Source organism: Salinithrix halophila, from assembly GCF_042650125.1.
In the GTDB taxonomy this organism is placed as follows: Bacteria; Bacillota; Bacilli; order Thermoactinomycetales; family DSM-45169; genus Salinithrix; species Salinithrix halophila.
Genome location: NZ_JBHSAP010000007.1, coordinates 57,672 through 288,357, shown reverse-complemented (window position 1 = coordinate 288,357; position 230,686 = coordinate 57,672). Strand labels below are relative to the sequence as shown.

Genomic DNA, 230,686 nt, shown 5'->3' with positions numbered 1-230,686 from the left:
ATGATGCTATAAATCCTACCAGAAAATACGTGTGATAATTTACATATAGAAAAATAAGTAATAGAGTAGCGATGTATCCTATAAAATCTCCGCCGTTTGATGTGTTAACAGGCTGATAACCATTATAGACCAATTTGTTATTTACAATGTCAATTAATTTTCTATTAATATCGATGCGGCTATTTGTAATATTTCGCGCCTTGAAATTGACATTTCCTCCCGTGCCTCCTGAACCATTGTTGTCGTCATCATTTTTATTTTTATCCTTCATTTTCTTATTAATTAATGCGGCTATAATTGTGCCTACCGCAGGTAGCGAAGCGGCCAATAATGTTATAACAACAGGGTTGTCAAGATTTTGTAATAAGCTCATTTATACTCTCCATTCTTTTTAGGTATTGGAACATAGCACCATTGTCCTATGAATCGAACTTATTGTCAATAATTATGCATTGACAAATTGCGTAACCCGCTTAATAAACTTCATGAAATACGTCCTTATCATCCCCAAAATACTTCAGCAACTTAATGATTTCCTGTCCTAAATCCTTAGCGGGAACTTTTATGTCATCAGGGTTAAAAATATTAATCTAAAGACATCCGAAGACCGTATTGCAATGGAGTAGTGGACTTCGTACGTAATAAATTCGCTTATTCGAGACACAGACAATTTGACATCGATGGGGAGTATACTAATAACCTTCTGGGTAAATTTGTTATTTTATCGTTTATTTCCTTTTAAAAAATTTTATCATAGATGATTTGATAATTAGCATTTAAGTCACATGATTATTTTTCTGCTTCTTCCTTCGCTTTCTTTTCTTCTTGCCCATGGTCTCTAGCTTATCGATCCCTTTAGATCCCCAAATGTCAACCAAGCAAAACAAACCAGCCAAGAAGGTGGATGCCCAGAAGGATCGGGGTTCAACCTCGGGTAATAGATCCAGGAAAATATGAATGGCTACAGCATTCAAGAGAACGCTGATGGGCAGAAGTACATAATCTCGCCAAGCGGGTTTAACCAACAAATATAACAAAGCCTTCAACGGGCCGTTGAAAAGGCTAACGAAGAAAAAGCAGATGGACAGATAAAACCCGGCTAGAATTAAATCAACCCAATTCCCCGAAAAACTGTTATCAAACAAAAAGTTAGTTCCGTATAGCAAGAGGAAATACACCAATCCAATGCCAAAAAGCGGAAGAAGAATGACCAAGGTAAAGAAAATAGGGGCAGATAACATTCCGAAAAACCCTAATTGTTCTTTGTCTTTTTCATCCGAGTTTTTGTATATGAATAGCGTCATCAATAGAAAAACAATGCCAACGATGATCCCAATGAACTCCCAGATAGACATAAATCCCTCCACACTAAGATCATAAGTTTAAAGCCTGGTTACCTATTGTATTATAAACTGTCATAAAAGGACATCGTCGTTTCAGCTTTATTGCGGTTGCTAAATTCTGCATATTCCAAAGCTTCTGATCCCATCCAATCATCTTGGATGGGCTCTTTTTTCTTTGGTTTAAACGATGGCCGTTACCGAAAACGAAAAATACATTGCCTATACATATATATCGTGTTACTATGTATACGGAAATGAAACCTACCTGCGGAAGATCTTTCCGATCTTTGGATCATGGAGCCAATCACCTAGGGAAAGAAGGGATACCATGAAAAAAATTGCCGTTATCCTCGCGTCCATCAGTCTACTCAGTCTTGCCATGCTGGGATGCCAAACATCGGGAAAAGCGGTGGCGGAAGCATCTGGGAAAGATCAGTCGAAAATGGATTTTTGGGACACCCAGCGAAAAGGGGCGAACATGATGAACAGCAGGTCGCTCCCTGAAGAATATCGGGCAGCGAAAGCGGCTAATATCCAATTTATCCGGTTGGCTCCTGATAAATGGGCGAAGGATGAGAAATTTTTGTTTGAAGATCAGCCGGATCCGAATCCTAAGCGGGATTTCCTGATTGGAAATGCCGACAATTATAAGGGATTGGTACGAAGCGACCTGAAGAAATTGAAAAAGGATTTGGATGCCGCCCAATCGCAAAATATCAAAGTGGTGATCACCATGCTTTCCCTGCCGGGGGACCGCTGGCGGCAATTTAATGGGAATAAAAATGATGACCGTATCTGGCAAAACAAGAAGTATCATAAGCAAGCGGCACGCTTTTGGAAGGATCTCGCTTCGGAACTGAAAGATCACCCTGCTGTGATCGGGTACAATATCGTAAATGAGCCACACCCTGAGACAGAAAAAACCAACCCTTTATCTGATTTCTGGACGCAAGATTTCAACGAATGGTATCAAAAAGTGGAGAAGACACCGGCTGATCTGAACGCGTTGAACCGGCGGGTGGTTAAATCCATTCGTACGGTGGACAAAGAAACCCCGATTATTTTAGATGCTGGCTTGTATGCGACGCCGTGGGCTTTTAAATATCTCCAGCCTGTCAAGGACAAGAAAACCCTCTACGCCTTTCATATGTATGAGCCCTATGAACTGACGAGTCAACGGGAGAACCAACAGAAAAAGTATAAATATCCGGGAACGGTTGAAGTCGGAGAAAAATCCATCGCCAAGTACTGGGACAAGAACGAACTGAGGAAGTTCTTGCGCCCGGTGCGGGAGTGGTCTCAGCGGCATGATATTCCCGCCAACCGGATCATCGCGGAGGAATTTGGGATTAACCGCACCGTTCCAGGCGCATCCACTTATCTTAAGGATTTGATTTCCATCTTCAATGAAAATGGATGGCATTGGTCCTTCTATGCTTTCCGGGAAGACACGTGGACGGGGATGGATTACGAGTTAGGTACGGATAAAATCCGCTGGGATGAAGAGGGAAATCCGATCAAAGTGCGGAAAGACAACCCGCTCTGGAATGTGATCAAAAAAGAGCTAGCTAAATAAATCCCTTGCAAATACATTGAGAACCGCAGCCAATTTGGGCTGCGGTTCTTTTATCTGTGCCACTCGATGGCGAGAGGGATACGCCATTTGGCTCCCGGTTGGATGTTAGGGATGAACCCTTGGTTTTCGTCTTCAGGATTTTTGTATCGGCGTATCAGGGTCGTATCCCCCAGGTCGATGATGTAACGGTTGCCCCATACTCGCCGGATGCCTTGAATGCGGTAAACGGCATTCCGTTCGCCGTCTGTGTTTACATACAGATAGCGACCGATCAGGCAATTCGGTTGAGGGAGGATTCCTTTCGTTTTGATCAGAAGCCGGTTTTTTCGTGTGAGATTTCGGGTGAAATCGATGACGGTTCCTTCCAGGTGGTTCCGATGGTGTTGAACCAAGGAACGGCCTTTCAGCCACAGGGTGGTTCCATCGCTAATGAAGGCGTGTAGGGGGGTTCCGCCCTTTTCGGACAGAAAGCCGAAGAAGCCGCGGAAAGCGATTCGTCCGTCCACGGTATATTGTGCATCGGGATCCAGGGAATTGATAAGGGTATCCACACGCCCGTCGGCGAGTTCCACTTTCAGAGCGGCAGCGGTTTCCGTGGAGACGGGTTTTCCGTTTCGTGTGAGAGAGACCCGTTTGACTTGGCGAACCTGGCGTTCCCCTTCATAGGCCTCGATTAGGGAGATGAATTGACTTTCCAGGTTGTTCCCGCTGCGCCGGGCGATGAGGTAGCGAAGCCAGTCAGGATTTCCCGGCAAGTTGGGCGGCTGTCCGTCGGCGAGGGCGACTTCGTTCACCGGGTTCAGCATGGTAAGGCGAAGGTGGATATCCCGTTTTGTCGGCAGCACATTCCAGGTGTCTTTCACCTTCCAGTCGACAAAGAAAGGGCTTGCCGGTTGTTCGTCACGCTCTACTCGGGTTAAGTAATGGAAACCGCTTCCGGCGTAGTTCCAGCCTTCCGGCTGATCCGGTTCCCGTTGACCGAAGGGGACATCCGGCCCGGCATAGGTCCCTGTTTCCTGAGGGATAAGGTCTAACCCGCCGGTGGTCACATCCCCTTCGGCTCCGTGAAAGCTGAAGTGGTGGTTCTGTCCTCCCTTGATGCGAAAGAAATCCACGGCGTAGGAAGTATTTTCGTCGATCTTCACCATAGCGGTGGTGCGGCGATAACGTTCGGTTTGAGGATAGACCCGGGGGGCCTCTACGTCGGCAATCTGGACCTTCCCTCCCCCTTCAAAGTGCCGGGGGATGCCGACCCAGTGATCCTTTTGTTTCCCTTTGTCCACGACGACCGTATTGTGGCTGACCGTATTGGAAACCCATTCTGTCCGGGTTTTGAAATCCGCTGGGTAGCCCAAGTCGGGGGAGAGGTCGAGACCGAAGGCGTGGAAGCCTAGGTTGAGGGTGTCTTTATGCCCGTGGCGTCCGACAATGTTGCGGCCGTAATAGAGCCAGAGCCCCCGTTTGTTGTCTTCCTGCGCGGATTGGATTCGATGTTTTTTCTCTTGCTTGGTTTGCAGGAGAAGCCGAGAAAGTCCGAGTCCGTAGCCCGAGGCATTTTTGTTTTTGCCGATATTGATAAAGGAGAGTGTATGTTTTCCGGCATCGAGAAAAGTACTGCCCAGGGAGATGGGCCGGGTTTTCCCGGTGTCACCGAAAAAGTCGACTTCACCCAATCGGTTGCCGTCTAGAATTACCTTATACTGACCATGGTCCACTGCTCGCAAGATGTCCAGGTTGAGCCAAAAGCGGTCGCTTTTTGGGGTGCGGAAGGAGAAGGTAATTTGTTTTCCTTCCCGGTCAGCTGCCATACGCAGGGTTTCACTGTCTGCAAAGTAATCCTCGGGAAGCTGGAAGGCTTCAGGGATCCGTTTCGCCTGTTCATCGGTTTCCAGGTAGAGAGACCCCTGGTGGTCTGATATTTCCCCGCCGGCTTCTTGGAGCGTGAGATCAGAAAAGGAGAGGGAGAGCCCTTCTTTTGGCTCGAGGTCTCGGCCGTCCCGTAGAGCGGCAAAGCCGAACCCGGTCCGATTGTCACTTGCGGGGTTTAGGGTTCCTCGGGAGGAAATCACTTGCCCGATCTCTCGCTTAACCTTTTCCGGATCAGGAGAAAAGATGTCCCCGTGCAGTCCGTCGAGGGATTGGCCATTCAGATAGTGTGCCGCCTGGGCATAAACGGGGTCACCGAATGTTTCAAAGGCTCTTACGTGCTCTGCGGATGTGCCGACGATTCTCGGATTTCCTGACTTGAAGGAGTCCCCGATGGTGGGGGTGTAGCGGTCTCCCATGATAAGGGGCCACCGGGTGTCAAACATTTTTTTGAACTTCGGGTTTTTATAGAGGTTAGCTTCCGGATACCGGTCATATCCCTCCAGGATGTCGGCAACGCCGCGGATCTGACCTAGCCAGTAACTGTTGTATTGTGTCGAGGGTTCGTCTCCAAAGCCGTCTCGATCCACTTGATCGACGAGAGTGGTAAGCACATTGCCTCCGGTCAATCGCCAGTCCGGGTGGGAAAAGAGCTGTCCGTATTGAAAGATCCAATCGATCCATGCTTCCGAGGTTTCCGGTTCATCCAATACGACTGCCGCCATGGCTAGTGTCCGTTGGTGCATACCAAAGTTACCTCGGATTTTGGCTTCTTTCACCGAGGGGAAAATCTGACGGAAGAGGCCGTCTTCAATGTTCTTCCGCACAGCGGCCATATTGTCTTTGGGGTTTTCCAATCGATATTGGCCCGCTTTTTCCCTTAGAAAGTCGACAGCCCCCGATGCTTCCATTCCGGGGAAGAAGGCGTCATAAGCGGCTAGATATTCGGTAACGGCGGTGGCTTCCCAGATGCTCCCTCGAATTTTTCCCTTGCCGGTGCCGCCGTGGGAGTTGAGATAGATTTTTGGATCGTAGGCTGAAAGATCCATCGCCGGATAAACATCAGCGATCCGGTCGAGGAGGATCGTTCCTATGCGGGCGTATTGGAGATCTCCCGTGTAAATATAGGCGTCCCGGAAGGCACGCAAGGCCGTGTCAACCACCCCTCCATGCCAGATGTGCCAGTGGTTGTAGTAGGCGACAAACGTCCAGCGGTTCCCCTCCCGATCTACCCATCCGGTACCGTCGTCGACGCCCCAATTTTCCCCTCTTTCCGGGTAGAGTTCATTTTTAAGAAAACGTTTATCGGCCCGTTTGGGGTCGAAAATCCCGTGTTCGTCCAGACCGCTTTCATAATAGGAAGCGAAGTCGTTCGTGGGAAATCGGTAACCGCTAGAGGGGTCGGTCAACTTCCAAGGCTCATTCTTCGGATCCGCCAACCATCCCCGGTATCCGTACTTTTTATTAAATTCTTCCCCCGTGATGGGGGAGCCCTTCTGCAAATTGACAGCAAAGCTACGAGGAAGCGATTGAGGGGTGACGGTTTTCCAGAGCCTTTCCGCTCCCCAGGCTAGGTATTTGTCCGCTTCCTGGACCGCGTTGTCCCGGGTCTCTCGGGCCCAGTCATATTTTTCGATGTTGCGCCGTGCATTGGCTACCTTATTTGCCGTATACCAAGTGGTTCGGGTCTTGGCGGGCGGCTGGATTTCCGCCCGCGCCCGGAAGGGGATTGTCGAAGCGAGGGCAAATAATAGGAAGACTAGCAGGATCCAACCTTTCATACTCTTGACTCCTTCGGGCGAAAAGCGCTGTCCACCCGCATGTATTTTCAATATTATGATATTAAGGGGATCCTTCAAGCTCAAGGACGGGAAACTGTCTAAAAAACCAATTTTCAGGGGGAATGGGCGTGACCCGATTTGATGTCACCGATTTCGGTGCCGTTGCAGATGGAAAGAGCGATGACGCTCCGGCGATTCAAAGAGCTTTGGATGCTGCCAGGGATGCCGGTGGCGGAACTGTCGCCGTTCCTGGCGGTACCTATGCCGTCTACCAGACCCTGAGGATTTACAGCCTAACCACCATGGTTTTGGAGAAAAATGCGTTGATCCGCCGGGCGGCCCCAACGAATGCCATGATCATCAATGGAACGAATGGGAAGGGCGGATATGACGGGAGTGAGAATATCGAAATTAACGGGGGAACCTGGGACGCCCGTATGAACTTGAATGAGGTCAAATGCACGGTGATCGCCATCGGTCATGCCCGCGATATCAAGATTCGGGACGTGCGGGTACTGGATGTGCGTGATTGGCATGGCATCGAGCTGAACGGGGTGGACCATGCGGAAGTGAGTGGTTGTTACTTCCACGGTTTTACACTAACCCGCCGATGGAGCGAAGCCATTCAGCTTGACCTGATGCTTTCTCCCGCCGCTTTCCCTTGGTTTGGCCCCTATGATTATACCCATTGCCGTAATATCCTCATCCAGGGATGTACCTTTACCGGGGGCTGGTACCGGGGGGTCGGAAGTCATGCGAAAGCAGATGGCGTATACCACGCTTATATTCGGATCGCGAATAACCATTTCGACAGTCTGACCGGGGAAGGAGTGGAAGCCTACCGCTACCGCCATGTCTCCATTGATGGCAATACTTTCAACCGCGTGGAGACGGGTATCCGCTTGCTGGATTGCGCTTACTGTACCATTACAGGCAATAACATGCGTTATCCCGCGAAGGATGGTATCGTCCTGATCGGATCGGCCTACAACGCGATCACCGGGAACATTATCCGGGGGGCGGGGGGGACCGGGGTGGATATTTTGGAACAATCCAGTCAAAACAACGTAAGCGGTAACATCTTTACCGGCATCGCCGGACCTGTGGTGCGGGAATGCGGAAAACAGGGGAACACAATGACGGGGAACATCGGGAAGTGACAGGGTATCTGGCCGCAAAGACATAGGTAAGGGTGGATTCCTATCACCTTCCAGGTTTTTTATGCTTGCCATTCTCCCATGTCCTGCGGTATAATGTAAGTCGCGGTGTTTGATTCGGCTAGAGTGCTTAAAAGTGATCTGTATTTTGGTTGTAGAACTTCACCGCACCAATATTTCGGGGCGTGGCTCAGCTTGGCAGAGCACCTGCTTTGGGAGCAGGGGGTCGCAGGTTCAAATCCTGTCGCCCCGACCATCATAAAAAAAGGGGCCTTTTTTGGGCCCGTTTTTTGTTTTGTTTATTGGATGATTACCTGGTTGGTGCCGTCATACGCATCGCGTACTGTTTAGCATTCTGTAAGTGTCGCTCAGCGGAATTCTGCCAACCTATAATCGTTTGAATGAAGGGTTGGTAAGTAGCGGGGGCAGCGGTTCTCATGATGGTTAAACCGGCACGAACACCGCGGTCTCGCCGTTGGGCGTTTTCTATACAGTCCATCAAGGTTTTCACAATAGACGGGGCGTATTCTCCGTTGAAAAGCCTCTGGGCGGATCCGGCTGCGGTGACTCGATGATAGGAGGCCGGAATCAGGTCTCTGTGCATCTCTTCATTCCCTCTTAAATCTTTGGTTTCGGGAATATGAAACAGTTGTGTGCTCATCGAACAAACCATTTGTTCGCTGTACAGGCTGCGATAGGTCTCTGTCGTCACAGGGCGCCAGCTTTCATTTTGACTCACAAAGTGTCTCATTCATGATCACCATCCAACTGATTTGGGTCGATCGCTTTCCATCAGGGTATGTAGGGCACTATACTTATGCTCCAAGAGGTTTTTTTGCAAACAAGAAAACGGCCCTTCCTTGCGGAGAAGGGCCGTTATTTTCATCCGGGTTGTTATCTTTTTTGGGCCGTTTCGGTAGGGATCAGCACGTGGTTATCGATAAATTGGGAAACCCCTGCTTCCTCATTGCTAGGCATGATATGGTCGGCTGCCTGAATCAGGTGGGGGTGGGCGTTGGCTACGGCGGCGGATTTGCCGGCGACCCGAACCATCGACAGGTCATTTAAGTGATCGCCGATGACGGCGGCAGAAGCCGGTGTAAGGTCAAGGGTTTCTGTCAGTGCCCGGACGGCATTTCCTTTGGAGATCCCCCGGGGGAGAATCTCGAAGTAATTGTCCGATGACTGGACGAATTCGAGGGGATAGTCGGTAGTTTCAGCCCATCGGTGCAGGTCGGGCATCCACCGGTTATCCGCGACAACCACCAGCTTAATCCAAGGCACCTGGGGAAGGCGGTCATAGGAGGAGACAATCTCCAAAGGAAACTCACCCGACTCCACGCCGGCTTCCACTGCAGCCTGGGTTGCGGGACTGATTCCCGTAGCGTAGACGAGTTCCGTTGTGTAGATAAAGATATCGATCGGTGGGGCGATCCTTCTTAAATGGGCGAGAGCATCAAAAACTATGTCCCGGTCAATCGTAGCCACAGGGGTGAGGGTATTGGATTGAGGGTCGAAAAGAATGCCGCCGTTGCACAGGATGACGGGCAACTCGACATGTAGTTCCTCGATAAACCGCTTAGCTTCTGCAAAACTGCGTCCTGTCGCCAAGGTGAACTGTCCGCCCCGTTGACGGAATTCGGCGATGCTTGCCCGGTTAGCTGCGGGAATCGCTTTAAACTCGGTGACCAGTGTCCCGTCGATGTCAGATACAAATAAGGGATATGCGAGGTTCGACAAACGGATCATCTCCTTTGTCATTCACCATCCAATAGGATACCGGTACGGTGTGAAGAAGAGGTGAAAGGTACGTAAAGAAGCAGATATTTTGTCATTATACCATGGGATGGCCTGTGAATAAACGCCCCCATGGCAGACCAGCAGGCCTTGTGAGATAATAGGGATGAAGATTTTGCCTGAACCGGAAGCAGAAAAAGGAGAGGTGGATCGTGGATCTGGAGGCCGTACATCGTCGTTATGCCGATTGCATCCGCTGCCCCCTTCATGCGGGGCGAACCCGGATCGTGATGGGGGAAGGGAACCCCCACTCTCCCCTCCTGTTCGTGGGGGAAGGTCCGGGAGCTGATGAGGACCGGCAGGGGCGTCCTTTTGTGGGACGAGCAGGGCAGTTACTGAACCGGATGCTGGAAGCTGCGGAAATCCCACGGGAGGAAGTGTTCATCACTAATATCGTCAAATGCCGTCCGCCGGGGAATCGCACGCCGAAGGAGGAAGAGATGGAAACCTGCAAGACCATCTTGCGGGAACAGTTCATTGCAATTCGCCCCCGGTTGCTCATTACCCTGGGCTCAGCTCCCACCCGGGCGCTGATCGATCCCCGAGCACGCATCACCCGTATCAGGGGGCAATGGTTTGAGCGAAAAGGGGTCCGTATGATGCCTACCTTCCATCCCGCCTACCTGTTGCGAAATCCGGCAGGAAAGCGGGACGCCTGGGAGGATTTCCAAGCGATCCGTGACGCTTACCGGGCTATCTTGGCAGAGACGGAAAAGGAAGCGGCAACCGCGCTTGAGCCCGAAGGGAAGGACGAGTAATCGGTTTGATTCCGTTTGGCCGGTTCGGTCATGAGGAAAAATAGGAATGAAAAACCGCACCGGAGGAGGAACGCATGTTGGATCGACTGAGACAGATACTGAACCGCATCGATGGTCGCGGATACAAAGCTTACAAAGATTTGCAGGGGGAATACGATTTCCCGGGATTCCGCCTATACATTGACTATGTACAGGGTGATCCTTTTGCTGCACCCTCCCGAATCCGGGTGCGAATCCCCCAGGCTCGGGTCAGGTACCCGCGGGAATGGTTTGAGGAACCCCATCGGCGTATTGCCCTGGAGGATTGGATCAACCGCATCTGGTCGCAAAAGACCAACCGGTATGCATTTAACGTGAAGGGAACGGGCAAGAGCGGCCTGATTACCGTGGATCGCCCGGGGCAGGAGATCCTGCCTCGAACAGCCGTCGTGGTCAATGAGCGGTTCGTGGAAATCCGGATTACCATTGGCTTACCCGCCAGCGGCAGGCGTGTTCTCGGGCGCAAGGCAGAGGAAATGCTATGCAGGGACTTACCCCGCCTGGTAGACGAAGCGCTTCCCAAGGAGACCCTCGATCCGACCGCAGTAGAGGATCGGATGCAGTTGGTCGATAACCAGCAAGCCATCCGGCGAATCCTTGAAGAAAAGGGATGGATCGCTTTTGTCGCTGATGAGTCTCTCCTTCCCCGGGAGAGTGGAGTGAGTGACCGGCCGCTCCAATCTGGCAAGGTGGTTAAATTTCGGGCCCCGGAATCCTTGGCTGTGACTCTGGAACTTCCCCATGGCAATTCGCTGCGGGGAATGGCGATTCCCGAGGGAATCACCCTGATTGTCGGCGGCGGCTACCATGGAAAAAGCACCTTACTCCAGGCTTTGGAACGAGGGGTGTACGACCATGTGGCCGGTGATGGTCGGGAATATGTCATCACATCCGACACGGCGGTCAAGGTACGGGCCGAAGATGGGCGCCGGGTGGAAAAGGTGAATATCTCTCCGTTTATCAACAATCTGCCTTTCAACCGGGATACGGTGCGGTTCTCCACCGAGGATGCCAGTGGAAGCACCTCTCAGGCGACAAACATTATCGAAAGCCTGGAGGCAGGGGCTAGCTGTCTGCTGATCGACGAGGACACCAGCGCTACCAACTTCATGATCCGGGACGGTCGGATGCAGAAGCTCGTGGCCAAGGGGAAGGAGCCGATCACTCCTTTCATCGATAAAGTTCGGCAGTTGTACGAAGAGCGAGGGGTTTCCAGCGTCCTGGTTCTGGGTGGTTCCGGTGATTACTTTGAGGTGGCAGACCGGGTGATCATGATGGATGAATATCTTCCCCGGGAAGTGACCCAAGAAGCGAAAGCGATCGCTCACAGCCATAGGAACGACCGTACGGTGGAAGGAGGAATCACTTTCGGGGAGATTACCCCTCGGATTCCTTTGGGACAAGGTTTCGATCCCAGTAAAGGACGGAAAGAGAAGGTGGATGCCAAGGGGCTGACCACCATCCTCTTTGGAAACTCCGCTGTTGATTTATCGGGTCTGGAGCAATTGGTTGACCTTTCTCAGACTCGGGCGCTGGCAGATCTGATGAGAAAGCTGGGAAAACAGGCTGACGGAAAGAAACGCCTCACTGACCTGATCGACAACCTCTATGAAGAGATCGATCGATCCGGCTTGGACACGATCTCTCCCTTTCGCGGGCAACACCCCGGCGATCTGGCCCTCCCCCGCAAGCTGGAACTGGCGGCTGCGGTCAATCGCCTTCGTACCCTGCGCGTGAAATGATCGAGGCACTCTCTAGAAAAGGAAGTGACGCGGTGAAAGAAGTGATCATCTACACCGACGGGGCCTGCTCAGGCAACCCTGGCCCCGGCGGTTGGGCCGCCGTTCTGATGTACGGGGAACACAAAAAGGAGATCTCAGGCGGTGAAAAAAACACCACCAACAATCGGATGGAGCTGATGGCTGCTTTAAAAGCTCTGCGCGCCTTAAAATCTCCCTGCAAGGTAAAATTGAACACGGACAGCGCCTATCTTTGCAATTGCTTCAAGCAGCGTTGGTATGTCAACTGGGAGAGGAACGGCTGGGTGAACAGCAAAAAAGATCCCGTGGAAAACAGAGACCTCTGGCAACAACTACTAAGTGAAGTGCGTCGCCACGACGTGGAATTTATTAAAGTGAAGGGGCACGCGGATAACGAGTGGAATAACCGCTGCGACGAACTGGCCAGGGGAGCGGTTCCGCGCTAAGTGATTTTCCTCTTGTCCCGTCGCTAGGAAAGCATGGGGACCCGGAGCCACCGATAAACTGATAGTAGCAATCCGGTGTCAGATCGGCGGGTCTTTTTCTTGCATGTTATGATGGTAGGGATAAATGATAAGAAAGGAGGGTGAAGGTGATGCGTCCAGAAGCGCTAAAACAAGCTTTGATCGAGGAATCGAAACGGATAGGCATCGATAAGATCGGATTTGCCTCTGCGGATCCTTTTACGGAACTAAAGGAACGGTTGATCCGTCACCGCGAGGCGGGCTATGAATCCGGCTTTGAGGAGCCGGACCTCCATAAACGGACGGACCCGCAGGCGAACCTGCCTCAGGCGCGGACGATCATCGCCATCGCCCTCGCCTACCCGACCCGGATGGAAGACCCGCCGGTATCGAAACCCGGAGCAACCAGGGGGGTGTTTTGTCGAGCATCTTGGGGAGAAGATTACCATCATGTGCTGCGACGGAAGTTGGAATCCCTGAAAGAAAAACTGCTTGAATGGGTGCCGGAAGCCGCCTGCGAAGTGATGGTGGACACTGGTTCTCTCTCCGACCGCGCCGTCGCGGAGCGGGCGGGGCTTGGTTGGAGCGGGAAGAATACATCGCTCATCACGGAGGAATTCGGTTCTTGGGTTTACCTGGGGGAAATGCTGACGGATGTTTGGCTGCCCCCAGATACTCCTGTCACCGAAGGTTGCGGGGACTGCAATGCTTGCATCGAGGCTTGCCCGACGGGGGCGCTGGTCGCTCCCGGACAGCTCAATTCTCAGGCATGTCTCGCCTACCTTAGCCAAACTAAAGGCTTTTTGGCGCCGGAGTATCGGGACAAACTGGGTACCTACCTGTACGGTTTTGAAACCTGCCAGATGGTCTGTCCGTATAATCAAAAGAAGAACTTCGTGCATCATCCCGAATTTTCTCCGGATCCCGACAAAGTCAAGCCGCTTTTGAAGCCGCTTCTTTCCATGAGCAACCGGGAATTCCGGGAGCGTTTCGGTTCGATGGCAGGGTCCTGGCGGGGAAAAAAACCTATCCAACGAAACGCGATTATCGCTTTGGGTCGTTTAAAAGATGAGACAGCTGTTGCCGATCTCATCCGGCTGCTCAAAGAGGACCCTCGGCCGGTTATCCGGGGAACGGCATCTTGGGCTTTGGGCCGGATTGGCGGAAAAGAGGCACTTGAAGCACTTCGCCGAACCCTTGAAGAGGAAACGGATGAAGAAGTTCTGTTGGAAGTAAAGAATGCGTTGGCTGATCATGAGAAAGCGGTTTAGACTTGCCGAACATAGGGAGGCATCGAGTCGAATGGTCTCAGGTTCACGCGTGATCGCATGGAGTGAGATGGAGAGCCCAATCGGGCCCATCCTGCTGGCATTGACAAACAAAGGGCTTTGCCGTCTCGACTTCATCAAAGGAGAGCAGGCGTACATCACGATGAAGCTCTGGGCCAAGGAGTGGATTGGCCCGGTCCGGTCTGAACGGAACGACACCGCGCTCGCTCCGTATGTCCGCCAATTGCAGGAATACTTCGAGGGGAAACGTCGCCGCTTCGATATCTCCGTCGATCTGTATGGAACCTCCTTTCAGAAGCTGGTTTGGCAGCAATTGCAGGCGATACCTTATGGTGAATTACGTTCCTATAAAGATGTAGCGACGGCGATGGGGGCACCGAAGGCGGTTCGGGCGGTCGGGGGAGCCAATAATAAAAATCCCGTTTCCATTATTGTCCCTTGTCATCGAGTGATCGGCTCCAATGGCTCCCTCGTCGGTTATGGCGGAGGCCTGGCCATCAAGGAATACCTCCTTGATCTGGAGGGGGCGGCTCCGTACAGAGCTCAAGCGTAAAGGGCATGCGGTCGGTACTTTTCCATTCCTTCATGAGAGTTGGCGTACGGCGAACAGCTGTACGCTTTTTTGCATGAAACGAGCGGAAAACGGGTTCCTGTCTCCTTTTTCCGTGATATAATCAGCCATGGATAGCGAAAATTGGGAATCTAACAAAGCGAAAACCGTTGATAGGGCTTCTCCTCGTTGACGGATTTCCTCTTGTGCCTGATATCGGGAGGGGAAGAGAGTCATGATGGTGTTCAGGAACTTGTGGTGGTTTTTCAAACGAGAAAAAAAGAATTATGGTTGGGGGGTTCTCCTGCTGTTGGCCGTAGCGGCGTTGGAGATCTTTCCGCCCTATGTGGTTCGCGTGATCGTGGATGCCATCCAAGGGAAAACCCTCACCCCGGGTTTCTTATTTCATTGGCTGGGGCTGCTCAGCTTAGCGGGGGTCGCCATGTATGGTTTACGTTATGTGTGGCGAATCCTGATTTTCGGTGCCTCTTTCCGTCTGGGTCGCCTCTTGCGTCGACAGCTTTTTGACCACTTTTCCCGTATGTCCCCCGGGTTTTTTCATCGACGGCGGACGGGGGACTTGATGGCTCATGCGACTAACGATGTGCAGGCGGTCCAGATTACCGCGGGGGAAGGTGTGCTTACCCTGGTAGACTCCCTGGTGCTGGGAGGCTTGGTTGTTTTCTCGATGGGTGTATTTCTCAGCTGGAAACTAACCTTGATCGCTCTTCTACCGATGCCTTTCATGGCTTGGGCTGTAGCCCAATACGGAAAATGGATGCACGAGCGGTTTCTGAAGGCCCAAGCTGCTTTTTCGGATATCAATGACAAGGTGCAGGAAAACATCGCCGGGGTTCGGGTAGTGAAAGCTTTTGGCAGGGAAGAGGCGGAAAAGGATTCTTTTGCGGATATTTCCCGGGACGTTGTCCGTAAAAACATCGCAGTCGCCCGGGTGGAGTCTCTGTTTGATCCGACGATTTCCTTGATCGTGGGTGTCTCTTTTTTCCTGGCGATCGCTTTCGGCAGTGGTTTTGTCGTCAATGGGGAGATGACAATCGGGCAGTTAACTCAGTTCACCATTTACCTTGGGCTGTTGATCTGGCCGATGCTGGCCTTCGGTTTTCTCTTCAACATCCTGCAACGGGGCCGGGCCTCCTATGACCGGATCCGTTTGTTGTTATCGGTGGCGCCGGACATCGGTGACAGGGAGGGAGCTGTGGAGACGGCGGCGGCAGGTGACCTTTCCTATGATCTCAAGCGATTTGTATACCCCGATACGGAACAGCCTGTTCTGCAAGAGATACAAGTGACCGTTCGACAAGGGGAGACCCTCGGTATTGTTGGCCGGACGGGGAGTGGAAAGACGACGCTTTTTAAGTTACTCCTTCGGGAATTTGAGGCGGAGGAGGGGGAGGTGCAGATCGGAGGTCGTTCTGTGGCGGACTATCGTCTGTCTGCCCTCCGGTCGGCGCTGGGCTATGTCCCTCAGGACCATTTTCTCTTCTCTGCCACGATCGCAGAAAACATCGCTTTCGGGAAACCAGAGGCCACACGAGAGGAAGTGGAAAAGGCTGCCCGGCTTGCCTGTGTCCATGAGGATATCCTCGCTTTGGAAAAAGGCTACGATACCTTGGTGGGGGAACGGGGCGTCACGCTTTCGGGCGGGCAGAAGCAACGGATTTCCATCGCCCGTGCCTTGTTGCTGGATCCAAGGATCTTGATTCTGGATGACTCCCTGTCCGCGGTGGATGCCAAGACCGAGGAGAAGATCCTGAAAACGCTCCGAAGGGTGCGAGCGGGAAAAACCACCCTGATCGCGGCCCACCGTCTTTCCGGGGTTGAACATGCCGATGAGATTGTTGTGCTCAAAGAAGGGCGCATCATCGAGCGGGGCACCCATCGGGAACTGTTGGCACAGGACGGCTGGTATGCGTGGACATACCGCCAGCAACAGCTGGAATCCCTCATCGAACAAGGAGGCGGGAAGTATGGTCATGAGACGGTTGTTCCGGTATCTCATCCCCCATCGTAAAACGCTGGTAGCTGCCTTTCTCTTGCTTCTAGCGGCGACGGCGGCGGATTTGGCCGGGCCGCTATTGATCAAGGTTTTTATCGACGATCACCTAACTCCCCGCGATTTCAACCGGGAGGCTTTGCTGCTGTTGGGAGGAACGTATCTGGCTCTCCTCCTGTTATCCGTGGTGCTCCATTATATTCAGCAGTTCTCCTTCCATCGAATGGCTCTTCAAGTCATTCAGGAGCTTCGGAACGATGTGTTCGGGAAGGTACAGCACCTGGGCTTGGCTTTTTTTGATCGCGTGGCGGGAGGTTCCCTTGTTTCCCGGATCACCAACGATACCGAAGCGGTTAAGGAACTTTTTGTCAGTGTGTTGTCCACCTTCGTCAAAAATATAGTCCTAATTATCGGTGCCTTTACCGCCATGTTTTTGTTGGATGTCCGGCTCGCTGCCTTTTGTCTGGTACTGCTTCCTCTGATCTTCGGTGTGATGCATACCTATCGGCGGCTCAGTTTCCGCGTATACCGAGTGATCCGGGAAAAATTAAGTGACTTGAACGCCCGTCTTTCCGAGTCGATTCAGGGCATGAACGTGATCCAGGCTCTCGGGCAGGAGAAGCGTCTCGCAGAGGAATTCGAAAGGGTCAACGGGGCTCATTACAAGGCCAATCTAAGGAACATGAAGTTAAACGGTCTTCTTCTGCGGCCTGCCGTCGATCTGATCTACATCCTCTCCATCATGGCGGTGCTCAGTTATTTCGGGATCAGTCTGGGTGAAAGTGCGGTTCAGATCGGGGTTCTCTATGCGTTCATCAATCTGTTGGAACGCCTCTTTGAACCGGTCAATCAGATGATGCATCAGCTCTCTTTTCTTCAGCAGGCTGTGGTGTCAGCAGGTCGGGTTTTTGAACTTCTTGATGAAAAAGAGACCGCCCCCGTGAAGCAAGGGGATGGTGCTCCCCGTATTCGGAAGGGAAAAATCGCTTTTGAGAAGGTCAGCTTTTCCTATGACGGGCAGACGGATGTACTGAAGAATATCTCTTTCACCGCCGAGCCGGGGCAGACGGTGGCCTTGGTCGGACATACGGGAAGCGGGAAAACTTCCATCGTCAACCTGCTGATGCGGTTTTACCCCCTGACAAGGGGACGGATCACCATCGATGGAGAACCGCTGACCGCCTTCGACGACCGGGAGTTGCGTAGCCGGATCGGCTTGGTTTTACAAGATTCTTTTCTCTTTGTGGGAACGGTGAAGGAAAATCTCCGCCTCGGAAACCGAGACATTACGGATGAAGCGGTGCGGGAGGCCGCTCGATTTGTTCAGGCAGATACCTTTATCGAGAAGTTGCCCCAGGGCTATGATGAGCCGGTCGGTGAGCGGGGAGCCACCTTCTCCAGCGGTCAGCGGCAGCTTTTATCCTTTGCCCGTACTGTCGCACAACAGCCGAAGGTACTCGTTCTCGACGAAGCGACGGCCAATGTCGACACCGAAACGGAAGGGAAAATCCGAGAAGCCCTCGACCGCATACGAAAAGGACGCACCACCATCGCGATCGCCCACCGCTTGTCCACCATCCAGGACGCCGATTTAATCTTGGTTCTGCACCGCGGGGAAATCGTAGAACGGGGCACCCATCAAGAATTGCTGGCAAAGCGAGGCTTGTATCACAAGATGTATCGGTTGCAGCAGGGAGAAAAAAACAGGGAAGCTAGCGGGCTTCAAACCGGCTGATCGAAGGGGCGATGGGAGGAGATATCATGGAAGAGAACGCGGTCATGGGTAATGGAGTGGGGGGTGTAAACATCCGTGAGCTGACGCCGGGGGATGCAGAAACTTTTCGGGAGCTCCGGTTGCGGTGCTTACGTGAACACCCGAATCTTTTTGGAGCGGACGTCGATGAATCAGAGATCCGGTATCGGGACCCTGACTCCCTGGCCCGGATGCTGAAAGCGGGATTAGACCAGTTTATCCTTGGGGCGTTTGACAGCAAACAGAACTTGATCGGCCTTGCTGGCTTTTATCGGCAAAAAGAAAAGAAGATGCAGCACAAAGGATCTTTGTGGGGGATGTATATCGCACCCGAAGCGAGGGGGAGCGCCCTGGGGCAGACCTTGTTGAAGGAAGTTCTGCTTCGTTGTCGCCGCTTACCTGGTTTGGAGCAGATTCAGCTGTGTGTCGCAACCGAAAATGCACCCGCGAAACGTTTATATGAAGCGATGGGCTTTACCGTCTACGGGCGGGAGAAAGAGGCGATGAAGCTGGGAGATCGATATATAGACGAGGAGCATATGGTGCTTCGTCTATGACGTCATTTTGTATGAATAACCCTTCGGCATGAGTGGGCCGGAGGGTTTTGGTTTAGGCGCATACCCACGCCCCTATCTCTCATATGATGATGGAGAGACGTCTGACTGGACGGGGGGAGCGGTGCCTGTGGTAAAACGTTCATGGAGACAGCCGGTCCTGACCTGGTTCCGCGGGCAGAACCAGTTGTGGGTGGAAGGGGAGCCTGACCGCCTTTTTTCATGGGTGCTTGACGGAGAGGCGGACTGGGTGGAAGAGGAACGGAAGCGTTGGAACCGGATTCGAGAACAGCAGGAAAAGAGACAGATCCGGCCTGTCAAAGGGGAGACGCGGGTTCGGGTTCTCAGAGAAGAAAGGGATGAAGACGGATCGATCCTTATGCATGTTTCCGCCCACCAGCGGTTTTTTTATCTGATGGAAGAGGGGATGTGCGAACAGGAGGAAATCAACGGTTTTCAGCTTCGGCTTGCTGAGGGGAGTGAAGGGTGGTCCATTGCCGAATGCCGGTTAGCAGAGGAGATGGATACGGATCGGAGCAAGGTCTGGTCTTTTTATCAGCCCCTTCGGGAGGGGGAAGCGGCAGGTACAGGATATAACCGGATGCAAGCTGTTCAGTACGCGGAAACTTGGTGGAACGGTGCCAACCCGCGCTACCGGAAGTTTACGGATGACTGTACCAATTTTATCTCCCAGTGCCTCCACGCGGGTGGCATCCCGATGGATTTTTCCAGACGGCGGGACTCTGGCTGGTGGTACCGGGGAAGCAGAGAAAACTGGAGCTATAGCTGGACCGTAGCCCACAGCCTGGTCAATTGGTTGACGAAGGGCAGGACGGCGAGGGCCCGTCAGGTGGAGGATCCTCGTCAATTGACTCCGGGGGATGTGATCTGCTACGACTGGGAGGGAGACGGACGCTGGCAGCATAACACGATTGTGACCGCTCTTGATCCGGCGGGTATGCCTCTGGTCAACGCGCATACAGTCAATAGCCGCCACCGTTACTGGGACTACCGGGATTCCCACGCTTGGACGCCCAAGATCCGATATCGTTTTTTCCGTATTGATGCAAACTGATGAATGTCGCCACTAGACCGGTTCCCGCGTGCAACCGGTTTTTGTGTTGTATCGGTGGGAGGAGCCGGTATACATCCATGCCCCTAAGCTCATCCTAAAATTGGATGACGGAAATGGAATGGGATGAAATAAGTGGATGAATTAACGACGGCTCGCTCCTTGTTCGGAAGCTCGCTCGGTTTCCATATCATTTTTGCTACCCTGGGTGTCGGGCTACCCTTTATGATTTTCGTGTCAGAAATCGCCTACCAAATCACGAAGGATCGGGAATATACTCTGATGGCCAAGCGATGGACCAAAGCTCAGGCCATCCTGTTGGGGGTGGCCATCCCCTCCGGCACCATCGTAGCCGTTCAGATGTCTCTTTTGTGGCCCAAGTTCATGGAATGGGTGGGGCAAGTCATCGCCCTTCCCTTCCAGGTGGAGTTGTTCGCATTTTTCTTGGAAGCCCTTTTTATGTCGATTTATGTGTATGCAGCAGACCGTCTTTCCCCTCTTCTTCGCGTTTTGAGTGTTTTCTTCGTTGCCCTGGGCGGCAGTGCTTCTGCGGTTTTGATTACTTCAGCCAACGCGTGGATGAATACACCCGCCGGTTTTGACCTGGCAGCAGATGGATCGGTCATCAATGTTCGACCTTTGGAAGCCTTCCTCAATCCGAGTTTTCCGTCAGCCGCCCTCCATGTACTGGTTTCTGCCTATATGACGGGTGCTTTTGTCGTGTCCGGCATTGCTGCTTGGCGGATGCTGAAGGGAAAACAGGACGAAGCTTTGTATCGTTACCATCGGAAAGCTTTGATGCTCTCCTTGACCGTGGGCGGGCTGATGTCCTTGGCTACAGCCTTCAATGGGCACTGGGCGGGCCAAGTTCTCCATGAAAACCAGCCGGAGAAACTAGCAGCAGCAGAAGGTCTCTTTGAAACCCAGGCTTATGCTCCGTTAGCTTTAGGAGGAATCGCCGATCTGGAGGAAGGGAAGCTGAAAGGGGCGATAGAGATTCCCTGGATGCTCAGTTTCTTAGCGGATAACCGCTTCGATGCGGTGGTGAAAGGGTTGAATGATTTTCCCCGGGATACCTGGCCACCCTTTTACGTTCACACTCTTTTTAATCTGATGGTGGCGATCGGTAGCCTGCTCATCCTGTTGGCGGGTTTCGCCTGGATGGTTCGCTGGAAAAGGGGTAAAGCCCCCATGCCCCGTTGGCTTTTATGGGTGCTCACGACCACGGGGCCACTTTCCGTGCTGGCCATCGAATTCGGTTGGGTTTTCACCTGCAGCGGTCGTCAGCCGTGGACGGTCTATCATTTGCAACGGACGGCAGAGGCGGTGACGGATGCTGGAGGGCTTCTGACTTGGTTTGTTCTGTTCATTTCGCTTTACCTTCTGCTAGCGGTGGCCACAGTCTGGGTCATGCGCGCCTATTTCCGCCGGCGCCCGCTCAATGAAGAATTAGCGGCCCTCCATTCCGGCAAAGGCAGGGAAGGGGAGAGCCTCGGGTGAGTAATGCGATCTTGGCCATTTCGATCATTTGGATGTTTGTCTTTATGTATGCGATCTTGGGTTCTGTCGATTTCGGTGCGGGTTTTTGGGGAATGGTTTATGGTCGGCTGAAGGATAATCGTGCCGGTGCCCTCGCCAATCGCTTTTTGTCCCCCACCTGGGAAGTCACCAATGTTTTTCTCGTCATGCTGGTGGTGACGCTGGTCGTCTTTTTCCCATCGGCTGTGACATCGTTGGCCTTGGCGTTGTTGCTTCCAGGCTCTCTGGTATTAATTCTGCTGACAATCCGTAGTGCCTTGATGGTGTTTGCCTATTCGGCTCCCCGTTTTCAAAATGCTCTCAGCATCGTTTCCGGGACGACAGGCCTCCTGATCCCCGCGCTGTTGGTCTTGGTGTTACCGGTTGTCGCCGGAGGTTTTATCGATCCGGCGGATGGTCGTCTCCTTACCGGCAAACTCTTTTCCAGTCGGGTCACTTATACATACTTGGCTTTTGGGCTGGCCAGCGAGCTATTTCTGTCTGCTGCCTTTCTAGCGGATTATTCCCGGGAAGCAGAGGATGAGGAAGCCTATCTCGTGTTCCGCCGTCACGCGATCTGGTTGGGCCCCCTCACGCTACTGGTCGGAATGGTGACTGTCCTGTCTATGGGACCCGAGGCAGGATGGTTGCGAGCCAATATCAGTGAAAACAGTGGTTGGTTTCTGGCTTCCGCAACCGCCTTTCTTTTCGGTTACAGTGCCTACTGGTGGAAGACAAAAAGGGGCCAAGGAGCTCCCCGGATCGCTTTCACCGCTTTTATCCTACAGTTTGTTCTCGCGTCCTATGCCTACGGGGTTTCGCACCTTCCCTATATGATCTATCCGGCATTGACTCTCCAGGAAGGAATTACCAACCCAAGTATTTTCCGCTCTCTGCTTATCTCTTATGCGATTGGCTTAGCGATCCTGGTCCCAGGTTTTTATCTGTTCTGGCGCTTGTTTCTAAAGGACAAGCGATACCTGAACCGGGGGTAGTCTGCTTCCGACCTCAAGGGCACAGGAGCCACCAATCAAGCCATGAATAAAATAAAAGGCACCCTTTTTAAGGGTGCCGTAGGTTATTGGCGTGTGGGTCATTCTTTTGTTACCGGGTCGATAACCAGACCGACGAGACCAGGGCCGGTGTGGACAACAAGGGCGGGACTGATGGAGCTGATCGTCAACTCGCAAACATTTTCAATTTCTTTAAGCTTTTCCCGTAGTGCTTCCGCCTCCTTTTCGGCTCGTCCTTGGAGGATGGCGATGTTGGCCTTGGTGGACTCTAATTGCTTTAAAACGGTTTCCAGCATCTTTTTCAGCGCCTGTTTTTTTCCTCGAGCGAGGGTGAAAGGGGTGAATTTCCCTTCTTGATCAATGGAGATGACCGGCTTGAGGTTGAGCATGGTACCCAAAGTGGCAGCCACTTTTCCGATTCGACCGCCCGCTTTGAGGTACTCCAGGGTGTCGATGACAAAAAAACCACGGATATGCTCCTTCGCCTGTTCGATCTTCTCCAGGATCTCCTCATAATCCATCTTCTGCCGAATCAACTTAGCACTTTCTAGGACGAGAAACCCAAGTACCCAGGAAAGACCTTTGGAATCGATGACATCGATCTTCATCCCTTCAAAATCCTCAGCCATCAACCGGAAGGTATTGAAGGTGCCTGACAGCCCGGAAGATAGAGCCACTACGATGCAATGGGTATAACCGTTGTCTTTCAATTTTTGAAATGTATGCTGGATGTCTTCAGGAGAAGGCATCGATGTGTTGGGAATTTCTTTTTCCAACCGGTCATACACCTCGGCGGGTTGGATGTCGATTCCGTCGCGGTATTCATGGTGGTCATAGACGATCCGGAGAGGGACCACTTCAATATCAAACCTACGAAGCAACTCGGTAGGCAAATCGCAGGAGCTGTCTGTGACAAGTGCTATCTTAGTCAATGATAAACCTCCTTTGTCCTAGTATACGGGGCATAGGTGGAAGGGAACAACTATTCTCCAAAAGAAAATCCGTATCCTTTGTTCATCTGCGTTACCGGGACCGTGGCGAGTGGTTGGGGTTTTCTTCGGTTTTCGGTACAATAGGGAAGCAGTTTACGTTGGAGAGGAAGACCTACCTATGCCATTTCATATTTGTCTGGTTGAGCCTGAAATCCCCAATAACACCGGTAATATCGCCCGTACCTGTGCGGTGACCGGTTCGATCCTCCATTTGATTCGCCCTCTCGGTTTTTCCACGGATGACAAATACCTGAAACGGGCGGGGATGGATTACTGGTATCATGTAGATGTTCGGTACTACGATTCCTTTGCGGAGTTTAGTGCCGCGTTTCCCAGGGGACGTTTTTTTTGTGCCACGACGAAGGCGGAAAAAAGATATGACGCTTTCCAGTATCGGGAGGGCGATATTTTCGTCTTTGGGAAGGAATCCAAGGGGTTACCTCAGGAAATTCGAGAAAGGTACGAAAAAACCTGCATCAGAATCCCGATGCGACCCTCCGTGCGCTCCCTCAATCTGGGGAATGCGGCGTCGATTGTCGTCTATGAAGCGATGCGTCAGATCGGTTTTGCCGACCTCACGTAAGGTCTGGTTCCAATGGAGACAGAGAACGGAGAGGGGTTAAGTATGACCAGAGTGATCTGTTTTGACCTAGACGGGACGTTGCTTCCAATGGATACGGAAGTTTTTATTGTCCAGTACCTAAAGGAGCTAACCCCCCATATGGCCCATATCATTCCTCCGGACAAATTGGTTGATCTGATATTGGATGCCACCTTGGCTATGATTGACAGTGAGGATGGAAATGTCACCAATGAGGAGATCTTTGCACGCCGCTTTCTGGCTCGGTCAGGCTTGAAACGGGAGGAGATTTGGCCGCTTTTTGACCGTTTTTACGAGGAGCATTTTTCAGGGTTACAAAAGTACGTCCATGAGGCGCCGATATCGCGCCAGGTGGTGGAGGCGGCCTTGGACAGGGGATTTCGAGTGGCGGTGGCCACCAATCCGGTTTTTCCCAAGGCGGCGATCCGGGAACGTATGCGTTGGGCCGGAGTCGATGACCTGGTGGAGTGGGTGTCCGTCTATGAGGAGACCCACTGGTGTAAACCCCGACCGGAATATTATAGAGAAGTCGCTCAGGCGATGGGTGTAGACACCGAAGCGTGTATCATGGTGGGGAACGATATGCAGGAGGACATGGTTGCTTCAACAGTTGGCATGAAGACCTATTTTGTGAAGGATTGCCGGATTGACAGAGGCGAACCCGCTTATCGACCCGACCAGGAAGGGACATTGGCAGAACTGTTGGAGGATCTGAAGGACGGAAAAGGGATATTTGCCCCGATAAAAGTAGGTTAAACAGAGCGAAACCCCCTCGTTTATTCAACGGGGGGGTTTCATAGAGTGATCAGTTTTTGGCCGTTCCCATCTTCCATCCGTAGACATCGTAGAGCATGAACCAATCGTTGATCGGTTTGTCTTTATTGTCACTGGTGTGATAAGTGGCGTAGATAATACCCCATTCTATCTTGGTAACGATGACGCTGTGATCGATATACCCGTCTTTCTCGAAGTCTACGTTGAGGATGTCCCCTACCTTCAGTTGAGAGGGGTCAGAAGCCTGCTGGGCCTTGCGGACCAACTTCATGTGTTTAAAGAAGCTGTTGGCCACACTCCAGGTCATTGCGGGGCGGGTGTCGTTGTAATACCAGTAATCGTACCAGTCGTAGCGGCCTTTCTTTTCCTTGAAATTGCCTGCTTTCATCGCTTGAGAAACAAAGTTGGTACAATCGTACCAGCAGTCGTAGCAACCGCCTCTTTCACGGCTGTAGAAACCGTATTGCTCGTTGTTTCGCTTGTTCCACCATTTATATGCGTACTCTCGGACTTTTGCCCGGTCGTAGCCATTGGCTTCTTTACCTGGCTGGGTCTGCGGTTGGGGTTGAGGCTGTTGGCTACCAGGTTGTTGTGGTTCTTCTTGGTCCTCCCCTGGTTGATCACCGGGTTGTTGTGGTCGTTCTTCTTCGTTCCCGCCTTCGTTGTCAGGTGCCTGGGGCTGTTCCTGATCGGCATTATCTCCCTGTTGTTCGTTAGGTTGTTCGTCAGGTTGTTGAGGCTCTTCTTCTGTGCCCTTGTCCCCTTGCTCGTCCTCAGGATTCCGAGGTAGCTCTTGATCTTCCTCTGGTTGCTCCTCAGATTTTCGAGGCAGTTCTTGGTTTTCCTCTTGTTGACCGTCGGGTTTCTCCGAATCCGTCGCTTGTTCCTTTTCGGAGGTTTCTTTTTTCGGTTTGTTTTTGACAGGTGTCGCTTTAATTTTGGGCCCCGGGTTTTTAATAGGCTGAAGGTTGTACAGTTCGGCTTTTTCCTCTTGGGTCAGTTGCCCTTTCTTTGCCTTTTCCTTCAACTCCCGCAGCCGCTTGTTCTTTTCTTTGTTCTCGTATTCGCCGACATCTTTCACGTAACCTTGAACCTGTTTCTTCTGGGCGTCAGTCAAGCCTTCCAGGTTGGTAGCCGCGCTCCGCACTTTGTCACGGTAGCGGGGGTCGTTTAAGTCAGGTTTGGCATTTTGATTGCTTTTTTGCTGGACGATTTTGACGGCAGCTTGGTGCTCCCGTTTGATTTGCTGTTCACTTTTGGGGCTTTCATTGTAATAGCTGATGTTGTCGGCTAACTCTTTGTCCGACACGGTGTCGTATTTCTCCGTAGATTCGTCTTCTTTAGCAGCCTGGGCTGTCTTCTTGCCGGATGAACCGTTCCACACCTTGTCTGTGTCATGGTCGCCACCGAAAGCTCCGGCAAAAGCCAAAGAGGAACAGGTGAATACGACAGCCAGCGAAGCGCCCGTAATCCAGAGAACTTTCTTATTCCCCATAATCTTCTTGAACTTGTTGTCCTTCCCGTTTTTGTTCAAGAGCCTATCCCCTTTTTACGTGCTTTTATCGAAAAATATTCTAATTCCAATTGTATCATAGTTTTTAAAAGGGGGGGCGTCAATAGGCTATTTTGCCTATTGAATTTACAGAACCCCGCTTCTGGAAAAAAAAGTTTGAACCTCTGGGGAGAATACCTTAAAATGGGGGTTGATTTTATAGTGTCAGGAGATGAACCTGGTGGAAGAAATGATCATCAGTGTCAGTTCCATCGTCTGTGAAGTCCTTATCTTGGCCCCGGTACTTTTAATCCTTTTTGCCGGAGAGACCTTGGTATTTGGGCTTTTATACTTGCGGGAGAGTATAAACTACAGGGGCGGAGGGCTCTCGGGGAAGCATTTGTGGCCTGTATTGCCGATCCCTGTATTGGCTGGGGTTGGCGCTCTAGCTGCACCGACTGAACAGGGTTGCCGTTTCATGGGAATACAGCCGATGACTCTCTTGTTCTTCATCGCTCTTTTTATGTTGACATCCTTCTGGTCGATGCTCGGCTTCATCCTTCTTCGCGCTCGCAATGGGGGTAAGGAGAAGAACTTTTGAGTCAGGTTTATTAGCTATGCGCCGAGAACACCTCCACCTTCTATAAGTGGGGGATGAATCGGCGCGTCGGACGAGGGAGGGGTGTTTTTTACTCCTCACGCAAGTCCGACATGTAGTAGCTGACGGCACATGAAAGAATAGCGTATCATGATGGTAGATACATACGGGGAGGTGAAAAATCATGCATAAAGCATTCAAATTTCGCATCTATCCGACAAAGAAACAAGCCATTCTCATAAATAAGTCCATTGGGTGTAGTCGATTTGTGTTCAACCAGTTCCTAGCCAAGTGGAATGCTACCTATGAAAACACGAGAAAAGGTCTGACTTACGCGAGTTGTTCTGCTCGACTGACTCAGCTAAAAAGAGAAATCGAGTGGCTACGTGAAGTGGATTCCACGTCGCTCCAGAATACGTTAAAACACCTCGCTGACTCCTTTTCTCGCTTCTTCAAAAAGCAAAATGAACGCCCTCGATTTAAAAGTAAACGGAATCGTGTTCAGTCTTACACCAGTCAGTGTAACTATCCGAAAAAAGGGAAGCCGACGATGGAAGTTGTCGATAACCGCATCAAACTACCGAAACTGGGATGGGTCAAGTTCGCCAAATCCCGCGAAGTAGAAGGGCGCATTCTTTCCGCTACGATTCGCCGCAATCCTTCAGGTAAGTACTTTGTATCTGTGCTGTGTGAGAGAAAGGCGAGTCCCTATATTCCAGTGGAAAAGGGGAAAACGGTTGGGGTGGATCTCGGGCTGAAAAACTTCGCGATCTTGACCGATGGGACAAAGGTCAAACCCTCTCAGTATTTCCGGAAGTACGAAAAGCAATTGGTACAGGCACAACGGATCATGAGCCGTCGCACCAAGGGCGGTGCCAACTGGCACAAAGCACGCATCAGAGTGGCACGCATCCACGAGAAGATTACCCACGCACGCCATGACTTCCTCCATAAGTTGTCTACGAAGCTCATTCGCGAAAACCAAGTGGTGAGCATCGAAGACTTATCTGTGAACAACATGGTGCAAAACCATAAGCTAGCTAAATCCATCACGGATGCGTCCTGGTCGGAATTTGTGGCCATGCTGACCTACAAGGCCGAATGGATGGGAAGAACTGTCGTGAAAGTGGGCAAGCAGTTCCCTTCCAGCCAGCTATGTTCCTCCTGTGGCTACCGAAACAAAGGGGTAAAGAATCTTAACCTTCGGGAGTGGACATGCCCTACATGCAACCAGCATCATGATCGGGATATCAACGCGGCTCGCAATATCTTGCAAGAAGGATTAAGACTCCTTGCCGTTGGGACGACGGTCTAAGCTTGGTAAAGATCCTGTCAGTAGCCGGGAGTTCCCAAGAATCCCCCACCTCTTAGCGTGAGCGTAGGTGGGGGAGGTTCAATGAATGGGCTTTTTCTTATGTTCAAGCGGTGTGAAGTGAAACATTGTCCTTGCCCTCGCATAAATATATACCACTCCAGCAGCCAGCCTTGTTACGAGTCTGTTGGAACCTGTGAGTGGGAGGGCTTCATCCCTGGTTTCCCAAGAAACAGGTACCCTTTTTGCAAGGGGCAGGTTTTTCTACGATCATGTCGTCCGGAAACGGTGAATACCATGGGGAGAAGCATCCGACGAGTATCACATACGAGAGCTGAGAGGAGGCTCTTATGGACAACATCCTGAAGCGCATTGCAGAGCAAAGGCAAAGAGAAGAGAAGTTGGCATGGGAAGGATCGTTTGAGGAGTATCTGGGGATGGTGCGGGATCGTCCGGAATTGGCACAGACCGCTCATTCCAGGGTTTACAATATGATTGCCGGAGCCGGTGTCGAAAAAGACGAGCAAGGCAACAAGGAGTACCGCTTTTTCAGCCGGGAACTGTTCGGTCTGGATCGCTCCATTGAGCGTCTAGTGGAGGAGTATTTTCACTCGGCAGCTCGCCGGTTGGATGTTCGCAAGCGGATTCTCCTCCTGATGGGCCCCGTCTCAGGAGGCAAATCGACGATTGTCACCATGCTGAAAAGAGGATTGGAGAATTATTCCCGAACGGATGCCGGTGCGGTGTACGGGATTAAAGGATGTCCCATGCAGGAAGAACCTCTTCACCTGATTCCTCACTCCATGCGCCCCGATGTGGAGAAGGAGCTGGGAGTCCGGATTGAAGGGAATCTCTGTCCCTCTTGCCGGATGATGCTCAAGGAGGAATACGGGGGGAGAATCGAGGATGTAGTGATTAAGAGGATCCTATTCTCCGAGGACGATCGCGTGGGGATCGGTACATTCAGCCCCTCCGACCCCAAGTCTCAGGATATCGCGGATCTCACCGGGAGCATCGATTTTGCCACCATTACCGAATATGGGTCAGAATCCGACCCCCGCGCCTACCGTTTCGACGGGGAACTGAACAAAGCCAACCGCGGCCTGATGGAATTCCAGGAAATGTTGAAATGTGATGAGAAGTTTTTATGGAATCTTTTGTCCCTCACGCAGGAAGGGAACTTCAAGGCGGGGCGGTTTGCCCTGATTTCAGCGGATGAACTGATCATCGCCCATACCAACGAATCGGAATATAAATCCTTTATCGCTAACAAGAAGAACGAGGCGCTCCAATCCCGGATCATCGTGATGCCCGTGCCCTACAACCTGAAGGTCTCTGAAGAAGAAAAAATATACGAAAAGCTGATTCGGCAGAGCGATCTGGGCCATATTCATATTGCTCCGCACGCTCTGAAGGCGGCGGCTACCTTCAGTATCCTGACACGGCTGAAGGATTCCAAAAAACAGGGCATGGACCTGGTTAAGAAAATGCGTCTGTACGATGGTAAGTCCGTGGAGGGTTACAAGGAGACCGACGTTGAGGACCTCCGCAACGAACATCTGGACGAGGGCATGTCCGGCATTGATCCCCGCTATGTGATCAACCGTATCTCCAGCGCTCTCATCCGTACCGAAGCAAATTATATCAACGCCCTGGATATTCTTCGTTCGATCAAAGACGGCTTGGATCAACATCCGTCCATCAACAAGGATGAAAGAGAATGTTATCTGAATTTTATTTCAATTGCTCGGAAAGAGTATGACGAGCTAGCTAAGAAAGAAGTACAGAAAGCCTTCGTTTACTCCTATGAGGAATCGGCGAAAACCCTCATGGACAATTACCTGGACAATGTAGAAGCCTACTGCAACTGGACGAAGATTCGCGATCCGCTGACGGGGGAAGAACTGGAGCCTGACGAGAAGCTGATGCGTTCCATCGAGGAACAGATCGGGATTTCGGAAAACGCGAAGAAAGCCTTCCGAGAGGAGATCCTGATCCGTATCTCTGCGTTTGCCCGCAAAGGAAAAAGGTTCAACTATAACAGCCACGACCGGTTGCGGGAGGCCATTCAAAAGAAGCTGTTCACCGACCTGAAAGACGTGGTCAAAATCACTACCTCCACCAAGACACCGGACGAGAATCAGTTGAAGAAGATCAACGAAGTGATTGTCACCTTGGTGGATAAACACGGCTATACCACCGCCAGTGCCAACGAGCTGCTCCGTTATGTGGGCAGCCTCCTCAACCGATAAACAAAAAGAGATTCCGGGACAGGGATGGGAGGTGAACCCCACATGAAAGACCCCTTGTTTACCGTCTCCCAAGAAGATTGGTCCCTGCACCGAAAGGGCTACCAAGATCAGGTACGCCACCAGCAGAAGGTGAAAGAGGCCATCAAGAAAAACATGGCCGATCTTATCTCGGAGGAGAGTATTATCCTCTCCGACGGGAAGCAGGTGGTAAAGATACCGATCCGTTCCATGGACGAATACCGCTTCCGATACAACTACAACAAGGGAAAGCATGTGGGCCAGGGGGATGGAAAAAGCCAGGTCGGTGACGTCCTCGGCCGTGAACCCGGTGAAAGAGGACCGGGCAAAGGGCAGGGGGCGGGCAATTCCCCCGGTCAAGATTACTATGAAGCTGAAATCTCCGTTGAGGAACTGGAGAGCATTCTTTTCTCCGAGATGGAATTGCCTCACCTGCAACGCAAAGAACAGGATGAGATCGTTACCAAAGATGTCCGCTTTAACGACGTCCGCAAAAAAGGCCTAATGGGCAACATCGACAAGAAGCGAACTCTTTTGGAATCCCTCAAACGGAATGCCATACGGGGAGGGAAGGGTTTCGGACGCATCTCCGATGAAGATTTGCGTTTTAAAACCTGGGAGGATATCGTCATCCCCCATTCCAACGCCGTCGTTCTTGCCATGATGGACACCTCGGGCTCGATGGGCATCTTTGAAAAGTACATTGCCCGCAGCTTCTTCTTCTGGATGACCCGCTTCCTTCGCACCAAATACGACCAGGTGGAAATCGTCTTTATCGCCCACCATACCGAAGCCAAAGAAGTGACCGAAGAACAGTTTTTCAATAAGGGAGAATCCGGTGGCACTATCTGTTCCTCCGCCTACCGGAAAGCCCTCCAGATTATCGACGAACGCTATCCCGCCTACCGTTACAACATATACCCCTTCCATTTCTCCGACGGCGACAACCTCACCTCCGACAACGAACGTTGCACGAAATTGGTCAAGGAGCTGATGAACCGCTGCAATATCTTCGGCTACGGAGAGGTGAACCAATACAACCGCCACAGCACCCTCATGAACGGCTACAAGCATATCCAGGACAAGAAATTTATGCACTATGTCATCCGGGAAAAAGGGCAGGTGTACGATGCGCTGAAGCACTTCTTCTCGAAGAGAGGAGACACAGGCTAAGGGAAGGTATTAGGAAAACCCGCTCCCATATTGGGGGCGGGTTTTCCTTTTCGAAGATCACCCTTTGGACGATAAGTTTTTTCTACTTTTTCTGTTAACGCAGTGTCAGTCGGATATTAATAAAGGTCGAATAGAAAAATATTATTTACATCATAATAAATATTTGATAATATGGGTCTGATTTAATTTGGTCGATATGTTGGAAAAGGGAAGAAGCCTGGAAGCAGAAAAATATGGAGTGATAAAATTTGTTTGATTTTGATAGTATGAATCCATCCGTATATGAACCAGATTATATCCCTTTGCTGTTAATATTTTTAGGGCTTATCTATTTGGTGTATTTTGGGTTAGTCATCTCTAAAATCAAATTAGATGCCCTAACTGCGAGCACCCTTGTAATCTCTTTTCTAACCTATTTACTTGTTGGATTTTATATGACTGGGAAAGGCTATTATGTTGATGGGAAAAAGCTCCTGACAACCTATTATTTCATGTTTTTGGGTTTTTGGAATTAATATTATTAACATTTCCGTATGTATTTTTAGCTTTAGCGGCAGGTTTGGGTGAAAAGCGGGAAAAAACCGAAATATAGTTTCATGGCAGCAGCTAGCCTCCTATATTTCCAGTTGTATTTGACCAGTATAATCGGCATTCGACCCTGATGAAGGCCAACATACACATCCAGGACAAGAATTTCATGCACTATATCATCCGCTAAAAAGGGCATGTGGACGGTGTACTGAAGCATTTTTTCTCGAAGAAGGGAAAGCAACCCCACTTTTTCATGAAAGCGGGGTTTTTTGTGTGTTTCATGATAACGACAGCGTTGCTGGATGAATGAATAAATCCTCGATAGGTACTCATCTTGGAATGGATGCCCAGGGTGTTTTGGATTGTAGGAATCGCCCTGGTGGGTGAAGTGGTCAGAGGTTTGGACTTCTGTACGGACAGACACCTCCATAGGCTACCCTATACCCGAATGGGAAGGTTCTTTTTCCCACCCATAAACAGTTGACAAACCGATGAAAGGGCCATAATGTTGAGAGAAAAACTGAAGGTTTAATGATTATTGTGCAGCTTCCGACAGTCGATGGTTCGATAAGTAGCAGAGGAAGGAAGGGTACGCCATGGAATCGAAAAAGCAGGTTGCAGGCAAAACATTCGATGGGTGGATGTCTGAATTTCCGATTTTGACTGACATCGTTTCCACCAAAGCGGTTTTTTGGACGAATCCTCATTACAAACCATTTGAGCATGCTGTCCCTTCCCTGTCTGAAGCCGATATTGCGGATGCGGAAGCAAGACTGAAGCGGTTTGCTCCCTATATCGCGGAGGCTTTTCCGGAAACCAAAGAAGTTGGAGGGATCATCGAATCGCCTTTGGTTCCCATTCCACAGATGCAGGAGGAGTTGGAACGTCAATTTGGGGGAGCCATTCCTGGGCGCATGTTGCTTAAGTGCGACAGTCACTTGCCGGTGAGCGGATCCATCAAAGCGAGGGGTGGCATTTACGAAGTATTGGCCCATGCGGAAGAACTAGCCATGCAACACGGAATGCTTTCGGTTCATAACGATTATACCGTTCTTCACTCTGATCGATTTCGTCAGTTTTTTTCTAATTATTCCATCGTGGTGGGATCGACCGGGAATCTCGGCTTAAGCATCGGTATCATCAGTGCAAAGTTGGGGTTTTCGGTGACGGTGCATATGTCGGCAGACGCCCAGCAGTGGAAAAAGGACTTGCTTCGAAGCAAAGGGGTTTCGGTCGTTGAACACGCTACCGATTACAGCAAAGCGGTGGAAGAAGGGAGGAAGCAGGCAGAAGCGGATCCAACCTGTTATTTTATCGATGATGAGAATTCCAAACGACTGTTTTTGGGATATGCAGTGGCAGCTTTTCGATTAAAGGGGCAGTTGGAGAGGTTGGAAATACCTGTTGACCAGGATCACCCTTTATTCGTCTATTTGCCGTGCGGCGTAGGTGGAGGCCCTGGCGGTATCGCTTTCAGCTTAAAGCAGATCTACAAGGAGCATGTACACTGCTTTTTTTCCGAACCAACTCATTCACCCAGTATGCTGTTGGGTTTGCTGACTGGGCTTCATGATCAGGTTTCTGTACAGGATTTTGGGATCGATAACAAGACTTCTGCGGACGGCCTCGCTGTAGGCAGGCCCTCTCGTTTTGTCGGTAAAATCATCGAACCGCTGTTAAGCGGAACCTTTACCGTGGATGACGAGACCTTGTATACCCTGTTGTATACGTTGAGCAAGAAGGAAAACATTGAGTTGGAGCCCTCCGCTTTGGCGGGAATGCCCGGGCCTTATCGACTCTTGCATTCGAATGCTGGCGTCTCGTATTTGAAAGAGCATGGCCTGATCGACAAGCTGGGAAACAGCACGCATATGGTATGGGCAACTGGAGGAAGCATGGTGCCTGAACCTATCATGTCCGAATACATGGCCAAAGGATCGGGTTCCAATGGTTAGGGATAAAAGACGAAAATAGAAAAGCCGGGCGGAGGTCAACCCTCGCCCGGCTTTTTTCTAATCGATCAGCGGTTTTTAAACCGGCCCCGGCGTCTTCCATATCGTTAACACTCCATGAGCGCCGCGTTTACGCTTTTTCCTCCAACTTCTTCAGGTCATTGTTGTGTCCGATCATGACGAGGATGTCTCCCTCATGGATGGTATCGTCCGCCAAGGGAGCGATATTGATGTGTGGACCGCTTTTAATGGCCATGACATTGCAGCCGAATTGAGCCCGGATATCGATTTCCTCTAGTGTCTTTCCTGCGAAAAATTTTCCAGCACTCATTTCAATAATACTGTAATCGTCTGCCAGTTCGATGTAGTCGAGGATGTTGGGAGAGATGAGGTTGTGAACAGCCCGTACCCCCATGTCTCGCTCCGGATAAACCACTTTATGAGCACCGATCTTGTAGAGAACTTTTCCATGGAGGTCGTTCCGTGCTTTTACCACTACTTTTTTTACGCCCAACTCTTGAAGGACCAGGGTAGTCATAATGCTGGATTGGATGTCTTCTCCGATGGAAACAACCACAACGTCAAAATTGCGGATCCCAAGCGCCCTCAACGCATGTTCATCGGTGGAATCCGCTTCGACTGCGTGGGAGACGATCTGAGAAAAAGCCTGGACCTGCTGGGGATCCTTGTCGATGGCCATCACTTCATATCCCATATCATGAAGGGTCTTTGCGACACTGCTGCCGAATCGACCGAGTCCAATAACCGCAAATTGTTTGTTCATGCCGATTCTCCTTTGCTGCATTCAAAGTGGAGTCTACGATCATTTCTTTAGAGTCAAGAAGATTAAGGAGGAACGCCTTCATAGAAAAAGCCATCGAAGTGGGTCACTTCGGTGGCTGGTTGAAAACCATACAAAAGAAACCACCACTCCCTCTCCGGAACGCTTACGGGGTTAGCTGACGGATTCGGGCTGATGGAGAGTTTGCCCTACCTGTGCGGTACAGGATTCACCCCAAGAAAGTCGGGTCCCCCGCTCCTTACGGATTCAGCGAATAGAATGGCGCTTTATCAGCGTTTGACGAAATATGAACCTAATTTACTGCCATAACAATCATGTTGTCAAGTACTTTTCGATGATCTAGACAGAGGTTTTACAACCAAAAATAAAACCCAACATTCAAATAAACCTGTAACCGATAGTGAGGTTTTGTTTAGTTGTCGAAAAAGGCAAAACCTCCGCATGGTAAATACCCAAGACAGGGTATTCGCGTGCTTTTGCATCCAACCTAGAACACTAGTGAATAAAACACATAGGATGATATAAATGGGAGAAAGGAGATAAACCATAGGTGAAGATGAAGCTTCGAAAAAAACCAATGAAGCGATTGCCGGGGCCGGTTGCGATCGGTGGGGTAGGGGGAAGCGGAACCAGAGTGGTTGCGGAATTGTTAAAGCAACTGGGCTTTTACATGGGATCGGAAAGTGTTGAAAAAGATAATATCTCATTAAATAGGAAGAAAAAGCTTTTTATCCGTCTCCCTCGATCGAGACATCGGCACATCCTAAAAGAATTTGAAAAAGGGATGGTCCATCGTTATAACGTTGATTACACTCCCTATATCGGATGGGGGTTTAAAGCCCCTTGGATCCATCTCTATTTAAAATCGATGAATAAGCATTTTCGTTCACTCAAATATATTCATGTCATACGAAATGGGTTGGACATGGCGTTTAGTGAAAACAAACGGCAGCTACATCTTTGGGCGAGTCGTTTTAACATTGAGATTCCCAAAGATGATAAATACCTGCCTGTTGCCCAACTCAACTATTGGATCAAAGTGAATCGTAGATCGATCAGACTGGGTAACAAGCTTTTGGGCAACCGGTTTTTCGTGCTCAATTACGACCAGCTTTGTCTTAACCCCAAAATGGAAATCCAAAAATTGATCCGTTTTTTGGAGTTGGATGTGAATGAAACGGATATCGATTCGCTGTCTCGCATTGTTCGGAAACCCGAGTCCTTTGAACGGTATAAAAAACATGATTTAAGTATTTTTAACGAAGAACATGTCCAAGACGTCCGAAGTTTCGGGTTTACAATAGAAAAATAAAATCGCTGATAACGAGCGAAAAATGGCCCCTACACGATAAACCAAGTGTAGGGTTTTGTTAGCAAACAAAGCACATAGGATGATAGAAAGCCAAAAGAAAGGAGCGAAACCATCTTTGGCTCATTCAGCGGAAGGATTACCAGGGCCGGTTGTAATTGGTGGGGTCGGGGGAAGCGGAACCAGAGTGGTTGCGGAATTGTTGAAACAACTGGGCTTTTATATGGGAGTGGATGACGGCAATAAACCGAATCAGTTGAAATCCAATGATAATCAATGGCTAAATGGAAAACGTTTCATACGCACACCCCTAACGAGACAACAAGCTCTTTTGCGGGAATTTAAGAGAAAGATGCTCCATTCTCATGCAGTTGATTATACACGGTATATCGGGTGGGGATTTAAAAACCCCTTTACGCATCTCTATTTAAAAACATTGAATAGACACTTTGACTCACTCAAATATATCCTAGTCATACGGAATGGGTTAGACATGGCGTTCAGTGAAAACAAACGGCAGCTTCGTCTTTGGGGGAAGCGCTTTAACATTGAGATGCCCAAAGATAAAAAATATCTCCCTATCGCCCAATTGAACTATTGGATTAAATCCAATCGAAGATCGATCAGGCTGGGGAATAAGCTTTTGGGCAACCGGTTTTTCGTGCTCAATTACGACCAGCTTTGTCTTAACCCCAAAATGGAGATCCAAAAATTGATCCGTTTTTTGGGGTTGGATGTGAATGAAATGGATATCCATCCGCTGTCCCGCATTGTTCGGAAACCGGAGTCCTTTGAACGGTATAAAAAACATGATTTAAGTATTTTTAACGAAAAGCATTTCCAAGCCGTACGTAGTTTCGGATTTGAAGTAAAGCTGTAATTCGGGCCGAACCCGACAAACCCAGCTAATCTAGCTGGGTTTGTCGGGTTCGAAAAGGGCGTCCCTTCGAAGGCGCCAACTTGTTGCATCTAGACCCCCGTTGCTCGTAAACTCGGCCCAGGCAGTGAGGCTTTTTCGTTCTCTCTTGCCTATGAATCAATTACCATGTACAAAAATATAGGGCTCGATAATCCATGAGCCTTCCATAAAGAAAACCCAGGATTACCCCTAGGAAACAAGTATTCCTCTGCTTCTTTTTGCCCATTTTGGATATCCGGATCCAAACGATTAATTATGCCAATTGACATCCCATGTATTCGAGAGATTGAAGGTACTTTCCAGGCTCTTATTTTTAGCCGCTGCCGGGTTTGCTGTCTTGTGAATGGGTTAACTCTACATAGCTTACTTGTGGAGAGGTGTTTAAGCTGACAGTGATGAACAGCGCCGCAATGAGAGCAACGAATGATCTTTTACTCCACTTTCTCAAAGGTGATGTCCTCCTCAGTTTGTAATTCAATTTGTAGTTGATACATATTTCGTGTTATTTGCTGAAATTCCTTGTCGCTAATATTTTCCAAACATTGAGCCAAATGGAGCATGTTTTTATATGCTCTTTTCTTAAGACCGTGTTTCTCTGCAATTTCGGCCCCTCGTCGATAAAAGGCGATAGCTTCTGATTTCTCGTTTTGTAGTCGATGAAAGTCTCCCATCACTTGTAGAGCATAAGTTAATTGAGGGACATCATTATGTTTTTCGCCAAGTTGAATGGCTCTGTTAATGGCCTGCTTGGCTTCGTTATTTCTTTTTTCTTTTAGATAGAGGAGGCCCAACCGGGCATATGTCGTAATAAATTTATCCTCATCTTCTTTGGGGAGCTTCCCCTGCAAATGGAGTGCCGTATCAAAACATTCTTCAGCCTGTTCCCAGTCTTTTTGTTGCATGTAAACGCTACCCAACACTGTCCAAAAATCAAATATCATTGTATATTGATGATTCATTCTCGCTTTTTCCAGGCCGATTTCTGCGTATTCAATCGCTTGATCCAATACACCTGTACGTCGGCATAATTCAGCCCGAAGCCAATAAAAGGATAGAAGGGTTTCTGTTTGCTCGATATGAGGCAACTCATCCCATATTTCATGGACGACCCCGATAGCTTCCCCGAGGCGGCCTAATCTCTCCAGGTAGATCGCTTTATTCCGTTTGAGAAGGTATTTGAATTGCGGTCGATCCCCGTTATCTTTGAATGCATCGATCCCGCTTTCTGCGTACTGCAATGCCTGTTCCATATCATTTTGATAGTAAAGGCAAAGGCTCAATTCCGTAAAAGCAGCAGCTTCTATGTTGGAATTTGTCTGACTACCCAATCGAATCGCGTTAAAGAAAGAGCGCTCTGCTCTTTTCCAATTCCGTTGACTGCTATAGCACTTCCCCTTGATGTAATGGTAGTAGGCTGCATAGGGATGGGAATCGTCAAGGGTTATTTGGTCCAGCTTTTTTAATGCTTTTTCAGCTTCCCCGATATCCCTTAGGGTTTCCGTTTGGAACAAATAAAATTGTAGTTTCTTCAATTCTTTCTGCTCACCCAGCAAGATTTCCGGTACTTGTTCCAATGGGATATTCAACTTATTCAGAAGGTAGAGTGCTTTTTCAACCCCTACATGGGGAACGCCTCTTTCAATGTTGCTTATGGTGGCAGGAGAAATGTTTTTGTCAGCCAAATCCTCCAATCGAAGGCGTCGTTCTTTACGGACTTTTCGAATAATTTCACCGACCTCGTGAATATCTAAGGACTCCAATTTATGCCCACCTTTCCGCTACCTGGGATTAATAATTATATTTTATACCAACTGCTTGTTTTTTGGAAATAGTATACATCCACCTTTTTCAGCTACAACGCTTTAAAATCTTTTAGCGACAGTAGAGAACATAACCTTTTCCATCAGCGAAGCGGCCCCTTGCCCGGTAATCCACCGGTCAAGGGGCCGCTCATGGTTTTTACACTTCTGCACGGACATATCCGCGAAATTTTTGTTCCAGCCACTCCCCCAATTGGAAAATCGTCTCCTCGTTCCCATTGCCGCCGATCACCTGGATGGCTGCCGGGAGGCCGTCTTCTCCTTCGCCGACCGGGATGACGAGTGAAGGTAGTCCCCATACATTGGCATAGGCGACAAAAGGCATATAGGTTTGATACGTTTTGCGCATGGAGAAAATCTCCCGGTATAGCTGGCCATGGGGTAAGGCTGTACGGTGGTAAACGGGAAGGATCAACAGGCGTCGGTTGAAATAAGAGTTCAGCTCCTGGTCCCCGGCGGTTAGGGTCTGTTGGATGGCGGCCAGCCGTTTTTGGCTCGGTTTAAATAAGCGGGCACCGATGAGGGCCCAGGACAGATAGCGGTGCAAGTCCGACTTCTTCCCCAGTATTTCCTTCGCAAACTCCCAAATCGGACGGATCGGCTTGTCGTCAAAAGCGATGGTTGCCGTATCATGGGCTCCATCGATGGACATGATCCATTGCCAAAGTTGGGCGGATTCCCGATAATAGGGCGGCTCCTGATCGGTCAGGGAAAAACGGCGATCCATGGTTTGCACGACCTGTTTCATTAAGGATGCGGTTTCCTCCTGAAGGGGATAGTGCTGATCGTGTAAAGGAAAAACGATTTCGAAGGAATCCAGGGAGTCCGATGGGGGAGGGGAAGCCAGAATGGAATGGATGAGGCGTGCATCCCGGACTGATTTGGCGATGGCTCCCATTCCGAGCATCCGCTCCTGCAAAGGAATCCGGATAGGTGGGAACGAACCGGCTTGCGAAACTTGTCCACGACCGCTTTTAAACCCGATGACGCCGTTAAAATGACAGGGAAAGCGAATAGAGCCGCCGACGTCGGAGCCTACCCCCACTGCCGCTCCACCGGCGGCGATCAAGGCTCCCTCACCGCCGCTTGAACCACCCGCTGTACGAGTCACATCCCAGGGATTGTTTGTCCGTCCAAAACACTTGTTTTCTGTTTCCTGACAAAAACAAAGGGAAGGAGTGTTAGTTTTTCCCAGAATAATCGCGCCTTCTCTCCGAAGTTGAGCAACGATGGTCGCATCTTGGTCAGCGATATGATCTCTTCGATGGGAGAGGCCACTGGTCGTCCGCATCCCTTTCACATCAAAGGATTCTTTGATGCTGATCGGAACTCCGAACAGCTGGCCCCGGGCGTTGCCGAGTTTCAATTGTTCATCAGCCTGTCTGGCTTCCTCCCGTGCTTGATCAAAGCGCTCCTCTACCAAGCAGTTAAGGTGGGGTTGGATCTTTTTCAGGTGGGTGATATAAGCTTCAGTAGCTTCCAGGGAAGAGAGTTCACGATTGCGGACCTTCCGGGCTACTGTCGTGGCGTCGAAGTCCAGGATCGACATGATATTCACCTCGATTAGTCAGGGTCTGTCCCGTTTCAGACCCAGAATAGTGAATCATTTCCGTTTATTAAAAAGTGTATCATGACCGCTGGTCTTCATGAAAGGAAAATAAAAAAAGCACCTTGAGATGGAAGCTAAAAGACTTTCATGGTTAGATACTGTCTCCAAACCTTACAAACTTTAAAGCTAGATGTAATATGAATCGATAGTTTCGCTTTCGCTTCCTCCTTTACACTTGTCATTATACATGGAAGCTAGGGGTGGAACGGGATGTCGATCTTTTTACAGGTGGCTGTATCATTTGGATTGAGTGTTATCTTGGGTCGATGGGCGATACCCTTTTTTAAACACATGGAATGGGGACAGGCTATTCGAGAAGAAGGGCCGAAGAGGCATTATGAAAAGACAGGAACGCCGACGATGGGTGGGATGATTTTTCTCGCCGCTTCCGTGGTGACGGTAGGGGTGACCGGTATGGCAACGGGTGTGGATCGAATAGAAGAAGACTTGCTCTTCTTGTTATTCGTTACATTGGGTTTCGGATTGGTCGGTTTTTTAGACGATTTTGTCAAGGTGGCGATGAAACGGAATCTGGGACTGACGAACAAACAAAAATTGCTAATGCAATTTTTCATGGGTTCCGTTTTTCTTTTTCTGTTTTTGAATCATCCGATTCATGGGTTTGAAATCCAATTTTCCACTACGCTAGAAAGTTTGTATTTCTGGTTGTTACTCCTTACTCTAGTCATCGTCTCCAATGCCGTGAACTACACCGACGGCTTGGATGGTTTGGTGGCAGGGACCTCCGTGATCGTTTATGGCGTATACATATGGATTGGGATACAACAGGACAACCCGGTGGTCGTTTTGTTTGCAGCATCGATGGTAGGGGCGATTTCCGCCTTTTTGCTGTTTAATTGGCATCCCGCCAAAATTTTCATGGGCGATACCGGATCTCTCGCTTTGGGTGGTGGAGTTGCCGCCGTGGCGGTGGTCACCGATACCGTAAAGTTGCTGCCCGTTTTTGCGGCGATTTTCCTATTGGAGATGTTATCTGTGATGGTCCAGGTGTTCTCGTTTAAAGTTTGGGGAAAGCGGATTTTTCGCATGAGCCCTGTTCATCATCATTTTGAATTGCTGGGTTGGTCAGAACGGAAAATCGTCACCGTGTTTTGGTTTTGCCAACTGCTTTTCTCAGGAATCGGTGTGGGCCTTTATTTATCTTAATTCGTGTGATAAGGGACCCGGTTTTTTTTTACTGTCATTCCGTTGATCCTGTATACTTACCTTAGGCTAGGGTCATGCCCTGCCAATGGTCTATGTCCCATTGCTCCTTGATCGGGGCATTCTTTTTTTATTCCCAGTGTTCCGGCGGGCGGTTGTGAAGCCTATCATAACCATGCAAGGCCTGCGAAGTGCGGGCCTTTTTGTTGGGGAAGGTTTGGGATGATGAACCCTTGAAGGTAAATGAACCAGCTGATTGGGGAAAGATAGAATCCTGTGGTCATTAAAACCCCGTGTCAAATCACACTTCTTACCTTACAAGAAGCGGGACAGCATGGTATTCTGTTAGAAGTACAACTCCGAATCCGTATGAGGTGAGAGTTTGTGAACCGGAAGGAGGAAAACATGGATAAAATAATAAACCGACATCAAGAGGCTTCGGCCATGCTGAAAGCGACCAGCCGAACCTTCTTCATTCCCATTAGCCGTCTGCCGGAAGGCTTGAAAGAAGCGGTTTCCTCTGCGTATCTCTGTATGAGGGCCATTGATGAAATCGAGGATGATCCTGCGCTTCCTTCTGATGTAAAAGCTAACCTGTTACGTTCTTCCCAAAGGATCTTACAACAACCTGAGGCTGATTTGGACCGGCAATGGACGAACTTGATGGAACCCCACCGGTCACGGCTGCCGGAAGTGACTTTGCGAATGAATGATTGGGCGAAACTGAGCCCGCCAACCGTCCGGTCCCTTGTGTACGATAAGACGGGAATTATGGCAAAAGGCATGGCGGACTGGGTATGTAAAGAGTGGGATATCCGGACAGAGGAAGACTTGGATGATTATACGTACTATGTGGCGGGGTTGGTCGGTGTACTCCTAAACGATCTTTGGCGGTGGTACGACGGCACGGAAACGGATGAAAAGCTGGCTGTCGCTTATGGGCGTGGCTTGCAAGCAGTCAATATCATTCGGAATCGGGAGGAGGATCTTGCCCGGGGGGTGGATTTCTTCCCTAATGGGTGGTCGATGGAAGAAATGTTCTCGTATGCCCGCCGAAATCTAGTGATGGCGGATATTTATACGGACAGCATTCAATCCCAGCCGATTCTTGAGTTCTGTAAAATTCCTTTGACACTCGCGCATGGAACCCTCCGTGCTTTGGAAGCAGGGGAATCCAAGCTCAGCCGGTTTGCGGTGAAGGCATTGGTCAAAAAAATTATTGGGGAGTAGTGAAAACTCTCTTCTCATATATTGGATCGCAACCAAGCAGTCGCTTCTCTTTAGGGAGCGGCTTTGTTGTGGAAAGGGGGTTAGGACCATGGTTGAACCCAATCAAGCGGCATTCTGCCCAATATGCGGTAAAGATAATGATTGCGGCAACCTAGCAGGAAAGCCCCGTGGTACATGCTGGTGCGACAAAGAGGTGTTCCCTCCTGAAATCCTTGAGCGAGTATCATCTGAGCAGCGAAAAGCATGTATTTGTCAAGGCTGTGTGAAACGTTACAAAAAGGAGTGAGCAGTAGAAAAGTTTGCTATTCGTCCCAGTGGAAGCGGATTCATGCTACAATAAAAGAAGCCGAGAGAAGCAAACAATTTGGATCGACCCTCATTTCCGGTCCATGTAGTCGGAGTGGTTCGCGGGATAAAGGGTGACACGATGTCTTTATTTTATCTTCTTATCTAAAAATGCGGCCCATTCTTTTTATGATCTTCTGTCAAAAGCGCCCGTATGGGTGCTTTTACATGCGTCCTCGGCATGAAAGCAATCAATTCCAAGCCAACAAGGGGCAAGTCGGCAGATTTCCGCTGTTGCAACTCCCCTAGAGGATATGGGTATAATGAAGGCGGTTTCCGATGAACGGCTACAGCCGTTGGGTTCCGGTTCACCTACAGAGAAGAGAACCGATAACAGTCGCAGTTGGAGGGAGTGCCGTATGGCATCTGGGAACGTAGACAGTGAAAACGCTTGGCAACGGTTTCACGGACCGAACCTAGGCTACATCCAAGAGTTATATGAACGGTATATGGAAGATCCGGCGTCCGTTGAGGAGCCGATGCGGGAGTGGTTTGATGAGTACGGGGCGCCCCCCGGAATGGAAGGAGGCGTTCAGAAACAGGAAGCGCCGCCAGCCGGGATTCCTGGGGACGTATCCTTTTTGAAAAAGGTGGTGGCGGCGGAAAAGCTGGTGAACAGCATCCGCATCCACGGACATATGGCGGCTCAGCTTGACCCGTTGGGTTATCACGAGCCGGACAATCGGCGGCTGATTCCGGAGTCCTTCGGTCTGACCGAGGCGGAGTTGGAATCGATTCCCGGTGAGGTTATCAAGCCACATGCCCCGGGTAAGATGCGGACGGCACTGGATGTGGTCCGGAGTCTCCGGGGTCTCTACACCAAAACGATCGCTTTTCAGTTCAGCCATGTTCATAGTTCCGAGGAACGGGAATGGTTGTATAAACGGGTGGAATCGGGACTTCTCCCGGCGATCCCGTCAAAGAAAAAAGCGGCCGTTCTGAGGCGGTTGGTTGAGGTGGAGGAGTTCGAGCGTTTCCTCCATCGTACCTTTGTCGGTCAAAAGCGTTTCTCCGTCGAAGGATTGGACATGCTGGTACCCTTAATGGATGAGATTATCCACTGTTCGGTTAACAGCGGTGTCCGTTCCATCAATATTGGGATGGCTCACCGGGGGCGTTTGAATGTCCTCGCCCACGTTCTGGGCAAACCCTATGAAAAGATTTTCTCCGAGTTTCACCATTCCCCGAACAAGGACCTAGTCCCTTCGGAAGGCTCGATGGGAATTAACTACGGTTGGACAGGGGATGTCAAATATCACCTGGGGATGGACCGTGAGTTTGAAAATGAAAATGAGGTTCATGCCCGTGTAGCTCTCGCTAACAACCCGAGCCATCTCGAATATGTCAATCCTGTGGTCGAGGGATATACTCGCGCTGCTCAAGAGGACCGGAGCCAAGTCGGTTATCCCGAACATGATGTAAGCCGGTCCCTCGCAATTCTCGTTCACGGAGATGCGGCCTTCCCCGGTGAGGGTGTTGTGGCGGAAACGCTCAACTTTGACCGGCTTCCCGGTTATCAGACGGGCGGCTCCATCCATATCATCGCTAATAACATGCTTGGCTTCACCACGGACAGCCGGGACTCCAGGTCTACCCGCTACGCGAGCGATCTGGCCAAGGGCTTCGAGATTCCGGTCGTTCACGTCAACGCCGACGATCCTGAAGCTTGCCTGGCCGCTGTACAGCTGGCTTGCGAATACCGGACCCGGTTTTGCAAGGACTTCCTCATTGATCTGATCGGGTACCGGCGTTATGGCCATAACGAAATGGATGATCCGGTTGCGACCCAGCCGAGCCTCTACAAAAAGATCCAGAAGCATCCTACCGTTCGTAAGTCTTATGGGGAGACCCTCGTCAAAGAGGGAACGATCACCCAAGACGAAGTGAAAGCATTGGATCAATCGGTTCAGGACCGCCTGCAAAAAGCCTATCAGACGGCTAAAGAGAATCGGAAGAACGGCAACGGGCGGGTCGATGCGGGTGAGCTGATTCCGGACCTCGTACCGGAAATCAACACGGGAGTCGACCTGGATTTGCTTCGGGAGATCAATGTGGAACTCCTGAAAAGGCCGGAAGGCTTTCACACCTACCCCAAGCTTGAGAAAGTGCTTCAGCGGCGGAGTGACGCTCTGGAAGGGGAAGGAGCGGTTGACTGGCCTCTGGCGGAGACCCTCGCTTTCGCCTCCATTCTGGCGGATGGGAGACCGATTCGCCTCACCGGGCAGGATACCGAACGGGGAACCTTTGCCCACCGCCACCTGATGGTCCATGATCCCGAGACAGGCCAGAAATTCTGCCCCTTACATCGTTTGCCTCAGGCTAAGGCATCCTTTGCCATCCACAATAGTCCGCTGACCGAGGCCGCGGTGATCGGGTTCGAATACGGATACAACGTATACTCTCCTGAGACGCTGGTGCTGTGGGAAGCCCAATTTGGTGATTTCGCCAATGCCGGGCAGGTGATCATCGACCAATTCCTGTCCGCTGGTCGGGCCAAGTGGGGGCAGAAATCCAGCCTTGTGATGCTTCTCCCTCATGGATATGAAGGTCAGGGACCGGAACACTCCAGCGCCCGCTTGGAGCGGTTCCTCCAGATGGCGGCGGAAAATAACTGGACGGTGGCCAACCTATCCAGTGCGTCCCAATACTTCCACCTTTTGCGGCGGCAGGCAGCGATCACGGACAAAGAGGACGCCCGGCCCCTTGTGCTGATGACACCGAAGAGCCTCTTACGCAACAAGCGGACCGTCTCCAAAGGGGAGGAATTCCAGAATGGCTGTTTCCGGTTTGTGCTGGAGCAGCCGGGTTGGGGCCAAGATGTTGACAAAGTGGAGCGACTGATTCTCGCCAGCGGTAAAGTGACCATCGATCTGGAAGAGATGGGCGAAAATGAAGAGCGCTCCGAGGACGTTCATGTCCTGCGCGTGGAGCAGCTGTATCCCTTCCCTAGGGAAGAAGTGCGGCAGGTTCTCAGCCGGTTCCCCAATCTAAAAGAACTGATTTGGGTTCAGGAAGAGCCTCGCAATATGGGAGCATGGACCTATATGGAACCGCGTCTGCGCGCTGTAGCCCCCGATGGCATCGCTGTGGACTACATCGGACGTCCCGAACGGTCCAGCACAGCGGAAGGACAGCCAGACGTACACGATATCGAACAGAAACGCATCCTGAGGGCAGCGCTCAAAATCCAAGGGTAACGACACGCGGGAGGGAATTGACGTGAAGGAGATCAAAGTCCCGGAACTGGCAGAATCGATCACGGAAGGGACCATCGCCAATTGGTTGAAAGAGGAGGGGGACTCCGTCGAGGAAGGAGATCTTCTCCTGGAACTCGAGACGGATAAAGTCAACCTGGAAATTAACGCCGAGGATGCGGGCGTTTTAAAGGAAATCGTGAAGAAAGAAGGGGACACCGTCGAAGTGGGCGAAACGATTGCCTTGCTCGAAGCAGGTGACAAAGCACCCAGCGACGCTGGAGAAGAACCCTCCCAGGCGGACGAAAAAGAGGAAAAAGCTGCTGATTTGAAAGAAGAGGCCGAAGAAGCCGACGAAAAGGCCCTGGATAACCGGAACGCGGAAGAAGAGTCCCGTTCTTCCCGCATTGCCTCCCCTGCTGCACGCAAGCTGGCCCGGGAACGGGGGATCAACCTGGATAACGTTCGGACATCGGATCCTTCGGGTCGGGTTTCGGTGGACGATATAAAGAACCACCGCGAAGAGAAGGCGGAAGAGAAACCTAAGCCCGCTTCGAAGAAACCCGAATCGAACAAGCCGACTCCGGGCAGCGAAGTGAAAGGGGAAGGAGATGACGGTCGTCCCGTAGACCGAGTGCGGATGTCGCGCCGCCGTCAGACCATCGCCAACCGCCTGGTAGAGGCCCAGCAGAATGCGGCCATGCTGACGACTTTCAACGAGGTGGACCTCTCAGCGGTGATGGAGATCCGCAAGCGGCGGAAAGAAGCGTTCAAGGAGCAGCATGATGTAAACCTGGGCTTTATGTCCTTCTTTACCAAGGCTTCTGTTGCCGCCCTAAAGGCCATCCCACGGCTTAATGCGGAGATCCAGGGGCAGGATATGCTCCTGAAGAAGTATTATGATATCGGGATCGCCGTCTCCGCCAAGGAAGGGCTGGTTGTTCCCGTGGTGCGTGACGCGGATAAACGTAGCTTTGCCGAAATCGAGAAAGAAATTGTCCGCCTCGCAGGTAAAGCGCGTGATAACGCTCTTACCCTGGATGAGCTGCAGGGTGGCTCCTTCACGATCACCAATGGAGGTGTTTTTGGCTCCCTCCTGTCCACCCCGATTCTCAATGCGCCCCAAGTAGGGATTCTCGGGATGCACAAGATCCAGAAGCGGCCCGTCACCTTGCCAGATGGCAGCATCGAGAGCCGCCCAATGATGTATATCGCCCTTTCCTACGATCATCGCATCGTGGATGGTGCCGAAGCGGTCACCTTCCTGGTGAAGATCAAAGAACTCCTGGAAGATCCGGAACTGTTGATGCTGGAAGGGTAACTCCATGGAAACCGTTCTCCGTCCCGGAGAGCGGTTTTTTTGTATACAATTCGTAGGGTTGAATTTGAACAAAAAGTACGGTAGATTATCGAAAATGCGATGGCATGGCCGGGAGGTGAATGGGAATGGATGTCGATGTGATCCTATCGTTCCTCGCTGTTTCTGTCCTGTTAACGATTATACCGGGGCCGGACAATCTGTTTGTAATCGCCCAGAGTATCGGACACGGACGGAAAGCAGGTGTTGTAACAGCGCTTAGCCTGTGTTCGGGTGTCCTCGTTCACACGATGGCAGCCGCGCTAGGGATTTCCGCCATCTTGGTTCGTTCGTCCTTTGCATTTCAGTTGGTTAAATACGCAGGTGCGGCCTATCTCTTGTACTTGGCCTGGCAGGCATGGAAAGAAAGGGATGCGGTTTTGTCAGCGGAGAACCAGCCGTTGGAGAGTGCTGGATCCCTTATTCGCAAAGGAATCCTGATGAATGTGCTCAATCCGAAGGTTTCCCTCTTCTTCCTGGCTTTCCTACCACAGTTCGTATCACCGGGAACAGACGGTGCGGCTTTGCAGATGGTGGGCCTGGGTGTTCTGTTTATGGTTCAGGCTGCCGTTATCTTTACTTTGTTTGCTCTCTTTGCCGGAAGCCTGGGGGAATGGCTCAAGAAACGCCCGCAAACAGGAAGGTTGATTCATCTCGGGAAAGCGGTTTTGTTCGCTTTCATCGGAATTCGCCTGGCTTTCTCGGGAAAATGATTGAGAAGAAACATCAAAAAAGCCCGGCTGGGTAACAGCCAGGCTTTTTCTCTTTTATCGCATCAGCTTTCGGAGCACCTTGAGGCCGATTTTGCTGGTCGGGTAGCGGAAGGGGAAGTCAAAGCGGGTGGTTTGCTTGAGAATGCTTTTCTGATGGGAAAAACAATCGAAACTTCCCTTTCCGTGGTATCTTCCCATCCCGCTGGGGCCCACACCTCCGAAGGGAAGGTACGGACTGGCAAAGTGCATCAGGGTGTCGTTGACACATCCTCCGCCGAAGGGGAGCGCAGATAGGATGCGGTCTTCTGTCTGCTTAGACTCCGTGAAACAATAGAGGGCCAAAGGCTTGGGTTTTCTTCGGATCTGCCGGATCACCTCATCGAGATCATCGAAGGGAAGGACAGGAAGGATTGGGCCGAAAATTTCCTCTTCCATGACCGGATCCGTCCAGGAAACGTTTTCCAACAAGGTAGGCTCCATCGCGGGAGCCGAGGCGTCTATCCCGCCCCCCGTAAGGATGATTCCCTTTTCGAGGAAACGGCTAAGTCGGGTGAAGTGACGCTCGTGGATGATTCGAGGATAGTCCGGGTTTTCCAGGGGCTCTTCTCCATAAAGCTCCTGGATGGCGGCCTTCATCCGTTCAACCAATTCCTCCCGGACATCTTGGTGGACGACCAGATAGTCGGGGGCGATGCAGGTTTGGCCGGCATTGATAAATTTCCCCCATATAATCCGTTTTGCAGCCAACGCCAGATGAGCATCCCGATCGACGATAACTGGGCTTTTTCCTCCCAGCTCCAAGGTAAGGGGGGTGATTCGTTTGGCGGCGGCTTCCATGACGATCCTTCCCACTGCTGGGCTACCCGTGAAAAAAATCGAGTCAAAGGGCTGCTCCAAAAGCGCCTCGCTCTCCTTGACCCCTCCTTCGACGACGGTCACATGGGCGGGGTCGAAGATTTCTTCGGCCATTTTCCGGATCAGGGTGGAGGTATGGGGAGCCATTTCTGATGGTTTCAAAACCACGCAATTCCCTGCCGCGATCGCCCCGATCAGTGGAGCAACGATGAGTTGGAAAGGGTAGTTCCAAGGCCCGATGATGAGAGAGATGCCGAAGGGCTCCGGTTGGATCCAGCTCTTGGAGCCCATGTGGGTGAGCGGAGTGGGTACCTTGCGGGGGCGGGACCATTTTTTCAGATGGCGGGAGGCGGTGCGGATCTCTTCCAACACGATGCCGATCTCTGTCACAAAGGCTTCGTGGGAGGATTTGTTCAGGTCCGCCCGAAGGGCCTTCATGATCCGGGATTCGTGAGTGAGAATCCAATGGCGTACAGCTGAAAGGCGTTCTTTGCGAAAGGAGAGCTCCAAGGTACGACCTGTCTGGAAAAAGTGTTGTTGTTTATCCAAAAGCGAGGAAATGTCCAGCGGCATACGGAAAACCCCTTTCAAGTCGAGTGTACAAAAAACGAAAATTCTGGATGGAAGTCTCACCCTCGATTGTACGTGGGGGGTAGAGAAAGCACAAGGTGCGATTTTGTGTAACGAGAATCGCTCTGGGAGTGAAATCGTATGACTAGTTCCTCTATTCAGGTATTGACGCCGGAAAGCTTTGGGAATAGAATACCAGTACGTACTGGTATCCATCTCCTTGGGAGTGTGATGGGTCGTTGAAAAAACCTTTGTTGTTTGCCTCGAACATGCCGACAGATGCTCGAGAAAAACTGCTGTTCTCCGCTTTGCAACTCTTTACCGCGAAGTCCTTTCAAGAGACGACGATCCTGGAGGTCGTAGAACGAGCGCGTGTGTCGAAGACGACATTTTATCATTTTTTTTCCGGCAAAGAGGATTTACTGGCCTCCCTGTTTGACCGGTTGGCACAGGAGATATTAAATGAAGTCCAGTTGGCCATCGCGAGGGAAGAGCGGGCCGCCTACAAAGGGTATGCCGGTATCCGCCGTTACGTGGAATTGTGCTTGGAACATTCGGCAGTCGCTTGGTTGCTGCTCATTTTATCTGTCGGTATCAGCCCGCGTGTGGAAGAGGAAAGGCGGAAGGCCCATTGCCGCTTTTCGGAGTTGATCCAGTACACGGTGCAGGGGGTCTTGTCTGACCAGGTCTCTCCTACCACCCTCCGCTTAGTTTCTCATGCCATGGTCGGGGCAATCAACGAAGTGGTGATCCAACGGTTCACCGATACCTTGGAAGGAGTAGAGGTAGAGGAGATGGCCCGTCTCTTGAACCGGCTCGTGGTCGGGGCTTTCACCGATTTGACCTTAAACGGTCGCTCGGATAAACGGTTATAAAATCCGTCGGGTGCCAGTACATAAAGGATAGGAGGGGAAGAGATGATCGGTCAGGAGAAATGGCAGGGTTCCCCTAGCTTCCGGCTTTCTGGGGAACAAGAAGAGTTAGTTAAATGGGCTCGTGGGTTCGCGGAAAAAGAGATCCGACCGGTGGCTTCGGAATACGACGAACGGGAAGAGTTCCCCATGGAAGTGTTCCAGAAGGCAGCAGACGTCGGTTTGACCAGTTACGCATGCCCGGAGGAGTATGGTGGAGGGGGATTGACGAGCGTCATGGCTGCCTGTCTCATTGGCGAAGAGCTGTTCTGGGGCTGTGCGGGTATCGCGACTTCCCTGTCAGCCATCGGCCTGGCCGGTCTGCCCATCTATTATATGGGGGCGGAAGACCAAAAAGAAAGATGGCTCTCTTACCTGTGTGACCCGAAAAAGCCCCGTCTGGGTGCGATGGCCCTGACGGAACCCGAAGCGGGCTCCGATGTAAACGCCATGAAGACCCGGGCGGTCCGGGACGGGGACGAGTGGGTGCTGAACGGCCGAAAATGTTTTATTACCAACGGGGGGATTGCCGATCTGTATGTCGTGTTTGCCCGAACCGATCCGGAAGGAGGATATCAGGGGGTTTCCGCTTTCATCGTTCCAGGAGATGCCCAGGGTCTGTCCGCCGGAAAGAAAGAGCGGAAAATGGGAATCCGCGCTTCTCATACGGGGGACGTGATTCTTGAGGAAGTGCGAGTTCCTGCCGACCATCTGCTGGGAGGAGAGAACTTGGCCTTTTTCGGAGCGATGAAGATGCTGGAGTATTCCCGCCCCGCCGTGGCTGCCGCAGCTGTGGGCGTGGCTCGGGCTGCCTATGAATACGCCTTGGATTATGCGAAACAAAGGGTTCAGTTTGGCCGCCCGATCTTCAAGAATCAATCGATCTCTTTCCTGCTGGCAGAAATGCGAACAAAGATCGATGCCGCCCGGTTGTTGACCTGGCGTGCTGCTGAGTTGGCGGATCGGGGGGAGAGCTGTGCCGTGGAAGGGAGCATGGCTAAAGCTTTTGCTGCTGAAACGGCCATGGAGGTGACCACCCATGCCGTACAGATTCTGGGTGGTTATGGTTACATGCGGGATTATCCGGTAGAAAAATGGATGCGTGATGCAAAAATCCTGTCGATCTACGAAGGGACGACCCAGATCCAGAAAAAAGTGATTGCCGCCGGGTTGTAAGAGAAGGAAGTAGTCGCAATTTTGTTAATAAAATAAAAGGGGGAAGCACCGATGAGCCTGAACCGAAGCACAGCTGAAATTTTTCGCGAGATCGAAGCCCGCCTTCAGGAAGATCCCCAACCGATTCAAGGAATGGAGACGGTCTACCAGTTCGACCTTTCTGGAGAAGAAGCCGGCGTCTTTCAGATGCGCCTTTCCGGTGGAAAGGTCGAAGTGAAGGAGGAACCAGCGGAAAAGCCCAACTGTACAATCCAGATGACTGCCGCTGATTTTAAAGACATGATCCTCGGCAACTTAAACGCTACGTCCGCCTTTATGACCGGTAAATTGAAAGTAAAGGGTGACTTGACTCAAGCGATGAGACTGCAGAGCGTGTTGGGCCAGTATGATCGTTCCCGGTACGAAGGCTAAGGGCCACTCCGGCTTGGTGGATGTCTTCCTAGAAAGAGATCGGGACATCTGCCCTTACCAGTCAAGGAGAGGGAGGAAATCGTACAGTTCACTTTCGAGGAGGCTGGCATCCATGAAGCCGAAAAATCTGCTGGACATGGTGCGGCGTACGGTGGATCGCTTTCCGGACAAGAAAGCCTTGATGTGGAAAGAGGCCGGATCTTATCATGACATCACCTATCGCGAGATGTGGAAAGAGCTGAAAGATCTGGCTTCAGGCTTGGCTTTGCGGGGTGTAGGGGCGGGGGACAAAGTGGCCATCCTGTCGGAAAATCACCCCAAGTGGCCGATCTCCGATCTGGCGATTCTCAGTCTCGGAGCGGTAAGCGTGCCGATTTATCCCACCCTCCCATCCGATCAGACCGCCTATATCCTGAAGAATGCCGATTGCAAGGCGGTGCTGGTGGAAGATGGGAAGCAACTGGCGAAAGTACGGGAAGGAGGAGCTAAGCCGGAGCTTTTTATAGGGATGATGAACGGGGAAGAACACCCGCTGGAGGAGGGGTTCGAATTCTACCCGGCGTTGGTGGAGGAGGGCGCCCGAATACCGTTGCCGGAGTGGGAAAACGGTTTTGAACGGCTGGGACGGGATGATTTGGCTACGATCATCCACACTTCTGGGACAACGGGGCCGCCTAAAGGTGTGATGCTCACTCATGGTAATTTCCTAGCTAATATTGAAGGAGTCCAGTTCTGGTGCTTTGAGTTGCTACCCGAGGATGTCACGCTCTCCTATCTTCCTCTATCCCATGTTTTTGAGCGAATGGCGGGGCAGTACATGCCGTTGTCCGTCGGAGCGACGATTGCGTATGCTGAAAGTATCGATACGATCCAGGAAAACTTGCAAGAAGTGAAACCGACGGTGATGACCAGTGTCCCTCGCCTGTTCGAAAAAATGTATGAGCGGGTGAGAGAACAAGCGAACACTCCCCTTCGGAAGAGGATTTTCAATTGGGCGATCGAAGTGGGCGGGCGATGGTACGATTGTTATGTCCAAACCCAGACGGACCGCCTGTTGTTGAGCGATCCTTTCCCGCCTGAACTACGGCGGCAATGGAGAATCGCGGACCGTTTGGTCTATCGAAAAGTGAAGGAGCGTCTAGGGGGGAATCTTCGGGGGATGGTATCGGGAGGAGCTCCCCTCCATCCGGAGGTTGCCCGTTTTTTTTGGTCGATCGGCCTTCCGGTGCTGGAGGGGTATGGCTTGACGGAAACCGCTCCGGTGATTGCAGCCAATCCCATCGTTCGGGCTCAGGTCGGGACAGTGGGAAAACCTCTCCCCAACTTGGACGTGCGAATCGCCCCAGATGGAGAAGTGTTGGTGAAAGGACCGAGCGTGATGAAGGGCTACTACAAAAACGAGCAAGCCACCGCGGAACAACTGAAGGACGGTTGGTTTCACACCGGGGATCTGGGGGAGTTGGATGAGGATGGGTATCTTCGAATTATCGACCGCAAGAAGAACATCCTGGTGCTGTCGACGGGGAAAAACCTGGCGCCTCAGCCTGTGGAAAACGCCATCAACCAAAGTCCGTATATTGCCCAGTCGGTGATGGTGGGCAATCGGAGAAAATATCCGATCGTGCTTGTCGTACCGGAATTTCATACCCTGGCCTCCTGGGCCCGTCAAAAGGAGTTGCCGGTAGAGTCTTTCGCGCAATTGGCGGGATTGCCCGAAACCGGGGAGTTCCTGAAGAAGGAAGTGAAAAGGCTTACCTCCCCATTTGCCCGTTACGAACAACCCAAAAAAGTGTTGGTAGCCAGAGAAGAGTGGACCGTGGAAGGCGGCGAACTCACCCCTACCTTGAAAGTACGGATGCCAATCATTGAAGGGCGGTATAAGGATTGGATCGAAGGGGCTTACGCGGAAGAACCTTCGGAACCGGAAGCGGCTGCAACCAAGGTCTGATTCGTCCATAGGGGGGCAGGGCAGCTTGTTTCATCGGATGGAATTTTTTAGAGGTAATAGAGACGGGGGACAGGCCTGATGGCCTGTCCCCCGTCTGGTGATGGATGGGTGTGGGTGAATGTTTTGACTGGAGGATTCGTGTACGGTGTTCTCTCTCTCTCTAAATAGAGCATATCATGTTGACGAGGAAATAAAAGAGACAAAAGAATAATGAGATGCCCCCTTTTTCCGATCGCGCTCCTAGTATTTTAGTAACCGATTTTGTCCAAGAACGTTAAAATAAAAAGATTCGGTATCAGCAACATCGGTTTAGAGGAGGAGTCCGCCCTATGGCCCAAATGATCCCCGACAGGATCCGTAAGAGCGCAACTGCGGGAGAAAAGCGTTTATTTTTTACGTTCCAGGAGTATTTGCCTGAAGAGTATCTTGTCTATTACGAACCGGACATCGGGGGTAGACGGCCTGATTTTGTTGTGATCGGCCCTGATTTGGGCCTTGTGGTCCTGGAGGTGAAAGATTATACCCGCAAAACCCTCCTTTCCCTCAACCCTGACCAGTGGACTCTTCAGACCCGTGACGAGGAAACTCGTACGGTGAGGTCTCCTTTGAAGCAAGCCAGGGAAAACGCCTTTCGTATTGCGGATCGCTTAAAAAAGGACGCCGATCTAGTACGGACGGAGGGAAAACATTCCCTTCAGCTCAAATTCCCCTATGGATACGGAGTGGTGATGACCCGCTGGAGCCGAGAAGCCATGGTCAAAGGTGGTTTGTATACGGTTCTGGAACCGAAATGGGTGCTGACCGGGGAAGAGATCGACCCGGAGCATGAGAAGTTTTCGGCGATCTTGCTGCGTAAAAAGCTAGAAGGCATGTTTTCCGTCCGTTTTTCCTTTCAGGAGCGGATCAACCGGATCGATCTACAACGAATTCGTTACCACCTCTTCCCCGAAGTGAGGATTGGAGGGGAAGCTAGGCGGGTTCCCTACCAGGAACATATCCTGTTGACACTGGACGATCTCGAAACGATGGATTTGCACCAGGAACGACTAGCCAAACAGATCGGGGACGGCCATCGACTCATTCGGGGAGTGGCAGGCAGCGGGAAGACCTTGATCCTGGCAAGCCGGGCTTGTCTGTTGGCGAAGGAGAATCCTGGTTGGCGGATTCTAGTGCTGTGTTTCAATATCTCCCTTGCCCGCTGGATTCATCATATGATTGACCGGAAGTTGAACGAACCGGAGATCCTACCTAATTTCAACGGGGGCGATGAGAAGGAGCATAGAAAGGAAGAGGCCCCGAACATTGAGGTACGGCATTTTCATGATTGGCTTTCCCGGGATTTAGGTCTGTCGGAGGGAAAGATCCCCGCTTTCCTCGAAAATCCGGATCAATTCTCGAAGAAACCCACTCGATATGATGCGATCCTGATCGATGAGGGACAGGATTTTGAGCCGGAATGGTATACGCTCGCCAGCCGGATGTTGAATCCGGAGACGGGTTCCTTGCTCATTGTCGAAGACCGGGCCCAGAGCATCTACAGACGTAGACGGAGTTACCGACAGGATACGGGACTCGATTTTCGGGGTCGTTCTCGGATCCTTTCCGTTAACTACCGCAACACGGCACCCATCATCCGTTTTGCCTGGGATTTCTACCGCGCCCATGTTTCTGTAGAGGAAAAAGGGAAGAGTAGCGAGGGAGATGTGGAAATCATCGTTCCCCAAAGCACGGCCAGAACGGGGCCGGATCCTGTCGTTCGTCGCTTCCGAAGTTCATCAGAGGAGATGGCTTTCGTTGCGGAATCTATTCACCGGCTTCGGCGGCAGGATGGCGTGTCTCTCTCGGAAATCATGATCCTCTACCGGGTGCGGCAATTTCAAGGGGAGAAGCCCGTCGATGCGATCCTGGAAGGGCTTCGGAAACAGGGGATTTCCTATCGGTGGATATCGGAAAACCGGCAGACGAAGCGGGACTACGACCCAGGGGAGCCGAGTGTCAAGGTGAGCACGATTCAGAGTGGGAAAGGGTTGGATGCGGAGGCGGTTTTTCTCGTCGACGCCCACCGTATGCCCCTTCCCGGTGAAGAGGATCCGGAAAGGGAAGCGGCGCTCTTCTATATCGCCCTTACCCGGGCTCGCCGTCGGCTCACTATCACCTATTCCGGAGACTCTTTCTTCACGCCTTACCTGGATACCCTGGCGAAGCCAAATATTTCACCCTATTAAAGGGTCGAAGTGAATAGGCATTCCTGTTATACTGATCTGGTGTGAAAAAAAGACAAAGAAGCATCAGGGGTGGACAGAGGAATGCAGCTCTCATCGGAAAATCAGTTGAAGAAAGAAATCGGGTTTTCATTCGCGTTGTCTTTGGTGGTTGGAACGGTGATCGGTTCCGGCGTGTTTGTCAAGCCGGGTGTCGTCATCGATTATGCGGGTGGGTCTTCAACAGCCCTTCTCGCTTGGGTGCTGGCGGGGATTCTTACCCTGGCCAGCGGGCTTACGATCGCTGAGGTGAGCGCCCAAATACCGAAGACAGGCGGCCTGTACGTATATATGGAGGAAGTCTACGGCAAGGTGGTGGGTTACCTTAGCGGCTGGATGCAGACGATCATTTACAGTCCGGCGATCATCGGGGCCCTGGGCCTTTATTTCGGGTCTCTGGTGACGGGTTTGTTCGGTTGGCAGAAGGCATGGGGCGTCTGGATTGGCATCGGGACGGTCCTTTTCCTTTCCGTGGTGAACAGCTTGGGTACCCGGTTGGGTGGTATCGTCCAAACAATATTGACGGCAGCCAAATTGGTACCGATCGCTCTCATTATCTTCTTTGGTCTATGGAAAGGAGAAACCCCCATCTTGGGCATGGGGAGCGGCACGTCGACGGAGATCAGCCTGGGGACGGCGATCTTGGCCTGCCTGTTCGCCTATGATGGCTGGATCCTGGTCGGCTCAGTCGGTGGTGAGATGAAGAATCCTGCCAAGTTGCTCCCAAAGGTGATCTTTGCCGGAATCGCTTTGGTGACGGCGGTTTACTTATTGGTTAACGTTGCTCTGCTTCATGTACTTCCTGCTGATCAAATTGTCCAACTGGGTGAGAATGCCGCCGGGCAGGCAGCTGCCGTCCTATTTGGCTCCCTAGGAGGAAAACTGGTGACGGTGGGAATCATTGTTTCGATATTCGGTGCGCTGAATGGGAAGGTTCTCGCTTTTCCTCGGGTTCCCTTCGCCATGGCCGAGCGGGGGCAGTTGCCTTTCTCCCGGCTTCTCTCCTGGGTTCATCCCTCAGCGGGGACACCAGTGGCTGCTATTGCTTTCCAGGCCCTGATTGCTGTGGTGATGATGTTGGTAAGCGATCCGGACAAGCTTTCGGAGATCTCGGTTTTCTCCATCTTCTTTTTCTACATCCTGGCTTTCATAGCGGTCTTTATCCTCCGTCGGCGGAAAGAGGGGGCGAACCGCCCTTATAGTGTCCCGTTCTACCCCGTGGTTCCGATTTTGGCCATTCTCGGATCAGCATTCGTTGTCGTGACTACCCTCCTGGAGCAACCCATGGATAGCCTGCTGGCGATCCTGACTACCTTATGCGGCCTGCCGTTGTATTGGCTGCTGACCCGAAGGAACCGGACTTAATTCTTGGTTCGGTTTCTGCGCCCGTTTCCTAAGGGAAGCGGGCATTTTTCTTTCCTGCCTGATGGTAAGCCTTTTATGTGGAAAGGGATGGTTGCTCCACGTACCGAATGTACAGAAGGAGGAGGGTTGATGATATAACTACCGATAATAGTACGGTATCGGAAGTTAGGGAGGCGGTTCCAACCACAGATGGAAGGGTAATGATTTTGCAGGGGATGCAACTTGCCTTTGTGATTTTTCGTTGATTCTAATGTCTTGTTAGGAAACGAAGGAAGGGATCCATGTGAAGAGATTTTTCAACCGGTACGGAACAGCCCTTATAGCGGCTGGCTTGCTGGTGCTCGTCGTACGGACGTTTCTGTTTGCGCCGTATATCGTCCACGGGGAGTCTATGCTTCCCTCTTTGGATTCCGAGGAGCGGATTCTCGTTAACAAATGGGTCTATCGGATGCATAGCCCGGATTATGAAGACATCATTGTCTTCCGCGCAACCGAGGGGAGGGACTTCGTTAAGCGGGTGATCGGCTTGCCAGGGGATGTGGTAACCATCGAGGACGGCCAGGTTATCCGGAACGGAAAGAAGTTGAAGGAACCTTACCTCACCGGAAAAATCGCCGGTGACTTTCCGCCAACCCGCGTTTCCGCCCACCACCTCTTCGTATTAGGGGACAACCGAAACAACAGCATGGATAGCCGACAGCTCGGGCTGGTCGACCTGACCGAGGTGGTTGGTAGGGCCGACCTGATCTTGATGCCTCTGGATAAAATCGATTGGCTGTCCTGATAGCTTCATAGAAGGAAAGGGGAAACGATGCAGGAAGAACGGATCGATGTATTGGACGAAACCATGACCGTACAGGGGAACGCGACACGCACAGAAATCCACCGGAAAGGCCTCTGGCACCGCACCTTTCATTGCTGGGTACTACGGCGGGAAGGGGATCGAAAGCGGCTGATCTTTCAGTTGCGGGACAAGGGGAAGCAGGCTTCTCCCGGCAAGATGGATGCTTCCGCCGCCGGGCACTTGGAAGCGGGGGAAACACCCGAAGATGGGGTTAGGGAGATGGAAGAAGAGCTGGGAATGGCGATTCGACCGGAAGAACTTCGGTTTCTGGGGGTTAGCCGGGAGGAGAAGGCCTTGGGAGAGGGTTGGATGGATCGGGAGTTTTGTCACCTCTATTTCTATGAGACGGCGTGCTCCCTTCAGGCCTTCTCCCCCCAGCCCGGAGAGGTAGCCGGACTGTTCGAAGCGGATGCGATAAAGGCAGCCGCCTTTTTCCAAGGTGAGATCGACTGCCTACAAGTGGTTGGCTTTACACTGGGAGGTTCAGAAGAGAAGCGGCGCTTAGTAAAGGAAGACCTTGCTCCCCATTCCGACGCTTACTACCGGATGGTAGGGGAAGCCTTGTATAGCATCTGTGGCAGTAAGTGAAAGCCTTGAAGGGGGAGTAGAAAGGATATGGAACTCCGACGTGCGCTTTCCGTCGCCGGTTCCAACAGCCGGGGTGGGGCCGGTCTACAGGCGGATTTGAAGACCTTTCAGGAGCTGGATGTCTACGGAATGGGGGTGGTTACGTCGATCGTCACCCTTCATGGGGATGGTCGAAGGGGGATCCATACCGGCTCTCCTGAGACTGTGGAAGATCAGTTGGATGCCGCTGTTTCCTCGATCGGCGTCGATTCCGTGAAGACGGGTATGCTCTACTCGGGTGAACTGGTCCGCCTTGTCGCCCGCAAGGTGAAAGAGCTTGCTCTTCCCAATTTGGTCGTGGACCCGGTAATTATCACCAAAAACGGTGGCCGTTTAATGAAACCGGATGCCCTGGATGCGATGCGAGAGGAATTGTTGCCTCTAGCAACGGTCGTCACTCCCAACCTGCCGGAGGCCGCCGCCCTCGCGGAAATGGAGTCGATCCGGGATGTAGAAGGGATGATGGAGGCCGCCCGGCGAATTCATCAATTGGGGCCCGGTTGTGTCGTGGTCAAAGGGGGGCGGCTTCCCGAGGGGGACGCGGAGGATCTCCTTTTCGACGGCCGCACTGTCATCCGGTTGCGAGCCAAGCGGGTGGAAGCGCCTCACACCAATGGGGCGGGCTGTACCTTTTCCGCCGCGGTCACGGCAGAACTGGCCAAAGGGAAAACGGCGGAGGAAGCCGTCCGGCGAGCGAAAACCTTCGTGACCGAGGCTATCCGCCGTGCCTGGCCCTTAGGCGGCCAAGGCTCTGTTAACCAGGCGGCGCCCCGGTGGAGTCGGGAAGGAGAATCACCAGAGCCGCCAAGGCATTGACAAAGACACGCCCTTTGGCGTGTCGAGACTGATGACAAAGTTCTACCACTCACAAAGGCGGGCCGGTTTCCGGCGAAGCGCCTGTTGGCACCGACCACTCAGCGGAGTTCCCGGAGGAACCGACCGTTTAGCGGACAACTCGCTTTACCCTTTTGTCCGCTGGTTGGGGCTGGAGGGAGCGGAGCGGACAGCCTCTACATCTGCGGGAGGAACATCTGGCACGGAGTCGGAAACCCGGCTCCACACCCCTCGTCGGAGTATGGCAATACCCTACGCCATCGAAGGGCGTGTCTTTTGTTTGGTTGAAGGTCATTCCACACAGGAATCAAAAGGCTGCTGACAAAGTCAGCAGCCTTAAAACGCCCGAGAGGATGTTTCTTTTTGAATCTTATCCGTTGGCCCGGCGGGCTTCTCGGACGGATTCATTGTCGTCTCCCCAGCACTCCACGTTTTTCAAACCGGGAATGCTGGAAGCGGAGAAGACGGGGTTCTTGCCTTCCCGTTTCTGGTCGATGTAATCCTTGAGAGCGGCGAAGGCAATTCGGCCCAGCAGGAGGATAGCGGCCATGTTGACGATGGCCATAAGAGCCATGAACAGATCGGCCAGATCCCAAACCAGCTGGATTTTGGCCACGGCGCCGAAGAGCACCATCCCCACTACCGCTAGCCGATAGATGAAGATCGCCCCTTTGCTGCGGTTGTTGATGAATTCAATGTTGGTTTCGCCGTAGTAGTAATTCCCGATCAGGGAGCTGAAAGCGAAGAGCAGGATGGCCACGGCGACGAAGCTGGTCGCCCAGTCCCCTACATGAAAGCTGAGAGCCGCTTGGGTGAGTTGGATCCCATCATCGCTGCCGGTATATTGGCCGGAGAGAAGGATCATGAAGGCGGTGCAGCTGCAGATCAGGAGCGTGTCAGTGAAAACGCCCAGGGTCTGGATCAGTCCTTGTTTGGCAGGGTGGGTCACGTCCGCAGTGGCCGCTGCGTTGGGGGCACTCCCCATCCCGGCTTCGTTGGAGAAGAGACCGCGCTTAATTCCTTGCATAACCGCAGCGCCCAGACCGCCGCCGACAAGGGCTTTGGTACCGAAGGCTTCGGTAAAGATTAGGTTGAAGACACCGGGGATGGCGGCGAAATTCTTCGTCATCACATACAGAGCCACCAGGATGTAGCCGACGGCCATCACCGGTACGATCATCTCAGCGGCGCGAGCGATCCGCTTAATCCCGCCGAAGATAATGACAGCGAAAGCGAGGGCGAGGACGATTCCCGTGATTCCACGGTCCCATCCATATGCGTTATGAAACGCCAAGGTGATCGTGTTGGATTGAACCGAGTTAAAGACCAGCCCAAAGCAAAGGGTAATCAGGATGGAAAAGAGGATCCCCATCCAGCGCTGTCCAAGGGCTTTTTCCATATAATAGGCGGGTCCGCCCCGGAAGGTATCGCCGTCTTTCACTTTGTAAATCTGGGCCAGTGTGCTCTCAACAAAACTAGAGCCGGCGCCGATCAGAGCAATCAGCCACATCCAGAAGACCGCACCGGGTCCACCGAGGGAAATGGCTATCGCCACACCGGCCAAGTTTCCCGTTCCGACACGGGAGGCAGTGCTGATACAAAACGCCTGGAAGGATGAGACGCCTTTCTTATCCCTGGAAGCGGTCGCTCCCTCCCCGAGGAGACGAACCATCTCCGGGAATAGACGAAACTGAACAAACCGTGCTCGGATCGTGAAATAGAGTCCCGCGCCAATCAGCAGGATAATCAAGACATAAGTCCAGAGAAACTCATTGAGGTTGCCGACAATCGTTTGCAAAATTTCCATAAGGTCACCTCTTCTGTCAATCATCTAAGATGGAAAAAGGAGAAGGGTCCTACGTCCTTTCTCTTAGGCACATAAAATCACTATTCTATAATAACGTTTTCATACGGCAAATGTCACACGAAAAATGTTCCATGCTTTCAATGGTTTCTGTTTATCCTTCCTATCGTACAGCCTTGAAAAGTGAAGGAGGTCTTATTTTCGTCGCAAGAGGGACGTATTCATCCTTCGTGTTCCCCCCTATAATCGGAAGGGAAAACGAAGGATGAAACAAGGGAGGACTTGCCTGTGAGGATTGCCAAGGTGGAGGTGTTTCCCCTCCGCTTGCCGATGAAGGGGGATTTCGCCATCTCCGGGGGGAAAGTGGGGGAGAAAGATGCCGGGGCTCCCCATGTCTATGTGAGGATCACGGATGAAAACGGAGAGGAGGGGTGGGGAGAAGCACGGCCCAGCCCCCGCTGGAGTTATGAAACGTTGGAGACGGTGGTGTCGACCATCCGGGATTACTTTGCACCACTTCTGGAGGAGAGGGAGGCGGAAGATCTAATCGGCGCTTGTCAGGTGATGGAGGGGGAGATCCGTTCCGGCCAGCCGATCGCCAAGGCAGCAGTGGACATCGCTCTTCATGACCTGATTGGCCGACGGACCAAGCAAAGTCTTCATGAACTGTGGTACTCCGCACCCCGAGGGGAAGTGTCTCTCTCCGCCCTCATCAGCACTTCCGATCCTGGGGCGGCGGCAGAACAGGCCAGGCGGGCCCGTGAAGAAGGATATCGGGGTGTAGATGTGAAGATCGGCCTTGATCCTGGACAGGATCTGGCCGTTTTGGAAGCGGTTCGGTCGGAAACAACGGGGCTCTTTTTCCGAGTGGATGCCAATCAACGATATACGCTGGCTCAGGCAGTCAGCCTATCTCGGGAGCTGGAGCTCCTCGGGGTGGACGTTTTCGAGCAGCCCCTGCCAGCCCATGACCTGGTCGGTCATGCTGCTCTCCGTCGTAAAACCACTGTTCCTGTGGCTCTGGACGAGAGCATCTGGACGCCGGGGGATTTGATTCAGGCGATTCGAATGGAAGCGTGTGATTCCGTCGTCATCAAGCTGACCAAAATGGGCGGGCTGCGCGGTGCTCGGTTGTGTGGGGAGGTCGCACGGGAAGCCGGTCTCTCCCTCCTCGGTGGCGGGCTTACTGAATCTGGGCTTGTTTTCACAGCTAGCGCCTGTCTGTTCGAATACTTGGAAATCCATGACCCGGTTGACCTGAACGGACCTTTTTTTCTAGCGGAGGATCCCCTCGCCTATGGGCCAAGGGTGGAGGAGGGGGGACGTGTCCTTCTCCCTGATGGCCCTGGACACGGGTGCCGGATAGATCAGGAGAAATTGAAGCGGTGGCGGGTAGGCGTTAGCCACGATGGATGAAAGGAGAGGATCAACAAGCCCCGAAGCCGGGAACAGTCGACTTCGGGGCTCGTTAACTTCCAAAAAGATTAGGTTTGCCGGGTGTTTATCTGTCGGCTTCCCGGTTGGCCGACGAAGGTGAGCCGGTAAATCTGGCGGGGGCGACCTTTAGTTGAAATCTTCTCTTCTCCGACAATTTCCACTAGAGCGGCATCCAGCCACTGTACGAGGATCCGATGGGCACTGCGGATCGTGATACCTAGGATGGCGGCTAATTCGTGAGCGGTGTAGTCCGTCTTGTCGTAGCGATTAATTTGGGCGATCAGTTTACCCATATAGGTGGCGGACATTCCCGCTTTCTCCGCTTCCTGCAACAGGGCCGTATCGGTGACAGACAAGTCGTAAATGACGGGATGGGTCATAGCAACAGGGCCGATCACGCTGCGATCCTCCCGTACGATGAAGCAGATATTACCCCCGGATTCCTTCGATTGACGCAGGGCGAGACGGGCGTGGCTACCGGCATCCGTGGCGGATCGACCGAAGCCGATACCGATGCTCAATCCCAACCCGGTAGACTTTCGGGCATCCTGGAGGAGGGGGATAAATTTATATCCTCGCGTTTCCCGTTCAAAGACGCCACGAGTAGTGAAAAAAAGATATTCCCCGCCGCCGAGGCTGGTAAGGTGGCCGTCCAATTGCTGGACATAATCGAGGATGGTCCGGTGCAGATCCAATTGGAGGCGTTGGGCTTCGTGATCGGAGGAAAGCCGGTCCAAGGACCGTCGATACCCGTCGATCTGGATGAGGCCGACCACAATTTGGGATTCTTTGTTACGACGGGTTTCGGTGGAAAGAAGGGCTCGTTCCAGGGCGACGATCAAATCTTGTTGGGTCGGGGTCACCCATTCTCCGGGGATATCCTCTTTCTCTATGGCATCCGCCACCTCTTGGATACCGGTCATGACCACGGTTTCCCGGTTTTTTTGCCGATTTTCCCTGTGGAAATGGACCACATTTTCAACATCCGCCTCGGGAGGTCCGGGGAAGTATCGGATTTCGGAGGGACGTTCCCCCAATTCCTGAAGCATCTGTTCCACATAACTTTCCGGAACGGAATCAACAGAAAGGCTATACAATCCGTAGCGGTGCTTCAGCCGGGAAAGGGAACGGTAGAGGCCGGTACCCATCAGAGGAACGTAGTGAACAGGTATGGAAAAGGGAAGCTTCTCCTTTACCCGTTTGTATAAACGATAGTCACAGAACAACAAAACTTCGGACTCCCGCATCAGCTCCACTGCCAACTCCAGGATTTCCTCCCCGTCACGGCAGATGCGCAAGCGAGGAAGGAACGAGGGGAAAGACTTTAGCGCCTCTTCTGTCCGTTTCACCAGCACAGACGGTCCGATAACACCGATTGTAATCCCGCCTCCCCCCGAGACAACCATTTTTCCAGCCATCCGATCCCTCCTTCTTTGCCTAGTCGCTATGACCTTGTGGAGTACAAGGAGTGTCAAGGTTGGTGAGACGAGTTTGGCTTTAAAGACAGTTAAGCGACTTGTCTTTATAACGATGTTACTCTTATAATGGCCTTAAAATTGGAAAAAGTAAAGGTTTTTTCATTTTTCTGTAAAGGGGTGGACACGATGGAACCGTTAAAAATCGGAATGGTCGGGTTGGACACCTCCCATTGCCCTGCCTTCACCCGCTTACTTAACGATGCTGGGGATCCCTTCCATGTACCGGGGGCGCAGGTGACGGTAGCTTTCCCCGGCGGTTCTCCGGATTTCCCGCTCAGCCGGGACCGAGTCGGTCCCTACACCGAACAATTGGCGCGGGAATTCGGCGTTCGTATGGTGACCTCCTGTGAAGAGGTGGCGGAGGAAGCGGATGCGATCTTGCTGACTGCTGTCGACGGTCGTGCTCACTTTCCCCTTTTCCGAAAGTTGGCTTCCTACCGTAAGCCCGTCTTTATCGATAAACCCTTTGCCCTTTCTGTCACAGACGCCTTCGGGATGGCTCGTCTGGCCGCTCGTTGCGGTACTCCGTTGATGAGCGCTTCCAGTCTCCGTTGGGCGGAACCCCTCGTGGATGCGCTCTGCGACCGGCAATCGGGGATTCCGGTGGGGGCTGATTGTCACGGCCCCCTCAATCTGGAGCTGACCCAGCCAGGTCTATTCTGGTATGGGATTCATACGGTAGAGATGTTGTATGCCGTGATGGGAAAAGGATGCACCCGGGTAACGGCATTCCGGCAAGAGGAGCACGAACTGGTTGTCGGAGAGTGGAAGGATGGACGGCTCGGGACGATCCGGGGCAACCGGACGGGAAACATGGACTTCGGTGTCATGATCCATGGGAAGGAGGGATCCCGCTGGGTGGACGCCTCCGAAGGAAGGAAACCCTGGTACGCAGGTTTGATGGAAAGGGTCATCCCATTCTTCCTCTCGGGAACGCCTTCTGTTGACTTGCAGGAAACACTGGAAATCGTGCAATTCATCGAAAAAGCAAATGAGAGCCGGGAAACAGGGTCGCCCGTTCCTTTGGAGAGGGTGAAGGAGGGCTTGGCATGAGGATGGCCCGGGTGGGCGTCCTCTTTGACGTCCGTGTGGCAAAGAGGCGTTGGGCACGGGGGGAGAACACCTTTCAGCGGTACATCGGTGAAATTCTGGAGTATGCGGGCATTCCCTTTTGTTGGTTGGATGGGCCGGAGGGGCTTTTTAGCGAGCCTTTTGACCTCTGTGTGGCGGCATTGACTCAAGAGGGAAAGGAGTCGGAAGATATCCTTCTTTCCTTCGCAGAACGGGGAGGGGAGGTGATCGCTTTCGGTGGCCTGGATGGGTTGGGAACTCGCCTGGGAGTGAGGGAAGGCAAGGTGGAGGGTCCAGGTTATACCCGGTTCCCCGAGGAGGATCACCCCCTCCTCCGCTACCTGGAGGCGGTGCCTTGGATCCCCCTGAGGGCAAGGCTGTCGGAAGTGCGAGGAACTCTTCATAGCGGGGTTCCCGACGGGCCCAAGGTAGGCTCAGCAGTAGTCCGTCTCCCCTTTGGGAGGGGCGGGATCACCCGTTGGGCTGTCGATCTTCCTTCCACGATTCTTCAATTGCAACAAGGGGCGAGGCCCGTCCGAAAGGACGGGAAACCGGCTCCCGATGGTTCCGGTGCCTTGGATGACGGTATCCTGAAAGCGGATGACGGTTTTGCCCTTGATTGGGAATGGGACCGGGCTGTCACTCCCACCGGCCAGAAATATTTTGCGATCCCTTATGGAGATTGGTGGCGGGAGGAGATCATTCGCTCCTTGACGACAGCCGCTCTCGATCGGGGACTGACTCTGCCCCGGATCGATCCGTGGCCTGAAAAAGCGAACCGGGTCGCCATGATTTCCCTGGACAGCGACGGCAATCAAGATGAGCACGCAGAGACCACACTGGATCTATTGGCCGAGTGCGGCGTATCTGCCACCTGGTGCATGATGGAACCGGGGTATTCCCCTAAGCTCTATTCCCGCATCAGGGAAGCGGGTCATGAGGTGGCCTTCCATTTTAATGCGTATGAGCGGGACGGGGGCGAGTGGGAAGAAAGAGAATTCCATCGCCAACTGGCTTGGCTGAGAAAGGTGGCTGGATCGAGCTCTGTCGTCTCCAACAAAAATCACTATACCCGCTTTCAAGGGTGGACGGAGTTGTTTGCCTGGTGTGAGAGGGCGGGGATTCGGAGCGATCAGACCCGGGGGCCCAGCAAGCGGGGAAACGTCGGTTTTCTCTTCGGGACCTGCCGACCCTACTTTCCCCTATCTTGGGCCGAGGAAGGAAATCGGCGGCTGGATGTATTGGAAATCGGCTTCCTCACTCAGGATCTTGACCTTGGTTCATGGGCTGACAGCAGCATTATCGAACCGTTCCTTGACCGGGTGGGACAGGTGCAAGGGGTGGCCCACTTCCTCTTTCATCCCATTCATCTCCATCGGGATGAAAAGGTACGATCCGCTCTTCGGAGGGTCGTCCGCGAGGCGAAGAGGTGCGGGTTCGGCTTCTGGACGGGAGAGGCGATCGACGACTGGGAGCGGAGACGGCGGAGGTTGACGATCCAAGGGGTAAGTGAAGGAGGAGAACCGATTGTGAAAGGGGCTGTGGCAGGAGCGGTGTTAAGCGTTCCCCTTCCGGAAGGAGCGGCGGGATTGAACAAGAGGGGGCAAGTCCGTAAATGGATGCTGACAGCAGGGGTCACACCGGCGGAACAGGGGGGAGCACGGTGAAGACAGAAACGGAGAGACTGGCGATTCACGGCGGGACACCGATCAAAGGAACACCCTTTGGTACAGGCAGGCGGTTTGGGTTGGAGGAAGCACGGGAAGTACTGGAGGCTTTGGAACAGGATACGCTCTTCTATCATGCCGGAACCAAAGTAAAGGGGTTTCTGGAGCGTTTTAATCATTTGTACGGCATTTCCCACAGTGTCGCCGCCTCTTCAGGAACGGCGGCGATCCATGTCGCGCTGGGAGCGGCGAGTGTAAGCGTCGGTGATGAGGTGATAACCAGTCCGATTACCGATCAAGGAACGGTGATCGGGATCCTGTACCAAAATGCCGTTCCTGTTTTCGCTGACCTGGACCCTCGGACTTACAACCTGGACCCCGCCTCCGTAGCGAAACGGATCACACCCCGAACGAAGGCCATCCTAGTTGTTCACCTTGCCGGAACACCGGCGAACATGGATCCGATCTTGCAACTGGCAAAGCAAAATGGCCTCAAAGTCATCGAAGATTGCGCCCAGAGCTGGCAGGCGCGTTACCGGGGTCGGCTCGTCGGAACGATGGGGGACTATGGTTGTTTCAGCACCAATGATTTTAAACACATCTCGACGGGAGACGGCGGAATCGTGGCGGTCAATTCAGGGGATGAGGCGGATTACCGCGCGGTTCACGCATTCGCTGACAAGAACTACCAACGTTTGGCCGGAGAGGTTTTTCGAGATCTCTCCACGCTGGCCCCGAACTACCGCATGACCGAGCTACAGGGTGCAGTGGGAATCGCCCAATTGGAGAAGTTGCCGGGAATCTGTCGTCGCCGCCGGGAGCATGGAGAGCGGCTGACGGATGGGCTTCGGGAGATTCCCGGGCTCCGGGTACCCCAGGTTCCAGAAGGAGGGGAATCCACTTGGTGGTTTTATCTGTTTCGCTTGGAGACCGGACGCTTCACTTGTTCCCGGGACACCTTTTCCGCTGCTTTGCAAGCGGAGGGGATTCCCTGTGCGCCGGGCTACATTCCCCGTGTCCTTTACAAACAGGATTTATTCCAAAAGAAACAGGCTTATCCAGGGAGTTCGTTTCCCTTCAGCTTGTCCGAGGTTTCCTATGCGGATGGACTTTGCCCCGAAGCGGAAGCGATCCTGGCTGATTCGATCCGGCTGCCTATCAGCGAATTTTTTACCGACGAGGACATCGATCAGATGGTAGCCGCTGTCCGAAAAGTGGCTCGGCATTTCATCGCTGAATAAAGCGGCAATAGAAGAGATATCTAACTGGCTTGATATCGATAGAGCCGATCAACCGCAGGGGAGGGGTTCTATGGAGCCCTTGGCGATTCACGGGGGCCCGCCGGTGCGGAAAGCACCCTATCCTGATTGGCCCGTTTTTGGCGTAGAGGAACAGCGGCAACTGACAGCCGCCCTGTACTCGGGAAAATGGGGCGGGACAGGGGAGCGGAGGACGGGGGAACGTCCGGTGATCGAAGAACTGGAGGAGCGGTTTGCCCGCTTCCATGATGCGGCTTATGGGGTGACCCTCGTCAATGGGACGATGGCGATCTTGGTCGCTCTCCAGGCAGCGGGGGTAAAGACTGGGGATGAAGTAATTATGCCCCCTTACACCTTTATCGCTACAGCGTCGGCCCCGCTTCTCTTCGGGGCGATCCCTGTGTTTGTCGACGTAGAGGAGGAGACCCTGCTTCTGGACCCGGACAAAGTAGAATCAGCGATCACTCCCCGAACGAAGGCGATCATCGCCGTTCATATCGCTGGAGCTGTGGCGGATATGACCCGCCTTAAGGATTTGGCTGATTCTTACGGCCTGGCCCTGATCGAAGATGCCGCCCAAGCCCACGGCGCCCAATGGGAGGGAAAAGGAGTCGGTGCCTTGGGTCATTTGGGGATTTTCAGTTTCCAGTCAAGTAAGAATATGACCGCCGGTGAAGGTGGCATCATTCTGTCTAACGACCGGGAACGGATCGACCGAGCTTGGTCCCTGGCCAATGTGGGCCGGGTACGGGGCGGTGGCTGGTATCAGCATGAGAGAATTGGATGGAACCTGCGTATGACAGAGTTTCAGGCGTCCATTCTTCTAGCCCAGCTAGACCGTTTGAAAGAGCAGCTTCACCTGCGCGAGAAAAATGCTGCCCTTCTCGAGGAGCTTCTCGGGAAGGTGGAAGGAATCCGCCTCATTCGGCGCGATCCGCGGGTGACCCGCCATGCCTACCACCTCTATATGTTCTGCTTGTCTCCCGATCGGATGAGAAAGGCATCCCTGTCGAAATTCATCCGGGCCGTGCAGGCGGAGGGGGTCCCGGTCGTTCCCGGATACCCTCCTCTCAACCGAAACCCCTCTGTCCTGCGTTCGATCCGGGACTGGGCCGGGGAGGATCGGCTGCAATCTTGCCCGGTAGCAGAGGAATTGGCGGACAGGCAGGTCATGTGGCTGAAACAGCCTATTCTCCTGACTGATGGACAAGGGATCCGGGACGTGGCACGAGCGGTGGAAAAGGTAGCGGCTTGGTATCGGTGATAAAGGAGGAGCAAGATGAAGCTACGATTCGAGGGGTCGATTTCCGATTTGGAAGAGGGACTGGCGGAGTTGTGCCCGGAATTGGGAATCATCCGGGATGAGCAAGGCGTTTCCGTCACAGTGGAAAAGACTGGGAGGTATCGGCTGGAGGTATCGGTGGAAAAGGGACGCGCCACGATCCGGTTCAAGGAAAAGATCCATTTCTTCCGGGGATTGGGCCTGTTGATGGAGAAGCTGCGCCAGGGAGAGGAGGGACGGGTCGAGGAGGTGCCCCGCTTTACCATGAACGGGGCTATGTTTGACTGCTCCCGCAACGCCGTACTGCGACCGGAGACCATCCGGATGGTGATGAGGCGAATGGCCCTGATGGGGCTCAATATGCTGATGCTTTACACGGAAGATACGTATGAGGTGCCGAAGGTTCCTTACTTCGGTTACCTGCGGGGGCGGTATGCACAGGATGAAATCCGCTCGTTGGACGCTTATGCGGCCCGATTCGGTATCGAGTTGATCCCCTGTATTCAGACCTTGGCCCATCTGGCGTCTTTTCTGCAATGGAAAGCGGCTGATGGGGTACGGGACACCGAGGACGTCTTGTTGGCGGGTTCGAAAGAAACTCATTCCCTCATCGAAAAGATGGTAGATGCCGTAGCGTCTGCTTTTTCTACCCGTCGCATCCATATCGGGATGGATGAAGCCTTCGCCCTGGGGAGGGGGAGGTATTTGGATCGGCATGGGTATCGTCGTCCTTTCGACATCATGTCGGAGCACCTACAAGAGGTTCTGACAATCACTCGAGAAAAAGGGCTTCAACCGATGATCTGGAGTGATATGTTCTTCCGCCTCGGGTCCCGGGACCACGCCTACTATGACTTGGAAACGGAAATCCCGGAAGAAGCGATCCGTCGGGTGCCACAGGATGTTCGTTTTGTTTACTGGGACTACTATCACACGGACCCGGATTTTTACCGGCAGTTTATCGCCATGCACCGCCGATTCGGTTCAGACCCTGTCTTCGCTGGCGGTGTTTGGACCTGGAACGGGCCAGCCATCAACTATGATAAGAGCTTTCGTACGACAGACGCCGCGCTAACTGCCTGTAAAGAGACGGGCATCCGGGAAGTGTTTGCCACGCTGTGGGGGGATGACGGGGCGGAGACCAATATGCTGTCGGGGCTTTTGGGCCTGCAGTTCTTCGCGGAGCATGGCTATGCCGATCGGGTGGACCGGGATCAGTTGTACCGCCGGTTTGCCCTCTGTGTCGGGGCGGAGGCGGAGGACTTCCTCACCCTTGGTCGCTTCGATCTTCTCCCTGGAGCAAATCGAGAGGATCTCACTCCGGACAATCCGACAAAATTTCTGTTGTGGCAGGATCCGCTTCTTGGCCTTTTCGACCGCCATGTAGAGGGAATCCCCGTCGCTTCCTACTACAGCAATCTGAGCCGGGATCTCGAGAGGTGCCTTGAAAGGTCGGGAACGTGGCGTTTCCTCTTTGAGACACCCCTTCGTCTCGCTGAAACCCTCATCTTGAAAGGGGATTTGGGGATTCGCTTGAAAAAAGCTTACGAAGCAGGAGATCGGGAAACGCTGGGTCGGCTTGCCGAAGAGGAGATTCCGGAGCTTTACCGTCGAGTAGAATCCCTTCGACATGCCCACCGCGCACAGTGGTTAGAGACCATGAAACCCTTCGGGTGGGAGGTGCTGGATATTCGGTACGGGGGCCTGCTGACTCGTTTGGAGTCGACCGGGAGCCGGCTGGTAGGTTATCTGAAAGGAGAGGTCCAAAGGATCGAGGAGCTGGAGGAGAAACGCCTCTTTTTCGACAGCCACCAGCCTTCGGAGGGGGTGGGAAAAGCCAACCTCTATTCTCGGATCGCCAGCCCGTCGGTGATGGGGTTCCGGTAAAGGCGCTGTGAATAAACGGTTCGGATGGATCGGGCGTCGAACGGAGCGATGGCTCCCATGTCAGGAAAAAGCCGCAGGCCTGAATGTAGGACCAAAAGGAGGGGTTAAGATGAAACGGGTTCGCAAAGTGGGAGCTTGGCTGGTCATTTTCAGCTTGGTAGGGGGGATCACCGCCTGTTCGGACAAGGAAGCAGGGCAGACAGAGGACAGGAATAAAACGTACTCGATTACATCCCTGGATTTTTTGTATGCGGATTTCCCGCCCAAAGACGGTGAAGGGGTAAAGATGATCGAGAAGAAATTCCGCGTTAATTACAAACGGACTTACGGGGTGTACACGGAATACCCAGAGAAAGTGGCTACCCAGGTAGCTTCCGGGGACATTCCCGACGTGATTGGATTTGAGATGGAGATGGATAAGGCCAACTTTTACAAGTGGGCAGAGCAGGGGGCTTTTCTTCCCCTGAACGATTACATCGACGACTATCCCACGCTAAAAAAGGTTCCCAAAGAGGTGTGGAATGCTTTTACCATCAATGGAAAGATCGTCGGTATTCCCAAGTACTACCCGAAAAACTACCTCTTGACCCCGATTATCCGGAAGGATTGGCTGGATCGCCTGGGGCTTGAAATGCCGACCACCTATGAAGAGCTAAAGAAGGTAGCTATCGCTTTTACGAAGAAGGATCCGGACGGAAACGGCAAGGATGACACCTATGGCATGGTTCTCGGTGAGGGTTTGTGGCCCAACTATCATTTCGGTACCTATTGGAACCCTGACGCATGGTACCACAAGAATAACAAAGGGGAGTTCATCCCCGGAGTCATCGCTGAACCGCGCAAACAATGGGTGGCCTTCATGGCTAAGCTGTACAAGGAGGAAGCGCTACCCAAGGATTTTGTCCTGCTCAATCCCAACGAAGCCAACACCAAAGAATTCTACGCCGGTAAGGCGGGGATCATGGTTGGCGGGCCGAGGGGGATGAACGAGACCTATGCGGACGCACTTGTGAAGATTCACCCCAAGGCAGAGCTGGCCGCGATCCCGCCCTTTAAGGCACCAGACGGCAGCCGGGGATATACCTCAGGAGCCGGTTACTACACGGCGAATGCCCTCTCCGCCAAATTGGCGGACGATCCGGGGAAGGTTCGCCGAATCCTAGACATCATCGACTTCGGTCGTCGTTTTTATCCTCTGGAACAACGGAACGCGCGAACGAAAGACTTCGACTGGTTATACGGCGGGGAAGGGAAAGGATATACCCTGGTCGACGGTCATGCGGTGCCTTCTCCGGTACCGGAAGGCAAAGCCCCCTATCACTATTTGTTGGATAACAAGATGTGGGCCCCGAGTGACGAGGCTAACCGCTATTCTGAGACTTACAAAAGCCCTCTGTATAAAAAGCTGGCGGCCGACCTGGAGAAGATGCATGCGGAAACCGACCATTACGCCAACCCCGTTAACCAGATCTATTCCGAAACGTTGGCCAAAAAAGGCAGGGAGATCACCACGAAGCTGATGAACGAACAGGCTCGGATGATCACGGGAGATCGTCCTTTATCCGACTGGGACCAAATTGTCGATGCGTATTTAGAGGCGGGGGGACAACAGATGATCGACGAAGTGAACAAGGAGATGCGGAGAAAGAAGATCGAACCCGGTTGGAAGTGAGCGTGTTCAGCAGAGGAGGTACCGATTCGAAATGGAGACGGTGAAAGAATTGGAAACCACGTTGGCGGCGCCGTCGGAACGGCTGGTGAAAGACCTCGCCCGGATTGACGGCGACCTGATGATTCTTGGAGTTGGCGGAAAAATGGGGCCGAGCCTCGCCCGCCTGGCCAAAAACGCCGTGGACGGAAATCGTCCCAGAAAGCGGGTGATCGGGGTGTCCCGTTTTTCCTCGGAGAGGGTAAGGCGGGAACTGGAAGAGGCAGGTGTGGAAACCATCGTCGCTGACCTCTTGCGAGAAAAGGATCTACAAAATCTTCCCAATGTAAAAAATATTCTCTACATGGCGGGGAAAAAGTTCGGCACCCTGGGTCATGAACACGGTACTTGGGCGATGAATGCCTATTTGCCCGGTCGTGTAGCGGAAAAATTCAGACAATCACGGATCGTCTGTTTCTCCACAGGCAATTTGTATTCCCTGACACCCCTGGTTTTCGGAGGAAAGACGGAAGATGACCCCCCGGATCCCGTGGGAGAATACGCCCAGTCTTGCCTGGGGCGGGAGCGGATTTTCGAGTATTTTTCCCGGCGCAACGGGACGCCGATGCTCCATTTCCGCCTCAATTATGCCATTGATTTACGCTACGGCGTGTTGTTGGAGATTGCCCTGGCCGTGAAAAAACGGCAAGCGATTGACCTCTCCATGGGCAGCGTCAACGTAATCTGGCAGGGAGATGCGAACGAAGCGGCCCTTCGGTCTCTTACCTTGTGCCAGTCCCCGCCGAAGGTGCTTAATGTGACCGGCCCGGAGAATGTATCTGTTCGTTGGCTGGCCTGTCAATTCGGCAGCCGGTTTGGAGTGGAACCGGTTTTTACGGGCCAGGAGAAAGACACGGCTTTGTTAAGTAACGCTGCTATTGCCCATCAACTCTTCGGTTATCCTAGGGTCTCCCTGCGCCAGATGATCGAATGGACGTACCGCTGGGTGGAAGCGGGGGGGACGGTCCTCGAAAAACCGACCCGTTTTCAAGAACGGCAGGGGGTTTTTTGATGGGAGGGGTAGCGGTGGGTCTCCGTCCGAAAGTGCGGGAAGCACTCCTTGAGGGAGCGGTCATCCCGGCTCACCCCCTCGTTCTGACGGGGGATCGCAAGCTGGATGAAAGGAGGCAGCGAGCCCTTACCCGCTATTACGTGGAAGCGGGGGCAGGTGGAATCGCTGTTGGAGTCCACACCACCCAGTTTCATATCCGGGAACACGGGCTGCTGGAGACGGTGTTGAGGATGGCTGCCGAGGAGGCGGAGCGGGCGGGAGCAGATGAGGGGTTTATCAAAGTGGCGGGAATCTGCGGCCCGTCGGACCAGGCGAGGAAGGAGGCGGTTCTTGCGGCGTCCCTCGGATATGATCTGGGGCTCCTTAGCCCGGGCGGCTTGAATGATTGGACCGAAGAAGCGTTTCTCGACCGGGTGGGGCAAGTGGCTGAGGTGATTCCGGTGTTTGGTTTTTACCTCCAGCCTGCCGTCGGGGGGCGGCTGTTCTCCATGGATTTTTGGCGGAGCATGGCCGATATCCCCGGTGTGATGGCGATGAAAATCGCTCCTTTTGACCGGTACCGAACCCTGGAGGTGGTGCGGGGGGTTTGTGCCTCCCGGAGAAGGGAGGAAATCGCTCTCTATACCGGAAATGATGATCATATCGTCGCTGATCTGCTCACTCCTTTTCAGGTGGCCGTGGAAGGTGACGTGGTGGAGAAATGGATCGTAGGCGGGCTCCTCGGCCATTGGGCGGTCTGGACGAAAAAGGCGGTGGAGATGATGAAGGAGATCCGCGCATTCCGACAATCCGGCGGCTCGGTCCCCATGGAGTGGTGGACTCGGGGGGCGAGGGTGACAGAGGCCAATGCGGCTCTCTTTGATGCGGTCAACGGCTTTCGTGGGTGCATTCCCGGTATCCATGAAATTCTGCAACGGCAGGGGCTGTTAGCAGGGCGGTGGTGCCTCGATCCGGCGGAAGATCTCTCACCGGGTCAGGCAGAAGAAATCGACCGCATTTTGCAGGCGTATCCGGAGTTGACCGATGATAATTTCGTCCGGTCGAACCGGGACCGCTGGCTGGAGGAGGCAGAGGCTTCGATGAAGATGAGGCCATAGGGAAGAGGGGGAAGCGACAGGGATGGAAGCCGGAGGTTGGGGAAAAGTGTACGGGATTTGCGGGCAAGTCGTCAGCCTCTGTTGGCTTAACCTGCTCTGGATCGCTCTGACGGTAGCGGGGCTGGGGGTATTCGGGCTTTTCCCTGCCACGGGGGCGATGTTTTCCGTAGTTCGTTCTATACTGACGGGTCGGGAAAGGGGATCTTTGGCCGCACATTTTTGGTTGGAGTATCGCCGTCATTTCCTGCGGTTGAACGGATTGGGGTTTCTGTTGGGGTTAATGGGCTTTGCCCTCTTGCTGGATTACCGCCTTCTCACCTTGGTGGAGGGAGGGCTCCATTTCTTGTTGGCCCTCCTCCTAGCAGGGGTGACGGTTGTATTCAGCATCAGCCTTTTTTACTTCTTTCCGGTATTCGTCCATTATAATCTTCGCTTCTGGCAGTACCTTTTCCAACCGTTCCTGTTTACACTTTCTCGGCCAGGAGAGGGGTTGCTGATGCTGGGGGGGGCGGCGGTGTTGATTTACGGGGTCAAGGCTTTTCCCGGTTTGATTCCCTTTTTTGGGGGGAGTGTCTTTGCTTGGTTTTGGATGGTTGTTTCGCTGCGGGCTTTCCGTGCCGTGGAGAATAGGGGGTTTGCTTTGGGAAAGGAGGAAGGAATTTGAAGGAAACGGGTCAAGTGACCATGGGTGTCGATATCGGGGGCAGCAAAGTGGCGGCGGCTGTCATCGATGAAAAAGGAAACCGACTCTCTAGAGCGGAGATGCCCAGTATACCGGATGACAGAGAGGCGATGTTCAAGCGGACCGTGGAATGCATCCAGGAAGCGATGGACGCGGCCCATCTGCTCCCGGCGAATAGGGCAGCCATCGGGGTAGGAGTACCGGGGAAAGTGGATCGTGAACGCGGGATCGCCGTCATACAAAACAATCTTCCCTGGGGGAACTTTCCATTACTGAACCGGCTTCGTCTTTTTTTTCCAGCCCCGATGGTACTGGACAACGACGTCGTGATGGCGGCTCAGGGGGAATGGGCGATACGGGGAGCCGATTCGACCCAGTCATTTATCTATTTTACTATCAGCACTGGGATTGCCTGTTGCATCATAGAGAAAGGACGGATCATTCGGGGAGCAGGGCTTTCCGGGGAGGTAGGGCTAACCTTCTTCTCCGGTAACGGGGGAAGGCTGGAGGAACGGGCTGCCGGTCCGGCAATCTGCCGCTGGGCCAGCCGAAAGCGGCAAGCAGAAGTGACCACCCGGGAGACGGTGGAAGCTTACCGAGAGAAGGAAGCCTGGGCGGCAGCCGTTATGGAACCCATTCTCGACGAATGGGCCCGGGGGCTGTATGCCGTCTTTTGCCTAGTAGATCCCCACTGTCTGGTGATCGGGGGAGGGGTGATCCATAGACACCCCTTCCTGCTCGACGAAATCCGAAGCCGCCTGGCCACACTGGCAATCAAGGAGCAAAGGGATCTTCCTGAGCGAGTTTTTCCAGCCATCCTGGGGGGTGACGCGGGCTTGGTCGGAGCGGCTTTAGCAGCGCGATCTTCCGCTCTACCCGACAGTCCCCACGCTAAGGGAAGAGGAGGGGAGAACCATGGCGAATCGGCTGGAACCTACCGGTATTCCTCGCATTCCACAACGGAGGATACAGAAAAAGCCGAACTTCGAGGTGCAAAGGAACGTTCGTAAACATATTCGCCAGGATCGGTGGATCTATCTCTTGATTCTGCCGGGACTGTTATATTTTTTAATCTATAAATATCTGCCGATGGCGGGTCTCCTGCTTTCCTTCCAGGACTACAGTCCTTTCCTGGGCTTCTTTAACAGTCCCTGGGTGGGATTAAAGCATTTTGAGACGATGTTTCACGATCCGGAAGCCTTGCGAGTCATCCTTAATACCTTGGAGATTTCTTTCTATCAGATCCTGTTCGCCTTCCCGCTTCCGATCATCCTCGCACTTATGATCAACGAGGTAAGGAGTACCCTGTACAAACGGACGATTCAGTCACTGGTCTATCTGCCCCATTTTTTGTCCTGGGTGGTGGTAGTCGGTGTCTTCGTCCTCTTTCTCAAAGAAGACGGATTGTTCAACAATCTTCTCGGCTCCCTCTTTGGGATAAGGCCGGTTTCTTTTCTGACCGACCCTGGCTGGTTTAAGCCCTTGATCGTGTTCCAGGTGATCTGGAAGGAGGCCGGGTGGGGAACGATCATCATTTTGGCAGCCCTCGCCGGGGTGAATCCACAACTCTATGAAGCGGCGGTCATCGATGGGGCCAATCGATGGCAGCAAATCCGGTACATCACGCTCCCCGCAATCCGCAACACCATCATCATCCTCCTTATCCTGCGTCTTGGATCGGTGATGGATACCGGCTTCGAACAGATCTTCCTCATGCTCAACCCCTTCAATATGGAGACGGGGAATGTTCTGGATACCTTCGTTTATTTTAAGGGGATCGAGCAGGGGGATGTCAGTTTCGCTACGGCTGTTGGCCTCTTCAAGGGAGTGATCGGACTGGTGTTAGTGGTGATTGCCAACCGGATGGCCAAAAAGTTCGGCGAGGGTGGAATCTATTAACCTTTCAAGGAAGGAGGCTTCTCCATGCTTCACCGAACGAGGGCTGGGCGCTTCATTGACCGGTTGAATGCCGCAGTTTTACTCGTAGTGGCCGGGTCGATGGTCTTTCCTTTCTTTTACATTTTTGCGGTTTCCTTTTCGAGTCTAGAGGATGTAATCCGGAACGATCTCCTTCTGTGGCCGGAAACGTGGGTCACCGATGCTTATCGATATATCCTCGGATCGGAACCATTTATTCGCTCTTTCTTCGTCACCGTGCTGGTGACGGTCCTCGGTACGCTGGTCAACCTCGCCTTTACCGCTACCATGGCCTATGGATTGTCCCGACCGATTTACGGACGGCGAATCCTATTGTTTCTAGTTGTTTTCACACTTCTGTTCAGTGCGGGGTTGATTCCCACCTATATGGTCGTCAAAGCGACGGGTCTCCTCGATTCCATTTGGTCCCTGATTCTTCCAGTAGCGATCAGCCCATTCAACCTGATCGTGATGCGACAATTTTTCCTTCGTATCCCGGAGGAGCTTCATGAGGCGGCGATCCTCGACGGGGCCAACCACCTGCAGATTTTTTGGCGGATCATCCTTCCTCTTTCCAAACCGGCTTTGGCTGCTTTCAGCCTCTTTTACGCAGTCGGCCACTGGAACAATTATTTTTCCGCCATTTTGTATGTGAACGATCCCGCCAAATGGCCGTTACAAGTCGTACTACGCCAGATTGTGATTGTCAACGAACCCAAAGCTGCCCTGCAGGGAGGGCAGCAGATGATTCACAACCCGCCACCTCCGGAGACCGTTCAGATGGCGGCTATTCTGTTAACCACCCTGCCGATTCTTTTTATCTATCCCTTTTTGCAGAAATATTTCGTCAAAGGTGTGATGTTGGGCTCAGTAAAGGAATGAGAAGGGAGGGATTCGATGAAAAAGCCGGTAACAGCCGTGGTCGTGGGGGCGGGAGATCGAGGAGCGCATGCCTACTCCCCCTATGCCCGGGATTTTCCCCATGAGTTGGCGATTGTAGCCGTAGCTGAACCGCAGGAAGACCGGAGAAACTACATGGTCCAAGAGTATGGCATTCCGCAGGATCGGGCGTATTCCAAGTGGGAAGAATTTCTGCAACACTCTCGGCTGGCAGATGCCGCCTTGATCTGCACCCAGGACCGGATGCATTATCAACCGACGATGAAAGCCTTGGAACGAGGTTATCATGTCTTATTGGAAAAACCGATGTCCCCGGACCCGGCGGAATGTATCGCTATGGAAGAGGCCGCCCGTGAGCGGGGGCGTCTCCTCGTAATTGGTCACGTTCTTCGCTATACCCCTTTCTGGACCCGAATGAAGGCAGTGATCGATTCGGGGGCCATTGGGGATATCGTCTCCATTCAATTAAATGAAAATGTGGAATTCCATCATATGGCCCATAGTTTTGTCCGGGGAAACTGGAATCACTCTCAGCGTTCCAGCCCAATGATCCTGGCTAAGTCTTGCCATGACATGGATCTATTAGCCTGGCTCGTCGGTAAACCTTGCCTTCGGGTTTCCTCTTTTGGTTCCCTCCTGCATTTCCGGGAAGAAAAAGCGCCTAAGGGAGCTACCGACCGCTGCCTGGACGGCTGTATGGCGGAAGCGGAGTGCCCTTGGTCGGCCCCTCGGTTCTATTTAGGCAAAGGAAAGGCATGGGCGGGTAAGTTCACTGGAGATCTCTCACGGGAGGGGATTCTTCACGCCTTACAAACCGGCCCTTATGGAAGGTGTGTCTACCATTCGGACAATGACATAGTAGACCATCAGACGGTCAACCTCGAGTTTGAAGGTGGAGTGACTGCTGTTTTCAGCATGTGTGGATTTACCCGGGACAACACTCGCATCATCCAGGTCATGGGCACCCGTGGAGAGATCCGAGGAAGCATGGTGGAGCAGTCCTTTTCCGTCTATGATTTTCTGACTGGCGATGAGACCGTGATTCGCACGGATAGCGGCCTTGGTGGTCACGGGGGTGGGGATGAAGGGTTGATTCGTCGCTTTGTCCGAGATGTTCGTCAGGGAAGCGCCGATGCCGCTCTCACTTCCGCCTCCGATTCTGTCATGAGCCATCTGATGGCTTTTGCCGCGGAAGAATCCCGCCTGAGAGGTGGGATGCCAGTACCGATCAGGGAGTTGTATGGGCGGGGGAGTAAAGAGGTTAGGGGGCCGAGTGTATGAAGAAGATGCGGAAAGCGATCGCTTGGATCGTTTCTGGAGGGCTCGTGTTCGTACTGATGTCCTGTTCAGCCGACGGAACAGGACAGACGGATGATCAGGAGAAAACCTATACGATCACCTCCCTCGATTTTCTGTATGACGACATCCCGCCCAAGGACGGGAAAGGCGTTAAGATGATCGAGGAGAAGTTTCATGTGAAGTATAAACGGACTTACGGGGTGTATACGGATTATACGGAAAAAGTGGCGACTCAAGTCGCTTCCGGAGACATTCCTGACGTGATCGGTTTTGAAATGAGCAACGACCGGTCCAATTTCTTTAAATGGGCGGAACAGGGGGCTTTTTTACCTCTCAACGATTACATCGATGAGTACCCCACCTTGAAAAAAGTTCCCAAGGAAGTGTGGAATGCGGTTTCTATCGACGGGAAAATCATGGCGATCCCCAAGTATTTCCCCCCGAAATACCTTAACACCCCGATCATTCGCAAAGACTGGCTGGATCGGTTGGGCCTCGAGATTCCGAAGAGCCACGAAGAACTGAAGGAGGTGGCCCTTGCATTCACAGAGCAGGATCCGGATGGAAACGGCAAGGACGATACTTACGGCATGGTCCTCGGGGAGAACCTCTGGCCGAACTATCACTTCGGCGCCTACTGGGACATGGGGGCCTGGTATCATACGAACGCGAAAGGACAAGTGGTTCCCGGCATTATTACGGAAGAACGAAAAGGGATGATCCGGCTGTACGCTGATCTATATAAAAAGGGAGCTGTGAACAGTGACTTTGTTCTCACGAATCCAAACGAAGCCAATGGGAAGGAATTTTATGCCGGTAAAGCAGGGATGATCGTCCGTGGCCCGGTGGAAATGACCGAAGAAAATATGGAGGCTTTGTCCCGCATCCATCCTGGAGCGGAGTTAGCCCCGATTCCTCCCTTTGTAGCCCCTGATGGGAGCAAGGGATACACGGCAGGCTCCGGGTATTACACCGCTACCGCCTTGTCGGCAAAGCTGTCTGATCATCCAGGTAAAGTGCGTCGCATCCTGGAGATCATCGACTATGGCCGCACCTTCTATCCTCTGGACAAACGAAACCCGCAAAACAAGGAGTTCGATTGGCTTTACGGGAAGGAAGGGGAGGGTTATGAGATGGTGCAGGGTTATCCTGTTCTCTCTCAGGGAGTCAAGGGTCTTTCTCCCTGGCATTACCTGATCGACAACAAGATGTGGGCGCCGACCGATGAGTCCAACCAATATGCCAAAACCTACAAGCATAAGGCCTATAGGCAGCTAGCCGAAGACTTGGAAACGATGCATACGGAGACCAAACACTACATCAATCCGATTTACCAGGTCTATTCTCCGACCCAAGCCCGGAAAGGTTTGGAGCTTCAGAAGAAACTCCTCAATGAGCAGGCCCGGATGGTTACGGGGGACCGCCCCCTCTCTGACTGGGATCAAACCGTCAACCAGTGGCTGAAAGCGGGAGGGAAGGAAATCATCGATGAGGTAAACCGAGAGATGAAGAAGAAGCACATCCGTCCGAAGTGGCAATGAGAAAAAGCACGGGAGGGTCATAAACCGGTAGAAGGAATACCAAAAGCCCCGGCAGTCAACGAGAGACTGGCCGGGGTTTTAATGTAAAAATATCAAGGGATTCAGGAGAACAGTTGCAGAAGTTCAGCAACAGCGGGAGCTACTTTACCGATAAATTGCAGAACACCGATGGCGATTTCCAAAAGAAACACCTCCTAACCGAAAGAATGGGTCGAGGATCAGGCGAAGAGTTGCAGAATGGTGACGACGGCAGGCGCTACATAGCCGATGAACTTCAGGATACCGATTGCGATAGCCAAAGAAAGCACCTCCTGACAGGAAAATGGGCCCGAGGATTAGGCGAAGAGTTGCAGAATGGTGACGACGGCAGGCGCTACATAACCGATGAACTTCAGGATACCGATTGCGATAGCCAAAGAAAGCACCTCCTAACAGGAAAAAGTGGGGTGAGGATCAGGCGAACAGTTGCAGGAGTGTGACGACGGCAGGTGCTACATAACCGATGACCTTCAGGATGCCGATAGCGATAGCCAAGAAGAGCCCCTCCTTTAAAAATATGTAAATGAAAAGCTAGGTCCAGTATAAGCACAACCACAAAACAATTCAATACTACATTTGGTGGAATTTTAAATAGGATACCGAACTTTTTTTATCCCGTCGACTTCGATTCCACCGAGATGGGAAAGGTACATGTCTCTTAACAAAATTCTTCGTACCGGTTCATAGCAAGGAACCCTTTTTTGGGAGTGGTCTTTTTAGCGGTCCCGCTCATCGCGTACGGATTTCAAATCAAGATCCTGGTGCTTGTCAGAGGATATTAGAGACTTATCCCGGGATGGGCCGGGCCAGGTTTAATTTTTGCTTGACCACCTGTTTTACTGCTTCCTTGGCCGATTGGAACAGCTTGCGGGGATCGGTTTCGGAGGGATTTTCCTCGAGGGTGTCCCTTAGTCCTTGGGTGAAGGCTTGTTTTAATTCGGTGGAGATGTTGATCTTACTGACTCCATTGGCGATCGCCAGTTGGATGCTGTTCTCAGGGACACCGGAAGCTCCATGCATTACCAGCGGGATGCTTACCCTACGAGAGATCTCCGCTAGGCGTGGAAAGTCGAGACGAATCTCCCCTTTATAAGGGCCGTGGGCCGTACCGAAGGAAGGGGCGAGAAAGTCGACTCCTGTGTGGGAGACGAAGGTCTCCGCCGTCGCGGGGTCGGTAAAGACAGCCTGCCCGTCCACGGCTGCCGAGGGTTCTTCCGTACCGACAATGGTTCCTAGCTCCGCTTCTACGGGTACACCCATGGGGTGGGCCATCTCCACGACCCGGCGGGTGAGAGCGATATTTTCTTTCAGGGGGAGGCGGGAACCATCGATCATCACAGAAGTGTACCCTGCTCGAAGGCATTGAGCGACGGTTGCGAAAGAGTCACCATGGTCCAGGTGCAGGGCGACTGGAATCCGGGCCTCCTCCGCAATGGCCCTTGCCATGGCGGCCAACAGCTTAACCTTCGTTGAACGCAAGGTCGCTGGAGTAGTCTGGAGAATGACAGGGCTTCCGGTTTCTTCGGCCGCCTCGACGATGGTCTTCATCAACTCCATGTTGTGGGAAGCAAAGGCAAAGACGGCGCTCCGGTTCCGGTAGGCCGTCTCCAAAAGCCCTTTAGTCGATAGGAGGGCCATTACTTTTTCCCCCCCGATCTTTTAGTAGAACTACCGGATTCAGGTTGCGGGGGCGATCCGGGTTAAGCCCCATTTGGTAGGTTCGATAAAAGGCCATCCATTGGAGCGCGGGAACAGTGAGGGCGGCCCGGGCAGCATCGGAGAGGCCCGAGCTCAGATCCAGGGGCCGGTCTGCGCCGAGAGTTGCTACCCCGTCCCCAATCGCGCAGATTTCGGCCCCAGTCTCCTTTAGTTCCCTGACAAGCGTTTCTTCAAAGGAGGTAAGCGAACGATCGCTCACAAGAACCACCCGCCATCTCTCATCCAGGATGGAAATAGGTCCGTGGCGGAACTCCATGGGGTTAAATGCCTCACTAACCTCTTGGGTCATTTCCTTTAACTTGAGCATCCCTTCACAGGCGAGGCCGAAGTTGGCACCCAGACCGAGGTAAACGGTGCGATCCCGGGTTCGGTCTTCCCCCAGCAAACGTCCCCATTCCTCCGATTTGGCAAGGATCTGATCACCGAGGTCAGCAAGGTGTTTCAGTTCTTCGAGGAAACGTTCGTCTTCTGCGATGAAAGCGGTGATTATTTGGAGAGAAAGGAGGAGGTTGGTGAAGGAACCTGTCATGACAACACTTTTTTCTTGAATGTGAGGAAGGAGGAGAGTCGTCGTTTGGCGGGCGAGTTCGCTTTCCGGATTGCCGGTTACCCCAAGGCAAGGGACAGCGAATTGACGCTCTGCCGTCTGAAGGGCTCGCACCAGCTCCGTGGTGTTACCGGAGCGAGAAGAACCGATTACCCAGGTGCGGCGGCGAGGGCTGAGGACGGAGGTCGGCTTTAAGTACAGGTCGGAGGCGGGGACAGCTTTAGCGGGAAACCCCGTTTTTTCGGCGAAGATCGCCGCGGCGGCAATCGATAGGTAATAAGAGGTGCCGCATCCGGTAAAGAGGATCTCTTCTGGACTCGCATCGAGGAACTGCTCCCGGATCCATTCCCGCTTTTCCTTGACCAGGGCGATTGTTTGGTGCCACAGCTCCGGTTGGCGCCGGATTTCCCGTTCTGTATAGGTCCCAGTCATCAAATCCCTCCCGGTATTCAAAGGATTTCCATTATTCTCATATCATTCAGAATATCACTTGGCGATAAAGGGGTCAAAGCCCTCTAAGTGTCTATTTTCCCAATAAAAAATAACATTAGAAAATTTTTTATGGCTGATAAATAAATGGGTTGCATCAGGAGGATATTGGAAATTCGGCACGAATTCTTTTAGTGTATCTCCAATTTTAAGAAAGAGACAGGGGGAGTTGGAGTGAGAAGAGTTAGTGCGATGGCACTGTCGTTTGCCTTGGTAGCAGGTTCCCTGGGCGCGGCGGCAGGCCAACCGGCCAATGCGGAAAAAAAAGTTCCAGCCAAGGTGGAGCAGAGGCTGGAGAAGTTTATGCAGGCGAAGATTGCTAAAGGGGTTCCAAAAACGGGAGAGAAACGGGCTTCTGTCGTGGTAGAGTTGGCCACGCCCCCTGCCGCAGCGGTGAAAGGGTCAGGGATGAAGAGTTTCACTAGTGCAGACCGAAAGCAACTAGTGGATGAACGGGCGCAAGTGATAAAGGAAGCTAAGGAAAAGGTTCCAGGTTTGCGGACCGAATATCGGTATGGGACGGTCTTTTCCGGCTTTTCCGCCCATCTGAAAGGGCAGGACGTGAAAAAGCTAGCGGAACTTCCTGGAGTGAAAAAAATCTGGCCCAATACTCGTTATAAGGCCAATATGAAGGAGAGCGCCTCGTTGGTAGGCGCCCCCGAAGCGTGGAAGAAGAAAGACTCCGCCGGAAACCGTGTGACCGGTAAAGGGATCAAAGTGGCAGTAGTGGATACGGGTGTGGACGGGAAACATCCGGACCTAAAGGGGAAAGTGGTCGGAGGGTACGACTTTGTGGACAAGGATGCCACACCTCAAGACGGTAACGGCCATGGTACCCATGTGGCCGGTACGGTAGCGGCCAATGGAAAGATCAAGGGTGTCGCTCCTGGTGCTTCCATTCTGGCTTACCGTGTACTGGATGATACGGGGAGTGGGTACTTTGATGATATCCTGGCCGGGGTGGAAAAAGCGGTTAAAGACGGTGCCCAAGTGATGAACCTCTCTCTTGGCGCCGCCATTAATTCGCCGGAGGATCCACTTTCCATCGCTATGGACGTAGCGGCTCTTCAAGGTACGATCCCGGTAGTGGCTAATGGGAATGACGGGCCGGGAGAATGGACGCTAGGAACCCCGGCTTCTTCTCGGGAAGCAATCTCTGTGGGGGCTTCGACAAAAAAGATGACCAATCCAGACCTGAAGATGACAGGTGAGGAGAAGATTATCCGACTGACCGCCATCGAGGGTTCCCCCGCTTTCCCTGCCGGCGCGATGGAACTGGTGGATGTCGGTTTCGGTAATGCGTCGGATTACAAAGGGAAAGATGTCAAAGGGAAGATCGCTGTTGCTCGCCGCGGTGGTAACCAACTCAGCTACAAGGCGCATAATGCCCATGTCGCTGGCGCTGCTGGGCTGATTGTATTCGGAGGTTTTGAAGACGAATGGCTGGAAGGGAAAGGTCCTTTTGCACCAACAGCGGCAACTTCCTCTAAAAACGGCCGTTGGCTGAAAAACTTAATCCACAGCGGTAAAAAGATAGGGACTTTCGAATTGAACAAACAGGAGATGATGGCATCCTTTACCTCTGAAGGACCCGTGGCGGGCTCCTGGATGGTCAAGCCGGATGTATCAGCTCCGGGAGTGAACATTACCAGCACGGTTCCGGGAGGAAAATACGACTCCTACAGCGGAACCAGTATGGCTTCGCCCCATGTGGCGGGAGCCGCTGCCCTCGTTAAACAATCCCATCCGAATTGGAACGTTCGGGAAGTGAAGGCGGCCTTGGCTAATACCGCTGTCACCATGCATAAAAGAAACGGGAAGCCCTACCCGGTAATGACTCAGGGTTCCGGGCGCATTGATATCCCGAAGGCGATTGACACGCAAACCCTGATCGTCCCTTCCAACCTCAGCTTTGGAAAGTTGGAGCCGAAATCAGGGAAAGTGGAAGTCACACGCCTGGCGGAAGTGAAAAACCTGTCCAAAAAAACGAAAACCTATCGAACGGAAGTAGAACTGTATAACGGCAAGAGCAGGATCAACCTCAACGCCCCTGCGTCGTTCCGGGTGAAAGGGCGCAGTACAGCGGAAATGAAGCTGGAAATGCATGTGGATACCAACTTACCCAGGGGAATCTATACCGGGGTGGTTCGTCTGAAGGATGGCGGAAAGGCGTTGAAGCTGCCCTTTACCGTGATGATTGACCCGAAAGGGTACCCGCTGGTGAGTGGTTTTTCGGTCAACCCGCTGGTCTTCTCACCCAACGGAGATAAGGTGAAGGATCAAGCCCTCCTTTCCTGGTATCTGCCGACGGTCCCTCAGTCTCTCAATTTGTACGCGACCCGCTTGACCTTGGATGGGGAACTCGGCGATCAATCCGTGCTCCATAGTGAAAAACAGCCGAAAGAAGGGCTGATCACCCGAACATGGGAAGGGAAAAACGAGCAAAACAAATCCCTCCCCGATGGCCCGTATTACCTGGATCTCTACGCTGTTCACCGGGGAGAGGAATATGGGGAATCGTTTCCAGTTGTCTTGGATCGTTCTGCACCCAAGTTGCGGATGAAAACGAAGTTTAGCAACCGGACGATCAAAGGAAACTTAAAAGATTTGCTTCTTGAACCCTCCGCCTATTGGTTCGTGTTTGGTTCAGATCCCGTCATGTTAAGCTGGAAGAAGAAAGGATCCAAAAGCAAGACCTGGACCCGTATCCCCGTGATGGGTCAATATGAATGGGAAAACAATCTCAATTTCACCTACTCCTTCAAAAAGGGAGCCTTGAAAAAAGGAACCCACACTCTCCAAATCAAAGCCGTTGACGCGGCAGGAAATGAAAGGAAGAAGGAGATCAAAGTAACCGTCAAATAATAAGAAAAGCCGTTCCCCAAAAAGGGAGCGGCTCTTTTTATTTCATCGCCTAGTTTTGTACAGGGCTTGGCCGGTTAGGATACCTGCATTACACTCTGGAAGATTGTAATGCATACAAAAAAGTATCCTAGAAAAAGGGGAGATGTTTCTTGAGCAAGGTGAAGCCGATAAAAGGGAAAGGCTCTATAGCCGTGGTGAAAAAAGGAAAAGCGACTCGTCGCTTTCGAGGGAAAAGCCGTACTGTCTGTCATTGGGATCATCAAGGGCTTCGTAAACGGGTCCATTGAGGGTTCGGTGTCGCTTCTACTCAATCCGAATCATTCGTTCCGTCCCTTTTAACTCGTCGATCTGGGAAACACCGATGCCAAACATGGCAATTTGGAACTCCCGTTCAATGCGTTCCAGCTGACGAGCGATCGCTTCCGGTGAATCCGAGTCAGCCGCCTGAAGAAGAGATCGGCCAAAACCGGCCATGTCAGCACCAAGGGCAAGGGCTTTAGCTCCATCGACACCATGCATCACCCCTCCGCTAGCGATCAGGGGAGAATCGGGGGCATGCCGCCGGACGTCCAAGATGCAATCAGCGGTGGGTAATCCCCAGTCGGTGAAGGCTTCAGCAGCGGCGGTGGCGAGTTCGTCCCGGGAACGGAACTTTTCCACTTGGCTCCAGGAGGTACCTCCGGCTCCAGCCACATCGACAAAAGCCACCCCCGCCTCGTAAAGACGTCGGGCCAACTCGCCGTGGATGCCCCACCCTACTTCCTTGACGCCTACTGGGACACCCAGGGTACGACAAACATCCTCGATGCGGCGAAAGAGATGACGGAAATCCGTGTCTCCCTCGGGTTGGAAGACCTCCTGCATGCTGTTCAGATGAAGAATCAGACCGTCTGCCTCTGCCAATTCGACGATCCGTTTACAGTGGTCGGTGCCGTATCCGTAATTGAGCTGCACGGCGCCCAGGTTTGTGAACAGGGGAATGTCTGGAGCATAGCGTCGGACCTGGAAGGTATCAGCGATCTCCGGGTGTTCCAGAGCTGCACGCATCGAGCCAAGACCCATGGCCCATCCCCGGGCTTGCGCGGCCTCCGCCAGATGGAAGTTGATGAGCCGGGCCCGTTTTGTTCCCCCAGTCATCGAGCTGATAAGGAAGGGAGTTCGCTGTGGTTTTCCTAGGAACGTGGTTTTGAGGGAGATCTGGGAGAAGGATATCTCCGGCAGCGCTTCATGGCGGAATCGGTATCTCTCGAAGCCGGTAGTGATTCGTTTTCCCGTCACTTCTCGGTTAAGGACGATGTCGATGTGCTCTGATTTTCGTTTCTCTGTCCGGTTCTCCCTATCCATAGGCGTAATCCTTTCTATGTATCGAATTCCTGTTCGTTGTCCGATCCTCCGTCGGGCCATGTGGGCTCTTTTTATCCATCACTTAGTCTGGTGGGATAAGACTTTCTTGATGCATCCACACGGATCTTCGAAATCACCCGGAGCCGTCGCCCTTGACAATCTTCATTCTATATCATCGCATCAAATAGGAAGGTTTGTCCACTGGCCGATTCATTCAGTTTGCCTTCCAAGTGTAAAAACCCGTTGTATTTTATATCGAACGTTTGTTATAATATAAACATGCCTAAGGTCATCGATCACGATGAGTATCGTGAGGAACTGCTTAGTCAGTGTCTGGAGTTGTTCGCACGCGAGGGGTACGGTGCCCTTTCCATGCGAAAGATCGCCGATGCCCTCGATGTATCGACGGGTACTTTGTACCATTACTTTTCCAGCAAAGAGGACCTTTTTCACCAATTGGTGGAGGTAATTACCTGCCAGGACCTCTTCGACGCGGAAACGGCCCTAAAAGACGCCGAGACCCTGGATGCCCGGATCGATGCACTGCTCCGATTTATCGAGGAACGTGAGTCATCCTTTCTTAACCAGGTGTTCATCTGGATGGATTATTACCGGAACATTACCCCTGAAGCGGAACCGGGTCCCCGGGAAGCCCTCATTGAGTATGAGGAGGGAATCGCGCGTTTATTAGGGACAGAAGATCCGGAGATCGCCCGGTTTATCCTGGTCATGATGAACGGACTGGTTATCCAGCGTTATCTGGATGGAGGACGTACTTCCCTGGAAGGGCAATCAGCCCTGATCCGGGACTTTCTCATCCAACGCAAGGCAAAAGGGTCCCTGTGAGGGGGCTTTTTTCGCGGAAAGAGGCGGCAGTCGTGAGAAAAGGAGGGATCTCGATGGGTTGGGTATTCCTTATCCTCGCGATTGTCCTCGAAGTGGCCGGAACCATCTCGATGAAATTTTCCGAGGGGTTCACCCGGCCATTGTTCGCAGTGATGATGGTCCTCTTCTACGGGACGAGTTTCACCTGTCTGACCGTGGCTGTCAAGGGACTGGATCTTAGCTTGTCCTACGCTATCTGGGCTGGGGTGGGGACTGCCCTGGTCACCGTAGCCGGGATCTTCTGGTTCCAGGAACCGGTCAACGGGGCCAAACTTGTCTCTCTGGGACTGATCATTGCCGGGGTCGTCGGTTTAAAATTGGCTTGAAAGCCTAAAAACAAGGAGGAAAACCGTTATCGACATCGACCGAAGTTTTCGGGATGACAATCGCAAGCAGAAAGAACCTGATAGGTAAAACCGCCTCTACCCGCGACCGAAAGGATCAAGGGAGAGGCGGTTTTGTATTCTGGGCCGATGTCAGGGGAGACAGGTCTATCTTCCGGTGGAGGTTTAAGGCAAGAACGGAAAGTCAAAAGTATAGGAGACCCGAAAGACCGTTTTCGAAAAGGAGCGGATAGGATGAATGTACTGGTGATCGGAGCCAACGGAAAGACGGGGAAACTCGTAGTTCAAGGATTGGTAAAAGGCGGGCAACACCGGGTTCGGGCGATGGTGCGGGAGCCCAAACAAATCCCCTCCTTGGAAGAGATGGGAGCTGAAACGGTCGTCGCCGATTTGGAAAACGATATCCCCCATGCCTATGAGGGAGTGAACGCCGTCATCTTCGCAGCTGGTTCTGGTAGTCATACCGGGCTTGACAAGACCGAACAGGTGGATCATCTGGGGGCGGTCAAATCCGTTGACGAGGCGATCAAGCACGGGGTCAATCGTTTCATCATGCTGAGTTCGCTCGGTGCCGACGATCCTGCTTATGCTCCAGAAAAGCTCCGCCCCTTTCTGGAGGCAAAGGCTCAAGCCGATGATCATCTGATGCAGAGTAAGCTTTCTTATACGATCGTTCGACCGGGGGCTCTTTCTGACGATCCGGCTGTCGGTACAATTGCCGCTGGTCGGATCGAGGACCGTTCCGGCAGTATACCGCGGGCGGACGTTGCCAACACCTTGATCGCTTGTCTCGATGAGGCCAATACCGTAGGGAAAGTCTTTGAAATTCTTTCTGGTGGAACGCCTATCGACCAGGCGTTGCAGGAACTTTAAGCCAGAAAAAACGATCCCGCTAGGGGGATCGTTTTTTTATACTTGGATTAATCGGCACCCATCGGCTTAGCTGCTTCCGGGGAGTAGACGGAAACACGGCTGACATGTTTGTTATCTTTTTTCGAAAGAATGAATCTCAGCTCGTATTTGCCGGGTTTTTTATCTTTGTAAGGGTGGTAAGTGAGGACTTTCTCTCCAGTAAAGGGATCTTTTGTGACTTTGTTCGGTTTCCCCAGCTGCTTGATGAGTTCCGCCTTGGTCACCTCTTGCAGAGGATGGTCTACCGCCTGAGGGCCGGTAACCTGAATGTCATAAACGACATCTCCCCGGCCGGCCGCAACGAAAAACTCTCCATGCATCATCCCCGGTATATATCGATCGTAGGGGAAATCGGGCTCAGCGGGATAGTTTGGGTCTCCCCATTTTTCATACACTTCGTCAATCAAGGTTTTCCCGACGACAAATTCCGATCCTCGCACTTTTCCTTTACGTGCCAATTTCACGGCTTCATCGACCACTTCGTTGTGCGACTTCTGGGTTGTTTTTGCCACGGCTGAATGGCCGGTCGACGCTTTTGCCGATGCTGTCACGGCTTTAGCGGTTGCATAGGCTTGTGCCGCATCCGCTTGCGTTGGAGCGGTGAAGGTTCCCGCCCCGAGCAAAAGGCTAAGGGATAACACACTGACAGGCAAAAACTTGGCTTTTCGATCCATGATCATCCTCCTCAATTAGGTTTTGGAGTCAGATCAAACTCCAATTGCTGAAGCTATTATTTATTATAAGGGATAAAGAGGATATAAAAAGGTTGCTTTTAAGTGTGAAATGTCCCCTTTTATCGGGAATAAGATCGTATGAAACCGGGTTATGGGCGAATAATTTCCTTTGTTTCTTACATAGAACTGTGGAAAGCGGGGGGTGAAGGAAAATGCGATGAAAGTTCGCTTTTTCCTTTTGTCCGATTTCGTACAATGTTTCCACCTCTGCCGCGTATGCTGATAACAGAAGCAGATGGGGTGAGGGGGAGATAGGGTTGACGGGTCATCAAAGGGAATTGGAACGTTCGATCGCGGAAATTACGGAAATCGCGGAGGGGTTCGGCCTTGATTTCTACCCGATGCGGTATGAAATCTGCCCCCCAGACATTATTTATACCTTTGGTGCTTATGGAATGCCGACGCGGTTTTCCCATTGGAGTTTTGGGAAGGCGTTTCACCGGATGAAGCTTCAGTATGATCTAAACTTGAGCCGAATTTATGAGCTGGTGATCAACTCTAACCCTTGTTATGCTTTTTTGCTTAAGGGGAATAGCCTGATCCAGAACAAATTGATCGCTGCCCATGTGCTAGCGCACTGTGATTTTTTTAAAAACAATATCCGCTTCTCCAACACTTCCCGGGACATGGTGGAAAGCATGGCTGCCAGTGCGGAACGGATCCGCCAGTATGAGCTGGAATACGGGAAGGATCGTGTGGAGAGTTTTTTGGACAGTGTCCTAGCGATCCAGGAACATGTGGATCCGAGTCTGAAAAAGCGACCCAGGAGACGGGAGGAAGAGGAGAAGGAGGGGCCTTCCAAACGAACCACCCCCTATGATGACCTGTGGCGTTTGGACCGAAAGACGAAAGAAGCGCAGAAAAAGGAAAAGTTCAAGCGGGTGAAATTCCCGGAATCCCCAGAGAAGGATCTGCTCCTTTTCCTCATGAACCACAGCCGAGTGCTGGAGAGCTGGCAACAGGACATTATGACGGTGCTCCGGGAGGAAATGCTTTACTTCTGGCCCCAGATGGAAACCAAAATCATGAATGAGGGCTGGGCTTCCTACTGGCATATCCGGATCTTGCGGGAGATGGAGCTGACCGAAGAGGAAACCCTGGAATTCGCCAAATTAAACGCTTCAGTCATCCAGCCTTCTCAAACCTCCATCAATCCCTATTTTCTCGGATTGAAGATTTTCGAAGACATCGAAAAGCGCTGGGATCACCCGAGGAAAGAGGAACGAGAGAAGTTGGGGCGTGAACCCGGCAAGGGCCGGGAAAAGATGTTTGAGGTTCGGGAAATGGATATGGATACGTCCTTTTTACGTAACTACCTGACGAAAGAGCTGGTGGAAGACCTGGACCTTTATATCTTTCACCGTACGGGAAACGAGTGGACGGTGTCCGATAAGAACTGGAAAAACGTCCGGGAGCAGCTGATCTCCTCCCGGGTCAACGGCGGTCATCCAACCATCGTCGTCGTCAACGGGGACTATCTGAGCAATGGTGAACTCTATTTGGAACATCGCTATGAAGGTATCGAACTGGATGTAAAATACATCGAGAAGACCATGCCCCATGTCCATGATTTGTGGGGTCGCCCCATCCACATGGAAACCGTCATCGAGGGGAAACCGGTCCTCTTCACTTACAATGGCAAAAAGTGCAACCGCCGGTTTCTTTGACTGGAGTACCAAGCCCGGAGAGTCGTCCATCAAGGTATGCCTGTGGAGGCGTTCTGGTCAGGAGCGTTCAATTTGTTTACAATGGTGAAAAAGCGATAGGAGGGATTACACCATGCGCCTCTTGCATGAAATTTTGGACCATAATCGTACCTTTGTGGAAAATCAGGAGTATAAGCCTTATCAGACGACCAAGTTCCCCGATAAAAAACTGGTCATTCTCTCCTGTATGGATACACGGCTGACAGAGCTGTTGCCCAAAGCGATGAATGTACGGAACGGGGATACCAAGATAATCAAGAATGCCGGAGCTGTGGTATCCCACCCCTTTGGCAGTATCATGCGCAGTCTGATCGTAGCCGTTTATGAACTGGGAGCGGAAGAGGTGTGCGTGGTGGGCCACCACGGATGCGGGATGGCCGGCATCCAGCCTGAGGAAACCCTGCGGAAGATGGTGGAGCGGGGGATCTCGGAGACGACTCTGGATACCCTGGAACGGGCCGGTGTCAATTTGACCGAGTGGCTTCAAGGTTTCCATTCCGTAGAAGAGAGCGTGAAGGCCAGTGCGGAGATGATCCGAAAACACCCTCTCCTGCCGGCGAACCTGCCGGTTCATGGGCTGGTGATCGACCCGAGTACAGGAAAGCTGGATCTGGTGACGGAAGGGTACGGGTCACAGGAGGAGCCGAAAGTAACGACCTGATAAAGAATATGAAAAAGGGCACCGGTCAAAATACGGTGCCCTTTTTTTGTAGGGTTTCTGTAGGTGCTAATCAATTCATATTCTCCTGATTTCCCTCCTCTGACACCGATTCGGACCATTGGTCATAGGTGCAGAGGCCATTTAGGGGGTCTTTGCAGTTTCGGTTGGTGGTCGAGAAGGAATTTGAGAGCCCGAGGCAATCCAGAACAACACGCCTGAAATTTCTTCATCGGTGTTCGAAAAACTGCGGATGGTCAAAGTAAAGGATTGGTCCTCTAACTCCTTCAGGCTGGCGTTACACAGAGGATGGTTGGTCATGGCCACTACTCCGTACCCTGGAGAAGGGAAGGAGGAGGGCAGCGAGACCGTTACTTCGGTTTCACCGTTTTTTGAGATCGTGAAGGGTAGGTTGCCGGAGAAGACAGCGGGTACCTGGAAGGATAGTTTTTCGGGACCGATATGACCGTCTCGGATTTTGCCGGAAGTGACGGAGCCGTCGATCAGATGTTCTTCCTGGATGGAAGCTGGGCGAAGGTGGTCAGAAGTAATTGAGCCGTTACTGATCTTTTCGCCATTGATGGCCCCTTCCTCGATGGCAAAGCGATCGACAGCACCAGCCCGGAGATGTCGTGTGCTGACAATCCCTTGTTCCAGGTGTTCGGACTGAATGGAGTGGGCTTGAATATGCTTGGCGTTCACGCTTCCTTTGGCGAGATGTTTCTCCTCGACGGATTTCGAGCACAAATGGTCGGTCCGGATCGATTCCGACTCGATTTTATTTCCGGTGACCGCATGGTCAGCCAGAGTTTCAGTATCGACGGAACCTGTTCGAAGGTGCCGGGAGCCGATGCAGTTTTCTGTCAGTTTGTCACTGGATACCACGCCGTCACCCAAATGACTGGTTTGCACTTGAGAAAGCCCCAGATGATGAGCCTGGATGGAACCGGGAGCGATTTTATCTTCTGTGACGGCTTCCTTCGCCAGTTTGTTTCCCGTGACGGACAGATCGATCAGTTTGTCGGTGGAGATAGACTCCGGTGTAATTTTGGATCCGCTGATGGAGTTGTTGACCAGATGATCGCCGGTGATGGATTCATGCTGAAGGTGTTGGGAGTTAATGGATCCTTTCCGAAGATGGAGGGTATTCACGCTGTTTTCACTCAGATGACTTTCTCCAACGGATCTGGCGCAAAGGTGGTCGGCTCGGATCGACTCTGTTCGGAGTTTATCTGCGGTGACCGAATTGTCAGCCAGGGTTTCGGTATTGATGGAACCGAGCCGGAGGTGTCGGGTGCCGATGGATCCTTCCTGGAGGTGGCTGGCGTTTACGCTGTTTTCGCTCAGGTGACTTTCTCCAACGGATCCGCTGCTAAGGTGGTTGGCTCGGATCGACTCTGTCCGGAGTTTATCCGCGGTGACCGCATTGTCAGCTAGGGTTTCGGTATCGACGGAACCGGGCCGGAGGTGCCGGTAACCGATGCAGTTTTCTGTCAGTTTGTCACTGGATACCACGCCGTCACCCAAATGACTGGTTTGTACTTGAGAAACCCCCAGATGATGGCCCTGGATGGAACCGGGAGCGATTTTATCTTCTGTGACGGCTTCCTTCGCCAGTTTGTTTCCCGTGACGGACAGATCGATCAGTTTGTCGGTGGAGATAGACTCCGGTGTAATTTTGGATCCGCTGATGGAGTTGTTGACCAGATGATCGCCGGTGATGGATTCATGCTGAAGGTGTTGGGAGTTAATGGATCCTTTCCGAAGATGGAGGGTATTCACGCTGTTTTCACTCAGATGACTTTCTCCAACGGATCTGGCGCAAAGGTGGTCGGCTCGGATCGACTCTGTTCGGAGTTTATCTGCGGTGACCGAATTGTCAGCCAGGGTTTCGGTATTGATGGAACCGAGCCGGAGGTGTCGGGTGCCGATGGATCCTTCCTGGAGGTGGCTGGCGTTTACGCTGTTTTCGCTCAGGTGACTTTCTCCAACGGATCCGCTGCTAAGGTGGTCGGCTCGGATCGACTCTGTCCGGAGTTTATCCGCGGTGACCGCATTGTCAGCTAGGGTTTCGGTATCGACGGAACCGGGCCGGAGGTGCCGGTAACCGATGCAGTTTTCTGTCAGTTTGTCACTGGATACCACGCCGTCACCCAAATGACTGGTTTGTACTTGAGAAAGCCCCAGATGATGGCCCTGGATGGAACCGGGAGCGATTTTATCTTCTGTGACGGCTTCCTTGGCCAATTTGTTTCCTGTGATGGAAAAGTCGATCAATTTGTCGGTAGAGACCGATTCCGACATGATTTTGGATGTGGTGATAGAACGATCGGCCAGATGTTCTCGGTGGATGGATTCAGGTTGAAGGTGTCGGGAGCCGACGGATCCTTCTTGGAGGTGATGGGTGTGGACAGACCCTTCCTGGATGTGGCTGGCGTTTACACTGTTTTTGCTCAGATGCCGATCTTCGATAGATCCGGCACTAAGGTGGTTGGCACGGATCGACTCTGCCCCGATTTTATCCGCGGTAACCGCATTGTCAACAAGGGTTTCGGTATCGACGGAACCGTGCTGGAGGTGTCGGGAGTTGATGGAACCCTCCTGAAGGTGGCTGGCGTTTACGCTGTTTTCGCCTAGGTGTCGCACTCCGATAGACCCGTTACAAAGGTGGTCGGCTCGGATCGACTCTGTCCGGAGTTTATCCGCGGTGACCGCATTGTCAGCTAGGGTTTCGGTATCGACGGAACCGGGCCGGAGGTGCCGGTAACCGATGCAGTTTTCTGTCAGTTTGTCACTGGATACCACGCCGTCACCCAAATGACTGGTTTGTACTTGAGAAAGCCCCAGATGATGGCCCTGGATGGAACCGGGAGCGATTTTATCTTCTGTGACGGCTTCCTTCGCCAGTTTGTCTTCCGTGATGGATAAATCGATCAGCTTGTCGGTCGAGATGGATTCCGGCGTAATTTTGGATGCGGTGATGGAGTGGTTGGCCAGATGATCAGTGTGAATGGACTCAGGCTGAAGGTGCCGGGAGTCGACCGCGCTTTCCTGAAGGTGGTCGGTGTGGACGGAACCGGCCTGAATATGGTTGGCATTTACACTGTTTTCGCCTAGGTGCCTTTCTGCGATGGATCCGGTGTCAAGATGGTCGCTCCGGATCGACTCCGTCTGGATTTTATCCGCGGTCACCGCTTTGTCGGCAAGGGCTTCGGTATCGACAGAACCGGGTCGGAGATGATGAGAATCGATGCAATCTTCCGCCAACTGGTCACTGGATACAGCGCCTCCGTCCAGGTGGTCGGCTTTCACCTGAGCAAGCCCTAGATGATGGGCCTGGATGGAACCGGGGGCGATTTTATCTTCTGTAACGGCTTCATCTGCCAGCTTGCTTTCGGTGATGGAAAGGTCAATCAGCTTGTCGGTCGAGATGGATTCCGCCATGATTTTAGATGTGGTGATGGAGCGGTTAGCCAGATGTTCCCCGTTGACAGATCCAGTCTGGAGGTGGGTGGAACGGATGCTGTTTTCGGCGAGATGTGCCTCCCTGACGGCCCCGGGACGAAGATGGTCGGCATCGATAGACTCTGTCCCGATTTTATCGGCAGTGACGGATTGATCGGCGAGCGCGTCTGGCCTGACGGAGCCGATCTGGAGATGACGGGCATCGACTGCACCTTCTTGCAGGTGGTTGGAGTGGATGGAATCTTCCTGAAGGTGGTTGGCGTTCACGCTGCCATCGGTTAGGTGCTCTTCTGCAATCGATTCGGCACAAAGATGGGAAGAATGGATGGATTCCGGTTGGATTTTATCGGCAGTAACGGCGTGATCGCTCAAAGCCTCAGAACCAACGCATCCGGGTTGCAGATGGATGAAATCGACGACACCCGGTTGAAGGTGATCGGAGTGAATGGATTCGTCCTGGAGATGGCTGGTGCTCACACTGCCATCGGCCAGGTGTTTCCCTCTGACGGACTGGGAACGCAAATGGTCGGTGCCGATGGCTTCCATCTGGATTTTATCCGCGGTGACCGCTTCGTCGGCAAGGGAATGGGTGCTGATACTGCCCGGATCCAGATGTCGAGCTTGAATGGATTGATCCTTGATATGCTCAGAGTCAATGCTGTTTTTCGTTAATTTTTCACCGGTTATGGAGCTGTCGGCCAAATAGGCAGCCTCTAATTGAAAAAAACCTAAGTGATAGGACTCGATAGAGGATGGGGCGATTTTATTCTTGGTCACGGCTTCGTTCGCTAGTTTGTTTTCTGTAACCGATAGGTCACTCAATTTGTCGGTCGAGATGGATTCCGGTGTAATCTTGGATGAGGTAATGGAACGGTCAGCCAGTTTTTCTCCGGTGATGGCGGAATCAGCTAAATGGCTTCCTTCAATCGAGCCTTTTTGGATATGAGATTGACTGATGGAATCGGGGGCCAAGTGCTGACCCTGTATCGATTCATAGGCCAAGTGTTCGGTGTTAATCGATTTTTCGGTCAGCATGTGGGCTTTAATGGAGCCGGGGGCGATTTTGGAGCTGGTGACGGCTTCATCGGCTAAATGGTTTTCCTCGATCAAACCACCACTTAAATGTTGAGATTGGATCGATTGGTCTTTCAGAACGCGTGAGTCCAAGGTATTGGTCTCGATTTTATTCCCTGTGATGCTTCGTTCTGTCAGGTGATCGGTACAGATGGAATTGGGCCGCAAGTGAAATTCCTGAATGGTCTCGGGTTGAATGATATGGCCGTCTACGGATCCAGGAGCCAGTTTTTCCCGTGTTACGGATTGTTCTGAAAGGTGCTTCGTCTCGATGGCTTCATTGGCCAGGTGAAGGCCCTCGATGGCTTGGGGGGCGATCTTTTGTGATGTGACGGCTTCTGGTTGCAGGTTTTCCGAAGCCACAGCTTCCTCAGCGATTTTCGCTTGATCTACGGACTGGTTGGCGAGCTGATCGGTGTGTATCGAACCGTTCTGTATCTTTTCCGAGGTGATCGTTTGGTCTGCAATATGGTCGCCCTGAATGTGGTTGGGGGCAATATGGTGGGCCTGGATGGCTTGATCTTTAATTTTGGTTCCGTCAATGCTGTAATAAGCGAGTTGTTCGCCCTTAATAGACAGTTCTCCAAGATGTTCGGCTCGGATGCTTTCCCGTTGAATGTGCTCTGTTCCGACGGAATCAGGGGAGAGGTGGTGGGCTTTGACGGCTTTTTGGGCGATTTTCCAGGAGTGAACCGCCTCATTAGCCAGCTTGGCTTCATCCACGGATTGATCTTGCAGATGGTCGTGAGAAACCGCTCCGAAACGGATATTGGCATGGTCTACTGAGTTTTTCGCGAGTTTATCATGGGTGACAGATCCGTCCAGCAAGTCTGTTGTATAAATGAATGGTTTCCCGTTATCCACCCGTGAACGATTTTTTTTGACCTGTTTTATTTCGGAAGGCAAGTTATCGTCCGATGTTTTTTGCATGGGTTGGGAGACCCTGGGGCTATCCTTTTCAGAATCGGGTTGGAAAGGCGGGGGTGTCGGTACAGAAGAAGGTTCAACGTCGGAAAGCGGAAGGTGGGAATTAGCCTCGATTGTCTGATCCGTCTCTTCTTTCTTAACCTGCTCCAAAGGACGGGGAGACGTTTGATCTTCCCGATGTGTGGTCCGTTTTAATTCGTTCATTTCATCCCGGATAATGTTTTCCAGGGCCCATTCGTCATCCAGGACGTCTTGACGCGGGAGCCGTTCCCTTTTCTGGCCGGATTGTTTCCTTTTCCGTCTCATCCCTTTCAGTCCTTTCTGCCTGTTTTTCCTCCGTATAGGTATATTCACTAGGGATGAATGCGGATACCGCCCGGTGAAAATCTGGGCGGTTTCTCTGCCAAGATGAAAAAAGACCCTCCTTTTATTAGAGGGTGAAAAGCAGAAGTTGATAAGAGGGCACCAGGTTGTCCGTTAAAAATGGCCTGGAGCCCCTTTCGGGGGCTCCCTTTATTCGAAGATTATTGAATGTGGGTGAAAAACTCAGAGGCTTCCCAGTTTCCTCCTCCGAGGCAGAGGGTAGGCTTACCCGTGGGGCCAGTCGTAAGGTGGAAGGCCTGTAAGCCCATAGAAAAGCAAAGTTTGAGACTGGGGATGTTGTCGCAGGCTACGCGTGTGTATACTTTCCCCAGCTTGCCAATGGCATGTTCTAAGAGAGTTTCGCCCACTCGTTGATTGCGAAATTTAGGGTGAACCACAATATAAGCTTCCTCCAGGCCGAACTTACCAAACAAGATAAAACCCGTCAGTCGTTTTCCTTCTGTTGCAGCTGCAAGTAAGGTGCCTTCAGGAAAAGGGTCCGAGTGGAGATCCCTCAGCCAGCGAATGGCCCGGTGAGTGATACGTCGATCTCCGTAATTCCTTGAGAAGCGAACCAGCTTTGGACGAATACGGTGAAGTTGTTTAGGAGTGAGGGTGCGGATTTCCAACCGTTACACCTCTTTCCGTGCAGGTGCCTGGAAACCGCTGAGAAACAGGCAGTATTGGAGCAGTCGTTTCAACGAGAGTTGCCGAATATCCGGTTCGTCAAACTTCATCGGCTTAGCGTTCGCTTCAAAAAACCAGAGTCGTCCATCCTGTTCCAAACCCAGATCCATCGACATCTCCCCAAGGTTTTTCCCTACCTGCTCTTCGATGTGGGCGGCGATTCGAATCCCGGTTTCTTCGATGATTTTCATCACTTCGGAAGAGCGGGAACTGAATAAGGTTCCGATTACTTGATCGGCATCGGCGATGGATCCCCCCATCGGGACATGCGTGCTGATGGCGTCCTTGCCGGCCACTCGAATTCCCAGTCCTGTTTTTCTCCACTTTCCCTGACCGTCTTTTTGTACCAGAAGACGTAAATCGAAGGGGCGCTCCTGGAAACAGGCAAGTGAAATAGCCTGTTGAACCACGTACTTGCGGCCACTGGTCAGCAGGGGAAGTTGCCGGAGGAGTTCTTTCCAGTCAGCATATCTATAGTGTCGTACATCTTGAATCTTCTGGTGAATTACTTCATATCCCTTTTGCAGGCGCCGAATCCGGATCATCCCGTTCCCCGCCTTATCGTTGACTGGTTTGAGATAAAGGATTTTGTGGGTTTCAGCCATCTGTCGGAATCGCTCCGGATCATTCCATAAGCAGGTTTCAGGCAACAGGGAGCGGAGCTCAGGGGAGCGTTCCAGGTAGAGGTGAAGGGTCCATTTATCGAAAAAGCCCGGATTGAAAAGGTGAATCTGGGAAGAATGCAATAAATGTTGGAGGGTGCTCTCCACCGCTGGCTGTTGTTCCGCTTTCCGGGTGGGAATCCGATTGTAAACCACATGGGGCATGGGGAGAACTGCATGAACCCATCGCTGCCGTAATTTGCGGGAGTCGAGGAGCCATCCTCGCACTGTGGGGGAGTTGGCGCGGAACCCTTCGGGTGTGACAACGAAAACCATCACCCCCATCCGGCGTCCCATCCGAATGATGTCACTGAAGTTGGACCGGTTCCCGTGGAAAGAACCCGAACCGGAAGAAGTAAGGATAGCGATAAACGGACCCGCTTTCCACCTCCCGTCTTCGGTCTGCATCAAACGGGTAGGCATTATCCGAGGGGACCCCGGAGCCATCTGCATCTGTCGGACACGAAGCTCCTTCCTCATACTCATGCCCAGAGTCACCGAAAGCTTATCGGGCAGCTTATCCGGTCGGAACCGTGGATGGGGAATGAAAGTAAGGGTGGAAGCCCCCTTTTGGAGGGCGAGCCAACCCGATTGAGGTTGAGTCATCCGAACGACTCCTCTCTTAGAGAAATTGTGCCAGTTTCAGGCTGTATTCGGTGATGCAGCGGGCAGAAAGCCGATCCGCGTCTTTCAGTGTCGGGTGGAGGAAGATATGACGACCGGGTTTGGAGTTGACTTCAAAGAGCCATACCCGTCGGTACCGATCCACCCCGATGTCCAACCCCAACTCCCCCAAGGGGCCTTCTACCTCGTTTTCTAGGGCAGTCGCGACTCGGATGGAGGCGTCGGCGATCTTGTTTTCCATGATTGCCTCCTGCCCCGGAAAGGATCGAGAGAGGAGTTCTGATGTAGAGAGGAGGGAACCGCCGGTTCGGCCGTGGGTGGTGACACTTCCTAAACCAGCCACTTTGGCACCGATTCCCACCACCTTCCAGGCACCGGTTCGGTCTTTATGCATATGGACGCGGAAATCGACGGGCCGACCGTTAATTTTAATCAGGCGGATTCCCTGCTGTACCAAGTAGCGTTTCAAAGTTGTCATCTGCGGACCAAAATGATGTTTTAACAACGTGACGAGGGATTGAAAACGGCGCAACACGTTTTTTTCTCCGTCGCGGAATCGACAGAAATAACCGCCTTGGGGATGACGGGTGATGCGAAAAATTCCCAGTCCCAGGCTTCCACCGCTCGGTTTTAGATAGACCATCTGATGCCGGTCGACCATCTGCTGGATGATCTGAACATCGGGAGCATGGTAGGTTTCGGGGATATTTTCCGACGTGAGCTCATGAGTGAATAGTTTTTCGTGGATCGACCACTTATTGAAGAATCCTTGGTTGAAAATTTGGCAACGGGCCCAGTTGGTTAAACGGGAACGGCAGGCCTGAACTTGGGGCAGGGACTCCGATTTCCGGTTGGGCACCCGTTCGTAAACGACGTCCGGAAGGGGAGAGAAGCGGCGGACCCAACGCCATTGACCGGCGGAATCCTTTAGATAGAACCAGCCGGAGACCACACGGGTGTTCCAATCCACCATCTCCGGGGTAAAAACGTAAAAAAAGGGCTTATCCTCCCGGCCAGCCGTCAAAAAGTTTCGGAACAGGTTGGTACGGCCTCCGAAAGGAGTGGAAGGTGAACCGGTGAAGCCCGTGGTCAAGATGGCGATAACGGGGCCCATACGGAGTTCCTTCTGGCGGTAAGAAACCCTGATTTCCCCGAAGTGGGGGATAGAGAGTTGCCGAACGATTTCACGGGGAAGGTAGATTGCCGGTTCTTTCTTTTTTACACCGATCATTCGCGTGATGAGGGTTTTGTTGCCTACAGATAATTTGATCGATTGGCCTTGCTGACAACCCCATTCCTTCATCAGGGCCTGGGCGATCATTACCGCCTGGGGTGGAGCGGCGGAAGTGAGTGCATAAAGACGGCAGATGTTGGAATTCATACAGACCCTCCTTTAAGTCCTTGAAACAGGGTATGTGCATAGAGCATTGGTTGTTTAACGGATTGACGGCGGATCTCCTTTTCCCCGGTTCGGAGGAAAACGGAACGACCGGGCTTTGAGTTGGCTTCCAGGAGCCAAACGCGGCCTTTGCGGTCGATGCCGATGTCCAGTCCCAGTTCGAGGAGGCGTCCGTGCTCCCGTTCGATTTGTCTGGGTACCTCGAGGGCCAGCCGTTGGACCTTGGTAAGTATCTCCTCTGCCAGCGGTTTTGGGAAATGGCGCTGGATAAAAGGAACCGCCTTCTCCGCTTTTCCACCGCCATGCAGGTTGGATGTCAGGGTGTTCGGAGCGCCGGATCGGATCGCCATGCCCGTGGTTACCCAATTACCCCTTCCATCTTTTTGTACCAGTATCCGCAGGTCAAAGGGGTGTCCATCGACCGTAGTTAATGCCAAGCACGGCTGAATCACATACCGTGTCGACCCGACAAAATGATTGATCCAATCCGTAAGAGCGGATTTGCTCTTCAATCGGTAGCGAAAGGTTTGGTTGGATAGAGAGCGCCCTTTCAGGCGGAAGGTGTCCCCATCCGGCCAAATCGCGGCCACTCCCCTCCCATGGCTGCCCCCGTTCGGTTTGATCAAGACGGTGCCGAACCGATGAAGGGCTTCCTGGACGTCAGTGGGGGAGGAGAATTTGAGCATCGGAGGGAGGTAGGGACGAAGGATGGGGTTTTTGCTCAACATCTCCTGTGTTGTTAGTTTGCCTCCGAGGGGGCGCCCCAGAAGCTGGACACGGGGGTGATTGGCCAATCGGACGACGTGGGGTTTATAGGTGAGATAATGTCGGCTGTCCGTATAATAGCAGCGGTCATAGATCAAGGGAGGCAAGGGGAACCGGCCCTGGATCCATTGACCAGCCTTTGCATTGTACTTCCAGGCGATTACTTGTTGTTTGGACCAGTCGACATCCATCGGGCAAAAGACGATCACCTCGATTCCAAGAGGCTTTCCTTCCCGGGCGAGTTGCTTAAAGTAGCCGGCCTCCTGGAAAGGGGGCGTCACCCTCTTCGACCGGCAGACGATGACGCCCAACAGATTTTGGCTCGGGCCGTTCATCTCGGTTTCCTCCTGAAAGGCTTTTGCTGAGGGCGCCTGGGCTGCCGGATATGGATGTAAGGAGCCCAGTCGGTGCAGAAAATCACATAGTCGATCAGACGGACCACAGAGGGACGCAAGGCCAAGGTGGGTCGGGTGACCGTGTCATCGGTCTTGGAGGGCTTGGAGTTGAGTTCAATCAACCATAGATGTCCCCGTTTATCTACGACTAGATCGATCCCCAGTTCGGCGAAATGTCCCTGGGCCAATTCTTCGAAGGTTCGGGCGATGGTAAGGGCAGTATTCTGCATGGTGCGCAGATCGGGTTTAATCCCGACGGTATGGATGGAGGCCAGTACTTCTCCGGCTTTTCGAAGGGTTCCTCCCCGGGCCAGGTTGGAGACGATATGAGAATCGTTGGCGACCCGGGCGACGGTGGAAGTAACCGACCAAACTCCAGTAGCGTTTTTTTGTACCAGGACGCGAAAATCGACAGAACGGTCGTCCAAGGTGACCAAATTGAGTCCTCTTTGGATGATGTAACGGGAACCCGCCGTTTTCCGAGAGATCCGTCGGAGGGCCTCCCGGTACTGAGGAAAGATGCGAGTCACGGTGCCTGTTGCCTCAGAGTACTGACAGATCCATTTGCCGTCCTGTAGAGTGACCCGGATAATTCCTTGCCCGAGGCTACCGTTTGTCGGTTTAAGGAAGACGGTTCGGTATTGTTCCACCATCGGTTTCAGACGGGAAATGTGCCAGGGTTGAGTATCTGGCAGCATCTTCGCTATTTGTTCATTTTTCGATAACGTGTCGTACATCTGTTGCTTATCGAGAAAGGTTTCGTTAAATAAATCTACATGGTGGGTCGTTTTCAGTTCATTCAGTTTCTGTTGCAGAACGGTTCCCCTCTCCAGACGTCGAGATGTGAGCCGGTTGTAGACCACGTCGGGAAGGGGTGATTGGCTGGATTGCCATCGATTCGCTCCCCAAGTCCAGCCTCGGATGGTCTTGGAGGATAAGTCGATCCCTTCGGGAGGGAAAACGGTGAGATAGACTCCGCGGGAGGCTGCTGCTTGAGCGCACTCTTCCATAAAACGGGTCATTACCCCGAACAACTGGGTGTCGCGTCCTTCTACATCTCGATTCATCAGGATACCGAGAAAAGGGCCCAACATGAGACAGCGGGCGGAGGGGTCATAGCGGGCATTTAGCGTTTTTTGACCGGTGATCTTGAGCCGTTCAGCCAGCCGGGAACTCACCCGAACAAGCGGGGTATGGTTCTGGATCAGGGTGATCAGGGCGGGGTCCGAAGCGGAACCGAAGGTGACCCACACGGGGCGTCGGGGAAGGTTCAACCGGCTGGCGAGAGATTGGCTCATGATCATGTTCGTTTGGTGGGGAAAGTATCGTTCGGATACGATCTGGATTACAATGCGTGCATACCCCATGTCGATCCCCTTCCGCATAAAGTGACTGATATAAGTTATGTAGGCATGTTTTTTCCGGTGAATAAAAGGGGCTTGGCAGTGGGTCGAACTCCTTTCCGCAAAAAAAGGAGGTTTTTTTCTAAAAGAGGTGGTATAAGCATAAGAGGGAAGGATCCGAGAGGAGGATTTGTATGAACCCTTATGATAAAGCACACGAACTGGCCCGGGCGCTGAAAGCCTCCGACGAGTTAGCTGCCCTCGCCGAGTCCCGGCAAATGCTCGGTCAGGATCCGGAGGGAGCCCGGCTCTTGAATGCTTTCCGTGAAAAACAGATGGAGCTTTCGGCCTTCCGAATGCAGGGAACAGAGCCGGGCACCGACCTGAAGGAGGAGGTCCAGCGGCTGGCGTCCGAGATCGAAGCGAGGCCGCACCTGCGACGGTGTGTGGAGGCGGAAAACCGGGCCGGACAGCTGATGGCGGACATCAACCGTATCATTGCTGGTCCTTTTGAAGAGTTATACCGGTCCGGTCAGGGCTGAGATATGAGCCGCCGGTATCGGCGCCCGGGGATTATACACACGTTGGAGGGAATCCCATGCAAGTAATCTTTCACGGTCAAAGCTGTTTTGAAATCCAACACGACAACCACAACCTGATCATCGACCCCTTCCTGAGCGGGAATCCTGTGGCCAAGACGAAACCGGAGGAAATCAAAGCGAAGTGGATTCTGCTGAGCCACGGCCATGGGGATCACGTGGGGGATACAGTAGCCATCGCCAAAAAAAATGATGCAACCGTCATTGCGCCCAATGAACTAGCCGTTTGGCTCAGCTGGCAAGGGTTGAAAGCCCATCCGATGCATATTGGAGGAGGCCATCATTTCCCATTCGGAAGGGTACAGTTGACCCAAGCGTTTCACGGTTCGGCTCATATCGATGAAGAGAAACAGGAGATCGTCTATTTGGGTATGCCGGCGGGCATTCTACTCACCCTTGGAGGCAAGACCTTGTACCATGCAGGAGATACGGCTCTTTTTTCTGATATGAAGCTGATCGGGATGCAGAATGACGTGGACCTGGCCATGTTACCGATCGGGGATAACTTCACGATGGGGCCCGCGGATGCCCTTCTCGCCGCAGAGTGGGTGGGTGCCAAACAAGTGGTGCCGATGCATTACAACACCTTCCCTCTGATCGAACAGGATGGGGAAGCCTTCACCCAACGGCTGGAGGCGAAGAAGATACGCGGCACGGTCCTAGAACCTGGTGAGTCGCTCCGCTTGTGACCGGTTAATTTCAACCGATAACAAACTGTAAATATCGTGTAATGTCCCTGTAATGTCAAAGATTTACCCTGAAAATAGGATGAAAACCCCCTATTTGAGTCGGTGATCTACTCACCGCCTCTTTTTTTTGTACATGTTTGGGCTCTTTGTGCCATAGAATGTAGCAACGGAAAGGGGATGGTTATGATCCGAAACAAGCACGCCATCGCCCTGGCGGCTGCCCTCCTTATGCTGGTGTTTGCCGTCCCCCGGTTGCCGGTGGGTGGGGAGACGGACATCCGGACGATTTTCACCGCTTCATGGCTCGCTTTCGCTTATTTGGTGATCGCTGCTAACTGGCGGGCAGTGTTGAGGCTGGATCGGGAGGTACAACGTCGGAACGAACAGGTTCGGCGCAGACGTTGGCTTCAGGCCCGGCAACGGCAAAGTAGCGGAAGGTCAAAAAAAGGGGTCGATTTCCGGCGAAGTTCTCTTTGACGACAATCCAGCGGAGCGGATAGCTTGAACTTCTTCGTTGGAGGATAAGAGGGATGGGGACGATCAACCCGTGTCTATAACCTCAGGAGGCTTTCCTAAGAGAAGCCTCCTATTTCTTTTTTGGAAACCCTTGACCCCCTCGTGTATAATTGTGGAAGAATAATCCCGGTGAAAGTGGAATAGAAGGGAGTAAATCAAGTGGCCACCAAACATGAACGGATCCTGGAGCATATAGAGAAGCTGGATATCGGCCACAAAATATCCGTCCGGCAGATTGCGAGGGAGTTGGGGGTTTCCGAGGGAACCGCCTACCGTGCGATCAAGGATGCGGAAGTGAAGGGGCTCGTTTCCACCGTGGAACGAGTGGGTACAGTCCGAATTGAGAAAAAGAACCGTGCCGAGATTGAACGGCTCACCTTTGCTGAAGTGGTCAACATCGTAGACGGCCATGTACTCGGAGGGAAAGCAGGTCTTCACAAAACGCTGAACCGATTTGTCATCGGTGCGATGAAACTGGAGGCGATGATCCGCTATGTGGAGCCCGGGAATCTTTTAATCGTCGGTAACCGGGATAACGCCCACCGGATTTCCTTGGAGAGAGGGGCTGCTGTCCTAATCACCGGAGGTTTTGAAGCGACGGATCAGGTGAAAGACCTGGCCGATCGGCTGGAACTGCCTGTCATCTCCTGTACCTACGATACCTTTACGGTGGCGGCCATGATTAACCGGGCTATCTATGACCGGTTGATCAAGAAAGAAATCCTTCTTGTAGAAGATATGCTTTCCCCGGATCAACCGCCGGAGTTCCTGAAGCTGACCGATACCATTGCCCGTTTTCACGACTCCGTCCGAGAGACAAGGCACAGCCGTTATCCCGTCGTGGATGACCAAGGAAAACTCCACGGGATGATCACTGCTAAAGACGTGGTGGGTCATCCTTCTGAAGAACGGGTGGAGCGGGTGATGACAAAAAACCCGATCACCGTAACCCCCCTGACTTCCCTGGCAGCGGCTGCCCATGAGATGGTTTGGGAAGGGATCGAATTGTTGCCGGTGGTCAACGGCCAGCATCAGCTTCTTGGTGTGATCAGCCGCCAGGATGTGATCAAATCCCTCCAGTATATGCAGAAGCAGCCGCAGGTGGGTGAAACGATCAATGATCTGATCTTCCGAGGGTTTGAAGAGGTACGGGAAAAGAACGGGGAACTGGTCTATCGCGGCATGGTGACGCCTCAGATGACCGATCCTCTCGGCACATTGTCCACCGGCGTGCTGACTTCTCTCATCACGGAAGCCGCTTACCGGCGTTTAAGGAGACAGCACCGGGGGGACATGGTGGCGGACAACCTGACTCTGTATCTGCTGAAGCCGGTGCAGTTGGAGCAGGAATTGACGATTGTCCCCCGACTGATCGACATGGGGCGTAAAACAGGAAAGGTCGATCTGGAAGTGTTTCATGGCGGACAAGTGGTAGCGAAGGCCCTGGTAACCGCTCAACTGATCGAACGTTAGCGGGTGGGCGGAGTTGACTTCATGAAAAAACCGCGAGGGGGATTCCCTTGCGGTTTTTTCCTATTTTTCACCTGGATCTTTTTCAGCTTCCTTGGCAGGAGATCCATCTTTTTTCAACCGTTCTTCCGCCTGACGAACGCGGAGCAGGTTGCTCCAGCCGGCGAAGAGATTGAAAAGGCCGATAGCGGCAATCAGCAGGAGAAGCAACAGACGCATCCAGTTTCCCGCCAGAGAAAGGCCCTGCATCAGGGAAACAGCGATAAACATGATCCCCATGTGAATGTTCATCCATGCCTGATGCCGCTGTCGTGTCAGGCCGTCGCTACGGCGGGAAGCCATACTTAAGGAAAAGGTGCGGACCGCTGTGTACAGGATGACGATGACGAGGAAAATCAAAAAGGGTTCCATCGAAAAGACCCCCTTCATTTTTTGACAGGATGGAACGAGAAGCGCCTCCGCCCGCAGGCGGAGGCGCTTGTGCGAGAGAACGGGTCGTCAGCGGGGAGACTCTATGGTGTCCGGGGGGCACTGGCGACCGTCGTCTCCGCGTCCTTTCGGGATGAACCAATAACCGATCGGCGTCCGGTCGATGAAGACCGGCATTTCGATCGCACCCAATTCCTTCTCAATCAACTGGGCGACTTCTTTGCTTTCCGCGTAGGCTGAATAGCCACGCTTTAGTTTTTCCACTTTTTCCCGAGCCAGCTTCCTACGGCTGATAATCAATCGGATCCCCCCCTTCCTAATCTCTATCATACACGGAAGGGAAGCGTTTGGCGATCATTGTGTATCGAGGGACACATCTTTGTCAGAACTTTCACGGGCGATGACCCACACTTTCAGCTCAGAATTGATGAAGGCAAGATATTTCAATTGCAGTTGCAGCGGGGATGTGTTTTTCCCTGGTAATTTTACAACGCGGTTTTTTAACATGGTATCCAATACTGCTGGGTCGTTACTCACCCAATGGACGGATTTGTTAAGGAAAGGCTTCAGGATGGATTCCACTTCGGTTTTAATTTTGTCCTGGTTGAATTTCTCACTGGAATCGATTTCTACTTGGATTTGTTCAATGTACTCGGCGCTTTGCTGCCGCCGAGCATCCTGTTCTGCGTGTTTATCCAAATCTTGTTGTAGTAATTGGATTTTTTTGATTTTGCGGTTGTGTTCATAATACAGGGTTTCCCGTTCCAGATAAAGGCTTTCCAGCTTCTCGCCGAACAGAAAGGTCATGATGATGGAACCGGCCAGGATACCGAAAAAAAAGGCGACCAGGAGGCGTAAGTAGCGAAATCCTTTTCTCTGCTGCGGCATCTTACATATCCCCTTGAATTAACCACTGGATCAGGGCAGTGCCGAGATGGGCCCCAAAAAAGGCGCTTAGGATGAAGATCAGCTGTTGGGCCACCCGGTTTAACTCTCCGCCTAGGATGTGCAGCTCAAAGGATTTAATCGTATCAAAGGTGCCCCCGAGTGCGGCTACTAACGCCCAGATTTTCAGTTGGTCCGCCAACTTCAACATGGCGTAGAGAGGAGGCTGGTTCGTAAAAAAGGCTCCCACCCCGCCCAACAGCGCTCCGCCGAGGACCACGCCGAGGGCGATGCAGAAGTTGAGAATCGTGGTTGACCAAAACTCGCCGATCGGCAACACCCAACACCGCCTTCCGATGGGAAAAAGAATCCGTTATTCCATCCTTATGAGACGGATCGCGTGTTTATGTGGACAGGTAGGCGAGAGATTGGACAGTGAAATCGGGGGATTGTATGTTCGGGTTTGCTTCTGTGAGGTATAATAGGAAGAAAGATCGGCAATGTTGGGTGGTCATGATGAGCGACTTTGTCCATTTGCACGTCCATACGGAATACAGCCTCTTGGATGGGGCGGCCCGGATTCGGGAGCTGGTGGGAAAGGCGAAGGAAGCGGGGTTCGATTCCCTCGCAATCACCGATCATGGGGTACTCTACGGGGTGGTACCTTTCTACAAATCCTGCCTCGAAGCAGGTCTTCGGCCGATTATTGGTTGTGAGGTATATGTTACTTCCGGCAGCTTGGAGGAGCGTCCCCGTCAGCGGGAAAGCCGGATCCACCATCTCTTATTGCTGGCTGAGACGAACGAGGGATACCAAAACCTGATGAAGCTGGTGTCTGAAGCTCACCTCCGGGGTTTTCATTATAAACCCCGGATAGATAAAGAGCTTCTCCGGGCTCACAGCCGGGGGCTGATCGCCACCAGTGCCTGCCTTGCCGGGGAAATTCCCCAGGCGATCCTGGAAGACAACATGGCCAAAGCGAAGAGATTGGCTGAGGAATACAAGGAGATCTTTGGTCCAGAACACTTCTTTTTTGAACTTCAGGATCATGGTTTACCGGAACAGCAAAAAGTCAATCGGCAGCTGATCGGACTCTCTCAGGCGATGGAAATTCCCTTGGTGGCCACCAACGACCTTCATTATATCGAGAAAGAAGATGCCACGGTCCAGGATTGCCTCCTCTGCATCGGGACCAACAGGAAACTGGAAGAGAAGGATCGGATGCGCTTTCCTTCAGAGGAATTTTATCTGAAGAGTGCCGAGGAGATGAAACGCCTTTTCGCCCGTGTTCCGGAGGCGGTCAAAAATACCCGCCGAATTGCTGACCGGTGCCGGGTGGAGATTCCCCTTGGCGGAAGACTCTTGCCGGCGTTTCCGGTTCCGGAAGGAGAGACAGCCGCCGGGCATCTCCGGCAGCTTTGTTTCCAAGGGGCGGAGGAGCGCTATGGCACCCTCTCCGATGCGGTTCGAAAACGCCTGGAGTACGAGTTGTCCGTGATTAACGAAATGGGGTTTTCAGACTACTTCTTGATCGTTTGGGATTTCATCCGGTTTGCTCGAGAGAAGGGGATTGCCGTCGGGCCGGGACGGGGGTCGGCGGCAGGCAGCCTCGTTGCCTATGTCCTTTTCATCACCGATATCGATCCCATTCGATATAAGCTCCTTTTTGAACGTTTCCTTAATCCGGAGCGAATCAACATGCCGGATATCGATATCGACTTTAATTATGAGCGGCGGGATGAGGTGATCGGGTACGTCACTCGGAAATATGGGGACCACCGTGTCGCCCAGATCATCACCTTCGGAACCATGGCGCCACGGGCTGCTGTGCGTGATGTGGGACGGGTAATGGGACTTCCTTATGCCGATGTGGACAAGGCGGCTAAGATGATTCCGGCGGGCCCTGGTGTCACCTTAGAACAAGTGATGAAGCCGGACTCCGAGCTGGCTAAGTGGAGCCGGAAAGATCCTCGCCTTACGCGATTGATGGAGACAGTAGCCAAGGTGGAGGGGCTGCCCCGCCACGTTTCCACTCACGCTGCTGGAGTCGTTATCTCCAAAGGGGATTTAACGGATTATGTTCCTCTGGAACAGGGGAATGAAGGGATCAGTCTCACCCAGTACCCGATGGAGGTGCTGGAGGAGATCGGTCTTCTGAAGGCGGACTTTCTAGGGTTACGAAATCTGACAGTCATCGAACAAGCTGTGGACGCGATCCGGGAAAAAGAAGGGGTCACCATTGACTTCAGGGATTCGGAGTACGACGACCCGGCTACATACCGGATGCTTTCCAAGGGGGAGACGGCAGGTGTTTTCCAGCTGGAGTCAGCGGGAATGCGAAAGGTGCTCCGAGAGTTGAAGCCGACGAGTTTCGAAGATCTGATTGCCGTCTTGGCTCTGTACCGACCAGGACCGATGGAACAGATTCCCCGTTTTATACGTGCCAAGCACGGGCAGGAAAAAGTGGATTACCCCCATCCTGATCTGAAGCCGATTCTCTCCAACACCTACGGGATTATCGTCTACCAGGAGCAAATCATGCGGATTGCGAGCCAGATGGCCGGCTTTACGTTGGGGCAGGCGGACATTTTGCGCCGAGCGGTTTCCAAAAAGAAACGGAGGATCCTGAACGAACAACGGGCTGTCTTTATCAAGGGTGCGATAAAACAGGGTTACAGTGAAGAAACGGGAGGGAAAGTGTATGATCTGATCGTCCGCTTCGCTGACTACGGATTTAATCGGAGCCACTCCGCTGCCTATGCAGTGCTGGCCTATCAGACGGCTTTCTTGAAAGCCAATTATCCGCTCTACTTTATGTCAGCGCTTCTGACAACTGTGATGGGGAGCCATGGAAAGATGGCGGAATACATCGAGGATTGCCGCCGGATGGGAATTCGGGTTCTCCACCCTGATGTCAATGAAAGTGAGCGAGCTTTTGCCGTCAAAGGGAATGCGATCCGGGTCGGGTTGGCGGCCATTAAAAACGTGGGCACCCATGCCATCACCTCCATCCTGAAAGAACGTCGGCAAAAACCCTTCCATGATCTCTTTGACTTCTGTCAGCGGGTGGATTTGCGCACCTGCAACCGGAGGGTGATTGAGTCCCTGATCCAGTGTGGAGCGATGGATAGTTTACCAGAGCATCGGGCCCAGGCGTTGGCGATGCTGGATGAGGCGATGGAACGCGGAGGAGATTATCAGCGACGTCAGTCCGAGGACCAATTGAAGTTGTTTGAGGACGGACCGGAGATGCATCAGACACGTTTCAGCTATGACGGGGTAAAACCATTCCGCGAAAGAGAGAGATTGGAAATGGAGCGGGAGCTCCTCGGCCTCTATTTATCCGGCCATCCCCTCGATGGTTTTCGAGAGACGATAGCCCGTGTCACCAGCCACACGGTGTCTGATCTAGATTCTGCCCGGGAAGAGGAACGGGTGACCATAGCCGGAATGATCCGGGATGTGAAAGCGATCACCACCAAGAAAGGCGAGGGGATGGCATTCGTTACGTTGGAGGAGTTTTCCCGTGAGGCGGAGTTGGTTGTCTTTCCCCGTACGTTGCGTCAATATCGCACCCTGTTGCAGCTTGATCGGCCTATTCGCGTCAGCGGCAAGGTGAACCACCATGAAAACGGCGTGAAAATCCTAACCGATACCTTCGAGGACTTGGAACGGCTGGAACGGGAAAAAGGGACTCATGGCGGGAGGCTTCCACGAAAGCAAGAATCTCCTGCGATGGATGAGAAGCCGCAGCGTGGTGGAGTCGAAGCTTATATCCGGATCAGTCGGGAGCGGGAAGGGGCTGAAACATTGGAAGCGCTGAAACGCCTCCTATTGTCTCACAAGGGGAAGACCCCCGTCCGCCTCTACTATGAATCCTCGGGGAAGGTGCTAGCTCTTCCTGCAACCAAGTACGGGATCCATCCGTCGGAAGAATGCAAAAGTCGTGTGGAGGATATCCTAGGTAAGCACTCTTTTCGATTGAAAGAGTCTCCCACCACCCGCACCTGATTCAAGCGGGTTACATAGGATGAATCACGACGGATCGAAGGAGAGGGTGGGTTCCCTTGTTTTATAATCATGTTGTCCGTCTCCTCTCCGAGCGGGGCGTCACCCTAGAGGATATCTCTGACATCGCTTATGAACTGCAACGTCCCTATCATAAACAGTTGGAGAAAAAACAGTGTCGGGATAGTGTTGAACAGGTATTGAAAAAGCGGGAAGTTCAACATGCCCTCATAACCGGAATCGCCTTGGATAGTTTGGCGGAGAGGAAGTGTTTGCCCGTACCCTTGCAACGGATGATGGAGGTGGACGAACCCCTTTACGGATTGGATGAAATTCTGGCCCTTTCCATTACCAATGTTTACGGCACCATCGGGCTGACTAGTTTTGGCTATCTGGACAAAACCAAACTGGGCGTTATCCGTCGGTTAAACAACCACAGTGGTCGGATTCATGTTTTCCTGGACGATCTCGTGGCCGGTGTCGCCGCCGCCGCTTCTGCGCGGATCGCCCATGAAAAACCAGACATGGAGCGATACCGAGCCGACCTTGCTCTCCATGAGGATGGGCCGGTGGAGAAGTCCATTGAATCAAAGGAATAGGAAAGACCTCGGGGAATTCTGTTGCTCCCGAGGTCTTTTGGTATCCATCAATGGGACAGGGTTTCCGGATGGCGGATTAAAATGTGTAAATCCGATCTAAAAACTAGGGAAAAAGGGTTGACTTCCCGCCTGTGAGGCACTAAACTAAATAGCAACACTTATCCAGAGAGGCGGAGGGATCTGGCCCTATGAAGCCCGGCAACCTGCATGGCCTGCAAGGCTGCAAGGTGCCAACTCCAGCAAAATGGGAACCATTTTGGAAGATAAGGTGATAGGATGAATAATTGCCTACCCAGTCTTTCCAAAATGGAAAGACTTTTTTTATGAAAAGGGGACGGTTCGGTGGCAAAAAAGGAATCGAGCGGTTTCGATACCATAGCGGAGCAAATCCGTCACATGCTGGACACGATGCAATACGGTTCGATTACGTTGGTGGTTCAGGACGGGAAAGTAATCCAGTTGGAAAAAAACGAAAAAATTCGAATCCGATAAAATAAAGGCGCTGACCAGACAAACTGGAGGCGGCCTGGCCCACTTGGGTTCAGGCCGTCTTTTTGGATATTGAACAAACTGGAGGAGGTGGTCCACTTGGGTGCCCGACTAACGTATGAGACCTGGGAAACCGTGGAGAAAAAGCCTGTTTTCCCTATCGGAGACCCGTTGAAAGGGAGCATGAGTGTTCTGAAGTGGGCCTTTGACCATTATGGAGAAGGCCTTGTCTACGCCTGTAGTTTTGGGGCGGAGGGGATGGTCCTTATCGATCTGATATCCCGGGTAAAACCAAATGCCAAAGTAGTTTTTCTCGATACGGATCTTCACTTCAAAGAGACATATGACGTGATTGAACAGGTGAAAAAGCGGTATCCCGATTTGCGTATTGACATGCTGGAACCGGATCTCACCCTGGAAGAACAGGCAAACCGCCATGGAGACGCCTTATGGGAACGGAATCCCAATCTGTGTTGTCACATTCGTAAGATTGTTCCCCTGGAACGGGCGCTTTCACAGGTGACGGCATGGATTTCCGGCCTTCGTCGGGATCAGTCCCCCACAAGGCGTTTCACCCAGTTCCTTAATCAAGATAGACGGTTTCAGGCAGTGAAGGTATGCCCGCTCATTCATTGGACCTGGGAGGATGTTTGGGATTACATCCGGGAGAAGGATCTTCCCTACAACCTCCTTCACGACCGCGGATATCCCAGCATCGGCTGCGACAAATGTACACGCCCGGTGGCCGAGGGAGAGGATTCCCGGGCAGGTAGGTGGACCGGTATTCAAAAGACGGAATGCGGTCTCCATGTTAATCCGTGACAAAGGTAAGGGGAAACCATGACGATCCTTTATGTTGGATACGCGGTAGCTTTCTTTTTCGCGATGAACATCGGAGCGAGCGGAGCGGCGGCCTCGATGGGTGTAGCTTACGGTGCCGGTGCCGTCAAGAGGCGTCTTGCCGCTTTGGCTTTGGCAGGTTTGGGGGTTTTTTTGGGAGCAGCCCTGGGCGGGGGAGAAGTAGCGAAGACGATCGGGTCAGGAATTATTCCCGGCTCGCTCATGACTATCAAGCTGGCTGTCATCATTCTATCAGCTGCCTGTCTCTCCCTGTTCATCGCCAACCTCCTCGGCATCCCCCTGTCCACGAGTGAAGTCACGGTTGGGGCGGTTGTAGGAGTGGGGGTGGCTTTCCAGGCGGTCTACCTATCCAAGCTGATTACCATCCTTCTCTTCTGGCTAGCGGTACCGGTGGTCGCTTTCCTGATGGCGTTGGTTGCTGGTTGGTTGATCCACTGGATACAGCGGCGCTTCCCCAGGCTTCGGGAGCGGAAGGTGCAACGATGGCTGGCCTTTCTTCTCTTATTCGCCGGTTTTATGGAAGCTTTCTCTGCCGGCATGAACAATGTGGCTAACGCCGTCGGTCCCCTTGTCGGGGCCAACCTCCTCTCTGTCTCCGACGGCATTTTCTACGGCGGTTTCTTCGTCGCCCTCGGGGCAATTCTTCTCGGAGGCAAGGTGTTGGAGACGAATGGGAAGAAGATCACCAATCTTTCCCTTCTGGAGGGAACCGCTGTTTCCGGAACGGGAGCAGGACTCGTGATCGGGGCATCGATGCTTGGAATTCCGGTGCCCCTCACCCAGATCACCACGTCGGCCATTATCGGGATCGGCACAGCTAAAAACGGATTTTCCCTTTGGCAAAAAAACGTGATCGCGCAGATGTTGAAAGTGTGGCTCGTCTCGCCGGTATTTTCCCTGGTTATCGCTTACGGGCTGGTGAAAGGGCTGGTTAACGTCGATCTCTGGTCCGTCATCGTTCTTACCAGTGTTTTTCTAGCAACGGCAGGCTCTATCAGTCTGATGCGGACGGTACGAGAAGAAAAGAGGTCCCTGCACGAGCACGGGGGCGGAATTTAATTTCTAATCCGAGTAAACAGATAAGAAAAGCTGGAAGGAGAGGAATGGCATGAGCACGAGTCTACCCCATGGAGGACGGTTGATCACCCGCTGGGAGCCGAATCGTTCCGTTACTGACCTCAAGCATGAGGTGGAGTTGGACGGAGTTTCTCTGAGCGACCTGGAGCTGATCGGAATCGGGGCTTACAGCCCGTTGACCGGTTTTTTGAATCGGGAGGATTATCTATCTGTCGTCCACCATATGCGCTTGGCGGACGGTCTTCCCTGGAGCATCCCGATCACCCTTCCCGTCTCTCGGGAGAAGGCGGATTCTCTCACTCTCGGTGAAGAAGTGAAACTGGTGAAGGACGGTACTGTATACGGAGTGCTGAAATTGGAGGAGAAATATGTCCCGGATAAGACGGTGGAAGCGGAGCATGTCTACCGGACCGCGGATTTTGCTCACCCCGGGGTGAAGAAGCTTTTTGACCGGCCGGATGTCTACCTCGCTGGGCCGATCACCTTGGTGAATCGACCGGAAAAGTCATTTGCCGGCTATCATTTGGATCCTTCTGCGACACGGGAAGAATTCAAACGCCGGGGTTGGAAGACGGTCGTCGGATTCCAGACGCGAAATCCGGTTCACCGGGCCCATGAATACATTCAGAAGACTGCCCTGGAGACCGTGGATGGGCTTTTCCTCAATCCCCTAGTCGGTGAAACCAAATCCGATGACATTCCGGCTGATGTTCGGATGGAAAGTTATGAAGTGCTCCTTGACAAGTATTACCCCGCTGACCGAGTCTTCCTGGCTGTCTTCCCTGCGGCTATGCGTTACGCGGGCCCCCGGGAGGCCGTCTTCCACGCTCTGGTTCGGAAGAACTATGGTTGCACCCACTTTATCGTTGGTAGGGATCACGCGGGGGTGGGGAATTATTACGGCACCTATGATGCCCAGAAGATTTTCTCCGAATTTGAAGCGGGAGAACTGGGAATCAACACGCTCTTTTTTGAACATTCCTTTTACTGCAAGAAGTGCGGGAACATGGGAACCGCCAAAACCTGTCCTCACGACAAGGAAGATCACGTGGCTCTCTCCGGAACCAAAGTCCGAGAGATGCTGCGGAACGGTGAACGGCCGCCGGCCACCTTCAGCCGCCCGGAAGTGGCTGACGTTCTGATCAAAGGGATGCAGAAAACTCCGGTCACCACCGGTTGAGGAGGATCCGCCATGAATACCAACATTACCTGGCATCATACCACTGTCACCAAAGAAGACCGGCGGAGGCTCAACGGCCATTCCAGCGCAGTCCTCTGGTTTACCGGCCTCTCCGGCTCCGGCAAGTCAACCTTGGCCAACGCCGTCGATCGGGGACTCCACGATCTTGGCAATCGGAGTTATGTCCTTGACGGGGATAACATCCGCCATGGCTTGAACCAGGGACTCGGGTTTTCTCCGGAAGACCGGAAAGAGAATATCCGCCGGATCGGGGAGGTGTCCAAGCTCTTTGTCGACAGCGGACAATTTGCTTTGACTGCGTTTATCTCCCCTTATCGTGAGGACCGGGATAACGTGCGGGCTCTCCTGGACAAAGGAGAATTTATCGAGATTTATGTGAAGTGTTCCCTGGATGAGTGCGAACGGAGAGATCCGAAAGGACTCTATGGAAAAGCACGACGGGGCGAGATTCCGGAGTTTACGGGGATTAGTTCCCCCTATGAAGAACCGGCTAACCCAGAGCTCACCATTCCGACAGATGAATGGACTATCGAAGAATCGGTGCAGAGGGTGATTGATTTTCTCCGGCAGAACGGACACGTTTAACATAGGAAGGGAGAGATGGAGATGGCTTACGTCAAGCATTGGGTAAATGACGAAAAGTTGAATGAGACGGAGAAAGATAAGCTGAAATTTGACGGTTTGGAAATTTTTAAGGAGATCCCCCTCTATGCCGAGGGAGGCTTCGACTCGATTCCTAAAGAAAAATGGGCCATGTTCAAATGGGCCGGGCTTTATCTGCAGAAACCCAAAGAAGATGGTTATTTCATGATGCGGGTCTGTGTCCCATCCGGGATTCTCGATTATGACCAAGCAGTTACGCTGGCTGGGATTGCCCGGGATTATGGGAGAGGGATTTTCGATGTCACCACACGGCAGGCGGTCCAGTTCCATTGGTTACGGATTGAGGAGATCCCCGACATCCTGAACCGGCTGGAACAAGTGGGACTCTCCACTGCTGGAGCCTGTGGGGATATCACAAGAAACATTATGGGGAATCCCCTCGCCGGGATCGATCCTCATGAATTGATTGACACCCGCCCGATTGTAAAAGAGGTGTTTGAGTACTTCCAGTTTAATCAGGACTTCTCCAACCTTCCCCGGAAGTACAAAATGTCCATTAGTGCCAATATCCACAACGCCGCCCACGCGGAGATCAACTGTGTCTCCTTCGTTCCGGCGACCAAGGAGATCGATGGTGAAGAGGTGACTGGGTTCCATGTGAAAGTAGGGGGCGGCCTCTCTGCGCGGCCTTATCTCGCCGAAAAGCTGAATGTGTTTATCCGTCCGGAACAGGTGAAAGAGGTGGCGGTGGCACTCACCACCATTTTTCGGGATTTCGGCTACCGGGCAAAACGCACCCGAGCACGACTTAAGTTCCTGATGGCGGATTGGGGTCCGGAGAAGTTTAGGGAGAAACTCTTGGAGTATACGGGCCCTCTTCCGGAGGCAGGCATCGATCAAGTACAGAAATGGAATGCCGGTTATTTCTATGGGGTCCATCCTCAAAAACAAGAGGGGACCAAATATATCGGATTAAATGTCCCTGTGGGACGCCTCTCTGCCGATGAAGTCTTTGAGCTAGCTCGTATTTCCAAAGAATACGGGAAGGGTGAAATTCGCAACTGTAACTCCCAAAATATCATTATCCCTCACATCCCCGACGAAAAAGTGGAGGATTTGTTGAAGGAGAAAGTTTTTGAGCGGATTTCCACCCAACCGGAAAATTTCCTTGGTTACGCGGTTTCCTGCACCGGGATCGAGTACTGCAATCTCGCCTTAACGGAGACCAAGGAACGGATGCGTGTATTGGCCGAGTATCTGGATCGAGAGGTGACCGTCGATGCACCGGTCCGTATCCACATGACCGGCTGCCCCAATTCTTGCGGTCAGCGGCAAATTGCTGATCTCGGTCTGCAGGGAATCAAGATGAAATCCAAAGAGAAAAACGCCCTAGTGGAAGCTTTTGAGATTTACGTAGGGGGAACCCTCGATGGGGGCGGCAAATTCAACGAAAAACTAAAAGGGAAGATTGACGCCGAGTATCTGCCCGAGGTAGTGAAGGCTTTACTGCTTGATTTCAAAGAACGGAAACAGCAAGGGGAATCCTTTTACGACTTTGTCGGACGTGTCGGAACAGAGGACTTGCAGGAGACCCTGAATAGTATCTTGGAACGGGTTCTTCCTAAGGTAGCGTCCTGAAAGGAGGGTCGTTCGTGTACCTTTATCGCTTCGAGGTTATTGTGAAAGAGGAAGTGATCCATGTGGTGATCGCTGCCAAAGACGATGAGGAGGCTTTCCGTCTCGTTGACGTGGAACTGGAAAAATACTTTTTGAAAATGCCGGAGGTGGATGACACCTCCTTATACGAGAAAAAGCGGATTGGTCAAGGGGGCGGGTTCGTCCTCTATGAACAAGAAACGGTTCTAGAAGGGTAAGATCGATTTCGGGAAGGGAAAAGACCTACGGGAGGGTGCTGCCAATATGGGAAAAGTTTATCTGGTGGGAGGGGGTCCTGGTGACCCGGAACTGATCACCCTGAAAGGGGTGCGTGCGATCCGGGAAGCAGACGTGATCCTATATGACCGGCTGATCAACAACGAGCTGTTGAATCACGCTCGACCGGGTGCTGATCTCATCTATTGCGGCAAACTTCCCGATTACCACACCATGAAGCAGGAGACGATCAACAAATTTCTGATCAAACACGCAGCTTCAGGTAAGGTCGTTACCCGACTCAAAGGGGGAGATCCCTTTGTCTTCGGCCGGGGTGGTGAAGAGGCTCAGGCTTTGGCCAAAAACGGGATTCCTTTTGAGGTAGTTCCGGGGATTACCTCGGGTATTGCCGCTCCCGCTTACGCTGGTATCCCCGTTACCCATCGCGAATACGGGTCCACCTTTGCCTTCGTCACGGGCCATCGAAAAGAAGGGGAAGACGAGGAATTGAAGTGGGAGAGCCTGGCCAAAGGGATCGATACACTCGCTATCTATATGGGAGTGAAAAACCTCCCCTATATCCAGGAACGTCTCCTTTCTCACGGCAAGTCCCCTAAAACTCCTGTCGCCCTTGTTCAGTGGGGAACTACCGGCGAACAGCGGACGGTGACAGGAACGTTGAATACGATTGCGGAGGAGGCCCTGCGTCACGAAGTGACAAACCCCACCTTGATCGTGGTTGGAGAGGTCGTTCGGCTGCGGGAGAAAATTGCCTGGTTTGAGAAGTTGGGCAGCGACCAGAGGGATGGACTCGTGGCGGAAACAGCAGGGGTTTACTAGAACAGATAGCGAAAAAAACGAATCATTAGTGGATGGCTTTTGAGACCCGGTTTAAACCGGGTCTCTGGTGTATCATTAGGCGTAGATGGGTTGAGTGAAGGGAAAGGAGGAGACATATGTCATTGATCCCCTTAGTGATCGATTTAGAATCACAACCGGCCCTCGTTGTTGGAGGGGGAAAAGTTGCCTTGCGAAGGGTGAGAACGCTGCTGGAAGCGGGAGCGAAGGTCACTCTCGTCGCTCCGGAGGCGTCCACCGAGCTGATACGCTTAGCAGGAGCGAAGCAGATTGCCTGGCGGAAAAAGATCTTCGCATCCGATGACCTTGGAGAAGCGTGGGTAGTGGTGGCTGCTACCGATGACCCGGAGGTGAACCGTTTTGTCGCTGAAGCCGCCGGTCCTCGCCGCCTCGTGAATGTCGCCGACCAGCCGGAGCTGGGCAACTTCCGCGTTCCCGTCCGCCTCCAACGCGGTCGCCTGATTTTCTCCGTTTCCACTGGCGGGGCTAGCCCGATCCTGGCGAGGAAAATCCGCGACGATCTGGCCGAGCAGTATGATCAAAGCTGGGAAGAGAAGCTGGACCGTCTCTACGAGGAGCGAAGGCAAATGAAGGCGAGTGGATGGAGCCAGGCAGAGAGAAAAGAGCGGCTTCGACGGCTTGTTGAGGAATTAATTACAGACATGTGAAAGGTGTGGTCTTCTCTTCCATTCCAAAAATCTGGTGAATTCCCTTCTCCGGTACACTCCCTTTGCGGTATCATGGAAGGAATAAAACCGCCTCTAGCACCCGGGAAGGGAGGTATCAGGATGGGTGAGAAAGATCGGCTGGCCGATAAGGAAGCAAAACGGAAAAAGGAAGAGAAGTGGGTATTGTGGACCTTGGTTGTGTGTGCCATGACCTTTGCAGGTCTTGTAGTGGGAAGTGCGGTAATTTTTACGACATAAGAACCCGAGCGTGGACGGGGGAAGCAACCCCCTATTTTTAAATATTCAAACTTGTATGCGGTGCCGCTAGACTTTGAGGTCTGTGGTCTCGGAAACTTCCATCCGGAGGCCGCTATTCACCGGAGGAAGACGGGGGCGGAAAATGCCTATGGGCCGCGATATGTTGGGCTTAATCGGGGGTTTCGCCTTTCTTTTCCCGGCAGGACCGTTTTGATATAATCATTCATATGATCATGGGTCTAACCACCGCGCAAAGGTAATTAAAGGAGTGAAAGGTTTGTCCTCTTTGCGAGAAGAATCGTTGAAGCTACACCGTGAACAACAGGGAAAACTGACCGTACGGTCCAAAGTGGCCGTGAATAATGCGAAGGATTTGTCTTTGGCATACTCTCCCGGTGTGGCTGAACCCTGCAAGGAGATCCATACCGATCCGGACAAAGTATACGACTACACCATGAAAGGGAATCTAGTGGCAGTCGTATCCGACGGGACGGCCGTGCTCGGGCTGGGAAATATCGGCCCGCATGCTGCAATGCCGGTGATGGAGGGGAAGTCGCTCCTATTCAAAGCCTTTGCCGGGGTGGATTCCTTCCCGCTATGCGTCGACACCAACGAGGTGGATAAGATCGTAGAGACGGTGAAGCTCTTGGCCCCCACCTTTGGGGGTGTGAATCTGGAGGATATTGCGGCTCCCAAGTGCTTTCTGATCGAAGAACGGTTGAAAAAGGAAGTAGATATCCCCGTTTTTCACGATGACCAGCATGGGACGGCGATTGTTACCATGGCGGGCCTGATCAATGCATTAAAGGTTGTAGGCAAGCGCTTTGATGAGATTAAGGTGGTGGCCAACGGCGCGGGAGCTGCAGGTATCGCCATCATCAAGCTGCTCCTCTCCCTCGGTGTCAACGATATAATCATGTGTGACAGTAAAGGCATGATCTACGAGGGGCGACCGGAGGGGATGAACAGCGTGAAAGAGCATATCGCTAAGCTGACCAATCGGCGCGGATCCCAGGGGAGCCTAGCTGATGCGATGAAAGATGCCGATGTCTTTGTCGGTGTTTCCGTTGCGGGGGCTGTTACCCAGGAGATGGTCCGTTCCATGAATAAAAACCCGATCATTTTCGCCATGGCAAACCCGGAACCTGAGATCATGCCAGATAAGGCTTATGAAGCAGGTGCCAAAGTGGTGGGGACCGGGAGGTCGGATTTTCCGAACCAAGTAAACAATGTCCTTGCCTTTCCAGGGATTTTTCGTGGAGCTCTCGATGTAAGAGCCCGGGGAATCAACGAGGAGATGAAAGTGGCAGCGGCCTATGCTATTGCAGGTTTAATTAAAGAGGAAGAACTTTCAGCTGACTATGTCATCCCTGCCCCCTTCAACCCGGAGGTAGCGCCCCGAGTGGCGGCGGATGTTGCCCGGGCGGCGATGGAAACGGGACAGGCCCGAATTCAGGTGGATCCGTCTGAGATAGCAGCACGGACACGCCGTCTGACTGCGATCGACCGGTAAGGAATTTCCAAGGAACTATCCGGAAGACCGGGTGCCATCCAAAGAGGAAGGGACGGTTCGCCTGAAAGCGACGAATGTCATAAACAGATTCCCGGTGGCGCGGGAGGTGAGTACCGCCCGCAATTGATTTGAACAGTCCGGAAAGCCTCGTGCCCTTGGGGCTTGCGTTGCAGTTACCTTTCAATCTATGCTATGATGACTCCGGTGAAGGGCGGCTACCTGGGACCGAAGGAGGAGTTAAAAGCATGTGGACGGTGATCTACATCTCTCCCAACCAGAAAATAGCCGAGCGTATCCGGGAAAAGCTGGCCGGCGAAGGTTTCCTGGTTAAAGTCCGCCCGATGCGAATGAAGAATGGGCAGTATGAAATCCTGGTACCCCAGGGTGAACTGAGGGAAGTTCAGGAAGTGCTAGGCTCCATTTTGTGACAGGGATGCCAGCAAGGATGAGGTGTTTTCCGTGTTAAAGGACTTATTCCGAAAACAGAAGAAATACGCGACAATCCCTTCCGAACATGCGAAGAAGGATATCCCAGAGGGGATTATGCAAAAATGCCCCCGCTGCGGGGCGATCAGCTACACGAAAGAGCTGGAGAAGAATCTAAAGGTGTGTAAAAATTGCCAGCATCACTTTTCGATGTCCGCCCCGGAACGGATCAAGGTGACGGTGGATGAGGGGCGCTTTTTTGAATTTGATGTTGATCTTCTGTCCGAAGATCCTCTCTCCTTTCCCAACTACCAACAGAAAGTAAAGCAGGATATGGAGAAAACCCAACTGAACGAAGCAGTTGTGACTGGTGAAGGAACAATCGGGGGCTATCCGGCGGTGGTCGGAGTGATGGATTCCCGTTTTCGCATGGGCAGCATGGGCTCCGTCGTCGGCGAAAAAATCGCCCGCGCTGCCATGCGAGCTGCTACGAAGAAGTATCCTTTCATCCTCTTTTCTGCTTCTGGGGGAGCTCGGATGCAGGAGGGAGTTCTCTCTCTTATGCAGATGGCTAAAACGAGTGCTGCTTTGGAACGGATGCACCGGGAGCGTGTTCTCTTTGTCTCCATCCTGACAAACCCGACCACCGGCGGGGTGTCCGCTAGTTTTTCCTCTCTCGGCGACATCAATCTCGCCGAACCGGAAGCTCTAATCGGGTTTGCCGGACGCCGGGTGATTGAGCAGACGGTTCGCCAAAAGTTGCCTGAGGACTTTCAAACCGCGGAATTTCTCCTGAAGCATGGTCAGTTGGATGAGGTCGTACACCGCGGAGAGATGCGCGAGACGCTCATTCGGATTCTTGACCTGCATTCGGGAAAGGGGGAGAACCATGAATAACGGTCAACTCCCTTTTGAACGCCCTCTGGTGGAGTTGCGGGGGAAAATTACCGAACTGGAGAAGTTTACGCAGGAAAAATCGATCGATCTCTCGGTGGAGATCCAGACGCTGGAGGAAAAGGCCCGCCGATTGGAGGAGGAAATCTACGGCAATTTGACCACCTGGCAGAAGGTGCAGATCGCCCGTCATCCTTCCCGCCCGACCTCCCTGGATTATATCCGCCACATTTTCACTGATTTCATCGAACTGCACGGTGACCGCCTCTACGGAGATGATCCCGCCATTGTAGGCGGGATCGCTAAGTTGGACGGACGGCCAGTGACGGTGATCGGCCACGAACGGGGCAAGGATACCAAAGATAAAATCGCCCGTAACTTTGGCCTTCCGCATCCCGAAGGATATCGGAAAGCCCTTCGTCTGATGCAGCAAGCGGATAAATTCGGTCGGCCCATCATCTGTTTTGTGGATACGCAGGGTGCTCACCCTGGCGTGGAGGCGGAGGAGAGAGGCCAGAGCGAGGCTATCGCTCGGAATCTCCGGGAAATGGCGGGTTTCCGCGTTCCGATTGTTTGTATCGTGACGGGTGAAGGCGGAAGCGGCGGCGCTTTAGCGATCAGTGTCGGCAATCGGCTCTTGATGCTGGAGCATGCCTATTACTCCGTTATCTCTCCCGAAGGGGCAGCGGCCATTTTGTGGCGAGACGCTACTAAAGCGCAGGAAGCGGCAGAAGCCTTAAAAATAACGGCACAGGACCTGCACTCCCTCGGTGTGATCGATTCGATTATCTCCGAACCAAAAGGAGGCGCACATAAAGATCCAGCCGTCCAGGCAAACTCCATAAAGAAAGCCATCTCCGAAGCAATTGCGCCTTTGCTGGAGATGGAGGGAGATGAGCTGGTTTTGGACCGGCACGAAAAATTTGAGAAAATCGGAAAGTATACTACCGTGGGTTAAGAATCCAGCCACGGTTTCTCTTTTTGTCCCATAGGGACAAAAAATGTCCCGCGTGGTAGTGGAACCATTTTACTCTTTTCTTGAGGTGAAGACAGATGAAACGAATTGCGGTATTGACAAGCGGTGGGGATGCACCGGGGATGAACGCGGCTATCCGTGCTGTCGTCCGGAAAGGGCATCACCACGGTTTGGATGTTATCGGTGTTCGCAGAGGTTACACAGGGTTGATTCAGGGGGATTTTGTAACGATGGATCTGGGTTCCGTCGGAGATATTATCCACCGAGGTGGAACGGTCTTATACAGTGCCCGCTCCGAGGAGTTCAAGACGCCGGAAGGGCGCGAGAAAGCCGTGGCCAACCTGAAGGAGTATGGGATCGACGGTCTGGTGGTCATCGGGGGCGACGGCTCTTTCCGGGGCGCTCAACTTTTGAGCGACCATGGATTCAAGGCAGTCGGGGTTCCAGGCACCATCGATAATGATATCCCGGGAACCGATTTTACGATTGGCTTCGATACGGCTGTCAACACAGTGATTGAGAATATCGACCGCATCCGAGATACGGCTACTTCTCACGAACGGACCTATATCGTAGAAGTGATGGGGCGAGACGCCGGAGACATCGCTCTCTGGGCGGGCCTCGCTGACGGGGCTGAATCTATCCTTATCCCTGAGGCATCCTATGAACTGGATGACATCGTGGATCGGCTCGCCCGGGGTTCGAGACGGGGGAAAAAACACAGTATCATCATTGTGGCCGAAGGAGTCGGAAGTGGCGTCGAAATCGGTCGGCAAATTAAGGAGAAGACCGGATCCGAGACCCGGGTGACTGTGCTTGGCCATATCCAGCGGGGCGGTTCACCGACGGCTTTCGACCGCGTTCTCGCCAGCCGCATGGGCGCTAAGGCCGTTGATATCCTTTTGGAGGAGAAGAGTGATCAGATGGTCGCCATCCGTAACAACGAAATCACCGGGATTGATTTTGATCAAGCTTTTTCCATGAAACATCAACCGGATATGAGCATCTACGATTTAGCCGGTATTCTTGCTATTTGAGAAAGGATGGAGCGAAGGATGCGTAAAACAAAAATCGTCTGCACCATTGGCCCAACCAGCGAAGATGCAGAAACCCTCCGACGATTGATGACGTCGGGGATGAACGTGGCGCGGCTCAATTTTTCCCATGGGTCCCATGACGAACACAAACAACGCATCGACCGGATCCGAGAAGTGGGAGCAGAGCTGGGTAAGAATATTGCCATCCTCCTCGATACCAAGGGACCGGAGATCCGAACCGGTGAGCTGAAAGTGGATGAAGTGGAACTGGTTACAGGTGAGCACTTCATTCTGACTACAGATATTATCCAGGGGGATTCCTCCCGCGTATCGGTTTCTTATAAAGGGTTGAGCCAAGACGTCCGTCCTGGTTCCACGATTCTCATCGATGACGGCCTGATCGGTCTTGAAGTAGAGGAAGTCAGCGATACGGAAATCCACTGCCTCATTAAAAACGGCGGGCCGTTAAAAAGCCGCAAAGGGGTCAATGTCCCTGGTGTTTCCGTCAACTTGCCCGGTCTCACGGACAAGGATGTAGAGGACATTCTGTTCGGAATTCGGGAGGGTGTGGATTTCATCGCCGCTTCTTTTGTCCGAAAAGCGGATGATGTATTGGAAATCCGTAGGTTGTTGGAAGATCATGATGCCAGCATTCACATCATTCCCAAGATCGAAAACCAAGAAGGCATTCAAAACCTCGATGCCATTTTGGAAGTCTCCGACGGTCTGATGGTGGCCCGTGGTGACCTTGGTGTCGAGGTCCCGGCGGAGGATGTCCCTGTTTATCAAAAGGAAATGATCCGTAAGTGTAACCACCTCGGTAAACCGGTGATTACAGCCACCCAGATGTTGGATTCCATGCAGCGTAACCCGCGCCCGACACGGGCAGAGGCTAGTGATGTGGCGAATGCCATTTTTGACGGTACGGACGCAATCATGCTTTCCGGGGAGACCGCTAACGGTAAGTATCCGGTGGAAGCGGTGCAGACGATGGACCGAATTGCATCCCGTGCAGAAGGTTCCCTTCGCTACAGGACTCTGTTCCGTGACCGGATCGAATCCCAGGAAGTTAGTATCCCCGACTCGATCAGCCAGGCGGTGGTTCATACAGCTTGGACCTTGAAATCCTCGGCAATCATCACATCCACGGAGAGCGGTCGGACAGCGCGAATGGTTTCCAAATATCGTCCCCGTGCTCCGATCGTGGCTGTTACGATGCATGAGAGCGTCATGCGTAAGCTTGCTTTGGTCTGGGGTATTTATCCGGTAAAGGGAGATGCGGTGGCCACAACGGATGAAATGTTACAGACGGCGATTACCGTAGCACTCCAGTCCGGCTATGTTCGCCATGGGGATTCGGTTGTTATCACTGCTGGCGTTCCCGTCGGCCAATCCGGCACCACGAACCTTCTCAAGGTACATGTGATCGGAGACATCCTAGCGAAGGGGCAAGGGGTCGGGAAAAAGGTGCTGACTGGACAAGTCGTGGTCGGAACGACGGCTGAGGAGATCCGTTCCAAGATGAAAAATGGCGCGATCCTGGTAACTTTTGCAACCGACCGGGACATGATAGAATCCTTTGAACGGGCCTCTGCTGTCATTGTTGAAGAGGGGGGCTTGACCTCCCATGCTGCTGTGGTCGGACTAAATATTGGGGTACCGGTAATCGTCGGTGTTCGGGACGCTACCCGCATCTTTAAGGATGGTATGCAGGTAACTGTCGATGCCGAGCGCGGACATATTTATTCCGGTCGGGCCAATGTTCTGTAAAAAGCGGGTAACAAAAAAAGCGCTGGATGCCAGCGCTTTTTTTTGACAGTAGGGGTATCGATACGTGAGGAAGGCATCAGGCCAGTGCGGCGATCTGTATCAGATAGTACGCAGACGGGGATAGATCCACCAGCGCAATTTTTTTCGCCGTGTTTTTCGCCGCCGGAGTTTCATCAGAGACAACTCCTTTCATGACTCTAGTTTTCCGTGTCTTTCCGTATTTGTACTTCTATTGTATCCGCTTCTTGGAGGTTTGGCTATTCACATTATGTGTGATTCGTCCCGGAATTATGTAACGCGCCAGCGGGATGGGCAGGGAGGTTCGTTTTCCTGCCGATTCCTTCTCCAAGTGTTCCATTCAGGGGAATGCTTAACGATCCGACGGTAACAAAGCCCGTTATTGGGGTATAATCATCTACAGAGGATCAGTCCCGCGGGGAGCTATATGCGATGATCATGAGCTGCGGAGGCATGAAGATGATCCATAAAACAACCTTTCGTGTGCGATACAAGGAAACCGATCAAATGGGACTTGTCCACCACAGCAATTACCCCGTCTGGTTTGAGGTGGGCAGGACAGAGATGATCCGTGAACTGGGACTCTCTTACGGGGAGCTGGAACGGCAGGGAATTCTCCTGCCGGTGGTCGATCTTCATTGTCGCTTTATTGCTTCGGCACGGTATGACGATGAGGTGAAAATTCTTACCCGCGTTGGAGAGGTAAGGGGTCCCAAGCTCGTTTTTCAATATGATGTGCAAAAAGCCGACACCAAAGATCTCCTCGCCCGGGGGAAGACCACCCACCTATGGGTAGATACCAGTATGAAGCGGGTTAGCTTGAAAGAAACCCATCCAAAGGTATATCAAAAACTTTCTGCGGTCGTTGTGCGGCCTGGGGATGAAGGGGAGTGAAGGAATGTTTCGCATTCTGATCCTTTTAATGATTCTCGTCCCTGCATTGGAGATTTGGGGGTTGGTCTCCATCGGAAAGGTCATCGGTTCTTGGTCGACTGTGCTCGCGGTGATTACTACCGGCATCGTCGGGGGCTGGCTGGCTCGTTGGCAGGGACTGCAGACGCTTAATTTGGCACGGGTCCAGCTAAATAATGGCGAATTGCCGGGCGATGCCATCTTGGATGGCGTTTGCATCTTAAGTGGTGGATTGTTGCTCCTCACTCCCGGTTTTTTCACCGATGCAGCGGGTCTTTTTCTTCTGATCCCCTACACTCGGGGGATCGTTAAATTATTCCTGAAGCGTTGGTTTACAAAATGGATAGGTAGCGGCAAAATCGTCTGGGTTGGGCGCAGGGAACGGTAACCTACCCTCCACAAAAAGACCTCCCTTTGCAGGGAGGTTTTTTCTTTCGGGTCAACGGTTGGTGGTCGTCTCCTTTTTAACGCGCCCTCTGACAATATATTGCCATAGATCCGTGAAGACACCAGCTCGGTGAAGGGCAAGCAGAATCACCGCGAGGACTGGGCCCACGACTAGACCCAGTACGCCTAGAAGTTTCAATCCGACGAAGAGGGCGAATAGCGTCAGGAGGGGGTCCAATCCGATATTTGTCGCCACCAGTTTTGGCTCCAGGAATTGACGGACGAGAATAAGGATCAGGTACAGGATGGCGATCCCCGTTCCTAATGGAGCAGCACCGGTGAGAAAAAGGTATAGGGACCAGGGAACCAGTACGGCTCCCACGCCGAAATAAGGGAGCAGGTCGACGGCAGCTGCCACGAGAGCGATGGTGAGGGAATACTCCACCCCCATAATTAAAAGGCCCAGCCATACGATGATTCCAGTGATGGTAATCAGGGTGAGTTGCGCTCGGACAAAACCGAACAGCGCTCTTTTTAGATCGTGGATGACCAGCCCTCCGGTTGTCCGTATACGAGCAGGAATCAACCGGTTTACTTTTTCCCGCAATCGTGGCCAGTCCAGCCCGATGAAGAAAGCTGCCAACAGGCTGAAGACGAGTACCGTCGCATAGTACGGCAAGTTGCCGAGAAACGTGCCGATCCCAGCGATGATATCCGTGATCATCTGGGAACCTTTATTGGCGATGACCCCGATGTTGTTCTGTATGCTCTTTAGAATTTCCGAGCGTTGTTCCGGATTTTTTTCCAGGTAGCCTTGAATATTATGGATCAGGTTGCTCAGTTGGTTGTTGTGATGGAACAAGGTTTCCGTAATATAGGTATTTAACTGGTTGATCCAGCCGGGTATCAGCTCGGCCAGGTGTGTCAATTCGATGACAATCTGTGAGACCAGAATGATCAGGAAGGTCAACAGGGTAGCGGCCACTAAGACCAGTGTCAGGGTTACTCCCGCCCATCGGGGAAAACGGAAGCGGCGCTCCATCCACCGGACAGCAGGTTCAGCCAACATAGCGATGGCCCACCCGATTAGAAATGGGTAAGTGAGAGGGACGGCAAATAGGAGTAGGAAATAAGCGGTTATAGCGGTGGTAACAACCAAGGCTGTACGGGCCGCGATCCACCCCGCTTCTTTGTTCAAAGGACGAGGAACCTCCTTTCACTGCGGGAAGGTGATTTTTGCCATTCTTCCCTCTATGGGTTTATTCCAACCGTATTCCAGTATTCGTATGCGTCCAGTTTATCATGATTTTCGCTTGATCCAGCGTGATGATAACGGTTTTTTTTTATGGTACACTGGAATGGGCGAAACAGGGCACGAAAGGCAGTTTCAATTGAGTAATGGAGCCGAAAGAGAAGACCCAAACACAGACGGTTCTCTTACTTCAACTTTTTTTGCAAGGCGCGCGTGGTTGCAAAAAAATTTTCGAATATGATCCAATTCTCGCAACCGTAAGCGCTTTGCCTTCATATTTATACAGATATTTCAGGCCTTTATACTCTCGGGGAGTAAAAGGACCTACCTTGTGCCCGGGGTACCACAATTTGAAGCAAAGGAGCGATTGTATGTCGGTTGCTAAAGGATTGGAGGGTGTTGTTGCTCTCACTTCCCAGGTCAGTTCGATCGTCGACGGGGTCCTCACGTACCGGGGGATTAACATTGATGAACTGGCGGAGCAGGCCAATTTCGAAGAAACGGCCTTCCTCCTTTGGAAAGGACGCCTTCCTAAACGAAAAGAACTGGACCAATTGAAAAAAGAACTGGGCGAAGAAGCAGCTATACCCGCCAATGTTCTCGAGCACTTAAAATCCTATCCGAAGGACGCTCATTCGATGGCTGCTCTTCGTACGGCAGTCTCCGCACTGGGTCTCTATGATGAAAACCCAGACGACAAGACTGTCGAGGGCAATTACCAAAAGGCGGTCAGCTTGACAGCCAAGATGCCGACGATCGTGGCGGCTCTGTTTCGTATTCGTGAAGGGTTGGAGCCTGTTGCTCCCCGTCCGGAATATGGAGTAGCCCGTAACTTCGCTTACATGCTTCACGGGGAAGAACCGTCCACTGTCGCGGTGGAGGCGATTGACCAGGCGCTGATCCTTCATGCCGACCATGAGCTGAACGCTTCCACCTTTGCTGCACGGGTCACAACTGCCACCCTGTCCGACCTCTATTCTGCCGTTACCACTGCAATCGGCGCCCTGAAGGGACCCTTGCATGGCGGAGCCAACGAACAGGTGATGCGTACCCTGGAGGAAGTGGGTAGCATCGACAGGGTCGAAGAAGTGATTGAGAAAAAACTAGCCAACAAAGAGAAAATTATGGGCTTCGGGCACCGGGTCTACAAGGATGGTGATCCCCGAGCCAAACATCTCAGGGAAATGTCTCGCCAAATGGCGGAACAAACCGGAGATAAAAAGTGGTATGAAATGTCGATTAAAATCGACGAACTCATGCAGAAGAAGAAGGGTCTTAAACCGAACGTGGATTTCTATTCCGCCTCCACGTATAACTACCTGGGTATTCCCCGGGATCTGTTCACCCCCATTTTTGCTATCAGCAGGGTGACAGGGTGGACTGCTCATATTCTGGAACAGTACGGGGATAACCGTCTGATCCGTCCCCGAGCTGAATATGTAGGGCCCACCAATCAACACTACGTACCGATTGACCGCCGGTAAAAAGAGTCCAAGGGAAAGACACAGAGAAAAAAGGGAAACGAAACATGGCAATGACCGATGATCATCGAAGGAGTGGTTCTATGGCACGGTATCAAGCCCCTGAAGCCGGAGAAAAAATCACACTGAACAACGGAGAACTCCAGGTGCCGGACAATCCGGTAATCCCTTTTATCGAAGGGGACGGTATCGGCCCGGACATCTGGGCAGCTGCCCGCCGTGTGCTCGATGCAGCGGTGGAAAAGGCGTATGATTCAAAAAAGAAAATCGAGTGGTACGAAATCTACGCCGGGGAGAAAGCTCACGATCGGTTTGGTGAGTGGCTGCCGGAAGAAACCCTGAAGGCGATCGAGGAATACTATGTGGCGATCAAAGGACCGTTGACCACACCGGTTGGTGGTGGCATTCGTTCCCTTAATGTGGCTTTGCGTCAAGAACTGGATCTTTTTGTGTGCCTTCGTCCTGTCCGTTGGTTCAACGGTGTTCCCTCCCCGGTTAAGAAACCGGAACAAGTGGATATGGTGATCTTCCGGGAAAATTCCGAGGACATCTACGCCGGAATCGAATGGGAAGCCGAGACCGAGGAAGCGAAAAAGGTTATCCGTTTTCTGCGTGAAGAGATGGGGGTTAAAAAGATCCGTTTTCCGGAGACCTCCGGGATCGGCATCAAGCCTGTTTCCCGTGAAGGGACAGAACGGCTGGTCCGGGCTGCCATCCAATACGCTCTCGACCACGGACGGAAAAGCGTCACGCTGGTGCATAAAGGAAATATCATGAAGTATACCGAGGGCGCATTTAAAAACTGGGGCTATGAATTGGCCCAGCGGGAATTCCGCGACCAGGTCTTCACCTGGCGGGACTATGATGAAGTCAAGGAGAAACATGGGGTAGATGCAGCCAACCAGGCCCAGTCCGAAGCGGAAGCCGCCGGCAAAGTGATCATTAAGGATTCTATTGCAGACGCCTTTTTGCAGCAGATCTTAACTCGTCCCGCGGAGTATGATGTCATCGCCACGCTCAATCTGAACGGGGATTATGTTTCTGACGCGTTGGCTGCTCAGGTGGGCGGAATCGGTATCGCCCCTGGTGCTAACATCAACTTTGAATCCGGCCATGCCATCTTTGAAGCTACTCACGGAACGGCGCCGAAGTATGCAGGCATGGATAAGGTAAATCCGGGTTCAGTCATCCTCTCTGGCGTTCTGATGCTGGAACATCTCGGTTGGCAGGAAGCCGCCGACCGCATTTACCGTGCTATGGATCAGACGATCAGCCAAAAGACGGTTACTTACGACTTCGCCCGCTTGATGGACGGAGCCCAAGAGCTAAAGTGTTCAGAGTTTGCGACGAAGCTGATCGAGAACCTTTAATCTACCAACGGAACCAATCGGGAGGTTACCTAACATGTCCATCCGCAGAAGGAAGATTTCTGTTATCGGCAGCGGTTTTACAGGAGCGACGACGGCCTTAATGCTCGCTCAGAAAGAATTGGGGGACGTCGTTCTCGTCGATATTCCCCAGGCGGAAGGCCCGACCAAAGGAAAAGCCCTCGACATGTTGGAAGCAAGCCCTGTTGAAGGCTTCGACTCCAATATTGTTGGGACAGTGGACTATGCCGACACCAAGGATTCCGACCTGGTGATCATCACCGCCGGAATCGCCCGGAAGCCAGGTATGAGCCGGGATGACCTGATCAGCACCAACGCTAAGGTAATGCGTTCCGTTACCGAGCAGGTGGTTAAACATTCCCCGGACTGTATCATTCTTGTTCTGACCAACCCGGTTGATGCGATGAGTTATGAAGTCTTCCGTACCTCCGGCTTTCCGAAACATCGCGTAATTGGTCAGTCTGGTGTGCTGGACACCGCCCGTTTCCGTACCTTTGTTGCTCAGGAACTGAACCTCTCTGTTGAAGACGTAACCGGCTTTGTTTTGGGTGGCCACGGCGATGATATGGTCCCTATGGTGCGTTATTCTTATGCTGGCGGGATTCCGCTGGAGAAATGGCTTTCCAAAGACCGTCTCGATGCGATCGTGGAACGAACCCGCAAAGGCGGCGGTGAGATCGTGAGTCTTCTGGGCAACGGCAGCGCTTACTATGCTCCAGCAGCCTCGCTCACGCAAATGGCGGAAGCGATCTTAAAAGACAAACGCCGTGTCCTGCCGGCCATCGCTTACCTGGAAGGGGAGTACGGATACAACGAGATGTATCTGGGCGTCCCGGTTGTCCTCGGTGGCAACGGTCTGGAACAAATCATTGAGTTGGATCTGACCGCAGAGGAAAAAGCAGCGCTGGATAAGTCAGCGGATTCGGTTCGCAAGGTTATGCAACTTTTGGACTGAAGATGATTGAAGGGCCCGGAAACGGGCCCTTGACATAGGCATAGATGAAAGCGCATTCAAAAGGACTCATCCTCAGGCGCCGGTTGGTATGGGCGCTCACTTATTGTGCCTGCCGCCGCATATAGATGGTGCAATGGCGAACCCGGCTTCGGTAGTTACACCCGTTTTTTAACGGGTGTTTTTTTGTCGATAGGAGATTGGGTCTTTACTCCTTGCACGGGAACTATATACTATGGGGGATGAATGGTACGGCGGCGTGGGAGGCTAAAATAATCCGGTTCATGGCCTTGGAAGGCTGATCGCCGCGGTGATCCAGAAGAGTTGGGAGAACCCATGGAAGCGGAGGATGGGAAGATGGACAAAAAGGTATTGGTCGTTGATGATGAACCTTCGATCGTGAAGTTGGTTCAGTTTAACCTAGAAAAAGAAGGTTATCAGGTGGCGGTAGCCGGCGACGGGGACGCGGCTCTAACAAAAGTGAGAGAGGAGCAGCCGGACCTCTTGGTTCTGGACCTGATGCTTCCCAAAGTCGATGGGTTGGAGGTTTGCAGACAGGTAAGGCGGGAGAACCGGCACTTACCGATCCTGATGCTGACGGCAAAAACGGAAGAGTTTGATAAAGTTCTCGGGCTTGAATTGGGTGCTGATGACTATATGACGAAGCCTTTCAGCCCCCGGGAGTTGACGGCCCGGGTGAAGGCTATTTTTCGGCGAATGGAAGCGGTACGGGAAACCACCGATCCCCAACCGAATCGGAAGCTGAAAGTGGGAGACCTCGTGATCGATGCCGAGGGGTATGAAGTTCGGCGGCAAGGAAAAACCGTGGATCTCACCCCTAAGGAGTTCGAATTGCTGATTTACCTTGCCAACCACCGAGGGAAAGTATTGTCTCGGGATCAGCTCTTGAACGCGGTCTGGGACTACGATTATATCGGGGATACCCGTATCGTGGATGTCCATGTCAGCCACTTGCGGGAAAAGGTGGAGGAGGACTCCCGAAACCCCGTCTACATTAAGACGGTCCGGGGAATCGGTTATAAGTTCGAAGGTCCGAAGGAAGGATGAAGTCCCTCCGTAGTCGGTTGACCTCTACATTCCTTTGGTTGATCGGCCTGTCTGTTCTCATTACCGGTATTTTCGTCGCACTCCTGCTACGAGCTTCTTATGTGGATTCCCTCAGCGATCGTATGGGTAAGGAAGGAGCGTTACTGGCTGCTACACTCAATTGGGAGGATGTCTCCCCAGGGCAGCCGAGTTTTCGGAGACAAGCAAGGCTTTTTGGCCAAACCCTCGGTACACGGGTTACGCTCATCGACAAGGATGGGAAAGTACTGGGAGACTCTCATAAAAGCCCAACCGAGATGAAAAACCTCAAGCGATATGAAGAAGTCCGGCGGGTACTAGAAGGAAAGGAACAGGGACGCTGGGAACGGGTGGCAGCGAACAACCGGTTGTATGTGTTTATCCCGGTGGATCGGGGGGGAGAACGGAAAGGTGCCGTCCGCATCTCTCTCGATCTGGAGGAGATTAACCATTCATTGCGTCAGGTATGGGTTTCGCTGACTGTGGCGTTGCTCCTGGCTTTTGGAGGGGCCGCTCTGTTCAGTTCACGTCTGGCTTCCCGGATCACCCGGCCAATTGAGGAGATCACACAGGTAGCGGTGGATATCGCCCGCAATAAGTACCACCGGCGCATTCCCGTTTACAGGCGGGACGAGATCGGTCGCTTGGCAACAGCTATCAATCGAATGGCGGCAGGGCTGCGCTATCAGTTGGAGACGATTCGCAAGAGCGAGCGGCGGCTGACTGGCGTGATCGAAACGATGGAGAGTGGCCTGTTGATGGTCGACCCGAAGGAGAGGGTTACATTAGCCAACCAAGCGATCCAGCGCTTTTTCGATCTGAAACCTTCCCAACTCTTGAACAAACCGTTGCCGGAACGACCAGTTCTTCATGATTTGAACACGCTGATCCGGCGTTGCCGGGAATCGGGAGAGACCGTTCGGGACGAACTGCATTTGTATTTTCCCAAGGAACGGATTATCGAGGCCAACCTGACCCCGATTTGGGGAGAAAAGGGGGGGATGGGCGTGGTGGCGCTCCTTCACGACATCACACCCATCCGATACCTGGAAAAGTTGCGCACGGAGTTCGTCGCCAATGTTTCCCATGAACTGAAAACACCGGTTACCTCTCTCCGTGGATTCACGGAAACCCTGCTGGACGGGGCGGCTGAAGATCCTGAGATGAGGCAAGAATTTCTAGAGATCATTCAAAACGAAAGCCTTCGGTTGGAGCGTTTGATTAGTGATCTACTGGATCTATCCAAGATTGAGTCCCGAAAAGTGCGGCTCGATTTAGAGGAGATCACCATCCACGAATTGGTTCCTCCTATCGTGAAAACGGTGGAAGAACAGATTCGAAAACGGGAGCTTTCGTTTGAGTTAAACCTGGGGAACAATTTTACCGTCCAAGTGGACAAAGACCGGTTTTCACAGGTTTTGGTCAACCTCCTGTCTAACGCCATGGCCTATACTCCCGCCGGTGGCAAGATAGGTCTGTCCGCGGGGGAGGATGAGAAATGTTGGTGGATTCGTGTTGTCGATACGGGGATTGGAATTCCGGAGGAAGATCTGCCGAGGATCTTTGAACGTTTTTACCGCGTCGATAAAGCTCGTTCTCGAGAATCGGGCGGGACGGGACTTGGTCTGGCGATTGTCAAACATTTGGTTGAAGCCCATCAGGGAACGATTCATGTTGAGAGCCAAGTGGGGAAAGGGACGACATTTACCCTTTGCTTCCCCCACTGAGAGCTCTTTTTTTTGTTTGGAAACACTCACCAGTCTGCCTTTACAAAACCTTTACAATGGATTCATTTGAAAACAAAAGTCTACCGATATAGTTAGCAGTGTTGATAGGAATTCATTAACCTATTCTCTCTAGGGGGCTACGCGCTTATGTTGAAGAAGAGTTTGACTGTTGCAGGAGCATTAGTACTCTCCCTTTCGCTGGCTGTGGGATGCCAGTCCAACGCCAATACCCAAGGTGGCGGTGAGGGCGGGGACAAGCTCTCCGGCACGATCAAGATAGACGGTTCGAGCACGGTTTATCCGATCTCCCAGGCGGTAGCTGAAGAATTCATGAAGAAACATCCTGGGGTTAACGTGACGGTTGCTCAGTCTGGCACCGGTGGCGGTTTTGAAAAGTGGACGAAGAAAGAGACCGACCTTTCGGACGCTTCTCGCCCGATCAAGGATGATGAAAAGAAAAAGGCGGAAAAAAACGGTCTGGAACCAGTGGAAATTCCAGTGGCCAATGATGGGATCACCGTGGTTGTCAATAAAGAGAACGACTTCGTCAAAGAGCTCTCCGTCGAAGATCTGAAGAAAATCTGGAAGCCGGACAGTAAGGTGAAGACCTGGAAAGATGTGAAGCCCGAGTGGCCTGACAAACCGATTAAGCTGTACGGTCCTGGTACTTCCTCCGGTACTTTCGGTTACTTCACGGAAGAGGTCGTCGGTGAAGAAGGAAAAAGCCGGACGAACTATACCCAATCCGAAGATGACAACACCTTGGTACAAGGGGTCGCCGGAGACAAATATAGCCTTGGTTACTTCGGGTACGCTTATTACGAAGAGAACAAGGATAAATTGAAGGCCGTCAAAATTGATGGGGGCAAAGGAGCTGTCGCCCCGACAGACAAGACCATCGCAGATGGTACCTACGCACCGCTTTCCCGTCCGATCTTTGTATATGCTGACAAGAAATCTCTGAACGAGAGGAAAGAGATCAAGGAATTTATGAAGTTCTACCTGACCACTGGGAAGGAATTGGTCTCTGAGGTCGGTTACATTCCTCTTCCAGAGGACCAGTATAAAAAAGGACTGGAAATGATCGAAGGAAAAAAATAAATCCCGAAAAGCAGGATTCCTAACGGGTGTGTGGTCCTATCCTCTGTCGAAGAGTGAAAGGGGCCACACTTTCCCGTGTTTACTGAAAGGAGCGCTGAATCTTATGAAAAATGGTTCCCTTGCAGCGGGCCGGTTCCGCAGGAAGCGGACCTGGCGGACGGCTTGGGAAGGGATGATCCCGAAACTATTGTTGGTTTGTGCACTGGTTTCTGTTTTTACCACGTTCGGGATTGTCTTTACCCTGTTGTTGGAAACCTCCTCCTTCTTTCAAAAAGTTTCCCTTATCGATTTTATTACGGGAACGGAATGGACTGCTCTCTTTAGCGGAACTCAGCAGAAGTTTGGCGTCCTTCCTCTGATTTCCGGCACCTTGCTCGTGACAGGTGTAGCTGCTCTGGTAGCGGTGCCGATCGGTCTCGCCAGCGCCATCTATCTGAGTGAGTATGCCCATCGTCAGGTCCGTAAAGTGGTCAAGCCCATCCTTGAGATTTTGGCCGGGGTGCCCACGATCGTCTATGGTTTTTTTGCCCTTACCTTTGTTACGCCGCTCCTACGAACATTCCTCCCGGACATGAGTGTCTTTAACGCTCTCTCTGCGGGAATTGTGGTTGGAATCATGATTATTCCGATGATCGCCTCCCTAAGTGAAGATGCGATGAACTCCGTGCCCCGTAATATCCGCGAGGCAGCTTATGCCATGGGCTCTACGAAACTGGAAGTTGCCCTAAAAGTCGTGGTGCCTGCGGCTTTGTCAGGGATTATCGCTTCGTTCGTCCTGGGACTCTCCCGGGCGATTGGAGAGACGATGATTGTGACTATCGCTGCTGGTGCCACCCCGAACATGACCTTCAACCCGACCGATACGATCCAGACGATGACAGCTTATATCGTCCAGGCGGCCACGGGAGACAACAGTTACGGTTCAATCGCTTACACATCCATCTACGCGGTGGGAATTACCCTCTTCTTGTTCACGCTGGCCATGAATCTCTTGGCTCAGTACATTTCCCGTCGCTTTAAGGAGGAGTATTGATGAGTGCGGAAGAAGTCTTGATCCGGCAAGAGAGGGAATCCGGTTCCGCCTCTCTCAGTGGGAAAACCAAGGATGCCTCCCGTGTTTCCTACCGCCGGTTTAAAAATCGATTCGCCCATGGAATCTTTCTGATCTCTACTCTCATTGGGGTTGTGGTACTGGCCTTGTTGCTTGCTGACATCTTCCAGACCGGCTGGAAGTGGGTAACCCCCTCGTTCTTTGAAAAGTTTGCCTCCCGACTACCGGAAAACGCCGGGATCAAGGCGGCTTTCTGGGGCTCGATCTGGGTGATCGGTGTAACAACCCCGTTAACATTTATCCTGGGTGTAGGTACAGCTCTCTACCTGGAGGAATACGCCCGTAAAAATGCTTTTACTCGGTTTATCCAACTGAATATCAGCAACCTGGCCGGGGTGCCCTCGATTGTATTCGGTATTCTGGGCCTCACCCTTTTTGTCCGTACCTTGGGTTTGGGCAAGTCCGTGTTGGCTGGATCGCTGACCATGACCCTATTGATTCTGCCTGTGGTGATTGTGGCTGCCCGAGAGGCGATCGCCAGCGTTCCTTCGTCCCTGCGGCAAGCCTCTTTTGCCATGGGTGCAACCCGGTGGCAGACCATCCGGAAAGTGGTGCTCCCATACTCGTTGCCGGGAATCCTCACCGGCACCATTCTGGCTCTCTCCCGTGCTATCGGTGAGACGGCCCCGCTCATCATGGTCGGTGCAGTCACCTTCATCGCTTACACACCGGGGTATGTTCTGGATAGCTTCACGGTGATGCCGATTCAAATCTACCAGTGGATTAGCGAACCCAAAGCGGTTTTCCACGAACTTGCGGCTGCCGGGATTATCGTTCTGCTTGCTCTGCTGCTCACGATGAATGCGGTCGCCATTTTCCTGCGAAACAAATTCCAACGCTAAAACGGTTAAGGAGGATTCCGATATGACGCAGGCAATGATGACGCGCCATGCGATCGAAGTGAAAGACCTGGATCTCCACTACGGAGAGAAACAGGCGCTGAAAAAGATTAACATGACGATCGAAGAAAACACGGTGGCCGCTCTGATCGGCCCTTCAGGTTGCGGAAAGTCGACCTTTCTACGCACCATTAATCGGATGAACGATATGATCCAGGGGGTCCGGATTGACGGAGTTATCACCCTCCATGGTGAAAATATTTATGACAAAACCATTGATGTTGAAGTGCTCCGCAAGGAAGTGGGGATGGTTTTTCAGGCTCCGAATCCCTTTCCGAAGAGCATCTACGATAATATTGCCTACGGACCGCGTATCCATGGTCAGAACAACCGCAAAGCGCTGGATGAGATCGTGGAAAAAAGCCTGCGCCAAGCAGCCCTATGGGACGAGGTGAAAGATCGCCTGAAGGATCGCGCCACCGGGCTTTCAGGGGGACAGCAACAGCGTCTCTGCATCGCTCGGGCGCTGGCCGTCGAGCCGGATATCGTATTGATGGATGAACCGACTTCTGCACTGGATCCCATTTCCACAGCTAAGATTGAAGAACTGATCCAAGATCTGAAGCAGCGATACACGATCGTCATCGTCACCCACAATATGCAACAAGCCGCTCGGATCTCTGACAAGACCGCGTTTTTCCTCAATGGTGAGCTGGTGGAATACAATGACACGGAGACCCTGTTCTCCAACCCGAAGGACAAGCGGACTGAGGACTATATCACCGGCCGCTTCGGTTAAGGAAAGGAGACTCCGCCCTGTGATTAGACAGTTTGATGCGTCCCTTCATGACGTGAAGTCCCTTCTCCTCGACATGGGGGAGAAGTTGGAAGTCGCTATCAACAAAGCCATCAAGTCCCTCGCCAGTCTGGATACCGATCTTGCAAAGGAAGTCATCGATGGAGACTCGGTCGTCGACAAGCTGGAAGAGGAGCTCGACAAACAGGTGGCCACCTTGATCGCCACCCAACAGCCAGTTGCTAAAGATCTGCGTAAATTGATTTCCGCTTTAAAAATCGGCTCGGATATGGAACGGATGGCGGACCTTGCCAGCAACATCGCCGAGGTAACCATTCAGCTGGTGGATAAGAACTTGAAGCTGTTCAAAGAACTAGAGGACATCCCGAAGATGGCCCGCATCACCCAAGGCATGGTCCATGACGGGATCAACAGCTATATCGACGGCAATGTTTCACTCTCCAAAGAGATGGCCAAAACCGACGATCAAGTGGACCAATTGTACGAAGACATCGTCAAAGAGCTAATGGAGCGGATGATTGAACAACGCCAGTTTACCGAAGTCTCCCTCCGCCTCTGTTTCGTTGCCCGTTATTTGGAACGGATCGCCGATCACGCGACCAACATCGCTGAAGAGATCGTCTACATCGAGACGGGCCGTCGGGAAGACCTAAACTGAAGCAGGAAAAAACCGCGGAATCAACCGGATCCGCGGTTTTTTTAATGAAAGCTTTCCATTCCTTTCAAGAGTGGATACAATGGGATTTGGGTCCACGTAACGGAAGGAGTCGAAGAGATATGGAGAGGATTGTTGAGGGGAAAGCGAATAAGCGGTTTATGGAAGGGAACCGGATTATCCTGCGACCCTTGGAAGGAAAGCATGCCGAGTTCTTCTATGAAAGCATGCAACGGCAAGAAACCCGCCGCTTGACAGGAACACAGCGGGTGCATTCCCTTGAAGGGGTGCGCTCCTTTATCGAGTCGGTACAAAAAGACGCTTCCAGAGTCGACCTGGTCATCTTCCACAAGGAAGAGGAACGGCCGCTCGGAGAACTGGCCCTTATGGAGATGGACCCCTTCAACCGACATGCCCTCCTGAGGATCGCGATCGATCGCCCGGAGGACAGGGGAAAGGGATACGGAAGCGAAGCGTTGGAGGTACTCTTGGAGTATGCTTTCGGTGTTCTGCAATTGCACCGTATTGAGTTGGAAGTCTTTGCTTTCAACGCTTCAGCCATTCGTGCTTATGAAAAAGTGGGCTTTAAAAAAGAAGGCATTCGCCGGGAAGTTCTTTTTTATGATCACCGTTATCACGATGCCCATGTGATGGGGATCCTGGAAAGCGATTATCGGGCCTTGCGCAGGGCTGAGATTCCGGTTGATGTATAGAGCGGGAGAGACATCCCACGATTGAAACCGTGGGCTTTCAATCGGCAACTTACTGTAAAATGCCTCTTCAGGGGCGTTTTTTCATTTCTACCCGGCTGCTCTCAGGATGGACGGATATGGAATTTTTCCCTGGTAGAATTCCTTTTCCTTGATAAAAGGAAACCTGCAATCGGGTTCCACCGTTAGAGGAAGGGGAGCCACACTTGCCGGTTTTTTTTGTTTGTGTACAGTGGGACAGGGAGAAAGGTAGCAGCAATAAGGAGAGGTACCATGATGAAACGTAGTTGGTTAGCGGGTCTAGTAGCAACCAGCCTGCTTGCCGGGATCGTACCGCCTCAGTCGGTGCACGCGGAAGATAAGGTGAATGAGAAGAAGGAAAAATTAAAGAGCATCAAAGAAAAGAAGGACGAGATCAAGGAATCGATCGACCAACTGAAAGAGAAGATTCGCCCTCGGAAGGAAAAAGTGGAAGGTTTGGAAAAGAAAATATCCGAGACGAACAAAAAGATCCACCAAGCGGAAGTGAAGAAAGAGAAAAACAAAAAGCAGCTGAAGTACTACGAGCGTCTGTTCAAAAACCGGATTCGCCTCATGTACGAACAAGGGGAATTGGGCTCTATGCAAGCACTGTTCGAATCCGAGAATTTTTCCGATTTTCTGGAACGCTTTGAGACACTCCGTCTGATCGTTATGCGGGATCGCAGCCTGTTCGATCAGTACGATAAAATACGGAAAGAACAGGATGCACTGAAGCAAAAGCATCTGAAGCTGGCGGATAAGCAAAAAGAGGAAGCGGAGAAGGCACGAAAACTCTATGATGAAGTTAACAAGGAGATCCAGAAGACGGAGAAAAAGCTCCAATCTCTTAATGCTAAGGAGAGCTCCATCCAATCCGAGCTGGATAAGCTGACCTTAGTGGATGCTTCGCTATACCCTTTCAAGTTTGCCAGCACGGCGGGCGTGGATCCTTGGGGCTTCTTCAACCGGCAGTGTACTTCCTTTGTTGCTTGGCGCATGAATCAGCATGGACAGAAGTTTTCCAACACCATGCGAGGCGGACACTTTGGTAATGCGGAAAACTGGGATGACAATGCTAGGGCGATCGGAATGTCTGTTAACCAGAGCCCTTCAGTAGGGGCCATTGCCCAGTTTGATCCCGGTGCAAGTAACGCCGGCAGTGTGGGCCATGTCGCCTATGTCACTGATGTGAATGGATCCACTGTCTCTATCGAAGAGTACAATATGGATACCCCGCTCGGGTATGGAAAACGCACCCTTCCTGTCTCTGGTGTAAGCAACTTTATTCACGTAGACTGATTCCGCTTAAGAGAGCTAACCATGAATAAACCGCCCTTGGGAGGATTTTTCTCCCGAAGGCGGTTTTCTGTCGTAAATAGCAAGCATGAGGCGGGCCTGGATTCCTTTAGGAAATGCGAGCGGGAATCCTCCCATTTCAATGGGGTAGATGAAAGCGAGGGTCGGACAAGGGGGTTGTTAACCCCTCGCAAGTCCGACAATCCTTGCAAAGATTGAACGATATGTTAATAGAAAATTGCTTGAAACATAGCCGGATTCCCGAAATTTTCGCTATACTACATGTATGGGAAAAGAGAACATCAAGCAATGGGCAAAAGAAGACACTTCCCGCTCGGATAAAAGCGATTCCGGCCTTAAAAGAAGTTCACTCTCAAGTGTTTCAACATGTAGTCGAGCGATTGGATGGAGCATACAAAGCTTTTTATAGGAGTGTACAGAATGGATAAAAAAGGGATTGCATCAAAACTGCACCATCGTCAGGAAAAACGGCCGATATCACGCTTGCTTTGCCGTAGAGCAAGATAGGCAACCCTTGCCGAAAACAGGAAAGGAAGTCGGGGTAGATCTGGGGATCAAGTACTTGGCCGTGACATCGTTCTTCACCTCTCCATGCTATTTGCGAAAGTCGGAAAGGAGACTGAAACAGCTTCAACGGCTCGTATCCAAAAAGAAAAAAGGTTCCCATCGGAGGAAAAAGACGATCCATCTTCTTGCCCGATTGCATGAGAGAATCGCTAATCAGCGGAAGGATACCGCCCATCGGATCAGTCATCAGCTGGTGAAGAGATACGATTTGCTCGCCTTTTCAATGGCGAGAGGTTCACGTGCCAGCGTTTCATCTTATGGAATCGGGAAATAGAGTGTTGATCGGGTATTGCTCACGATCATAGATCGAGAGGTGGGGTTAAACCATGCGCCAAGCAAAAATGATGGTAAGCGGGTTGGAGAGCAAGGAAAGTGTACAAAAACTCCTGGAGGCTTTGGAACAAATCGGTGCTGAGGGGCAGGTGGACCTGACGACGGGTAGGGTTGAAGTTGTCTTTGATGAAGAGAACTTGACGCTAGAAACGATCAGCCGAACAATCGAGAGCCAGGGATACCAAGTGATGTGATCGTTGTTTTAATCCTTCTACAGAGGATTTTTCGCTTCAAGTCTACGTTCTTCGCGTCCATACCGTTCCCGATGGAGAAATCCAATGAGAAAACCGCCCAAACGATGGGGCGGCTTTTTCTCTGTTTAGTGGTCATTGCGGTTTTGGGGTCGGGGTGGAAGTGCCACTCCCACCGTATTCCTCATCGATGATCTGCCGAATTTCCTTCATGGACTTACCCTCTTTTTTCATTTTTACTGCGTTCTCGGCGATCTCAATACAGATTCCGCAGCTTATACCCATCTGATCCCAGACCACTTTCCCATTCGCTTGTTTTTCCTTAATGAAACAATTGAGGTTGCTCCGGTGGCCATGGGTGTCACCGCAACCACAGAAGCAGGGCATCTTTTCCAACACGTCGGAGTGTTCATAGGCAAGGCGGTAGGCTTTTTGCGCGGCGGGTGAAGCGCTGGTGACGAACTCGGGGAAGTCTGGTTCTGCCTTCTCCGCTTTTTCTCCGGGAGCCGTACTGCAGCCAGCTAGTGTTGCCACAACGAGTAGGCTGAAAGCTGTTTTGCGGATGTTCACGATCTCTCCTCCTTCTATATGAGGAACTATCCAGGTATAGGGAATAAGGGTTGGATAGATCCTGTAGGGCGAGTATCAGGCACCTCGGGAATCAGTGGAATAGACGCCACGGTATTCTGGCGGGAGAAGCTGACTGATGGCGTACATGATGCGATCCACCCCTTCTCCTTCTCGCAGCTCCAAGGGGTCACCGATCCGGATATCCACCTCGGCATTCCGAAACCACTCTCCGGCCATGTTGTGGTCATTGATCGGCATGAGATGTTGGGTGCCGGTGATACCGAGAGGGACGATCCGGACACCGGTTTTGCGAAGGATCAGTTCAATCCCCCGTTTTCCGTGGATGAGGCAGGCGTTTCTGCTGCGGGTACCCTCAGGGAAAATAAAAAGGGAGCGGTTGTTTTTTAAATGTCCCACACAGCGTTTGATCGCCTCCCGATCAGGTTGGCCGGCACGGATCGGGATGTGAGGAACGAGAGAGAGGCCGACACGGTTGAACCAGTTTCCTCTCAACTTGACCCCGGCTAGGAACGTGACATCCTGATCCTCTAGCATCCGGTATAAAATAAGTCCGTCAATGTTGCTCAAATGGTTGGATACAAAGATGACCGGTTCTCCGAGGGTTTCTAGTTTTTCTTTTCCCAGGATGCGGATCGTGGCGTGTCTGTCGATTAAATGGTAACTGATCTTACGCAGGATGACGGTTCGCCATTTTGGCGGCATCAGGCGCAGGATATACATTCCGGAACGAATCATGGCTTTCATGTCGATCCCCTCCTGTTGGCGGATGATTTGACGTCCCGCGGTTAAGTTGCGGCTGAATGCGTATGAAGACGCTGGCCCCGGCAGGATGAAGATCTTGTCCGGTTCATTGATACGAAGGGCAGCTTCTCTCCAAAAATCCAGCAGGCAAGGAGGGCGGTGTCATGACTTTTTAAAGGCTCCGTTGCTGGAATCGTGCCGGGGCCTCGTGATAAAATAAATATGTTTGAAGCCTGGATGAAAAAGATCCACACCGCCCATTATATCCCGGCTTTTGCCGGGTGACAAACCGGATTCTTGGTTTTAATACATAACGGGTATCGTCTAAGCCAAGGGATGGAGGCTCCCCATGAATAAATTGGTTCTGATCGATGGCAACAGTATTGCTTTCCGCGCTTTTTATGCGCTGCCGTTATTGACTAACCAAAGCGGAACGTATACCAATGCGGCTTATGGATTTACCATGATGCTGATGAAAGTGCTGGAAGAAGAAAAGCCGACTCATATGCTCGTCGCTTTTGATATCGGCAAAACCACATTCCGACACAAAGAATATAAAGAGTACAAAGGAAAACGGGATAAGACTCCTGGAGAGCTTTCGGAACAGCTCCCCCTGATCAGGGATTTGTTGGATGCCTTCGGGATTCAACACTACGGGCTGGAAGGCTATGAAGCGGATGATATTATCGGAACCCTCGCCTGTCAGGCGGACGGGGAAGAGGTGCCCGTTACCATTGTATCGGGAGACAAGGATCTTCTTCAGCTGGTGACCGAGCGAGTCAGCGTTCTAATGACCCGGAAGGGTGTAACGGATACCCAACGCTATGATATCCAAGCGATCAGCGACCGTTATGGGCTCAAACCAAAGCAGATCATCGATCTGAAGGGCTTGATGGGTGATTCTTCCGATAATATCCCTGGCATCCCCGGTGTCGGGGAGAAGACGGCTCTCAAGTTACTCCACCAGTTTGGGTCTGTAGAGGGAGTCCTTGCTCACGTCGATGAACTTCCGGGAAAAAAGCTGAAAGAACGGGTCGCAGAACATGCGGAGCAGGCTCGCATGAGCAAGGTGTTGGCGACCATCTCGTGTGAGGTACCCCTCGATTTTAGCTTGGATGACCTGAAATTTGAGGATTTCGACCCCGTCAACGTGGTTCCTCTCTTTAAGCGATTGGAGTTTAAAACACTGCTTAAACGGATTCAGAAGGATGAAACACCGGCGATAGAGACGGTGGAAGCAAAGAAGTTAACTTTTGCCACCGTTAACCGAGAAAATACAAAAGAGTGGGAAGGAATCTTCGAGAGGGCACACCTGGCACTTTATGCGGAGATGACGGTTCCCAATTACCATCGGGCGGAAGTTCCGGGAATCGCTCTATCCGGAGAAGGGATTCATTTGTATATCCCTTTGGAGACGGCTCTGGAGTGGAAGGCCTTTAAGAAGTGGCTGGCCGATTCCGCCAAACAGAAAACGGCCTATGACGTCAAAGGAACCCATGTGGCCCTCAAACGCCAGGGCCTCGAATCCGAGGGGTTTACCTTTGATGTATTATTGGCCTCCTATCTGATCAACCCTTCTGAGTCGGAGCATGAACTGTCCGACATCGTGGGACGAAAACTGGACGACTCCCTTCCATCCGATGAGACCGTCTACGGAAAAGGGGCAAAACGGCGTCAACTAGAAGGCGAAGAACTGGCACGCCATCTCACCCGTAAAACCGAAGCCCTCTTCCGTTTGCAGCCGGTCCTGGAAAAAGAACTGCAAGAGGCGGAATTGGCTTCCCTCTTTTACGATCTGGAACTGCCCGTGGCCAAAATTTTGGCCGAGATGGAGTGGGTGGGTGTCAAAGTGGATAAAGAGGGTCTTCGAAAGCTTGAAAAGGAGCTGACCGCCAAGCTGGAGGAACTGACTACTAAAATTTACGGGCTGGCTGGGACGGAGTTTAATATCAATTCCCCCAAACAGTTGGCTGAAATCCTCTTTGATAAGTTGGGGCTTCCTGTTTTGAAAAAAACCAAGACTGGTTATTCCACCAGCGCAGATGTGCTGGAAAAGTTGGCCCCCCGTCATGAAATCGTTGAGGAAATTCTTCACTACCGCCAGGTTGGCAAATTGATCTCCACGTATGTAGAGGGCCTGCTGAAAGAACGATTTGAGGAAGACGGTAAGATTCACACTCGGTTCAATCAAGCTATCACCGCTACCGGTCGGCTATCCAGCACGGATCCTAACCTGCAGAATATCCCGATTCGACTGGAAGAAGGCCGACGCATCCGTAAAGTATTCGTCCCATCAGAGAAGAACTGGTGGATCCTTTCTGCCGACTACTCCCAAATCGAGCTTCGAGTCCTCGCCCACTTGTCCGGGGATGAAAGCCTGATCGAAGCCTTCAAAAGCAACATGGATATCCATACGAAGACCGCGATGGACGTTTTCGGCGTACAAAAGGAGGATGTCACCTCGCAAATGAGGCGGCACGCAAAAGCGGTCAATTTCGGGATCGTCTACGGTATCAGTGATTACGGCCTGTCACAAAGCCTAAACATTTCCCGGAAAGAAGCCGGGGAATTTATTCAACGCTACTTTGAGAGTTATCCCGGAGTGAAACAATACATGGACGAGATCGTCCGCAAAGCGAGAAAGGACGGCTATGTCACTACAATGCTCCGCCGGCGGCGTTACCTACCAGACATTCATTCGAGCAATTACAACCGCCGGAGTTTTGCTGAGCGGACTGCGATGAATACGCCGATTCAAGGAACAGCGGCGGATATCATTAAAAAGGCGATGGTGGAGATGAGTAGAGCTCTCCACAAAGAGAATTTGTCGGCCAGGCTTCTCCTTCAGGTCCATGACGAACTGATCTTCGAAGCGCCGGAGGAAGAGCTAGGCATCCTATCCGATCGGGTTCGCCGGGTCATGGAAGAGGCGATACAGCTAGATGTCCCCCTCAAGGTAGATGTCGATTCGGGGAGAACTTGGTACGAAGCGAAATGATAGAGGAGCGAGAGCGTTGCCGGAATTACCTGAAGTAGAGACAGTCAGACGAACGTTAGAAACCTTGGTAATTGGGAAGACTGTGGAGGATGTGACCGTCGGCTTGCCGCGAATCGTTAAGGAACCCCCCGACCCGGAATTGTTCCGTGGGATGCTGAAAGGAGAAACCATCCAAGGCGTTGGTAGACGCGGCAAATTCCTTCGCCTTTTTTTCGACTCTTGGGTGCTGGTTTCTCATATGAGGATGGAAGGGAAGTACAGGGTTACTTCATGGGAGGCGCCGGTAGAAAAGCATACCCATGTCCAATTTCACTTCACAGACGGAACCGAACTTCGCTACCGGGATGTACGCCAGTTCGGCACCATGCACCTCTACCCTCTCGGGGAGGAACTGAACCGTCCTCCACTGATGAAACTGGGCCCGGAACCCCTGTCGGAAACATTCACCCTGGAAGGGTTTCAGCAGGCGATGGCCGGGCGGCGCACAAGCATTAAGGCGCTTCTTCTGAACCAGGAATTTTTGAGCGGCCTCGGTAATATCTATGTGGACGAAGTCCTTTTCGCGTCTGGCATCCATCCAGACCGCCGGGTGGAGACGCTTGCCGAAGAGGAAGTGAAACGACTGTTTGATAGTATCCGTTCCGTTTTAATGAAGGCAGTGGAAGCAGGCGGTTCCTCTGTCCGTAGTTATGTGAATGGAATGGGAGAAATGGGCATGTTTCAACTGCAGATTCAAGTGTATGGACGCAAAGAGGAACCTTGTCATCGGTGCGGACATCCGATTGAACGGATCGTGGTAGCCGGTCGGGGTACGCATCTTTGCCCTCGCTGCCAGCGCTGAAACCTGTCCCCTGGGCCGAAGCACACCGGCAGTCCCCCCTGACATAAGATAGGGTACGTATCTCCCTGTTGAATGGAGGGGTGGCCAGTGTGGGCCGTGATGTTCTACTTCATGCTCGCGTTGGCGGTCAGCCTGGACAGTTTTGGTGCCGGGATCACTTACGGGCTTCGTTCCATCCGAATCCCGCTGACCTCCATAGTGATAATCGGAGGATGTTCCGGAGGAATGGTCGGTTTGTCCATGCACCTGACCGCCATTAGTACCGGATGGCTACCGAAGGAAACGACTACGGTAGCAGGGGCCGTCATTCTGATCGGTTTGGGTCTTTTCGCCCTTTACAACGCAGGCCGTCCGGACTCCCAGGCAGAAGGCAGTACCGCTTCTCCGTCAGGCCCCATACGGGTCTTTTCCTGGGAAATCAAAGGCTTCGGTATTGTGATACAAATTCTGAAATCCCCGGTGGCGGCGGACCGGGACTCTTCCGGTATTCTCAGTCCAACGGAAGCTTGCCTGCTTGGTTTCGCCCTGTCTCTTGATGCTTTCGGGGCAGGGATGGGAGCAGCTCTTCTCGGATTTTCTCCTTGGGCCGCCTCCAGTATGATCGCACTGATGAGTGTTCTCTTTTTAGTGGCGGGTTTGAAGACGGGAATCCGGTTCCGCTCACGGAACTGGCTTCCAGGCATCGCTTATATACCGGGAATCTTACTGATTTTAATGGGTTTTTTTCGTTTCTTTTAAGGTGATTGGCGGGGTGGAGGGTTGGATGTGGACATAGGCTTGACCGGTGGGATTGCCACCGGAAAGAGTACAGTCTCCCGCATGTTGAGAGAGCGGGGGGGCGGGATCGTTGACGCTGATCAAATCGCCCGTGAGGTAGTGGAGCCTGGAACGGAAGGAAATGCCCGCATTTGGACTCGGTTCGGGCCAGGGGTGTTCGGGCCTGGGAGGCATCTGGATCGCCGAGCGCTACGGGAAGTGGTGTTTCGTGACGAAAGAGCCCGGAAGGATTTAAATCGGATTCTTCACCCATTGATTATCCGACGTATGAAGGAAGAGGCGAGCCGGATCGGGGAAACTTGCGGGCGCATCGCTGTATTGGACACGCCCCTCTTGATTGAAGAAGGGCTAACCGATCTGGTGGAGCAAGTGGTGGTGGTTTACGCGCCAGAAGCGATCCAAATCCAGCGACTGATGGAACGGGATGGAATCGATGCCTCCCAGGCGCTTCGGATGATCCGGGCACAGATGCCTATCGAGGAGAAAAAACGATTCGCCGACGTGCTGATCGACAACTCGGGTACGCTGGCGGATACGGAAAGACAGGTTGATATGCTATGGGAAACATGGGTCTCCAAAAATGGATCCGGCCAGTCATAGAGGCGATGCCTTCCAAACGGAAGTTGGCAATATCTTTAACCATGCTGCTTGTCTTCTTTTTGATCGCAACCCCGCTATTCAACCGTTGGATGTATCCTCTCGATTATGAGGAACAAATCATGGAGAGTGCAGACTCAACCGGGGCAGATCCATTCTTGGTAATGGCGATTATTCGCGTGGAGAGTAAGTTTAGCCCTGAAGTCCAGTCTCATGCCGGGGCGCAGGGATTGATGCAACTCACTCCCGAAACGGTCAATTGGGTGGTAGACAAGGGCCGCTTTTCACCAGCTTTCCGCGATTATGTCAATGATCCATCGATCAACATTCACATGGGAAGCTGGTATATCACGGCCTTGATCAGGGAATTCAAGGGAAACAAAATTGCTGCGATTGCCGCTTACAATGCAGGGCCCGGGAATGTGAACAAGTGGTTGAAAGAAGGGCGGTGGGACGGGACACGAGGTAGTGTTGGCCAGATTCCTTTTGGAGAAACCCGCCATTACATACAGAGAGTCGTCTATTTCTATGAGAAGTACCGAACCCTCTATTCACATCTGACAAACAAACGAAACGCTTATACCCTTCCTGAATAGTAGGGTTTCCGGAGAAATCCGCATTCCTTTTTGTGCAGGCCTTTATGATTTTGGGGGCTGTAAGCGGGGGGATGGGATTTCCCGGTGTGGCTTGCCTTCATTTGCAACTGGGGGTAAGCCTGTCCTGCCATTTTTCTTCCCAAATTCCGCCTTATGGGCGGAATTTCTTTCATTTTTGTGAAAAGACCCGCTTCCGCCCAGGGATACTTCACCACAACACATTGCAATATGTGACATACTGATTATAATAAAAGAGGAACTGGTATGTATTATACAGGGAGAAAGGGGTATCTTATGCCGCTGCGTATTGCAATCAATGGGTTTGGGCGGATTGGGCGAATGGTCTTCCGGAAAGCAATCCGGGAACGGGATCTCGAAGTGGTGGCGGTAAACGCCAGCTATCCTGCCGAGACGCTGGCCCACCTGGTAAAATATGATACCGTCCATGGCATGGCGGAAGATGATATCCGAGCAGAAGGGGATCACTTGGTTGTAAACGGACGGAGGGTGAAACTGGTCTCCGATCGGGATCCAGCCCGTCTTCCGTGGGGAGAGTTGAATATTGACGTGGTCATCGAGGCGACGGGGAAATTCCGGGACCGGAAAGGGGCCGGTCTCCATCTGAAAGCCGGTGCCAAAAAAGTGGTCATTACCGCTCCTGGTAAAAACGAAGATCTGATGGTTGTTATCGGTGTAAATGAGGACGCTTACAACCCTGACAACCATCATATCATCTCCAACGCCAGCTGCACCACAAACTGCCTGGCTCCTCTCGTCAAGGTGCTTCACGAGCGGTTTGGCATCGAACAGGGGCTGATGACCACCGTTCATTCCTATACCAATGACCAAAAAAATCTGGACAACCCCCATAAGGACCTTCGACGGGCCCGGGCGTGTGCCCAGTCGATCATCCCGACCAAAACTGGTGCGGCAAAGGCGATCGGTCAAGTATTGCCGGAACTGTCTGGACGGCTGAACGGATTGGCCCTGCGTGTGCCCACTCCCAATGTTTCTGTAGTCGACCTGGTGGCGGATTTGAACACCCCAGTGACGGTGGAGGAAGTCAACAATGCATTACAAGAAGCTGCGGAAAAGGAGATGAAAGGGATCATCCAATTTTGTGAAGCACCCCTGGTCTCCTCCGACTTTAACGGCAACCCCCACTCCACCATCATCGATGCACCATCTACGATGGTGATCGGAGAGCGTCAGGTGAAGGTGCTTGCTTGGTACGACAATGAGTGGGGCTACTCCTGTCGAGTGGTGGATCTGGTGAAAAAGGTGGGCCAACCTTTTTTATTCCCCAGGAAAGTACGGGAGCGGATTCCCGTGTAACCCCGAGACATGACATCCGGAACAGGAAACCGCGATGAAGCCATCGTGGTTTTTTCTTGAAAGAGGGTCGGTGATCTCGATCGTATCGAGGTAACATGCCGAAGACTGCTGCTGGTATGCCGTTGTTCACTCTGTTCAGCGCCATGTTACTACTGGGCGGGTTGGCATATCTGAAGGTTTCCCCTAGCCAAACACCGGTTTTTCCCTCCAGGAAAACCGGTGTTTTGTTCTACCATCTGGCGGTGATCAATCACTGGTTGTATCAGCCCTTTGGAAGGGAATATTGAAAAAGAGGGAGCGTCTCTTCGCGCGGCTAGACGTGCAAACTGTTGAAATATGATATAGTTAGGTCGCAGATTCAATGGAACGGTAGGCAAGATTGATGCAGGAGGAATGTCATCATGCGTTGTCCTTTTTGTCATGGGATGGGGAGCCGGGTGCTGGATTCCCGTCCGGCTCATGAGGGGAAATCAATCCGGCGCCGACGGCAGTGCGAAACCTGTGATCGGCGGTTCACCACCTTCGAGATGGTGGAAGAGAGGCCGCTAATCGTGATCAAAAAGGACGGAAGCCGGGAAGAGTTCAGCCGGGATAAGCTACTTCGCGGCCTGATCCGAGCCTGTGAAAAACGACCGGTGCCCATGGAAAGACAGGAACAGCTGGTTGACGAGGTGGAACGATCCTTGAGGGAGCGAAACGACTCGGAGGTACCTACCCGGGAGATCGGTGAAATGATCATGGAACGGCTGGTGGAGGTGGACGAAGTGGCGTATGTCCGCTTTGCGTCGGTATATCGTCAGTTTAAAGATATTAATGTATTTGTAAGGGAGTTGGAAGAGCTGTTAAATCGGTCCCGGCAGTCGATGGAAGGCGAACCGGACAAAGGGAGGGAGAAAACCTCCTCTTGATGGGCCTACATCCCGTTTGTCCTGGACGAATACTCCTGATACAATGGATTTCCGACTCTTCACCTGACCGGATCGGGAGGTAAGATATGTCCATCTCATGGAAAGAATGTACGCCTCGGGACGGTTGGCGGTGCCGGAGCCGCCGCCCGATCCAGGCTGCGGATATGATCGGGCTCACCCGGCTCTATCAACCCCTGGTCGGCGCCCGGGCAGCCAGTCTGTATACGACCCTCTACTACCAGTTACCACAACATCGAGCGGGCTCTTCCCGCATCCAGAGTCACATGGACCTGATGAAGGGGCTTTCGCTACAGCTGGGAGAAGTATTGGAGGCTCGGTATCTTCTCGAAGGGGTGGGTTTGCTTAATACCTTTCGTTGCTCAGAGAAAGGACGGAAGGTCTTGGAATATGAGCTGGTACCCCCGTTGACACCGGTACGTTTTTTCCAAAGTGACGTGCTGAGTATTTCCCTGCTCAACCGGATCGGAAAGGATCGGTTCCGAGCACTCTATAGCGAGCTTCTCGATATATCTAGGGAAGAGGGGCGCCGGGGTACGAGTATAACTAAGTCCTTTCAACAAGTGTTTGGTTCCCTCTCTCCGTCTGAAGTCGCTTCTGCCGCCGATCTGGTAGGGGAATGGTCTCCTTCCGAGGAGGGAGAAAGCGTCACTTGTGAGGAAGGGAAGCCTCCTGCCTTCATTCCCGAAGAGGACGACCTGTCCATGGTACGGGCACGCCTGTCTACCCTTTTGCATGATAGCGCCTGGACAAGCGAGGTAGAGGAACGTATACGTGAGATCCGGTTCCTCTACCAGCTGGATGATTGGGATCTGATCCGGGCTCTCCAGAATCCGTATGTAACCCAGGGCGGTCAGATTGATATCCGTCGCCTCCGTTCCTTCGTGCGTAGTCAATACCAGATGCGTTTCGGCAGCTCACCGGTGGTGGTAGACCGGAAGCAGATGGGCTCGATTCCGTCTATGAAAAAAGAAAAAGGGGAGGCGGATGCGGTAAAGGGATCAGGGGAGCCTCGGGAGGAGAAAAAAGAGGCGGTACCGGCATCTGACGAGGAAGAGCGCCATTTCCGTGCACTCAGTCAACTGTCCCCTGTGGAATTGCTTTCCCATTTCCAAAAGGGAAAACAAATTCCCCGAGCGGATCTGGAGCTAGTAGAGGATTTGACGAACGAGTATGGATTACCGACAGGCGTGATCAATGTTCTGCTGGAATATGTGCTGTATTCCTATGATTACAAACTTCCCCGTCCTTTGGTGGAAAAAATCGCTGGCCACTGGGCCCGAAAAAATATCCAAACCGTGAAAGAAGCTCGGGAGATGGCACGCAAAGAGCTCAACTGGGAGTGGAACAAACGGAAAGGCGGGGGGGATCAACGCTCGGCTCGAAAGTGGTCCCCTTGGAAGAACCGGCGGGAACGGGAAGAGAAGTTGCCTAAGGCGGTCGCCCGCTCTCTGGAGAAAAAATCCGGAACGAATGAAGCGGAATGGGAGGTGGATCCGGAAGCAGCAGCCCAGATTCAGGCTGAAATCGAGCAAATGCATCAAAGCCTCTCCCAGAGGAACAAGAAGAAGGGGAATGCGTAATGGATCGGATCGACAAAGTGGTGTCGCCCCTCAAAGAGAAGTTAGCCCAACGAGTGGATACAGAAGAACAATTGAATCGTGTGCTCTCCTACTCAGCCGTACGGGCTTTTCGCGAGGAGCACCCCGATGTTCCGCGGGAAGTCTATCGGCGATCACTTCCTCAGTTACGTCAGTTGGTCCACGAACAATCCCATTGCGACCGTTGCCCGGGGCTGGATCGCTGTCCCAACCTGGTCAAAGGACATGCACCGGAACTCACCTTGTATGGAGGGTATCTGGACTTACGGATGCAACCCTGCGGGAAGCTCATGGCTCGGGAGCAGGAAGAGAAACGGAAGCAGTTGATCAAGAGCCATCATATTCCCTCGGATGTCTTAAATGCCAGCTTTCGTTCCATCGATCCTATTACAAGCCGTATTCCGGCGATTCGGGCCGCGATCCGTTTCTGTCAGGAATTTGGAGAAAAGCGTCCCGAGAAAGGGATCTACTTCCATGGAGCCTTTGGTGTGGGTAAAAGTCGGATTGCGGCGGCTATGGCAAGGGAACTGGTGAATCACGACGTCGATTCCTTGATGGTCTATGTTCCTGATTTTATCCGGGAGATCAAGGAATCGATCCGGGATGGAATGATTCAGGAAAAGCTTGATGCCCTTAAGCAGGCGACGGTTCTCATTTTGGACGATATCGGAGCGGAGACCATCACCCCTTGGACACGGGATGAGATTATCGGGGCAGTGCTCCAGTATCGGATGGCGGAGAAATTACCTACAGTGATGACCTCCAACTTGGACCTCGATGAGCTGGAAACCCATTTCGCGTATTCCGATAAAGGCGGAACGGAAGGGATCAAGGCAAAGCGAATCATGGAACGGATTCGCCCCTATATGGACGTTTATTGTATCGAAGGACCCAATTGGCGAGAAGCTCGACGCCAACCATAAAAAATATTTCCGTATCTTGCATCAGAGAATCGGGCCGTGTTATAATGGTTTTTGTCATCATATCTGAAGGGGTTCGGTAGCTCAGTCGGTAGAGCAGAGGACTGAAAATCCTCGTGTCGGCGGTTCGATTCCGTCCCGAACCACCATTTTCATGCGGACGTGGCTCAGTGGTAGAGCACCGCCTTGCCAAGGCGGGGGTCGTGGGTTCGAATCCCATCGTCCGCTCCATGTTATAAGAGCCGGGGTGGCGGAATAGGCAGACGCACGGGACTTAAAATCCCGGGGTGGGTTTCCACCGTGTCGGTTCGAGTCCGACCCTCGGTACCAATGAAGCGATCTCCCCAAGAGGGGAGATTTTTTTATAACAAATATGCCTGTCCAAGTTGTGTAACGATTGCGAGAAAACATGGTGAAACCGGGTGGGTTTGTGGTAGGATAAAAGAAATTCCCTATCGGCATGGAATCATTTTCCGATACGGGGAGAGAAGCACGAAGAGCTTCCGGGAAGTACCGGCCGTTAAGTTGACCGGTCTTTTTTACGGGTAAAAAACCAAACATATGTTGGTGTATTTGACAAAGGGAGGAAGGGGAATTGACGGGAAACACGCATTTTTCCCTCGGGGTAGCCGCAGGAGCAGCGGCGGTCGCCTTTAATGGGACAGCCGACGATGTAGGTGCCTGTGTAGCGGCAGTCATGGTTTCATCCCTCGGATCTTTGCTGCCGGATATTGATGAGGATGGTAGTATGCTGAATAATCTATTGTTCCGGTCCATTAAATACCGGTCGGCGGCCCTTTCCGTTCTGGGTGCGATTACGGCCCTTCTCGGGATTGTTAATGGCCTGGATCTGTGGATTATTCTAGCTGGGATCTACGCGATGGTTGTTGCGTTCATCCCTCACCGCAGTTTTACGCACTCATTGCTATCTCTTGGGATTGTGTCGGGAATCACTTACCTAGCGGCGCCGGATTATGTTTTGCCGATGGCAGCGGGTTACCTCTCTCATCTGTTGGCGGACGCCATCACTTCCGCCGGTATTCCGATCTTTTGGCCATGGAAGAAGCGGATCGGCACGAAAAATCTGGGGTTCAGTGTTCGGAGCGGAGATACCTTTGATAAGGTGACCGGAAAAGTGGGCATGTACGGCGGCTGCCTCGCCATGATCTATATGCTTCTTAACGGAGCCTCCTACGACGATTTTTTCCAAACAGCCCGTGAGCAGTTAGAAACAGTGAAAGGCTTGTTCAAAAGTTGAGCGGCTGGGAGAAAGACAAATGCGAACGGGTTGGGTTAGCTTTGTTCCTGGGTGCATGGATGCTGCTGGCGGCAGGATGCAACAGCCACCCTGCCGATAATGAGCGGGTTAAAGGACTAACACCCCCACCTCAATCCAATTTGACCGATGCCAAAGTGACTCGGGTGATAGACGGGGATACCATTGAGGTGAAAACAGAGTCGGGTTCACAGGAGAAAGTGCGTCTTGTCGGGGTCAACACCCCGGAAACCAACCACCCGAAAATCGGGGTAGAAGCCTATGGGAAGGAAGCATCCCACTTTACCAAGAGGCGGCTTGCGGGGCAGGACATCGCTTTGGAGACGGATACGGAGAAGCGGGATCGGTATGGTCGCCTCCTTGCCTATGTATGGAGAGGAGAGGAGATGTTTAATGCGACTCTCTTGAAAAAAGGGATGGCTCAGATGATGACCGTACCGCCCAACGTTAAGTACCAAAAAACCTTTCTCCAACTTCAGCGGGAAGCTCAGAAAGAAGAGACCGGCTTATGGGAAAAGCAAGGGGAGGGACCGTCTACTGGTAAAAGCTCTGCTGGCGAAGGGTGCAAAGGGAAGATCAAAGGCAATATCACCCGTAGCGGGGAGGAAATTTATCACACGCGGAAAAGTCCCCAATACTCGGTAACTAAGCCGGAACGGTGGTTTTGTAATGAGTCGGGGGCAAAAGAAGCCGGCTACCGCCCGCCGGGCCGATCCCACTAAACCCGTGCTATAGTGCAAAAGAAGTCATGCATTCACCGGCTGCCAAGAGCAGAAGCCGGTGATTTTTTTGCCTTTTCACCCCGCATAAAACCAGAGATACCCACGAAAACTAAAGGACGTAAGGAACAGAAATCATGTTATAGAGACTGGTTTCATAAACTAGAGGTAAATGGACAAAGGGAGCGAGCAGTCCATGGGGGCTTACCAAATTTCCGTCCCGGGACACACCGCCTCCGAAGAGGCGGTTCGTATGCGTGCATACCTGGAGGCGCAACTGAAAGAATTGGAACGTTTTGGTGCAGGATTTGACTTGGAAGAGGTGGGACAGGGAGATCGCACGGTCTTTCGCTGCCTCAATCGGAAACTTGGCCGTCAGCGGGAAAAAGGATTGCGTCACGGTTTGGGAAACGCAGTTGCGGAGTATCTCATAACCATCGATGAACCTGCCTTAATCCGGAAGATCATTCGGATGGATTTTCGCTACAGAGATCCTGAGGAATCAAAGCAGATTGAGACGTACGCTTTCCATCTCCTCTCCGAGACGGAGGAGGAAGAGGAAGAAACCCCTTATCTGCATCGTAAAGAGCGGATGGCCCGTCAGGTGGCCAACTATTTCACCCATAGCCGGACATTAGCGGTAGACGGGTTTTTCCGTTTCCGCATGAAACGGTATAAGAAAGTGTTGGTCAAACTGGTGGAACATGCGATCGATGAGTATCTCCTGGATCAGGAGTACCAGGAATTCATCGATCTCCTTCGCTACTTCGTTTCGGCTCAACAGTCAAAAATTCCGCTTGTTCACGTTTTTCATGGCGGCAGGCGACAATTCCGCTTGCTGACAGAAGAAGGGAACCCCCTTTCCTTAAAGGAGATGGATGGTGTTGTCCAGGAGTTGATGACAGAATCTCTGTCCCAGGAGGATCTGATCGTCAGTACTCTTCTGACCGCGGCTCCCGAGCGGGTAGTCCTGCACAGTCTCCACCCGGGGGAGAACGTCATCCGCACGTTAGTACAAATTTTTGAAGGCCGGATTACCGTCTGTAAAGGGTGTTCTGACTGTCATGTCCATTTTCGTTCCCGGGAGGACGGGTGATTCCGATTGTAGGACTTGCAAAATCGATGCTTATTTGGTATTGTCAAACCAATCAGTACGGCTAGGTGCTCATACAGGCGACTTTCGCCGTGGATGACCGTTACATAGCTATTTCAACAAAACGACGTTGACGAGGACACCGTCCCCCTTTATGGTTATCAGAGAACGGAGGTCACAGGCTGAAAACCTCCGAACCCGCTAATTTGTGGGATGACCCCCTCCGAGTCGCCGCCGGGAACATCCGGGCTGAGTTTAAGCCTTCCGGATCAGTATCGGTTGCCGGTTTTGCACACCGTTAAGTGCCAGAGGGTCGTTTTTTTTTCTAAAGAAGGACGACCGAATGAGGGTGGAACCACGTGTGACGACACTCGTCCCTTTTCCGGGCGGGTGTTTTTATTTTGGCCGAATAAAGGAGTGGAGGACGATGAGTGTAGCGATTCAGCTGCCTGACGGTTCCAGACGAGAATATCATACTTCCGTCACGGTAAAAGATGTGGCGGAATCGATCAGCCGGGGCCTGGCCAAAAAAGCCGTTGCCGGCGTGGTGAATGGAAATCCTGTCGATCTCTCTAGAGAGGTACCGGACGGTTCGGAGGTTCGAATTCTCACGGTGGAGGACGAACAAGGCCTGGAAGTTTATCGTCATAGCGCTGCTCACCTAATGGCCCAGGCGGTGAAGCGCCTCTATCCCGAGGTCAAGCTGGGAATCGGACCGGTGATCGAAAACGGATTTTACTACGATATGGATCTGCCTGAGTCGATTACCCAGGAGGATCTGCCGAAAATCGAGAAAGAGATGGAGAAGATCGCCAAAGAAGATCATCCCATCCAACGCCGTGAGGTTTCACGGGAAGAAGCCATCCGGATCTACGAGGAAGTGGGGGATCCCCTGAAACTGGAGCTGATTCGGGAGCTGCCCGAAGGGGAAACGATCACGTTTTATGACCAGGGAGAGTTTTTCGATCTATGCCGTGGTCCCCATGTTCCTTCGACTGGCAAACTGAAAGCCTTTAAGCTGTTGAGTGTCGCCGGTGCTTATTGGCGCGGGGACTCGAATAATCCGATGCTGCAACGGATCTACGGTACGATCTGGCCGAAAAAGTCCCAATTGGAAGCCTATTTGCATCGTCTCGAAGAAGCGAAGGAACGGGATCACCGCAAACTGGGCAAAGAGTTGGGTATCTTCACGCTATCCAAGGAGGTTGGACAAGGTCTTCCCCTCTGGCTTCCGAAAGGGGCGACTGTGCGTCGTACCATTGAGCGTTATATCGTGGATAAAGAAGAACGCCTCGGCTATGAGCATGTCTACACCCCTCACCTCGCCAGCGTGGAATTGTACAAGATTTCCGGACACTGGGATCATTACCATGAAGACATGTACCCCTCGATGCAGATGGATAACGACGAATTGGTACTCCGGCCCATGAACTGTCCCCATCACATGATGGTGTTCAAGAATGATTTGAAGAGTTACCGTAACCTTCCGATCCGGATTGCCGAATTGGGCATGATGCACCGCTACGAGATGTCCGGGGCGCTTTCCGGGCTGCAGCGGGTAAGGGCGATGACCTTGAACGATGCCCACATCTTCTGCCGGCCTGACCAGATTAAATCGGAGTTCATCCGTGTCGTCCAGTTGATCCAGGAAGTGTACCGTGATTTTGGGATTAAGGATTTCTGGTATCGACTCTCTTACCGGGATCCGAAGGATACCAAAAAATATATCGATAATGACGACATGTGGGAAAAGAGCCAGCAGATGCTGAAGGAAGCAATGGACGATCTCGGTCTAACCTATGTAGAAGTCGAAGGAGAAGCTGCCTTTTACGGGCCGAAGCTGGACGTTCAGGTACAGACTGCTCTCGGCAAAGATGAGACCCTCTCCACGGTCCAGTTGGACTTCCATTTGCCGAATCAGTTTGAACTGGAATACATCGGAGAGGACGGTCAACCCCACCGGCCCGTCGTCATTCACCGGGGCATCGTAGGTACGATGGAACGATTTGTGGCTTTCCTGTTGGAATACTACAAAGGCGCTCTCCCTGTATGGCTGGCCCCGGTTCAGGCCCGTGTGATGACGATCACCGATGCTTTCCACGATTATGCGGCAGAGGTGGTAGACAAGCTGAAAGCCGCCGGTATCCGGGCTGAACTGGACTCCCGCAGCGAGAAGATCGGTTATAAGATCCGGGAAGCTCAGTTACAAAAGATTCCTTATATGCTGGTCGTTGGAGAGAAAGAGAAGGAGAAGGGTGAGGTTGCTGTCCGCAAGCGTAGCGAAGGCGACCAGGGTACCCGGTCGGTGGAGGGGCTGCTCGCCGATATCCGGAGGGAGATCGACGAGAAAGCTTGAATTTGATCGGTTTTCAACCAGGGAAGCAGTTCCCTGTAGAGAAGCGTTCGATCCTACAATGGATCACCTTGACACGATACCACCTGACGTGATATCCTTTTCTAGGTAGCAAGCAGAAGCGCCCGCTTCTCACCTGATCGACGCACAGGCAGTCGGCAGGTTCTCGATTCTGGATGACGGAATGGACCGAGGTGTGGGCGTTTGCCCATACCTTTTTTATTGAAATCTCCATCGGAGGTGGCAGGTTATTAGCAAGGAACAGCAACAAGTGAACGAGGCGATCCGGGCCCGTGAGGTTCGGCTGATTGACGCCCAAGGAACCCAGCTGGGCATCAAGCCCTTCCGGGAAGCGCTGCGTATGGCTCAGGAAGCGGATCTGGATCTCGTGAACGTCGCTCCCCAGGCGAAGCCGCCGGTTTGCAGGATCATGGACTACGGTAAGTATCGCTATGAACAGAGCAAGCGGGAGAAAGAAGCGCGTAAAAACCAGAAAACCGTCCAGATCAAAGAGGTCCGATTCAGTCCGTCCATTGAAGAGCACGATGTGCACACGAAGCTTCGCAATGTGAAAAAGTTCCTAAATAACGGGGACAAAGTGAAGCTCTCCATCCGCTTCCGCGGTCGGGAGATTACTCACCAGGACTTGGGCCGGAAGATCCTCAACCGGATGGCGCAAGAAGTGAAAGATATCGGTGACGTAGAACGCCAACCCAAGCTGGAAGGCCGTCAGATGATTATGATCCTGTCACCGAAGACTACCAACAGCTGAGGAGGAACCCCTTATGCCGAAAATGAAAACGCGCCGCGCGGCCGCTAAGCGTTTCAGCAAAACCGGCTCCGGCAAGATTAAGCGTAACCACGCGTTCATGAATCATATCTTGGAACACAAATCTCCGAAGCGCAAGCGCAAGCTGCGTAAAACCGCCTTGATGGCCAAAGGGGATGTCAAACGAACCAAGCAACTGATCGCTTATAAATAAAATACGAACGAACCGTTGAGTTTGGAGGGAATCTTTTATGGCACGTGTTAAAGGCGGGACCGTCACTCGTCGTCGTCGTAAAAAGGTACTGAAGCTGGCCCGGGGTTATTTCGGTTCCAAGCATGCACTTTTCAAAACCGCGAAACAACAAGTGATGAAGTCCCTGATGTACGCCTATCGCGACCGGCGTCAAAAAAAGCGTGACTTCCGCAAGCTGTGGATCACTCGGATCAACGCCGCTGCTCGCATGAACGGCCTCTCTTATAATAAGCTGATGTTTGGGCTGAAGCAGGCTGGTGTTGACATCAACCGTAAAATGCTGGCCGACTTGGCCATCAATGACGAAAAAGCCTTCACCGAACTGGCTAAACTGGCCAAAGACAAAGTGAACGCTTAAATAAAGGCATTCGACCCGCTCCCGATTGGAAAGCGGGTTTTTTTGTGTTCTTTTTCTGTAAAAACCTTCTATGAATACAGTTAAAAAATGCGTTAATGTATCAAAAAAAGATACTGATTAGCTGGGAACTATGTCATAATTCGGTGTAAGAACTCCCCTATTCATCGACGGGGATAAAAAGGATTTTGTACAAAGAGAGGAGGTTGTGGCATCAAGCGTTTCTATGATGACTGTTTTGAGGTAGAGGACGTTCTTTGTCTGTTTTCCGCCAAGTTGTTGCACGCTCGGTCCTCGGAAGGAGGACAAGTGTTTTTGCAGGAGTGGAAATTGAAGCGTCCCTTGCCTCCGGGGGCTGGAGAAGTATTAAAGCGGCTTCAACACGAACAACTTCCTCCTGTTCTGGATGTTTTTGAAGAGCGGGATTATGTTGTCGTGGTCCATCCGCCGCTTTCAGGGGAGCCTTTGTCTCTATTGGTTCGCCCGGGGGAAGGGATGGCCCTTGGCCATGCGCTGACTGTTTATCGGAGCCTTCTTCGTGCGGCTGTACAGTTCTCCCACCTTCCGTTGCCTTTGACTGTGACGTTAGATCCCCAAAATATCGTTCTAGAAGGAACCCGTCCCTATTTTCTTTTCTTCGGGTTCCGCCATTTCATTCTCTATCCTCCCGATGAACAGTGGCGGTTTTTGCTTTATTATTTGTTGACGGGAAAACGCATGGACCGAGAGGGGATGGATCATTCGGGAGCCCTCTCCTCGGTTCCCGGTCCCGTGAAGGATTTGCTTTTCCAAGCCTTGGATTCTGCTGCTACGATGGAACAGGTGCTTGAATCGACGGAATGGTTGCTCCAATCCGGGTGTCTCCATGAAGGAAGGAAAAAGGAAGGGCTTTTTAAAAAGTGGCGGTACGGGCTGGCGGCGACCATCGTCGTGTTTCTCGGTTTTTGGTGGGGGTGTGTCGTATCTGGTGGGCAGGGGGAATTCGATAGAGCCAAGTCCATTCAGGAGAAACAACCTCAGAAAAAGGAGTCCCCCCCCTTGGCGCGTGAACGCGGCTTTTTTGCGGAGTCGGACCCAGAATGGTGATATCCCGATGTCGCGGCCGGTGGATTGATGGAGAATGACACCGGCTGGTATCGGGAGAAGGGGAGCGAAGGACGGAGGGTTACTTTGCGTTATCTGACAAAACAATCCATCGAAGACATCGCTATCGGGGCTGCTGTCCTCGGAACCGGGGGCGGCGGAGATCCGACCCTTGGTCGTTGGATGGCTTTAGCCGCTTTAGAGGAGCATGGCCCCTGTCCCTTATTGTCCGTCGATGAAGTGGATGACGAGGCATTGGTCGTCCCATCAGGTATGATGGGTGCCCCCACGGTGTTGGCAGAAAAAATCCCCGGCGGTACCGAATTAGATTCCGCCTTCGAATTGATGGAACAAGCCCTGGGCAGACGGATTGAGGCTACCATGCCTGTGGAGGTAGGTGGGGTTAATTCCTTACTTCCATTGGTTCTGGCCTTGCGTAAAGGAATCCCGGTCATCGATGCAGATGCGATGGGTCGGGCTTTTCCCGAAGTGCATATGACCAGCTTCCACCTCGATGGGCTTCCGCCAGGACCGGCGGCTATCGCCGATGAAAAAGGGAATGGAGTCCTTCTCTACCCCAAAGATGGGACATGGTACGAACGGCTTGCCCGGGACCTGACCATTCAGATGGGTTGTTCGGTGGCTGTGCTGGATTATCCGTTGTCAGGGCAGCAGGTGAAACAAAGTGGAATCTTAAGCACCCTTTCCCTGGCGGAGCAGTGGGGAAGCCTGCTTCGTCAGGCCCGCGGCGATGGGTTGGACCCTGCTGGGGTGTTGATGGAGAAAACAGGTGCTCTCCCCTTGATCCGGGGGAAGGTGACCGATGTGGACCGAAGGACCGATGGAGGGTTTACCAAGGGGGCACTGGACCTGGAGGGGATCGAGGACTGGCGAGGAAAAAACCTCCAACTCTCCTTCCAAAATGAGTTCCTCGTTGCGAGGGCAGGAGAGGAAGTTCTGGCTTCCACCCCTGATTTGATTACGGTGCTGGACAATGAGACCGGACTCCCTATCACCACCGAGGCGATTCGCTATGGAATGCGTGTCTGGGCCCTTGCCTTCCCATGCCACCCCAAATGGAGAACAGAGAGAGGGATCGATGTGGTAGGTCCGCGCTGTTTCGGTTATGATTTCGAATTCGTACCGGCAGAGCTGCGGAGGGGGGTGCGCAAATGAGGAGTTTCCGGATTGGGGTCGATGTTGGCGGGACTCATACCGATGCCGTCCTCTTGGATGATAGACTGACATGCGTCTATCAGGTAAAGGTGCCGACCACTGAGGATGTCGATGGGGGAATCGCTGCCGCTGTCCGTCGTTTGATGCGGGAAAGCGGAGTGAAACCCGGCCGTGTTAAGGTTGCCATGCTGGGCACTACCCACTGCACCAATGCGATCGTGGAGAGAAAGCAGCTCCTCCGGGTAGGCGTGATTCGAATCGGCGCTCCGGCAACCCTGTCTGTTCCGCCGATGACGGGTTGGCCTGAGGATCTCAAGAGAGCAGTAGGAGGCCAGTCTTTCATCGTGCAGGGGGGACGGGAATTTGATGGCCGTCCAATCGTTCCCCTGGATGGGGAAGAAATCCGTGCGGTCTGTAGCCAGTTCCAGGGTGTTGATGCCGTGGCAATCACCGGTGTCTTCTCTCCTGCCATGGGCGAGGATGAAGAGAAGGCGGCCCAAATTGTCAAAGAAGAACTAGGGAGAGATTTTCCGCTCACCTTGTCTCATCAGTTGGCGGGACTGGGACTTTTGGAGAGGGAAAATGCCGCTATTTTGAATGCCTCACTCACGGGAGTGATCCAATCTGTCGTAGCAGGCTTCCGCGACGCTCTCCATGGGGAAGACATCCGGGACGCCCGCGTATTTTTCGGGCAAAACGATGGGACATTGATGACCCTGGAGAGCGCTCTTCACTATCCGATCCGTATGATCGCTTGCGGACCGACCCACTCGGTTCGGGGGGCAGCCCATCTCGCTGGTGTAACGGAGGGGCTGGTTGTGGATGTAGGGGGGACAACCACCGATATCGGTGCTCTAACGGCGGGTTTTCCCAGAGAATCAGCTTCCCCAGTGGAAATCGGGGGGATTCGGACACTCTTTCGGATGCCTGATCTTTTGTCGATCGGGATAGGAGGAGGGACTGTCTTGCATAGGGATCAAACAGCAAGTGTGCGATTGGGGCCGGACAGTGTCGGGTCCCGTTTATTCGACGAGGGCCGTTGTTTCGGCGGTCGGACATGGACGCTTACTGACGCGGCGGCTGTCGTTGGCCGGGTAAGATGGGCCCCTTCCCCACCTCCGTCGAGAGAGGAACATAAATTCTGCGAACAGGCCTACGCAAAAATGGTAGCTGCCATAGAGGAAGGAATCGATCGAATGAAAGGAAGAGCGGGTGCCGTGCCCGTTCTTTTGGTCGGTGGCGGCAGTGCTCTGCTCCCAGATCGTCTTCAAGGGGTGAACCAGGTCATTCGGCCTCCCCATCATGACGTGGCGAATGCGATTGGAGCTGCATTGGGGGAGGTGGGAGGCCAGATCGATACCATTGTCTCCATAAAAGAAGATCGACGGGATTTACTGGATGAATTGAAAGAGCAAGCCGTTGCCCTGGCCGTCCGGGAAGGGGCGGATTCGGAGAAAGTAAGAGTAGTGGAAACGGAGGAAGTCCCATTGGCTTATCTTCCAGGGCGAACCGTCAGGGTCCGTATTAAGGCAGCGGGTCCGCTGGTCAGTTAAAAGGAATATAAAAAACCGGAAATCGATCAACCGATTCCGGTTTTTTCATATCGTTTCAGCCATGGGCGTGGGTTTTGGTGGAAGAGGACGGATCATCTTCTTGTCCGTCTTCCTCTCCAGAAGTTTCTTGGTTGCTCGTTCGCAAAGGGATCTCTCTGAGCAGCAGGGTAAGGAGAAGGGCAAAGAGCATGAGGCCCATCCCGACCAAGAAAACTCCAGAAAGGGCGAAGCCCATCGACTCTCGCATCACGAGGACCAACTGGTCGAAGATTCCTGTCACAGCTTGAGGAAGCTGGCTTTTGAGTTGGGCTAATTTATCGGGAGAGAGGAGGATCTGAGGATCCTGGAACTGATCTGCTAGAGCAGAATGGTTTCCGGCAGGTATCCCCTTCGGCATCGATTCCGCCATCTTTTCCTGCATCCGGGTCAACATGATGGATCCCATCACCGATACACCAATTGTGCCTCCCATTTGGCGGAACAGCTGGGTTGCGGAGGTGGCTACCCCGAGGTATTTGTGGGAGACAGCATTTTGAACGGTCAGAGTGAAAATAGGGAAGACTGTTCCCAGGCCGAGACCAACCACAATCAGGTAGAGAGCAGCCATCCAGTTGGTGCTCTTGATATCCAGGGTGGAAAGGAGATACATTCCCGAGCCCATGATCAGCAGGCCAATGAGGGCCAGTCTTTTGTATTTACCCGTCTTCGTGGTGATTTGCCCGGTGATGGCACTAGCGGCTACCATGGCGAGGGTCATGGACATCATCACAAATCCGGTCTGGGTTGCCGGTGTCCCAATCACTCCCTGGATGAAAAAGGGCATGTACATAACAGCTCCGTACATCCCCATACCGACCAAGAAGTTGATCAGGTTGGACAGGGAAAAGACGTTGTTTTGGAACAGATGAAGGGGCATCACAGGGTTTTCTGCCCGACGTTCGGTCAGAATGAACAAGACGAAGGCGGCTAGGGATGCGATGAACAACCCGAGGATGAGGGAAGAGGTCCACGCGTAATCCCGTCCCGCCCAGGTGAAGGCCAACAGCAAAGGCACAATGGTGGCCACCAGGAAAAGGGAACCGATATAGTCAATCTTCTTTTTCACTCCCCGTGCTGTCTGAGGGAACATGCGCCAAATCAGGATAAAGGCAACAATCCCGAAGGGGAGAAAGATCCAGAAGACCCAGTGCCAGTCGAAATGATCCACGATGTAACCGCCCAAAGTAGGGCCGAGAACACTGGCAAGTCCGAACACGGCTCCCATCAGTCCCTGCCATCGGCCCCGCTCCCGGGGGGAGAAGAGATCGCCGACGGCAGTGAATGCTGTGGACATGATCATTCCTCCTCCGAAGCCCTGCACACCCCGGTAGGCGATGAGCTGGATCATCTCAGTGGCTGTGCCGCAAAGGAAGGATCCTGTCATAAAGAGGCCGAGCCCAGTCAGAATGAACACTTTCCGACCGTAGATGTCCGACAGTTTTCCGACGAGAACCGCCGTGACACTGGAAGCCAGCATAAAGACGGTGAAAACCCAATTGAAGTATTCCATCCCACCCAGTTCACTAACGATACGAGGAAGAGAAGTCCCCACAATCGTCTGGTTTAGGGCGGCGAATAACATCGAAGTCATGACCGCGATCATAATGGTCACTTTCTGCCGCATTTCCAGGTGTTCCAAATCGTTCACTCCTCTTTAGCTTATCCCTGTATTGGTGCGGCTAACTTAATGTAAAAGCTTATGGAAAAGGTGAAGCAACGTTTCCAGTTCCCCCGTAGAAAGGGAGTTGAATTCCCGCTTGAAATAAGCTTTCCGACGTTCGTCCATCTCCAAGAAAACCTGAATCCCTTCCTTGGTGATCTTCAGCTCTACCACCCGCTTGTCCATATGGGAACGTTCCCGGTCGACCCATCCTTTTTTCACCAAACGATCGGTCTGTTGGGTGACATGACTGTTGGTCACGTCGAATTCTGCTGACAGGTCGGATACCTTTTGGGGACCCTTGGAGTAGAGATGGCGTAAAAAAGCGAAGTCTCCCAGGTTCCGGCCGTCACCTAACGCCTCTTTTAGATCCCGTTTAATTTTGCGAAAAACTTCATGGAAGCCTCGCATCAGTTCGTCCTCTAATCGTATACGATCAGCCACCAAAGATCTCCTCGATTCTTCATGGTGTAATTAGTTAAGTAAATTAACCTTACGCTTACCGAATTGTACAGCCCTTATCCCCGCCTTGTCAATCAGGGGAATTGTCGGTATGACATTTTTTTAAAATGATTGAAGCATGAAAAGAGATGAAGGTTTTTGAAAAGGTGAGGATTCGACTTTCGGGAAATCTCTTTGAGTGGTGAAATCGTGAGATTCGGGCGAATTTGGTAGAAAGTTGGCGGTTGAGGAAGACAGAAACCTAATGGGTTTCCCTATCTAAAGGGGGTAGATTATCCCTTAGCGGTGAGGTCGTTCTACTATCTGTTCTCGGCCTTGTGGTTTCTTAGGAAGGATTGGCTGTATTTTTTATGAAGGGCTAGCGTGCAGGACCGCCCTCTTGTGATTAGAAATATAAAAATATATCCTGTCGTTTTATGAATTAGGGAATGGTGAAGTCTCTGGGAAACGGCGATGCCATCGGGGTAACCGCGGATTGCCCGATGAATCGGGATTCCCTCCTTTTTCCGGCGGACCAAATTGCGAAAAAAGATAAAATAAACCGTGACATGAGTGGTTTTTTACTCTACACTGAAATGAAAAATCGTAAGGGGCAAAAGGAGGAAGCAGGGTATATGACTCAATCCGATAAGGAGAAGGACTTACGCATTCGAAGCCACGTCATCAGTGAAGGGGCTAACCGTGCCCCTAACCGGGCGATGCTCCGTTCTGTCGGTTTCTCCGACGAAGATTTTCAAAAGCCGATGGTCGGGGTAGCTAGTACCTGGTCTGAGGTGACTCCCTGTAATATCCACATCCGGGAATTGGCAGAGGAAGCCAAAAAAGGAGCGAAGGAAGCCGGTGGGGCTCCCTTGATTTTTAATACCATCACCGTTTCTGACGGTATTTCCATGGGCCATGAGGGAATGCGCTTCTCCCTGCCGAGCCGGGAAGTGATTGCGGATTCCATCGAGACGGTAGTTGGAGCGGAACGGTTGGACGCTTATGTAGCCATCGGTGGATGCGACAAAAATATGCCAGGATGCATGATCGCCATCGGGCGCACCCAGGTACCGGCAGTCTTCGTTTATGGCGGGACCATTCGTCCGGGGAATCTCGATGGAGAAGACATCGATATCGTCTCCGCCTTCGAAGGAGTGGGTCAGTACAACAAAGGGAGCATCGACCGGGAAGCCCTTCATGAAATCGAATGCCATGCTTGCCCCGGAGCCGGTTCCTGCGGCGGTATGTATACGGCTAATACCATGGCCTCCGCCATCGAGGCGATGGGGATGAGTCTGCCTGGCAGCTCTTCAAACCCTGCGGAATCCAGAGAAAAGCTGGAGGATTGCCGCAAGGCGGGGGAAGCAGTGGTGAAACTGCTAAAACAAGGCATCTATCCGAAAGACATCATGACCAAAGAGGCTTTTGAAAATGCGATTACGGTGGTCATGGCCTTGGGGGGATCCACCAATGCCATTCTTCATCTCTTGGCGATGGCTCACGCCATCGATGTCGACCTGACCATGGATGATTTTGAGCGGGTGCGGCGTCGGGTGCCTCATATCGCTGATCTGAAACCTTCAGGCAAGTACGTGATGCAGGACCTGTATGAGGCAGGTGGTGTCGCGGCGGTGATGAAGGTCTTGTTAAAAGAAGGTCTGCTTCACGGTGAATGCCTTACCGTGACCGGCCGTACCGTAGCGGAAAACCTGGAGGAAGTCGAACCTCTCCGGGAAGGGCAGCAAGTGATCCGACCGTTTAATCAGCCTTTTCGTGAGACAGGCCCGCTGGTCGTCCTAAAAGGCAATCTGGCTCCTGAAGGGGCAGTGGCCAAGGTGTCCGGTCTCAAGGTAAGCCGTCTCACCGGCCCCGCACGAGTTTTTGATACCGAAGAGGCTGCGGCGGAAGCGATCCTTGCCGATCATGTGAAAGAGGGAGACGTGGTGATCATTCGCTACGAAGGCCCGAAAGGTGGGCCCGGTATGCCAGAAATGCTTTCCATCACCGGTATCCTGGTCGGTAAAGGGTTGGGAGAGAAGGTAGCTCTTTTGACCGACGGGCGATTTTCAGGTGGATCTCACGGCTTTGTCATTGGTCATATCGCACCGGAAGCCCAGGTCGGAGGACCGATTGCCTTGGTGGAGGAAGGGGACATTATCACGATCGACAGTGAAAAACGGGAACTTTCCGTCGACCTTTCTGAAGAGGAACTGGAGCGTCGCCGTGCGAACTGGAAGGAGCGCCCCCTACCTGTATCCCGAGGTGTCCTGAACAAGTACAGCCGGCTGGTTTCATCCGCTTCCCGTGGTGCGGTTACGGATTAATGTAATATTTACAGAAATCCGGTTGACAAAGGGATTGGAACGTGCCTATAATAGCACCTAAATAATTCAACAATTTCACCAAATAGTGAGCAACGAATCGCGAGCAAGTTGGGAGGGTGTCTAGGGTTCCGTCCGCATACAGCGGGGTCTGTGACCGAGTGGCACCAGCACCGGAAATGGTGTACACCGTGAGGATAAAAGCCTCTGCGGCAGGTCCCGACCCGATCGAAAGCGGACGGGTGCGGATTGCCCAGAGGCTTCTTTTGTATTCATTATTACAGAAAAGCCTAAAAAATCAATATTTTAGAAAAAGCTATGAAGAGGCCATGTGTCCTTTCCATTCCGCGCCACAGAGAGTTCCGGGTTCGCTGAGACCGGAGCCGCGAGGAAAGGGCGATCTCACCTCGGAGCTGAGCGTCGAAAGGCAACAAAGTCGCGTTGCCCAGTAGAACGTGTCCGGCTGTCGCCGTTACCGACAAGGATGCTTCGGCTCTCTTTAGGCCGAGGCACCCGCAGAGGCCGTACGCTGCGAAGCGACGGCGAACATTGGGTGGTACCGCGAAACCCTTCGCCCCAACTAACCGAGACTGACCGGGAGGAAAGTGTCGAGGAGAGGTTGAACAGGCGAAGGGTTTTTCTATATTCCACTAAGGAGGCTTGGATAAGGATGGGCCAAACAGCGGTGACGGTGGCCAAACAGACAGAAAAGACAAAACTACCGAAAAAGGAAGAGTACACTGGCTCGGAAATTCTGCTCCGGTGCTTGATCGAAGAGGGGGTGGAAGTGGCCTTCGGTTACCCTGGAGGAGCGGTGCTTCCCATATACGATTCCCTTTACCACGGGGCTCTCCGCCATCTGTTGGCCCGCCACGAGCAGGGAGCGATCCACGCTGCGGACGGATACGCCCGGGCGACAGGGAAACCGGGCGTGGTGATTGCCACCTCGGGTCCCGGTGCAACCAACTTGGTGACGGGAATCGCCAACGCCCAGATGGATTCGATTCCTCTCGTCTGCATCACCGGAAATGTACCGCAAAACCTCATCGGGACAGATGCCTTCCAAGAGGCGGACATCGTCGGGATCACCATGCCGATCACCAAACACAGCTACTTGGTGACGGATGTCAACGATCTGCCTCGGACCATCAAAGAGGCTTTCCATATCGCTTCTACAGGGCGTCCGGGGCCGGTGCTGATCGACATCCCCAAGGATGTTTCCAACAGTCGAGCAACGTATGCATATCCCGAAAGTGTGTCGATCCGAGGTTACCAGCCCAAGACAGATCCTCATCCCCTTCAGTTGTCCCGGTTGCATCAGGCGGTGGCCGAAGCGTCAAAGCCGGTCATCTTGGCTGGTGGTGGAGTGGTTACTTCAGGGGCGGAGAAGGAACTGATCGCTTTTGCCGAAAAGGCGGGGATTCCCGTTGTCACCACCCTAATGGGGCTGGGGGCCTTTCCCGGTCAGCACCCTCTATGGCTGGGAATGCCGGGGATGCATGGAACTTACGCGGCTAACCACGCCTTACTGGAAAGCGATCTGTTGATCGGAATCGGTGCCCGTTTCGACGACCGGGTGACGATGGGACGCCTCGACAAATTTGCCACCAACGCGAAGATTGTTCACATCGATATTGATCCGGCAGAGATCGGCAAGAACATGGATACCTTTATCCCCATCGTCGGCGATGTGAAGAAAGTGCTTGCGGCGGCAAACCGGGATGTGCCCAAGAGCCCCTCCGACGATTGGATCGAGCGGGTCCAGGGGTGGAGTCGGGAAATCCCCCTTCGCTTCCAGGATTCCGACGAGGTCCTAAAGCCGCAATGGGTGATCCGGCATCTTCATGAGAGCACTGGCGGCGATGCCATTGTCACCACCGATGTCGGTCAGCACCAGATGTGGGTGGCCCAGTATTTTCAGTTTGCTCGTCCCCGTTCTTTTATTACCTCTGGCGGACTTGGGACAATGGGCTTTGGCTTTCCCGCCGCTGTCGGGGCCCAAGTGGCAAAACCCGATCAAACGGTGATCAGCGTCACCGGGGACGGTGGGTTCCAGATGACCAACCAGGAGCTGGCGGTGACGGCCTTGGCCAACATCCCGGTGAAGGTGGCTATCATCAACAACCAGAACCTCGGGATGGTTCGCCAGTGGCAAGAGGTCTTTTACAAAAAGCGCTACAGTGAAGTGGATCTCTCCGGTAGCCCGGACTTTGTTAAATTGGCTGAATCCTATGGCGTTAAAGCCTGGCAAGCCAAGAACAAGGAAGAGGCGAAACGGGTCTGGCGGGAAGCTCTCGACCACCCGGGCCCTGCGGTAGTAGACTTTTGGGTCAATCCTGAGGAAAATGTTTATCCGATGGTGGCGCCGGGATCTGGGTTGGATGAAATGATCATGGGAGATGAGGACAAGTGAAACACACGTTGTCGGTGCTGGTGAATGATCAACCTCGGGTGCTGGCACGGGTGGCTGCCCTCCTCGGCCGGCGCAACTTCAACATCGAAAGCATCAGCGTCGGCGAATCTGAGGAACGGGGGCTGTCCCGGATGGTGATCGTCACCCATGGGGATGAGCGGACGATGGAACAAGTTCAGAAACAGCTCCACAAATTGGTGGACGTGATCAAAGTACAGGATCTCTCTGACCATCCGGCGGTGGAACGGGAATTGCTCCTGGTCAAAGTGGAGGCCGGTCCCGCCGCGCGGATAGAGATCAGCGGAATCCTTGAGCCCTTCCGGGCTTCGGTGGTGGATGTCGGCTCCCACAGTCTGATGGTTCAGGCAACGGGGGAGCGCTCCAAGCTGGATGCCCTTCTGGACCTGCTTCGCCCTTATGGAATCAAGGAACTGGCACGTACCGGAGTGACGGCCCTGTCGAGGAGCGTCTCTCGGGTCGGCGTCTGATCAACCGTGTCTGTTGATTTGCACAAAGAATCAAAAACCAAAACCAATGAACGATATGGGAGGAATTATTCATGGCGAATGTCTATTACGCAAAAGATGCAGATCGTAAACAACTGGAAGGCAAAACGGTTGCCATCGTCGGCTACGGTAGCCAGGGGCACGCACAAGCGCAAAACCTGAGGGACAGCGGAGTGAACGTCATCATCGGTCTCCGCCGGGGGAAATCCTGGGAACAAGCTGAAAAAGACGGGTTTACCGTATATGAAGTACAGGAAGCGGTGAAACAGGCCGACCTGGTAAACCTGCTGATGCCCGACGAAACGATGGCCAAGGTCTATCAGTCTCAGGTAGCTCCCAACTTGAAGTCCGGCTCTGCCCTCTTCTTTTCTCACGGGTTTAACATTCATTTTGAACAGATCGTTCCGCCGAAAGATGTAGATGTGGCCCTGATCGCTCCCAAAGGCCCAGGTCATCTGGTGCGCCGCGTGTATGAGGAAGGGTTCGGTGTTCCCGGCCTGATTGCCGTTCACCAAGATGCCAGCGGCAAAGCGAAAGAGATCGGCCTCGCCTATGCGGAAGGAATCGGCGCTACCCGGGCCGGTGTCATCGAGACCACCTTCAAGGAAGAGACCGAGACGGACCTCTTCGGAGAGCAGGCTGTTCTATGCGGCGGAGTGAGCGAGCTGGTGAAAAACGGTTTTGAAACGCTGACTGAAGCGGGCTACCAGCCGGAGATTGCCTACTTTGAATGCCTCCATGAGCTGAAGCTGATCGTCGATCTCATGTATGAAGGCGGCCTGGCAGGTATGCGCTACTCCATCAGCGATACGGCAGAATTCGGTGACTACACGAGCGGTAAACGGGTAGTGGGAGAGGCTTCTCGGGAAGCGATGAAGGCCGTTTTGAAAGACATCCAGGACGGGACCTTCGCAAACAAGTGGATCCGGGAAAATGATGAAGGCAAAAAGGAATTCAACCGGATTCGTGAAGAGGAAAAAGACCATCCCCTGGAAAAGACCGGCGCCAAATTGCGCAGTACCATGGCTTGGATTACCGAGGATGGGAAAGCGGCTATCAAACAATAAGTAGACGATAAAGGAAAGGGAGGGTGCGGCATCATGCGATCTGTCCAGTTTTTTGACACGACGCTGCGGGATGGGGAACAGTCCCCGGGGGTTAACCTGAGCGCAGAACAAAAGGTGGCGATTGCCCTTCAATTGGAGAAACTGGGCATCCATGTTATCGAGGCGGGTTTTGCCGCTTCCTCCCAGGGTGATCTCCAGGCGGTGAAACAGGTGGGGGAAGCCGTCAAGGAGCCGATTGTGGTCAGCCTCGCCCGGGCGGTAGAAAAGGATATCGAAGCGGCCTGGGAAGCATTGAAAGGCGCGGAAACCCCCGGGCTGCACATTTTCCTAGCCACCTCCCCCATTCACCGGGAATACAAGTTGAATATGACCCAGGACCAGGTTCTGGAGCGGGCGGAAGCTGCTGTCCGATACGCTAAAAAATATTTTCCTCATGTTGAGTTCTCCACCGAAGACGGGGGGCGGACGGAGAAAGATTTCCTGTGCCGGGTGGCAGAGCGGGTCATCGACGCCGGAGTGGATGTCCTCAATATTCCGGACACGGTTGGCTTTCTCAGCCCCCAAGAGTACGGGGATATCTTTCGATACCTGAAAGCGCACGTCCGAGGAATCGAAAAGGTGAAACTGTCCGCTCACTGTCATGACGACTTGGGATTGGCCACAGCCAACACGCTCGCCGCCATTGAAGCCGGAGTGGAGCAAGTGGAAGGAACGATCAACGGAATCGGGGAACGCGCCGGCAACGCTGCCCTGGAAGAGATTGCTATGGCTCTTGCGACGAGGGAATCCCATTATCAGGTGGGAACGGGCCTTCATCTGAAGGAAATTGCCCGAACCAGTCGCCTCGTTTCCAAAATGACTGGTATGTTCGTTCCGGGCAATAAAGCGGTTGTCGGTGCCAATGCTTTCGCCCACGAGTCGGGGATCCACCAGGACGGCATGTTGAAAAATGCGGCCACCTATGAAATCATGCGCCCGGAAACCGTCGGTCAGACCGACACCCGCCTCGTCTTGGGCAAGCACTCTGGACGTCATGCTTTCCGCGACAAGTTGTCAAGCTTGGGTTATAGCTTCAACGACCAGCAGATCAATCAGCTTTTTGTCCGATTTAAAGAGATGACGGATCGGAAAAAGACGATCGAGGACGAAGATCTGGTTTCCCTAGTGGAAGAACGAATTGGGGAAACGGAAGAAGAGGTTTTTACCTTCGAGGCGATCCAACTCGCTTACGGAAACCATTCCGTTCCTACTGCTTCCCTGCGCCTGTACGATAATCGCAACAAGCGATTGCTGGAAGAAGCGGCCTGTGGAAGCGGCTCTGTCGATGCGATCTTCAAGGCGGTGGATCGGGTGACAGGGGAAGACTGGGCACTCACCGATTACAAAATTGTCTCTGTCACCCATGGCAAGGATGCGCTTGGAGAAGTCTATGTCAAACTGCAGGATGGCGATGGGAGGACGGTTCAGGGCCGGGGGGTTTCCACGGATGTGCTGGAAGCGAGCGCCCGTGCCTACGTCCATGCCGTCAACCGGCTCGTCAGCCGCAGGGAACGGAATCGAGAAGCCACCGCCGGTGTCCCTGTCGGATCCTGACCATCAATCGAAGGAGGGAAGGTCCATGCCTAAACAAAAACGAATCGCTGTTCTGCCCGGTGACGGGATCGGTCCTGAGATTGTGGAAGAAGGGGCCAAGGTGGCTAAAGCCGCCGGGGAACAATTTGGCTATACGCTCCAATTTGATTTCGGTCTTGTCGGAGGTGGAGCCATTGAGCGGCTAAAACAGCCTCTCCCGCAGGAAACCCTCACCCTGTGCCGTGAATCGGATGCTGTCCTACTTGGGGCGGTGGGTGGACCCCGTTGGGATCGCAACCCCCCGGAATTGCGGCCTGAAAAAGCCCTCCTCGGTCTGCGTAAGCAGCTGGACCTCTTCGCCAACTTGCGTCCGGCCACGCTGTTCCCGGGGCTGGCAAAGAGTTCCGCTCTGAAACCGGAGGTACTGGATGGTGTCGATCTGCTGGTTGTCCGTGAATTGACCAGTGGTATCTATTTCGGTAAACAATTTACCGAGCAGACAGAGCGTGGAGCCAAGGCGACCGATACCCTGGTTTACGAAGAGCATGAAATCGAACGAATCGTTCGCCGCGCTTTCGAAATCGCCAAAGGGCGCCGGAAAAAACTCACCTCCGTTGACAAGGCCAACATCCTGGAAAGCTCTCGTCTATGGCGGAAAGTCGTGGACCGGGTGGCCGAAGAATATCCCGATGTGCAGGTGGAACACATGTTGGTGGACAACTGTGCCATGCAGATTATCCGCCGTCCAACCGACTTCGACGTGATCGTCACAGAGAATATGTTCGGAGATATTTTGAGCGATGAAGCAGCCATTCTGACCGGTTCCATCGGCATGTTGCCATCAGCCAGCCTTGGCGGGGGGGATCGAGGGCTCTATGAACCGGTCCACGGCTCCGCCCCGGATATCGCCGGGCAAGGGGTAGCCAATCCGATCGCTACGATCCTCTCTGTCGCCATGATGTTCCGCCACTCCTTCCAGGATGACGAGGCGGCGAAGGCGATTGAAGGAGCTGTCACCGATGTCTTCGCCTCAGGAGCGCGGACGATGGACGTGGTTTCGGCAGGTGAGCTGGCCCTATCCACAGAGGAGCTGGGCGACAAAGTTGTGGAAGCCCTGAAACGCTACCATCGGGACCCGAAGGTTCCGGTAGAAGCCATGACGTAATTCCCAGAGAATATCCTATACGTAATACATCGATGATCCCGCGGACAGGCAAACCAACCTTTTCCGCGGTTTTTTTTCCATAACCCCGTGGAGCGCCGAGATTTCTTCGATCTCCCCCGCGTAAGAATTAGATGAAAAAAGAGGTTTTAAAAGCTGTAATAGACGGAATATTTGAATTGATAAACCCAAGTGTCCGGATGAAAAAACAATGAAAGGGACGATGCGTGATGCCTGTTAACCAAGGTTGGCTCGCCCACCTCCATGCCTTGAATGCCTTGGAGGCCCTGTACCATGAATATTGGGGGCTGGATTTGGCGGAAAAGGTGCAAAGAGAACTGAAACAAAGTGTCGACCTCCTTGCCACTCATCTGCAAAAGGTAGCTTGTCCTTGCGGTGATACGCAAAAAGATGTGAACTTTTATCGTTCCCTGTTGGAGCATGCGGAAGAGGCGGTGAAAGAATCTAATCTCTTTCCCCTCCCGCTGATTCAGGAAGCCCTGGAAACTTATTTTACGCGAAAAACAGCTGATCATCGGTGCATCTGGCGCCTCCTTCGCAGGGAGCATGACTGGGTGAAGGGAATGGAGACGGGTTGAGGGAGGTGGAAGGAACCTCCTTTTTTTTGTGAGAACCAGAAAGAGAGATCGGTTGGATATGTAAATTCCTCCGGTTTCATGAAAGAAAGCGTATTCAGTAGTAGAATGAATTTTGTATAATGGTCCTGAAGCCTACACCAAGTGGAAAGGCGGGAAGGGTCATGATGAATGTACCGCTGTTGATTTCCCCGATGTTGGAGAGGGCGGAGCGCATATTCCCGAAGAAGGAAGTGATTTCTTGTTCGCCTGCCGGCCTTCATCGGCAGACGTATGCCGAAACCGGAAAACGGGCGCGGCAGCTGGCCGATGCTCTAGGGAAACTGGGGGTAAAAAAGGGGGACCGAGTCGGCACCTTGGCCTGGAACGATCACCGGCACCTGGAAGCGTATTTTGCCGTGCCGGGGATGGGAGCGGTTCTCCATACGATCAATCTCCGACTATCTCCGGAACATCTCACTTATGTGATCAATCATGCTGAAGACCGAGTCCTTCTTGTAGATGCAAGCCTCCTTCCTATCGTGGAAGCGGTCGCTAGCCAACTAAAGACGGTACAAGCCTTTATTGTGATGACGAACAGTGGGGACCTTCCCGACACCTCCCTGAATCCCGTGATCTTTTATGAAGAGTTGCTGGAAGAAGGGGATCCGGCTTACGTTTTTCCCAAGGATCTGGATGAGAATGATCCGGCGGGGATGTGTTATACTTCAGCGACCACGGGTATGCCCAAGGGGGTCGTCTATACCCACCGCAGCGTTTTCCTGCATAGTCTCAGTCTGGGTTTGGCAGATACGATGGGATTGTCGGAGGCGGATGTCTGTCTTTCGGTGGTGCCTATGTTCCATGTGAACGCATGGGGTCTTCCCTTTGCCGCCACCTGGTTTGGCACGACCCAGGTTCTTCCGGGGCCGATGTTAAAACCGGATGTCCTGGCGGAACTGATCCAGTCAGAGAGGGTGACGGTCACCGGCGGGGTGCCGACGATTTGGATCGCCCTTTTAAAAGAGCTGGAAAGGAAAAGCTATGACCTCTCCAGTCTCCGATTGCTTCTCTTTGGCGGTGCGCCGGCTCCTGCCAGCATGTTACGGGCCTTTGAGGAGAAATATGGGGTTCCGGTCCTTCAGGGCTACGGTATGACGGAAACCAGCCCTTTGGTCACCGTCTCCCGGCTAAAGAGCTACCAGCAGGATCTTCCTCTGGAAGAGCGGTTGACTATGAAGGCGAAACAAGGGTTGGCTGTTCCTGGATTGGAAGTGAAGGCCGTTGGTCCTGGGGGAGAAATTGCCTGGGACGGAAAAGAGATGGGAGAGCTCCTCATCCGTGGCCCCTGGATTGCCGACAGTTACTATAAGGATGATCGATCCCAAGAAGCTTTCCAAGACGGATGGCTCCACACGGGGGATGTAGTCACCATCGACCCCGAAGGAATGGTGAAAATCGCTGACCGGACGAAAGACTTGATCAAGAGCGGAGGCGAATGGATCAGCTCCGTCGACCTGGAAAACGCCTTGATGGCCCATGAAGCCGTCTATGAGGCAGCCGTGGTAGCCGTCCCCCACGAGAAGTGGCAGGAGCGGCCTGTCGCCTGTGTGGTGCTGAAAGATGGGTTCAAAGGTCAGGTGTCCAAAGAGGAAATCCTCGACTTCCTCCGTCCTCAGGTGGCCAAATGGTGGCTCCCCGACGAGATCGTCTTCATGGACGAGCTCCCCAAAACCTCCGTGGGGAAATTCCTCAAACGCGCACTCCGAGAACAGTTGCAAGAACGGTTTTCACCTGACAGGTTGACCTAACGGAAAGTAAGGGAAATTGAAAGGTTCTCCGTTTCCAATAAGGTGATAGTAACTATGATGGTCGTGCTGATAAGACGGCGGGCCAAGTTGTGATTTTAGGCTTTGTCGCCTAGCGTGATGGTAAAATACCATGGGCACTTCTGTTGGTTGCAGGATAAGTCTTACTGTGGGTGACGGGTTGATAAGCTACCCAAAGGCAATTCGATGGGCGTTGAGGATGGTCCAAAATAGATATAAACTGAGGATTTAAATGACTCGAAAACTCACCGCGCCTGTAAGAAGTGCTTGGTGTTTTTCAGCCGTATGGTGTCTCAAACACTTAAATGGTTGTGTCACAAAATATGTAACAATAGCATTTTGCCACTATACTATCCTTTGCCCCTTTTGGTACTATTAACGAAGAGGGGTATTTTTTGGGTTTTGAGTTTGGTTGCATGAGGGTTTAAACCTTGTTTTCAACGTACCTCTCAAACGACTTCCAGAATTTCTTTCCTTGGCGACACCGTTCTTGTTACATACTCTTAAATTTGCAAAGCATGTCCGAAAGCACTAAAAGTACTGTGAATATGACTAGGTTCATGATTTTTTGCTGTGGCTCAAGTTGATCAGGGTTAATCAATGAACGAGATTAAAAGGATCGCTGATTCATCTATAAATTGTGGTGGAGGTCCGGAAAGTCCACTCGGTTTCGAGTGAAAACAAATATCTAGTTTGATAAGGGGACTGTTCATTGATACCACTAAAAAAATATTAATTAATGCCAATAAAATGCTTGAAAGTTCCAATGATGCAACTGTATACCAATAGTTGGCATGAGGAGGTAAATAAGGAGTAAATGAACAAAAATGAAAAAACATTATTTACCCGTGGTGCTAGTTGAAAGTGGAGTGCTTCCAACGATGACCGTGACATCTCGAGAGATAGCCCAATGAACAAGGAAAGTATGAGCGAGCAAGATGCCTTCTAAATTCCGTTCAAAGCCGAGAGAAGAAATAGCCGTGGACGATTAATGTGAAAAGCGTCGATAAGCCCAGAAAACAAGGTTTCTATTCGCTTTCTCTTGGTACGAATAAAATGCCGAAGAGACTTTGGAAAAGAAACGTTTTGATTCGATCGAGGTTGAACGAAAAGTGTGACACCGAGTCGATCTTTCAGACGATTGTAAAGTTCCTTACTTACATATCCCTTATCAGCCAAGATATAATCCTGCGGATACTGTTCAATCAGTTCTTCAGCCAGATGAACATCATGGACGGAAGCCTTGGCAATCACATCACCCACAATAAACCCTCCATCCGTTACATGAAAGGATCCTTCAGCCCATAGTATTTTTCTTGGCTGCACAATATCCGATATCGGCTATTTCTCTCATTCGCTTCGCCCGATATTTTCGTGCAGGATGGCTTAACGGAATCGGAAGACTTTCGATTATCCCATAGGAACCTTTCCTACTATAAAGGCGGATCAGTCGAGAACGAATCCATTTGATGATCGAAAGGAGTTGCCGGCAACGACGATGATAGCGAGAACGCTCGGGAAATGGTTGATCTAAAAATAGGTTCTGACTAACAAACTGATGCCACATCCGTTCTGACGTAAACCCCAGCATGTGTCCGAGAATATGAACAGCTATTATCACAGCATCCCGCTGTTTTTGTAGGTGAGTATTTCGTCGTTGACGGATCGCGTAGGGCACGACAACCTCATACGCTTTCTCTACTTCCTTTACTATCCTCGATAACAATTGCTGAATTTGACTACACGATTGGGTACAATGAAAGAGCTCTTGCATGGAGATCCTCCTTTGATAGTAAAGCACTTTTATTATGGAGGATCCTTTCTGAAAAAGCTATTTTTATTTAACTAGCACCACGGGTATACTTTTATAAAGGGGAGAAAAACTATGAAGTTAGGGAGAAGAGGGGTACTCTTAGGTTTAGTATGTATGTTTTTCGTTTTATCCTTCTATGCACCGTCATCTTATACTGCAGTTGGGAAATCGAAAGCAGTTGGGAAATCAAAATTTGTAGAATATGCTGTTTCTATTCCAAATCAGGGACATGATATTCCGGGCATTTTATCTGTCCCCGAAAGAAGACCTCATCAAAAAGTTCCTGCTGTTTTACTATTACATGGATTAGGAGGAAACAAGAATGAAATAGGAAATTTATTTCAACGAATGTCCCAAACACTTGCGCAACAAGGATATGCCTCATTGCGTATTGATTTTGCAGGAAGCGGTGACAGTCAACAACCATTTGTAGAACACAATCTGGATGATAGTGTTCTCGATAGTCAAAAGGCTTTGCAGTTTTTAAAAGGTCACCCCCAAATAGACCATAGCCGCATCGGTATATTAGGGTACAGCCAAGGAGGAAGGGTTAGTCAGATTGTATCTGCTAGAGATAAACAGGTGAAAGCGCTAGCTACTTGGTCATCAGCTGCATCTAATGGCATCGGAGATTTTGAACCATTCTTCAAGTATGCTGATGAGGCACATAAAAATGGTTCTGTAAAAGTTGATCTATTTGGAAGGATTTTGGAATTCGGTTATAAATGGTTTGATTCTATTGAAAACTCCCGTGCAATGGATGAGATTGCTCATTTCCAAGGGCCCTTACTTGCAATTGGAGGAGAAAAAGATACAGTAGTTCCACCTGTACGTGCACGGGAACTCATCAAGAATGCTGGAAGTTATCATGCTACACTACGCATTATAAAGGATGCAAATCATGGTTTTAATGTTTTAGATTCCGAGGATAAATTGAATGCAGACCAATCCATTAGTAAGCGTCTAATTAAAATTACATCTCAATGGTTTGTTAACAATCTATGAATAATTGAAGCCTCATTTCATGACATGAAGTCCGGCCCCATCCGTTGTACGGGTCGAATGTTACTTTTGTCCGCTTCAGAAGTTTGTCCTTGAAGGAAGCCATTATTCCTCCCATGATGAGTTGATGAAGGGGCTCATGTGCCCCTTCATCAAAATCGTTTACTATCCTCACTCTCAATATTTTCTAAGAGGTTCATTGGAAATGGTGCTGGCCTTTCACATGTACTTACCCGTGGCCCTGGTGGGGATCAGCCTAGCAGCTTGGTTTAAGCACAAAGGGTGGTTTGACAGGATGTGAAAGGGGGGCCTCTGGATGATCGGTAGTAGATTCTATCATGGAAGGAAGACATCCGACCTTTCGGATGTCTTTTCTCGTGGCAGAATCCGCGCATCAGTGTGCCGGATTATCCGGGGATTGGTTTTTGCTTTCGGCGTGGGTTCGTCGCAGCAAGGGTAGGCTGAGGAAGGATGAGCAGGCGAGGAGGAGGGCGGTCCCGATATAGATGGTGCGGATGCCGAACAGGTCGGAAGCGATGCCGACGAGAAAGATAGACAAGCCGAAGATCCCGTACATCAGGGCGCCGTGAGCGGCAACCACTTTCGGCAGCAGGGAGGGGGAAACCGTCTGTTGAAACAGGGTGCGTTGGGCGATGTCTCGCAGTTGGTAGAGGGGCCCCATGAGCAGACAGAGGATGAGAGAAACGGCAGGGATCGGTACAAAGGCGAATACGAAGGTGAGCAAGCTGTTCCCGGCGGCTCCGATAAACATTCCGACAGCCAGATGGGCAGATAAACGTCGAGAGAGTGCGATCACCACCAGGCCGCCTAACAGGGTGCCCGCATAGTAGCTGGCATTGATATATCCCCACCAAATCTCGCCTCGGTGCAGGACTTCCTTTACGAAGACGAGCAGGATCGCCCCGACCCAAACGGACGCCGATAACGTTTCGATCAGGTCCATCAGCGTAACCCGACGCAGTACAGGGTTGCTCCAAATGGTGGACCAGCTGTCTTTGATGGCATACCAGTTGGAAAGGGGTTCTTTTTTGTCAGCGATCGGTTTTCCTTCCGGATCTCGGATGAAAACAAGGAGGAAGCTGGAGACGCTAAACAGGAGAATGGTTATCCATAGCGTATACAGGTTGCCCATCCAGGCAACCAACAACCCGCCTGTGGACCAACCCAGAAGCATCATTGTCTGGTCGGTGGTGGAAAGCCAACTGTTGGCTTTAACTAGCGCGACCAGGCGGGGGATCATCGCATTGCGAGCGGGCACGGTCCAGCCGTCAAGAAAAGATACGGCGAAAACAACCGAAAGAATCAGGGGGATTCCGCTCTCGAAGTTGCCGATGATCAAGGCCAAGAGGAGGAGGAGCCCGGTCTGGCCGCCTTGCGAAGCGATTAAAAGGCCTCGGAGGGGAAAGCGATCCAATAACAAAGGAGCGAGGAGACCGCTTGCCATTTGAGCTCCAACCCGCAGGACAGGAACGGTAGCAGAGTAGGCAGCAGATCCGGTCTGCTTGTAGATCAGTGTTACGATCGCCATGATATAGAAAGCGTCGGCCAGGTTGGCTAGAGCCTGGCCCAGCCAGAGAGCTCGAAAGGAAGCGGATAATTTTCGCATGTTCAACTCCATGATCGAAAATAAAGGCGTTTCACTTGTCCGGAAAAAGGATAAAAGATGGGGCGGAGGAAGAAAACGGTGATGAGGAGGTTTTTTTATTGGCAAAAGTATTGATTCTCACCGGTGATGCAGTTGAAGCCTTGGAAGTTTTCTACCCTTATTATCGCCTGCTCGAAGAGGGGCACGAAGCGGTCATTGCCGCACCCACCAAGAAAAAACTGAAGACCGTGGTTCACGACTTTGAACCGGAGATAGAGACCTTCACGGAAAAATGGGCCTACGGACTGGATGCCCACGCCTCCTTTGATGACATTGATCCGGCGGACTTCGACGGTTTAATCATCCCAGGCGGTCGCGCGCCGGAGCACATTCGTATGCATGCAAAAGTACCGGACATCCTTCGTCACTTTTTTAAGGAAAATAGACCCGTCGGTGCCATCTGCCATGCGGCTCTTGTCTTCAATGTAGTGCCCGAGTTAGTAAAAGGGCGTTCGATGACCGCTTTCACCAATTGTCGGCCCGAAGTCGAAGCCACTGGCGCCCAGTTCGTAGACAAACATCTCCACACGGAGGGTAACCTCGTCTCTGGCCACGCTTGGCCAGACCTGCCTGGCTTTATGAAAGAATTCCTCCATCTGCTGAACCAGTAACAGCCGGATAGGCCCCCGAGGTTATTGACAAAGTCTTTCTACACTACGACGGTGGGCCGGTTACCAGTGAAGCGCCTGTTGGACCGACGCCCAGCGGAGTCGGCAATGCCGGCCTCCCACCCCGCATCGACTTATCCGCAGTCTCGCCCCTGTCTTCAAGGGGCTTTTTTTGCTGCTGTCATCAGGGGTGCATTTCAGCTTGCTCCGGTTGGCATCGTTTGCAGGGCCGAAATCCCGCTTTTCGGGCCTCATCAGGGCTATTGAAAAAATGAAGGTTTTCTCGTTTTGGATGGGGTGACCGGCAGGAGGGACGGCAGAAAACGCCTGTGGTTTGGACCCCATACCAAAACCGTCCGTCATAGGAGGGATCACAGGCAAATATCGCGTTCACCATTTCGTCCCTTTTCTCCACACGCATCGGGAGACCTCCTTCTGTTATCGCACTTCTTCACTCATCGCTGTTAGCAACCCTTTTCCGTATGATGAAATAATAAATCGTCATGAAAACATAGTAAATTGCCGTGATAAACAAGTGGTCAATCCAACGGGTCCATCGATCTAAGTCCTGAGTAAAAATCAGATGATACAAAATAAAGCCCAATACATAGGTGATTGGATACACGATGAAGAGGAATCGTTGAGCCGAAAGAATGGTGTTATTTTCCTTCAAGATGGGTATCCTCCTTATTCCCGTCACCGCAAAGGATGCTTGTAATCGATTAAAGATTCTCTGAAGTATACAACACGGATACCTGCAAAAAACCGCCTATATTTATCATATTAGTCTAAAATTTATATGGATGTAAATACTTTATTTTCAACAAAACACTTCTGCTTCTTTCTTTGGTGTATGGGCTCTTTCCCTTTCAATTTTCCCAAATCCGAAGTTTAAATGGGGGAGGGAGGCGGGAAGGAAACTTGAAATACCAATTTTTGATGGGAGTGGGGTTTATGAGACAAAAAGTCGGAATGGTGGCTGTCGCCGCCTTGTTGGTACTGACTGCCTGTGGACAGCAGCAAACGGTGCCGAAGGAAGGCGGAGGAATGGGTTCGGAAGGGGAAAAGACGGAGAAACCGGGAGCAGGGACAGAGGACCCTCGTAAACAAGTAGTGGTCGAGATGGAGAACGCAAAGGGTAAAGAAGTTGGAACGGCGACCTTGCAGGAGGAGACCAAAGGTGTCGAGGTTCGCTTGAACGGGAAGGGGTTACCTCCAGGGAAGCATGGCCTCCATATTCATGAGCAAGCCGAGTGCGATGCTCCTGATTTCAAATCCGCCGGTAAGCATTTTAACCCAGAAGGGAAGGAACATGGGCTGGAAAATCCAAAAGGCGCTCACGCGGGTGACCTTCCCAATCTGAAGGTGAAAAAAGACGGGACCGCTCAACTGTCCGCCATCGCCAAGGGAGTGACGTTGGGAAAAGGGAAGCACTCCCTGGTTGGCAAAAAGGGAACGGCTCTTGTCATCCACGAACAGCCTGACGATATGAAGACGGATCCCGTCGGCAAGGCGGGTGACCGAATCGCCTGCGGAGAGATCGAGGATCCCTAAAATCTAAAACTGGTAAACCCTCAGCACCCACTAAAGTGGGTGTTTTTTATAGTCCGGGCGACCGTCTATACCACAGAGGCCGTCCGATCATATCCTGTAAAGAGTCAGCGTACAGAAAGGAGGCCAAAAGGTGAGTAAATTATCCACCCGTGGTTTCGTCGGGTTCGGTTTTCCGGGTCTTTGGATCGCGATTGCGGTCATTGTGATTCTGTTTATCTTTTTCGCCGCATTCTGGTGGTTCGGTGGCGGATTTTACGGTCCCTATTATTAAAGGGACCCGCTAGATATCCGTTTGGAACAGCCTCCCGTCGCGGAGGTGATTTTTTGGCGGAGATCAGGGAGGTGTGATCGAACATGCTGAGGCCATGGTTTTCCACACTGGACGGCGGTGGGTTAGGGGAACTCATGAAAAGGATGGAAGCATGGTCCCAGGAGTTTGAAGGGAACCGAATCCGAGGGGATTTCTATCAAAAGGATGGGGAAGTGGTCGTCATGCTGGAGATTCCGGGTTTGAAATCCAGACATGAGATCGACGTTAGGGTGGAAGGACAGATCCTCACCGTCCGAGGGACAACGGAAGCCGAACCGGAAGGGGAAATTCCCGGGGAGCTGTCTGCTTTCGTCTATGAGATGTTGTTGCCGGGACAAGTGGACGTCTCCCGGATGGTCACTCGTCTTCACCCTGCCGACCGCGTGTTGACGGTCCGCCTGCCCCGGGTCTGACGAAGGGGAAGCCCGTTGTGTCAGGCGGCGGGCTTTTTTTGTATCCAATAAAGGAAGGGAGAAAGGGCTCCCAAACCTGTGATAAGATAAAGCCACGTGGGTCTGATGGAAAGAGGTGTACATAATGTCCGAAAAAACACAGGGAGAGCTTAAAAAAACCCTGGCAGAACTAACCAATGCACCGGGTCCACCGGGGCACGAAGGGCCTGTGCGGGAAGTGATGGTTCGCCAGGTTGCCCCTTTTGCTGATGAAGTGGCCTCTGACAATCTAGGTGCAGTGATCGCCCGCCAAGGGGGGGAGGGACCGCGCATCATGGTGGCCGGCCATCTGGATGAAGTGGGCTTCATGGTGACACGTATTACGGAAGCTGGGTACTTGCGTTTTCAGCCTCTTGGAGGATGGTGGAGCCAAGTGGTTCCAGCCCAGCGGGTGGAAGTGATGACAGGAAAAGGGGAGCTGTTAGGTGTAGTTGGTTCGAAGCCCCCCCATCTGTTGTCGCCGGAACAACGGAAAAAGGCAGTTCCTCTCGATGAGTTGTTTATCGATGTCGGTGCTACCGACCGAGAAGAAGCGGAATCCTGGGGCATCCGTCCCGGTGACGTCATTGTTCCCCATTCCCCTTTCACTGAAATGGCCAATCCCAAGCACTGGTTGGCCAAAGGGATGGATAACCGTATGGGTTGTGCTGTGGCGGTTGAACTGTTGCGACGCCTCCATGGAACGAATCTCCCTAATACCGTCTACAGTGTCGGAACGGTTATGGAAGAAGTGGGACGCCGTGGTGCCTTCACAGCCACTGCTGCTGTGAAACCCGATATCGGCATCGCCGTCGATGTGGGAATCGCCGGCGATACGCCCGGCGGTTGCAAGGATCAGGCACCTTGCAACTTGGGAGGCGGTCCCCTGTTGGTCCTCTATGATGCGGGCCACGTACCCCATCGGGGACTCGTCCGGTTGATTCAGGAAACGGCTGAAGAAGAAGGGATTCCGCTTCAGTACGAATGGCTCGCGCGGGGAGCCACCGATGCCAGTCATATCCATCTCTATGGAGAAGGCGTGCCGACGGTGACCATGGGCGTCCCGGCCCGGTATATTCATAGCCATACTTCGATCATCCATGAGGATGATATCGAAGGTTTAGTCGATTTGCTGGTCGCTGTCATCCGGCGTTTGGACACGGAAACGGTGGAGAATCTTCCCATCTAAAAAAACCGTCTGATCGGAGCATCATCCGATCGGACGGTTTTTTACGTATCGAGAACGGAAAAAGATGAACTAGCGAGAGGCCCGCTTTCAGTCCCCTTATGAGGGAGAAACCGGAGGTTGAGCTTTTTCCTTGGGCATATTGCCGTGCAGGGTTTGGATCATATGGTCTTGTTCGTTTTTAGCGCTGTTCTCCCAGATGACTTCAAACAGAACACCTAAGCCGGGGAGCAATTTTTCTTCACCGCGTTCGATGGAATCTGTCACCATATTGCGCAACTCATCCTGGCTCATGTCCTGGATATTATGGATCACCGCGCCGCGAATGGGAAAGCTCATGGAATCACCCTCCTTTCTTCCGTATTGTTGCCCACCGAACGCGACTTATCCGTAGTTAAATTAAAATTGTGGTATAATAAGCGCGATTGTTTGCTGACACAGAGGAGGATCCGCATGAATAAGCAATTTGCCGTCATCGGGTTGGGACGTTTCGGGGGAAGCGTCGCCAAGACTCTTCATGATATGGGGTACGAGGTACTGGCCATTGATAAGGATCCCCATCGGGTGCAAGATTACGCCCAGATTGTTACCCATGCCGTGGAGGCGGACTCCACCGATGAAAACGCCCTACGGGCTCTGGGAATCCGTAACTTCGACGTTGTGGTTGTTTCGATTGGAGAGGACATCCAATCCAGCATTATGACCAGCTTGATCCTGCAGGAAATCGGTGTGGGAAAAGTGGTCGTGAAGGCACGCAACGACCTGCATGGAAAAGTGCTGTATAAAATTGGTGCCGACAAAGTGATCTACCCCGAACGGGATATGGGAGTGCGGGTCGTCCACAACTTGATTTCCCCCAATATCCTGGATTATATCGAGTTAGCCGATGATTACAGTATTATTGAGGTGCACGCTGGGGAGTTTTTCGCTGGTAAGTCCCTGGAGCAGCTGGATATTCGAGCGAAATTCGGCTGCAACGTGATGGCGATCAAGAGTGGCCCGGGTATAAATATTGCTCCTCTGGCCAGTGATCGGATCAAAGAAGGGGATATTCTCGTGGTGATCGGCCACAACAACGACTTAAAGAAATTAGAGGAGAAGGCGTAACGTGATGAATATCCGACGAATCACTTCTTCCCGCAATGACCGGGTAAAGCACTGGCGTAAATTGGCTACCCGGAAGGGGCGGGATGAAAACGGAACTCTCCTGATCGAGGGGGTACACCTCTTGGAGGAAGCGGTGCAGGCTGGTTGGAAAATCAGGGCCATCCTCGTTTCCGACGAAGGCACTCATATACTTGACCGGGTTGCCGGACTAGGAGATGCGCCGATTTTTTCTCTGTACCCCTCTACTTTCCAACAGTTGGTTGATACCCCCTCTCCCCAAGGGATAGCTGCTGAGGTTGTCGTTCCTTCGGAGAGGGGTCCGTTACAATCTGCGGATCGCGCTCGTGTCTTGCTTCTGGACGCGATCCAGGATCCAGGAAACCTAGGGGCGATCCTGCGAACTGCAGAAGCAGCGGGAGTTAGGGACGTCTGGTTGGGTACAGGAACGGTGGATCCTTATAATCCCAAGGTCGTTCGATCGGCGATGGGCTCTCTTTTCCGTTCTCGGCTCCGCCGAGTTGATCTAAAGAAAGGGATCCCCGAATTAAAGCGGCAGGGTTACTTCATTGTGAGTACCAGTCCGCGGGCGGAACGGTATCACTTCCGATTTGAGTTTCCTACCAAGACCGCTCTGCTTCTTGGAAATGAAGGACGAGGGGTATCGCCTGAGGTGCAAGCCCTGTCGGATACCCATGTGCAGATCCCTATGCCGGGAGAAGTGGAGTCTCTCAATGTCTCCGTTACGGCTGGCATCCTGTTATACGAACTAGTACGACAGGACTGGACCCAAGGCGATGGAGAATCTTGAGAAAAGCCCGTTGCAAACCGGTCTCATTTCCGCTATACTATGGAACACAAGTGCAACGTAATCGGCTGTGATGGAGAAGAGTACCGCCGTACGTCCCTTCAGGGAGAAGGCGCCTTGACTGAGAGCGCCATCGGGAACCGGCCGCGGGAAGTTCACTCCGGAGCCGTGCCCCGAACCCGGTTTAGCGGCAGTAAGGGTTACCGGATAAATTCCGTTATCGATGCAATGAGCGGGACAAACCTCCTCTTCTATTGTAGGAGTTTGTCCAACCAGGGTGGTACCACGAAACTCTCGTCCCTCGGACGCGGGGTTTTTTTATTTACCAGGATTGATTGGAGGAGGCGTCACCACTATGCGCGAGCGTCTGAAATCACTGGAAAAAAAAGCCGAAACAGCGATCCGGGAAGCAGCGGACCTGGATCAACTCAAGGATCTGCGTGTCAAATATCTCGGAAAAAAAGGGGAATTAACCACAATCCTACGGGGAATGAAAGACCTCTCCCCGGAGGAACGACCGGTTGTCGGAGGGTTGGCAAACGAAATCCGTACCGGGTTGGAGCGATGGATCGGTAACAAGGAAGAAGAGTTGAAAAAAGCCGCTTTGACTACCCGTTTGGAGGCAGAAGCCCTAGACGTCACCTTGCCAGCTGCTCCTCCTTCATTGGGAGCGGTTCATCCTATCTCCGCCGTGATTGAACAAATTGAAGATATCTTCATCGGGATGGGCTTTGAAGTGGCGGAAGGGCCGGAAGTGGAATCGGACTATTATAATTTCGAAGCACTTAACCTGCCCAAGGAACACCCCGCCCGAGATATGCAGGATTCTTTTTACATTACACCGGAAATCCTGCTCCGGACGCATACCTCTCCGGTGCAGGTGCGGACAATGGAAGCGAAAGAAGGCCAGGTTCCGGTCAAAATCATTTGTCCTGGTAAGGTGTACCGGCGGGATGATGATGACGCCACCCACTCTCACCAGTTTCACCAGGTGGAGGGCTTGGTGATTGATCGGGGCATCGCGATGAGCGAGTTGCACGGAATTTTGGCAGGTTTTGCCGAGAAGATGTTTGGAATGAAACTGGAGACCCGTCTACGTCCGAGCTATTTTCCCTTTACCGAGCCCAGTGTGGAAATGGATATTTCTTGTATCCAGTGTGGTGGTGAAGGGTGCCGGATGTGTAAGAATACCGGTTGGATCGAGATCCTGGGAGCGGGTATGGTCCACCCGAGGGTGCTGGAAGGGGCGGGATACGATTCCGAGCGTTATACGGGATTTGCTTTCGGTATGGGACCGGATCGGATTGCGCTTCTGAAATACGGGATTGATGACATTCGCCACTTCTACACCAACGATGTCAAGTTTCTGCGCCAATTTCAATCGCTTTAAGAGAAGAGAGGGAGATCACGGATGCTGGTATCCTATCGTTGGCTGAACCAATACGTAGACTTGGAGGGCGTCACCCCCGAGGAGTTGGCCGAAGCGCTGACACGGGGTGGTATTGAGGTGGATGTGATTCAGAGCCGGGACGGTGGTGTGGAGAAGGTGGTCGTTGGCCACGTTACGGGTGTCGAGCCCCATCCCAATGCCGATAAACTACGTGTCTGCTCTGTCGATACGGGCGGGGAGGAACGGCTGCAGATTGTCTGTGGAGCCTCCAACGTCGCCCAGGGACAACAGGTGCCGGTCGCTCTTCACGGTGCCAAGCTGCCGGGAGGCATGAAAATCAAGAAGTCGAAGCTTCGCGGCGTCTCTTCCCAGGGGATGATCTGCTCTGCTAAAGAGCTGGGTTTACCGGAAAAATTGCTTCCCAAAGAGCAGCAGGAGGGAATTCTTGTTTTACCTGCGGACGCGGAGGCGGGTTCGAATATCAAGGAGATCCTCGAGTTGGAAGACCATGTGTTGGAACTAGACCTGACACCTAACCGATCCGATTGTCTCAGCATGATCGGTGTCGCGTACGAAGTGGCCGCCCTTCTTGACCGAGAGGTAAACTTACCTGAACCCCAGGAACAGACGCCCCTTGGAAAAGGAAAATCGGTGGACCTTCTTCTAGACGCCGAAGAAGACTGCCCCTTTTATGCTGCCCAGGTGGTGGAGGGACTTACCTTGGCTCCTTCTCCCCAATGGTTGCAGAATCGGCTTCTTTCCGCAGGGATCCGCCCAATTAACAACGTCGTCGACGTGACCAACTACGTGATGCTGGAGTATGGCCAGCCCCTTCACGCCTTTGACTATGAGCGAATCTCGGACGGAGAGATCGTGGTTCGCCGGGCTCGACCGGGGGAACAGGTGGTTACGCTGGACGGCGTTACCCGGGCTTGTGATGAAGAAACGCTCCTGATTACCGACGGCACCCAGCCGATCGGGATCGCTGGTGTGATGGGCGGTCAGGATTCCGAAGTGACGAATTCGACGACTACGGTGCTGCTGGAATCCGCCTATTTCGCTCCGCCTTCCGTCCGCCGCACGGCCCGTAAACTGGGGCTTCGTTCCGAAGCGAGCAGTCGCTTTGAGAAAGGAGTGGATCCGGAGCGGATCATTCCTGCTCTCCACCGTGCCGTCCAACTCCTCGGTGAGTTGGCTGGTGGGAAAGCCGCCTCCGAAGTGAGAGCGGAGACGCTGGGGGATATCGATGAAGTGTCGGTCACTCTCCGCCATAACCGGCTGATCGGAGTACTCGGGGTTCAGATCCCCGAAGAAACCGTGGAGGATATCTTCCGCCGCCTTCGGTTCCCGTTGGTAAAGGGGGAGGGAGTATACCGGGTTCAGGTTCCTTCCCGGCGGCCAGATATCTCCATCGAGGTGGATCTGATCGAAGAAGTAGCCCGCCTGTACGGATATGATCGCATTCCTACGACGCTACCTTGGGGACAGCAATCGCCGGGATCCCTGACACCGGAACAGCGGATGCGACGGATTATTCGCCATACCCTTCGGGATGCGGGACTGTTTGAGGTGATCAATTATAGTCTTACCTCACCTTCCAGGCTTAACGAAGTGGAAACCCCCGCTGCGGAAGGGATGCGACCGATTCGTCTCAATATGCCGATGAGCGATGAACGGAAGGTATTGCGAACCTCCGTGGTTCCCCAGCTCCTCGAGACAGCGGAATACAACATTCACCGGCGGGAGGCAGGTGTCGCCCTTTTCGAACTCGGGAAAATCTATCTCACGGATGAACGGAAGTTGAACAAGTTGCCGGAGGAGCGGTGGGAATTGGCTGGCCTCCTCACCGGTGAGACAGGGTCGAAACACTGGCAGACGGGAGATGCCACTCCAGATTTCTTTGTAGTCAAGGGCTTGGTAGAATTTCTTTGTCATCGATTGGGCATCGGCGGGATCACATACCAGGCCGCCCGACCGGAAGGTTGGCATCCGGGTCGAACGGCGGAAATCCTACTCAATGGAGAAACCATCGGTTTGGTCGGACAACTCCATCCGCAGACGGCAGAAGCCCATGATCTAGGCGAAACCTATGCCTTCCAATTGGCTGTACATCCGCTGTTTGCACAGTCGGAAAAGACAGAGACAACCTACCGTGCCCTCCCGAGGTATCCAGCAGTCACCCGTGATTTGGCCCTCGTTGTGGATACTGATCGGTCTTCCGCCGAACTGGTACATGTCATCCGTGAGACCGGCGGGGAATGGCTAGAGGCGGTAACTCTCTTTGATGTGTTTACCGGAGAGCAAATTGGGGAAGGGAAGAAAAGTGTCGCATACGCATTGCAGTACCGGGCGGAGGACCGAACGTTGACCGATGAAGAAGTCAACCGAGTCCATCAACAGATCGTCGATCGGTTGAAAGAGGTCTGCAACGCGACACTGAGACAATAATCCCCTCCCGTCCCGGCTCCGGCAGGAGGTTGGTGCTGACGGATCGAAGTATGGGAAGACGGCCTTTTTGGCGTACGGGGAGGAAGCGTGATGAGCAAAAACCGATTGAGCGTGGAGATTTTTGGCCAGATGTACAATATCGTAGGCAAGGCCAGCCCGGGATATATGCGGGAAGTAGCCCGGCAGGTTGACGATAATATGCGGTCGATGGCCCAAGGGAACCCCCGCCTGGATACAACGAAGCTGGCCGTTCTGTCAGCGGTCAACATTACCGACGCTTATATGAAGCTGAAACAGGAATACGAAGAAATTTTACACCTAATCGAAGACGAACAAGTGTAAAGGAAAGGTTGATGACACGATGGGTCTGTTGGATTGGATCATCGTCTTGTTGGTTGTGGGAGGACTTTTTCAGGGCTATCGAAAAGGGCTGATCAAGGAAACGGCTTCCCTGATCAGCGTATTGCTCGGCATTTACGTGGCCTGGCAATTCAGCGGCGACCTCGCTCCCGCCTTGGCAAAAGCCATCCCACTGCCGGAGACCTGGACGACGGGGGCGGTTGGTTTGCTGCCTGTTGAGAAGGTCGTTTACCATTCCTTAGCTTTCCTCCTACTGTTTCTGTTGACCAAGATTGCTGTCTCCATAGTGGCCTCTTTCCTTACACAGATCGCCAATCTCCCGGTTCTTTCCCACATCAATGGGTTGGGCGGTGCGGTATTGGGGGTTGCCAAGGCCTTTCTGTTGCTGATGGTGGTGGTCAATTTGCTGCATCTGATGCCATGGCAGGAAGGCCAGAAAGCGGTTGAGGAGTCGTCCCTCAGCCAAGGGATGCTGAATATGACCCCAGACCTCACCAACAGCATGAAACGGGGACAAAGCGAATCCTGATCCCAGCAAAAACCCCCACGGAGGGGGTTTTTTCTCTGGCTGGAAAGAATGAATCGAAACGAAAGGTACGGGAGGAATGGCTCATGAACACCAAAAAGGTTGCTTTAATGCTCCTGGAATTGGCGAACTTGATGGAATTGAGGGGGGATAATCCTTTCAAAGTGAACGCTTACAGGCGAGCGGCACGTGCGCTGGAAAACAGCCGTGTTTCTTTGGAGGTGCTGAGAGAGCGCCCAGAAGAATTGGCTGGGGTAGGGAAAGGGACGGCGGCGGCGATCCGAGAAATTTTGGAGACCGGTGAGTTGGAACAACTGAAACAATTGAAGGAAGAGTTGCCTGCCGGGCTTCCTTCCCTGCTTGAAATTCCAGGACTGGGTCCTAAATCGATTCATGCACTGTACCGGGAATTGAAAATCACCAACCTGGATGAGTTAGAGGAGGCGGTAAAGGAAGGGCGGATTCGGAATTTGGCGGGTTTTGGAGAGAAAAAAGAAAAAAACATGCTAGAGGGTATCCGTAACTATCGAGAGCGCCCGCGCCATCATCTCCTGGTTCATGCTCTCCCGATTGCCGAAAAAATCCTGAAACGATTGCAGGAGCTGCCCGAAGTGAGTCGGGCGGAAACCGCCGGCTCCCTTCGGAGGATGAAGGAGACGGTTAAAGATATCGACCTGGTAGTTGCGACGGAAGCTCCATCCGCTGTCGCAAAGGTTTTAACGGAAATGCCGGAAGTGACCAAGGTAGTGGCCAGCGGGGAGAAGAAAGTAAGCTTGCTTATCGATCTGGGTCTGGAGATCCAAGTGGATGTTCGGCTGGTTGCTCCGTCCCAATTTATCTCCACGCTCCATCATTTTACCGGTTCCAAAGAACATAATGTTCGCATCCGGCAGCGGGCCAAGGAATTCGGGTGGAAAGTAAGCGAATATGGCATTTGCGATCCGGCAAAGGGAGAAGATTTCGCCTTCAGGGAGGAGAAAGAGCTGTATGAAAAACTACAACTTCCCTATGTCGCTCCGGAAATCCGTGAAGATCGGGGGGAATTTGAACGGACAGCGGATGAATTGCCCCGACTGATCCGCTTGGAGGATTATCGGGGAGACCTTCATATGCATACCCGATGGAGTGATGGGACCGGATCGATCAAGGAAATGGCTCTCGCGGCGCAAAAGCGTGGTTACCGCTATATCGCTGTTACGGATCACTCCCAGTCCCTCAGAGTTGCCGGCGGCTTGACGGCAGAGGATTTAAAAAGGCAGAGGGAAGAAATTGAGGCCGTTAATGAGGAAATGAAGGATTTTACTGTCTTAGCCGGGGTAGAGATGGACATCTTGCCAGACGGTAGGTTGGATTTTTCTGATGAGGTATTAAAAGAGTTGGACCTCGTGATCGCCTCGATCCACAGTTCTTTTCAGCAGGATGAAGAGACGATTACACGCCGGGTCCTGAATGCCATGGAAAATCCGTATGTCCATATCATCGCTCATCCGACAGGGCGCTTGATTAACCGTCGGGGGCCTTATGCCCTCCATTTGGATCGTGTATTTCAGAAGGCGAAAGAAACCGGTACGATCTTGGAGCTTAACTCCCATCCCTACCGGCTTGATTTGAACGATATTTATCTGAAAAAAGGCAAGGAGGAATACGGCCTTACCTTTTCAATCAATACGGACGCCCATGCCCCCGAAGGGTTTGACTTCATCAACATGGGTGTGGCGACTGCCCGACGGGGATGGTTGGAACCCGCGGATGTAATCAATACTTGGCCTCTGGATCAACTGCTGGAACGGTTAAACGGCAACCATTCCTAAGTATGTCCGACTTCCTATCGGTACTGCCCGGTGGATTTTTTGTATAAGTGAGGGGAAAGTCGAGATACTAACAGCAAAAGATACCAACCTCGGATAGAAAGGTTGTCTCAGCATGAAAAAGCGTATCTGGCTGGTCCTTCTCGCGTCTTTTTTTCTTTTGGCGACTCTGTCCTCCGCTATTTCTTCAGCAGAGGCCGTGCCGTCAGCTAAGGAGCCCCAATCCTCCGATTCGGAAGTATCGCCTGTTGTTGCCCGGGCTGTTAATGGTAAGCTTCGGCTGGGGTCGGCCGGTGACATGGTGTATGAAATGCAGGGGCGTTTAAAGTACCTCGGGTTTTACGGAGGAAAGATTGATGGTCGTTTCGGATGGCGCACCCACCGGGCTCTTCGTTTGTTTCAGAATCAATTCGGTGTGAAAGTGGATGGGGTCTTCGGCTCTCGTTCTAAAAAAGCGCTTCGGGAAGCGACCAAAGGGTGGGCTCCCGGAGTGGAAAACCGCATTTATCAAAAAGGAGATAAGGGCGGGTATGTTTGGGAACTGCAAAGGCGGCTTCAATATATCGGCTATTACGCAGGAAAAATCGATGGCACTTTCGGTAAGCAGACTGACCGGGCCGTGCGAGATTTTCAGTATCGGTTTGGCCTCAAAGTCGATGGGAAAGTGGGTCCCCGTACTAAACTGAAATTATGGCGGGCCACCCGGGGTATGCGTGCTGCTGGAAAAGCACCTGGACGTGCCGCAAAGCCGCCTGCCATGACTCGAATCAAACCCATGCAGCGGGTTCCTCAATCAACGAATGGCTTATCTAAACAGGATATGCGTATTATGGCCCAAGCGGTTTACGGGGAAGCCCGCGGCGAACCCTATGTCGGGCAAGTAGCAGTTGCCTCGGTCATCCTAAACCGGTTGGAAAGTGAAAAATTCCCTGATACCCCGTCAGCCATCATTTACGAGCCCTTAGCGTTTACAGCCGTCCAAGACGGCCAAATTAACCTCGCTCCTGATGAAGAAGCGAAAAAAGCCGTTGCTGACGCTTTGAACGGATGGGATCCCAGTAACGGTGCCACCTATTATTTCAACCCGAATACAGCCACTTCCGGATGGATCTGGGGACGTCCCCAGATTAAACGGATCGGCAAACATATCTTTACACGATAAAGGAAAAACCGGCCTATGCGGGCCGGTTTTTTGTGTATGAATCCCGATCGCATGGTTGCAAATACATGGTATAATATTGGATGGATTTGTTTGTTTCTGATCCGGGGCTTTTCCAGGAACAAACAATGAAAACGTCTGTACGAGTGAAAAGCATGAGCGGCTCGGCTGGATTTAAGTCGGGGCGCTCAAACTGCGAAAAAAGGAGGGCGCCCTGCTACCACCTCGTGCAGCCAGTACAAATGAACATTTCTTTCGGAGAGTCCGAAGGAGGGGACGGTTTGTACAGATGATTTTTGGGTAGCAGTGTCCATTTTGGATCCACACATGTTACGAATCTTAGAATACGACCGTATTTTGGGCATTTTGGAAGAACAGGCTTCTTCGGAAACAGGCAAAGCGGCAATCCGGCGACTCACTCCCGTGGGAGAACCGGGAGAGGCTGGTCACATGCTGGCTTCCACTACCGAGGGAATGGATGTAATCCGACTCAAGGGAGGGGTATCCCTCTCCGGTGTAAAGGATATCAAGGGTGCGGTAGATCGGGCTTGGCTGGGCAGCGTGCTCAGTGCAAGTGATTTGCTGAAAGCGGCTGGAACCGCCCGGGCTGGGCGAATGGTAGAAAGTCTCCTAGCCTCTATCGACGAGGAGAGCGCTGAACTTCCTATCTTAAGGGAATTGACCGGCAGGCTGACGGATTTGAAACCACTGGCTCGAGAAATTGATTCTGCCATCGATGAAGATGCCCGAGTTGTCGATGATGCCAGTCCTGAGCTTGCCCGGATCCGCCGGAGTATGATTCAGCTTCAGGGGAGCATCCGAGCAACGTTGGATCAGATGATCAAAAGCTCCCATAACCAAAAGATGCTGCAGGACCCGATCATCACCCAGCGGAACGACCGTTATGTCATCCCGGTGAAAGTGGAATACCGCTCTGCATTCGGTGGGTTGGTTCACGACCAGTCCGCCTCAGGGCAAACGCTGTTCATCGAACCGGAATCGGTTGTTCACCAGAATAACCGACTCCGGGAACTGGAGCTGGAAGAGGAACGAGAAGTCGAAAAAATTCTGGCCCAATTGACCGGGAAAGTAGCTGAAGCGGGCGATGCATTGCTTTCCAACCTCAGCATTCTGACAGAACTGGATGTCATTTTTGCCAAGGCCGAGATGGGCCGGGTTCTCAAGGGTGTTTGTCCGGCTATCAATACGGAGGGCGTCGTTTCCCTGAAAAAAGCCCGCCATCCCCTGATTGACCCGAATCAAGTAGTCCCAATCGACGTGGAAATGGGGAGGGACTATCGGGCCATCATCGTAACTGGGCCCAACACCGGGGGGAAAACCGTCACGCTCAAAACTGTCGGTCTCCTCTCATTGATGGCCCAATCCGGGATGCCGATACCGGCAGAGGAGGGCAGTATCCTACCTGTCTTCAGCGGAGTGTTCGCCGATATCGGAGATGAACAGAGCATTGAACAAAATTTGTCTACCTTCTCCGGGCACATGACCAACATCATCCGTATCTTGGATCGGATTGATGAACGCAGCCTCGTGCTCATGGATGAACTTGGGGCAGGTACCGATCCGACAGAGGGGGCTGCGTTGGCAGTCGCTATTCTAGAACATATCTTAGCCAAAGGATGCCGCCTGGTCGCTACCACCCACTACAACGAATTGAAGGTGTTTGCCCATTCCCGTAAAGGGGTGATCAACGCCAGTGTTGAATTCGACGTAGAGACTCTGCGACCCACATATCGGCTGTTGATCGGAGTGCCGGGGCGGAGCAACGCCTTTGACATCGCCCGTCGCCTCGGGCTTTCTCAGGAAGTCGTTGATGTGGCCCGCTCTCAGCTTTCTACTGAGGAGAACCACCTTGAAGAGATGATTACAGGACTTGCCTCCGACCGGCGCATCGCCGACGAGGAACGGGCAGATGCGGAAAGGCTCCGGGTGGAAGCAGAAAAGCTCCGCCGGGAGTTCGCCGATAAGCTGGAAGCTTGGGAAGAGGAGAAGGGCCGACTGCGTGAAGCCGCTCGTCGGGAAGCAAAGTCTCTGGTCACCCGGACGAAGAGAGAGGCGGATGAGGTTCTCAAGGAACTCCGGGAATGGGCCAAAGCCCGACCCCAGGATCTAAAGGAACATCGGTTAATTGAGGCGAAAAAACGTCTAGATGAAGCCGAACCGGAGACGGATATCCTCCGTCATGATGGGGTGGCAAATGGAAAACTCCGCCGAAAAATCCAGGTTGGAGACGAAGTGTTCGTCCGTAGTTTCGGGCGGAAGGGCCAAGTTACCGAGGATTTGGGCAACGGTGAATTCCAGGTTCAAATCGGTTCTATGAAGATGAAGGCGGCAGAAGAAACCCTGGAGTGGAAAAGTTCGCCCCATCCGGCCAAAGAGGACACGGGTTATACCTCTTATCGCCGCCAGTCTGCCGATGTTCGCCATGAATTGGATCTGCGAGGTAAAATGGTGGACGAAGCGATTCCGGAGATCGATAAATACCTGGATAATGCGTTGCTGGCAGGTTATCCGAAAGTTTCCCTCATTCACGGCAAAGGAACAGGCGCCCTGCGGACTGGAGTGCAAAAATTCCTCCAGCGCCATCCTCGGGTAAAGGAATTCCGCCTTGGAGGTCAGGGAGAAGGTGGTTCCGGGGTCACCGTCGTCGAGTTGCGTTGAATATAGACTGAACCATCAGAAGGTGGGGAAGGCGATGCTGGCACGTTTGGCAATCATTTTGGGCTCAATTGCCCTGATCTTTTTCATCGTTGGATCGATCTGGTTTTTCCTGAACGCGAGATAAGGAGAGGGATATTTATGGATTGGGTGCAGGGTACTTGGGGAGCGGGGTTACTCGCGTTGTTCGCGGCGTTTTTTTTGGTAAGTGAGTTTTTGGTTAAAGCCCGGGGATTAGCGGGGTTGGCAGGGTTGACTTTGTTGGTGTTGTATACCTTGGGGCAAAATCCGGAATGGAACGGATGGGTGGTTGCCCTTCTGGCTTTGGGCTTGATCCTGGTCGTTCTGGATGGAAAGCTGATCCAGGACGGTACCTTAGCCGTGATCGGGCTGCTTTTGATGTTGGCCGGGTTGGTAATCCCTACAGGAGACTGGGTGACGGGAAGTGTCGTTGGGCTGTTGTGGATATTTGGCATTATATGCGGCTTCTTGTCTCTCAAGGTTCTCCCCAGGCGGGAATTGTGGGATCGGATTGTGTTGAAAAGTGCTCTGACACGGGAAACCGGATATAGTTCGGTGAACGCTAAGTACCGGGATTTTGTAGGAAAAGAGGCGGTCGCTGTCACTGACATGCGTCCCACGGGTACGGTGGAAATCGATGGCGGACGCTACAGTGCTGTTTCTGCCGGAATCTGGATTAAAAAAGGCGCCCGCCTCAAGGTGACCAAAGTCGAAGGCACCCGCATCCTGATCGAACCCCTTCAAGAAGAGGGAGGAGAATCTGCCGACTAAAATCAAGACACCGCCTTATGGCGGTGTCTTAAGCTAGTTAACAAAGTCTCTTCATATGCCAAGGGTGGGGGCGACATCAGATATCTTCTGGAGGAACACCATGTTTCAGCTGGAAATCCGGCCCAGTAAACGTTATGTTTTTGCGAGCGGGAAAACCCCTAGCTTCAGCTATGGGGATGAAAGCGAGCATCAGACGAGGGAGGGGTGTTTTTTCCCCTCCCGCAAGTCTGACCATCTTTTCTGTTGATCAACGGCATATTCGTCTAAGCCTGGGAGGGGCAGGTTGGCCCTCAGTTGGATCTTATGTGATCGAGCGGCAACGGTTTCTGTGAAAGACATGGAAAGGGGATGGAACGATGGATGAAGCGTTGGACGTGAAAAACCTGCAAAAATCCTACGGTGAAAATCCGGCGTTGAAAGGGATCACCTTTTCGGTCCGGCCCGGCGTCTGTTTCGGATTGTTGGGGCCCAATGGAGCGGGGAAGTCGACGATGATGAAGGTGTTGACTGGGATTGTCGACGCTGATGGTGGAAGCGCCTCCATCCTCGGAAAGGAGATGGTCCGAGATCGGCAGGCCATCCGGGAACAAGTGGGGTATGTACCCCAATCGATTACGTTGGCCGAAAAATTAAGCGCCTGGGATAACCTCGCATTTTTCGGCGAGATGTATAGGGTGAAGGGAAAACGGCTGAAGCAACGCATCGAGGAGGTCTTGACCCAGACGGGCCTTTTGGATCGAGCACGGGATCCGGTCGATACGTTCTCCGGCGGGATGAAACGGCGAATCAACATCGCGGCCGCTTTGCTCCATCGTCCCAAGCTGTTGATTTTGGATGAACCGACGGTCGGCATTGATCCCCAATCGCGCAACCATATCTTTGAAATGATCCGTTCCCTGAAGGAGGAGGGCGTGACGATCATTTATTCCACTCACTACATGGAAGAGGTAGAGGCTCTGTGTGATGAGATCGCCATCATCGACCACGGGGAGATTATCGCCCAGGGCGATTGGAGAGAACTCCTGGGGCGCCACAGCCAACCGGCGATCTACGTGGAAGCGGAGGGCTTTTCCGACTCCCCGCCGTTGGAAGGGGAATGGAAAAGCCACCGGAAAGGGAAAGGGTGGATTATCGAGACTGACCGTCCGACGGTTGCGATGCAACAGGTGTTGGAGATCGTCGCTCGACGGAAGGTCAAAATCGACGCACTGGAAATGATGCACCCTTCCCTTGAAACCGTGTTCCTGTCCCTGACAGGCACGCAACTTCGGGATTAACCCTGTCGGGAGTGGAGGAGATTCGATTGAAAAGCATCGTGCGGAAAGAATTGAAAATCATGGTGAAAGAAAAGGGGAATTTTTTCTTTCTCATTGTAATGCCGATCTTGTTCATTGTGATGTTCGGGTCGATTTTCGGAAACCAGAACGATACCATCACGGTTCACTATGCTGATCGGGATGTTTCGAAAACCTCGGAGGACTTTTTAGACCGGCTCAAGCACATCGACGGTTTTAAATTGAAATCGGTCAAAGCTTCCTCTGACAAAACGTTAATTCAACAAATCCGCGACGGAAAATTGGCGTCTCTGCTTGTTATCCCCAAGGGCTTTGGAAAGGAACTCCAAACGGGTAAACCGGTTGATCTCCGGTTTTACCGTGACGCCGCGGCGACGGATACTTCTGCGCCCATCCAGGCTGTATTGGAGAATCTCGCCAACGGATATCGCGACCAAAAGCTGTCCGGGGTCTTGGCGGCCATGGGGAAAACCGGAGAGGAAGCCGATCGGACGCTACAGCCCCCCATCCGGATCCGGGAAGTGAAGGAAACCACAACCCACACCGACGCTGTGACGCAAATTGTGCCGGGATACACGGTGATGTTTGTTTTTTTCATCATGATGACCATGGTGAGCCGTTTTCACAAGGACAAAGAATCGGGGATGGTGTCCCGCCTTCGCAGCACGCCAGTGAAGCCTTTGGAATATTTGCTCGGGATGTGGATCCCCGCCTTGATCATGGTGTTGATCCAATGCACGGTGCTACTGGGATTTGGGCACATCTTTTATGACCTTCATCTGGGGGACTTGGTTGCAATCGCCCTTCTCGTCCTGTGTCTCGCCATATGCGGAACGGGCATGGGGTTGGCTCTCTCCCTCTGGGTGAAGGGGGAGAACCAGGGATTGGCCTTCACACAGCTAATCACGTTGGGAGGGGCGGTGGTCGCTGGACTTTGGTTTCCCTATGACATGCTACCTACTTTCGCGCAGGCCATCGGCAAGTTCACCCCCCAGTATTGGGCCCAGACAGGGCTACAGGATGTAATGATCCGTGGAGCCCATATTGGGGATATCCTCCCCATGCTGCTCATCCTGTTGGCTTTCGGCGCGGGAGGCATCCTGATCGCGCTAATGCGCTATAAACAATTTTTGCGCTCAGCCGCCAGTTGAGCAGTAGGGCCCGTGCTTTCGTAAAAAGCCAAACCCCCGTTTTCCAACGACGGTTGGAAACGGGGACTTGGCAACCATCTCACGACATCACCGCAGGCGGTGTCCAGCTTGTTGAAAAAGTCTTTCCACACCACGAAGGCGGGCCGGTTTCCGGCGAAGCGCCTGTTGGACCGACCACCCAGCGGAGTGCCTGGAGCGGGCAGACCCGACATCGCTTCCTACCCAACTTGGTTTGTCAGTAGTCTCGACACCGCCAAAAGGTGGTGTCTTTTTAGGGGGTGGTTTTAGTAGCGAACGGCTCTGTTGGCGTTAATGCGACCGTGAGCCCAGAAAAAACCGGTTCCCCAGATTCGGTCCGCCGTTCTTTCGATGGCAGCGCGAATGTTGCTGGCACTACGGCCCTGGGAGGCGAGAAGGCCCGCCAAACCGGCAACGTGGGGAGTGGCCATAGAGGTACCGGAGAGGCTGACGTATCGTGAATCTTTGTAGGTGGAATAGATGCTGGAACCTGGAGCAGCCACATCCACCCAGGAGCCATAGGTGGAGTAGTACGCCCTGCGGTCATTGGAGTCGGTGGCTGCTACGGCGATGGCGTTGTTATAGTAAGCAGGGTAATTGGGCCAGCTGGTGCCGTTATTACCGGCAGCTGCTACGACGACGGAGCCTTTGTTCCATGCGTAGTTGACCGCATTCTCCAGCGAAGCGCCGCCAGAGGAGGCACCCAGGCTAAGGCTGATCACTTGGGCCCCGTTATCCGCAGCGTGGGAAATCCCGCTGGCGACGTTAGCCAGGGTGCCGCTGCCGTTGTTGTCCAGTACACGAACGGCGTAGATGGAAGCGTTAGGTGCCATACCGGCAATGCCGATTCTGTTATTGGTGGCGGCAGCGGCAATTCCGGCGCAGTGGGTACCGTGCCCGTGACCGTCATTGGGATCCCAATCCCGATCCACATAGTCATATCCTTTTACCACTTTCCCGTTCAGGTCCGGATGGTTAGCTTGAACTCCGGTATCGATGATCGCGATCCGGACTGAACTGGAACTACGGGTGATATCCCAGGCGGCGGGGGCCTGGACTTTTTGCGGACCGTATTGCTGGCTGGAATAATAGGGATCATTGGGGGTCCAAGATGCTTTCATGATGTAGTTGGGCTCTGCATACTCCACGTTAGGATTTTTCTTGTAAGACTTCACTGCCTCTTTGACAGACATCCCCTTTACCTTCAGCACTTCAAAACCCATGCGCGTGTTGCGGGAGATGACTTTGGCATGTTTTTTACCATGTAGTGAGGATTTGACAGTAGCGGTTGTTCCCGGCTTAAACTTAACGATCATCTCACCAGGTACGTACTTGGCGGTTTCCGCCGCGGGCTGGGCACCGACTTGGGCACCGGCCTGGGCCGGCAGGATCAAAGCGACAGTCAACAGGACAGCTGCAATCAAGGCCACATAACGTTTCACTATACATCCCCTCCAAAGTAAGGATGTTTTAAATATTCGCTCTTTTCAATCATATCCCTCCTTGCTAGAGAAAAAATTTATATTTTTTTAAAAACACTCTTCAGATCAAGGGAATGGCCATTTGCTCCCATATGAAGCTGGATGGCCGTTTGTTCGTTTCAGCAAGACATAACAAGAAAAAACAGGGCATCTGTTGGCCCTGGGGATACACAAATATTGGATTAATCACTTAAAAAATGTATTTATCTCATAAAATGATGGATTAGTTCAAGGTACTTGGATTTGAGATGGTGTTCCTCGTTAAAAAATGATTAAAATTACAAGGTTCCAGGAACGAAGAAAATCGGAGCGTTTTTCGTCGCTCCGATTTTCTTCATTTAATAGCATCATTTACCAAAAGGGGGGCGTGGGCGAAAGTTGACCTTTGGCCGTAAAGGAAGGGAGTTTTCAAGGGTAGCATTTTTTTCGTCCTCTTCTTCTTCCGGGTAATGGTGCAAATAAAGCCATTCCGGATGAATTAAGCCCATTGCTAAGGGTGGATAAAAGGAGAAACGGGGCCAGCGGATGTCAAAGACGTGTTTAGGAATCACGGTTATCCTCCTCTGGCTCGGGTGTTCCACAGTATATGGGTCCTGCGGCTTGTTCTATGTCTTCGGGGGCGTTTGCTTTGCTAGGCCAAATCCCACCGTAGCCATTTAGGATAATGGTTTTTCAGCAATCCTCCCGATACCTTACCCCAGCCGATGGGGAAACGGTCGACTGTGACGAGGGTCCAGCCTTTGTCCCCATCAGAAGGGAGGGCTTCTCCGCGCAAGTAGCGAAAGAGGGCCTCGTCATCCGGGTGGAAGGAGACAACCCGCTTCACCTGTTCAGGGGTTAGGGCCAGCGCAAGAGCATGGGAAGGGGCGAAGTGGTTTCGTTTTGCCTGGCCGAGATGGAAGCCAGGCCGGTCAACGACTAGGCCCCTCATCGATGGAAAGTCTGCTGGCACCTGGTAAAGGTGGTCACCGTAAAGAGTGAAAGGACCAGGGAAAAGATCGGTGGAAAGGGTCTCCGCAACAAATTGCCTGTATACCTGTTTTGCGTCCCCATGGACGGGAGGGAATTTGCCAGGCTTCTGGCGGGTGCCTTCTTCTCCAGCAGTCTTCTCTAATAAAGCCACAAAGTGTCCTTCGCCCCGGAGGCAGTGAGGCCAGAGGCGGACAGCCTTGTAGAGGGCCTCCGTTGCACCTGCCCAGTCTGGCCGGGCAGCTCGGAAGTGGGTGGAGCCGGGGACTTCGACAGGGTGGAATTCGGGATGGCTGCCGAGAAACCGATCCAACACCCCTTCGTTTTCCCGAGGGTTGAAGGTGCAGGTGGAATAGGTGAGCCGACCGCCGGGTTTTAGCATCGGGGCGGCTGCTTCTAGAATCTCCAGTTGAAGGTCGGCTGCTGATTCTGTCGACCGTATGCTCCACCGTTCCATGGTCTCGGGATCTTTCCGAAACATGCCTTCTCCGGAGCAGGGAGCATCGATTAGAATCCGGTCGAACCAGCCGGTGAACCGGGCAGTGAGATGGGCGGGATGCTCACCGAGAACGATAGCGTTTTTCACACCGCACCGTTCCAAGTTCTCTACCAGCGCTTTTCGACGTTCGCGACTGATCTCGTTGGCAACGAGGACGCCTCTTCCTTCCATTTTGGCTGCGAGTTGGGTGGTCTTCCCCCCTGGAGCAGCACATAGATCGAGTACTCGCTCCTCAGGGCGGGGATCCAGGGTCTCCACGGGAGACATCGCGCTCGGATCCTGAATATAGTAAAGCCCGGCTGCGTGGAAGACATGCTTTCCCGGACGATCCCGATGATGATCATAAAAGAAGCCCTCCTTGCACCAAGGGATCGGTGTCAGGTCGAAGGGTAAGCGGTCCATGGCTTCATCGGCAGAAATTTTCAAGGAGTTTATCCTCAATCCTCGGGAGGGTTCTTCTTGGTAAGTGGAGAGGAAGGAATCGATTTCTTCCTTCAGAAGTATCTCCATCTGTTTTACGTAATCCTCGGGCAAGCGCATCGGCTACTCCTCCTTCGTAAATCCGTCCCACAAGGATACTCCTGTCGTAACAGTACAATCATCTCACTCCGTTTCCGGAGAAATGAAACAGAAGCGATCGACGTCGAAAAGACCGCCGTCGGTCAATTTCAGGTGGGGAATGACCGGCAGAGCGAGGAAGGAGAGTGTGAGAAAAGGGTTCTCCGTAGACGCCCCGATCTGTCCCAGGGCTGTATCGATCTCCTTTAGTCCGGACAGGACATCAGGGACGTTACGGTCAGAGAGCAGACCGGCGATTGGAAGGGGAAGAACGGCCAGCACCTCTGATCCGGCGGCGACTGCCAGACCACCGCCGACCTTTTCCACGGCGTGGGCCGCCGTCAACATGGAGAGGTCATCTGCGCCCGCCAGGATCAGGTTGTGGGAGTCGTGGGCGACCGTGGAGGCGATAGCCCCTTTACGGATGCCGAAGCCCCGGACGATTCCGAGACCGACCCTTCCCTTGCCCCGGTGACGTTCAACGACGGCTAACTTTAGGAGGTCGTTTTCGGTATCGGGAAAGAACAAGCCATTGTCGACAGCGACCTTCTCTGTGAGATGTTCCGTCACCAGGCTGTCCGGGATGATCCCGATAACCCGTGCATGGCTGCCGGAAAGGGGGAGAGCGAGGTCCTGCTTCGTCAATTTCGGTAGTCGGACACTTTGGGAGAGCGCCTCAGGCACTGGGAAGGATTCTTGAGGGAAGGCTCCTTCCAAGGGTTCTCCCTGCCGGGCGACCAGGCGTCCATTCTTATAAACACGGTTGACCCGGAAGTCCTCCAGGCTATCCAGCAGAAGGAAGTCGGCGTCATAACCTGGAGCGACCGCCCCTTTTGTTTGCAGGCCAAAGCACTCGGCTGTGTTCAGAGTTGCCATCTGTACGGCAGTGAGAGGATCCAACCCCCGCTGAACGGCGAGGCGGATGCAGTGGTTGACGCTTCCCTCTGACTCCAGATCATCCAGGTGTTTATCATCGGTGACCAATAGACATCGGCGGGAATTTCGCTCGTTCACAACAGGGAGCAGGGCATCCAGGTTTTTAGCTACGGATCCCTCTCGGATCATTAGGTACATTCCTCGTGCGAGGCGAGCCTCCGCTTCCGGGGGGGTTACACATTCGTGATCCGTCCGAATTCCTGCACTCATATAGACATTGATCCCGCTCTCGTCTAACCCGGCGCCATGTCCGTCAATTCGGGCACCGGCCGTGTCAACCGCCCCGGCCAGCTTTTTTAGCATGTCCTTTTTGCCGTCCCGAACGGAGGGGTAATCCATCACTTCTCCCAACCCCAGCACCCGGGGGTGGGAATACAGGGGCTGCAAATCCTCTGCTTCCAACACCCCGCCGTTATGCTCCCACGGAGTGGCGGGCACGGAGGAGGGGAGCATGAAGAAGATATCCATAGGGAGGTCTTCCGAGGATTCCAGCATGTAGCGAATTCCCGTTGTGCCGGCGACATTGCCGATCTCATGAGGGTCGGCGATCATAGAGGTCACTCCATGGGGGAGAACGGTTCGTGCGAATACCTCCGGGGTGACCATGGACGATTCAATATGGGCGTGCCCTTCGATCAGTCCCGGGCAGATCCAACGCCCACCGGCGTCGATGTTTTCCTTTCCCTCATAAGATCCGATGCCAGCGAAGGTACCATCCGTGATCGCCACGTCGCCTTTAATGATCCGAGCGTTAAACACGTCGATGATTCGACCGTTTTTGATAACCAGGTCGGCAGGTTCCCGCCCGGCGGCGACGGCGATCCGTTTTTGCAGTAAGGGAATATTCATGGATAGGACTCCTTTCAGGTCAAGAGCTGTCAATGGGCAGGTATGGTGGATTTTTCACTGGTTGGGTCTGAAACTAGAAAAGACTTGAGGCACGCGGGTTGCTTTATGAGGGTTTAGCTACCTTTGAAACCCCGGAGTCAAACTTTTCTCTGCCGCATGAACCCCGGCGGTGTAACCGGTGCTGAAAGCGGCTGTGATGTTGTAACCGCCAGTGTAACCGTGGATGTCGAGGACTTCCCCGGCAAAATAGAGACCTTGCTTTTTTTTGGACTCCATCGTTTTAGGCACGATTTCCTTCAAATGGACACCGCCTCCGGTGACAAAAGCCTTTTCGATGGATAAGGTACCCGTTATACGGATGGGAAAGGCTTTCAACAGGCGTAGGAGTTCTTGCCAATTTCCTTTGGGGCGGTTGTCCAGCGTGACATCCTCTGAAAGTGCCGCCTCCCGCAGGAGAAGCGGAACGGCCCGTTCAGGAAGCAGGTTTCTCAAGATGGTTTTCGCCGACTTTTTCCGCCGGGCCAACCACTCGGTTTCCAGTTCGCTGTTGAGGGAGTCGATGGTTCGTTGCGGAAACCAGTCGAGCTCGATACGGACATGGTCGGTGGGAAAAGCGCTTAAGATTTTCACCACGAACTGGCTGCAACGGAGGGCAATCGGCCCTGATAGTCCAAAGTGGGTGAAAATCATGTCTCCGGTGTGGGAAATCACCTTTTTCCCTTTAGGATTGATGACGGTTAGCGTCACTCCCTGAAGGGAAAGCCCTTGCAGCTCTTTGTCCCGGATGAACGATTCATCCGAGGTGAGGGGGACTTCGGTAGGGAACAAATCGGTGATCGTATGGCCGGCCGCTTCTGCCCAGGGGTAGCCGTCCCCCGTCGAGCCGGTCTGAGGAACGGATTTACCCCCGACGGCAATCACGACGGTGCCGGCATGGATCTTTTCGCCAGAGGAGAGGCGGACCCCCACTACCCGGTCGTCTTCAAAGAGAAGGGATTCGACTGGAGTATGGACACGGATGTCTACCTGTAGAGACCGAATCCGGTCCAGCAGGGCGTTGACGACGGCCTGAGCTCTGTTGGCCACTGGGAACATACGACCGTCGTCCTCTTCTTTTAATGCGACCCCCAGGCTTTCAAAAAAGCGGATGATATCCCGGTTGTCGAAGGTGGCAAAAGGGCTGTAGAGAAAACGGCCGTTGCCGGGGATGTTTCGAATGATATCCGCCGGCTCTTTATTATTGGTCACGTTGCACCGGCCTCCGCCGGAGATGGCCAGCTTGCGTCCGAGTTTGTTCCCCTTGTCGAGGAGCAGTACACGGGCTCCGCGTTCTGCTGCTGCCGCTGCGGCCATCAATCCCGCGGGGCCGCCGCCTACCACGATGCAGTCATGGGTCATGTCTACGGACTCCTTGTCTGTAACAGTCATTCTCCATTGTACCGAAGCATTGGCCAAAGTGAAAACCTTCCGCCCGGGATGTTTATAGCATGACTTTCTTTCATGGGGAAATACTGAAAGGGAGTTCGCACTAGAATGGAGGATCATCCGATGAAGACCCCATGGAAGGAGCGGAAATTGGACCGCTCCCTTAAACATAATATGGACACTCTCAACGAGATCCTCGGGGTAACGAAGAGCTTTGATGTCATTTGCCGGGAGCTCACTTACGGTGGGAAAAAATTTGCCCTCTATTTTGTAGATGGTTTTGCCAAGGATGATATTTTGAACCGGGTGATGGCATTTCTGGGCAAGCTGGACGAGGAAGATCTCGGACCGGATCCTGTCCCAAAGTTGTTACATACCTATATCGGCTATCTGGAAGTAGAAACGGAAGATAAGCTGGACGCGATTGTCACGGCTGTTTTGTCAGGGCCTCTCGCCCTCTTGGTGGAAGGTTCAGATCAAGCAATTATGATCGATGCCCGCACCTATCCCGCCCGTAATCCCGAAGAACCGGATATCGAGCGGGTGGTCAGAGGCTCTCGAGATGGTTTCGTCGAAACCCTGGTTTTCAACACCGCTCTTATCCGACGTCGATTGCGGGATCCTTCCCTGCGTATGGAATACCATCAGGTGGGACAGCGTTCCAGAACGGATATCTGCCTTTCTTATCTAGAAGACGTAGCGGATCCAGATCTGGTGGAAGTGATTCGAGACTCTCTCGGAAAGGTAAAGACCGATGGCCTTCCGATGGCAGAAAAAACACTGGAAGAATACATTTTCGGGCGGAATTGGAACCCTTACCCGATGGTCCGCTATACGGAGCGGCCGGATGTATCGGCGGTTCACTTGATGGAAGGGCATGTTCTGGTGATTGTGGACGGATCGCCCAGTGTGATGATTACACCGACCACATTTTTTCACCATGTGCAGCATGCCGAGGAGTACCGACAAAAGCCGGTAGTAGGAGCTGTTCTCCGTTGGGTAAGGTTTTTGGCTATGGCGGCCTCTCTGTTCCTCCTGCCCCTCTGGTACCTGGCTGTTGTTGAGGGGGGCGATCTTGAAATCTTGCGTATCTTTCGTCCGGATAAGCCAGCGGAGCTTCCGTTGTTCCTGCAGATTATCATTGGGGAGGCGGGGGTGGAGATTCTTCGAATGGCTTCAATCCATACCCCTTCCCCCCTGGCGACAGCCCTTGGCCTAATCGCTGCTATTCTTCTTGGGCAGACGGCAGTCAGCGTCGGACTATTTACGCCGGAAACGATCCTCTATCTGGCTGCAGCGGTGATTGGTACCTTTGCTACTCCAAGCTACGAGCTGAGCTTGGCTAACAAATTGACCCGGTTTTTCCTACTGGTGATGACAGCTCTTTTCAAATGGCCAGGTTTACTGGTGGGGTTAGCGGGTTGGTTTTTCCTGTTGGCGAGGACTCGTTCCCTTAACACGCCCTATCTGTGGCCGCTCCTGCCTTTCCATAGCAAATCGCTGTGGGACGTTTTGGTCCGATCACCCATGCCGCTCAAGGAAACCCGCCCTGTCGTGCTTTCCCCGGGCGATCCGGATCGCGGGAAGGGAGAATGAAAGATTTTCCTCCATGGGATTCACCAGTTGGCCGCCCTTCTTCCCTGGGGTTGGCCAACTTTTTTATGCGGATAAGGTTCAAAAGCAAAGAAAAGTTCGGTAAAATGAAAAAAAGTCAGTGTCTTTTATTTGTTTTTCATCTGTCTTGAAATGAATGATTACTCATTCATAGACAAGGAGGGAATCATATGGCTGTGAAAGAGCAAACATGGCTGCGTCATTATCCCGAAGAGATCCCTGCAAATCTCGATTATCCTGAGACGCCACTGACTGTATTCCTTGAGAAAGCCGCTGCGGATTTTCCTGACCGTGAAGCGATCTATTTCATGGGCAAACGGATCTCCTATAGCCAACTGCTTCAGGATGTTTACCGCATGGCCCGGGCTCTGGAAGATCTGGGTGTGCAGAAGGGGGACCGTATCTCGATTATGCTTCCCAACTGTCCTCAATCCGTCATTACGTACTACGCGGTCCTCTTGTTAGGCGGCATCGTGGTGCAGACCAACCCGATGTACAAAGAAAGGGAGTTGGAGCACCAACTGACGGATTCTGGGGCGGAAACGATCATCTGTCTCGATCTCGTTTATACCCAGGTGGCCAAAGTGAAGGATCGAACCCCGCTAAAGCGGATTATTGTCACCAGTATCAAGGATTATCTACCCTTTCCGAAAAACTGGCTGTATCCACTCAAATTGAAAAAAGACGGCATCGATCCGTTCATTCCAGAAAGTGAAGATATCCACTCTTTTTCTGGGCTTTTAAAGAAAGCGCTTCCAGATCCCGTGATATCCAGGGTAGATTCATTGGATGAGATAGCGCTACTTCAATATACGGGTGGAACCACGGGCCTGGCCAAGGGAGCAATGCTGACTCATCGCAATATTGTGGTCAATGTCGTCCAGTCCGGTGCCTGGCTTCACAAAGGGAAACGGGGAAAGGAAAAGCTGTTGGGAATAGTCCCTTTCTTTCATGTTTATGGGATGACCGTCGTGATGAACTACGCTGTATACATGGCGGCTACGATGGTACTCCTTCCCCGCTTTAACGTGGAGGATGCTTTAAAGGTGATTGAACGGGAAAAGCCTAACTTCTTTCCGGGCGCTCCCACCATGTATGTCGCCCTGATTAATCATCCTGATATCCGTAAATATGATCTGTCCTCCATCCAAGCTTGCCTCAGCGGATCGGCTCCCTTGCCGCTAGTCGTCCAAGAGCAATTTGAAAAATTGACCGGTGGACGGCTGGTGGAAGGTTATGGGCTGACAGAGAGTTCCCCTGTGACCCATGCAAACCCGGTCTGGGGAAAAAGGAAACACGGAAGCATCGGCCTTCCCTGGCCGGATACCGATTGTCGCATCGTCGATCCGGGAGATGGGAGAGAGTTGCCCGCAGGAGAAGTAGGCCTGCTTCAGGTTCGGGGACCCCAGGTGATGAAAGGATATTGGAATCGGAAGGAGGAGACGGATCAGGTGCTGAAGGACGGCTGGCTCAATACCGGGGACATCGGCACCATGGATGAGGAGGGGTTCTTCTACATCATGGATCGGGAGAAGGATATGATCATTGCCGGAGGGTTTAATATCTATCCCAGGGAAGTGGAAGAAGTCCTCTATGATCACTCCGCCATTCAGGAAGCTGCTGTCGTCGGCGTGCCTGATCCGTACCGAGGGGAGACAGTGAAGGCCTTTCTTGTTGTCAAACCCGGCTATCAGTTGACGGAAGAAGAGATGAATCGTTACTGCCGTGAGAAACTGGCCAGCTACAAGGTGCCCCGCATCTACGAATTCCGCGATGAGTTGCCCAAGACCACTGTGGGAAAAGTGCTCCGGCGAGTATTGGCGGAAGAGGAAGGCAAGAAAGCGAACTCCAAAGAGGCCCAGTCCATTTAACACGGATTGTAAGGAGCTCCCACTCGGATCATGACCTCCGGACAAGCCTAGGGTTGTCCGGAGGAGGTGCCAACCGCTTTGCGGCCACACACGCTTTTCCTGTGGCTGTTGGTTGGAGCCGGAGGGCACGAAGCGAACATCACTCAATTCTGTGGGAGGAACATTTGGTGTGCAGTCGGATATCCGGTTTCGCATCCTCGCATCGGGGTTTATCCATAACCTCCGGACAGCCTAAGGCTGTCCTTTTCATTGGATTGACCAAGTCTCCATTTTTTCATGCTGGATGTCCGTTGTCTTGGTATAATGATAGGTGGATGCGCTTACATCTTGTCCGGTCTCCTTATGTTGACAGAGCGGGGGGCAATCGAATACACTGATAATTGAATGAACGGTCATTCATTATACGCACCCCAAATAGAAAGGGAACGGGACATATGGCAGCAAAGCGTACCGGAGAAAAATATGAAGCAATTATCGATGCAGCCGTACGGGTTATTGCCCAATTCGGTTATCATCAGGCTCAGGTTTCCAAAATCGCCCGGGAGGCAAAGGTTGCGGACGGGACGATTTACCTTTATTTCAAAAACAAAGATGATGTGCTCATCTCCTTGTTTAACGAAAAGATGGGGGCCTTCATCTCCGATGTGGAACGGGCGCTCTCTGCTGTCCCTTCCCCGGAGGACCAGTTGAAGGAACTGGTCCGTCTGCACTTTGAATACCTGGAGGGGGACCATGAGCTGGCGATTGTCACCCAGATCGAGTTAAGGCAGTCCAACCCGGAAGTCCGCCGCCAGATTGGGTTGATCGTGAAGAAATACTATGATGTGATCGACCAGTTGCTGCGGAGCGGGATCGAGAAGGGCAGCTTTGCCGAGGATTTCGACGTCCGTACCGCTCGCTATATGATCTTTGGCACCATCGATGAAACGGTGACGTCCTGGATCATGAACGATTGCAAGTACAGCCTGATGGGGCAGGTGGAACCAATCCTGCGTCTCTTCCTAAAAGGGATCAGCCGTTAGGGGGAGTTGGGGGCGAACCCATTGTTTTCCGTCCCTTACAGAGAATGATCGGACAAAGGAGGAACCGGAAAATGAACATTTTGGTCTGTTTGAAGCAAACCTTCGATACGGAAGAGCGAATCGTTATTGAAGACGGGCAAATCAGCGAAGAAGGTGTTGAGTTTGTCATCAACCCTTATGATGAATATGCGGTGGAAGAAGCCATCCGGTTGAGGGATGAACATGGCGGCGAAGTAACCGTGATCACGGTCGGGCCGGAACGGGCGGAACAGGCCATGCGTACGGCAATGGCGATGGGTGCGGACAAGGGAATTATCGTAGACGATGAGGAACTGGACTCCCCTGACGAAAATGCAATTGCCAAGGTGCTCGCCGCTGTAGTTAATGATCTGGAGTATGACATCATCCTCGGGGGTTATATGGCTGTTGATGATGGATCCGCCCAAGTGGGGCCCCGCCTTGCAGAACTCCTGGATATCCCCCATATTTCCACCGTTACCAAGCTAACCATCGATGGGGAAACCGTCGAAGTGGAGAAAGATGTGGAAGGGGACGTCGAATACATTCAGGCCAAACTGCCGATTTTGGTCACGGCCCAGCAAGGGCTCAATGAACCTCGCTATCCCTCGCTCCCCGGCATCATGAAAGCGAAGAAAAAGCCTCTCGAGCGCCTGGATGCAGATGATCTGGATGTGGACGAAGATGAGCTGGTGGCCCGGACCGAAACCCTGGATGTATTCCTGCCTCCGGAAAAACAGGCCGGCAAAATCTTGGAGGGGGAACCGGCAGAGCAGGCGAAGGAACTGGTGCAGCTCCTAAGGACGGAAGCCAAGGTAATCTGAGGGAAGAGGAGGAACCATCCATGAGCAAAAATGTACTCGTATTGGCAGATGTGCGGGACGGCGAACTAAGGAATGTAGCCCTGGAGTGTCTGGCTGCGGGGACCAAGGCGGCTGAAGGGGGTGTCGTCACGGCAGCGGTCTTCGGCAGCCAAGGCAAGCAGTTGGTAGAGAAACTCTCCCACTTTGGGGCGGATCAAGTGATCGTGGTTCCCAATCCGCAATTGGACCAGTATACGACGGATGCCTATTTTCAGGCTTTCAAAAAAGTGGTCGAGAAAGTCAATCCGGATATCATTTTTACCGGCCACACCGCTTTTGGTCGGGACGTAAGCCCGAGGGTCGCGGCTCGACTGGATATCGGGATGGTATCCGACTGTACCGACGTGGAGTTAGCGGATGGTCGTCTCATCTTCACTCGGCCGATTTATGCAGGGAAAGCCTTTGTCAAAAAAGCATTCAAGGAAGGCACAATCCTGGCCACTTTGCGCCCGAACAATATCCCTGCCTTGGAAGCGGATACAAGTCGCTCTGCCGTCGTCGAGGAGCTGGAAGTGGAGCTGGCAGCTGATTCCCTTCGAACCCTCGTGAAGGATGTGGTTCGGAAGGCTTCCGACGGCGTCGATCTTTCCGAGGCCAGGATTGTGATCTCCGGCGGACGCGGGGTCAAGAGTGAAGAGGGGTTCCAGCCCCTGCAGGAGTTGGCGGAAGTGCTGGGGGCCGCTGTGGGTGCTTCCCGGGGAGCTTGTGACGCCGGTTACTGTGACTATGGGCTGCAGATTGGACAGACGGGGAAAGTGGTCACGCCGGATCTCTACATCGCTTGCGGGATATCCGGTGCCATTCAGCATTTGGCCGGGATGTCCAACTCCAAGGTGATTGTGGCTATCAACAAAGATCCGGAAGCCAGCATTTTCAGTGTGGCGGACTATGGCATCGTCGGTGATCTTTTTGAAGTGGTTCCCCTGTTGACGGAGGAGTTTAAGAAAGCTCTTGTCGAACAATAAGGCGATTCACAGATAGCAACCGGCGGCGGATTTTTTCCGCCACCGGTTTATTTAATACCGGTACGGGGTATCAGTATTTCAGGCGATGTTTCGGCCTCCGAAACGCTTGGAAGTTTGCCTGTCCCAGTGGTATACTGAGGATATCTCTCACGAGAATGAAGGAGTGAAAAAGCGTTATGTCCATAGCGAACGTCAGCGATCAAACCTTCAGCAACGAAGTCGCTTCCGGCACTGTGCTGGTCGACTTTTGGGCCCCGTGGTGCGGTCCTTGCAAAATGATTTCCCCGGTGCTGGAAGAAATAGATCAGGAAGTGGGCGACAAGCTGAAAATTGCCAAAGTCAACGTAGACGAAAACCCGGATACCGCCGGTCGCTTTGGTGTTATGAGCATCCCGACCCTGATGGTCTTTAAGGATGGGGAGATGGTGGATAAGCTCCACGGTTTCCAACCGAAAGAACAATTGCTGGAATGGCTTAACCCTCATTTCTAAACGGATACGAACGGGAACAAAGCCTGCCCCTAGGGGCAGGCTTTGTTGTATCTCGTTAGCTATTGATATGAGGGTCCGACGGGAATTGAGGATAGGCAGGTTGGCTCTGACCATGCTCTTTCCCGCGGTCTGTCGGTTGCTCCGGGACCGGCCCTGAGGCCTGCGGTGGATTGCCGTTGTCATGGGGCCCTCCGTTGGGATCGGAGCCGTTGGCCCCGCCGGAACCGTCAAAGGGACCCGGTCCGTCTTGATCCGGTACGATAAACCGGCGCAGGCGCTCCTTGTAGCGCAAGGAGAGAATCATAGTGATAGCACTATAGAAGAAAGGCATGATCAGCAAGACGAGCAGGATGTACAGGACGATCATGATGACACCAAAAGCGCTTTCTCCATCGGAGGTTATCAGGGGTATCAGAAATGGGATACCTAGAATCGACAGCAAAGCGATCATAGCCACCGTTCCGGCGATGAGCAGGAGCAAGGTAAAGAAATACTCCTTCGTTTTCTTACGAAACAGCTTGAGGGATAGCTTGAGGGACTCCCAGGGTCCTTTGTTTTCCGCTGTTAAAATGATGGGGGCAAACATGGAAGAAAGGCAGAATAGGAACATCGGGATCAAAAGGAGAACATAAAGGATTACCAAGATGACGGTCATGACCGAATTGCCTGCTTCATTGGCATAAAGGGCCATGATATCCACCAGGATCGCTGGAACCATGATTAAAAAGATGCCGAGAATGATCAGCATCATCTGGAGAAATACTTTCCAGAAATAACGAACCCCGAAGGTAAAGAACGATACGAATTGCGTGTTCCCATCCAAAACGGCTTCGTTGATCATGCCGTACATGCCTGCCGTAGGAAAGGAAAAAGTGAGATAAGTGATGACGATATACAACAGGGTAAAGATTAGGATGCCGATCATGGCTCCGACCCCAAAAGCCGGGTTCAACAGTTCGGCGGAGGGATCGCCGGAAGTGAGCTGATCGGGGCTTAGACCGATGGCGGCCAATCCGATAACCAGGCCGATCATATACAAGATGAAGATGGCCATGGACCAAACAATATAGGATAGGATCGACCCGACCAGCACAGCTCCCCCTATCTTCCATCCATTGCGGCGTAACAACTGGAAATAAGTAGACATCAAAAAGCCTCCTACAACGATGATGGTTAAAAAAAGGGATACTCCTATATACGATTCACGGCTTCAATAGTTACGGAAAAACTGATTTTCTTTCATAAACGGAAAACCTGGCGCGCCGATTTTTGTCGGGGCCAGGTTTGGTGATGGATCATGAATCCGGCTTTTTTCGTTAAGAACGGGACAGGGTCTGATTACTCGGGTGCTCCTCCTGTGTATTCCAGTCGTCTCCGCTGGAATCCGGCTGCAACATTACCGCTTCCAGGTGGTCTTCTGGAAATAGATCATCTTGAATTCGAATGAGGTATCGGCGGAACAAAACCCCGAGGGATAGGATGACGGGAAACAACCCCAGAACGAGGAAGAGGAATCCCCCAAAAAGGCTGCTCACGATCATGGCGACTGCTCCGTCTTCGAAAAACCGAAGGATAATCCAAGGGAATAGAGAAAGGAGGAGAACAAGAGCCATCCCCAGTAAAGCGGAAAAGGCGGCTCCAAGTAAAGAAGCAAAGGCCCGTCCGAACATCAGAATGGCGATCTTGAAACCACTAGCAAAAGAGCGGAGGACACCCAGGTGGTCGCTGAATAGGACAACCATCGAATGAGACGAGGCGATTAGGAAAATCAGGCTCAGGAAGGCTATGACTACCAGCCAAGCGATGCGAAAGGGGAACTCTCCCTCTACCAGGGGCCAGGTTAGAGCAGCCAAGGCCCCTACTACTCCGGCCGCCAATTCATATAGCAATCCAAGAGCCAATAACGGAAAGAGATACCGGATCCCTCCTGAGAAAAAACGACCCAGCATCACCTTGTTATGCACAGCGGCATCGCGCACCGAACTGGTCAGGCCGGCAAGGAAAAAAGTCCAGCCCAACAAGGAAAGAAGGACAACCAGTACAGCATACCCGATCAGATGGCTTCCCCCTGTCGCAAAGGCATCCGTTAAAGTCTGAGCAAGTGCGTATAACTTGGGGATCATACCCGGTTCGGACGCCAGACTTTTCAGTGTCTCTTCAACGGAAGGCAGTTGGGAACCCAGCATCATACCCATGAATAAGTGCGGAACCAACAGGAGAACGGTGACAACCAGTCCACCGAATAAAGTGCTGACCCAAATTTTCATCCCATGGTGGTTCAACAATCGGAACGCTTCTGCCAAAAACGATCCCTCCCATCAACTAACAGATTTTCACCTTTTCCATGGTATCTCTTCCATGGCCGGAGGACAACGGGTCTGCCTTCTTTACCCCCCGGATTTGTGGTAACAAAAGAAACGGGAGTGGTCTTTTCTAAAGAACGTTTTTTTAAACAAAAAAGTTCTCCGATGCCCCATAACGGAAAAGGACGGCTGGTTTTTTCCTGTGGTAAACTGGAAGAGGGAGTGACCGAACGATGAGAGAACCGTTGAAAGAAAAGCTGTCCCTACTTCCGGACCAACCGGGTTGTTATTTAATGAAAAACGCTCAGGGGACCATCATCTATATCGGTAAGGCAAAGAGCCTGAAAAGTCGGGTTCGTTCCTATTTCACCGGAAGCCACGACGGCAAGACACAGTTGTTGGTTTCAGAGATTGAGGACTTGGAATACATCGTCACGGAAAGCGCGATTGAAGCCCTCATTCTGGAAGCCAATCTGATCAAGCGACATCGTCCTCATTACAATGTTCTGATGAAAGATGACAAATCGTACCCCTACATCCGGCTTACGAAAGAGGCGCATCCACGTCTTGAGGTAACCCGCAATATGAAAAAGGATGGATCTCGTTATTTCGGTCCATATCCGAATGCACTAGCGGCTCAGCAGACAAAAAAACTGCTGGACAAACTTTATCCGCTACGTAAATGCCGAACACTGCCGAAACGAGTCTGTCTTTACTACCATTTGGGGCAATGTCTCGCTCCCTGCGAGTTTGACGTCGATCCCACCCAGTATAGCGAAATGACTCGAGAGATTGTCCGTTTCTTAAACGGGGGCTACAAAGAAGTACAACAAGATTTGCGCCGCAAAATGGAGGCGGCCGCGGAAGAATTGGATTTTGAACGGGCCAAGGAATTGCGGGACCTGATTAAACATATCGAGACGGTCATGGTGAAACAGAATATCACACTCAATGATTATACGGATCGGGACGTATTCGGCTATGCAGCAGACAAGGGTGTGATGTGTGTCCAGGTCTTTTTCCTGCGACAGGGGAAGCTGATTGAACGAGATGTCTCGATCTTCTCCCATTACAACGAAGAAGAGGAAGACTTCCTTTCCTTCGTCACCCAGTTTTATCATGAAAAACCCGCTTTGCCCAAGGAAGTCGATCTTCCTCCAGCGGTGGATGCCGATCTTCTGAGCGGTTTCCTTCCAGGGGTTCAGGTCCATATTCCTCAGCGAGGTATGAAGAAGCGTTTGGTGGACATGGCTGCGGAAAATGCTCGCATTGCTCTTCGAGAACGGTTTAATTTGATCGAGCGGGACAAGGATCGCACGATCGAGGCGGCCCGCGGTCTGGGGGAAGCGCTGGGGATCGGTTATCCGAAAAGGATCGAGGCATTCGATAATTCTAATATCCAGGGGGCGGATCCGGTATCGGCAATGGTCGTCTTTATCGACGGGGCTATGGAGAAGAAAGATTATCGCAAATTCAAGATCCGTACGGTCCAGGGGCCTGATGATTATGGGACGATGCGGGAAGTGATCCGCCGTCGTTATGCCCGGGTGCTGAAAGAGGATCTTCCGTTACCGGAGCTGGTGATCGTTGACGGGGGGCGGGGACAGATGTCCGCCGCAATGGATGTGCTGGAGAATGAACTGGGCCTCTTTATCCCGGTTGCCGGTCTGGTGAAAGATGACCGGCACAAAACGGCCAAGCTGTTGTTCGGGGATCCGCCTCAGGAGGTGTCTCTTAAACGGGGCAGTCAGGAGTTTTATTTGTTACAACGCATCCAGGAGGAAGTCCACCGTTTTGCTATTACGTTTCACAGGCAGACCCGGGGTAAGCAGATGATCCAATCGATGCTGGACGACATTCCCGGTGTGGGCCAGAAACGGAAAACGCTGCTCTATAAACATTTTGGCTCCATTAACAAGATGAAAAAGGCCAGTGTCGAGGCATACCGACAAGCAGGGATCGGAGACAAACTGGCCAGGGAAATATTAACCCGCTTAAACGGAACAGACGAAAAGGATGGGAAGAGCTAAAGTCATGGGAGGGGAACGGATGGCCACACCTTTATCTCAGAGGAGCTTAATCCTGCTGGCAGGCGGCGAATCCCGCCGGATGGGCCGAAACAAAGCATATCTTCCCCTGGCCGGAGAGCCGATGGCGGCTCGTATCCTACACCGTCTGAAGGGTGTGGGTAAGCCTCTCCTTGCTGCTGGTTGTCGCCCTTTCCCCTCCATCCCCGGTATACCCGTGGTTCAGGACCACTGGCCGGGATGCGGCCCCCTCGCGGGAATTCATGCAGGGTTGGTCTATGGGAATTCAGAACTGAACCTTGTTGTTGCCTGTGACATGCCCTTCGTTTCCCGGGAATTGGCTGGCTTTTTGCTGGAGAAGGCAGAGAAAATTCCTGGGGCAGATGCCTTGGTCCCCCGTGCAGAAGGACGCATTCATCCGCTATTTGCTGTTTATCGACGCCGGACATTCCCCTTTCTGGAGGAAATTCTGCAGGAGAACACAGACCGAAGCGTCACCCGATTTTTGGAGCGGACCGATACGATCGAAGTAGGGGAGGAAGAGTGGCATCACCTGGCTGACCCTAGGCTAGCCCTTCTCAATATGAACCGACCGGGTGATTATGACCAGGTCCGAAAACGGGTCGAACAGGAGCATACCAAAAACCACCCTTATCCCGATTAATCGGGCAGGGTGGTTTTTCTTATGTCGATTCTCTTCTTACCGGTTCAGGCCATCAGGCCTGGAAGAGGAGCTTGTGGAAGAGGAACTGGTCTCCTTAGTCTCGCGAATATCGTCACGGGAGTCGGCTTTCGTGTCGTCGTTGTGGGTACGGCGGTCCTCATTTCCGCTGCCGCTGACGGAATCCTTGAATTCACGCAAGGTTCGTCCAGCGGCTCGTCCCAGCTCCGGCAATTTTTTGGGGCCGAAAAGGAGAAGGGCGACCAGAATGATGAGGATAAAGCCTGGTATACCGATTTGAGGCATGGAGTTTCACTCCCTTGGTTTTATAGATTCGATGTCGACTGGCGTCGCATCTGTGGTCGGTCATGGGGGGTCATGCTTTTATTATACTTCTTTAACAAAGGGCTTCAAGTTAACGTTTGATGACGACGAGGAGCAAACGTCTCGATGAGGGGACCGTTATACTTATCTTCAGGGTTTATCCTTGTGAGAATGTAAGGGTAACAATTTTTGGTAATATAAAAGGTATAAGCGGTGCTCCTCCCACATGTAGAGAGTTCGTTCTTTGAAGCGGGATGGTGTAGAGCTTCAGTGGCGAACGAATCGGTCGCGTCTATTGCCGTCAAACTAACGAGTACTGATCTGGGTACAGGCATAGGGGCTGGGATTTCCGGCATTGTACGGGGCTTCGGTTGGCGCCCTTTTTGTGTGAAAATTGTTGACAATCTTCTCTTTCTTGAGTAGCATGTTTATTGAAAACGTTTTCGGGAGGCTGGTTCATGACCGTTACTATCAAGGATATCGCCAAACAGGCGGGGGTATCCATTACGACGGTGTCCCGTGCCATGAACGGTTATCGGGACATCAACCCTGAAACCCGAAAAAGAGTGCTCCAAATCGCCGATGAGTTAAATTATCGTCCTAGTGGGATTGCCCGTAGCCTGGTGATGAAACAATCGAAAACGATTGGTCTCATCATCTCCGAGATGACACGGTCGCGCACCGGCCATCATTTCTTGTTTGATGTCATCTCCGGAGTGAATGATCGGGCGATGGCCTTGGGTTACGATCTGATCCTGGCCACCACCAGCCCTCATGAACAACAAGTGGTTCCCTATATGGAACTGTGTCACCGTCGCCAATTGGACGGTGTTATCCTATCGGGGGTTCGGACCAAGGACCCGTACCTCCAGGAGGTGTTGGATTCCGACATTCCCTGTGTATTAATCGATGTGCCGCTTCTGGGAAAAGCCTGTAGTCACATCACGTTGGATAACCGCAAAGGGGCCCACCAGGCCGTAAAGTATTTGATCCGTTCCGGCCACCGCCATATTGGCTTTATCAACGGACATCGTGAAGCCTTCGTCAGTGAAGAGCGCCTGCTGGGATACCGACATGCGATGGAAGAAGCGGGGCTGAAGGCAGAGTGGGTGTTTTACGGTGATTTTGATGAAGCTTCCGGCAGGGAGGGCGTGCGTCACTTGTTGGAACAAAATCCCGAGCTGAGTGCTTTTTTCTGTGCCAGTGATTTAATGGCTATCGGGGCGATGAGAGAACTGGAGGGGATGGGGAAAAAGGTTCCCCAAGATGTGAGTGTGATCGGCTTTGACGATATCGACCTAGCTCATTATGTAACACCGACCCTTAGCACGGTTTACCAGCCGCGGTATCAGTTTGGCACGCAGGCTGTGGATGTAATTGTCGGGATGCTGGAAGGAGAACAAGGCAAACCGGTGGTGTTGGAGCCGGAATTGTTGCTTCGGGAAAGTACTTAATTTTTTTCGATTTCCCCGAAAACGTTTTCGGAAAGGTGGAGGGAATCCCATTGACACAAGTCATCAAAGAAGGAAATCTCTTTTTTCACAGTGACGACTGGGGTTATTTACCCCAGGGTAATCAGCAAGGACTGGGTTTGTATTACCGGGATACCCGCTTCCTCAGCAGATTGGAGTGGGAGTTGGACGGTGTAGAAATCGTTCCCCTCCACGCCAAAATCGACGGTGCCGAAAGTTTGTATCGCTATACCAATCAAATCGTGGAAAAGGAAGGGACCGTCTCTTTTTGGCGTGAGTCGCTGGAGATTGAACGGCAATGCTGGCTCCATGGCGGTGTGTTGTATGAGCGGTTTCGCTTTTCTAATCTGGATCGAAACCCGTTGGAGACACACCTGAACGTACGGTTGGATGCCGATTTTGCCGATATGTTTATCGTACGCGGTTTCCAGGAGGGGAAAGTGGGTGATAAACAGCCCGTTGAAACGACTACCGAAGGCCTTCGTTTCTCCTATCAAGGAGTCGACGGTTTGACCCGCTCCTTAGTAGTGAAAGTGGAACCGGCAGGCCGATCCGGGGAAGACGGGAGTCTAAGGATTCCCCTCTCTCTCGCACCCGGCGAAGAGCAGGAGGTAACGCTAACCTACTTACTGTCCGTGGGTGAGGAAACAATGAAAGCCGTCCAGCAGGAAGAAGCTTTCAACGCGTTCCGCCGAGCGGGAGAAGAATGGGATCACCTGTGCCCGCAAGTGTATTCAGACAGTTCTGACTTCAATGCGATGTACCGGCGCGGGTTAGCGGATATGCGGATGCTTCTCACAGATGTGGGGGACGGTCTTTTCCCGGTGGCGGGGCTTCCCTGGTACGCCGTACCCTTTGGACGAGATAGTCTGATCGCGGCCTGGCAGAGCCTGGCGGTCCGACCGGAATGGGCAAAGGCCACCATCCGCACGATGGCCCGTTACCAGGGAGAGAAGGTGGATGAGTGGCGGGATGAGGAGCCGGGTAAGATCCTCCATGAAATCCGCTATGGCGAATTGGCTGTAACAGGACAGATTCCCTTCACCCCGTACTATGGCACGGTGGACGCAACTCCTCTCTTCCTGCTTCTGATTGGGGAGATCTATCGGTGGACCGGAGATTGGGGCTTTGTGCGTGAGTGTGCCGACGCTGCCAAAAAAGCCTTTCGCTGGATTGAGGAATACGGTGATCCTGACGGTCGTGGCTATACAGTTTACCAGCGCAAATCCGAGAAGGGTATCGGAAATCAGGGTTGGAAGGATTCTGCCGATTCCGTTGTCCATCGCGATCATATCTTAGCCGAAGCGCCTATCGCTTTGGTCGAGGTACAGGGATATGTGTACCAGGGACAGCGGATCTGGTCGTCCCTTTTCCGTCGGCTGGGAGAGGATAAATGGGCGGATAAATTGGCACGGCAGGCAGATGCGCTTCGGGAACGTTTTCGACGTGACTTTTGGATGACGGATGAATCATTTCCGGCTTTGGCGCTGGATAAAGAGAACCGACAAGTGGGAACCGTCACTTCCAATCCCGGGCATTGTTTAATCGGCGGTATCCTGGATAGGGACCAGTCTGTCTCGGTTGCCCGTCGGCTTCTCTCGCCGGATCTTTTCTCCGGATGGGGGATCCGTACCATGAGCCAAAAGGCCCGTTCCTATAATCCGATGAGCTATCATAACGGGTCGGTCTGGCCTCACGACAACTCCCTCATTCTATTGGGTTTGAAGCAATCCGGGTTTGACCGGGAAGCGGAAAAGTTGATGCAAGGATTAATCGATACGGGAGCGCAATTCGAGGGGCACCGGCTGCCGGAGCTCTTCTGCGGGTATGGTCGCGAAGAAGGCGAGCCTATCCCGTACCCAGTAGCATGTTCGCCCCAGGCATGGGCGGCGGGGACGGCCTTTGTCCTACTGCAAGTTATGACCGGGTTGAACCCGGACCCCGAACGGGGTCGAATCCGACTTCGCCCGTCACTTCCCCCCGACCTGTCATGGCTGAATGTCAGAAACCTGCGGGTGGGATCCGGACATATTGATCTTCGTTTAGTCCGCTCTCAAGGGGTCGTCCATGCCTGGGTGGAACGGAACACGACCGGATGGCCGGTGGAAATTGATTAAAAAATCCCAATATCCTGCCCTTGCAAAAAAGGGCACACACCAAAACGGAGGGATCAATCTCATGAAACGTACCCGGTTGTACCGTGTGTTGACGGTTGTCTCTGTCCTGGTATTGCTGGTTACCGCTTGCGGAGGAGGTTCCGGTGCCGATGGAGACAAGGGTGAGATCCGCATCGGCGCACAGTTGTCGAGTCCAGCGGAACATAAGATCCTGGAGAAGCAAATCAAAGCTTTTGAAGAAAAAAACCCGGATATTCAAGTCAGCATCCAAGCCATTACCGACGATTATTTAAAAGAGATGCAAACCTTGATCGGTGCCAAGCAGGAACCCGATGTCTTCTATCTCGACAGTATGCCCGCACCGGATCTGATTAACTTGGGCGTGCTTGAACCGCTGGATAAATATATCCAAGCGAGCGATCTAGACACTTCCGAATTTGAAGAAGCTTTGATCGAAGCTTACACCAAGGACAGTTCGATTTACGGCTTGCCTAAGGATTATAACACCCTGGCCCTCTTCTATAATAAAAAGATGTTTAAAGAAGAAGGTTTGGAGCCTCCCACCACCTGGGATGAGCTGCGGGATGCAGCCAAAAAGCTGACCAAAGGCGGAAGGAAAGGGCTTGCCATCAACCCTGAGTTGGCACGCTATCAACCCTTTGTCTATCAGAACGGCGGGGCTGTGTTGGATGAAGACGGCAAGGCGACCCTGGATCGGAAAGAAAACGTAGAGGCGTTGGATTTCTTCACCTCACTCTTCCTGGAAGACCAGTCCACCGGTGTCCCGAACGACCTGGGGGTGGAGTGGGCCGGTGACGCTTTTGCCGAGGAGAAAGCGGCAATGGTATATGAAGGGGGTTGGATGATTCCCTTCCTGAAGGAAAAAGCGCCCGATCTTGAATACGGGATCGTCGAACTTCCTGCCAAAGAGAAAGGAATGAAAAGCTCCAACCTGGCCTTCACGGTGGCATACGTGATGTCGAAAAACAGTAAAAACAAAGAGGCTGCTTTCAAATTGATCGAATTCCTTACCAGTAAAGAAGGGCAAACATACGTGGTGGAGAGCGGACTGGCTCTGCCTTCCCGCAAATCGATGGGAGAAAAGTTCATCCGAAAGTATCCGGAACGGGAAGCGTTCGTGAAAGGGGCAGCTTATGCAGAG

The 230,686-nt window shown here is 52.5% G+C and carries 200 protein-coding genes, 4 tRNA genes, 1 pseudogene, 2 riboswitches and 2 other annotated features (2 of these 209 only partly in view); of the genes and pseudogenes, 159 read left to right on the top strand and 46 right to left on the bottom strand.

Annotated elements, in window-relative coordinates; genetic code table 11:
• Both ACFOUO_RS03495 and ACFOUO_RS03490 read right to left on the bottom strand, forming a co-directional pair.
• A protein-coding gene (locus ACFOUO_RS03495) for a hypothetical protein (protein ID WP_380702199.1) crosses the window boundary here: on the bottom strand, window positions 1–373 show its start. The gene continues 530 nt to the left of window position 1, outside the view; 373 of the gene's 903 nt are visible here — the first part of the coding sequence; the start codon lies at window positions 371–373; its stop codon lies off the left edge, out of view.
• Between the two features lie 403 nt (window positions 374–776).
• The gene (locus tag ACFOUO_RS03490) at window positions 777–1,355 is read right to left on the bottom strand and encodes a hypothetical protein (protein ID WP_380702197.1); all 579 of its coding nucleotides are present in this window, start codon (window positions 1,353–1,355) and stop codon (window positions 777–779) included.
• Between the two features lie 367 nt (window positions 1,356–1,722).
• Between ACFOUO_RS03490 and ACFOUO_RS03485 the strand changes: the two genes are divergently transcribed.
• Window positions 1,723–2,919, top strand: a complete 1,197-nt coding sequence (locus ACFOUO_RS03485) for a glycoside hydrolase family 5 protein (RefSeq protein WP_380703231.1) — start codon at window positions 1,723–1,725, stop codon at window positions 2,917–2,919.
• Window positions 2,920–2,969: 50 nt separating this feature from the next.
• Here the strand turns inward: ACFOUO_RS03485 and ACFOUO_RS03480 are convergent, their stop codons facing one another.
• Window positions 2,970–6,566: a hypothetical protein gene (locus tag ACFOUO_RS03480; protein WP_380702195.1), complete on the bottom strand. Its 3,597-nt coding sequence runs from the start codon at window positions 6,564–6,566 to the stop codon at window positions 2,970–2,972.
• 128 nt (window positions 6,567–6,694) lie between these two features.
• Here ACFOUO_RS03480 and ACFOUO_RS03475 point away from each other — a divergent pair, with 128 nt between their 5' ends.
• Together ACFOUO_RS03475 and ACFOUO_RS03470 are read left to right on the top strand one after the other, a co-directional pair.
• Window positions 6,695–7,726: a right-handed parallel beta-helix repeat-containing protein gene (locus ACFOUO_RS03475; protein ID WP_380702193.1), complete on the top strand. Its 1,032-nt coding sequence runs from the start codon at window positions 6,695–6,697 to the stop codon at window positions 7,724–7,726.
• Window positions 7,727–7,902: 176 nt separating this feature from the next.
• Window positions 7,903–7,979: transfer RNA gene (locus ACFOUO_RS03470), tRNA-Pro, on the top strand.
• A 54-nt stretch (window positions 7,980–8,033) separates the two neighbouring features.
• On the opposite strand, the gene ACFOUO_RS03465 is transcribed toward ACFOUO_RS03470, so the two are convergent.
• Window positions 8,034–8,462 (bottom strand): hypothetical protein, encoded by a 429-nt coding sequence (locus tag ACFOUO_RS03465; RefSeq protein WP_380702191.1) that lies wholly within the window; start codon window positions 8,460–8,462, stop codon window positions 8,034–8,036.
• A 155-nt stretch (window positions 8,463–8,617) separates the two neighbouring features.
• On the bottom strand, window positions 8,618–9,463 hold the full coding sequence (locus ACFOUO_RS03460) for a Cof-type HAD-IIB family hydrolase (RefSeq protein ID WP_380702189.1): 846 nt from the start codon (window positions 9,461–9,463) through the stop codon (window positions 8,618–8,620).
• 209 nt (window positions 9,464–9,672) lie between these two features.
• Here ACFOUO_RS03460 and ACFOUO_RS03455 point away from each other — a divergent pair, with 209 nt between their 5' ends.
• From ACFOUO_RS03455 to ACFOUO_RS03405, 11 genes are all read left to right on the top strand, one after another.
• The gene (locus tag ACFOUO_RS03455) at window positions 9,673–10,278 is read left to right on the top strand and encodes a uracil-DNA glycosylase (protein WP_380702187.1); all 606 of its coding nucleotides are present in this window, start codon (window positions 9,673–9,675) and stop codon (window positions 10,276–10,278) included.
• 74 nt (window positions 10,279–10,352) lie between these two features.
• Window positions 10,353–12,059 carry an ABC-ATPase domain-containing protein gene (locus tag ACFOUO_RS03450; protein WP_380702185.1) on the top strand — a complete coding sequence of 569 codons (1,707 nt, stop codon included), beginning with the start codon at window positions 10,353–10,355 and terminating at the stop codon, window positions 12,057–12,059.
• 32 nt (window positions 12,060–12,091) lie between these two features.
• On the top strand, window positions 12,092–12,523 hold the full coding sequence (gene rnhA, locus ACFOUO_RS03445) for a ribonuclease HI (protein WP_380702183.1): 432 nt from the start codon (window positions 12,092–12,094) through the stop codon (window positions 12,521–12,523).
• 149 nt (window positions 12,524–12,672) lie between these two features.
• On the top strand, window positions 12,673–13,812 hold the full coding sequence (gene queG / locus ACFOUO_RS03440) for a tRNA epoxyqueuosine(34) reductase QueG (RefSeq protein WP_380702181.1): 1,140 nt from the start codon (window positions 12,673–12,675) through the stop codon (window positions 13,810–13,812).
• Between the two features lie 31 nt (window positions 13,813–13,843).
• Complete coding sequence (locus ACFOUO_RS03435) at window positions 13,844–14,383, top strand: methylated-DNA--[protein]-cysteine S-methyltransferase (protein WP_380702179.1); 540 nt, start codon at window positions 13,844–13,846, stop codon at window positions 14,381–14,383.
• A gap of 232 nt (window positions 14,384–14,615) precedes the next feature.
• Entirely contained in the window at window positions 14,616–16,412 is a 1,797-nt protein-coding gene (locus tag ACFOUO_RS03430) for an ABC transporter transmembrane domain-containing protein (protein ID WP_380702177.1), read from the top strand.
• Complete coding sequence (locus ACFOUO_RS03425; protein ID WP_380702175.1) at window positions 16,369–18,129, top strand: ABC transporter ATP-binding protein; 1,761 nt, start codon at window positions 16,369–16,371, stop codon at window positions 18,127–18,129. Before ACFOUO_RS03430 ends, ACFOUO_RS03425 begins: the two co-directional genes overlap by 44 nt.
• Before the next feature lie 26 nt (window positions 18,130–18,155).
• The gene (locus ACFOUO_RS03420; RefSeq protein WP_380702173.1) at window positions 18,156–18,704 is read left to right on the top strand and encodes a GNAT family N-acetyltransferase; all 549 of its coding nucleotides are present in this window, start codon (window positions 18,156–18,158) and stop codon (window positions 18,702–18,704) included.
• A gap of 121 nt (window positions 18,705–18,825) precedes the next feature.
• Window positions 18,826–19,776, top strand: a complete 951-nt coding sequence (locus ACFOUO_RS03415) for an amidase domain-containing protein (RefSeq protein ID WP_380702171.1) — start codon at window positions 18,826–18,828, stop codon at window positions 19,774–19,776.
• 132 nt (window positions 19,777–19,908) lie between these two features.
• The gene (locus ACFOUO_RS03410) at window positions 19,909–21,273 is read left to right on the top strand and encodes a cytochrome ubiquinol oxidase subunit I (protein ID WP_380702169.1); all 1,365 of its coding nucleotides are present in this window, start codon (window positions 19,909–19,911) and stop codon (window positions 21,271–21,273) included.
• Complete coding sequence (locus ACFOUO_RS03405) at window positions 21,270–22,286, top strand: cytochrome d ubiquinol oxidase subunit II (RefSeq protein ID WP_380702167.1); 1,017 nt, start codon at window positions 21,270–21,272, stop codon at window positions 22,284–22,286. Before ACFOUO_RS03410 ends, ACFOUO_RS03405 begins: the two co-directional genes overlap by 4 nt.
• A gap of 98 nt (window positions 22,287–22,384) precedes the next feature.
• Here ACFOUO_RS03405 and ACFOUO_RS03400 read toward each other — a convergent pair whose 3' ends face one another.
• Complete coding sequence (locus tag ACFOUO_RS03400) at window positions 22,385–23,236, bottom strand: DegV family protein (RefSeq protein WP_380702165.1); 852 nt, start codon at window positions 23,234–23,236, stop codon at window positions 22,385–22,387.
• Window positions 23,237–23,414: 178 nt separating this feature from the next.
• Here ACFOUO_RS03400 and ACFOUO_RS03395 point away from each other — a divergent pair, with 178 nt between their 5' ends.
• Both ACFOUO_RS03395 and ACFOUO_RS03390 read left to right on the top strand, forming a co-directional pair.
• Window positions 23,415–23,879 carry a tRNA (cytidine(34)-2'-O)-methyltransferase gene (locus tag ACFOUO_RS03395; protein WP_380702163.1) on the top strand — a complete coding sequence of 155 codons (465 nt, stop codon included), beginning with the start codon at window positions 23,415–23,417 and terminating at the stop codon, window positions 23,877–23,879.
• Window positions 23,880–23,921: 42 nt separating this feature from the next.
• Entirely contained in the window at window positions 23,922–24,653 is a 732-nt protein-coding gene (locus tag ACFOUO_RS03390) for an HAD family hydrolase (RefSeq protein WP_380702161.1), read from the top strand.
• Between the two features lie 49 nt (window positions 24,654–24,702).
• Here the strand turns inward: ACFOUO_RS03390 and ACFOUO_RS03385 are convergent, their stop codons facing one another.
• Window positions 24,703–26,205, bottom strand: coding sequence for an amidase domain-containing protein (locus ACFOUO_RS03385; RefSeq protein WP_380702159.1), 1,503 nt, complete (start codon window positions 26,203–26,205; stop codon window positions 24,703–24,705).
• A gap of 199 nt (window positions 26,206–26,404) precedes the next feature.
• Between ACFOUO_RS03385 and ACFOUO_RS03380 the strand changes: the two genes are divergently transcribed.
• The 5 genes from ACFOUO_RS03380 to ACFOUO_RS03360 all read left to right on the top strand — a co-directional run bounded on the left by ACFOUO_RS03380 (window position 26,405) and on the right by ACFOUO_RS03360 (window position 34,002).
• Window positions 26,405–26,764 (top strand): hypothetical protein, encoded by a 360-nt coding sequence (locus tag ACFOUO_RS03380; RefSeq protein ID WP_380702157.1) that lies wholly within the window; start codon window positions 26,405–26,407, stop codon window positions 26,762–26,764.
• A gap of 181 nt (window positions 26,765–26,945) precedes the next feature.
• Window positions 26,946–28,076 carry an IS200/IS605 family element RNA-guided endonuclease TnpB gene (tnpB, locus tag ACFOUO_RS03375; RefSeq protein ID WP_380702155.1) on the top strand — a complete coding sequence of 377 codons (1,131 nt, stop codon included), beginning with the start codon at window positions 26,946–26,948 and terminating at the stop codon, window positions 28,074–28,076.
• 347 nt (window positions 28,077–28,423) lie between these two features.
• Complete coding sequence (locus ACFOUO_RS03370; RefSeq protein ID WP_380702153.1) at window positions 28,424–30,325, top strand: PrkA family serine protein kinase; 1,902 nt, start codon at window positions 28,424–28,426, stop codon at window positions 30,323–30,325.
• Window positions 30,326–30,367: 42 nt separating this feature from the next.
• The gene (yhbH, locus tag ACFOUO_RS03365) at window positions 30,368–31,516 is read left to right on the top strand and encodes a sporulation protein YhbH (protein WP_380702151.1); all 1,149 of its coding nucleotides are present in this window, start codon (window positions 30,368–30,370) and stop codon (window positions 31,514–31,516) included.
• A 1,127-nt stretch (window positions 31,517–32,643) separates the two neighbouring features.
• Entirely contained in the window at window positions 32,644–34,002 is a 1,359-nt protein-coding gene (locus ACFOUO_RS03360) for a D-serine ammonia-lyase (RefSeq protein ID WP_380702149.1), read from the top strand.
• Window positions 34,003–34,129: 127 nt separating this feature from the next.
• Here ACFOUO_RS03360 and ACFOUO_RS03355 read toward each other — a convergent pair whose 3' ends face one another.
• Window positions 34,130–34,783 (bottom strand): potassium channel family protein, encoded by a 654-nt coding sequence (locus ACFOUO_RS03355; RefSeq protein ID WP_380702147.1) that lies wholly within the window; start codon window positions 34,781–34,783, stop codon window positions 34,130–34,132.
• Window positions 34,784–34,928: 145 nt separating this feature from the next.
• Window positions 34,929–35,063, bottom strand: a riboswitch (cyclic di-AMP (ydaO/yuaA leader).
• 294 nt (window positions 35,064–35,357) lie between these two features.
• On the opposite strand from ACFOUO_RS03355, the gene ACFOUO_RS03350 reads away from it, so the two are divergent.
• Window positions 35,358–36,113, top strand: a complete 756-nt coding sequence (locus ACFOUO_RS03350; protein ID WP_380703229.1) for a sulfotransferase — start codon at window positions 35,358–35,360, stop codon at window positions 36,111–36,113.
• A 115-nt stretch (window positions 36,114–36,228) separates the two neighbouring features.
• A complete protein-coding gene (locus tag ACFOUO_RS03345; protein ID WP_380702145.1) occupies window positions 36,229–36,990 on the top strand; it encodes a sulfotransferase in 762 nt (253 codons plus the stop codon).
• A gap of 470 nt (window positions 36,991–37,460) precedes the next feature.
• Here the strand turns inward: ACFOUO_RS03345 and ACFOUO_RS03340 are convergent, their stop codons facing one another.
• Window positions 37,461–38,789, bottom strand: coding sequence for a helix-turn-helix domain-containing protein (locus tag ACFOUO_RS03340; protein ID WP_380702143.1), 1,329 nt, complete (start codon window positions 38,787–38,789; stop codon window positions 37,461–37,463).
• A gap of 199 nt (window positions 38,790–38,988) precedes the next feature.
• Window positions 38,989–40,398, bottom strand: coding sequence for an amidase (locus ACFOUO_RS03335; protein ID WP_380702141.1), 1,410 nt, complete (start codon window positions 40,396–40,398; stop codon window positions 38,989–38,991).
• Window positions 40,399–40,668: 270 nt separating this feature from the next.
• On the opposite strand from ACFOUO_RS03335, the gene mraY reads away from it, so the two are divergent.
• The 6 genes from mraY to ACFOUO_RS03305 all read left to right on the top strand — a co-directional run bounded on the left by mraY (window position 40,669) and on the right by ACFOUO_RS03305 (window position 48,461).
• Window positions 40,669–41,625 carry a phospho-N-acetylmuramoyl-pentapeptide-transferase gene (gene mraY / locus ACFOUO_RS03330; protein ID WP_380702139.1) on the top strand — a complete coding sequence of 319 codons (957 nt, stop codon included), beginning with the start codon at window positions 40,669–40,671 and terminating at the stop codon, window positions 41,623–41,625.
• 402 nt (window positions 41,626–42,027) lie between these two features.
• A complete protein-coding gene (locus ACFOUO_RS03325; protein WP_380702137.1) occupies window positions 42,028–42,852 on the top strand; it encodes a squalene/phytoene synthase family protein in 825 nt (274 codons plus the stop codon).
• A gap of 88 nt (window positions 42,853–42,940) precedes the next feature.
• Window positions 42,941–43,138: a cysteine-rich CWC family protein gene (locus tag ACFOUO_RS03320; protein ID WP_380702135.1), complete on the top strand. Its 198-nt coding sequence runs from the start codon at window positions 42,941–42,943 to the stop codon at window positions 43,136–43,138.
• Between the two features lie 418 nt (window positions 43,139–43,556).
• Window positions 43,557–46,394, top strand: coding sequence for a 2-oxoglutarate dehydrogenase E1 component (locus ACFOUO_RS03315; protein ID WP_380702133.1), 2,838 nt, complete (start codon window positions 43,557–43,559; stop codon window positions 46,392–46,394).
• Window positions 46,395–46,416: 22 nt separating this feature from the next.
• Window positions 46,417–47,712, top strand: coding sequence for a 2-oxoglutarate dehydrogenase complex dihydrolipoyllysine-residue succinyltransferase (gene odhB, locus ACFOUO_RS03310; protein WP_380702131.1), 1,296 nt, complete (start codon window positions 46,417–46,419; stop codon window positions 47,710–47,712).
• A gap of 125 nt (window positions 47,713–47,837) precedes the next feature.
• Window positions 47,838–48,461 (top strand): LysE family translocator, encoded by a 624-nt coding sequence (locus tag ACFOUO_RS03305; RefSeq protein WP_380702129.1) that lies wholly within the window; start codon window positions 47,838–47,840, stop codon window positions 48,459–48,461.
• Between the two features lie 54 nt (window positions 48,462–48,515).
• On the opposite strand, the gene ACFOUO_RS03300 is transcribed toward ACFOUO_RS03305, so the two are convergent.
• Entirely contained in the window at window positions 48,516–49,889 is a 1,374-nt protein-coding gene (locus tag ACFOUO_RS03300) for an aldehyde dehydrogenase (RefSeq protein WP_380702127.1), read from the bottom strand.
• A gap of 236 nt (window positions 49,890–50,125) precedes the next feature.
• On the opposite strand from ACFOUO_RS03300, the gene ACFOUO_RS03295 reads away from it, so the two are divergent.
• From ACFOUO_RS03295 to thiD, 9 genes are all read left to right on the top strand, one after another.
• Entirely contained in the window at window positions 50,126–50,761 is a 636-nt protein-coding gene (locus ACFOUO_RS03295) for a TetR/AcrR family transcriptional regulator (protein WP_380702125.1), read from the top strand.
• Between the two features lie 42 nt (window positions 50,762–50,803).
• Window positions 50,804–51,973, top strand: coding sequence for an acyl-CoA dehydrogenase family protein (locus tag ACFOUO_RS03290; RefSeq protein WP_380702123.1), 1,170 nt, complete (start codon window positions 50,804–50,806; stop codon window positions 51,971–51,973).
• Between the two features lie 51 nt (window positions 51,974–52,024).
• Window positions 52,025–52,384 (top strand): SCP2 sterol-binding domain-containing protein, encoded by a 360-nt coding sequence (locus ACFOUO_RS03285; protein ID WP_380702121.1) that lies wholly within the window; start codon window positions 52,025–52,027, stop codon window positions 52,382–52,384.
• 112 nt (window positions 52,385–52,496) lie between these two features.
• The gene (locus ACFOUO_RS03280) at window positions 52,497–54,332 is read left to right on the top strand and encodes an AMP-dependent synthetase/ligase (RefSeq protein WP_380702119.1); all 1,836 of its coding nucleotides are present in this window, start codon (window positions 52,497–52,499) and stop codon (window positions 54,330–54,332) included.
• Between the two features lie 329 nt (window positions 54,333–54,661).
• Window positions 54,662–56,557: a DEAD/DEAH box helicase gene (locus ACFOUO_RS03275; protein ID WP_380702117.1), complete on the top strand. Its 1,896-nt coding sequence runs from the start codon at window positions 54,662–54,664 to the stop codon at window positions 56,555–56,557.
• 81 nt (window positions 56,558–56,638) lie between these two features.
• Window positions 56,639–57,958, top strand: coding sequence for an APC family permease (locus ACFOUO_RS03270; RefSeq protein ID WP_380702115.1), 1,320 nt, complete (start codon window positions 56,639–56,641; stop codon window positions 57,956–57,958).
• Window positions 57,959–58,241: 283 nt separating this feature from the next.
• On the top strand, window positions 58,242–58,742 hold the full coding sequence (gene lepB, locus ACFOUO_RS03265) for a signal peptidase I (protein WP_380702113.1): 501 nt from the start codon (window positions 58,242–58,244) through the stop codon (window positions 58,740–58,742).
• Window positions 58,743–58,769: 27 nt separating this feature from the next.
• A complete protein-coding gene (locus tag ACFOUO_RS03260; RefSeq protein ID WP_380702111.1) occupies window positions 58,770–59,390 on the top strand; it encodes an NUDIX hydrolase in 621 nt (206 codons plus the stop codon).
• A 27-nt stretch (window positions 59,391–59,417) separates the two neighbouring features.
• Entirely contained in the window at window positions 59,418–60,245 is an 828-nt protein-coding gene (thiD, locus tag ACFOUO_RS03255; RefSeq protein WP_380702109.1) for a bifunctional hydroxymethylpyrimidine kinase/phosphomethylpyrimidine kinase, read from the top strand.
• 388 nt (window positions 60,246–60,633) lie between these two features.
• Here the strand turns inward: thiD and ACFOUO_RS03250 are convergent, their stop codons facing one another.
• Window positions 60,634–62,070: an alanine/glycine:cation symporter family protein gene (locus ACFOUO_RS03250; RefSeq protein WP_380702107.1), complete on the bottom strand. Its 1,437-nt coding sequence runs from the start codon at window positions 62,068–62,070 to the stop codon at window positions 60,634–60,636.
• 285 nt (window positions 62,071–62,355) lie between these two features.
• Between ACFOUO_RS03250 and ACFOUO_RS03245 the strand changes: the two genes are divergently transcribed.
• Complete coding sequence (locus ACFOUO_RS03245; protein WP_380702105.1) at window positions 62,356–63,483, top strand: mandelate racemase/muconate lactonizing enzyme family protein; 1,128 nt, start codon at window positions 62,356–62,358, stop codon at window positions 63,481–63,483.
• 68 nt (window positions 63,484–63,551) lie between these two features.
• Here ACFOUO_RS03245 and ACFOUO_RS03240 read toward each other — a convergent pair whose 3' ends face one another.
• Window positions 63,552–64,922 carry a hypothetical protein gene (locus tag ACFOUO_RS03240; protein ID WP_380702104.1) on the bottom strand — a complete coding sequence of 457 codons (1,371 nt, stop codon included), beginning with the start codon at window positions 64,920–64,922 and terminating at the stop codon, window positions 63,552–63,554.
• Between the two features lie 186 nt (window positions 64,923–65,108).
• Here ACFOUO_RS03240 and ACFOUO_RS03235 point away from each other — a divergent pair, with 186 nt between their 5' ends.
• The 15 genes from ACFOUO_RS03235 to ACFOUO_RS03165 all read left to right on the top strand — a co-directional run bounded on the left by ACFOUO_RS03235 (window position 65,109) and on the right by ACFOUO_RS03165 (window position 82,783).
• Window positions 65,109–66,035 carry a Gfo/Idh/MocA family protein gene (locus ACFOUO_RS03235; protein WP_380702102.1) on the top strand — a complete coding sequence of 309 codons (927 nt, stop codon included), beginning with the start codon at window positions 65,109–65,111 and terminating at the stop codon, window positions 66,033–66,035.
• Complete coding sequence (locus ACFOUO_RS03230; protein WP_380702100.1) at window positions 66,032–67,720, top strand: hypothetical protein; 1,689 nt, start codon at window positions 66,032–66,034, stop codon at window positions 67,718–67,720. The genes ACFOUO_RS03235 and ACFOUO_RS03230 overlap by 4 nt, the downstream gene beginning before the upstream one ends.
• On the top strand, window positions 67,717–68,961 hold the full coding sequence (locus ACFOUO_RS03225; RefSeq protein ID WP_380702098.1) for a DegT/DnrJ/EryC1/StrS family aminotransferase: 1,245 nt from the start codon (window positions 67,717–67,719) through the stop codon (window positions 68,959–68,961). The genes ACFOUO_RS03230 and ACFOUO_RS03225 overlap by 4 nt, the downstream gene beginning before the upstream one ends.
• Window positions 68,962–69,031: 70 nt before the next feature.
• The gene (locus ACFOUO_RS03220; protein WP_380702096.1) at window positions 69,032–70,243 is read left to right on the top strand and encodes a DegT/DnrJ/EryC1/StrS family aminotransferase; all 1,212 of its coding nucleotides are present in this window, start codon (window positions 69,032–69,034) and stop codon (window positions 70,241–70,243) included.
• A 15-nt stretch (window positions 70,244–70,258) separates the two neighbouring features.
• On the top strand, window positions 70,259–72,148 hold the full coding sequence (locus tag ACFOUO_RS03215; protein WP_380702094.1) for a beta-N-acetylhexosaminidase: 1,890 nt from the start codon (window positions 70,259–70,261) through the stop codon (window positions 72,146–72,148).
• Between the two features lie 109 nt (window positions 72,149–72,257).
• Complete coding sequence (locus ACFOUO_RS03210) at window positions 72,258–73,820, top strand: extracellular solute-binding protein (RefSeq protein ID WP_380702092.1); 1,563 nt, start codon at window positions 72,258–72,260, stop codon at window positions 73,818–73,820.
• 31 nt (window positions 73,821–73,851) lie between these two features.
• A complete protein-coding gene (locus tag ACFOUO_RS03205; RefSeq protein ID WP_380702090.1) occupies window positions 73,852–74,868 on the top strand; it encodes an NAD-dependent epimerase/dehydratase family protein in 1,017 nt (338 codons plus the stop codon).
• Entirely contained in the window at window positions 74,868–75,965 is a 1,098-nt protein-coding gene (locus ACFOUO_RS03200; RefSeq protein ID WP_380702088.1) for a dihydrodipicolinate synthase family protein, read from the top strand. The genes ACFOUO_RS03205 and ACFOUO_RS03200 overlap by 1 nt, the downstream gene beginning before the upstream one ends.
• Before the next feature lie 22 nt (window positions 75,966–75,987).
• Window positions 75,988–76,629: a YesL family protein gene (locus ACFOUO_RS03195; RefSeq protein ID WP_380702086.1), complete on the top strand. Its 642-nt coding sequence runs from the start codon at window positions 75,988–75,990 to the stop codon at window positions 76,627–76,629.
• The gene (locus ACFOUO_RS03190) at window positions 76,626–77,657 is read left to right on the top strand and encodes an ROK family protein (protein WP_380702084.1); all 1,032 of its coding nucleotides are present in this window, start codon (window positions 76,626–76,628) and stop codon (window positions 77,655–77,657) included. The genes ACFOUO_RS03195 and ACFOUO_RS03190 overlap by 4 nt, the downstream gene beginning before the upstream one ends.
• The gene (locus tag ACFOUO_RS03185; RefSeq protein WP_380702082.1) at window positions 77,563–78,546 is read left to right on the top strand and encodes an ABC transporter permease; all 984 of its coding nucleotides are present in this window, start codon (window positions 77,563–77,565) and stop codon (window positions 78,544–78,546) included. The genes ACFOUO_RS03190 and ACFOUO_RS03185 overlap by 95 nt, the downstream gene beginning before the upstream one ends.
• Before the next feature lie 24 nt (window positions 78,547–78,570).
• Window positions 78,571–79,446, top strand: a complete 876-nt coding sequence (locus ACFOUO_RS03180) for a carbohydrate ABC transporter permease (protein ID WP_380702080.1) — start codon at window positions 78,571–78,573, stop codon at window positions 79,444–79,446.
• Between the two features lie 15 nt (window positions 79,447–79,461).
• Window positions 79,462–80,745, top strand: a complete 1,284-nt coding sequence (locus ACFOUO_RS03175; protein WP_380702078.1) for a Gfo/Idh/MocA family protein — start codon at window positions 79,462–79,464, stop codon at window positions 80,743–80,745.
• A complete protein-coding gene (locus ACFOUO_RS03170) occupies window positions 80,742–82,304 on the top strand; it encodes an extracellular solute-binding protein (RefSeq protein WP_380702076.1) in 1,563 nt (520 codons plus the stop codon). Before ACFOUO_RS03175 ends, ACFOUO_RS03170 begins: the two co-directional genes overlap by 4 nt.
• A gap of 113 nt (window positions 82,305–82,417) precedes the next feature.
• On the top strand, window positions 82,418–82,783 hold the full coding sequence (locus ACFOUO_RS03165; RefSeq protein WP_380702074.1) for a hypothetical protein: 366 nt from the start codon (window positions 82,418–82,420) through the stop codon (window positions 82,781–82,783).
• Between the two features lie 346 nt (window positions 82,784–83,129).
• Here ACFOUO_RS03165 and ACFOUO_RS03160 read toward each other — a convergent pair whose 3' ends face one another.
• On the bottom strand, window positions 83,130–83,981 hold the full coding sequence (locus ACFOUO_RS03160) for a class II fructose-bisphosphate aldolase (RefSeq protein WP_380702072.1): 852 nt from the start codon (window positions 83,979–83,981) through the stop codon (window positions 83,130–83,132).
• Window positions 83,962–85,041, bottom strand: a complete 1,080-nt coding sequence (locus tag ACFOUO_RS03155) for an SIS domain-containing protein (protein ID WP_380702070.1) — start codon at window positions 85,039–85,041, stop codon at window positions 83,962–83,964. The genes ACFOUO_RS03160 and ACFOUO_RS03155 overlap by 20 nt, the downstream gene beginning before the upstream one ends.
• Window positions 85,042–85,272: 231 nt before the next feature.
• Between ACFOUO_RS03155 and ACFOUO_RS03150 the strand changes: the two genes are divergently transcribed.
• Window positions 85,273–87,963, top strand: a complete 2,691-nt coding sequence (locus ACFOUO_RS03150) for a S8 family serine peptidase (RefSeq protein ID WP_380702068.1) — start codon at window positions 85,273–85,275, stop codon at window positions 87,961–87,963.
• Between the two features lie 149 nt (window positions 87,964–88,112).
• On the top strand, window positions 88,113–88,250 hold the full coding sequence (locus ACFOUO_RS03145) for a hypothetical protein (protein ID WP_380702066.1): 138 nt from the start codon (window positions 88,113–88,115) through the stop codon (window positions 88,248–88,250).
• 16 nt (window positions 88,251–88,266) lie between these two features.
• Here the strand turns inward: ACFOUO_RS03145 and fni are convergent, their stop codons facing one another.
• Window positions 88,267–89,307, bottom strand: a complete 1,041-nt coding sequence (fni, locus tag ACFOUO_RS03140) for a type 2 isopentenyl-diphosphate Delta-isomerase (RefSeq protein ID WP_380702064.1) — start codon at window positions 89,305–89,307, stop codon at window positions 88,267–88,269.
• Between the two features lie 279 nt (window positions 89,308–89,586).
• Here fni and ACFOUO_RS03135 point away from each other — a divergent pair, with 279 nt between their 5' ends.
• The 3 genes from ACFOUO_RS03135 (at window position 89,587) to ACFOUO_RS03125 (ending at window position 91,409) form a co-directional block, all read left to right on the top strand.
• Complete coding sequence (locus ACFOUO_RS03135; RefSeq protein WP_380702062.1) at window positions 89,587–90,153, top strand: TetR/AcrR family transcriptional regulator; 567 nt, start codon at window positions 89,587–89,589, stop codon at window positions 90,151–90,153.
• A 53-nt stretch (window positions 90,154–90,206) separates the two neighbouring features.
• Window positions 90,207–90,518 (top strand): DMT family transporter, encoded by a 312-nt coding sequence (locus ACFOUO_RS03130; RefSeq protein WP_380702060.1) that lies wholly within the window; start codon window positions 90,207–90,209, stop codon window positions 90,516–90,518.
• 252 nt (window positions 90,519–90,770) lie between these two features.
• Complete coding sequence (locus ACFOUO_RS03125) at window positions 90,771–91,409, top strand: SDR family oxidoreductase (protein ID WP_380702058.1); 639 nt, start codon at window positions 90,771–90,773, stop codon at window positions 91,407–91,409.
• 47 nt (window positions 91,410–91,456) lie between these two features.
• Here the strand turns inward: ACFOUO_RS03125 and ACFOUO_RS03120 are convergent, their stop codons facing one another.
• Window positions 91,457–92,122, bottom strand: coding sequence for a DUF4309 domain-containing protein (locus ACFOUO_RS03120; RefSeq protein ID WP_380702056.1), 666 nt, complete (start codon window positions 92,120–92,122; stop codon window positions 91,457–91,459).
• Window positions 92,123–92,439: 317 nt separating this feature from the next.
• On the opposite strand from ACFOUO_RS03120, the gene ACFOUO_RS03115 reads away from it, so the two are divergent.
• Window positions 92,440–93,849 carry a SpoVR family protein gene (locus ACFOUO_RS03115; RefSeq protein ID WP_380702054.1) on the top strand — a complete coding sequence of 470 codons (1,410 nt, stop codon included), beginning with the start codon at window positions 92,440–92,442 and terminating at the stop codon, window positions 93,847–93,849.
• A gap of 112 nt (window positions 93,850–93,961) precedes the next feature.
• Window positions 93,962–94,549 (top strand): beta-class carbonic anhydrase, encoded by a 588-nt coding sequence (locus tag ACFOUO_RS03110; protein ID WP_380702052.1) that lies wholly within the window; start codon window positions 93,962–93,964, stop codon window positions 94,547–94,549.
• A 141-nt stretch (window positions 94,550–94,690) separates the two neighbouring features.
• Here ACFOUO_RS03110 and ACFOUO_RS03105 read toward each other — a convergent pair whose 3' ends face one another.
• The 6 genes from ACFOUO_RS03105 to ACFOUO_RS03080 all read right to left on the bottom strand — a co-directional run bounded on the left by ACFOUO_RS03105 (window position 94,691) and on the right by ACFOUO_RS03080 (window position 106,274).
• Window positions 94,691–96,850 carry a WIAG-tail domain gene (locus tag ACFOUO_RS03105; RefSeq protein ID WP_380703227.1) on the bottom strand — a complete coding sequence of 720 codons (2,160 nt, stop codon included), beginning with the start codon at window positions 96,848–96,850 and terminating at the stop codon, window positions 94,691–94,693.
• A gap of 3,686 nt (window positions 96,851–100,536) precedes the next feature.
• The gene (locus tag ACFOUO_RS03100) at window positions 100,537–101,004 is read right to left on the bottom strand and encodes a GNAT family N-acetyltransferase (RefSeq protein ID WP_380702050.1); all 468 of its coding nucleotides are present in this window, start codon (window positions 101,002–101,004) and stop codon (window positions 100,537–100,539) included.
• Between the two features lie 3 nt (window positions 101,005–101,007).
• Window positions 101,008–102,330 carry a YheC/YheD family endospore coat-associated protein gene (locus ACFOUO_RS03095; RefSeq protein ID WP_380702048.1) on the bottom strand — a complete coding sequence of 441 codons (1,323 nt, stop codon included), beginning with the start codon at window positions 102,328–102,330 and terminating at the stop codon, window positions 101,008–101,010.
• A 16-nt stretch (window positions 102,331–102,346) separates the two neighbouring features.
• Entirely contained in the window at window positions 102,347–103,729 is a 1,383-nt protein-coding gene (locus tag ACFOUO_RS03090; RefSeq protein ID WP_380702046.1) for a YheC/YheD family endospore coat-associated protein, read from the bottom strand.
• The gene (locus ACFOUO_RS03085) at window positions 103,726–104,847 is read right to left on the bottom strand and encodes a YheC/YheD family endospore coat-associated protein (protein ID WP_380702044.1); all 1,122 of its coding nucleotides are present in this window, start codon (window positions 104,845–104,847) and stop codon (window positions 103,726–103,728) included. The genes ACFOUO_RS03090 and ACFOUO_RS03085 overlap by 4 nt, the downstream gene beginning before the upstream one ends.
• Window positions 104,844–106,274: a YheC/YheD family endospore coat-associated protein gene (locus ACFOUO_RS03080; protein WP_380702042.1), complete on the bottom strand. Its 1,431-nt coding sequence runs from the start codon at window positions 106,272–106,274 to the stop codon at window positions 104,844–104,846. Before ACFOUO_RS03080 ends, ACFOUO_RS03085 begins: the two co-directional genes overlap by 4 nt.
• Before the next feature lie 170 nt (window positions 106,275–106,444).
• Between ACFOUO_RS03080 and ACFOUO_RS03075 the strand changes: the two genes are divergently transcribed.
• The 4 genes from ACFOUO_RS03075 to ACFOUO_RS03060 all read left to right on the top strand — a co-directional run bounded on the left by ACFOUO_RS03075 (window position 106,445) and on the right by ACFOUO_RS03060 (window position 109,527).
• Window positions 106,445–106,792, top strand: a complete 348-nt coding sequence (locus ACFOUO_RS03075; RefSeq protein WP_380702040.1) for a YlbF family regulator — start codon at window positions 106,445–106,447, stop codon at window positions 106,790–106,792.
• Between the two features lie 56 nt (window positions 106,793–106,848).
• Window positions 106,849–107,538, top strand: coding sequence for a metal-dependent hydrolase (locus tag ACFOUO_RS03070; protein WP_380702038.1), 690 nt, complete (start codon window positions 106,849–106,851; stop codon window positions 107,536–107,538).
• A 183-nt stretch (window positions 107,539–107,721) separates the two neighbouring features.
• Window positions 107,722–108,015: a hypothetical protein gene (locus tag ACFOUO_RS03065; protein ID WP_380702036.1), complete on the top strand. Its 294-nt coding sequence runs from the start codon at window positions 107,722–107,724 to the stop codon at window positions 108,013–108,015.
• A gap of 198 nt (window positions 108,016–108,213) precedes the next feature.
• The gene (locus tag ACFOUO_RS03060; protein WP_380702034.1) at window positions 108,214–109,527 is read left to right on the top strand and encodes a DRTGG domain-containing protein; all 1,314 of its coding nucleotides are present in this window, start codon (window positions 108,214–108,216) and stop codon (window positions 109,525–109,527) included.
• Window positions 109,528–109,587: 60 nt separating this feature from the next.
• On the opposite strand, the gene ACFOUO_RS03055 is transcribed toward ACFOUO_RS03060, so the two are convergent.
• The 4 genes from ACFOUO_RS03055 to ACFOUO_RS03040 form a co-directional block, all read right to left on the bottom strand.
• Window positions 109,588–109,935 carry a hypothetical protein gene (locus ACFOUO_RS03055; protein WP_380702032.1) on the bottom strand — a complete coding sequence of 116 codons (348 nt, stop codon included), beginning with the start codon at window positions 109,933–109,935 and terminating at the stop codon, window positions 109,588–109,590.
• Between the two features lie 87 nt (window positions 109,936–110,022).
• The gene (locus ACFOUO_RS03050) at window positions 110,023–110,253 is read right to left on the bottom strand and encodes a hypothetical protein (protein ID WP_380702030.1); all 231 of its coding nucleotides are present in this window, start codon (window positions 110,251–110,253) and stop codon (window positions 110,023–110,025) included.
• A 54-nt stretch (window positions 110,254–110,307) separates the two neighbouring features.
• Entirely contained in the window at window positions 110,308–110,841 is a 534-nt protein-coding gene (locus tag ACFOUO_RS03045) for a hypothetical protein (RefSeq protein WP_380702028.1), read from the bottom strand.
• 1 nt (window position 110,842) lies between these two features.
• Window positions 110,843–111,178, bottom strand: coding sequence for a YtrH family sporulation protein (locus ACFOUO_RS03040; protein ID WP_380702026.1), 336 nt, complete (start codon window positions 111,176–111,178; stop codon window positions 110,843–110,845).
• 176 nt (window positions 111,179–111,354) lie between these two features.
• Here ACFOUO_RS03040 and ACFOUO_RS03035 point away from each other — a divergent pair, with 176 nt between their 5' ends.
• The 20 genes from ACFOUO_RS03035 (at window position 111,355) to ACFOUO_RS02940 (ending at window position 131,266) form a co-directional block, all read left to right on the top strand.
• Window positions 111,355–114,849 (top strand): DNA polymerase III subunit alpha, encoded by a 3,495-nt coding sequence (locus tag ACFOUO_RS03035; protein WP_380702024.1) that lies wholly within the window; start codon window positions 111,355–111,357, stop codon window positions 114,847–114,849.
• A gap of 56 nt (window positions 114,850–114,905) precedes the next feature.
• A complete protein-coding gene (locus ACFOUO_RS03030) occupies window positions 114,906–115,445 on the top strand; it encodes a phosphatidylglycerophosphatase A family protein (protein ID WP_380702022.1) in 540 nt (179 codons plus the stop codon).
• A gap of 155 nt (window positions 115,446–115,600) precedes the next feature.
• A riboswitch (SAM riboswitch) is annotated at window positions 115,601–115,715 on the top strand.
• 105 nt (window positions 115,716–115,820) lie between these two features.
• A complete protein-coding gene (locus tag ACFOUO_RS03025) occupies window positions 115,821–115,937 on the top strand; it encodes a YezD family protein (protein WP_380703225.1) in 117 nt (38 codons plus the stop codon).
• Between the two features lie 96 nt (window positions 115,938–116,033).
• On the top strand, window positions 116,034–116,756 hold the full coding sequence (locus ACFOUO_RS03020) for a phosphoadenylyl-sulfate reductase (protein ID WP_380702020.1): 723 nt from the start codon (window positions 116,034–116,036) through the stop codon (window positions 116,754–116,756).
• 18 nt (window positions 116,757–116,774) lie between these two features.
• A complete protein-coding gene (locus ACFOUO_RS03015; protein ID WP_380702018.1) occupies window positions 116,775–117,854 on the top strand; it encodes an inorganic phosphate transporter in 1,080 nt (359 codons plus the stop codon).
• Window positions 117,855–117,903: 49 nt separating this feature from the next.
• A complete protein-coding gene (gene sat / locus ACFOUO_RS03010) occupies window positions 117,904–119,052 on the top strand; it encodes a sulfate adenylyltransferase (protein WP_380702016.1) in 1,149 nt (382 codons plus the stop codon).
• A 12-nt stretch (window positions 119,053–119,064) separates the two neighbouring features.
• The gene (cysC, locus tag ACFOUO_RS03005; RefSeq protein WP_380702014.1) at window positions 119,065–119,658 is read left to right on the top strand and encodes an adenylyl-sulfate kinase; all 594 of its coding nucleotides are present in this window, start codon (window positions 119,065–119,067) and stop codon (window positions 119,656–119,658) included.
• Window positions 119,659–119,679: 21 nt separating this feature from the next.
• On the top strand, window positions 119,680–121,314 hold the full coding sequence (locus ACFOUO_RS03000; RefSeq protein WP_380702012.1) for a nitrite/sulfite reductase: 1,635 nt from the start codon (window positions 119,680–119,682) through the stop codon (window positions 121,312–121,314).
• Window positions 121,315–121,328: 14 nt separating this feature from the next.
• Entirely contained in the window at window positions 121,329–121,550 is a 222-nt protein-coding gene (locus tag ACFOUO_RS02995; protein ID WP_380702010.1) for a DUF3906 family protein, read from the top strand.
• 46 nt (window positions 121,551–121,596) lie between these two features.
• The gene (gene cobA / locus ACFOUO_RS02990; protein ID WP_380702008.1) at window positions 121,597–122,388 is read left to right on the top strand and encodes a uroporphyrinogen-III C-methyltransferase; all 792 of its coding nucleotides are present in this window, start codon (window positions 121,597–121,599) and stop codon (window positions 122,386–122,388) included.
• A gap of 116 nt (window positions 122,389–122,504) precedes the next feature.
• Window positions 122,505–123,074, top strand: a complete 570-nt coding sequence (locus ACFOUO_RS02985) for a precorrin-2 dehydrogenase/sirohydrochlorin ferrochelatase family protein (protein ID WP_380702006.1) — start codon at window positions 122,505–122,507, stop codon at window positions 123,072–123,074.
• A gap of 120 nt (window positions 123,075–123,194) precedes the next feature.
• Complete coding sequence (locus tag ACFOUO_RS02980; protein ID WP_380702004.1) at window positions 123,195–123,332, top strand: hypothetical protein; 138 nt, start codon at window positions 123,195–123,197, stop codon at window positions 123,330–123,332.
• A gap of 277 nt (window positions 123,333–123,609) precedes the next feature.
• Window positions 123,610–124,845 carry an NAD(P)-dependent malic enzyme gene (locus tag ACFOUO_RS02975; protein WP_380702002.1) on the top strand — a complete coding sequence of 412 codons (1,236 nt, stop codon included), beginning with the start codon at window positions 123,610–123,612 and terminating at the stop codon, window positions 124,843–124,845.
• A gap of 245 nt (window positions 124,846–125,090) precedes the next feature.
• Window positions 125,091–125,273, top strand: a complete 183-nt coding sequence (locus ACFOUO_RS02970) for a glutamate decarboxylase (RefSeq protein WP_380702000.1) — start codon at window positions 125,091–125,093, stop codon at window positions 125,271–125,273.
• Window positions 125,274–125,304: 31 nt separating this feature from the next.
• A complete protein-coding gene (gene accD / locus ACFOUO_RS02965; protein WP_380701998.1) occupies window positions 125,305–126,168 on the top strand; it encodes an acetyl-CoA carboxylase, carboxyltransferase subunit beta in 864 nt (287 codons plus the stop codon).
• Complete coding sequence (locus tag ACFOUO_RS02960; RefSeq protein WP_380701996.1) at window positions 126,161–127,123, top strand: acetyl-CoA carboxylase carboxyltransferase subunit alpha; 963 nt, start codon at window positions 126,161–126,163, stop codon at window positions 127,121–127,123. The genes accD and ACFOUO_RS02960 overlap by 8 nt, the downstream gene beginning before the upstream one ends.
• A gap of 95 nt (window positions 127,124–127,218) precedes the next feature.
• Window positions 127,219–128,178: a 6-phosphofructokinase gene (pfkA, locus tag ACFOUO_RS02955; RefSeq protein WP_380701994.1), complete on the top strand. Its 960-nt coding sequence runs from the start codon at window positions 127,219–127,221 to the stop codon at window positions 128,176–128,178.
• A gap of 18 nt (window positions 128,179–128,196) precedes the next feature.
• On the top strand, window positions 128,197–129,948 hold the full coding sequence (gene pyk / locus ACFOUO_RS02950) for a pyruvate kinase (protein WP_380701992.1): 1,752 nt from the start codon (window positions 128,197–128,199) through the stop codon (window positions 129,946–129,948).
• Between the two features lie 477 nt (window positions 129,949–130,425).
• Window positions 130,426–130,860, top strand: a complete 435-nt coding sequence (locus ACFOUO_RS02945) for an acyl-CoA thioesterase (RefSeq protein WP_380701990.1) — start codon at window positions 130,426–130,428, stop codon at window positions 130,858–130,860.
• A 4-nt stretch (window positions 130,861–130,864) separates the two neighbouring features.
• Window positions 130,865–131,266, top strand: coding sequence for an FxsA family protein (locus tag ACFOUO_RS02940; protein WP_380701988.1), 402 nt, complete (start codon window positions 130,865–130,867; stop codon window positions 131,264–131,266).
• A 51-nt stretch (window positions 131,267–131,317) separates the two neighbouring features.
• On the opposite strand, the gene ytvI is transcribed toward ACFOUO_RS02940, so the two are convergent.
• On the bottom strand, window positions 131,318–132,463 hold the full coding sequence (ytvI, locus tag ACFOUO_RS02935) for a sporulation integral membrane protein YtvI (protein WP_380701986.1): 1,146 nt from the start codon (window positions 132,461–132,463) through the stop codon (window positions 131,318–131,320).
• 425 nt (window positions 132,464–132,888) lie between these two features.
• Between ytvI and ACFOUO_RS02930 the strand changes: the two genes are divergently transcribed.
• The 14 genes from ACFOUO_RS02930 to ACFOUO_RS02865 all read left to right on the top strand — a co-directional run bounded on the left by ACFOUO_RS02930 (window position 132,889) and on the right by ACFOUO_RS02865 (window position 146,816).
• Complete coding sequence (locus ACFOUO_RS02930) at window positions 132,889–134,001, top strand: citrate/2-methylcitrate synthase (RefSeq protein ID WP_380701984.1); 1,113 nt, start codon at window positions 132,889–132,891, stop codon at window positions 133,999–134,001.
• A gap of 80 nt (window positions 134,002–134,081) precedes the next feature.
• A complete protein-coding gene (gene icd / locus ACFOUO_RS02925) occupies window positions 134,082–135,368 on the top strand; it encodes an NADP-dependent isocitrate dehydrogenase (RefSeq protein WP_380701982.1) in 1,287 nt (428 codons plus the stop codon).
• A gap of 34 nt (window positions 135,369–135,402) precedes the next feature.
• Entirely contained in the window at window positions 135,403–136,341 is a 939-nt protein-coding gene (gene mdh, locus ACFOUO_RS02920; RefSeq protein ID WP_380701979.1) for a malate dehydrogenase, read from the top strand.
• A gap of 354 nt (window positions 136,342–136,695) precedes the next feature.
• Window positions 136,696–137,406 carry a response regulator gene (locus tag ACFOUO_RS02915; protein WP_380701977.1) on the top strand — a complete coding sequence of 237 codons (711 nt, stop codon included), beginning with the start codon at window positions 136,696–136,698 and terminating at the stop codon, window positions 137,404–137,406.
• On the top strand, window positions 137,403–139,151 hold the full coding sequence (pnpS, locus tag ACFOUO_RS02910) for a two-component system histidine kinase PnpS (protein ID WP_380701975.1): 1,749 nt from the start codon (window positions 137,403–137,405) through the stop codon (window positions 139,149–139,151). Before ACFOUO_RS02915 ends, pnpS begins: the two co-directional genes overlap by 4 nt.
• A gap of 147 nt (window positions 139,152–139,298) precedes the next feature.
• A complete protein-coding gene (locus ACFOUO_RS02905) occupies window positions 139,299–140,252 on the top strand; it encodes a PstS family phosphate ABC transporter substrate-binding protein (RefSeq protein ID WP_380701973.1) in 954 nt (317 codons plus the stop codon).
• 103 nt (window positions 140,253–140,355) lie between these two features.
• A complete protein-coding gene (gene pstC, locus ACFOUO_RS02900) occupies window positions 140,356–141,285 on the top strand; it encodes a phosphate ABC transporter permease subunit PstC (protein WP_380701971.1) in 930 nt (309 codons plus the stop codon).
• Complete coding sequence (gene pstA / locus ACFOUO_RS02895) at window positions 141,285–142,205, top strand: phosphate ABC transporter permease PstA (protein WP_380701969.1); 921 nt, start codon at window positions 141,285–141,287, stop codon at window positions 142,203–142,205. Before pstC ends, pstA begins: the two co-directional genes overlap by 1 nt.
• Window positions 142,206–142,227: 22 nt before the next feature.
• A complete protein-coding gene (gene pstB, locus ACFOUO_RS02890; protein ID WP_380701967.1) occupies window positions 142,228–143,001 on the top strand; it encodes a phosphate ABC transporter ATP-binding protein PstB in 774 nt (257 codons plus the stop codon).
• Window positions 143,002–143,020: 19 nt separating this feature from the next.
• Window positions 143,021–143,677: a phosphate signaling complex protein PhoU gene (gene phoU / locus ACFOUO_RS02885; protein WP_380701965.1), complete on the top strand. Its 657-nt coding sequence runs from the start codon at window positions 143,021–143,023 to the stop codon at window positions 143,675–143,677.
• A gap of 119 nt (window positions 143,678–143,796) precedes the next feature.
• On the top strand, window positions 143,797–144,387 hold the full coding sequence (locus tag ACFOUO_RS02880; protein ID WP_380701963.1) for a GNAT family N-acetyltransferase: 591 nt from the start codon (window positions 143,797–143,799) through the stop codon (window positions 144,385–144,387).
• A gap of 273 nt (window positions 144,388–144,660) precedes the next feature.
• A complete protein-coding gene (locus ACFOUO_RS02875; protein ID WP_380701961.1) occupies window positions 144,661–145,704 on the top strand; it encodes a CHAP domain-containing protein in 1,044 nt (347 codons plus the stop codon).
• A 454-nt stretch (window positions 145,705–146,158) separates the two neighbouring features.
• The gene (locus ACFOUO_RS02870; RefSeq protein WP_380701959.1) at window positions 146,159–146,563 is read left to right on the top strand and encodes an RNA-guided endonuclease InsQ/TnpB family protein; all 405 of its coding nucleotides are present in this window, start codon (window positions 146,159–146,161) and stop codon (window positions 146,561–146,563) included.
• A gap of 52 nt (window positions 146,564–146,615) precedes the next feature.
• A complete protein-coding gene (locus tag ACFOUO_RS02865) occupies window positions 146,616–146,816 on the top strand; it encodes a heavy-metal-associated domain-containing protein (RefSeq protein ID WP_380701957.1) in 201 nt (66 codons plus the stop codon).
• A gap of 132 nt (window positions 146,817–146,948) precedes the next feature.
• On the opposite strand, the gene ACFOUO_RS02860 is transcribed toward ACFOUO_RS02865, so the two are convergent.
• Both ACFOUO_RS02860 and ACFOUO_RS02855 read right to left on the bottom strand, forming a co-directional pair.
• Entirely contained in the window at window positions 146,949–147,377 is a 429-nt protein-coding gene (locus ACFOUO_RS02860) for a PCYCGC motif-containing (lipo)protein (protein ID WP_380703223.1), read from the bottom strand.
• An 81-nt stretch (window positions 147,378–147,458) separates the two neighbouring features.
• Window positions 147,459–148,148 (bottom strand): lysophospholipid acyltransferase family protein, encoded by a 690-nt coding sequence (locus ACFOUO_RS02855; protein ID WP_380701955.1) that lies wholly within the window; start codon window positions 148,146–148,148, stop codon window positions 147,459–147,461.
• 346 nt (window positions 148,149–148,494) lie between these two features.
• Here ACFOUO_RS02855 and polA point away from each other — a divergent pair, with 346 nt between their 5' ends.
• From polA to ACFOUO_RS02745, 22 genes are all read left to right on the top strand, one after another.
• Window positions 148,495–151,143, top strand: coding sequence for a DNA polymerase I (gene polA / locus ACFOUO_RS02850; protein WP_380701953.1), 2,649 nt, complete (start codon window positions 148,495–148,497; stop codon window positions 151,141–151,143).
• Between the two features lie 16 nt (window positions 151,144–151,159).
• Entirely contained in the window at window positions 151,160–151,984 is an 825-nt protein-coding gene (gene mutM / locus ACFOUO_RS02845; RefSeq protein ID WP_380701951.1) for a DNA-formamidopyrimidine glycosylase, read from the top strand.
• Between the two features lie 87 nt (window positions 151,985–152,071).
• The gene (gene ytaF / locus ACFOUO_RS02840) at window positions 152,072–152,722 is read left to right on the top strand and encodes a sporulation membrane protein YtaF (RefSeq protein WP_380701949.1); all 651 of its coding nucleotides are present in this window, start codon (window positions 152,072–152,074) and stop codon (window positions 152,720–152,722) included.
• Between the two features lie 27 nt (window positions 152,723–152,749).
• The gene (gene coaE / locus ACFOUO_RS02835; RefSeq protein ID WP_380701947.1) at window positions 152,750–153,361 is read left to right on the top strand and encodes a dephospho-CoA kinase; all 612 of its coding nucleotides are present in this window, start codon (window positions 152,750–152,752) and stop codon (window positions 153,359–153,361) included.
• Window positions 153,319–153,954, top strand: a complete 636-nt coding sequence (locus ACFOUO_RS02830) for a lytic transglycosylase domain-containing protein (protein ID WP_380701945.1) — start codon at window positions 153,319–153,321, stop codon at window positions 153,952–153,954. The genes coaE and ACFOUO_RS02830 overlap by 43 nt, the downstream gene beginning before the upstream one ends.
• Window positions 153,955–154,248: 294 nt before the next feature.
• A complete protein-coding gene (locus ACFOUO_RS02825; protein ID WP_380701943.1) occupies window positions 154,249–155,289 on the top strand; it encodes a glyceraldehyde-3-phosphate dehydrogenase in 1,041 nt (346 codons plus the stop codon).
• 401 nt (window positions 155,290–155,690) lie between these two features.
• A complete protein-coding gene (gene nrdR, locus ACFOUO_RS02820; RefSeq protein WP_380701941.1) occupies window positions 155,691–156,197 on the top strand; it encodes a transcriptional regulator NrdR in 507 nt (168 codons plus the stop codon).
• Between the two features lie 86 nt (window positions 156,198–156,283).
• Window positions 156,284–157,798 (top strand): replication initiation and membrane attachment family protein, encoded by a 1,515-nt coding sequence (locus ACFOUO_RS02815; protein ID WP_380701939.1) that lies wholly within the window; start codon window positions 156,284–156,286, stop codon window positions 157,796–157,798.
• Complete coding sequence (gene dnaI / locus ACFOUO_RS02810; protein WP_380701937.1) at window positions 157,798–158,739, top strand: primosomal protein DnaI; 942 nt, start codon at window positions 157,798–157,800, stop codon at window positions 158,737–158,739. The genes ACFOUO_RS02815 and dnaI overlap by 1 nt, the downstream gene beginning before the upstream one ends.
• 70 nt (window positions 158,740–158,809) lie before the next feature.
• Window positions 158,810–158,885: transfer RNA gene (locus ACFOUO_RS02805), tRNA-Phe, on the top strand.
• Between the two features lie 7 nt (window positions 158,886–158,892).
• Window positions 158,893–158,967, top strand: a tRNA-Gly gene (locus ACFOUO_RS02800).
• Between the two features lie 10 nt (window positions 158,968–158,977).
• Window positions 158,978–159,066 (top strand) — tRNA-Leu (locus ACFOUO_RS02795).
• 265 nt (window positions 159,067–159,331) lie between these two features.
• Window positions 159,332–159,994: a metal-dependent hydrolase gene (locus ACFOUO_RS02790; RefSeq protein ID WP_380701935.1), complete on the top strand. Its 663-nt coding sequence runs from the start codon at window positions 159,332–159,334 to the stop codon at window positions 159,992–159,994.
• On the top strand, window positions 159,991–160,734 hold the full coding sequence (locus tag ACFOUO_RS02785; protein WP_380701933.1) for a thermonuclease family protein: 744 nt from the start codon (window positions 159,991–159,993) through the stop codon (window positions 160,732–160,734). Before ACFOUO_RS02790 ends, ACFOUO_RS02785 begins: the two co-directional genes overlap by 4 nt.
• A gap of 193 nt (window positions 160,735–160,927) precedes the next feature.
• On the top strand, window positions 160,928–161,827 hold the full coding sequence (gene ytxC / locus ACFOUO_RS02780) for a sporulation protein YtxC (RefSeq protein WP_380701931.1): 900 nt from the start codon (window positions 160,928–160,930) through the stop codon (window positions 161,825–161,827).
• A 424-nt stretch (window positions 161,828–162,251) separates the two neighbouring features.
• Window positions 162,252–164,180 carry a threonine--tRNA ligase gene (gene thrS / locus ACFOUO_RS02775; protein ID WP_380701929.1) on the top strand — a complete coding sequence of 643 codons (1,929 nt, stop codon included), beginning with the start codon at window positions 162,252–162,254 and terminating at the stop codon, window positions 164,178–164,180.
• Between the two features lie 104 nt (window positions 164,181–164,284).
• Window positions 164,285–164,403: a sequence feature (ribosomal protein L20 leader region), on the top strand.
• A gap of 24 nt (window positions 164,404–164,427) precedes the next feature.
• Window positions 164,428–164,949 carry a translation initiation factor IF-3 gene (infC, locus tag ACFOUO_RS02770; protein WP_380703221.1) on the top strand — a complete coding sequence of 174 codons (522 nt, stop codon included), beginning with the start codon at window positions 164,428–164,430 and terminating at the stop codon, window positions 164,947–164,949.
• A gap of 13 nt (window positions 164,950–164,962) precedes the next feature.
• On the top strand, window positions 164,963–165,160 hold the full coding sequence (gene rpmI, locus ACFOUO_RS02765; protein ID WP_380701927.1) for a 50S ribosomal protein L35: 198 nt from the start codon (window positions 164,963–164,965) through the stop codon (window positions 165,158–165,160).
• 37 nt (window positions 165,161–165,197) lie between these two features.
• Window positions 165,198–165,557 (top strand): 50S ribosomal protein L20, encoded by a 360-nt coding sequence (gene rplT, locus ACFOUO_RS02760; protein ID WP_380701925.1) that lies wholly within the window; start codon window positions 165,198–165,200, stop codon window positions 165,555–165,557.
• A gap of 312 nt (window positions 165,558–165,869) precedes the next feature.
• The gene (locus tag ACFOUO_RS02755; protein WP_380701923.1) at window positions 165,870–166,640 is read left to right on the top strand and encodes a hypothetical protein; all 771 of its coding nucleotides are present in this window, start codon (window positions 165,870–165,872) and stop codon (window positions 166,638–166,640) included.
• Between the two features lie 84 nt (window positions 166,641–166,724).
• Complete coding sequence (locus ACFOUO_RS02750; protein ID WP_380701921.1) at window positions 166,725–167,813, top strand: DUF917 domain-containing protein; 1,089 nt, start codon at window positions 166,725–166,727, stop codon at window positions 167,811–167,813.
• The gene (locus tag ACFOUO_RS02745; RefSeq protein WP_380701919.1) at window positions 167,810–169,366 is read left to right on the top strand and encodes a hydantoinase/oxoprolinase N-terminal domain-containing protein; all 1,557 of its coding nucleotides are present in this window, start codon (window positions 167,810–167,812) and stop codon (window positions 169,364–169,366) included. Before ACFOUO_RS02750 ends, ACFOUO_RS02745 begins: the two co-directional genes overlap by 4 nt.
• 55 nt (window positions 169,367–169,421) lie before the next feature.
• Here ACFOUO_RS02745 and ACFOUO_RS02740 read toward each other — a convergent pair whose 3' ends face one another.
• Both ACFOUO_RS02740 and ACFOUO_RS02735 read right to left on the bottom strand, forming a co-directional pair.
• The gene (locus ACFOUO_RS02740; protein WP_380701917.1) at window positions 169,422–171,053 is read right to left on the bottom strand and encodes an MDR family MFS transporter; all 1,632 of its coding nucleotides are present in this window, start codon (window positions 171,051–171,053) and stop codon (window positions 169,422–169,424) included.
• Between the two features lie 36 nt (window positions 171,054–171,089).
• Window positions 171,090–171,509 (bottom strand): MarR family winged helix-turn-helix transcriptional regulator, encoded by a 420-nt coding sequence (locus ACFOUO_RS02735; RefSeq protein ID WP_380701915.1) that lies wholly within the window; start codon window positions 171,507–171,509, stop codon window positions 171,090–171,092.
• A gap of 632 nt (window positions 171,510–172,141) precedes the next feature.
• On the opposite strand from ACFOUO_RS02735, the gene ilvD reads away from it, so the two are divergent.
• From ilvD to ACFOUO_RS02695, 8 genes are all read left to right on the top strand, one after another.
• A complete protein-coding gene (gene ilvD / locus ACFOUO_RS02730) occupies window positions 172,142–173,833 on the top strand; it encodes a dihydroxy-acid dehydratase (protein ID WP_380701913.1) in 1,692 nt (563 codons plus the stop codon).
• Between the two features lie 667 nt (window positions 173,834–174,500).
• On the top strand, window positions 174,501–176,243 hold the full coding sequence (ilvB, locus tag ACFOUO_RS02725) for a biosynthetic-type acetolactate synthase large subunit (RefSeq protein ID WP_380701911.1): 1,743 nt from the start codon (window positions 174,501–174,503) through the stop codon (window positions 176,241–176,243).
• On the top strand, window positions 176,240–176,731 hold the full coding sequence (gene ilvN, locus ACFOUO_RS02720; RefSeq protein ID WP_380701909.1) for an acetolactate synthase small subunit: 492 nt from the start codon (window positions 176,240–176,242) through the stop codon (window positions 176,729–176,731). The genes ilvB and ilvN overlap by 4 nt, the downstream gene beginning before the upstream one ends.
• A gap of 71 nt (window positions 176,732–176,802) precedes the next feature.
• Complete coding sequence (gene ilvC / locus ACFOUO_RS02715) at window positions 176,803–177,816, top strand: ketol-acid reductoisomerase (RefSeq protein WP_380701907.1); 1,014 nt, start codon at window positions 176,803–176,805, stop codon at window positions 177,814–177,816.
• A gap of 33 nt (window positions 177,817–177,849) precedes the next feature.
• Window positions 177,850–179,409, top strand: coding sequence for a 2-isopropylmalate synthase (locus ACFOUO_RS02710; RefSeq protein WP_380701905.1), 1,560 nt, complete (start codon window positions 177,850–177,852; stop codon window positions 179,407–179,409).
• Window positions 179,410–179,434: 25 nt separating this feature from the next.
• Window positions 179,435–180,553 (top strand): 3-isopropylmalate dehydrogenase, encoded by a 1,119-nt coding sequence (gene leuB / locus ACFOUO_RS02705; protein ID WP_380701903.1) that lies wholly within the window; start codon window positions 179,435–179,437, stop codon window positions 180,551–180,553.
• A gap of 227 nt (window positions 180,554–180,780) precedes the next feature.
• A complete protein-coding gene (locus ACFOUO_RS02700) occupies window positions 180,781–181,149 on the top strand; it encodes a hypothetical protein (RefSeq protein WP_380701901.1) in 369 nt (122 codons plus the stop codon).
• A gap of 161 nt (window positions 181,150–181,310) precedes the next feature.
• Window positions 181,311–182,936 carry a long-chain fatty acid--CoA ligase gene (locus ACFOUO_RS02695; protein ID WP_380701899.1) on the top strand — a complete coding sequence of 542 codons (1,626 nt, stop codon included), beginning with the start codon at window positions 181,311–181,313 and terminating at the stop codon, window positions 182,934–182,936.
• 963 nt (window positions 182,937–183,899) lie between these two features.
• Here the strand turns inward: ACFOUO_RS02695 and ACFOUO_RS02690 are convergent.
• Window positions 183,900–184,280 (bottom strand): transposase, encoded by a 381-nt coding sequence (locus tag ACFOUO_RS02690; protein WP_380701897.1) that lies wholly within the window; start codon window positions 184,278–184,280, stop codon window positions 183,900–183,902.
• Window positions 184,252–184,728 carry a hypothetical protein gene (locus ACFOUO_RS02685; RefSeq protein ID WP_380701895.1) on the bottom strand — a complete coding sequence of 159 codons (477 nt, stop codon included), beginning with the start codon at window positions 184,726–184,728 and terminating at the stop codon, window positions 184,252–184,254. The genes ACFOUO_RS02690 and ACFOUO_RS02685 overlap by 29 nt, the downstream gene beginning before the upstream one ends.
• A gap of 111 nt (window positions 184,729–184,839) precedes the next feature.
• Between ACFOUO_RS02685 and ACFOUO_RS02680 the strand changes: the two genes are divergently transcribed.
• Window positions 184,840–185,772 carry an alpha/beta hydrolase family protein gene (locus ACFOUO_RS02680; protein WP_380701893.1) on the top strand — a complete coding sequence of 311 codons (933 nt, stop codon included), beginning with the start codon at window positions 184,840–184,842 and terminating at the stop codon, window positions 185,770–185,772.
• A gap of 391 nt (window positions 185,773–186,163) precedes the next feature.
• Here ACFOUO_RS02680 and ACFOUO_RS02675 read toward each other — a convergent pair whose 3' ends face one another.
• Window positions 186,164–187,396, bottom strand: a complete 1,233-nt coding sequence (locus ACFOUO_RS02675) for an MFS transporter (RefSeq protein WP_380701891.1) — start codon at window positions 187,394–187,396, stop codon at window positions 186,164–186,166.
• 98 nt (window positions 187,397–187,494) lie between these two features.
• Between ACFOUO_RS02675 and ACFOUO_RS02670 the strand changes: the two genes are divergently transcribed.
• Window positions 187,495–188,046, top strand: a complete 552-nt coding sequence (locus ACFOUO_RS02670; RefSeq protein WP_380701889.1) for a DJ-1/PfpI family protein — start codon at window positions 187,495–187,497, stop codon at window positions 188,044–188,046.
• 181 nt (window positions 188,047–188,227) lie between these two features.
• Here ACFOUO_RS02670 and ACFOUO_RS02665 read toward each other — a convergent pair whose 3' ends face one another.
• Both ACFOUO_RS02665 and ACFOUO_RS02660 read right to left on the bottom strand, forming a co-directional pair.
• Window positions 188,228–188,464, bottom strand: a complete 237-nt coding sequence (locus ACFOUO_RS02665) for an Ada metal-binding domain-containing protein (protein ID WP_380701887.1) — start codon at window positions 188,462–188,464, stop codon at window positions 188,228–188,230.
• A gap of 30 nt (window positions 188,465–188,494) precedes the next feature.
• Window positions 188,495–188,716 (bottom strand): hypothetical protein, encoded by a 222-nt coding sequence (locus ACFOUO_RS02660; protein WP_380701885.1) that lies wholly within the window; start codon window positions 188,714–188,716, stop codon window positions 188,495–188,497.
• Between the two features lie 281 nt (window positions 188,717–188,997).
• Here ACFOUO_RS02660 and ACFOUO_RS02655 point away from each other — a divergent pair, with 281 nt between their 5' ends.
• The 4 genes from ACFOUO_RS02655 (at window position 188,998) to ACFOUO_RS02640 (ending at window position 191,527) form a co-directional block, all read left to right on the top strand.
• Window positions 188,998–189,597, top strand: a complete 600-nt coding sequence (locus ACFOUO_RS02655) for a superoxide dismutase family protein (protein WP_380701883.1) — start codon at window positions 188,998–189,000, stop codon at window positions 189,595–189,597.
• Window positions 189,598–189,727: 130 nt separating this feature from the next.
• Window positions 189,728–189,868, top strand: a complete 141-nt coding sequence (locus ACFOUO_RS02650) for a hypothetical protein (protein ID WP_380701881.1) — start codon at window positions 189,728–189,730, stop codon at window positions 189,866–189,868.
• Window positions 189,869–189,951: 83 nt separating this feature from the next.
• A complete protein-coding gene (locus ACFOUO_RS02645; protein WP_380701879.1) occupies window positions 189,952–190,320 on the top strand; it encodes an Hsp20/alpha crystallin family protein in 369 nt (122 codons plus the stop codon).
• 124 nt (window positions 190,321–190,444) lie between these two features.
• The gene (locus ACFOUO_RS02640; protein WP_380701877.1) at window positions 190,445–191,527 is read left to right on the top strand and encodes a M42 family metallopeptidase; all 1,083 of its coding nucleotides are present in this window, start codon (window positions 190,445–190,447) and stop codon (window positions 191,525–191,527) included.
• A gap of 96 nt (window positions 191,528–191,623) precedes the next feature.
• Here the strand turns inward: ACFOUO_RS02640 and sspI are convergent, their stop codons facing one another.
• Window positions 191,624–191,863 (bottom strand): small acid-soluble spore protein SspI, encoded by a 240-nt coding sequence (gene sspI / locus ACFOUO_RS02635; protein WP_380701875.1) that lies wholly within the window; start codon window positions 191,861–191,863, stop codon window positions 191,624–191,626.
• A gap of 114 nt (window positions 191,864–191,977) precedes the next feature.
• Here sspI and ACFOUO_RS02630 point away from each other — a divergent pair, with 114 nt between their 5' ends.
• From ACFOUO_RS02630 to ACFOUO_RS02570, 13 genes and pseudogenes are all read left to right on the top strand, one after another.
• Window positions 191,978–192,631, top strand: a complete 654-nt coding sequence (locus ACFOUO_RS02630) for a potassium channel family protein (protein WP_380701873.1) — start codon at window positions 191,978–191,980, stop codon at window positions 192,629–192,631.
• Between the two features lie 4 nt (window positions 192,632–192,635).
• Window positions 192,636–193,439 (top strand): TrmH family RNA methyltransferase, encoded by an 804-nt coding sequence (locus ACFOUO_RS02625; RefSeq protein ID WP_380701871.1) that lies wholly within the window; start codon window positions 192,636–192,638, stop codon window positions 193,437–193,439.
• Window positions 193,440–193,497: 58 nt separating this feature from the next.
• Window positions 193,498–193,741, top strand: a binding site (T-box leader).
• A 50-nt stretch (window positions 193,742–193,791) separates the two neighbouring features.
• Window positions 193,792–194,826: a phenylalanine--tRNA ligase subunit alpha gene (pheS, locus tag ACFOUO_RS02620; protein ID WP_380701869.1), complete on the top strand. Its 1,035-nt coding sequence runs from the start codon at window positions 193,792–193,794 to the stop codon at window positions 194,824–194,826.
• Window positions 194,827–194,847: 21 nt separating this feature from the next.
• Window positions 194,848–197,274: a phenylalanine--tRNA ligase subunit beta gene (gene pheT, locus ACFOUO_RS02615; RefSeq protein ID WP_380701867.1), complete on the top strand. Its 2,427-nt coding sequence runs from the start codon at window positions 194,848–194,850 to the stop codon at window positions 197,272–197,274.
• A 90-nt stretch (window positions 197,275–197,364) separates the two neighbouring features.
• Window positions 197,365–197,616 carry a cell division protein ZapA gene (zapA, locus tag ACFOUO_RS02610; protein WP_380701865.1) on the top strand — a complete coding sequence of 84 codons (252 nt, stop codon included), beginning with the start codon at window positions 197,365–197,367 and terminating at the stop codon, window positions 197,614–197,616.
• Window positions 197,617–197,635: 19 nt separating this feature from the next.
• The gene (locus ACFOUO_RS02605; protein WP_380701863.1) at window positions 197,636–198,163 is read left to right on the top strand and encodes a CvpA family protein; all 528 of its coding nucleotides are present in this window, start codon (window positions 197,636–197,638) and stop codon (window positions 198,161–198,163) included.
• 83 nt (window positions 198,164–198,246) lie between these two features.
• Window positions 198,247–199,971: a DNA polymerase/3'-5' exonuclease PolX gene (gene polX / locus ACFOUO_RS02600; protein WP_380701861.1), complete on the top strand. Its 1,725-nt coding sequence runs from the start codon at window positions 198,247–198,249 to the stop codon at window positions 199,969–199,971.
• A 112-nt stretch (window positions 199,972–200,083) separates the two neighbouring features.
• Window positions 200,084–200,368, top strand: a pseudogene (locus tag ACFOUO_RS02595) (peptidoglycan-binding protein); the annotation flags it as partial.
• Between the two features lie 15 nt (window positions 200,369–200,383).
• Complete coding sequence (gene sleB / locus ACFOUO_RS02590) at window positions 200,384–201,130, top strand: spore cortex-lytic enzyme (protein ID WP_380703219.1); 747 nt, start codon at window positions 200,384–200,386, stop codon at window positions 201,128–201,130.
• Between the two features lie 312 nt (window positions 201,131–201,442).
• The gene (locus tag ACFOUO_RS02585; RefSeq protein WP_449329106.1) at window positions 201,443–203,806 is read left to right on the top strand and encodes an endonuclease MutS2; all 2,364 of its coding nucleotides are present in this window, start codon (window positions 201,443–201,445) and stop codon (window positions 203,804–203,806) included.
• A 138-nt stretch (window positions 203,807–203,944) separates the two neighbouring features.
• On the top strand, window positions 203,945–204,595 hold the full coding sequence (locus tag ACFOUO_RS02580; protein WP_380701857.1) for an NfeD family protein: 651 nt from the start codon (window positions 203,945–203,947) through the stop codon (window positions 204,593–204,595).
• A gap of 356 nt (window positions 204,596–204,951) precedes the next feature.
• Window positions 204,952–205,872: an ABC transporter ATP-binding protein gene (locus tag ACFOUO_RS02575; RefSeq protein ID WP_380701856.1), complete on the top strand. Its 921-nt coding sequence runs from the start codon at window positions 204,952–204,954 to the stop codon at window positions 205,870–205,872.
• 26 nt (window positions 205,873–205,898) lie between these two features.
• Window positions 205,899–207,041 carry an ABC transporter permease gene (locus ACFOUO_RS02570; RefSeq protein ID WP_380701855.1) on the top strand — a complete coding sequence of 381 codons (1,143 nt, stop codon included), beginning with the start codon at window positions 205,899–205,901 and terminating at the stop codon, window positions 207,039–207,041.
• 284 nt (window positions 207,042–207,325) lie between these two features.
• On the opposite strand, the gene ACFOUO_RS02565 is transcribed toward ACFOUO_RS02570, so the two are convergent.
• From ACFOUO_RS02565 to ACFOUO_RS02545, 5 genes are all read right to left on the bottom strand, one after another.
• Complete coding sequence (locus ACFOUO_RS02565) at window positions 207,326–208,450, bottom strand: S8 family peptidase (RefSeq protein WP_380703217.1); 1,125 nt, start codon at window positions 208,448–208,450, stop codon at window positions 207,326–207,328.
• A gap of 437 nt (window positions 208,451–208,887) precedes the next feature.
• A complete protein-coding gene (locus tag ACFOUO_RS02560) occupies window positions 208,888–209,091 on the bottom strand; it encodes a hypothetical protein (RefSeq protein ID WP_380701853.1) in 204 nt (67 codons plus the stop codon).
• A gap of 80 nt (window positions 209,092–209,171) precedes the next feature.
• A complete protein-coding gene (locus ACFOUO_RS02555) occupies window positions 209,172–210,548 on the bottom strand; it encodes an RsmF rRNA methyltransferase first C-terminal domain-containing protein (protein ID WP_380701851.1) in 1,377 nt (458 codons plus the stop codon).
• 63 nt (window positions 210,549–210,611) lie between these two features.
• A complete protein-coding gene (gene ade, locus ACFOUO_RS02550) occupies window positions 210,612–212,351 on the bottom strand; it encodes an adenine deaminase (RefSeq protein ID WP_380701849.1) in 1,740 nt (579 codons plus the stop codon).
• Between the two features lie 117 nt (window positions 212,352–212,468).
• The gene (locus ACFOUO_RS02545; RefSeq protein WP_380701847.1) at window positions 212,469–213,749 is read right to left on the bottom strand and encodes a BaiN/RdsA family NAD(P)/FAD-dependent oxidoreductase; all 1,281 of its coding nucleotides are present in this window, start codon (window positions 213,747–213,749) and stop codon (window positions 212,469–212,471) included.
• 150 nt (window positions 213,750–213,899) lie between these two features.
• Here ACFOUO_RS02545 and ACFOUO_RS02540 point away from each other — a divergent pair, with 150 nt between their 5' ends.
• From ACFOUO_RS02540 to trxA, 6 genes are all read left to right on the top strand, one after another.
• Window positions 213,900–215,372, top strand: coding sequence for a spore germination protein (locus ACFOUO_RS02540; RefSeq protein WP_380701845.1), 1,473 nt, complete (start codon window positions 213,900–213,902; stop codon window positions 215,370–215,372).
• A 188-nt stretch (window positions 215,373–215,560) separates the two neighbouring features.
• Window positions 215,561–217,261, top strand: coding sequence for a long-chain-fatty-acid--CoA ligase (locus ACFOUO_RS02535; RefSeq protein WP_380701843.1), 1,701 nt, complete (start codon window positions 215,561–215,563; stop codon window positions 217,259–217,261).
• A 434-nt stretch (window positions 217,262–217,695) separates the two neighbouring features.
• Window positions 217,696–218,283, top strand: a complete 588-nt coding sequence (locus tag ACFOUO_RS02530; RefSeq protein ID WP_380701841.1) for a TetR/AcrR family transcriptional regulator — start codon at window positions 217,696–217,698, stop codon at window positions 218,281–218,283.
• 71 nt (window positions 218,284–218,354) lie between these two features.
• On the top strand, window positions 218,355–219,125 hold the full coding sequence (locus ACFOUO_RS02525; RefSeq protein WP_380701839.1) for an electron transfer flavoprotein subunit beta/FixA family protein: 771 nt from the start codon (window positions 218,355–218,357) through the stop codon (window positions 219,123–219,125).
• 20 nt (window positions 219,126–219,145) lie between these two features.
• A complete protein-coding gene (locus ACFOUO_RS02520) occupies window positions 219,146–220,129 on the top strand; it encodes an electron transfer flavoprotein subunit alpha/FixB family protein (RefSeq protein WP_380701837.1) in 984 nt (327 codons plus the stop codon).
• Between the two features lie 176 nt (window positions 220,130–220,305).
• A complete protein-coding gene (gene trxA, locus ACFOUO_RS02515) occupies window positions 220,306–220,620 on the top strand; it encodes a thioredoxin (protein ID WP_380701835.1) in 315 nt (104 codons plus the stop codon).
• A 55-nt stretch (window positions 220,621–220,675) separates the two neighbouring features.
• On the opposite strand, the gene ACFOUO_RS02510 is transcribed toward trxA, so the two are convergent.
• Together ACFOUO_RS02510 and ACFOUO_RS02505 are read right to left on the bottom strand one after the other, a co-directional pair.
• Window positions 220,676–221,767, bottom strand: coding sequence for a hypothetical protein (locus ACFOUO_RS02510; RefSeq protein ID WP_380701833.1), 1,092 nt, complete (start codon window positions 221,765–221,767; stop codon window positions 220,676–220,678).
• 169 nt (window positions 221,768–221,936) lie between these two features.
• Window positions 221,937–222,923 (bottom strand): hypothetical protein, encoded by a 987-nt coding sequence (locus ACFOUO_RS02505; RefSeq protein WP_380701831.1) that lies wholly within the window; start codon window positions 222,921–222,923, stop codon window positions 221,937–221,939.
• 233 nt (window positions 222,924–223,156) lie between these two features.
• Between ACFOUO_RS02505 and uvrC the strand changes: the two genes are divergently transcribed.
• Window positions 223,157–224,953 (top strand): excinuclease ABC subunit UvrC, encoded by a 1,797-nt coding sequence (gene uvrC / locus ACFOUO_RS02500; RefSeq protein WP_380701829.1) that lies wholly within the window; start codon window positions 223,157–223,159, stop codon window positions 224,951–224,953.
• Between the two features lie 19 nt (window positions 224,954–224,972).
• Window positions 224,973–225,614 carry a molybdenum cofactor guanylyltransferase gene (gene mobA / locus ACFOUO_RS02495; RefSeq protein ID WP_380701827.1) on the top strand — a complete coding sequence of 214 codons (642 nt, stop codon included), beginning with the start codon at window positions 224,973–224,975 and terminating at the stop codon, window positions 225,612–225,614.
• 36 nt (window positions 225,615–225,650) lie between these two features.
• Here the strand turns inward: mobA and tatA are convergent, their stop codons facing one another.
• Window positions 225,651–225,917, bottom strand: a complete 267-nt coding sequence (gene tatA / locus ACFOUO_RS02490) for a twin-arginine translocase TatA/TatE family subunit (RefSeq protein WP_380701825.1) — start codon at window positions 225,915–225,917, stop codon at window positions 225,651–225,653.
• A 476-nt stretch (window positions 225,918–226,393) separates the two neighbouring features.
• On the opposite strand from tatA, the gene ACFOUO_RS02485 reads away from it, so the two are divergent.
• The 3 genes from ACFOUO_RS02485 to ACFOUO_RS02475 form a co-directional block, all read left to right on the top strand.
• Complete coding sequence (locus ACFOUO_RS02485) at window positions 226,394–227,389, top strand: LacI family DNA-binding transcriptional regulator (protein WP_380701823.1); 996 nt, start codon at window positions 226,394–226,396, stop codon at window positions 227,387–227,389.
• Between the two features lie 50 nt (window positions 227,390–227,439).
• The gene (locus tag ACFOUO_RS02480) at window positions 227,440–229,524 is read left to right on the top strand and encodes an amylo-alpha-1,6-glucosidase (RefSeq protein ID WP_380701821.1); all 2,085 of its coding nucleotides are present in this window, start codon (window positions 227,440–227,442) and stop codon (window positions 229,522–229,524) included.
• Window positions 229,525–229,585: 61 nt separating this feature from the next.
• Window positions 229,586–230,686 carry the 5' portion of an ABC transporter substrate-binding protein gene (locus ACFOUO_RS02475; protein ID WP_380701819.1) on the top strand. 129 nt of this gene lie beyond the right edge of the window, so the window shows 1,101 of its 1,230 coding nt (coding positions 1–1,101); its start codon is at window positions 229,586–229,588; the stop codon falls past the right edge of the window.

What these genes read in the sequence shown, in the direction of transcription:
- ACFOUO_RS03490 (WP_380702197.1), bottom strand. Translation starts at nt 1,355, where the DNA reads ATGTCTATCTGGGAGTTCATTGGGATCATCGTTGGCATTGTTTTTCTA.
- ACFOUO_RS03485 (WP_380703231.1), top strand. Translation starts at nt 1,723, where the DNA reads ATGCTGGGATGCCAAACATCGGGAAAAGCGGTGGCGGAAGCATCTGGG.
- ACFOUO_RS03480 (WP_380702195.1), bottom strand. Translation starts at nt 6,566, where the DNA reads ATGAAAGGTTGGATCCTGCTAGTCTTCCTATTATTTGCCCTCGCTTCG.
- ACFOUO_RS03450 (WP_380702185.1), top strand. Translation starts at nt 10,353, where the DNA reads ATGTTGGATCGACTGAGACAGATACTGAACCGCATCGATGGTCGCGGA.
- queG (WP_380702181.1), top strand. Translation starts at nt 12,673, where the DNA reads ATGCGTCCAGAAGCGCTAAAACAAGCTTTGATCGAGGAATCGAAACGG.
- ACFOUO_RS03435 (WP_380702179.1), top strand. Translation starts at nt 13,844, where the DNA reads ATGGTCTCAGGTTCACGCGTGATCGCATGGAGTGAGATGGAGAGCCCA.
- ACFOUO_RS03430 (WP_380702177.1), top strand. Translation starts at nt 14,616, where the DNA reads ATGATGGTGTTCAGGAACTTGTGGTGGTTTTTCAAACGAGAAAAAAAG.
- ACFOUO_RS03425 (WP_380702175.1), top strand. Translation starts at nt 16,369, where the DNA reads ATGGTCATGAGACGGTTGTTCCGGTATCTCATCCCCCATCGTAAAACG.
- ACFOUO_RS03420 (WP_380702173.1), top strand. Translation starts at nt 18,156, where the DNA reads ATGGAAGAGAACGCGGTCATGGGTAATGGAGTGGGGGGTGTAAACATC.
- ACFOUO_RS03395 (WP_380702163.1), top strand. Translation starts at nt 23,415, where the DNA reads ATGCCATTTCATATTTGTCTGGTTGAGCCTGAAATCCCCAATAACACC.
- ACFOUO_RS03390 (WP_380702161.1), top strand. Translation starts at nt 23,922, where the DNA reads ATGACCAGAGTGATCTGTTTTGACCTAGACGGGACGTTGCTTCCAATG.
- tnpB (WP_380702155.1), top strand. Translation starts at nt 26,946, where the DNA reads ATGCATAAAGCATTCAAATTTCGCATCTATCCGACAAAGAAACAAGCC.
- ACFOUO_RS03370 (WP_380702153.1), top strand. Translation starts at nt 28,424, where the DNA reads ATGGACAACATCCTGAAGCGCATTGCAGAGCAAAGGCAAAGAGAAGAG.
- yhbH (WP_380702151.1), top strand. Translation starts at nt 30,368, where the DNA reads ATGAAAGACCCCTTGTTTACCGTCTCCCAAGAAGATTGGTCCCTGCAC.
- ACFOUO_RS03360 (WP_380702149.1), top strand. Translation starts at nt 32,644, where the DNA reads ATGGAATCGAAAAAGCAGGTTGCAGGCAAAACATTCGATGGGTGGATG.
- ACFOUO_RS03355 (WP_380702147.1), bottom strand. Translation starts at nt 34,783, where the DNA reads ATGAACAAACAATTTGCGGTTATTGGACTCGGTCGATTCGGCAGCAGT.
- ACFOUO_RS03350 (WP_380703229.1), top strand. Translation starts at nt 35,358, where the DNA reads ATGAAGCTTCGAAAAAAACCAATGAAGCGATTGCCGGGGCCGGTTGCG.
- ACFOUO_RS03335 (WP_380702141.1), bottom strand. Translation starts at nt 40,398, where the DNA reads ATGTCGATCCTGGACTTCGACGCCACGACAGTAGCCCGGAAGGTCCGC.
- mraY (WP_380702139.1), top strand. Translation starts at nt 40,669, where the DNA reads ATGTCGATCTTTTTACAGGTGGCTGTATCATTTGGATTGAGTGTTATC.
- ACFOUO_RS03325 (WP_380702137.1), top strand. Translation starts at nt 42,028, where the DNA reads ATGGATAAAATAATAAACCGACATCAAGAGGCTTCGGCCATGCTGAAA.
- ACFOUO_RS03320 (WP_380702135.1), top strand. Translation starts at nt 42,941, where the DNA reads ATGGTTGAACCCAATCAAGCGGCATTCTGCCCAATATGCGGTAAAGAT.
- ACFOUO_RS03315 (WP_380702133.1), top strand. Translation starts at nt 43,557, where the DNA reads ATGGCATCTGGGAACGTAGACAGTGAAAACGCTTGGCAACGGTTTCAC.
- ACFOUO_RS03305 (WP_380702129.1), top strand. Translation starts at nt 47,838, where the DNA reads ATGGATGTCGATGTGATCCTATCGTTCCTCGCTGTTTCTGTCCTGTTA.
- ACFOUO_RS03300 (WP_380702127.1), bottom strand. Translation starts at nt 49,889, where the DNA reads ATGCCGCTGGACATTTCCTCGCTTTTGGATAAACAACAACACTTTTTC.
- ACFOUO_RS03290 (WP_380702123.1), top strand. Translation starts at nt 50,804, where the DNA reads ATGATCGGTCAGGAGAAATGGCAGGGTTCCCCTAGCTTCCGGCTTTCT.
- ACFOUO_RS03285 (WP_380702121.1), top strand. Translation starts at nt 52,025, where the DNA reads ATGAGCCTGAACCGAAGCACAGCTGAAATTTTTCGCGAGATCGAAGCC.
- ACFOUO_RS03280 (WP_380702119.1), top strand. Translation starts at nt 52,497, where the DNA reads ATGAAGCCGAAAAATCTGCTGGACATGGTGCGGCGTACGGTGGATCGC.
- ACFOUO_RS03275 (WP_380702117.1), top strand. Translation starts at nt 54,662, where the DNA reads ATGGCCCAAATGATCCCCGACAGGATCCGTAAGAGCGCAACTGCGGGA.
- ACFOUO_RS03270 (WP_380702115.1), top strand. Translation starts at nt 56,639, where the DNA reads ATGCAGCTCTCATCGGAAAATCAGTTGAAGAAAGAAATCGGGTTTTCA.
- ACFOUO_RS03260 (WP_380702111.1), top strand. Translation starts at nt 58,770, where the DNA reads ATGCAGGAAGAACGGATCGATGTATTGGACGAAACCATGACCGTACAG.
- thiD (WP_380702109.1), top strand. Translation starts at nt 59,418, where the DNA reads ATGGAACTCCGACGTGCGCTTTCCGTCGCCGGTTCCAACAGCCGGGGT.
- ACFOUO_RS03250 (WP_380702107.1), bottom strand. Translation starts at nt 62,070, where the DNA reads ATGGAAATTTTGCAAACGATTGTCGGCAACCTCAATGAGTTTCTCTGG.
- ACFOUO_RS03240 (WP_380702104.1), bottom strand. Translation starts at nt 64,922, where the DNA reads ATGGCTGGAAAAATGGTTGTCTCGGGGGGAGGCGGGATTACAATCGGT.
- ACFOUO_RS03235 (WP_380702102.1), top strand. Translation starts at nt 65,109, where the DNA reads ATGGAACCGTTAAAAATCGGAATGGTCGGGTTGGACACCTCCCATTGC.
- ACFOUO_RS03230 (WP_380702100.1), top strand. Translation starts at nt 66,032, where the DNA reads ATGAGGATGGCCCGGGTGGGCGTCCTCTTTGACGTCCGTGTGGCAAAG.
- ACFOUO_RS03220 (WP_380702096.1), top strand. Translation starts at nt 69,032, where the DNA reads ATGGAGCCCTTGGCGATTCACGGGGGCCCGCCGGTGCGGAAAGCACCC.
- ACFOUO_RS03215 (WP_380702094.1), top strand. Translation starts at nt 70,259, where the DNA reads ATGAAGCTACGATTCGAGGGGTCGATTTCCGATTTGGAAGAGGGACTG.
- ACFOUO_RS03210 (WP_380702092.1), top strand. Translation starts at nt 72,258, where the DNA reads ATGAAACGGGTTCGCAAAGTGGGAGCTTGGCTGGTCATTTTCAGCTTG.
- ACFOUO_RS03205 (WP_380702090.1), top strand. Translation starts at nt 73,852, where the DNA reads ATGGAGACGGTGAAAGAATTGGAAACCACGTTGGCGGCGCCGTCGGAA.
- ACFOUO_RS03200 (WP_380702088.1), top strand. Translation starts at nt 74,868, where the DNA reads ATGGGAGGGGTAGCGGTGGGTCTCCGTCCGAAAGTGCGGGAAGCACTC.
- ACFOUO_RS03195 (WP_380702086.1), top strand. Translation starts at nt 75,988, where the DNA reads ATGGAAGCCGGAGGTTGGGGAAAAGTGTACGGGATTTGCGGGCAAGTC.
- ACFOUO_RS03185 (WP_380702082.1), top strand. Translation starts at nt 77,563, where the DNA reads ATGGCGAATCGGCTGGAACCTACCGGTATTCCTCGCATTCCACAACGG.
- ACFOUO_RS03180 (WP_380702080.1), top strand. Translation starts at nt 78,571, where the DNA reads ATGCTTCACCGAACGAGGGCTGGGCGCTTCATTGACCGGTTGAATGCC.
- ACFOUO_RS03175 (WP_380702078.1), top strand. Translation starts at nt 79,462, where the DNA reads ATGAAAAAGCCGGTAACAGCCGTGGTCGTGGGGGCGGGAGATCGAGGA.
- ACFOUO_RS03170 (WP_380702076.1), top strand. Translation starts at nt 80,742, where the DNA reads ATGAAGAAGATGCGGAAAGCGATCGCTTGGATCGTTTCTGGAGGGCTC.
- ACFOUO_RS03160 (WP_380702072.1), bottom strand. Translation starts at nt 83,981, where the DNA reads ATGGCCCTCCTATCGACTAAAGGGCTTTTGGAGACGGCCTACCGGAAC.
- ACFOUO_RS03155 (WP_380702070.1), bottom strand. Translation starts at nt 85,041, where the DNA reads ATGACTGGGACCTATACAGAACGGGAAATCCGGCGCCAACCGGAGCTG.
- fni (WP_380702064.1), bottom strand. Translation starts at nt 89,307, where the DNA reads ATGGATAGGGAGAACCGGACAGAGAAACGAAAATCAGAGCACATCGAC.
- ACFOUO_RS03135 (WP_380702062.1), top strand. Translation starts at nt 89,587, where the DNA reads ATGCCTAAGGTCATCGATCACGATGAGTATCGTGAGGAACTGCTTAGT.
- ACFOUO_RS03130 (WP_380702060.1), top strand. Translation starts at nt 90,207, where the DNA reads ATGGGTTGGGTATTCCTTATCCTCGCGATTGTCCTCGAAGTGGCCGGA.
- ACFOUO_RS03125 (WP_380702058.1), top strand. Translation starts at nt 90,771, where the DNA reads ATGAATGTACTGGTGATCGGAGCCAACGGAAAGACGGGGAAACTCGTA.
- ACFOUO_RS03120 (WP_380702056.1), bottom strand. Translation starts at nt 92,122, where the DNA reads ATGGATCGAAAAGCCAAGTTTTTGCCTGTCAGTGTGTTATCCCTTAGC.
- ACFOUO_RS03110 (WP_380702052.1), top strand. Translation starts at nt 93,962, where the DNA reads ATGCGCCTCTTGCATGAAATTTTGGACCATAATCGTACCTTTGTGGAA.
- ACFOUO_RS03105 (WP_380703227.1), bottom strand. Translation starts at nt 96,850, where the DNA reads ATGTCGGAATCGGTCTCTACCGACAAATTGATCGACTTTTCCATCACA.
- ACFOUO_RS03095 (WP_380702048.1), bottom strand. Translation starts at nt 102,330, where the DNA reads ATGACTCAACCTCAATCGGGTTGGCTCGCCCTCCAAAAGGGGGCTTCC.
- ACFOUO_RS03090 (WP_380702046.1), bottom strand. Translation starts at nt 103,729, where the DNA reads ATGAATTCCAACATCTGCCGTCTTTATGCACTCACTTCCGCCGCTCCA.
- ACFOUO_RS03085 (WP_380702044.1), bottom strand. Translation starts at nt 104,847, where the DNA reads ATGAACGGCCCGAGCCAAAATCTGTTGGGCGTCATCGTCTGCCGGTCG.
- ACFOUO_RS03080 (WP_380702042.1), bottom strand. Translation starts at nt 106,274, where the DNA reads ATGGGGTATGCACGCATTGTAATCCAGATCGTATCCGAACGATACTTT.
- ACFOUO_RS03075 (WP_380702040.1), top strand. Translation starts at nt 106,445, where the DNA reads ATGAACCCTTATGATAAAGCACACGAACTGGCCCGGGCGCTGAAAGCC.
- ACFOUO_RS03070 (WP_380702038.1), top strand. Translation starts at nt 106,849, where the DNA reads ATGCAAGTAATCTTTCACGGTCAAAGCTGTTTTGAAATCCAACACGAC.
- ACFOUO_RS03065 (WP_380702036.1), top strand. Translation starts at nt 107,722, where the DNA reads ATGATCCGAAACAAGCACGCCATCGCCCTGGCGGCTGCCCTCCTTATG.
- ACFOUO_RS03055 (WP_380702032.1), bottom strand. Translation starts at nt 109,935, where the DNA reads ATGGAACCCTTTTTGATTTTCCTCGTCATCGTCATCCTGTACACAGCG.
- ACFOUO_RS03045 (WP_380702028.1), bottom strand. Translation starts at nt 110,841, where the DNA reads ATGCCGCAGCAGAGAAAAGGATTTCGCTACTTACGCCTCCTGGTCGCC.
- ACFOUO_RS03035 (WP_380702024.1), top strand. Translation starts at nt 111,355, where the DNA reads ATGAGCGACTTTGTCCATTTGCACGTCCATACGGAATACAGCCTCTTG.
- ACFOUO_RS03015 (WP_380702018.1), top strand. Translation starts at nt 116,775, where the DNA reads ATGACGATCCTTTATGTTGGATACGCGGTAGCTTTCTTTTTCGCGATG.
- sat (WP_380702016.1), top strand. Translation starts at nt 117,904, where the DNA reads ATGAGCACGAGTCTACCCCATGGAGGACGGTTGATCACCCGCTGGGAG.
- cysC (WP_380702014.1), top strand. Translation starts at nt 119,065, where the DNA reads ATGAATACCAACATTACCTGGCATCATACCACTGTCACCAAAGAAGAC.
- ACFOUO_RS03000 (WP_380702012.1), top strand. Translation starts at nt 119,680, where the DNA reads ATGGCTTACGTCAAGCATTGGGTAAATGACGAAAAGTTGAATGAGACG.
- cobA (WP_380702008.1), top strand. Translation starts at nt 121,597, where the DNA reads ATGGGAAAAGTTTATCTGGTGGGAGGGGGTCCTGGTGACCCGGAACTG.
- ACFOUO_RS02985 (WP_380702006.1), top strand. Translation starts at nt 122,505, where the DNA reads ATGTCATTGATCCCCTTAGTGATCGATTTAGAATCACAACCGGCCCTC.
- ACFOUO_RS02980 (WP_380702004.1), top strand. Translation starts at nt 123,195, where the DNA reads ATGGGTGAGAAAGATCGGCTGGCCGATAAGGAAGCAAAACGGAAAAAG.
- ACFOUO_RS02970 (WP_380702000.1), top strand. Translation starts at nt 125,091, where the DNA reads ATGTGGACGGTGATCTACATCTCTCCCAACCAGAAAATAGCCGAGCGT.
- ACFOUO_RS02960 (WP_380701996.1), top strand. Translation starts at nt 126,161, where the DNA reads ATGAATAACGGTCAACTCCCTTTTGAACGCCCTCTGGTGGAGTTGCGG.
- pfkA (WP_380701994.1), top strand. Translation starts at nt 127,219, where the DNA reads ATGAAACGAATTGCGGTATTGACAAGCGGTGGGGATGCACCGGGGATG.
- pyk (WP_380701992.1), top strand. Translation starts at nt 128,197, where the DNA reads ATGCGTAAAACAAAAATCGTCTGCACCATTGGCCCAACCAGCGAAGAT.
- ACFOUO_RS02945 (WP_380701990.1), top strand. Translation starts at nt 130,426, where the DNA reads ATGATCCATAAAACAACCTTTCGTGTGCGATACAAGGAAACCGATCAA.
- ACFOUO_RS02940 (WP_380701988.1), top strand. Translation starts at nt 130,865, where the DNA reads ATGTTTCGCATTCTGATCCTTTTAATGATTCTCGTCCCTGCATTGGAG.
- ACFOUO_RS02930 (WP_380701984.1), top strand. Translation starts at nt 132,889, where the DNA reads ATGTCGGTTGCTAAAGGATTGGAGGGTGTTGTTGCTCTCACTTCCCAG.
- icd (WP_380701982.1), top strand. Translation starts at nt 134,082, where the DNA reads ATGGCACGGTATCAAGCCCCTGAAGCCGGAGAAAAAATCACACTGAAC.
- mdh (WP_380701979.1), top strand. Translation starts at nt 135,403, where the DNA reads ATGTCCATCCGCAGAAGGAAGATTTCTGTTATCGGCAGCGGTTTTACA.
- ACFOUO_RS02915 (WP_380701977.1), top strand. Translation starts at nt 136,696, where the DNA reads ATGGACAAAAAGGTATTGGTCGTTGATGATGAACCTTCGATCGTGAAG.
- pnpS (WP_380701975.1), top strand. Translation starts at nt 137,403, where the DNA reads ATGAAGTCCCTCCGTAGTCGGTTGACCTCTACATTCCTTTGGTTGATC.
- ACFOUO_RS02905 (WP_380701973.1), top strand. Translation starts at nt 139,299, where the DNA reads ATGTTGAAGAAGAGTTTGACTGTTGCAGGAGCATTAGTACTCTCCCTT.
- pstC (WP_380701971.1), top strand. Translation starts at nt 140,356, where the DNA reads ATGAAAAATGGTTCCCTTGCAGCGGGCCGGTTCCGCAGGAAGCGGACC.
- pstA (WP_380701969.1), top strand. Translation starts at nt 141,285, where the DNA reads ATGAGTGCGGAAGAAGTCTTGATCCGGCAAGAGAGGGAATCCGGTTCC.
- pstB (WP_380701967.1), top strand. Translation starts at nt 142,228, where the DNA reads ATGACGCAGGCAATGATGACGCGCCATGCGATCGAAGTGAAAGACCTG.
- ACFOUO_RS02880 (WP_380701963.1), top strand. Translation starts at nt 143,797, where the DNA reads ATGGAGAGGATTGTTGAGGGGAAAGCGAATAAGCGGTTTATGGAAGGG.
- ACFOUO_RS02875 (WP_380701961.1), top strand. Translation starts at nt 144,661, where the DNA reads ATGAAACGTAGTTGGTTAGCGGGTCTAGTAGCAACCAGCCTGCTTGCC.
- ACFOUO_RS02865 (WP_380701957.1), top strand. Translation starts at nt 146,616, where the DNA reads ATGCGCCAAGCAAAAATGATGGTAAGCGGGTTGGAGAGCAAGGAAAGT.
- ACFOUO_RS02855 (WP_380701955.1), bottom strand. Translation starts at nt 148,148, where the DNA reads ATGAAAGCCATGATTCGTTCCGGAATGTATATCCTGCGCCTGATGCCG.
- polA (WP_380701953.1), top strand. Translation starts at nt 148,495, where the DNA reads ATGAATAAATTGGTTCTGATCGATGGCAACAGTATTGCTTTCCGCGCT.
- ACFOUO_RS02830 (WP_380701945.1), top strand. Translation starts at nt 153,319, where the DNA reads ATGGGAAACATGGGTCTCCAAAAATGGATCCGGCCAGTCATAGAGGCG.
- ACFOUO_RS02825 (WP_380701943.1), top strand. Translation starts at nt 154,249, where the DNA reads ATGCCGCTGCGTATTGCAATCAATGGGTTTGGGCGGATTGGGCGAATG.
- nrdR (WP_380701941.1), top strand. Translation starts at nt 155,691, where the DNA reads ATGCGTTGTCCTTTTTGTCATGGGATGGGGAGCCGGGTGCTGGATTCC.
- ACFOUO_RS02815 (WP_380701939.1), top strand. Translation starts at nt 156,284, where the DNA reads ATGTCCATCTCATGGAAAGAATGTACGCCTCGGGACGGTTGGCGGTGC.
- dnaI (WP_380701937.1), top strand. Translation starts at nt 157,798, where the DNA reads ATGGATCGGATCGACAAAGTGGTGTCGCCCCTCAAAGAGAAGTTAGCC.
- ytxC (WP_380701931.1), top strand. Translation starts at nt 160,928, where the DNA reads ATGGGGGCTTACCAAATTTCCGTCCCGGGACACACCGCCTCCGAAGAG.
- thrS (WP_380701929.1), top strand. Translation starts at nt 162,252, where the DNA reads ATGAGTGTAGCGATTCAGCTGCCTGACGGTTCCAGACGAGAATATCAT.
- rpmI (WP_380701927.1), top strand. Translation starts at nt 164,963, where the DNA reads ATGCCGAAAATGAAAACGCGCCGCGCGGCCGCTAAGCGTTTCAGCAAA.
- rplT (WP_380701925.1), top strand. Translation starts at nt 165,198, where the DNA reads ATGGCACGTGTTAAAGGCGGGACCGTCACTCGTCGTCGTCGTAAAAAG.
- ACFOUO_RS02745 (WP_380701919.1), top strand. Translation starts at nt 167,810, where the DNA reads ATGAGGAGTTTCCGGATTGGGGTCGATGTTGGCGGGACTCATACCGAT.
- ilvD (WP_380701913.1), top strand. Translation starts at nt 172,142, where the DNA reads ATGACTCAATCCGATAAGGAGAAGGACTTACGCATTCGAAGCCACGTC.
- ilvB (WP_380701911.1), top strand. Translation starts at nt 174,501, where the DNA reads ATGGGCCAAACAGCGGTGACGGTGGCCAAACAGACAGAAAAGACAAAA.
- ilvC (WP_380701907.1), top strand. Translation starts at nt 176,803, where the DNA reads ATGGCGAATGTCTATTACGCAAAAGATGCAGATCGTAAACAACTGGAA.
- ACFOUO_RS02710 (WP_380701905.1), top strand. Translation starts at nt 177,850, where the DNA reads ATGCGATCTGTCCAGTTTTTTGACACGACGCTGCGGGATGGGGAACAG.
- leuB (WP_380701903.1), top strand. Translation starts at nt 179,435, where the DNA reads ATGCCTAAACAAAAACGAATCGCTGTTCTGCCCGGTGACGGGATCGGT.
- ACFOUO_RS02700 (WP_380701901.1), top strand. Translation starts at nt 180,781, where the DNA reads ATGCCTGTTAACCAAGGTTGGCTCGCCCACCTCCATGCCTTGAATGCC.
- ACFOUO_RS02695 (WP_380701899.1), top strand. Translation starts at nt 181,311, where the DNA reads ATGATGAATGTACCGCTGTTGATTTCCCCGATGTTGGAGAGGGCGGAG.
- ACFOUO_RS02685 (WP_380701895.1), bottom strand. Translation starts at nt 184,728, where the DNA reads ATGCAAGAGCTCTTTCATTGTACCCAATCGTGTAGTCAAATTCAGCAA.
- ACFOUO_RS02680 (WP_380701893.1), top strand. Translation starts at nt 184,840, where the DNA reads ATGAAGTTAGGGAGAAGAGGGGTACTCTTAGGTTTAGTATGTATGTTT.
- ACFOUO_RS02675 (WP_380701891.1), bottom strand. Translation starts at nt 187,396, where the DNA reads ATGCGAAAATTATCCGCTTCCTTTCGAGCTCTCTGGCTGGGCCAGGCT.
- ACFOUO_RS02665 (WP_380701887.1), bottom strand. Translation starts at nt 188,464, where the DNA reads ATGCGTGTGGAGAAAAGGGACGAAATGGTGAACGCGATATTTGCCTGT.
- ACFOUO_RS02655 (WP_380701883.1), top strand. Translation starts at nt 188,998, where the DNA reads ATGAGACAAAAAGTCGGAATGGTGGCTGTCGCCGCCTTGTTGGTACTG.
- ACFOUO_RS02645 (WP_380701879.1), top strand. Translation starts at nt 189,952, where the DNA reads ATGCTGAGGCCATGGTTTTCCACACTGGACGGCGGTGGGTTAGGGGAA.
- ACFOUO_RS02640 (WP_380701877.1), top strand. Translation starts at nt 190,445, where the DNA reads ATGTCCGAAAAAACACAGGGAGAGCTTAAAAAAACCCTGGCAGAACTA.
- sspI (WP_380701875.1), bottom strand. Translation starts at nt 191,863, where the DNA reads ATGAGCTTTCCCATTCGCGGCGCGGTGATCCATAATATCCAGGACATG.
- ACFOUO_RS02630 (WP_380701873.1), top strand. Translation starts at nt 191,978, where the DNA reads ATGAATAAGCAATTTGCCGTCATCGGGTTGGGACGTTTCGGGGGAAGC.
- ACFOUO_RS02625 (WP_380701871.1), top strand. Translation starts at nt 192,636, where the DNA reads ATGAATATCCGACGAATCACTTCTTCCCGCAATGACCGGGTAAAGCAC.
- pheS (WP_380701869.1), top strand. Translation starts at nt 193,792, where the DNA reads ATGCGCGAGCGTCTGAAATCACTGGAAAAAAAAGCCGAAACAGCGATC.
- pheT (WP_380701867.1), top strand. Translation starts at nt 194,848, where the DNA reads ATGCTGGTATCCTATCGTTGGCTGAACCAATACGTAGACTTGGAGGGC.
- zapA (WP_380701865.1), top strand. Translation starts at nt 197,365, where the DNA reads ATGAGCAAAAACCGATTGAGCGTGGAGATTTTTGGCCAGATGTACAAT.
- ACFOUO_RS02605 (WP_380701863.1), top strand. Translation starts at nt 197,636, where the DNA reads ATGGGTCTGTTGGATTGGATCATCGTCTTGTTGGTTGTGGGAGGACTT.
- polX (WP_380701861.1), top strand. Translation starts at nt 198,247, where the DNA reads ATGAACACCAAAAAGGTTGCTTTAATGCTCCTGGAATTGGCGAACTTG.
- ACFOUO_RS02580 (WP_380701857.1), top strand. Translation starts at nt 203,945, where the DNA reads ATGGATTGGGTGCAGGGTACTTGGGGAGCGGGGTTACTCGCGTTGTTC.
- ACFOUO_RS02575 (WP_380701856.1), top strand. Translation starts at nt 204,952, where the DNA reads ATGGATGAAGCGTTGGACGTGAAAAACCTGCAAAAATCCTACGGTGAA.
- ACFOUO_RS02555 (WP_380701851.1), bottom strand. Translation starts at nt 210,548, where the DNA reads ATGCGCTTGCCCGAGGATTACGTAAAACAGATGGAGATACTTCTGAAG.
- ade (WP_380701849.1), bottom strand. Translation starts at nt 212,351, where the DNA reads ATGAATATTCCCTTACTGCAAAAACGGATCGCCGTCGCCGCCGGGCGG.
- ACFOUO_RS02545 (WP_380701847.1), bottom strand. Translation starts at nt 213,749, where the DNA reads ATGACCCATGACTGCATCGTGGTAGGCGGCGGCCCCGCGGGATTGATG.
- ACFOUO_RS02540 (WP_380701845.1), top strand. Translation starts at nt 213,900, where the DNA reads ATGAAGACCCCATGGAAGGAGCGGAAATTGGACCGCTCCCTTAAACAT.
- ACFOUO_RS02535 (WP_380701843.1), top strand. Translation starts at nt 215,561, where the DNA reads ATGGCTGTGAAAGAGCAAACATGGCTGCGTCATTATCCCGAAGAGATC.
- ACFOUO_RS02530 (WP_380701841.1), top strand. Translation starts at nt 217,696, where the DNA reads ATGGCAGCAAAGCGTACCGGAGAAAAATATGAAGCAATTATCGATGCA.
- ACFOUO_RS02525 (WP_380701839.1), top strand. Translation starts at nt 218,355, where the DNA reads ATGAACATTTTGGTCTGTTTGAAGCAAACCTTCGATACGGAAGAGCGA.
- ACFOUO_RS02520 (WP_380701837.1), top strand. Translation starts at nt 219,146, where the DNA reads ATGAGCAAAAATGTACTCGTATTGGCAGATGTGCGGGACGGCGAACTA.
- trxA (WP_380701835.1), top strand. Translation starts at nt 220,306, where the DNA reads ATGTCCATAGCGAACGTCAGCGATCAAACCTTCAGCAACGAAGTCGCT.
- ACFOUO_RS02510 (WP_380701833.1), bottom strand. Translation starts at nt 221,767, where the DNA reads ATGTCTACTTATTTCCAGTTGTTACGCCGCAATGGATGGAAGATAGGG.
- uvrC (WP_380701829.1), top strand. Translation starts at nt 223,157, where the DNA reads ATGAGAGAACCGTTGAAAGAAAAGCTGTCCCTACTTCCGGACCAACCG.
- mobA (WP_380701827.1), top strand. Translation starts at nt 224,973, where the DNA reads ATGGCCACACCTTTATCTCAGAGGAGCTTAATCCTGCTGGCAGGCGGC.
- tatA (WP_380701825.1), bottom strand. Translation starts at nt 225,917, where the DNA reads ATGCCTCAAATCGGTATACCAGGCTTTATCCTCATCATTCTGGTCGCC.
- ACFOUO_RS02485 (WP_380701823.1), top strand. Translation starts at nt 226,394, where the DNA reads ATGACCGTTACTATCAAGGATATCGCCAAACAGGCGGGGGTATCCATT.